Raw genomic sequence first — 224,254 nt, 5'->3', positions numbered from 1 at the left:
GGCAATGGCGGTGCCAGTGGTGCGATCGTCGGTGACATCACCAACAACGGCGCGCTGGTCTCCAACGTGGCCGGCAACACCACGCTGGGCGGCACCATCAGCGGCAGCGGTGGCCTGACCCAGGCTGGCAGCGGCACGCTGCTGCTGACCGGCAACAACACCTATACCGGTGGCACCACCATCAATGCCGGTGGCACGCTGCAGGTCGGCAACGGTGGCGCGACCGGTGCAATCACCGGCAATGTCGCCAACAACGGCAGCCTGGTGTTCGACGTGGCCGGCAACACCACCGTCGGTGGCGCGATCAGTGGCAGTGGCGCGCTGACCCAGGCCGGCGCGGGTGTGCTGACCCTGGTCGGCAACAACAGCTACACCGGTGGCACCACCATCAATGCCGGTGGCACGCTGCAGGTGGGTAATGGCGGCGCCACGGGTTCGATTGCCGGTGACATCACCAACAATGGCGCGCTGGTCTCCAACGTGGCTGGCAATACGCAGCTGGGCGGCACCATCAGCGGCAGCGGTGGCCTGACCCAGGCCGGCAGCGGCACGCTGCTGCTGACCGGTAACAACACCTACAGCGGTGGCACCACCATCAACGCTGGCGGCACGCTGCAGCTGGGCAATGGCGGCGCGACCGGCTCGATCGTCGGCGACATCACCAACAACGGTTCGCTGGTGTCCAATGTGGCCGGCAACACCACGCTGGGCGGCACCATCAGCGGCAGTGGCGGCCTGACCCAGGCCGGCAGCGGCACGCTGACGCTGACCGGCAACAACACCTACACCGGCGGCACCACCATCAACACCGGAGGCACCCTGCAGGTCGGCAACGGTGGCGCAACCGGCGCGATCACCGGCAATGTCAGCAACAACGGCAGCCTGGTGTTCAACGTCGGTGGCAACACCACCGTCGGCGGCACCATCAGCGGCAGCGGTGGCCTGACCCAGGCTGGCAGCGGCACGCTGATCCTGGGCGGCAACAACACCTATACCGGTGGCACCACCATCAACACCGGTGGCACGCTGCAGGTCGGCAATGGCGGCGCCAGCGGTGCCATCACCGGCAATGTCAGCAACAACGGCAGCCTGGTGTTCAACGTCGGTGGCAACACCACGGTGGGCGGCACCATCAGCGGCAGCGGCGGCCTGACCCAGGCCGGCACCGGCACCGTCACTCTCACCGGCAACAACACCTACACCGGCGGCACCACCATCAATGCCGGCGGTACCGTGCAGGTCGGCAACGGCGGCGCCAGCGGCTCGATCACCGGCAACATCACCAACAACGGTGGCCTGATCATCAACACCGGTGGCACCACCACCCTGGGCGGCACCATCAGCGGTGGCGGCAGCATCGTGCAGGCCGGCCCGGGTGGCCTGAACCTGGGCGGCAACAGCGGTGGCTTCAGCGGCACCGGCCAGGTCACCGGCGGTGGTTTGAATGTCACCGGCACCATCGGTGGCCAGTGGACCATCGGCAGCGGCACCACCCTGTCCGGCACCGGCGCCATCGGTGGCGCCGGCGGTGGCGTGACCGTTTCCAGCGGCGGCGTGCTGTCGCCGGGCAATGGGCCGGGCAACGGCAGTGGCGCCGGCAACGGCACAGGTACGATCACCGTGGGCGGCAACCTGACCTTGTCGCCGGGCAGCACGCTGGGCATCGATCTGGGCGCCACCGGCAGCGATACCGTGCAGGTCGGTGGCAGCGCGACGGTGGGCGGCAGCACCGTGCAGGTGAACACCATTTCGCCCAGCACCAGCTACCAGCAGGGCCAGCAGTACACGGTGGTCAACGCGGCCGGTGGGGTGAGCGGGCAGTTCGCTTCGGCGACTTCGCCATCGGCGTTCCTGACCATCACGCCGGTATATACGGCCAACACCGCCAACCTGAAGATCGACGTGGCGCAGACCGCGGCGTTCACTTCGGTGGCCAACAGCCGCAACCAGTACAACACCGCGGCCGCGCTGGACAGCCTGCCGCAGAGTGGTCCGGCGCTGGGCCTGTACAACACGGTGCTGATCTATGACGCGGCCACCGCGCGCAGCGCGTTCGACCAGTTGTCCGGTGAAGTGCATGCGGCCAGCCGTGCGGTGCTGCTGTACGACAACTACCTGGAAGAGGGCATCCGCCAGCGCCTGGGCAGCGAACTGCCGACCGTGCGTGGCGAGCGCGCCTCGGCCTGGCTGGCCGGCAGCGGCAAGGTGTTCAAGCAGGATGGCGATGGCAACGGGGAGGAGATCCGCGCCAACCGCAATGCGCTGATGGCCGGTGTCGACTGGCAGCTGGGCGAGCACGTGGTGCTGGGTGCGGCAGCCGGCAATGAACGCCTGGATACGCGTCTGTACGATCGCAGCTCGCGCGCCCGCCTGCGTGGCAATACCTTCGGCCTGTATGCGCAGGGTGAGTGGAACAACGGTTTCGCGGTCGGTGGCAGCGTGTCGCGCGGTGACTACCGTACGCGCACCACGCGAGAAGTGCCGCTGCTGGGCCAGACCCTGTACAGCCGCCAGGATTCGGACGTGACCATCGCCCAGGTCGAAGGCAGCTGGACCTGGAGCCACGGTCGGACCCAGCTGCAGCCGTACGTGCAGTTCACCAAGCACTGGGTCGACAGTGATCGCGCAGTGGAGCAGGGCGGGACTGCCGCGCTGGTGCTGGAAGGCGGCAAGGACACGCTCAATGTCAGCACCGTGGGTGTGCGTGGCCGCTGGGATGTGGGCAGCGGCGAGCGCTTCCCGGCGCAGCTGACGGTTGGCCTGGGCTGGCAGCACGCGTCGGGTGATACCGACGTGGCCAGTCGCAACCGCTTCGCGGTCGGCGGCAATGCCTTCGATGTCTACAGCGCGGTGATGGCACGCAATGCGCTGGTCAGCCAGGTCGGCGTGGCGGTGGGTCTGGGCCGCAACAGCCAGCTGTCGATGTTCGTGCAGGGCCAGCACGGCGATGGTCGCCGCGATGTGGGCGGGCAGATCAACCTGCGCGTGGGCTTCTGAGGGGAGTAGGGCAGCAGGGGATCCACGCGCGGCGTGGATCCGGGCCGGGGCGGAGGACTACACCCTCCGCTCCATCTCCACGGCGTCGATCCCGGCGCCGTGGCCATCGGCTACCACCCGCGTCACCTGGAAGCCGAGGCCGGCGTAGAACCCCTGGGTGTGCTGGCTGGTGCTGAGCGTGATGCGGGTGATCGACCTGTCCGCTTCAGCCTGGTGCAGGCGCGCCAGGGCCAGTTCGCGGCCGATGCCCTGCCGGTGCAGCGCGCGTTCGACCATGCCCCAACAGAAGCCGGCACTGCCATCGTCGCGGCGCGAGAGCCCGCCACAGGCCACGATGCGGCCATCGCGCTCGATGACCTGGAACGCGCAGGCCATCGCCTGCTCACGCAGGAAGCGTTCGAAATCACTGCGCTCTTCGGGCGCGAAATACGTGGGCACGTTGCCCTCGAAGATCGACAGGCAGGCGTTGGCATCCGTGTGCCGGTAGAGTCGGAGTGTCATGCGCCCACGATAGACGATCGGCGGTAGAACCACGCCACGCGTGGATTCACTGCCTGGATGCCCTGCGTGTTCCCGCTTACGCCGAAATGCCGGCCAGCGTTGCGTACATCACCACGAAACTCACAAGGCACAGGTAGATTCCACCGATGATGAGATAGCGCACGAGGGTCAGCACCTTGTTGCCGCCATAGACGCATTGCTGCATCCACAGCAGGTAGATGGGAACGGCCAGCCACAGCAGCGCGTACAGCCACGAGCTGACCGCCGAGAACGCTGGCGAGGCGAAAGCCGTGCCCAGGCCGGCGATGAGGAACGTGGCCAGCAGCACCATCATCAGCCAGCAGTGGCTGTACAGCGCCACCACCAGGTGCTCGAGATAGCCCATCGCACGTGGGATGTAGGCCACTCGCAGGACCAGTGCGAAGACCGGCATCAGGAAGAACAGCGCGCCGGGCAGCGCGGTCAGGATCGCCTGCATGTACAGATCGGTCTTGCCGCCCATGCGCTGGATGTTGGCGTTGCCGTTCTGCAGGCGCTTGTTGAGCCATTTGTTGGCGAACTGTGGCCAACCAGCAATGACGATCGGATTGCGGTCGGCGTCCCACGGTTTGCCGTTGACGGTGTGGCCGAAGAACGAACCCCCGCCGGAGGCGGTGTCCTCACTGCCGGCATCCTGCTGCCCGCCGGTCAGCTCGGCGCGGCGTTGGGCCGCCGCAGCATTCAGCGCTGCCCTGGCCATCGCGAAGGCGGCCGGGCCGGCCGTGGCCGCGTCGGCCTGCTGCCGTTCGAGCAGGGTGATCTGCTCTGTGCGCAGCGCATCGACCTGTTCGACGGTCGTGGCGCGGGCAAACAGGGCGTCGTGTCCACCGCCGCTGCTGATGCCGAAATCGTCGACATGCACGAACAGCTTGCCGATGAAGAAGGTGAACAGCGTGAGGATCACGAACAGGCGCAGCGGCTGTACATAGCCGACCCGGCGGCCGTTGAGGTAGTTCAGCGCGATGCGGCCGGGTATCCACAGATCGCGCAGCGTGCGGAAGATGCGTCCATCCAGATGCCAGAATGATTCGAACACCTCCTCGATGGCATGGCCCACGTGCTTGAGCGGGTTGTGCGCCGATTGCCCGCAGCGATGGCAGTAGTGGCCCTGCAGGGCGGTGTTGCAGTTCTCGCAGGCGGCGTGCGCGCTGTCAGTCGAGCTCATGGGCGATGGGCGACGCGTCGGATTGAAGGCGCCTACGATAGCGAATTTTCAGGGTTCGTTCAGTTTTGTTTGAGGGGGTGTCCGGGGCGTTCAGAACACGGTGGAGCGCATCCACGCGTGGCGTGGATCTACTGGAGGAACAAGCCCCCGACAGGGGCGGGGAGAGGCAGGCAAAGGGAGGGGCCAATCGTTGCGCAGCAACGTTTGGGGCGAAGCGCGCGCAGCGCGTTTCGCGTCCCGCGCCAGATAATCAGGAAAAGGCGTCTGCCAGATCGGGGGCATCCGGTGGCGCGCCATCCACGCATGGCGTGGATCTACTGATCCGTCTGGAGGAACAAGCCCCTCTGTTGAGGGGCTGCCCCGACAGGGGCGGGGAGAGGCAGGCAAAGGGAGGGGCCCAATCGTTGCGCAGCAACGTTTGGGGCGAAGCGCGCGCAGCGCGTTTCGCGTCCCGCGCCAGATAAACAGGAAAAGGCGTCTGCCAGATCGGGGGCATCCGGTGGCGCGCCATCCACGCATGGCGTGGATCTACTGATCCGTCTGGAGGAACAAGCCCCTCTGTTGAGGGGCTGCCCCGACAGGGGCGGGGAGAGGCAGGCAAAGGGAGGGCCCCAATCGTTGCGCAGCAACGTTTGGGGCGAAGCGCGCGCAGCGCGTTTCGCGTCCCGCGCCAGACAAATAAAAAAGGCCACCCGAAGGGCGGCCTTTTTTATTTGTCTGGCGGAGAGAGGGGGATTCGAACCCCCGAAGCGCGGTTTAGACGCTTACACACTTTCCAGGCGTGCTCCTTCAACCACTCGGACACCTCTCCGGATCCCTGCCATCGGCAAACGCCTCAGCAGGGGCGCAGATTCTAGCGGGCGGCGCGGCAGGACACAAGCACCCCGATCAGGGATGCATCCCGGGGCGTTGAAGGCGAGAGGGCTGGACAGGCATGGCACAATGGAACATCCGATGGAAAACGGTGGCCTGATGTCCTATCTCGTCCTTGCCCGCAAGTGGCGTCCGAAGCGTTTTGCCGAGCTGGTGGGCCAGGAACACGTGGTCCGTGCGCTCAGCAACGCGCTCGACAGCGGCCGGGTCCACCATGCGTTCCTGTTCACCGGCACCCGCGGCGTGGGCAAGACCACCATCGCGCGCATCTTCGCCAAGTCGCTGAACTGCGAACAGGGCACCAGCGCCGACCCGTGCGGCCAGTGCGCGGCGTGCCTGGACATCGACGCCGGCCGCTATATCGACCTGCTGGAAATCGACGCTGCGTCGAACACCGGTGTGGACGACGTACGCGAGGTGATCGAGAACGCGCAGTACATGCCCTCGCGCGGCAAGTACAAGGTCTACCTGATCGACGAAGTGCACATGCTGTCCAAGGCGGCGTTCAATGCGCTGCTGAAGACGCTGGAAGAACCGCCGGAGCATGTGAAGTTCCTGCTGGCTACCACCGACCCGCAGAAGCTGCCGGTCACCGTGCTCAGCCGCTGTCTGCAGTTCAACCTCAAGCGCTTGGACGAAGACCAGATCCAGGGCCAGATGACCCGCATCCTGGCCGCCGAGGAGATCGAGGCTGACGGCAGTGCCATCGTGCAGCTGGCCAAGGCCGCCGACGGCAGCCTGCGTGATGGCCTGTCGTTGCTCGATCAGGCCATCGCCTACGCCGGTGGTGCGTTGCGCGAGGACGTGGTGCGCACCATGCTGGGCACGGTCGATCGCACCCAGGTGACGGCCATGCTCGATGCGCTGGCCGAGGGCGATGGCCCGCGCCTGCTGCAGGTGGTGGCCGCGTTGGCCGAGTTCTCGCCGGATTGGAGTGGCGTGCTGGAAGCGCTGGCCGAAGGCCTGCACCGCATCCAGGTGCAGCAGCTGGTGCCCGGTGCCGCGACTGCGGAAGGTCTGGATGCGGCTGCATTCGCCGAGCGCCTGCGCCCGGAAGTGGTGCAGCTCTGGTACCAGATGGCGCTCAATGGCCGTCGTGACCTGCCGCTGGCGCCGAGCCCGCGCGCGGGCTTTGAAATGGCCGTGCTGCGCATGCTGGCGTTCCGTCCAGCCGCAGCGGTGCCGCCAGTGCCGAAGTCGGTCGATGCTGCTGGCGGTGGCGTGCAGGGCGGCACTGCTGCCGGTGGTGGCGCCGCTGCCCCCGAAGCGGCGCCGGCCGCCGCTGGCGCCTCGGCCGCCCAGGCCGCAGCGCAGACGCCCGCGCCGGTACAGGCTGCGCCGCGTGAGCCTGAACCCGAACCTGAGCCGGCCCCGCAACCGGAGCCGACACCCGAGCCGGAGCCGGAACCGGTTCCGGTCGAAGAGCCCGTGTCGCCGCCGCCGCTGAAGGCGGAGGCGGCGCTGCCGACGGCCAACCCTGACGCTGGGGCGGGCGATGATCTGCCGCCGTGGGCCACCGACGAAGCCGAGGCCCGTGATGCGGCGCTGGTGGCCGAGATGGCGGGCCCGGATGCGGCCATGGTCGCGCCCTGGCACGAGCCGCCGGCCCCGGCCGTCGCGCCTGCTGAACCCGCGCCAGCCGAGCCGGGGCGTCCGTTCCGCGCCGAAGGCATTGCCATCGCGCCCGCCGAGCCCGCTTCGACGCTCGAGGTCGCCGCGCAGGAAGGTGTCAGCGAGCTGGCCACGGCTGAAGACTGGCTGGATCTGGTGGCCAACAGCGGCCTGAGCGGCCCGTCGCGGCAGCTGGCCGCCAACGCCGCGTTCATCAGCTGCCAGCACGGGACCTTGAAACTGGGCCTTTCGCCCGGATTTGAATACCTGCGTTCGGAGCGCGCGCTGACCGCCCTGGGCGAGATGCTGGCCAAGGCGCTCGGCCAGGCGCCGAAGATCGTGGTCGAGACCGTGGAGACCGAGCACGTTCCGGCCGAGACCCTGCACCAGCGTGCCGACCGCCAGCGTGGCGAGCGGCAGCAGCTGGCAGAGGCTGTTTTCATGGACGACCCGGAAGTGCAGGTGCTGATCCAACAGCACGGTGCGCGGGTCGTTTCCGATTCCATCCGTTCTTTTGACGAGTAAGACACCATGCGCGGAAACATCGCCCAACTGATGCAGCAGGCCCAGAAGATGCAGGAGAACCTGCAGAAGGCCCAGGAAGAAATCGCCAAGATCGAAGTGACCGGCAGCGCCGGTGGCGGCATGGTCAGTGTGACCCTGACCGGCGCCAAGGAGTGCCGCAAGGTGCGCATCGATCCGTCGCTGACCAGCGATCCGGAAATGCTGGAAGACCTGATCGCCGCTGCCTTCAACGACGCATCGAACAAGATCGATGCCGAGTCGAAGTCGAAGATGGGTTCGGCCACCGCCGGCATGCAGCTGCCGCCGGGCATGAAGCTGCCGTTCTGATAGCGGGTAGCGTCGAGCTTGCCTGACTGCCTTCCTCGTAGCGTCGAGCTTGCTCGACTGCATGCATGAAGCAGTCGAGCGAGCTCGACCCTACCAAGCCCCTCAGTCGAGCAAGCTCGACTCTACAAAGCATGCCGCTGTGTCCGCACCCCTGCTTGAACAACTGATCGATGCGCTGCGGGTGCTGCCTGGCGTTGGCCAGAAGACCGCCCAACGCATGGCCTACCACCTGCTCGAACGTGAGCGCGAAGGTGGACAGCGCCTGGCCGAAACGCTGGCGCTGGCGGTGGAACGCATTGGCCATTGCGCGCAGTGCCGCGACTTCAGCGAAACCGAGCTGTGCCCGACCTGCGCCAACAGCAGCCGTGAGCGCAGCCAGTTGTGCGTGGTCGAATCACCGGCTGACCGGCTGGCCATCGAGAACGCTACCGGCTTCCGCGGTGTGTACTTCGTGCTGCAGGGCAGGCTGTCGCCACTCGATGGTGTCGGGCCGCGCGAGCTGGGGCTGGAGCAGCTGGAGCAACGCCTGGCCGAAGGCGAGGTGCAGGAGTTGATCATCGCCACCAGTGCCACGGTCGAAGGCGAGGCGACGGCGCATTACCTGGCGCAGGTGGCACGGGCGCGCAAGGTGCAGCCGAGCCGCCTGGCCCAGGGGCTGCCACTGGGCGGTGAGCTGGAGTACGTCGACCGCGGCACGCTGTCGCACGCGTTCGGAACGCGCAGCGAGTTCCGCGATTGAGCGCAGGCCGGGCATTGCCCGGCGCGGGCGGCCTACAATGCGGATGACATCTCCGCCGAGGCCGACCATGAGCACCGAAACCCTCTTCAGCAAGATCATCCGCCGCGAGATCCCGGCCACCATCGTCTATGAGGATGATGAGGTGCTGGGCTTCAAGGACATCGCGCCGCAGGCACCGGTGCATGTGTTGTTCATTCCGAAGAACGAGATCATCCCGACCCTGGATGACCTGCAGCCGTCGCAGGCGCACCTGATCGGCAAGCTGGCGCTGGCTGCGGCCGAATATGCACGGCGCGAAGGCTTCGCGCAGGACGGCTACCGCGTCGTGATGAACTGCCGCGAGGACGCAGGGCAGACCGTGTTCCACATCCACATGCACCTGCTGGCCGGTGCGCCGCTGGGGCATTTCGGTGCGCCGGGGCGGTGATGCGCCCGGCATCCCTCCAGTAGATCCACGCCATGCGTGGATGAAAAAGACCGCCCGAAGGCGGCCTTTTCCGTCAAGCGTGGCGCGTGGCGATCACCACCAGCCCCAACGGCCGTAGCCGCCCCAGTACGGGCCATACGGGCCCGGGCCCCACGGCCCATAGGGATAGGGCACCACGTCGACCTGGCGCTGTTCCGGCCACAGGTAGATCACATCGGCCGACAGCTTCGGCAGGCGGTAGTCGTATTCGCCGATGCGGGTGTTCTGGTAGCCATCGATCTTGCCGATGAAGGTCACATCACGCCCGGCTTCGAACACGGCCGGATCGTAGAAGCCGGCGCGGCAGGCAATGAAGCGGCCATCGCTGGCATCGGAGGAGGAGGTGTTCGGGCGGCCACTGGCGTTGAGCGGGCGCGAGATCATCTGGAAGCAGGTCTCGCCCTGGCCGGGCTTGGTTTCAATGATGCGGCCACCCCACCGGACCGGCGTGCCGACCTGCTGGGTAGCGACCGAGTCGCGGGGGGAAACCAGGCTGAACTGTCCCTGCAGCGGCTTGGGGGCCGTGGCGCAGGCCGACAGGGCCAGCGTGGCCACAGCGGTGAGAAGGAACTTGGTGTTCATGGGGAGGCTCCGGAAGTCGGGCGATGCCTGCGCAGGTCCCGCAATAATGAAGCGAGGTCGGTGCAAGTTCCAGCGTAACGCGCGTCAGCGAAACGCTGGCTGAGTGCGAGCAGGGCCGGATCGGGCCGCGCGGCATGCACCCGCTGCGCCCAGTCGTGCGCGGTTTCGTGCGGCTCCCGGGCCAGCCCGAAGCGGGCGTAGCGATGGGCCAGGCGGTGCCAGGCGCGCAGCAGCGGGTCGCGCTCGCGTTCGCCCCGGGCCAGCAGCCAGGCCATCCAGGCCAGCGCCATCAACGCGGCGATCACAAAGCCGGCCAGCAGCTGGGCAGGCGCCAGATCGTCCAGGCCGAACGGCTTGAGCAGCTGCTGCTGGCGCTGGGCGTCGAAGGACAGCACCAGGTCGTTCCAGCCGCGGCGCAGCCAGTCGCCCACCTGGCCCAGTTGCAGCCAGCGCTGCTGCAGCGGGGTATCGGCGGCGGCCAGCAGGCGGTCATCGAGCGTATCGAGGATGCGCTCCGGCGCCACCGCAGCGGTCGGGTCGATGCGCACCCAGCCGCGCTGCGGCAGCCACACTTCGGCCCAGGCGTGCGCGTCCATCCGTCGCACCACCCAATAGTCGCCGATCGGGTTGCGGGTGCCACCGGCAAAGCCGGTCACCACGCGCGCGGGGATGCCGGCATTGCGCATCAGCACCACGAAAGAGGAGCTGAAGTGTTCACAGAAGCCGGCCTTCTGATCGAACAGGAACTCGTCCACCGGGTCGCGGCCGGCCGGCGGCGTATCCAGCGTGTAGGAGAAGTCGGTGCTGATCCATTGCAGTGCGCGGCGCACGAGGGCTTCATCGTCGGCGCCGGCCTGCTGCCGCCACTGCCGGGCCAAGGTCGCCGTGCGCGGGTTGAAGCCGGCAGGCAGCTGCAGGGTGGCGCGGCGCAGATAGGGCGACAGGCTGGCGTCGAAGCGCTGCACTGGCGCCGAGTGCAGGCGCCAACGGCTGAGGGAGGTGAGCGGGCGTTCGCTGCCCAGGCTCATGTCGGCATCGAGCTGGCTGCCGGCCGGTGCCTGGCTGGGCAGATCCAGCGCCACCAGCTGGCGGCGGTCGGTGGGCTCGTAGTCGATCTGGTAGTCCCATCCGCTGGCTGCGGCCTCCACCTGCGGCGCCGGTCGTCGCGCGCTGGCACGGTCCCGGGTCCAGCGCCGGCCATCGAAGGCGGTCAGTACCGGGCCACGCCAGTAACGCTGTGCCGGCTCCGGCGTCGCGCCGAAGAACTGCACGCGCAGTGCCGGTGTGTCATCGGACATCAGGTCCAGCCACTGGCCCGGCTCCATGCTGTCGGACAGCCCCGGCGTACTCACCGCGCGCTCGGGCACGCCCCAGAGCGGGGTGGCCAGCCGCGGGAACAGCCAGAAGCAGGCCAGTGCCAGCGGCAGGCCGATCGCCAGCAGGCGGCCGACGCCCCGCAGCTGGCCACGCAGCGGCAGGCGGCCGGCGTGGCCCTCATCCTGTGCCAGTCGTTGCAGTGCCAGCAGCGCGCTGACCCCGGCCAGCGCGGCCAGGGTGGTCGTCAGCGGTCCCTGGTCGAGCAGGAATGCGGCAAAGGGCGAGAACAGGGCGAATCCGAGCAGGCTGCGGGCATCGCGCAGGCTGCGCAGTTCACTGGATTTGATGGCCAGCATCGCCGCCAGCAGCGCACAGCCGGTATCGCGTCCGGGTCGCACCAGGCCCATCTGCCACACGATCGCCGCAAGCATGCCCAGCACCAGCAGCAGGCGCAGCGGCATCGGCAGCACGCGCCGCCACGACAGCGCGGCGGTCAGCAGGGCGGCCACGGCGATCAGCGTCGCCAGTACCGGCGGCAGCTGCAGCAGCAGCGGCAACAGGGCCAGCGCGGCACTGGCCAGCGTCGCGTTGCGTGTGGCGCGATCAAGTTCGATGGCGGTGTCAGTCATGGGGCATCAGGGCCAGTGCACGCAGGCACAGCTGATGGTGGCTGGCGCCCTGGCCGGGCCCGAAGGGCGGATGTGCCGGCAGCAGCAGCGTGTAGCGGCGTCCTTCGCGCTCGGCACTGTCGACCCAGCGTGCCAACCGCGCGATGCGTGCTTCGCCGCCCAGTGGCGCCAGCGTGTGCCAGTCCAGCACCACGTCGATGCCGATGGGCTTCTCATACTCACGCACCAGCAGGCTGTCACGCCGCGCCGAGTGCTTCCAGGAAATGCTGCGCGGCGCATCGCCGGTGCGGTAGGCGCGCAGCTGGTGCAGTTCTTCACCGCTGGCGTGGGCGCGGGAGTGCAGCGGGTCGTTGCCACTTTCGGGTAGCGCCGGCGCCATCGCTTCGGCCAGCGGATGAACCAGCAGCGGTTGTTCCGGCCACACCCATGACCACGCCCGCACCAGCCCCAGCGGCTGGGTGGTGGACAGGCGGATGCGCGGCAGTTCCAGCCAGCCGCGTCGCTCGCTGGGCACATCCAGTTCCACCTCGCAGCGGCCGTGCGCCGGCAGCGATGCCCAGGCCTGGCTGTCGCCCAGTTGCAGATGCAGCCCATGCCGTGCGCGCGGATCACGCAGCGACAGGTCCACCCGCAGGCGCAACGGCTGGCCCGCCGGCACCGGTTCGGCGGCGATCGCATCGACCTGCACACCGGACAGTTGCAGGTGCGCGGCGATGGCGCTGGCGATGGCCGCAGCGGCCAACAGCAGCGCCAGCAGCAGGGCCGGGTTGTTGTTGTAGTTCAATGCGCCCAGCAGCATCGCTGCCAACACACCGGCGACGAACAGGCCGAAGCGGGTGGGCAGCACATAGATGCGATGGCGGTCCAGCCGCTGCGGCAGGGCTTCGGGACTGCGTGGTCGGGCCAGCAGCTGGAGGCGTGCCCAACGCGAGGCCATGTTCAATCCACCGCGACGGTCTGCAGGATCGCCCGCGCCATGGCCGGTCCCGAACTGGATTCGGCCTCGGCAACCAGCCGATGCCCGGCCACCGCCACGAACAGGGTCTGCACATCCTCGGGGACCACGTGGTTGCGGCCGAGCAGCAGCGCGTGCGCCCGGGCCGCGCGCAGCAGCGCCAGGCCGGCGCGCGGCGACAGGCCCACGCGTACGCCGGCGTGCTGTCGGCTGCGGGTCAGCAGTGCCTGCACGTAGTCGATCAGCGCGTCGCTGGCATGCACCTGGCCGACCGCCTCGCGCAGCGCACGCACCTGACGGTCATCCAGCTTCGGCACCGCACGCGCGATCAGGTCGCGACGATCGGTACCCCGCAGCAGTTCGCGTTCGGCCTGTGCGCTGGGATAGCCCATCGCCAGCCGCAGCAGGAAACGGTCCAGCTGCGAGTCCGGCAACGGGAACGTGCCGGACAGATCAACCGGGTTCTGGGTGGCGATCACGAAGAACGGGTCGGGCAGCGGATGGGTCTGTCCGTCCAGCGTGACCTGCTGTTCGGCCATGGCCTCCAGCAGGGCGCTCTGAGTGCGTGGCGGAGCGCGGTTGATCTCGTCGGCCAGCAGCACATGGGTGAACACCGGGCCGGGATGGAACTGGAACTGGCGACTGCCGGCCTCGTACACCGATACGCCGAGCACGTCGGCCGGCAGCAGATCGGAGGTGAACTGCACGCGCTGGAAGCCCAGGCCCAGGCTGCTGGCCAGCGCGTGCGCCAGTGTGGTCTTGCCCAGTCCGGGCAGATCCTCGATGAGCAGGTGGCCGCCGGAGAGCAGGGCGACAAAGGCCAGCCTGACTTCCGGCACCTTGCCCAGCACCAGTGCGTTCACCTGATCCTGTGCCTCCCGCAGGGCCTGGCGCAGTTGATCGGTTAGCATGCTGGGATTGGGGGACGAAGCTGGCATGATCGTCTCACGTCTGGAATCCATCGATTATCCATAGAGCAATGCAAGGCGAACAGCGCGCACGGACGATATTTCTCTGGTTATGGACGCTGGTCACAGCGGCCAAGCTGGTGGTGGCTGCGCGCCTGCCGCTTTTTGTCGATGAAGCGTTCTATTGGCAGGAAGGCCAGCACCTGGCCGCCGCCTATTCCGATCTGCCCGGCTTGACCGCATGGCTGGCGCGGCTGGGCGCGGAGATCGGTGGCGGGCACGTGCTCGGATTGCGGCTGCCGTTCCTGGCCATCGGCGCGTTGCTGCCGCTGCTGGTGGTACGCATTGCGACGCGCTGGTTCGGTAACGTCGCCGGCTGGCAGGCCGGCAGCCTGACCTTGTTGATGCCGCTGTCGGCCACGCTGGGCCTGCTGGCGGTGCCGGATGTACCGATGGCGCTGGCGGCGGTGATCTGCCTGAGTGCCGGCGCACGCCTGCTGCACAATGTGGAGGCGTCCTCGGCGATGAAGCTGGCACTGGGCCTGCTGATCGGTGCGCTCAGCCACTACCGTTTCATCGGTGTCATCGGCGTTGGCTTCATCGCCTTGCTGGCGCTGCCGCAGGGCCGGCGCATGCTGGCCGATCCGCGAGTCTGGGTGGCACTGGCGGTGGGCGTGCTGGCGTGGCTGCCGCTGCTGGCGTGGAATGCGGACAACCACGATGCCGGCCTGAAGTTCCAGGTGGTCGAGCGCCATCCCTGGGCCTTCGAGTGGAACGGGCTGTGGTTCCTGGTGATCCAGCCGATGCTGGTGACGCCGATCCTGTGCATCGCGATGTGGAAGGTGGCGCTGGCCGGTACCCGCAGCGGTGGCGGTGCGCGCGTGCAGTGGCGTTACTTCGGCTTGGTCGGCGGCGTGTCGACGCTGGGCATCTTCGTGCTCGGCTTCTTCACCGATGTCGAACGGATCAGCTTCCACTGGCCGCTGCCGGGCTACCTGGCACTGCTGGTGGCGGTGCCGGTGGTGCTCAATGGCTGGCCGCGTTGGCTGCGCCGTGCCGGGTGGTGGCTGGCCGCGGCCGGCGCGGTGCTGGCCTTCGGTTACTACCTGATGGCGTCGACCCCGGCGCTGCGCGAGCAGCTGGCCGGCAGCAAGTATTACCCGCGCAACTTCGCCGGTTGGCAGCCGCTGGCAGTGGCGGTGCGCGATGAACTGCGGCAGATGCCGCAGGGCACGCGCATCCTGGCGGGCAACTTCAAGGTGGGCGCCGAACTGGGCTTCCAGCTGCGTACCGGTGACATCGAGGTGCTGCCGCATCCGCTCAACGACAAGCACGGGCGGACCGCGCAGCTGGCGCAGTGGAACCTGCTGCACGATGGCCAGCGTGGTGCGCCGATGCTGCTGGTGCTGTCACCCAGCGATCAGCGCTATCGCGATCTGCTGGCGCGCTACCACGCCATCTGCGAGCAGGTGGGGCCGTTGCCTGCGCCGCGTGTGGTCAGCAGCGATCATGGATTCCAGCGCTTCCTGTTGTTCCGCCTGCCCGCGCAGCGCGCGCCGGGCCCCTGCGTCACCCCGGCCATGGCGTGGCTGGATTCGCCGGCCAACGGCCAGCGGGTGTCCGGCACGCTGGCGATCAAGGGGTGGGCGTTCAAGGATGGTGTCGGGCTGGAGCGCGTGGAGATCCTGGTCGATGGCCGCCGCATCGGCGATGCGCGCTATGGACGCGTGTTCGACGTGCGTCACACCTGGCCGGACAGCACCGATCCGCAACATCCGGCGGTGGGTTTCGATTCGACGCTGGATACCACCACGCTCGAACCCGGCCGGCATTGGCTGGGCCTGCGCCTGCACGGGCGTGATGGCAGCGTTGAAGAATGGCAGGAGCAGCCGTTCGAGGTTCGCTGAGGCGCCCGCTTCTGTAGGGTCGAGCTTGCTCGACTGCGCTTGTTGCAGAGGCCGAAGAAGCAGTCGAGCAAGCTCGACGCTACGGCACCGCGAACCCGGCCTTGCGCAGCAACCGGCACAGCGCGATCAGCGGCAGGCCGATCAGCGCGCTCGGGTCGCGGTTGTCGATTGCCTCGAACAGGCTGATGCCCAGACCTTCGCATTTGAAGCTGCCGGCGCAGTCCAGCGGTTGTTCAGCGGCCACATAGCGGGCGATCTCCGCCCGTTCCAGCGTGCGGAAGCGCACCTCGGTCATGTCGAGCGCGGCCAGTGATTCTCCGCCACGGGTGAGACTGATGGCGGTATGGAAGCGCACCGTCTGCCCGGACATCGCCGCCAGCTGCGCGCAGGCCGCCTCGGCCGTCCCAGGCTTGCCCAGCGGCTGTCCGTTCAGGTCCGCCACCTGGTCCGAGCCGATCACCCAAGCGCCGGGATGGCGGGCGGCCACCTCGGCGGCCTTGGCGGCGGCCAGGCGCACGGCAAGGACCTGCGGTGCCTCACCGCGCAGGGGGCTCTCGTCCACCTCCGGGCGTGCGCAGTCAAAGGGCAGCCCCAGCCGTTGCAGCAGCTCGCGGCGGTAGCGGGACGTGGAGGCCAGGACCAGTGACATGCGACAATACCGGGGCAGGGCGGGGCAGTCTGGCCCGTCGCTGGCGCCCGCAGCAAGACCCTGTATGGCGGGCATTTGACAGCCGCAGCCCCGATCCTTAGTATTCAGCGGCTTATGTCCGCGAACGTGCCCGAAACGCTGGATGCCTGGCGGATGGTTGTAGCGCGAAGGCGCTTCGACGGCCAGGTCTCCCTGGCTGAATTGACCCGCCTGCAGGGGTTGGTCGCCGATACCGACGGCGAGTGTGTCTACTCGCTTGAATTCGGTCGCGACGACGTCTTGCGGGTATCCTATGTGGAACTGACCATCGATACCGCGCTGCCGCTGATCTGTCAGCGCAGCATGCAGCGATTCCTGTTGCCGGTGAAGGTGACTCAGAGGCTTGGCCTGATCCGCGACGAGGACGAGGAATCGTCCCTGCCGGAGGAATACGAGGCGTTGCTGGTGCCGGAAGATGGCCAGCTGAAGCCGCTGGATCTGGTCGAGGACGAATTGGTGCTGGCGGTGCCGGTGGTACCGCTGTCGCCCGACGGTGAAGCAGTCGACAAGGACTGGGCACCGAGCGAAGAAGAAACGAAGAAGGCCAACCCGTTTGCGGCGTTGGCGGCATTGAAGAAACAATAGCAGCCGGTTGTCGTCGGCGGCTGCGGCGAAAGCGAAAAGTGTGCTGGGCGCTGGCGTCCTGTGCGACGAAACGACGAAGCAAAACGAACCGAGTTTGGAGCAATCCCATGGCTGTCCAGAAATCCCGTGTTACCCCGTCCCGTCGCGGCCAGCGCCGTTCGCATGACGCCCTGAGCGCCAAGCAGCTGTCGACCGACCCGACCACCGGCGAAGTGCATCTGCGTCACCACATCACTGCTGACGGTTTCTACCGCGGCAAGAAGGTCATCCAGACCAAGACCTCGGCCGTCGAAGAAGATTGATGTGCCGGGAAGGCCGCTGCCTCCGGGCAGCGGCCTTTGCCTTCTTTCCCGGGCGTGCCGGTGATCGGCGGCCCGCGCAACAGGAAACATGATGAGCAAGCGGATCTACTCGAGGATCGCGGGCACCGGTAGCTATTTGCCGGAAAAAGTCCTGACCAACGCCGACCTGGAAAAAATGGTCGAAACCTCGGATGAGTGGATCCAGTCGCGCACCGGAATTCGTGAACGGCACATCGCGGCCGAAGGCGAAACCACCAGCGATCTCGGCTACCAGGCCGCGCTGCGCGCACTTGAAGCGGCCGGCATCGACGCTTCGCAGCTCGACATGATCGTGGTCGGCACGACCACGCCTGACCTCATTTTCCCCTCCACCGCGTGCCTGATCCAGGCCAAGCTCGGTGTTGCGGGGTGCCCTGCCTTTGACGTCAACGCGGCCTGCTCGGGCTTCGTGTTCGCGTTGGGCGTGGCCGACAAGTTCATCCGTTCCGGCGACTGCAAGCATGTGCTGGTGATCGGCACCGAAACGCTGACCCGCATGGTCGACTGGAACGATCGCACCACCTGCGTGCTGTTCGGCGATGGCGCTGGCGCCGTCGTGCTCAAGGCCGACGAAGAGACCGGCATCCTCAGCACCCACCTGCATGCCGATGGCAGCAAGAAGGAACTGCTGTGGAACCCGGTGGGCGTCTCGACCGGCTTCAAGGGCGGCGCCAATGGCGGTGGCACCATCAACATGAAGGGCAACGACGTGTTCAAGTACGCCGTCAAGGCGCTGGACTCGGTCGTGGACGAAACCCTGGCCGCCAATGGCCTGGACAAATCCGACCTGGATTGGCTGATTCCGCACCAGGCCAACCTGCGCATCATCGAAGCCACGGCCAAACGCCTGGACATGTCGATGGAGCAGGTGGTGGTGACCGTCGACAAGCACGGCAACACCTCGTCCGGTTCGGTGCCGCTGGCACTGGACGCGGCAGTGCGCTCGGGCAAAGTCGAGCGTGGCCAGCTGCTGCTGCTGGAAGCCTTCGGTGGCGGCTTCACGTGGGGTTCGGCCCTGCTGCGCTATTGATAGTGCGAGTTACGACAACGTGAAGTCTGTCGTTACGGCCCCTCTGGGGCCGTAACGCGTTTAGGAGGTCCTGTCATGGTTGAGCCCATCGTCATTGAAGGGCAGCGCGCCTGGCTGAAGCAGTACGGCAAGGGAAGCCGCGCACTGGCCCTGGGCCTGCTCAATGTCATCGCCCGCCGTTTTCATCTCGATGCCCTGCGCCCGCCGCCGCACCGGGGCGGCGATGCCGCGCGCGAAACCGAGGCCCGTCGCTTGGCTGAGCTGCAGGCGCAGGGTGTGAACGTGCCCGGTGTGCTGGGCAGCGGCCATGCCGCGCTGGTGATCGGCGACAACGGCAGCTCGTTCAATACCTGCCTGCGCGAGGCCGACGACGCACAGCGCGACCGCCTGGTGATGGCCGCGATGCAGTCCCTCGCCGAGGCACACGCGCGCGGCGCCTACTTCGGCCAGCCGCTGCCGCGCAATCTGACCTGGGATGGGGAAAAGGTCGGTTTCATCGACTTCGAGGAAGATCCGCTGGAAGTGATGGATCTGGCCGAAGCGCAGGCCCGTGACTGGCTGATGTTCGGCTACGGCGTGGCCAAGTACTACGCCGACCGCCCCGAGCAGCTGCAGGCGATGATGGCCGAGGCGATGGGCGCGGTTCAGGCGCCGGTGCGTGAGCACGTTCACGCCGTCAGTGGCCGCCTGCGCAGCCTGGCCCGGGTCTGCATGAAGCTGGGCCGTTCAGCGCGCGCGCTGGCCCATTCGATCTTCATCACCCATGGCGCCAGTACCGCTGGCGTGCTGATGCTGGTTGGGCTGTGCGTGGACTTCCTCGCCGACGGCGATCTGGACGTGCTGCAGCTGTTCTGCTGATGGATGATAGGGGTCAGATCCCTTTTCCTGCGGAAAAGGGATCTGACCCGGTTGCGCTTGCCCGGCCGCGCTCCATACGCCTGCATACGCGCACGTACAGACGACACAGCGGATTCGCCCTTATCATGGCCCGCTTCGATTGCAGCAAGCGGATGACCGCGTGACCGTATCCACCCTCGCTTTTGTCTTCCCCGGCCAGGGCTCGCAGTCTGTGGGCATGGTGGCCGAGCTGGCCGAACTGCACCCGCAGGTGCGTGAAGCCTTCACCGAGGCATCCGACGGTGCCGGTGTCGACCTGTGGGCGCTGTCCCAGGGCGGCCCGGAGGAAATGCTCAACCGTACCGAATACACCCAGCCGGCCCTGCTGGCCGCAAGCATCGGCGTGTGGCGTGCCTGGAACGCCGTCGGCGGTCCGCGTCCGTCGGTGCTGGCCGGCCACAGCCTGGGTGAGTACACCGCCCTTGTCGCTTCCGGCGCGCTGAGCCTGCACGACGGCGCCCACCTGGTGCGCCTGCGCGGCCAGCTGATGCAGGAAGCCGCGCCGGCCGGTGTCGGCGCCATGGCCGCCGTGCTCGGTGCCGAAGACCAGCTGGTGCTGGACGTCTGCGCCGAAGCGGCAGGCAGCCAGGTGGTGGTGCCGGCCAACTTCAATTCGCCGGGCCAGATCGTGATCGGTGGCGACGCCGAGGCGGTCGACCGCGCGCTGGCGCTGCTGGCCGAAAAGGGCGTGCGCAAGGCGGTCAAGCTGGCCGTCAGCGTGCCCTCGCACACCCCGCTGATGCGCGAAGCCGCCAACCGCCTGGCCGAAGTGATGGCGGGGCTGTCCTGGCAGGCGCCGCAGCTGCCGGTGGTACAGAACGTCGATGCCAAGGTGCATGACGGCGTCGATGCCATCCGAACCGCGCTGGTGCAGCAGCTGTACCAGCCGGTGCAGTGGACCGGTTGCGTGCAGTCGCTGGCCGCCCGTGGCATCACCCAGGTTGCCGAGTGCGGCCCGGGCAAGGTGCTGACCGGCCTGGTCAAGCGCATCGACAAGGCCATCGACGGCCGTTCGCTGGCCACGCCGGGCGACTTCGAAGCCGCCCGCGAGGCATGGTCGGCCTGACCTTCCCTGTTCCTGCCGACCGTACCGGTGGCCGCTGCACGCGGTCCGGGTGCGGCGGCCGCTCCCGCCTGAGGAAAACATCATGAGCAAGCCCCTGCAGGGTGAAATCGCACTGGTCACCGGTGCCAGCCGTGGCATTGGTGCCGCCATCGCCGATCTGCTGGCCGCCCAGGGCGCCACCGTCATCGGCACCGCCACCACCGAATCCGGCGCCGCCGCGATCGGTGAGCGCCTGGCCGCCCACGGCGGTCACGGCCGCGCGCTGAACGTCACCGACGCTGCCGCACTGGACAGCGTGCTCGATGGCATCGCCAAGGAATTCGGCCCGATCTCGATCCTCGTCAACAATGCAGGCATCACCCGCGACAACCTGCTGATGCGCATGAAGGACGAGGACTGGGCGTCGATCATCGACACCAACCTGACCAGCGTGTTCCGCACCAGCAAGGCGGTCATGCGCGGCATGATGAAGGCGCGCAAGGGCCGCATCATCAACATCGCATCGGTGGTGGGCGTGACCGGCAATGCCGGCCAGGCCAACTACGCCGCGGCCAAGGCCGGCATCATCGGCTTCAGCAAGTCGCTGGCCAAGGAAATCGGTTCGCGCGGTGTCACCGTCAATGTGGTCGCTCCCGGCTTCATCGACACCGACATGACCAAGGCGTTGCCGGAAGAGGCGCGTACCGCGCTGATCAACGACATCGCCCTCGAACGCCTGGGTTCGCCCGAAGACATCGCCCATGCGGTGGCCTTCCTGGCCAGCCCGGCTGCCGGTTACATCACCGGCGAAACCCTCCATGTGAACGGTGGCATGTACATGCCGTAAGCAAGGGGCGCAGGGATTGCGCCGCAAGTGGTTGATCTGCTGAGGTTTTTGCTGCGATGCAAGGCCGCGCCGGTTTCCACTACACTATCCCACGGCCATCGCCTTTGATGGCGACCACTTTTGAACCACAACTCCATCTGGAGCGAGATCCCATGAGCACCATCGAAGAACGCGTCAAGAAAATCGTCGTCGAACAGCTTGGCGTCAAGGAAGAAGAAGTCACCAACAGCGCATCGTTCGTCGATGACCTGGGCGCTGACTCGCTGGACACCGTCGAGCTGGTGATGGCCCTGGAAGAAGAATTCGAGTGCGAGATCCCGGACGAAGAAGCCGAGAAGATCAGCACCGTGCAGGCCGCCATCGACTACATCAAGGCCCACGTCAAGGCCTGATGTCAGACGGCAGTGCGCGCGCGGGTCTCCGCTCGCCGCGCACCGCATCCCATGGGGCCGCAGTTGCGGCCCCGTGTGTTTGAGCATCACACCGAAGCAAACCGTGTTACCCGATTGAACCTTCGGGTCAGGAGAATCAGCAATGAAGCGTCGCGTCGTCGTAACCGGCCTGGGTATCGTCTCGCCGTTGGGCAATGATCTGGCCAGCAGCTGGGAAGGCATCACCCACGGTCGTTCGGGCATCGGTCCGCTGACCAACGTTGCCGATGCCTACCTGGACCGGTTCACCACCAAGATTGCAGGTGAGGTCAAGGGTTTTGACATCACCGCCGACAACGAACTGTTCGGCAAGTACCGGGTCAGCGGCAAGGATGCCAAGAAGATGGACCCGTTCATCCATTACGGCCTTGGTGCCTCGTTCATGGCCCTGCACGACTCGGGCCTGGAAATCACCGAAGCCAATGCCGAGCGCATCGGCGCCATCGTCGGCGCCGGCATCGGCGGCCTGCTCGGTATCGAAGAGCAGACCATCGAGTTCCACGAGGGCAAGAAGATCTCGCCCTTCTACGTACCCAAGACCATCATCAACATGCTGCCGGGCCAGCTGAGCATCATCAGCGGCCTGAAGGGCCCGTCGTTCTCGGCGGTGTCGGCATGCGCGACCTCGAACCATTCGATCGGTACCGCGATGCGCATGATCCAGTACGGCGATGCCGACGTGATGGTGGTCGGTGGTGCCGAGCGTGGCTCCTCGCCGACCGCACTGGGCGGCTTCTGCGCGATGAAGGCGATGAGCACCCGCAACGACGCTCCGGAACAGGCCTCGCGCCCGTGGGACAAGGACCGTGACGGCTTCGTGCTGGGCGACGGCGCCGGCATCCTGATCCTGGAAGAGTACGAGCACGCCAAGGCACGCGGCGCGAAGATCTATTGCGAACTGGCCGGTTTCGGCGCCAGCTCCGACGCGTACCACATGACCGCCCCGAGCGAGAACGGCGAAGGCGCCGCGCGCTGCATGGTGATGGCCATGAAGGACGCCGGCGTGACCCCGGAACAGGTCGGTTACCTCAACGCGCACGGTACCTCCACGCCGCTGGGCGACCTCGGCGAAACGATGGCGATGAAGACCGCCTTCGGCGACCACGCCTACAAGATGATGGTCAGCTCCACCAAGTCGATGACCGGCCACCTGCTGGGCGCGGCCGGCGGCGTGGAAGCGATCTTCTCGGTGATGGCGCTGCAGGACAACGTCATTCCGCCGACCATCAACCTGCAGCAGCCGGGCGAAGGCTGTGACCTGGACTACGTGCCCAACGAAGCACGCCAAGCCAAGGTGGACGTGGTGATGTCCAATGGCTTCGGCTTCGGCGGCACCAACGGCACGCTGATCTTCAAGCGCGTCTGACAGGTGTTGCGACGTCGAGCCATGCTCGACTCTACATGTGAAGAGGCCGCCGCAAGGCGGCTTCCGTGCATCTGAACCCCCGAACTGGCCGCCATGACCCACGCACCGCTGATCCACCCGCTACCGCACCCGATCGACCTGCTGGCCCTGCAGCAGCACGACCCGGCGCGTTTCCCGCTGCTGATGGAATCCACCGCCTCGGGCACCGCCCAGGGGCGCTGGAGCCTGCTGCTGGCCGCGCAGGGCGATGGCCTGCGGCTGGATGCCGATGGCCAGGTGCGCGACCTGCACGACGTAGTGCAGCCCGGCACGTTCCTGCAGGCACTGGACCGTGCCTGGCAGCATGAGCGCCTGCCGCATGATGGCAGTCACAGCCTGCCGTTCCGTGGCGGCTGGGCGCTGATGCTGGATTACGAAGTGGCCAGCCAGATCGAGCCGGTGCTGCCGGCGCGTGCGCGCGAGGACGGCCGCTCGACCGCGCTGGCGCTGCGCTGCCCGGCAGCGGTGCTGCACGACCATCACAACGATGCCAGCTTCGTCATCGCCGAAGCCGGCGAGCAGGCGCTGCTGGACGCGCTGGTGGCACTGGCTTCGACCGCGCTGCCCGAAGCCGGGCAGGGCTGGCAGCCGCCGCAGGCGGTCGGCGAAGACGCGCCACAGCGCTTCACCGATGGCGTGCGCCGGGTGATCGACTACCTGCGCGCCGGCGACGTGTTCCAGGTGAATCTGTCGCGGCGCTGGAGCGCGCAGTTCGCCGCGCCGGTCAGCCCGCAGGCGCTGTACGCGCAGCTGCGTCGTGCCAACCCGGCGCCGTTTGCCGGCCTGTTCAGCGCACACGGCCGCCACGTGGTCAGCTCCTCGCCGGAGCGGCTGGTCTCCGTGCATGCCGGGCATGCGCAGACCCGGCCGATTGCCGGCACGCGGCCGCGCTTCGAAGGCGATGATGATGCCGCGCGCATCCAGGAGCTGGTCGGCCACCCCAAGGAGCGTGCCGAGCACGTGATGCTGATCGACCTGGAGCGCAATGATCTGGGCCGCATCTGCCAGCCTGGCACCGTGGTGGTCGATGAGCTGATGACCGTGGAGAGCTACGCGCATGTGCACCACATCGTCAGCAACGTCAGCGGCCACCTGCGCCCGGAGGTCACCCCCGGCGAGGTGATTGCCGCCACCTTCCCGGGCGGCACCATCACCGGCTGCCCGAAGGTGCGCTGCATGCAGATCATCAGCGAGCTGGAACAGGTGCCGCGCGGGGCCTACACCGGCGCGTTCGGTTGGCTGAACCGCGATGGCGACCTGGACCTGAACATCCTGATCCGCACTGCCGAAGTGGATGGCCATGAGGTGAGCTTCCGCACCGGTGCCGGCATCGTGGTGGATTCGGACCCGGACAAGGAACTGGACGAGACCCGCGCCAAGGCCCGCGGCCTGCTGCGCGCGCTGGGCCAGCAGGGGTAGTGCCGGCCGCTGGCCGGCAACCCCATGCACCCACGATCCGCGCGATTGCCGGCCAGCGGCCGGCACTACCGGTATCGGTCGGTGTCATTGTTGTGGTGGGTGCCGACCGTTGGTCGGCACGGGCACAGGCCCCGGTCATGACCCCACACCATCGGCACGGTATCCTGCACGACGGAATCGAGTTCAGAGGTAGTCCATGGCGGGAGCCAAGCGCGGGTGTCTGTTCGTGGTAACGCTGGTGGTGGTGCTGGCCGCCGTCGTGGCCGGTGCGGGCGCGTGGTTCTTCTACCAGCAGACCCGCTTCGCCGACGCCCCGATCACCCCCTCTGCCGAGAGTGTGGTCATCGCCAGCGGTGATGGCATGAACAGCGTGCTGCGCAAGCTGCGCGAGGCCGGCGTGGATGAAGGCCAGGACACCCAGTGGCAGCTGCTGGCGCGCCAGCTCGATGCCGCCGGCAAGCTGAAGGTGGGCGAGTACGCGCTCAGTGGCGAGCTGACCCCGCGCGAGCTGCTGCTGCGCATGCGCGCCGGCAAGGTGCTGCAGCACCGCCTCACCATCATCGAGGGCTGGAACATCCGCCAGGTGCGTGCCGCGCTCAAGCGCGCCGAACCGCTGGTGCACACCACCGACAGCCTGGATGACGCCGCACTGATGCAGCGTCTCGGTTTCGGTGGCCAGCATCCGGAAGGCCGCTTCCTGCCGGAGACCTACGTCTATCAGCGTGGTGACAGCGATCTGGACGTGCTAAAGCGCGCCCATGCCGCGATGGAAAAGGCGCTGGATGAAGCCTGGGAAAGCCGCGCGCCGGACCTGCCGATCAACACGCCCTACGAACTGCTGACGATGGCGTCGATCATCGAGAAGGAAACCGCGCTGGCCAGCGAGCGCCCGCAGATTGCCGGGGTGTTCATGCGTCGCCTGAAGATCGGCATGCGCCTGCAGACCGACCCGACGGTGATCTACGGCATCGGCGCTGCGTACGACGGCAATATCCGCCGCCGTGACCTGACCACCGATACGCCCTACAACACCTATACCCGTGCCGGGCTGACCCCGACCCCGATCGCCATGCCCAGCCGCGATGCGCTGATGGCGGCCGCGCAGCCCGCTGCGGGCGATGCGCTGTACTTCGTCGCCGTCGGCGATGGCAGTGGCGCGCACGTGTTCTCGCCCAGCCTGGACCAGCACAACGCCGCAGTGGCCCGCTACCTGCAGCAGCTGCGCCAGCAACGTACCCAGGAGACCCCGGCGCAATGAGTCCCGCGCTGCTTCGCCACCCACGTTTCGTCAGCCTGGAAGGCGGCGAGGGCGCGGGCAAGACCACCGCCATCAATGCCATCCGTGACTGCCTGCGCAGCCACGGCCACGAAGTGGTGCTGACCCGTGAGCCCGGCGGTACGCCGCTGGCCGAGCGCATCCGCGGCCTGGTGCTGAAGCCCGATGCCGAGATCGCCGCCGAGCCGCTCAGCGCCGAAGCCGAACTGCTGCTGGTGTTCGCCGCGCGCGCGCAGCATGTGCGCCAGGTGATCCAGCCGGCGCTGCAGCGCGGTGCCTATGTGTTGAGTGATCGCTTCACCGATTCCAGCTATGCCTACCAGGGCGGCGGCCGTGGCCTCGACCCGCAGTGGATTGCTGATCTGGAGCGCCGTGCGGTCGGCCTGCTGCCGGGGCTGACCCTGCTGCTGGATGTGGACGTGGCCGTCGGCCGCGCGCGCGCCAACGAGCGCGACCTGTGGCCGGACCGCATCGAAAGCGAACAGGATGATTTCTTCCAGCGCGTGCGCGAAGTGTTCCGCAGCCGCGCGCAGCAGGACCCGCAGCGCTTCGCGCTGATCGACGCCGGCCAGGTGCAGGAACGCGTGGCCGCCGATGTGGTCGCGCAGGTCGAGCGCTGGCTGCGCGACGGGGAGGGCGCATGAGCACGTTTTCGCCGTGGCAGCAGCGCGCCTTCGACCAGACCGTGGCGGCACTCGATGCCGATCGTCTCGGTCACGGCCTGCTGATCTGCGGCCCGGCCGGGCTGGGCAAGCGCGAGGTGGCGCTGGCGCTGGCCGACCACGTGCTGGCCCGTGGCGACGCTGCACACGCCACACGCACGCGCCAGCTGATCGCGGCGGGTACGCATCCGGACCTGCAGCTGGTCAGCTTCATTCCCAACAAGAGCGGCGACAAGCTGCGCACCGAGATCGTGATCGAACAGGTGCGCGAGATCACCGACACGCTGGCGCTGACCCCGCAGTACGGCGTGGCACAGGTGGTGATCGTCGACCCGGCCGATGCGATCAACCGCTCGGCCGCCAATGCACTGCTGAAGACCCTGGAAGAGCCGCAGCCCGGCCGTTATCTGTGGCTGATCAGCAGCGACCCGGCACGCCTGCCGCAGACCATCCGCAGCCGCTGCCAGCGCCTGGAGTTCAAGCTGCCGCCGCAGCACGAAGCGCTGGCCTGGCTGCAGCAGCAGGGCCACAGCGAGGCGTCGGCGCGTGAAGCGCTGGAGGCCGCGCGCGGCCATCCCGGCCAGGCCGACAACTGGCTGCGCGAAGACGGCCTGAGCCTGCGCCGCGAGGTCGGCCGCGAGCTGGAACAGCTGGCCACCGGCAAGACCGGCGCGGTGGAGCTGGCGCAGAAGTGGTGCGGCGATGACAATGCGGCGCTGCGCCTGCGCTTTGCAGCCGACCTGGCGCTGGCCCAGGCCAGCACCGATGCCTTGACCACGCCGGAGCGATTGCACAAGCTTGCAGCCTGGTTCGATGCGGCCAACCGCACCCGCGACCTGCTGCGCACCACGGTGCGTGCAGACCTTGCCGTGGTCGAGTTGCTGCTGGCCTGGAACAAGGTGAACGAGCGGCCTGCCGCAAGGGGAAATCGATGAGTGCCAGCAACGCCCGCCAGGGCATCCTGTCCCTGGCTGTGAAGGACAAAGCCGCGCTGTACAGCGCGTACATGCCGTTCGTGAAGAATGGCGGCATCTTCGTGCCCACGCCCAAGCGCTACTTCCTGGGCGACGAGGTGTTCCTGCTGCTGACCCTGCCCGATTCCAGCGAGCGCCTGCCGGTGGCCGGCAAGGTGATCTGGGTGACCCCGGCCGGCGCGCAGGGCAACCGCACCGCCGGTATCGGCGTGCAGCTGGCCGATGGCGCTGAAGGCGAGGGCGTGCGGCACAAGATCGAGACCCTGCTTGCGGGCCTGACCAGCTCGGACAAGCCGACGCATACGATGTGATTCCGGTAGCGCCGGGCCATGCCAGGCGGCGACCTCGAAACCCCCGTGAACACGAATGTGAAAAACTGTTGACGGCCTCTGAAAAGCCCCTATAATGAGCGGCTCAGCAACACACCGGGCGGTTAGCTCAGCGGTAGAGCATTGCCTTCACACGGCAAGGGTCACAGGTTCGATCCCTGTACCGCCCACCATGTTGCAGAACGAAAGAAGCCTCCAGCAATGGGGGCTTTTTTGTTGCCTGCGATCCAGCAGATCAGCCGAATGCGCGCACCGCCTCAACCGTGTTCCTCCAGCAGTTCCCGCGCAATCATCGCCGTAGCATCCAACAGGTCGTGGCCGCCTCCGGCCTGCACCACCACCACCAACAGACTACGGCCCACCTCGGCATTGCCGCTGATCAGCTCCATCTCGCCCTCAAAGCACAGGTCGGCCAACCATTCATGGGCCTGCTGCAGCCCACGCTTGCGGACGCGGCGGAACTCCGCGAGCAGCTTCGCCTGCCCGGCCTCCTGCTCACCGTCGGCCAGCAGGCCGACGGCACCGCCGTGCGCCGCGCGCCAGATGGCTGGCAGCGGGCGACCGTTCGCGTCCACCACGTCCGCCGAAAATTCCGCGCAGTACATCTCATAGCGTTTGCCCGCCGTACTGCAGGGCACGATGCCGGCCTCGGCGAGCAGGCGTTCGGCTTCATCCAGTTTGCTGAACTTCAAGCGCAGCAGCGCTGCGCGGCTCAGCTGCTGTGCCAGCGCCTGCTGGTTGGCGGCAAACCAGACGTTCCAGCCTACGCTTGCGCGGCCTTCCAGAGCGGCCTTGAAGTACTCCAGGTGTTCGGCGTCCATTGCGGCCTCCTGCGTTCCCTGCGCGATTGTAGCGGGAGCATATCCGGGGGGATCAGGCGTCACCGCCGGAGAGGCAGTGATGCGCCTCGCGCACCAGTTGTCGCGCGGCCACGATCAGTCCATCAGTGTGGAAGGCGCCCAACTGCTGGTCCGGGCCACCCTCGGCGCGCGCTCGATCGCCCGCCTGCAGCAGATCGAGCAATGCACTGAGCCCGGACAGCGAGCGGCGGAGCGAGGCGTGATTGCTGGCGCAAAGGGTGAGGCTGCTGCACGGTTGTCCGTCATCGCCGTCGGCATGGTTGATGGCATTGAGGCAAGTGAAGAAGGCAGGCGACTGCACGGGCAGATTCTGTTCGTGCAGGGCGCATTCGATCTCGCGCGCGAGGTCCTCGGGCACTTCGGCGGCGATGTCGCCGATCAAGGCGTGCAGGCGGGGATGGACAGCGGTGCGGTTGGTCATGGCGAAACCCTCACTGGCGTGGAGCCACCTTCCAGAGCGAAGGTGGCGGACGGTGCGGGTTGGCGTACCAAGGCAAACAAGCTTCAAGGGAGAAGAACGCCTGGCGGATCCTGCGATCCCCACGCACCGTCCGCCATTGACGGCAGTCGGTGCATTCTCTCAGCTGCGATTGATTTCGCAGGCCTTGAAGCTTGTTCGTTTATTCGAGACGCCAATCCCGACCAAGGCACTTTGCCTCGGCGGGGCCATCATCGAACTGCCCTGACTGACAAGTCAGTAAGGAAAGTTGCATTGAAACGGCGACAACGCAGGCAGTTCCAGTTCTGTGAGCCAATGCCGCCCTCGCGTGTGCGCAGCGGCAAGCCGGACAGTGCTGATCTGCGAACGTGACGTGACTCGCTGACCCGGCAGGGGCAAAAGCGTCACCGTGCGGTGGTTCACCCTCCCGAAGGAGGGTGCAATGGGGTCACAAGTTGAACGTTGCTTTCTCCGCCATCAGGTGTGCAAACGATGCGTACCAATCGATATCAACACGGCTGTAGAGGTGCGCATCGCACTCATTCAGTGCTGTGGAGTGATGGGTGTCGAGCAGGATGAAGTCATCGCCCATCTGCGGCGTGCCGCTGACCTGTATGGCGCGGTCCAGGTGGTACTCGAATGCTTCCACAACCGGATCTACAACCAACTCTCGACGAATCTGCACGATCTCCTCGTTGTCCTGCCCGAACGGGCGGATCAACTCGACGGGCAACAGGATGTCGATGAAGCGTCCTGGCATCGCGAAGCCATTACTGACCTTCAGGAAATCGCGATAGCTCTTTGGCAATCTGACGCCAAGGCGATTTTCAGCATCAACGATGGCCTGTTCACTGGCGCCGGGTACGCCACACCAATCGAGGGTTCCGGTCAGCGCGCGCCGGGCGACGTCTGCCAGAGGGCTGTCCGGGTACTGCTCGGCGAACGGTTTCATGCCCATGTCGAAGTGAAATGCAGCAAGCCGTTCTTCCAATGTGGATAGGACTCGTTGATTGACCCCAGTAAGAAGATCGAGCCACTCATCTTCGCTGGCAGGCGCATCGGGAGGGTTCGTGGGTACGTTCATGGAATGATCCTCCAGGGGCAGGAGCAGGGTTCGCGGCGCGCGAACCGGTCATGTTCCCGACATGAATCGGCCGGACTTGGCATTCCTGCGGCGCTTGATCCGATCTTCATGCGTGCCATTGCAGGTACGCCAATGCGTTTTTCATCGCCGTATCCATCGCAAAGGGCTCCGATGGCCCGACATGCCCGAGCCTGAACATCCGCAGCTCGGTGTCTTCGTTCTCGGCGCGGTCATCCAGCAGGATGAAGTCCGACCTGTCGTTGGGCGGTCCGGAGATCTGCAGGGTGCTCTCAAGCCGGCCTTCCAGCAGATCGGGGACTTCATTCTGCAGACCGTCCAGCATCGTTTTCCAGAATGCGGCCACGTCCGGATAGTTCACACTGAGCGGCTGCACCAGCTCGATCGGAAGGTAGGAAGAAATGGCGCTGCCCGGGAGCAGGAAGCCGTTGGACACTTCAAGAAAGCGCCGATAATCGATAGGGAGCTGTATGCCCAATCGATGTTCTGCCCGTTCAATCTGAGCGGGTGTTGCAGGTGGCAGTCCGAGCCAGTCGGCTTTGCGTGCCATTGCATCAGTGGCGAGTCTGGATATCGGATGCTGGTGATACTGATCGACCAACTGACTCAGTCCAAACCCAAACGGCGATGGATCGCTGTCATGTGGGATGGTTGCGAGGCAGGCCCGGTTGATCTCGCCGAGCAGTTCGTTCCATTCTTCGTGCGTCATGGCGTCATTCCTTGATGGATACCCAGAACGATTCGCCATCCAGGATCCTGGCGTGAGTGCAGTAAAAACCCTTGAGATGGCCGCCGACGCGCTTGTTGTCCGAGGCGTCGATGTACTTCACCGACACGACCTCCGCCGGGCTCTGTGCCGCGCCCTGCCTGGTTGCTGCGAAGGGATACTCATCGCAGTTCAGGCCGGGGGCCGCTGAGCCCGGGAATCGCTGCCGACACAGTTCAACCGATGCTGCTCGATTCTTCTCGATTTCCTTGGGGTCCGCCTGGCGCGTCAGTGCTGAGCCGCGCAGCGCCGGGTCGGGATTCCACCTTCCGGGATTGCCCGGCAGACTGTCCAGAGCGGCTTTGAGATGCCGGGCCGATTCATCAACCTCCGGATTGCTTGCCTGCAACTCGAAGACCGCGGGATATGCTGGAAATCGACAGCCAGCGTACTGTCGAGTGGCCAGCCTCTCGCACCGCAGTTCCGGCGCCGACATTTCGATCAGCGTCTGCTCCACGTTGAAGCGGTTCAGAATCAGCTGGGTGTTCTGGCTGGTGCGTCCATCCTCGGTATCCATGCCCAGCGTCACGGCGAAGTCATAGGTACCCTGTCCTCCGAGCCCGATCATCTGGAACTGCTGCTTTTCGGTACAGCTGCCGCAGTACAGGAAGGGCGCCATGGTCAGCCCCTTGGACGCCTCGCCCAGCACGTCCTGGATCACCACGCGCACACGATGCGTCCAGGTGGTGCCTGTGCGTGGAAGGTAGGCGTAGTCATACATCGTGACGTCCGAATACTCCTCAGCGCCGATGTCGGTGTTGTAGGACACGTAGCGCGCGGTTCGCTTGACGCAGTAGTGCCGGCGCGACCCTGCCGCCTCCTCCTCGTCCTTGTCGGTGGCGTCCTTGCAGAGCTCCTCGAACGAAGGCTCTTCATTGCGCATGTCCGCTTCGTACCGATCAAGTTCGGCGAAGGACATGGTGGCGATCATCTGCGCGTCGTTGGGGCAGTCATCTTCCTGTTGCGCGTGTGCGGTGAACGCGCACAGCGTCGCGGCCAGGGCCAGTGGCGTCAGTTTCATCGGGGTCTCCTTGGGTTGGACAGGTGACCGGCAGAAGTGCCGGTGCCCCTTGATGCGCCTGCCCACAGGAGGAGGAGGGTAGGAACACCCCGGCCGTTGGTCGGGGCGTGATGCCGAACACGGCCCGAATGTGGCGCCGATCACTGGTGTGTGAGTGGCCAGTCACATTGGCCCGTCCACCCCAGGCCCAACACGACAGCCGCGCAGCCCTTGCCGAGTGCCGCGCAGCGTGCTCCCATCGGCAGGGACACTTCGCCGCGCCTCTGGAGCCCCGCCATGCCGCTCGCCCGCATCGATCTTCGCAAAGGCAAATCCGCCGACTACCTGCAACGTGTCGGTGAAACCATCTACCAGGCCATGCGCGCGGTCGGCGTGCCGGAAAACGACCGCTTCCAGATCTTCCAGGAACACGCGCCCGGCACGCTGATCTACGATCCCGGCTACCTGGGCGTGGACCGCACCGACGACTTCATCTGCATCCAGATCACCTGGAACGAAGGGCGCACGCTGGAGCAGAAGAAGGCGTTGTACCTGGGCATTGCCGAGGGTCTGCATGCGGCAGTGGGCATCCGCCGTGAGGACGTGTTCATCAATCTGGTGGAAGTGAAGAAGGAAAACTGGTCGTTCGGTAATGGTGTGGCCCAGTACGTGAGTTGATGGGCGAGGTGCCCCCACGCATGGCGTGGATCTGCAGAGCGCTGGGGCAGGGCATGGCCATCGAGCTGGCCGGCCGCACCGGCCTGCGTCACCGTGTCGCAGGGGGCAAACCCTGAACGGGGTCCAAGGTTGGCTGCGGGCCCGTAGAATGGCCGGGTGCGTCATTCTGTCCTCCACCGCCGGTTCCAGGCCCTGGCCTGGCTTGCCCTGCTGCTGGTGCTGCTCGCCCCGCTGGTGAGCCGCTGGCTGGCGCACGGGCACGTGGCCGCGGCGGTGCCGGTGGCGGCGATGGATCATTCCCAGCACGCACAGCACGCGATGGAAGGCCATCACGACCACCACGCGATGGCGATGCCGCACGGCGAATCGACGCCGAAGCCGCCCGCCGATCCCCATGCCGATCATGAAATGGGCGTGGACTGTGATTACTGCCTGATCGCCGCAAGGTTGATCACGCTGCTGGTAGCGGCAGTGCTGCTGTTGGCGCCGATGGCTTCGGTGTGCCGCGCCTTGCGCGGTGCGGTGCAGACGTTGCCGCAGCAGGTCAGCGGCACATTGGGAGCGCGTGGGCCGCCGGCCTTGATGGCTGCCTGAGCCGCACGCGCGCTGCATTGATCTTCCTTCCATGAGGTTGCCGGCCACGGCCGGTGCCCGCACGCGCGTGCTTGTCCCTTTCTGATTGCTGCCCTGCCATTGCGGGGTGGCCTTGCATGCCGTGAAACAATGAAAACGAACCCCAACTCCGCGCGCCTGCGCCGGGCAGCGCTGTCTGTTGCCTGTGCGCTGCTGCTGCACGCCACTTCTGCCCTCGCTGCCGATGCGGCACCCCCGACCACGCTGGATACCGTACGCGTGATCGATACCCGCAGCGGCGAGCTGTCATCCACCGCCAGCGCCGGCTCTGCGCTGGGCCTGAGCGTGCTGCAGACACCGGCCAGCCTGACGGTGATTTCGCGCGAACAGCTGGAGCAGCGCGGCGACAGCAACCTCAACGATGCGATCAGCCGGGCGGGTGCGATCAGTGCCATGCCGCACCCGGGCAACGGCCTGAGCGCGCTCTCCAGTCGCGGCTTCACCGACGGTGCATCGGTGATGCGGCTGTACGACGGTCTGCGCCAGTACGGCGGGGTGGGCGTCACCTTCCCGTTCGATACCTGGTCGATCGAGCGCATCGAAGTGCTGCGCGGCCCGGCCTCGGTGATCCACGGCGACGGTGCGATCGGCGGCGTGATCAACATCGTGCCGAAGAAGCCCACGCGCGGGGCCATCGACAACGAGATCAGCGTGACCGTGGGCAGTGAAGACACCGCGCGTCTGGGCTTCGGCAGTGGGGGCGCGCTGACGCCCGGGCTGGCTTACCGGCTGGACCTGAGTGGCAACTACAGCGGTGGCTGGGTGGACCGCGGCCGCAACAGCGATGCCACCTTCTCCGGCGCGCTGCTGTGGCAGCCTCGTACCGACCTGCAGCTGACCCTGACCCATGCGCAGGGCCATCAGAAGCCGATGCGCTACTTCGGCACGCCGCTGGTGGACGGCCGCCAGTTGGACGCGCTGCGCCACCACAACTACAACGTGGAAGACAGTGACATCCGCTTCCGTGACCGCTGGACCCAGCTCGACGCGCTGTGGACGCCGAACGCGAACGTGGAATGGCGCACGCGCGTCTACCAGATCGACAGCCAGCGCGACTGGCGCAACGCCGAGGCCTATGTCTACAACCCGCGCACCGGCCTGATCGACCGCTCGGGCAACACCCAGATCACCCACAACCAGGACCAGAGCGGGCTGACCTCGACGCTGCGCGTGCAGGGTGAGGTGGGTGGTCTGGCCAACAGTTTCGCGGTAGGGATGGATGCCAACCGCGCGCACTTCAAGCACACCAACAACACCTATGCCGGCAGCTCCGGCCCGGTCGATCCGTTCCATCCGGTGCCGGGCCAGTTCGCCAGCGATGCGCCGAACCTGCCGCGCTACCGCAACGCCGCCGAGCAGTACGCGCTGTTCGTGGAAGACCACCTGACGCTGAGCGAGCGTTGGTCGGTGCTGGGCGGCCTGCGCCATGACCGCGCGCGCATCGATCGCACCGATCTGATCAGCGGCCAGAACGCGTTCTCGAAGACCTACAACAGCACGGGCTGGCGCGCTGGCGCGGTGTTCGCGCTGCGGCCGACGTTGAGCCTGTACGCGCAGTATTCGCAGGCGGCCGACCCGGTCAGCGGCCTGCTGATGATCAGCCCGGCCAACGGTGCATTCGATCTGGCCAAGGGCCGGCAGTTCGAAGTGGGCATGAAGCAGGCCTTCGACGGCGGTGAGTGGACGTTGGCGGCGTACCGCATCCGCAAGACCGGGCTGCTCAGTCGTGATCCGCTGGTGCCGGATCGCCGGGTGCAGGTGGGTGCGCAGACGTCGCGCGGCATCGAGGCGTCGTTTAACTGGGCCTTCGCGCCGCAGTGGTCGCTCGATGCCAACGCCACAGTGTTGAAGGCCGAGTTCGAGGACTTCCTGGAAACCACGGGTTCGCCGGCGGTACTGGTCTCGCGCGATGGCAATGTGCCGCCGAACGTGGCCGAGCGCCTGGCCAATGTGTGGCTGAGCTGGCAGTTCGCACCGGACTGGAGTGCGGCCGGTGGCGTTCGCTACGTCGGCAAGCGCTACGCCGACAACGCCAACACATTGGAACTGCCCGCCTACAGCACCACCGATCTGGCGCTGACCTGGCAGGCGGCACCGCGCACGCGGGTGAGCGCGCGCTTGTTCAACGTGTTCGACAAGGCGTACTACGCCACCGCGTACTACACCAGCACACAGTGGTTGCTGGGCGCGGACCGCCGCGTCGAGTTCACGCTCGACCATCGCTTCTGAGGACGCCGGCCATGTCGCTGCGATCCACCGCCAAGCGCTGGACCTATCTGGTGCACCGTTGGCTGGGCATCGGCGGATGCCTGCTGATGCTGCTGTGGTTCGTCAGCGGCATGGTGATGCTGTTCATCGGCTACCCGAAGCTGACACCCGGTGAGCGGCTGGCGGCGTTGCCGGTGCTGGGCGATGCGCACGGGCTGCTTGGCTTGTCGGCGTTACCAGCAGCAGTGCAGGCGGAGCCGGAGAGCGTGGCGCTGACCACGCTGCGTGGCGAGCCTGCCTACGTGGTGCGTAGTGGCAACCACGTGGGGGCGTGGTCGGCGCACACCGGGCAGGCCCTGCTGCCGGTCTCGGCACGGCGCGCCGAAGCCTCGGCGGCGCAGTTTGCCGGCGGGCCAGCCTTCGTCGGTGCGATGCGCTTGGATGAGGACCGCTGGACCCATTCGCGTGCACTGGACGCGCATCGGCCGCTGTACCGGGTGGAAGTGGGCGGTGCGCAGCCGGGTGACCTGTATGTGTCTTCGCGCACCGGTGAGGTGGTGCTGGATGCACCGCATGTACAGCAGCGCTGGAACTATGTGGGGGCGTGGCTGCACTGGCTGTACTTCCTGCGCATGCAGTCGGTCGATCCGGTGTGGACGTGGGTGGTGATCGTGCTGTCCGCGCTGTGCACGCTGGCGGCAGTGAGCGGCATCGTGGTCGGCGTGTGGCGCTGGCGTTTCCGTGGGCACTATCGTTCCGGTGCGAAGACGCCCTACGTCGAGCCGTGGATGCGCTGGCATCACCTGATCGGTCTGGTAGCAGCGGCGTTCGTGTTCACCTGGATCTTCAGTGGTCTGATGTCGATGAATCCACTGGGCGTCTTCAGCAGCACGCGCGAGGCAATTGATGCCGGGCGCTATCGCGGTGGCGCGGTGGCGGTGAATGGCGCACTGGGCGAACCGGCAGCGCTGCTGGCTGCGGCCCACGAGGGGGCGTTCATGCCGGTGGAGATCCAGTGGCGGCGCATCGGCGGTGAGCTGTTCGCGCTGCTGCTGGACGGGCAGGGCGATACGCGCATCGTGGCCGCGAGCGAAGGGCATCTTCGGTTGATGCAGTGGCTGCCGCTGGCATGGCTGCAGCACAAAGCGCAGGCGATGTCCGCCGCGCCGATGCATCGGTTCACGCTGCTGCCTGCAGCCGATGCCTATTTCTATCCACGTGCGCCGGAGGCGATGAATGGTGCGGCGGTGCGCCGCTTCCCGGTGGCAGTGGCGGACTTCGGCGATGCCGAAGCAACGCGCGTCTACGTCGATCTGGCCAGCGGTGACCCACTGCTGACCCTGGGGCATCGTGAGCGGGCCGGGCGCTGGCTGTTCTACTTCCTGCACAGCTGGGACCTGCCGGCGATGCTGCGGCAGGAGACGGCGCGGTTGGGCGTGCTGCTGCTGTTGAGCACGGCCGGCACCGCGCTGTGCGCGACGGCTACGGTGATCGGTTACCGGCGGGTGCGGATGAAGCTGCGGCGCCGGCGCCGTTGATGCCGCGCGCTACACCCGCAGCCAGCGTGTGGACACCGCCACCATCAGCAGTGCGATGGCCACACCGATGAACGCAGCGATCAGCCCGAAGTGGTTGGCGGCAAAGCCGATGAGTGCCGGGCCGGCAAGGATGCCGGCAAAGCCCAGCGTGGAGACGGCGGTGATCGCCAGCGCACCCGGCATGCGGGTCTGGTGGCCCGCCAGCGAGAACAGCGCCGGCGCGATGTTGGCGCAGCCCAGGCCGACCAGCACATACCCGGCCAGTGAGGCCTGCCAGGGCGTGACCAGCGTGAGCACCAGTACGCCGCTGGCAGCGAGCAGGCCGCCGAACACGATGGCGCGTTCGCGTCCCACCCGCGCCACCAGTGCATCGCCGAACAGGCGCGCGACGGTCATGGTCAGGGTGAAGGTCACATAGCCGATGCCGGCCAGGCTCGCATCGACGCGGCGTACATCGCTGAGGAACACCGCGCTCCAGTCCAGCATCGCGCCTTCGCCGAGGAAAGCAATGAAGGCCAGCACGCCGATGAACAGCACGATGCCATGGGGCATCGCCAGCATCGGGGTGTCGTGGGGCATGCGTTCGCTGTGCCAGTACGACGCCGACACCAGCATCGCCAGCAGCATTGCAGCCACACCGATCAGCACCGAGGCCAGCGGTGGCAGCTGTGCGGAAAGCAGCAGGGTCATCATCGCTGCACCGAGGAAGCCGCCGATGCTGAAGAAGGCGTGGAAGCCGGACATCATCACGCGCCGTGCCTCGCGCTCGACGATCACCGCCTGTACGTTCATGGTGCAGTCCATCGCGCCAACGGCGGCACCGAACACGAACAGCACCAGGCCCAGCAGCCACGCCGAATCGGCCAGTGCCAGCCCGGGCACGGTCAGGCAGATCAGCAGGCTGCTGGCCACCATCACCCGGCGGCAGCCGAGGCGCGCGGCCAGCACGCCGGACAACGGCATCGCCAGCAGCGAACCGGCACCGAGGCAGAGCAGCACCAGGCCCAATGTGGCGTCGTTGATCTCCGTACGTGCCTTGGCGAACGGCACCAGGGTGGCCCACAGCGCGGTGGCGAAGCCGGGAATGAAGAACGCAGCGCGGGTCGCGTGCTGTTCGGCACGCGCGCGGTTGGCAAGGGACATGAGCGGTACGGTCAGGGGGGAGTGGGGTGCACTGCGATGCCGGCGGCGCGGAAGCGCGCGGCCAAGGCCGGTGGTGCGCTGGTGGTGAGCACCAGGTCGTCGATCTCGTCCAGGCTGGCAATCTGCCAATGGCCACGGGCGCCGAGCTTCTCGGTGGTGGCGGCGACGATGACACGGCTGCTGCAGGCCACCATGGCACGCTTCAATGTGGCTTCTTCGGCATCCATCGCCCACACACCGGTGTCGCCGTCCACCGCGCACGGGCCGGGCAGGTACACGTCGGCACGCAGGCGCTGCACCTGGGCCAGTGCTTCGGCGCCCACCGCGCCCCCACCGCTGGCCAGGCGGCCGCCGATCAGCTGCACGGAAGTGCCTTCATGCAGGCTGGCGGCGGTGGCGATCTGCGGCGCGTTGGTGATCACCGTCAGTGCCAGTTCGGGTGGCAACTGCTGGGCGATGGCCAGGTTGGTCGAACTGGCATCGAGCAGCACCAGCTGGCCAGGTTGCAGCAGGGCACAGACGCGCGCGGCCAGTTCGGCCTTGTCGCCACGGTCGCGGGTGAGCCGCTCGCGCAGCGGGCGTTCCTTCGGCGGCGGCAGCACGGCGCCGCCGTAGACGCGCTGGCACAGGCCCTGGGCGGCCAGTTCGCGCAGGTCGCGGCGGATCGAATCTTCGGAGACGGCATAACGACGCGCCAGCTCGGCGGCCACCACGCGGCCCTGCTGGCGCAGTTCCTCGAGGATTAGCCGGGTGCGCTCGGCGGGGAGGGAATTGGGTTCGGAGCTCATGGTACGAGTGTGCATGTTCGTGCATTAACGTGCAACAACAGGCATTGGGTAATGGCGGGGCCGATGAGCGGGTGAGCCCGTGCCGTCGTAGGGTTTTGGAATGCGGCAGTGGCCCGGCATCATGGCCGCGCTTCTGGCATGGAATCCCTGATGTCCCCCATCGTTCACCGCAGGCTGCGCATCGGCGCGGACCAGTACACCGGCCAGAAAGTGGTCGACCAGCAGTTCCACGAATGCGATTTTTCCGGCGTGGACCTGACCGCCACCGAGTTCATCAACTGCAGCTTCTACGATGCTGACAGCCGCCTGGGCTGCCGCTTCAACGGCGCCACGCTGAAGGAAGCCAGCTTCCGCAGCTGCGACCTCAGCCTGTGCCATTTCAACTTCATCAAGGCGCTCGGCCTGGAGATCAGCGAGTGCCGCGCGCAGGGCGCGGACTTCAGCAACGCCAGCTTCATGAACCAGATCACCACGCGCAGCTGGTTCTGCAGTGCGTTCATCAAGAAATCGAACCTGCGCTATGCCAATTTTTCGCGGGTGACGCTGGAAAAGTGCGAGCTGTGGGAGAACTGCTGGGACGGCGCGAATGTGAGCGGTGCCAGCTTCGCCGGCTCGGACCTGTCCGGGGGCCAGTTCGAGGGCATCGACTGGAACAGCGCCAACTTCACCGACTGCGATCTGACCAACTCGGAGCTGGGTGAGCTGGACCTGCGCAGCACCAACCTGCGCGGCGCCACGCTGGACGTGCAGCAGGTGGCGCTGTTGATGCAGCGCATCGGCATTACGGTGGTGCCGTAGGCATCACCCGGCGCACGCCACCCAGCCCTTGAAAGTGAAGCCTGCATAGAACAGCTCCACGCCGTCGAAGCCGGCCTCCTGCAGCAGGGCGACCTCCTGTTCGGGCGCCAGCAGTGGCAATCGCTCGGCAATGGCCTCGATCGCGCGCTGCGCATCGGCGTGAGCAACGCCAGAGGCTTCGGCGAACGCTGCGTAGCGCTGCAGCCAGCGCAGCTTGCCGGCCGGATCCTGCGGCACGCTGTGATGCGCCACCACCAGCGGCGCGCCGGGCTGCAGGCGCCTGTGCAGCTCGCGCAGCGTGTGCAGGCGCTGCGCCGGGTCGAGGAAGTGCAGGGTCAACAGGCAGCTGGCACCATCGAATCGCATGTCCGGGGCATCGTCGATATAGCCTTCCAGCAGTTCGACGCGTGCGTTCAACGGGCCCAGTGTCTGCTCGGCCAGGGCCAGCATCGGCGCGGCCGGATCCACGCCCAGCAGCTGCCAGTCCGGCTGCGCCTCAGCGAAGGCTTTCAGCTCCAGCCCGCCACCGGCACCCAGTACCAGCACGCGACCGTGTGCGGGAACGCGTTCGGCCAGCAGCAGGCGGCTCATCTGCTGCAACGCGAGGAAACCGGGCACCTGGCGCAGCGGTGCTTCGGCATAGCGGGCCACCGCCTGCGGATCGGAGAACGTGGACATGCGTGGATTCCTGCAGTGGGCGACATTCCACTGTAGCGCGGCGCGCAAGGGCATTGCGCGCCACTGCCGCATCGTCGCGGCCAGTTGCCGGGCGTGCGCGTGGTGGTGGATGCGCTGGTTGCGCATTACCAGCTCAACGCAGCGCCCGCGCCAGCACCTGCCAGATCCGTGCGTCCTGGCACTGCGAAACGTTGAAGCGCAGATAGTCGGCCGCGCGCTGCGACTGGCTGAACGCGTTGCCCGGTGCCAGCACGATGCCTTCGCGCAGGCATTGCCGCGCCAGCGCGGCGGAATCGCGGCCATCGGGCAGCTGGCACCACAGGAACAAGCCCGCCTCCGGCTGCAGCCACGGGGTGATGCCCAGTGTCTGCAGCTTGCGCAGCGTATGCCGGCGCGCATCGGCCAAACGCGAACGCACCGAGTGCATGTGGCGACGATAGCCGCTGTCGGTCAACGCGATGTGCATCAGCTGCGCAGCCAGATGGCCACCACCGAAGCTGGTCGCCAGCTTCAAGTCGGTCAATGCTTCGATCCACTCATGGCGTGCAGCGATGTAGCCGCAGCGCGAGGCCGCCGACAGCGTCTTGGAGAAGCTGCCGACGTGGATCACCCGCGACAGCCCATCGAGTGCGGCCAGTCGCGGCGCCGGCTGCAGTTCGAAGTCGGCGAAGATGTCGTCCTCGACGATGATCAACTCGTTGCGTTCGGCCAGGCCCAGCAGCCGGTGCGCGGTGCTGGCCGAAAGCACCGCGCCGGTCGGGTTGTGCAATCCGGAATTGGTGATGTACAGCCGCGGCGAATGGTCCTGCAATGTGCGTTCGAACGCTTCAAGGTCCGGGCCGGCGGGGGTGTACGGCACGCCCACCGCCTGCACCTGGTGCGCCTTCAGCAGGGCGTGGTAGTTGAAATAGCTCGGGTCATCGACCAGCACGCAGTCGCCGGGCTTGAGCAGGAAGCGGCAGATCAGGTCGACCGCGTGCGTCCCGGATTCGGTCAGCAGGATCTGCTCCATCGGTGCGTCGATGCCCAGCGTCGCGCTGCGCCGTTGCAGCAGCTGGCGCAATGCGGGAAACCCGAGTGGGCCAGCGTAGTCGACCAGTTGCACGGCATCGGCACGTGCCAGCCGACGCAGACCGCGGCGCACGCCATCGTGATACAGCCAGTCACTGGGCATCCAGCCGCAGCCTGGCTTGAGGTGGCCCGGTGGGGTTTCCAGCGACTGCCGCGACACCCACAACGGGTCCACCGCGCGGTCCAGCCGGGGTTCCATTTCGGCCAGTGCCAGCGGCGCGGCCGGCCCACTGACGTAGAAGCCGGATCCTGCGCGCGCACTGATCAAACCTTCGGCCGCCAGACGCTCGTAGGCCTCGACCACGGTGGAGACTGAGACGGCCATCGCTGCGGCCTGCGAGCGCACCGAGGGCAGGCGGGAGCCGGGGCCATCCACGCGCGCGGTGATGCGGTTGCGGACAGCCTGGATGACCGATTCGATGCGGGTAAGCGGACGTGGCATGGCAGCACTGTAATGGAAGTGTAGGCAGTACAGTTCTTCGTGACTGTACTGGATTGTAGCTGGGGTGGTTTCGCTGTCGATGCTTACATACAGGCTTCGCCAGGCGTCGCCCGGCACTTCAGGATCACAGGCGTGGAACGGTCGGCGAGTGGTTGGATCAATGGCTTCATCGGTGTGGTGATCTTCGCCGGCTCATTGCCGGCCACCCGTCTGGCGGTGCTGCAGTTGGATGCGGGTTTCGTCACCGCCGCGCGCGCCACCATTGCTGCAGTGCTCGGCCTGGGGCTGCTATTGATGCTGCGCCAACCGTGGCCGCGGCGCAGCGACCTGCCTGGCCTGGTCGTGGTCAGCCTCGGGGTGGTGGTCGGTTTTCCGCTGCTGACGGCGCTCGCGCTGCGCCATGCGTCGTCGGCGCACACCATCGTGTTTCTCGGCCTGCTGCCGCTGAGCACCGCGGCATTCGGCGTGCTGCGCGGTGGCGAGCGGCCGCGCCCGGCGTTCTGGTTGTTCTCGTTGCTGGGCAGCGCCTGCGTGGTCGGCTATGCCGCGCGCAACGGCATTGAAGCCTCGTTGCAGGCCGACCTGCTGATGCTGGCGGCGATCATGGTATGCGGGCTCGGTTACGCCGAGGGTGGCCGGCTGGCCCGCCACCTGGGCGGCTGGCAGGTGATCAGCTGGGCGTTGCTGCTGGCGATGCCGGCGATGCTGCCGTTGGCGGTACTGATGCGCCCGGCCTCGTTCACGGCGGTGGGCGCCTCGGCGTGGTGGGCGCTGGGCTACGTGGCGGTGTTCAGCATGCTGCTCGGCTTCCTGTTCTGGTATCGCGGGCTGGCGCAGGGGGGCATCGCCGCCGTCGGACAGCTGCAGCTGCTGCAGCCCTTCTTCGGCCTGGCTTTGGCTGCACTGCTGCTGCACGAGACGGTCAGCCTCAGCATGGTGCTGGTGACCGTGGTTGCCGTGATCTGCGTGGCGGGCGCCCGCCGCTTCAGCCGCTGACCTGCGGTGGCTTGCCGTCATCCCGTTGTCGTTTCCCGATCACGCCGCCTATGCCCCTCCAGGCCTAGCGTTGATCGTCCCCGTCCCCCACGGAGACCCACCATGTGGCTGCTCGACCATCTCTGGCCCCGCCGCAGGCCCGTGCCCGCCCCGGTTGCCGCCGAGCCGCCGGCGATGCCCCGCCGGCCCTGGCTGAAACGCCCCGCGCGGGCCGGCCGCAGCGGCATGGCGCCCTGGCAGAAGATCGCCGCACCGCCGCGGCGCAGCCGCCACTAGGCGCTGCGGTCGGCGGGGTGGTTGACCCCGTCGTTGACCGGGATCACGCCCAGCGCGAACGGGTCGATGCCTTCCAGGCAGGCCACGTTGTAGCCGTACTGGTCGGGGTTGGAGCGCCGGCGATGATGGGTGTAGATGCCGCACACGCCGCAGAAGTAGTGCTCGGCCACGTGGGTATTGAACTGGTACCGCTGCAGGTGGTTCTGCCCGCGCAGCACCTGCAGGCCTGCGCGGGTGACGCTGGCGGCGATGGCGCCACGGCGGCGGCACATCGAGCAGTCGCAGCGGCGCGGGTCGACGATGCCATCGGGCAGATCGAGCAGCAGTTCGACCGCACCGCAGTGGCAGGTGGCGCGGTGCCGGGGTTGGACCGGAACGCCGGCCACGGAGGTAATGCCCATTGTTGATCCTGTGTGGTGGAACGTGGTCCAAGACCCTGCGCCGGTCGGCCTGAACGGGCCGTAGATGCCACGCTGAGCCGGCTTGTGGCTAACTATGCGGCTTCAAGACCGCCACAGGATGCCAGTGAACGCCGCAGGACGTTGGATGACAGGAAGTGCCATGGCGCTGGCGGCGTTGTGGGTGACCGGGCTGCTGGCCTATCAGCTGCCAGGGCCGGGCTGGCTGGCCACGGGCGTGGCGATGCTGTGGCTGCTGCTCGCCCTGTGGGCCGCGTGGCAGGTGGCGCGAGGCCACGGCACGCGCCGCCTGGGCCTGGCGTTCGGCGCATCGCTGGCGCTGGCCGGGCTGTGGTGGCTGCTGCTGACCCCGCGCCAGGACCGGGTATGGGCCGACGATGTTGCCCAGCGCCTGCATGTGGTGTCTTTCGACGGCCGCCATGTGGTGCTTGACAACGTGCGTGACTTCACCTGGCGCAGCGAGACCGACTACGACGCGCGCTGGGTGCGCCGCGAGTACGATCTTGACCAGCTGCGCTCGGCCGACCTGGTGCTGTCGTACTGGATGGGCCCGGCCATTGCCCACACGCTGATCTCGTTCGGCTTCGACGACGGTCGCCATGTGGTGTTCTCGCTGGAGATCCGCAAGGAACGTGGTGAATCGTTCTCGGCGCTGGGCGGCTTCTTCCGCAAATTCGAGATGACCCTGGTCGCCTCGGAGGAGACCGACATCATCCGCACCCGCACCAACGCGCGTGGCGAGGATGTTTACCTGTACCGCCTGCATGGCATGGACCGCGCGCAGCTGAAGGAACTGTTCGCGGCCTACATCGCGCAGGCGCGCGAGCTGGATGCGAAGCCGGGCTTCTACAACACGCTGACCAGCAACTGCACCACCATCGTCTTCGACCTGGCCCGGCATATCGCGCCGCGTCTGCCGCTGGACTATCGCCTGCTGCTGTCCGGCTATCTGGCCGAGTACGCACTGGAGGTCGGCGCGCTGACCCCGGGCGTACCGTACGCCGAGCTGCACGACAAGGGCCGCATCACCCAGCGTGCGCTGGAGCTGGGCAGCGGCGACCATTTCTCCACCGTGATCCGCCAGGGCGTGCCCGGCACCGAGCAGGACCCGCAGTAATGACCCCATTGTTCCCCTTCCGCTGGCAGCGCCTGCTGCCGGCGTTGTTCGCCGCCTTCCTGCTGCTGGGCAGCAGCGGCTGTGCGATGGTCACCGTCAAGCAGGTCACCTCCAGCGATTCGCTGGTCAACAAGCGCGCCGACGTGCTCAACACCGGCAAGCTCAGCCCCGCCGCGCGCGAGACGCTCAGCGCGGCGGGCCTGGACGAGTCGCAGTGCGAAAAGGACTTCCTGGTCTGCCGCAGCACGCTGCTGATGACCGATGATCTCAACGTCGAGCAGCGGCTGTCGGCGCTGTCCGAGCTGTGGGTGAAGGCGGCGCTGGCGCTGACCCCGAAGAAGTCCGCCGCCGGCGATCCACCGATGAGTGACGCGGCGCTGGATGCCTGGCTGGAAGCGGCCCGTTACGCGTATGCCTACCTGTTCTACAGCGGCCGATCACCGTCCGACCGCGCCTTCGAGGATCGGCAGACCCAGGTGCGCGACTACTACAACTATGCGGCCGAGAAGGCCGCGGTGGTGCTGTTCGTGCGCGCGCGTGCGGCGGCATTGGCCGGCGAGGACTATACGAAGCCGCTCTCGGTCGGCAGCTGGTCATTGGCCTCCAACTATCAGCAGTTGAACCTGAAGAGCATCCCGGCGCAGCTGGTGCCGGCCGGCACGGTGAGCTTCGTTGGCCTGCGCAGCACCTATCGCCGCGACGGCTTCGGTGCCGAGCTGGTGATGGTGATGGACCCGCCGAAGCTGGTGGCACCGGTGATCGCACCCGATGGCCCCAAGGCCGATAGCGCGCCGGATGACCAAGACGATTCGCGCCGCGGTCGCCGCCATCGGCATGACGACTCGGTACCCGAGTTCAGCGAGATGTCTTCGATCAATGTCACCGCGCTGCTGCGCTTCGAGGGCAGCAACCTGGACGATGTGATGCGCACGCGCCGGGTCGAGCTGGATGCTTATTCGCCCGAAGCCACCGAGCGCATCACCCTGCATGGCGAGCAGGTGCCGCTGGCCGGCAACTTCACCGCTGCCTACGGCCTGTGGCTGGCGCAGAGTGGCTTCGCCCGGCAGTCGCTGCGCACCCTGTTCGGCATGAGCGAGGGCATCGGCGAACCGCATATCTACCTGATGCAGCCGTGGGACCCGAACCGCCGCATCATCTTCATGCTGCACGGCCTGGCCAGCAGCCCCGAAGCGTGGGTGAACCTGGCCAACGAGATCATGGGCGACCCCGAGCTGCGCCAGCAGTTCCAGGTGTGGCAGGTCTATTACCCGACCAATGCGCCGATCGCGCTGAACCGCTACGAGATCGCCAATGCGTTCAACGACACGCTGAAGCATTTCGATCCCAACGGCAGCACGCGTGCATCGAAGGACATGGTCTACATCGGTCACAGCATGGGCGGCGTGCTCGCGCGCCTGCTGGTCAGTGATTCCGGAGACGTGCTGTGGAATGACCTGTTGGCCAACTACGACCTGAAGGGCGAGCGCCTGAAGCGCGTGCAGAACAAGCTGGGGCCGCTGCTGCATTTCAAGGCGCAGCCGAACGTGGAGCGTGCGATCTTCATCGCCGCACCGCACCAGGGCACCGATATTGCCGGCAACAAGGTCGGGCGCCTGATCGGCCGCCTGGTGCGCCTGCCGCTGACCATCCTCGGCAAGTTCGAGGATGTGTTCCTGGCGCTGGCGCAGGCCGAACAGCAGGTCGACGGCACAGCCAAGCCGAAGATCCCCAACAGCATCGACAACCTCAAGGCCAGCGATCCGTTCGTGAAGGCGGCCGCACAGCTGCCGATCGAGGCCGGCCTGAAGTACCACTCGATCATCGCCCAGCGCAAACCGGAATTGCCGGTGCAGAAGTCCGACGATGGGCTGGTGCCGTACTGGAGTGCGCACCTGCCGGGCGCGCTGTCGGAGAAGGTGATCATCTCCGGGCACAGCGTGCAGGAGACGCCGCAGGCGGTGCTGGAAGTGCGCCGCATCCTGCATCGGGACATCGATGATGTAGGCGCCGCCAGCACACCCTGACCGCTGCGTTCGCTGGGCGTGGCTCGCCTTCCAGTAGCGCCGGACCACGTCCTGCGGCGCTACACCCGTCTTGCGATCAGCGTGGCCAGCACCGCCAGGCCGAAGGTGATCGCCAGGCACAGCAGGTAACCGGTGTGCGGTGCGCTGTCCACGAACAACGCGAACAGCGCGCCGGAGACCGCCAGCGCGGTGGTCACCGACAATGCCTCGCTGAGTTGCAGCGCGGAAGTGTTGGCACCTTGCTCATGCGGCGCCGACAGCGAAAGCGTCAGCACCGACAGGCTGGCGTAGATCATGCCCATGCCGAAGCCGGTCACGGCCCAGCCAAGCAGCGACATCGGCAGGGGCACCACGTTGAACAGCACCGCCAGCGTGGCGGCGATGCCGACGGTCATCAATGACGTACCCGTGCGCAGCAGCTGCTGGCGCGACCAGCCGCGCTGCTGGTGGCCCTGCAGCCATGAACCGGCGAACCAGCCCAGCGCACCGAGGCTGAGCACGGCGCCGGCCCAGCTGGGCGACAGCCCGCGTTCGCGCTGCAGCAGCAGCGGCAGATAGGCCTCGCAGGCAAAGAACGCTGCAGCCGCGATGCCACGCAGCGCAATCACGCTGGGCAGGCCACGGCGCAGCATCAATGTGCCGGCCGGCAGCAGACGGTGCACGCAGAACAGCAGCGCCAGCATCGCCACGCCGATGCAGAGCAGGGCCGCTGCTCCCTGCTGCTGGCCGCCGAAATACAGCAACAACGCCGCCAGCGAGGCACCGCTGGCCCAGCGCACCACCTTGCCGCCTCCATCATCGGCGCTGCCGGCAGGACTGGGCTGCATGCGTGCCAGCGCGGGGCGCAGCAGCAGGGCCGCCGGAACCGCCAGCAACGGCACCGCCAGGAACACCCAGCGCCAGCCGAGGTGCTGCACGATCAGGCCGCTCAGTGCCGGGCCGATCATCGACGGCACTACCCAGCCGGCGGAGAACGCCGCGAACACCTTCGGTCGCAGGTGTTCGGGGTAGCTGCGGCCCACCATCACGTACAGCGAGACCGAGATCGCGCCTGCGCCCAGGCCCTGCAGCAGGCGCCCGGCCACCAGCATGCCCATGCGCATCGCGAAGCCGGCCAGCAGCAGGCCCAGTACGAAGCAGGCCAGGCCATACCAGAGCGGTCGTGCCGGGCCGTGGCGGTCTGCCCAACGCCCGGCCAGGGTCATCCCGATCACGCTGGTGGCCAGCGTGCCGCCAAAGGCCAGCGCGTACAGACGCAGGCCATCCAGCGCCTCGGCCACGGTGGGCATGGCGGCGGCCACGGCCAGTGCCTCGAAGGCGTGCAGCGCGACCAGCGCGACCATGCCGAGGGTGGTGGCGCGGTAGCGGGTGGACAGGATCGACCTGGCGGCCGGCGGGTGCGTGTCGGCGGGCGAGAGTGTTGTGTTCATACCAGGCAGCTGCGGGCCGCGCTTGTCAACGAGCGGCGAAGATAGCAGCATGACACCTCAACCGTAGTTGAGGTCAAGGCATGGCATCCCAGGAATTGAGCGTGGGAGAGGTTTCCCAGCGCAGTGGCGTGGCCATTTCCGCGTTGCACTTCTACGAGCGCAAGGGCCTGATCAGCAGCCTGCGCACCTCCGGCAACCAGCGCCGCTACAACCGCGACGTGCTGCGCCGGCTGGCGGTGATCCGTGTGGCACAACGGGTGGGCATGCCGCTGGAGGCGGTCGCGCGGGCATTCGAGAGCCTGCCCGAGGGACGGACACCGACCAAGGCCGACTGGGCCAAGCTGTCCGCACGCTGGCGCACCGAACTGGAACAGCGCATCCATATGCTGCAGCTGCTGCGCGATGAACTGACCGGCTGCATCGGCTGCGGTTGCCTGTCGCTGAAGCGCTGCCGACTGGCCAACCCCGAAGACATCCTCGGCGAACGCGGCGACGGCCCGATGCGTTGGGAATGAGCGAAGAAGAGGCCGGGTCCCGGTAGCGCCATGCCCGGCGGATCACCAGACGGTGAGGGTCTCGCCGCTCTGGATGCCCTCGACCGCGCGCTGGAACGCCAGCGCTGCGCGCTGTGCGGTCACCGCTTCGAAGCCCGGGAAGTAGGGGCCGTAGTCGGCCATCGACTCGACCAGCACGTTGGGGCTGATCACGTTGATGCGCAGGCCGCGCGGCAGCAGCTCCAGCGCGGCGGCACGCACGAAGCCTTCCAGTGCGGCATTCACCGCCGTGGCGTTGACGCCATCGCGGATCGGATGGGCGCTGATGATGCCGCTGGTGAGGGTGATCGAGCCGCCGGCGCTGAGGTGATGCTGCGCGGCCAGCGCCAATCGCACCTGCCCCAGCAGCTTGTCCTGCAGGCCAAGGTTGAACTGCGCCGGCGTCATCTCCTGCAGCGGGCCGAAGTGCACTGCGCCGGTGGTGGAAATAACCGCATCGACCGTACCGGTGCGCGCGAACAGATCAGCGACGCTGGCATCGTCGGTCAGGTCGACGCGCAGTTCGCCGCTGTGGCGGCCGGCAGACAGGATCTGGTGCTGCTGGCCGATTTGGCGCGCGACTGCCTGGCCGAGGGTGCCGTTCGCGCCGACGAGGAGGATCTTCATGGCCGTTCCTTGCGAGTGGGATGGGCGCAGTGTGCGCCGTCACAGCCAGGTTAGGTAAGTGGCGTATGCTTCGCAGATTCCTAACGGTGGGTTAGTAATGGATACCTTACGCTGCATGCACGCGTTTGTCGCCGTGGCCGAGTGCGGCAGCTTTGCCGGTGCCGCCGAGCAGCTGCAGGTGTCGGCGGTGATGGTTGGCAAATACATCCAGCAGCTGGAAGCACACCTGGGCACCGCGTTGCTGCAACGGAACACCCGCCGCCAGCGCCTGACCGAAGCCGGTAGCGCCTACCTGGCCGGGTGCCGGCAGGTGCTGGAGCAGGTGCAGCAGGCCGAGGCCGATGTGGCCGGCCTGCAGGTGCAGCCGCGCGGCCTGCTGCGGGTCAGCGCGCCGACCACCTGGGGCAGCTGCGTACTGGCGCCGCGACTGGCCGGGCTGTTGCGCGCGCAGCCGCAGTTGAACATCGAGCTGGATCTGAGCAACCGGCGCGTGGACCTGATCGAGGATGGGTTCGATGTGGCGATCCGGGTGGGTCCGCTGCCGTCGCAGGAGGTGGTGGCGCGGCCGCTGCCGCCGTATGCGATGAGCCTGTGCGCGGCGCCGTCGTACCTGCGCCGGCGCGGCACCCCGCGCACACCTGCCGATCTGGAAGGGCACGATTGCCTGAGTCATCTGGCCTGGCGCGGTGGCCATGGCTGGCAGCTGGCCAATGGCGAGCTGGTCGACTGGGAAGCGCGGCTGACCTGCAATGATGGGTTCGCGTTGCGCGAAGCGGCCGTGGCCGGAGCGGGACTGGTGCTGCAACCGACCGCGTTGCTGGCGGGCGATATCGCCGCCGGGCGCCTGAAGCCGCTGCTGCGCGACTACCTGCCCGAACCGCGGCCGATGCATCTGATCTACCTGCCCGACCGCAGGCCGCGCCCACGATTGCAGTGCTTCGTGGATTTCGTCATGACCACCTTGGGGCGGTAGATCGGGTCAATCATTGGCCGCAGACAGTTCCTGCCCACGCACCTGGGCGGCGCGCAGGGCGTTGTCCACCAGCGCCTCGAAACCTCCGGCCTGGAAGCTTTCGATCGCGGCCTGCGTGGTGCCGTTCGGCGAAGTGACGCGGCGGCGTAGTTCCGAGGGGCTTTCGCCGGCCTCATCGAGCATGCGCGACGCGCCCAGCAGGGTCTGCACCACCAGCGTGCGTGCCGCCTCGGCCGGCAGTCCCTGGGCGATGCCCGCCGCTTCCATCGCTTCGGCCAGCAGGAACACATAGGCCGGGCCGCTGCCGGAGACGGCGGTGACCGAATCCATCAGCGCCTCGTCATCGATCCACACGGTGCGCCCGGCACTGGCCAGCATCTGTTCGGCCTGCGCGTGCTGAGCCGCATCCACCGCCGGCGTGGCGAACAGGCCGGTCACACCGGCGCCGAGCAGGGCGGGGGTGTTGGGCATCGCACGCACCACCGGCAGCTGGCCACCCAGCCAGCGCTGCAGCTGCGCGCTGGTGATGCCGGCGGCAATCGACACCACCAGCGGGCGGTTGTCCTGCGCCAGCGCCTGCAGCGACTGGCAGACCTCGCGCAGCACCTGCGGCTTGACCGCCAGCAGCCAGGTGCTGCCCTGCGCGGCCGCGTCGGCGGTGTTGTCGTGCACCCGCACGCCGAAGTCGGCGGCCAGCGCCTGGCGCAGGGCCGCCACCGGCTCGGCCACGTGGATGCGCGCGGCAGGCACGCCCTGGCGGATCAGGCCGGCGATCAGGCTGCGCGCCATGTTGCCGCCGCCGATGAAGGTGATGGAATCAGTTGCCATGGAGGTCTCCTTCGAATGTCAGGCCGGGCGCGGGCGTGCGCCGAACAGGGCGGTGCCGATGCGCACCAGGGTGGCGCCTTCGGCGATGGCTTCGGCGTAGTCACTGCTCATGCCCATCGACAGCGTGTCCAGCTGCGGGTGCTGGGCAGCCAGTGACTGGAAAAGTGTGCGCATGCGCACGAACGCGTCGCGGCGGCGCTCGGCCTCGGGCCACGGCGCGGGAATGGCCATCAGGCCACGCAGGCGCAGGCGGGGTTCGGCGGCAATCGCGGTGGCCAGTGCCGCCACGTCTTCCGGTGCGCAGCCGTGCTTGCTGGATTCGTCGTCGATGTTGACCTGGATCAGCACGTTCAGCGGGCCACGCGTCTCGGGGCGGTGCCGTGCCAGCGCGGTCACCAGCTTGGGCCGGTCCACGCTCTGCACCCAGTCGAAGTGGGCGGCGACGGCGTCGGCCTTGTTCGACTGCAGATGGCCGATCAGGTGCCATTCCAGCGCCAGGTGCTGCAGCGCCTGCATCTTGGCCAGTGCTTCCTGCACGTAGTTCTCGCCGAACGCCTGCTGGCCCTGGTCGGCCAGCGCGGCCACGGCCTCGGCCGGTTGGGTCTTGGACACCGCCAGCAGGCGAGGGTCGGGCCGGCCGGCCGCTGCGGCGGCGTCATGCAGGTTGCTCAGGATCTGGGGCAGGGGAGTGGCCACGTAACGCGTTCCATTGAATCAGGAGGCTATACTGCCGCCCGGGGAAAGATCCTTCCAGTCGAAGCCGTTATTGGGGAGTAGCCGCTCATGGATATCGCCGAACTGCTGGCGTTTTCCGTAAAGAACAAAGCGTCCGACCTGCACCTGTCCGCAGGCCTGCCGCCGATGATCCGCGTGGACGGCGACGTGCGCCGGATCAACATTCCAGCCCTGGACCACAAGCAGGTCCATGCGCTGGTGTACGACATCATGTCCGACAAGCAGCGCCGCGATTACGAAGAATTCCTCGAAGTGGATTTCTCGTTCGAGATCCCGTCGCTGGCGCGCTTCCGAGTGAACGCGTTCAACCAGAACCGTGGTGCCGGTGCGGTGTTCCGTACCATTCCCTCCGAGGTGCTCACGCTTGAGGACCTGGCCTGCCCGCCGCTGTTCCGCGAGGTGATCCAGCAGCCGCAGGGCCTGATCCTGGTGACCGGCCCGACCGGCTCGGGCAAGTCGACCACGCTGGCGGCGATGATCGACTACATCAACAAGAACGAATACGGCCACATCCTCACCGTCGAGGATCCGATCGAATTCGTGCACACCTCGCAGAAGTGCCTGATCAACCAGCGCGAAGTGCACCGTGACACGCATGGCTTCAACGAAGCGTTGCGTTCGGCGCTGCGCGAAGACCCGGACATCATCCTGGTCGGCGAACTGCGTGACCTGGAAACGATCCGCCTGGCGCTGACCGCCGCGGAAACCGGCCACCTGGTGTTCGGCACCCTGCACACCAGTTCGGCGGCCAAGACCATCGACCGCATCATCGACGTGTTCCCGGCCGGCGAGAAGCCGATGGTGCGCTCGATGCTGTCCGAATCGCTGCGCGCGGTGATCTCGCAGGCGCTGCTGAAGAAGGTCGGCGGCGGTCGTACCGCAGCGTGGGAAATCATGGTGGGCACCCCGGCCATCCGCAACCTGATCCGCGAGGACAAGGTGGCGCAGATGTACTCGGCCATCCAGACCGGCCAGCAGTACGGCATGATGACCCTGGACCAGCACCTGCAGGACCTGGTCAAGCGCAGCCTGATCACCCGCAATCAGGCCCGCGAGTACGCCAAGGACAAGCGCCTGTTCGAGTAAGGCGGGACGACCACGGGCGGCGTGCGCCACCGCGCCGCCGTTGCCGTGCTGTTTCCTCCACCGACCGTTTCCTGGTCCATGCCCCATTGGGAGCCCGCCGTGAACACCACCGCGACCACCATCGATTTCACTTCGTTCCTCAAGCTGATGGCGCACCAGCGCGCCTCGGACCTGTTCATCACCGCCGGCATGCCGCCGGCGATGAAGGTCAACGGCAAGATCTCGCCGATCACGCAGACGCCGCTGACGCCGCAGCAAAGCCGCGACCTGGTCCTCAATGTGATGACCCCGGCGCAGCGCGAGGAGTTCGAGAAGACCCACGAGTGCAACTTCGCCATCGGCCTGTCCGGTGTCGGCCGCTTCCGTGTCAGCTGCTTCTACCAGCGCAACCAGGTCGGCATGGTGCTGCGTCGCATCGAGACGCGCATCCCGACCGTGGAAGAGCTGAGCCTGCCGCCGATCATCAAGACGCTGGCAATGACCAAGCGCGGCATCATCCTGTTCGTCGGTGCTACCGGTACCGGCAAGTCGACGTCGCTGGCGGCGATGATCGGCTATCGCAACCATAATTCGACCGGCCATATCATCACCATCGAAGACCCGATCGAATTCGTGCACAAGCACGAAGGCTGCATCATCACCCAGCGCGAAGTGGGCATTGATACCGACAGCTGGGAAGCGGCGTTGAAGAACACCCTGCGCCAGGCGCCGGACGTGATCATGATCGGCGAGGTGCGCACCCGCGAGGGCATGGACCATGCCATCGCCTTCGCCGAAACCGGCCATCTGGTGCTGTGCACGCTGCATGCCAACAACGCCAACCAGGCGATGGACCGCATCATCAACTTCTTCCCGGAAGACCGCCGCAACCAGCTGCTGATGGATCTTTCGCTGAACCTCAAGGGTGTGGTGGCGCAGCAGCTGGTGCCTTCGCCCGATGGTCGTTCGCGCAAGGTGGCGATGGAGATCCTGCTGGGCACGCCGCTGGTGCAGGACTACATCCGCGATGGCGAGATCCACAAGCTGAAGGAAGTGATGAAGGATTCGGTCCAGCTGGGCATGAAGACCTTCGACCAGAGCCTGTTCGAGCTGTACCAGGCCGGCGAGATCAGCTACGAGGACGCATTGCGCTACGCCGATTCGCAGAACGAGGTACGCCTTCGTATCAAGCTCAGCCAGGGCGGCGACGCGCGCACGCTGTCGCAGGGGCTGGACGGCGTGGAGATTTCCGAGATCCGGTGACCTGCAGGGCGCCTGCGGGCGCCTTCTGCTTCGTGATGACCACAACGCCGGCTGTATTCCGGCGTGAACCTGCCAGGAAGGTGTGCATGCGTGAAACGGCGCGCGTGATGTTGGCAATGGCCGTGCTGTTGCAGGTCGGTTGTGCGCGTACTCCCGAGCCCGCCGCCCCGGCCGGGGACTGCGACGATCCGCAGGCGCATGCCTGGTATCTGCTGCCACCGCCTGCACAGAGGCGCAGCAGGGACCCGCTTCCGTTCATCGATTTCACCGGGTTTGCAAGGGCGTCATACCGCGACCGGTTGCGGGATCTCGAGGGCTTGCCGGAGCCGTCGTTCCGCTGCGGCAGCGTACCGGTCCAGGCGTATCGCTTCGTCTGGGAACCCGCGTTCTTCCCAGGTGTGGTCATACGCGCGCAGCGCAACGCAGCGGGCCAGGCTTGGATCGTCGGGCGCAGTGCACGCGATTTCGAGATTCCCGCATCGCCGTCCGACGGCCCAGCCACGCTCATCAAGGGCTGGTCGTGTCCTCCACCGCGCGCGCTGAGTGCGGAGGAATGGAAGGCCATTGCCAGCGCGTTTGCGCTGCTGCAGGGCGAAGATTCGAGCGCTGGACTTGATGGCTCATCGTGGATTTTCGAGTCTGTGGTGGACGGCGAGCAGCGCTGGTTCGCGCGATGGGTGCCGCGGGATCCGACGTTCCGCAATGCCGGTAGGATGATGGTGGAACTGGCGGGATGCGCCGAGACCCTGCAGGCGATGGAATGACGGGCACCGCTGCGGATTGATGAATTCCAGTCATGACCGACTGCCATCGCGTCGGTTCAATCCGCCGCCCTTGCAGGCGTATCGTCAGCGCTCCCCCTCTGGAGCACGACGATGCAGACACGTGAACTCGGCCGCAGCGGCCTGAAGGTTTCCGCCCTGGGCCTGGGCTGCATGGGCCTGAGCCATGGCTACGGCCAGCCGGTCGAGCGCAGCCAGGGCATCGCCCTGCTGCACGCCGCTGTCGAGCGCGGCGTGACCTTCTTCGATACCGCCGAAGTGTATGGGCCGTACACCAATGAAGACCTGCTCGGCGAGGCGCTGGCGCCGTACCGCGATAAACTGGTGATCGCCACCAAGTTCGGCTTCAAGGATGCGCGGGCGGATACCGGCCTGGACAGCCGTCCCGAGAACATCCGCGCGGTGGCCGAGGCCAGCCTCAAGCGGCTGCGTACCGACCATATCGATCTGTTCTACCAGCACCGCGTTGACCCGAACGTGCCGATCGAGGATGTGGCCGGCACGGTGCGCGACCTGATCGCCGAGGGCAAGGTCGGTCACTTCGGCCTGTCCGAGGCCAGTGCCGCCACCGTTCGCCGCGCGCATGCGGTACAGCCGGTGGCGGCGGTGCAGAGCGAGTACTCGCTGTGGTGGCGTGAGCCGGAGCGCGAGCTGCTGCCGACCCTGCAGGAACTGGGCATCGGCTTTGTGCCGTTCAGCCCGCTCGGCCGCGGCTTCCTGACCGGTGCGATCAACGCCGACACCACCTTCGACGCCAACGACTTCCGCAACACCGTGCCGCGTTTCGAAGTGGAAGCGCGTCGCGCCAACCAGGCGCTGGTGGACCGCATCAGCACGATTGCGGCCGCGCGCGCTGCGACCCCGGCGCAGGTTGCGCTGGCCTGGCTGCTGGCGCAGGCACCGTGGATCGTGCCGATTCCGGGCACCACCAAAGTCCATCGCCTGGAAGAAAACCTGGGCGCGGCCGCGCTGCAGCTGGCGCCGGAAGAATTGCAGCGCATCGCGCAGGCGCTGGAGGAAGTCTCGATCGTCGGCGAGCGCTACAACGCGCAGCGTGCTGCACAGGCCAAGGGCTGACCGCCCGGTGGGTGCAGAGTGTGGCGGGTGCGGACCGTTGGTCCGCACTCCTCGCCCCTCACCCCATTGGCCCGCGCAGCGCATCCAGCACCGTGCGCATCGCCATCGTTACATGCCGGCGGGACGGGTAGTACGCGTAGTACCCATCGAAGTGCGGGCACCAATTGTCCAGCACCGACAGCAGCCGTCCATCATCAAGCATCGGTTGTACCTGGTCCTCCGGCAGCCAGGCCAGGCCGCTGCCGGCCAGTGCGGCGGCGCGGGTCATGCCCATGCTGTTGAAGATCCACTGGCCACTGACGCGTACGCTCAGTTCATTGCCGTCCTTGCCGAAATCCCAGGGCATCAGCCCACCGTGGGTCGGCAGGCGCAGAGTGACGCAGTTGTGCGCGGCCAGCTCGTCCGGATGCTGCGGCACCACGTGCTGGCGGAAATAGCTGGGTGCACCGACCACGCGCATGCGCAGCGGTGGGCTGATCGGCACGGCGATCATGTCCCGGGCCAGCCGCTCGCCCAGACGGATGCCGATGTCGTAGCGCTCGGCGACGATGTCGGCCAGGCCGTAGTCGGCGGTCAGTTCCACCTTCAGGTCCGGGTACTGCTGCAGCAGGGGCGCCAGTCGCGGCCAGGCGATGTACTCGGCGGCATGGCCGGTCGCGTTGATGCGGATGGTGCCGGCCGGGCGCTCGCGGAATTCGGCCAGCGCGGCCAGCCCGTCCTCGATCTCGGCCAGGCGCGGAACCAGTGTGTCGAGCAGGCGGGCGCCGGCTTCGGTGGTGGATACGCTGCGCGTGGTGCGGGTCAGCAGGCGCACACCCAGGCGCTGTTCCAGCCCGCGCATGGCATGGCTGAGCGCGGACTGGGAAACGCCCAGCTGCGCGGCCGCCCGGGTGAAGCTGCCCTCGCGGGCGACGTGGACGAAGGCCTGCAGGTCGTTGAGGTTTTCACGGGGCATGCGGGAATGATACGGCCGGGCTGCGCCCGGCACCTGCCGAAACAACGTCAACGGCAACGTCAAAAGCTGGCTTCCCGTGGGAGGCGGGGTGGCTCAGGTCGCGGGGGACGGCGCAAGTACGTCCATGTAGCCTTGGTCGCGCCATCCATGGCGCTCACGCCCCCGCAACCTGAGCCACCCCGCCTTCGACAGTTTCCCGCTGCTGTTGGTGGGTGCCGACCGCTGGTCGGCACGGGATCCGGCACCACTACGAGAGGGTGTGTCGATTTCTGCGTCTGTGGTTCGTCGAATGAATGACTTCAACCGGAGCTGCACATGAGCACTGACACCAAGCCGAAAGGCCCGGCCTCGTACTTCCCCTCCATCGAGAAGACCTACGGCCAGCCGGTGGCGCACTGGTTCGGCCTGCTGTCAAAGAAGAAGAAGGGGCTCAAGCACATGGAACTGGTCAGCTTCCTGAAGAGCGAGCACGGCCTGGGCCATGGCCACGCCAACGCGCTGGTGGCGCATCATCTGGCTGGGAAAGGCTGATCGGCGGCCGGGACAGGATGGGGTGGGGCGCATTCAGCTGAACGATTTCATCTGCAACTGTCATGCAGATCGTGTCTAATACCGCTCCCCACCTGCTGTTCCCCCACCCGTATGTCCCTTCCCTCCCATGGCCCCGCGCCGTGCGACGACGCTGACGGCCACCTGGTCACCGCCGGTCCGCTGACCCCGCCGCCGGACAGCGCCGGTACCACCGCCGATGAAAAAGCCTTGCGCCACTCGATCGCCGAGGATGTGCAGGGCATGGTGCTGGCCACCATGGTGGCCTCGCTGGGGCTGGCCATCTTCGCCAAGAGCGGGCTGATGATCGGCGGCATGGCCGGCATGGCCTTCCTGCTGCACTACGCGCTGGACTGGAACTTCGGCGTGGTGTTCGTGCTGGTCAACCTGCCGTTCTACTGGGTGGCGGTGCGGCGCATGGGCTGGGAATTCACCCTGAAGACCTTTGCCGCGGTCACCGCCTGTGGCGTACTGACCGACCTGCTGCCGCGCTGGATCGACTTCTCGCACATCCACCCGCTGTATTCGGCGATCGTCGGTGGCGCGCTGTCCGGCCTGGGCATCCTGTTCTTCATCCGCCACCGCGCCAGCCTCGGCGGCATCGGCATCCTGGCGGTGTACCTGCAGCGCACCCGTGGCTGGAGCGCGGGCAAGGTGCAGATGTCCTACGACGCCTGCCTGATGGTGGCTGCGTTCTTCGTGTTGTCGCCGTCGAAAGTGCTGTACTCGGCCATCGGCGCGGTGGTGCTCAGCCTGGTGCTGATGTTCAACCACCGCCCGGGCCGTTACATGGGGGTGTGAGGGTTCAACGGGGGTGCCGGCCAGCGACCGGCACTACCGGAACCCACGCGTGGTAGCGCCGGGCCATGCCCGGCGGATTTGCCTCAGCGGGTGGCGGCCTTCAACCACGGCGGTGACAGCTTCAGCAGCCGCGCCTGCACCGGGCAGTCCTCGGCATGCGCGCCGGGCAGGTAGCCCAGGCTCATCAGGAATTCGCCGGTGATCTCGCCCCCGGTGAAGCGGAACGTCTTCTTGAACAGCTTCACCCAGTCGGCCTTGCCGCGCGGGTGATGCGCGTCCAGCCAGCCGGCAAAGCTGCCGTGGCTGGCTCGCAGCTGCTGGATAACCTGCGCGTTGTGGATCGCGGCCAGCACCTTCAGCCGGTTGCGGATGATGCCGGCATCGGACAGCAGCCGCTCGATGTCCTGCTCGGCGTAGGCGGCCACGCGGTCCACGTCGAAACCGTCGTAGGCCGCGCGGAAACCCTCGCGCTTCTTCAGGATCGTTTCCCAGCTCAGCCCGGCCTGGTTGATCTCCAGCACCAGCCGCTCGAACAGTTCGCGCTCGTCACGCTGCGGGAAGCCGTACTCGTTGGCGTGGTAGTAGTCGTGCACCGGATGGCCCGGGGCGATGAGGCAGTAACCGGACACGTCGAACTCCTGCGCGGTGGGACGTCATTATGCGCGCCGTGACCGTCGAGTGGAGGCGCCCGGCGCGCCCAGCCGCTAGAATGGGGCCATGCCTGTAACGCCGACCTCCCTTGCCGATCACCTGCTCGTCGCGCTGCCGTCGCTGCTCGACGCGACCTTCGCCCGCAGCGTCGCGCTGATCTGCCAGCACGACGAGAACGGGGCGATGGGCGTGCTGGTCAACCAGCCTTCCGAGTACACGCTCGGTGAAGTGCTTGCACAGATGGACATCAGCACCGGCGATGGCGACCTGCAGGCGCGCATGGTGCTCAACGGCGGCCCGGTGCATCCCGAGCGCGGCTTCGTCATCCATGACGACGCGCGGGCGTGGGATTCCAGCCTGACCGTGGGCAATGGCCTGTACCTGACCACCTCGCGCGACATCCTTGAAGCGATGGCACGTGGCGAAGGCCCGGCCAACGCCGTGGTCACCCTCGGTTGTGCGGGGTGGGGCGCTGGCCAGCTGGAAAGCGAGCTGGCCGAGAACAGCTGGCTGACCGTGCCGGCCGATGCCGAACTGGTGTTCCAGCTGCCGCTGGAGCAGCGCTGGCAGGGCGCGGCCTCGCGCATCGGCGTGGACCTGTTCCGGCTGACGGACTACAGCGGCCATGTCTGAGCCGGCCGTCATCCGCCGTGATGGCACCGTACTCGGCTTCGATGTGGGCTCGCGGCGGATCGGCGTGGCCATCGGCAGTGCTTTCGCCGCGCATGCGCGCGCGGTGGCCGTGGTTGATGTGCATGGCAACGGTCCGGACTGGACCGCGATCGAACGGCTGCTCAAGGAATGGAAGCCCGATGGCCTGGTGGTGGGCGACCCGCTCACCCTCGATGGCCAGGATCAGCCCAACCGCAAGCGCGCGCAGGGCTTTGCCCGCCAGCTGCGGGAACGTTTCAAGCTGCCGGTGGTGATGATCGACGAGCGCTCCAGCTCGGTCGAGGCTGCCCGCCGCTTCGCTGTCGAGCGCGCCGAAGGGCGCAGGCGCCGCCGTGACGCGGCCGCCCTCGATGCGGTGGCCGCGGCGGTGATCATCGACCGCTGGCTGTCGTCACCGGACGACGCCACTCCCATTCCCTGACTGCACGACTCCCGCCATGACCGCCCAGCAACTCGATGCCTCCGGACGCCTGCGCCACCTGCTGACCCTTGAGGGCCTGCCGCGCGAAACCCTGCTGCAGCTGCTCGACCGTGCCGGGCAGATCCGCGATGCCGCAGTCGGCCGCGTCGGCAACAAGCGCCACGTGCTGGCCGGTTCGGCGGTGTGCACGCTGTTCTTCGAGCCGTCCACGCGCACCCGCAGCTCGTTCCAGCTGGCGGCGCAGCGGCTGGGCGCCGACGTGCTGAACTTCGATGCCTCGACCTCGTCCACGCGCAAGGGCGAAACCGCCTGCGACACGCTGCGCAACCTGGAAGCGATGGGCGTGCGCGGCTTCGTGGTGCGCCACCCCGATGACGGCGCCGTGGCCGCACTGGCCGAGGCGGCGGGCGAGGGCACGGCGTTGATCAACGCCGGCGACGGCCGCAGTTCGCACCCGACCCAGGGCCTGCTGGACATGCTGACCCTGCGCCAGGCCAAGGGCCCGGATTTCTCGAAGCTGAAGGTGGTGATCGTTGGCGACGTGAAGCACTCGCGCGTGGCCCGCACCGACCTGCACGCGCTGCGCACGCTGGGCGTGGGTGAGATCCGCGTATGCGGCCCGCAGTCGCTGCTGCCCGACGATGAGACCCTGAAGGGCTGCGTGGTTGGCGATGACTTCGACGCGATGCTGGAAGGCGTCGATGCGCTGATGATGCTGCGCCTGCAGCGCGAGCGCATGGAAGAAGGCCTGGTGCCGTCGCTGGAGCAGTACCACGCGCAGTACGGCCTGACCAACGCGCGCCTGGCGCGTGCCGGCAAGGATGCGGCGGTGCTGCACCCCGGCCCGATCAACCGCGGCGTGGAAGTGACCGACGAGGTGGCCGACGGCCCGCAGTCGTGGGTGCTGCGCCAGGTCGCCAACGGCGTCGCCGTGCGCATGGCCGTGCTGGAAACCCTGCTGGGCTGATCCCCCGCTTGGTAGGTGTCGACCTTGGTTGACCCCCACTGCTTGGGTAGATGCCAACCTTGGTTGGCACTATCCACCGGTGCTCACGTCATCTGGCCGCTCACACAAGGCCCCGAGCTCCCATTCACACCATGCATGGGGATATTGCCCCAGCCGAGTCGTCAGTCCGGCCCTGATCGGATTTCCCATCAGGTACATCGCATGCCGGTGCAACGATTCGTCAGAGCGGATCGCATGATCGTGATAGCAGGCCTGCCAGAAGCGACCGACTCGCCCCAGCAACCGGTTTGCCTGCTGGGCTGTGCGCGACTTGAAACGCTTCATGATGGTTGCCAGTGTCCCCGCGCGCAGTTCGACCAGCCCGTGGATGTGGTCGGGCATGACCACGTACGCGATTGAGTGGGTGAAACCTTCCCGATCAAGTCGTTGGAATTCCTGGATCGCGAGGACGCCGACGGCGTCGATGGCAAACAGGGGAGCGCGACCGGTCACAACTGTGGTGAGGATGTAGCTGAGGCCGACGCTGGAATGGCGGCCGATCAGGAGTCTGGTGTTTTGCATGGAGCAAGCATGGGCGTGCCTGCCAGCTGTGAACATCGGGGAATGGTCTGGTTTTGGGTAGGTCTGTGCCAACCAAGGTTGGCATCTACCAGGCAGCGTGTGCCAACCAAGGTTGGCATCTACCGGAAGCGGTGGCTCAGCGTTTCTGCGCGAACAACCACGCCCACATCGCCGGGTCGGCGTAGGTGGCGTCCCAGGCGTTGTGGTTGCCGTCGGGGTATTCGGTGTAGCGCACGTCGCGCGCGCCGGCGGCCTGGAAGGCGGTGTGCAGGCGACGGTCATCGGCAGGCGGCACCACGTCATCCAGCGCGCCGTGGAAGATCCAGATCGGGGTGTGCCGCAGGCGTTGAGCGATGGTCGCGTACGGGTCGGCCTCGTGGGCGACCTGTTCGACGAACAGGGTCGGGCGCACCGCACGCGGGGCCAGTACCGCGCCGCATACCGGCACGATCGCCGCGAAGCGGCGTGGGTCGTCCAGCGCGATGTTCCAGCTGCCATAGCCGCCCATCGACATGCCGGTCAGGTACTGGCGCGCCGGGTCGGCGCCGAACTCGGCAATGGCGGCGTCCAGTGCGGCCAGCGCCACGCGGTTGTTGCGTCCGCTCCATTCCTCGCGCCCCGGCACCTGCGGAAACACCGCCAGTGCCGGGAAATCGGCCGCATGCGCACGCAGGTACGGCCCCAGGCCCGCGTGGGTCTGCTTGACGCCATCGCCGCCGCGCTCGCCGGATCCGTGCAGGAACAGCACCACCGGCAGCGAGCCGGGTGTGCGCGCCGAGGCCGCCGGAACGAACACCTGGTAGTAGGCCGTTTCGCCGTCCACCTTCACCGCGCGCGCCTCGAAATGTCCGCGCGCGCTGTCCGGCATCGAGGTGCAGCCGGTCAACATCAGAACGACCAGCGCTGGCAGCCAGCGCGAGATGGAACGGAGCATGCGGCTTCCCGAAGCGGCGAGGTCACTGCATGGTAGTCCGCTGCCGTCAGCGCGGCATCGTGCGCCGCGTCACTGCGGGCGTGGAAAGCTGGCGATGATCTCCAGCTGTTCCTGGGCTTCGGCATTGCCGTCGGCGGCCGCGGCCTGCACCTGCGCCAGGTCCGGGTGCAGGACCACCAGCAGCGGGTTCTCGCAGACCGGGCAGTCGTACTCGGTGGCGTCCTCGTCCAGTTCCATTTCCATGGCGCGCGAGCTGCCTTTCCATTCGCAGGCCGGGCAGGTGTGCTGCTGGTCGCGCCAGCCGGGCTGGAAGTAGTTTTCGATCGTGGTTGCCATGAGAGGATCCAGTGGGGGTCGGGGCAGAGCCCCGCGCAGCGGGGATCCGACCCTGGGTTTGGAGCAGGTCGGGGATCTGACCCTGCAGGGATCAGTGCAGCAGCACCAGGGTGGCCAGGCCGAGGAAGGTGAAGAACCCCATCGAGTCGGTCACCGCGGTGAGGAAGATGCCACTGGCCAGCGCTGGGTCGAAACCGAAGCGCTTCAGGGTCAGCGGTACCAGCACGCCGGCCAGCGCGGCGAACAGCAGGTTGCAGGTCAGTGCGATGGCGATCACCGCCGACAGCCCCGGCGAGTGGAACCAGGCCAGCACGATCAGGCCCAGCACCGAACCGAGCATCACGCCGTTCAACAGCGCGACCCGGACTTCTTTCCACAGCAGGGTGCGGGCGTTGGAGGCGCCCACCTGGCCCAGCGCCAGGCCGCGCACCATCAGTGCCAGCACCTGGGTACCGGCGTTGCCACCAAGGCCGGCCACGATCGGCATCAGCACCGCCAGCGCCACCAGCTTGTCGATGGTGCCTTCGAAATGGCCGACCACGCTGGAGGCCAGGAAGGCGGTACACAGATTCACCGACAGCCACATCAGGCGGCGGCGCATCGCGCGCCAGACCGGGCTGAACAGATCCTCGTCCTCGTCCAGACCGGCGGCGCCCAGCGCCTGGTGCTCGGCCTGGCCGCGGATGATGTCGACCACGTCATCGATGGTGATGCGGCCGATCAGGATGTTGTTGTCGTCCACCACCGGCGCGGAGATCCAGTCATGGTCGGAGAACTGGCGGGCGACTTCCTGATCGCTCTCGCCGACGTCGATGGCCGGCTGCTCGTCGTCGATCAGGCGGTTGATCGGGGTGGTGTCCTCGTGGGTCACCAGTGCCGCCAGTGACACCCGGCCCAGGTACTGATGGCGGCGGCTGACCACGAACAGATGATCGGTGTGGTCTGGCAGTTCACCGCGCAGGCGCAGGTAGCGCAGCACCACGTCGACGTTGACGTCGGCGCGCACGGTCACCACGTCCGGGTTCATCAGGCGCCCGGCGCTGTCCTCGGGATAGGACAGCACCTGTTCCAGGCGCTCGCGGTTCTCCCGGTCCATCGACTTGAGGACCTCGTCGATGACCGTGTCCGGCAGGTCTTCGACCAGGTCGGCCAGATCGTCGATGTCGAGGTCTTCGACCGCGGCGATGATCTCGTCCGGGTCCATGTCGGCCAGCAGGCTCTCGCGCACGTCGTCGCCGACGTGGACCAGCACCTCGCCGTCATCTTCCGGATCGACCAGGCCCCACACCACCTCGCGCTTGCCGGGCGGCAGCGATTCGAGCAGGTTGCCGATCTCGGCCGGAGCCAGGGTGTTGACCAGGCGGCGCACCGGACCCAGGCGGCCACTGTCCAGTGCATCGGACAGCATCCGCAGTTGGCGCGCAGTCTTGTCGTGGCGTACAGCTTCAGCCATCGCAGCTCCCGCGGGGATAAGAAAAGCCGCGATCCCGGCAAGGATGCGGCAACAGGGGTGTTCAGCGCGTCATTATCGCAAGGGGATGTTTCAGCGCATACCCCGCTGGCCTGCGGCCACCGGGGGCCACGCATTCAACCTCATCCCCCGCCTGTCGGCGCGCCCCTTGAACAACAAGGGGCAGTTTCTGCGGATCGAATCTGCGTCGGGCCAGCGGTCAGCGAGGTCCACATATTCCTCCGGGCCATGCCCGGCGAGCGCGTAGCGCGGAAAATCAGGGCGTGTCGGCCACCAGCGCCAGCCAGCGCTCGATGGCGCGGCGGTCGCGGGCGGCCAGCAACTTCGGTGCGCGCGCGCGCAGCGTGGCCAGATCAGCCTCGCGGATCGCGCGGCGCACTTCCAGCAGGGTGCCCGGATGCAGGCTGAACTCGGTCAGGCCCAGCGCCAGCAGCAGGGGCGTCATCCGTGCATCGCCGGCCATCTCGCCACACACCGCTACCGGAATGCGATGGCGCGCGCCGGTCTCGATCACCATCTGCAGCAGGCGCAGCACGGCCGGGTGCAGGGGCGAATACAACTCGCCGAGCGCTTCGTTGTTGCGGTCGGCGGCCAGCAGGTACTGCACCAGGTCGTTGGTGCCGATCGACAGAAAGTCGACCAGATCGATGAAACTCTCCAGCGCCAGCGCGGCGGCGGGTACCTCGATCATCGCGCCCAGCGGCACATGCTCGGACACCATGTGGCCTTCGCCGCGCAGCTGCTCGGTCAGCTTCAGCAGGCGTCGACGCACCGCCAGCAGTTCCTCGCGGGTGCTGATCATCGGCAGCAGCACGCGCAGCTTGCCGTAGGCCGATGCACGCAGGATCGCACGCAGCTGGGTATCGGCTACCTTCGGCCGCGCCAGCGACAGGCGTACGCCACGCAGGCCCAGCGCCGGATTCTCCTCGTTGCTCAGGGTCAGGCCGGTGCGGTCGGCCTTGTCCGCACCCAGGTCGAGCGTGCGGATGGTCACCGGCCGCCCGCTCATGCCCAGCGCGGCGTCGCGATAGGTCTGGAACTGTTCTTCCTCGTCCGGCAGCTCGTTACGCTGCAGGAACAGGAATTCGGTGCGGTACAGGCCCAGGCCCTGGGCGCCCAGCGCATGGGCCTGGGTCACATCTTCCAGCGATTCGGCATTGGCCAGCAGGGCGATGTCGACCTGGTCGCGGGTGCGGCTGGGCTTGCTGCGCAGGCGCCCGAGCTCGCGCTGTTCGCGTGCGTGTTCCTTCAGGCGCGCGCGGTAGTCGCGCAGGTTGTCGGCCAGCGGGTTGGCGGTGATGCTGCCGTCGGCGCCATCGATGATCAGCACATCGCCATCGGCGACGCGGCTCAGCAGCTGCGGCACGTTCACGATCAACGGCAGATGCAGGCTGCGCGCCAGGATGGCGCTGTGTGACAGCGCGCTGCCGGCCGCCGTGACGATGCCGACCACGCCCTGTGCCTGCAGCTGGGCCAGCTCGGACGGGGCGATGTTGTCGCAGACCAGGATCTCGCCGGCCAGGCCCTTCACCACCGGCGCGCGCTCGGGTTGCAGGAAGGCATGGATGCGGCCGATCACGTGGTCCAGATCGTCCATGCGGCTCTTCAGATAGGCATCGTCCATGCCATCGAAGACCTTGGCCAGGCGGTCGCGCTGCACGCGCAGGGCATAGCCGGCGCTGTACGGACCGCTGCGGATCAGCTCATCCAGCCCGTGCAGCAGCTCGGGGTCGTCCAGCAGCAGGGCGTGCAGGTCGAGGAATTCGCCCACTTCCTGGCTCAGGGCACCGTGCAGGCGCTGGCGCAGCTCGTGCATTTCGGTGCGCGCGGCGGCTACTGCGTGGTGCAGGCGTTCCAGTTCGGCCTCCACCTGGCTGGGCGCCACCCGTTGTTCGGCCACCTCCAGCGCATGTGGCAGGCGCACGCGGGCGCGGCCCATCGCCGTGCCGCGTGCGGCGCCGTGGCCGGCCAACAGCTGTACCGGCCGCAGGCCGGAAGAAGGCTGGCCGGCGCGCGCGCGCGGCACGCTCAGCTGTCCTCGTCGAAGCGGCGTTCGAACAGGTCCACCACCGCATCCATCGCGGCCGACTCGTCCTCGCCGGTGATGCGCACGGTAACCGGAGTGCCCTGGCCGGCGGCCAGCAGCATCACGCCCATGATGCTCTTGGCGTTGATCTCACGGCCCTTGGCGGCCATGGTCACGTTGCAGCGGAAAGGCGCCAGGGTCTGCACCAGCTTGGCGGTGGCCCGGGCATGCAGGCCCAGGCGGTTGCTCACGGTGAGTTCTCGTTCAAGCATCGTCGACTATCGCTCCATTACGGGTACCCGCCGCGGCTGTGGCGGGCAGTTGATCCAGTCCCTGTTCCGGATAATTCATCACCCGCAGCAACATCGGCAGGCTCAGCGCCGACACCCGGCGAACCGGGGTCCCCAGCCGGGCCAGCTGCCCGGCAAGATTGGCGGGGCTGGCACCGTACAGGTCGGTCAGGATCAGCACGCCTGCACCCCCATCGACCCGCCGCAGGGCGGCCGAGGCGAGCGGGAGCAGGGCGTCCAGGTCTGCGTCGAACGGTACTTCGAAAGCTTCGGTCTTCAGCGGCAATTGCCGCAGGAGCCGGGTCGCCACATCAAGCAGGGCGGTCCCGACCCCAGGGTGTGTTACGAGGAGAATGCCACAGGTCATTACTGCACGTTAACAGGTCAAGGTGAATCGGCGATAGCAGCAGGAGAGGGGCACTGTGTCCCGTATTCAGCGTTGCTGGGGGCAGAGCCCTTTTCCCCTGGAAAAGGGATCCGACCCCATGCGTTTTTCGATGCCTGACCGGGACTCATCCACGCATGGCGTGGATCTACCCTGTCAGCCAAGGTCGACACCCACCAACAGCAAAACGGCGCGCCGCGATCTGTCCAAGGCGGGGCGGGTCCGGTTGCGGGGGTGTCCGCGGCATGGATGCCGCGGCCAAGCCCCCATGGATGGGTTAACGGCGTCCCCCGCAACCGGGCCCGCCCCGCCATCCCACGGAATGCCGCTTTTGCTGTTGCTTTCGCTGTTGCCGGCCAGCGGCCGGCACTACCGGCGGGTGCCGGGCGCAGCCCGGCCGACCCCCTCAATCCTGTTCGCGGTGATAGGTCGCCACGTCTTCCCAGCCCATCTCGCGCGCATGCCGCGCCATGCGCTCGGCCAGGAACACCGAGCGGTGCTTGCCACCGGTGCAGCCGAAGGCCACGGTCACGTAGCTGCGGGTGCCGTCGCCCAGCTTCGGCAGCCAGGTATCGAGAAAATCCATCAGCTGGGCCAGATAGCGCTGCACATCCGGCTGCGCCTCCAGGTAGTCGCGCACGCCGGGTTCGCGCCCGCTGAGCGCGCGCAGGTCGGGATCCCAGTGCGGGTTGGGCAGCACCCGTGCGTCGAATACGAAGTCTGCTTCGGCCGGGACGCCACGCTTGTAGGCAAACGATTCGAACAACAGCGACAGACTGGTGGCATGGCCCATCGCGAACTCGGTGATGATGCGACGGCGCAGCTGATGCACATTGAGGCTGCTGGTATCGATCACCGCGTCGGCTTCGCGCCGCAGCGGCGCGGTCAGTTCGCGTTCGCGGGCGATCGCCTCGGGCAGGGAAAGACCGAGCTGGCTCAGCGGATGCCGGCGGCGGGTGTCGGCATAGCGCTTGAGGACGGTCTCGTCGCTGGCCTCGAAGAACAGCACCTTCACTTCAACGCCGGCGTCGGTGGCCAGCTGCCGCCAGTCGCCCAGCTGGCTCAGGTCGGCCTGGCCGCGCACGTCGATACCCACCGCCAAGCGGCGCGGCGCGCGGCCGTCGTGGTTGTCCAGCAGGCTGCGCACGAAGTCCGGCAACAGGTGGATCGGCAGGTTGTCCGAGCAGTAGTAGTCCTGGTCCTCGAAGGTCTTCAGGGCGACGGATTTACCCGAGCCGGACAGGCCGCTGACGATGATCAGGGTCGGGGCGGTGGGAGTAACGGTGCTCATGGACAGGCTCTTGGCAGGGCAGGGGGTCAGGGCGTGCGCCGTTCCAGCAGGTTGCTGTGGCGGGCGATGAACATCGCCGCCGGGTCGATGCCCTTGGTACGCAGGATGTGCAGACGGGTGGCCGCCTCGGTCAGCACGGCCAGGTTGCGGCCCGGCATCACCGGCAGGGTGATCAGCGGCACGTCCAGGTCCAGCACATGCCGGGTGCCCGAATCACCGGTCAGGCGTTCGTAGCCGTGCGGCGTGGGTTCGGTCATCGGCTTGGTCAGGTGGACGATCAACCGAAGGTACTTGTTCTTCTTTACAGCCGTGTCGCCGAACATCTCGCGCACGTTCAGCACGCCCAGACCGCGCACTTCCAGCAGGTCCTGCAGCAGCTCAGGGCAGGTGCCATCAAGCACGTCGGGGGCGATCTGGGTGAACTCGGGGGCGTCGTCGGCCACCAGCCGGTGGCCACGGCTGAGCAGCTCCAGCGCCAGCTCGCTCTTGCCCGAGCCGGCCTCACCGGTGATCAGCACGCCGATGGAGTAGATCTCCATGAACACGCCATGCAGGATCACCCGGGGCGCCAGCGTGCGCGCCAGGTGGTAGGACAGATGGTTGAGCAGTTCGTGGCCGCGCTTGGGTGACAGCCACAGCGGCGTGCCGGATTCATCGGCGGCGGCGCGCAGGTCTTCCGGACAGGGCTGGTTGCGGGTCAGCACCAGCGCCAGCGGATGCGACTGCATGATCTTCTCGATCGTTTCCCAGCGCTGGCGCGGTTCCAGCGCATCCAGCCAGGACAGCTCTTCGGTGCCCAGGATCTGCACCTTGTTGGGGTAGATCGCATTGAGGTAGCCGGCCAGCGACGGGCGCCGCGAGACCGTGTTGCCGGCCTCCAGCTCGCGCTTCTCGCCGGACTGGCCAGCGGCCCAGCGCAGGCCGAGCCGCTCGCGCTGCTGTTCGAACAGTTCGCGTGCGGTGATGCTGGTATTCATGCGGCGCTCGCAGGTGGGGGCAGGTCCAGCGCCTGGCGCAGCGCCCGGGCGTCGCCGGCGTCACGCAGCGCCTGGCGGATGGCCGGCGCGGAGAACAGTTCGGCCAGCTCGGACAGCAGCATCAGGTGCTGGTGCGTGTAATGGGCGGGGACGGCGATTGCAAACACCAGGTCGACCGGTTCGTCGCCGCCGAAGTCGACCGGGGTGGCCAACCGCAGCAGGGCGCCGCGTGGGCGGTCCAGGGTCGGCGCGCGGCCGTGGGGGATGGCGATGCCGTGACCGATCGCCGTGCTGCCCAGCGCTTCACGCTGGCACAGGTTCAGGTAGATCTGTTCGGCGTTGGCCTGGCGGCAGGCCAGCAACCCGGCGGCGGCCTGCAGGACGCTGTCGCGGTCGGTGGCCGTGCAGAGCTGGGTCTGCACGGCCGCCAGGAGGTCATTCAGGGGCATGTCTTCGGGAAACGGTGGCGATCAGCCGCCATTGTCGCCCACCGGCAGCGGTGCGTGCTGCTGTTTTTTCTCCTTGTGCTTGATCACCAGACGGTCAAGCTTGTCCGCAAGCACGTCGATCGCGGCATACATGGTCTGGCCGCCGGCCTCGGCGTGCAGGGTCTGCCCCGGAATGTTGAGGCTGGCGTCGACGTGGTGCTCGGTCTTCTGCAGCTTGAGGGTCACCCGCGCTTCGCAGTGCTGGTCGAAGTGTTTTCCGATCCGGGCCAGCTTCTCCTCTACATAGGACTGCAGGGCCGGGGTGACTTCGACGTCTTTGCCAAACGTTTCGATGCGCATCGGGTTTCTCCTGTGTTCGGATGTGCCAATGAACCTCTCCGCCGGGCGCGGCGGTGCGTCAAGCGATTCTGACCCTTTCGTGCGAGGCGGAGATGTTCATGGCTTCACGATACTTCGCCACGGTGCGCCGCGCTACTGGAATTCCCGACGATTTGAGCAGGTCAGCCAGCTTGGCGTCAGAAAGCGGCTTGCGCGGGTTCTCATCGTCGATCAGGCGCCGGATCATCGCCTGGATGGCGGTGCTGGAGGCCTCGCCGCCGCCGTCGGTATCAATGCCCGAGGCGAAGAAGGCACGCAGCGGCAGGGTGCCGCGCGGGGTGCGCACATGCTTGCGGGCGATCGCGCGCGACACCGTCGATTCGTGCAGGCCCAGTTCGGCGGCGATCTCGCGCAGGGTCAGCGGGCGCAGCGCCTGTTCGCCGAACTCGAGGAATCCGGCCTGTTGCAGGATCAGGCTGCGCACTACCCGCAGCAGGGTCTCGCCACGCTGCTGCAGGCCCTTGAGCAGCCAGCGCGCTTCCTGCAGCTGGGCGCGCAGATAGCCTGCATCGGCGTCGCCACAGCGGCGGATCAACTGTTCATAGCCACGGTGGATCACCACCTTCGGCCCGGCATGCCCGGCCAATGCCGCGCGCCAGACACCGTTCTGCCGCCACACCACGACGTCCGGCACCACGTAGGTGTCCTGCGACAGCGGCGCGATCTGCGTGCCCGGGCGTGGGTCCAGCGAGCGCAACAGGGCCACGGCGGTCTCGACCTCGGCCAGCGGCTGCTTGAGTTCGTGGGCAAGCCCGGACACGCCACTACGCGGCAGTCGTTCCAGCGGGCCTGCGGCAATCTGCCGCGCCAGCGCCAGGCCGGGCGTGTCCTCGTCCAGCACCTCCAGCTGTAGCTGCAGGCATTCGCCCAGCGTACGCGCGGCCGCGCCCACCGGATCGAAACGCTGGATGCGGTGCAGTACCGCCAGGATCTCATCCTCGTCGGCATGGATCGCCGGCAGCAGGGTTTCGGCGATGGTTGCCAGCGGCTCGCGCAGGTAGCCGTCGTCGTCCAGTGCATCGATCAGCGCCGCGCCGATGCTGCGGTCACGCGCCGACAGATGCGACAGGTGCAGCTGCCACAGCAGATGGTCGGCCAGGGTTTCGATTTCGGCCACGCGCTCGGCGGCGCTGCCGGTGTCGTCATCGTCATCGAAGCTGCCGCCGCTGCCGGCGGCACTCCAGTCCAGCTCGGCCGGCGCCCAGTCGTCGCCGCTGTCGCTGCGTTCGGCCGGGGCCTCGCTGTCGCTGCCGTCGCTGCCGTCGCTGCCGTCGGCCCAGTCCAGCAGCGGATTGCTTTCCACCGCCTGGGCGATCTCCAGCTCCAGCTCGGTGGTGGACATCTGCAGCAGCTTGATCGCCTGCTGCAACTGGGGCGTGAGCACCAGGTGCTGTCCCAACGATGTCTGCAGCCGAGTCTTCATGCCTGTGCCGAACGGAAGGAAAGGGACCCGGCGCCTGCGATCACAGCTTGAAGGAATCCCCAAGGTAAACGCGACGTACGTCGGCGTTGTCCAGGATCGCCTCCGGCGACCCCTGCGCGAGCACGCTGCCCTCGGCGAGGATATACGCGCGGTCACAGATTCCCAAGGTCTCGCGCACGTTGTGGTCGGTGATCAACACACCGATGCCGCGCTGCTTGAGATGGGTGACGATGCGCTGGATCTCGCCGACCGAGATCGGGTCGACACCGGCGAACGGTTCATCGAGCAGGATCAGGCGCGGCTGTGCGGCCAGGGCGCGGGCGATCTCGCAACGGCGGCGCTCGCCACCGGACAGGCTGGCGCCGAGCTGGTCGGCGACGTGGCCCAGCTGCAGCTCGTCGAGCAGGCTGTTCAATTCGCGCTCGCGGCCGGCCGAATCCAGGTCTTCGCGCAGTTCCAGCACCAGGCGGATGTTGTCGGCCACGGTCAGCTTGCGGAACACCGACGGTTCCTGCGGCAGGTAGCCCACGCCCTGCTTGGCGCGGGTGTACATCGGGTCGCCGGTGATGTCCTTGCCGTCGAGCACGATGCTGCCGGCATCGGCGGCGACCAGGCCGACGATCATGTAGAAGCAGGTGGTCTTGCCGGCCCCGTTGGGGCCCAGCAGGCCGACCACTTCGCCGGCATCGAGGGTCAGCCCGAAGTCCTTGACGACTTCGCGCTGCTTGTACTTCTTGCGCAGGCCCTGGGCGACGAGCATTACTTCTTGCTCCCGGCCGGCGCCGCCGCCGGCGTCTTGTTCTTGGGCGGAATGACGGTACGCACGCGGCTGCCGTCGCCACCGGAGTTCATCTCGCCGCTGCGGGTGTTGTACACCATGCGCTGGCCGGCATTGGTGCCGCGCGCGCTGGTGACCTTGTAGTTGCCGGTCAGGGTGATGATCTCGGTCTTGATGTCGTAGTCGATGCGGTCGGCCAGCGCGTCCATCCAGGTGCCGTCATCGAGCTGCTGCTTCATCTTGGCCTGCTTGCCGGTGAACACCACGCGTACCGCTTCACCGTCCTTGAGGTAGATCTCGGCCTCGGACGAGCGCAGGTCCAGCGTGCCCTGGGTGATGATCACGCCCTGCGACAGCACGGTCTTGCCGTCGCCGGTGAGCATGCCCGACTGTGCGCCGGAATCGATGTGCATGTCTTCGTTGCGGTCGGTGGACTTGGCGAAGGCAGCGCTGGGCACAAGAAGACCGAGCGCGAGTACGGCTGCAAAGGGAATCTTCATCGGGGTCCGTTCTACCGGTGGGGCCACCCGGCGGACCGGGGGCGGGTGGGTGGGCTGTCCGCCTCGCGCCGGTCCGGAGACGTCGCAGGCGGGCGGCGGAATCAGCGTCGGGGCGTGTAACGGCCCTTGGACTGGCTGAGGAAATGATACGTGTTGTTCTTCGAATCCACCTCGAAACCCACACCGGACTGTTCCATGCCCGGACGGGTCATGGTGACCAGGGCATCGGTGCGGGCGCGGCTGTCCTTGGGGAACACGTCCAGGTGGTCGGTGCGGAAGGTGGTGGGCACCACGCCCGGGCCGGCCGGGCTGTCGCCGGCGACGTTGCCGCGCAGCTTCATTTCATCGCCCTTGGCGCTGAGCCAACCGGTTTCGGCACGCAGGGTCCAGTGCTTGCCATCCTTGTCGGGCATCTCGAACAACGGGGTTGCGATGGAGATGGTCTGGTCACCGCGCTGGCGCTCCAGCAGCGGCGCCCGCAGGGTGGTCGATTCCTTGCCCTGGTCATCCAGTGCCACGATCTGGAAATCGTGCAGCACGTAGTCCACGCCCAGTTCCTGGCTGTCGTTGGCCGGGCCCTTGTCGCGGTTGCGCAGGGCGGCCCAGCTGCTGAGCAGCGCCGCCAGCAGCAGGCCGATGCCCAGCACGGTGCGCCAGTTCAGTGTCGGCAGGTTCATGCGCCGAACCTCGCCAGCGCGGCGTCCACGTGGCCCTGTGCGGCCAGCAGGATGTCGCACAGTTCACGGGCCGCGCCACGCCCGCCCTCGGCCCGGGTCTGCCAGTGCACGCGTTCGGCAATCCACGGGTGGGCATTGGCCGGGGCCACCGCCAGGCCCACCGCGCCCAGCGGCGCCAGGTCGGGCAGATCGTCGCCCATGAACGCCACCTGGTGCAGCCCGATGCCGTGCTTGGCGCACAACGCCTGCACGCTGGCCAGCTTGTCGCCCACCGCGATCTGGGTATCGATACCCAGGTCGGCGCCGCGCTTGAGCGCGGACTGGCTGTTGCGCGCGGTGATCAGCACGGGGTGGATGCCGTGCTGTTGCAGCAGTTTCAGGCCCAGGCCATCCTGCACGAAGTACGCCTTGCTCTCGTTGCCGTCCTTGTCGTAGTACAGCCGACCGTCGGTGAGGGTGCCGTCCACGTCGAAGCAGGCCAGGCGGATGCCGGCCGCCGTGGCGTGCAGGGGAGCGGGAAAGGCGGACAGGGGGGACCAGGGCATCAGGGCGACAGACTCGGTGGCGGCAGGAAGGGCATTACAGACTGAATGGGGTCTACGGACTGTCGGTTAAACCACCCGGGCCCGCAACAGGTCATGAATGTTCAGGGCGCCGACCGCCCGGCCCTGGCCATCGACCACGATCAGGCCGTTGATTTTCTGGGTTTCCATCTGCCGGGCGGCTTCCACGGCCAGCTGGTCGGCACCGATGGTGCGTGGGTTGCGGGTCATCACATCGGCGATCCTGGCGGTACGCACATCCAGCTCACTGTCCAGCGCACGGCGCAGGTCGCCGTCGGTGAACAGGCCGATCAGCACGCCATCGGCGTCCACCACGGCGGTCATGCCGAGCCGTTTGCGGCTCATTTCCACCAGCGCTTCGCTGAGGCTGGCGTCGGCCGGGACCTTGGGCAGGTCCTCGCCGCTGTGCATGACGTCGGTGATGTGCAGCAGCAGGCGGCGGCCGAGGCTGCCGGCCGGATGCGAGCGGGCGAAATCATCGGCGGTGAAGCCGCGTGCGTCGAGCAGGGCCACCGCCAGCGCATCGCCCATCGCCAGCGAGGCGGTGGTGCTGGAGGTGGGGGCCAGCGCCAGCGGGCAGGCCTCGGCCGGCACGCTGACGTCCAGGTGCACGTCGGCCGCAGTGGCCAGGCTCGACTGCGGGCGGCCGGTCATGGAAATCAGCACGTTGCCCTGGCGCTTGAGCACCGGCAGCAGCATCAGCACCTCGTCCGACTCGCCCGAATAGGACAGGGCCAGCACCACGTCGTCCTCGGTGATCATGCCCAGGTCGCCGTGGCCGGCCTCGCCCGGGTGCACGTAGAACGCCGGGGTGCCGGTGGAGGCCAGGGTGGCGGCGATCTTGCGCGCGATATGCCCGGACTTGCCCATGCCGGTGGCGACCACCCGGCCGCGGCTGGCCAGGATCGCCTGGCAGGCCTGCTGGAAGGCCTCGCCGAGGCGGTCGGCGACGGCATCCAGGGCCTGCTGCTCGATCTCGAAGACACGGCGGCCACTGGCGACCAGGCTGGCCGGATCGACGGAACGGGGGGGCAGGAGGGACTCGGCCATGCGGACGCCACGCAGCGGAAGTAGAATGAGCGCTCATTTTATTAGGAAAGCCCGTTGGACGCCGACACCATCCGCAACCTGATCGAAACCGGCCTGCCCGGCGCCCGCGCCGATGTGCGTGGCGACGATGGCGTGCATTTCGAAGCGACCGTGGTCTGCGAGGCCTTTGCCGGCAAGATGCCGCTGGCCCGCCACCGGATGGTCTATGCCACCCTGGGCGACCTGATGGGCGGCGCGATCCACGCGCTGGCGCTGAAAACCGTGACCCCGGCCGAAGCCGGCTGAACCGCAGAAGATCCCCAATACATGGCCAAGATCGTTGTGACCGGCGGCGCTGCGCTGCACGGTGAAGTGAGCATCTCCGGCGCCAAGAACGCCGTCCTCCCCATTCTCTGCGCGACCCTGCTGGCCGATGCGCCGGTGGAGATCACCAACGTGCCGCACCTGCACGATGTGGTCACCACGGTGAAGCTGCTGGGCGAACTGGGCGCCAAGGTCACCATCGACCAGGGCACCCTGTCGCGTGGCAGTGCGATCGTGGTCGATCCGCGCTCGGTGAACCAGCACGTCGCGCCGTATGAGCTGGTCAAGACCATGCGCGCCTCGATCCTGGTGCTGGGCCCGCTGCTGGCCCGCTTCGGCGCCGCCGAAGTGTCGCTGCCGGGTGGCTGCGCGATCGGTTCGCGCCCGGTGGACCAGCACATCAAGGGCCTGCAGGCGCTGGGTGCGGACATCGTGGTCGAGAACGGCTTCATCAAGGCCACCGCCAAGCGTCTGAAGGGCGGCCATTTCACCTTCGACATGGTCAGCGTTACCGGTACCGAGAACGTGCTGATGGGCGCGGTGCTGGCTGAAGGCACCACCATCCTCGACAACTGCGCGATGGAACCGGAAGTGACCGATCTGGCGCATTGCCTGATCGCCCTTGGCGCGAAGATCGAAGGCCTGGGCACTGCGCGCCTGGTCATCGAAGGCGTCGAGCGCCTGTCCGGTGGCCGCCACGAAGTGCTGCCCGACCGCATCGAGACCGGCACCTTCCTGGTGGCCGCGGCGATGACCGGCGGCAAGGTCACGGTCAACCGTGCGCGCCCGAACACCATGGACGCGGTGCTGTCCAAGCTGGTCGAGGCCGGTGCGAAGATCGACACCACCGAAGACACCATCACCCTGGACATGCAGGGCAAGCGGCCCAAGGCGGTGAACCTGACCACCGCGCCGTACCCGGCGTTCCCCACCGACATGCAGGCGCAGTTCATGGCGCTCAACTGCGTGGCCGACGGTGTCGGCGTGATCAACGAAACGATCTTCGAGAACCGTTTCATGCACGTCAACGAACTGCTGCGCCTCGGCGCGGACATCCAGGTCGAAGGCCATACCGCCATCGTGCGGGGCAGCGAACACCTGAGTGGTGCGCCGGTGATGGCCACCGATCTGCGTGCGTCGGCGTCGCTGATCCTGGCCGGCCTGATGGCCAGCGGCGATACCACCATCGACCGCATCTACCACCTTGACCGTGGCTACGAGAACATCGAAGAGAAGCTGTCTTCGCTCGGTGCCACCATCCGGCGCGTGCCATGATCCTGCGCGGGAAATTCAGCCCGCGTCGCAAGGCGCTGCTGGCGCTGGTGCTGATCGTGCTGGCGTGGCTGGGCTATGCCTGGTACGCCAACCTGGCCATCACCCAGGGCATCGAGCAGAAGGACATGGACTGGAATGGCGATGGCACGGTCAGCCGTGACGAGATCATCCAGTCGTTCTACGCGGTAGCGGTGAATGACAGCCAGGACGGCAACCGCCATTGCCGCACCTTCGTCTGGCGCAGCACCGGTGAGCAGATCCGCGTGGACTGCCGCACCGAGTTCACGCCGGCCGAAGCGAAACCGGCCGAACAGAAGAAATAAGGAAACGCCCGCGAAAGCGGGCGTTTTTCTGTGCGGAGTGCGGGGGCGGATCCCTTTCCATCGGAAAGGGCTCCGACCCCTGCGGTCAGTTCATCGCCTTGATGGTCAGGTCCAGCGCATCACGGCCACCCTCACGCTGCAGCATGCGCGCCGGCACCGGGAACTCCGGCACGATCCAGGCAATCAGCTCCTTGTTGCCGTCGGCACGCGAGACCTTGGTGGCGTCGTAGCTCTTGCCGCCCACGGTGATCGCTTCCTTGCCGATCACACGGTAGGTCATGTTCTTGATCCGGCCTTCGTCGACCATGCGGTAGGTCAGCGGCTTGCCGGCGGCCAGGTCGCGGGCGATCGCCAGGTTGATCAGCAGCGCATCCATGTCACCGCTTTTCAGTGCGATCGGTCCGGCGCGGTCCGGCTTGATGTCGCCGGTCCAGGTGGCCTGGTTGCTGGTCCAGTTGTAGTTGGCCTGCACGTTGCGCTTCTTCACCAGCAGGGCCGAACGGTCCTGGCTGCTGAGCGGGCGCAGCTGGCCGCGCACTTCCTCGAACACGGTGCTCTGGCTGAGGTCGGCCAGCTGGTTCTTCACCTGCAGGGTGTAGCGCCACTTGTTGGCGCCTTCGCTGCTCAGGGTCATGCTGCCGTTGGCCTGCATGCCCATGTAGCTGGCCAGGTAATCGGCCTTGAACGGCTGCAGGGCCATGGCCGGCAGGCTGGCCATCGACAGCGCGGCGGCCGCGATCCAGGTGAGGGGGCGGGTCAGGGTGCTCATGCTCAGACTCCTTGGTATTCAATCAGTCGAAGGTCGACGCGGTCTTCGCCGTCTTCGCGTTGCAGGATGCGCACCGGGGTGGGAACACCGTTGGCGATCCAGAGAATGGTTTCGTTGTTGCCGCCGTTGGTGCGGTACACCTTCAGCGCGTTGTAGGACAGGTCGCCGACCTCGACGTTCTCGGTCTGCGCTGCCGCCTGGTAGTCATGCTGGCGGACCTTGCCCATGTCCACGTAGCGGTAGTGCATGGCCGCGCCCGGACGCGCATCGCGCATGATCGCCAGGTTGATCAGCAGCGCGCTCTGGTCGCCCGGCTGCAGCGGGATCGGTTGCGCGCGGTCCTTCTTCACATCGCCGCTCCACTGCGCGGTGCCGGCCTGCCAGTTGTAGGTGCCGACCGCCTTCTTGCCCAGGAACAGGCCCTTGCGCACGGTGCTCTGGCTGAGCGGCGCGTAGGTGCCGCCGCGTTCCTCGAACACGGTGCTCTGCTCGATGTTCAGGCCCAGCACGCTGGCAAAGCCGCGGCGGCCGACCACCTGCATGTCCACCCGCCATTGGCTGCCGCCGGTGTGGGTGACCTGCATGCTGGCGTCGCCGGCCTCCTTGCCCTTGTAGAAGGCCTGGTAGGTGGCGCTGAACGGCTGCAACGGCGGCGGCTCCCAGGCCAGGGCCGGAGGCATCGGCACCGGCGGTTCGGCCGGCGCCTGCACCACGGGCACCGCAGCCGGTGCTGTGGCGGGCGCTTGCGCCTGTCCCCAGCCCGGGCCGGGGAACGCGGCAAGCGACAGCAACAATGAAGTGGACAGCAGGGTCGTGGTCTTCATGAAGGGCAGGGACCGCAGGAGGGGGGCAGGATGCCAGCCGCGCAGTCAGCGGGGCGTGTGCAAGCCGGTTACCGGTTCAGGTTCCCGGCGGAATCTAGAGCCAACGGGTTAAACAGGGGGTGACCATCCAGCCAGGGTTGCCCGTCCCGTTCAGCCAGGCGGCCGCTGCACAACAGCCGCAGCGTGGCGATCAGCAGCGGATGCTCCACCGCCAGCACCCGTGCGGCCAGCGCCTGTGCGTCATCGCCGGGCCTTACCGGCACGCGGGCCTGCGCCAGCACGGCGCCGGCATCCAGCTCGGGAACCACCAGGTGCACGCTGGCGCCATGCTCGGCGTCACCGGCCTGCAGCGCCCGCGCGTGCGTGTCCAGGCCCTTGTGCAGCGGCAGCAGCGAGGGATGGATGTTGACCAGGCGGCCAGCAAAGCGCTGCACGAAGATCGCGCCGAGGATGCGCATGTAGCCGGCGCAGATGATCCAGTCCGGCTGCGCTGCGGCCAGCGCATCGCCCAGAGTCTGTTCGTAGGTGGCGCGGTCGCTGAATTCCTTCGGTGCGTGCGCCCAGCGCAGGCCCGGATCGACGCGTAGCAGCGCCTCGGCCGCGGGGCGATCGGAGAACACACCGACCACCTCAGCGCGCAGCCGGCCGCTGCCGATGGCGTCGAGGATGGCCTGCAGGTTGCTGCCACGGCCCGAGGCAAGCACGGCGATACGGGGGGGGGAAGCACTCATTACGGGGAACTCCGGCGGATCAGCGGCCCGGTGAGCAGGCTGCCCACGGTGGCCATCAGCATGTCGGCGTGGGCATCCCACAGGTCGCCCTGCTGGCCGTTGTAGGCCTCGGCGGCATCGGGGGAGAGGGCCAGCGCGATGGCCCATTCAAACCACTCGTAGACCAGGCTGGAGCACATGATGGTCATCACCGCCAGGGTGAAGGCGTGGCCCCGGCGCAGTGCCGGCCAGGCGTGGCGGGCCAGCTGCAGCAGTGCCGGGGTGAAGCAGACGCCGTACAGAAAGTGGATAAGGCGATCGAAATGGTTGCGCTGCCAGCCGAACGCCGCATTGGGCGACCAACCGGTCAGCGTCTGCATCCACGCGTCGTAGGGCACGTTGGAGTACAGCCAGCGCGCCGCCACGCAATGCAGGGCGATGAAGCCGCAGATGGCGATGAAGGCGCCATTGCCCAGCCAGCCACGGCGATTCACCCACACCAGGGCGACCAGCCCGAGCACGGTCAGCGTGCTGTGCAGGGCCTGTTCGGTCGGCCACAGCGGGCGGAACCAGGTGATCGCGAACACCGCCACCACGGCGGCGAACGCCAGCTTCTTGGCGCCCGATGCACGGTAGGCGGAGGCAGGGGGGGCGAGGGCAGGCGAGGACATGTCGGGTCGATCGGGAAGGGACGGGTATTCGCCGGTCGGCTCAGACGCTGAGATGGTCGCCGCGGTCGAACAGGACAGCCATCTCCGGTTTGGACAGGAACACCAGCGCATAGGCGGTCAACGCCATGCCCAGCGGCCCGGCCAGCACGGCCAGCCAGGCCGCACGCCGGCATGCGGCCAGACCGGTGCGGCGCGACAGCAGGCGGGCGGTATGCAGCTGCACCAAGCCCAGCACCGCGGCCAGCACGGCGATTGCCGCATAGACCGTGGCCAGCACGGCGCCGTCGTCGAGCCCGCGCGAACTGGCCACCAGGCCGATGAAGGCGGTGAAGGCCAGTGCGGCCAGCCAGTGGAACCCCGCCAGCGCGTAGAACAGCACTTTCAGCGTCTGCAGATGGCTGGCCAGCTGCAGCTGGGCCAGGGTCTGCTGCGGCAGCGGTGGCGGATTGCCTGCGGCGTTCACAGGGCAGCGCCCGGTGCATCGAAGGCGGCCTTGACCTGCGGGCGCAGCAGGGTGATCAGGCTCAACACGCCCAGCGCGGTGCCGATCGGGGCGACCAGACAGGCCAGGCCGGCCACGATCAAGCACAGCAGATGACGGCGACGGCGTGCCAGGCAGCGCCCGGCATAGGCGACGAACGCGCCCAGCGTGACGCCCCCGAACACCATGACGCAGCCGACGATGGTGAACACCCAGCCCATCAGCTGCTGTTCGGCCAGCGAGGAGGGCTCGCCGCCAGACTTCATCGGCAGGCTGCCGGTCAGGGCGGCGATACCGATCACGATGTGCAGGATGAAGATCAGCGAGAACAGTGCGATCAGGACACCGACCACGTAGTGCGCGATGGCCAGCATGCGCAGGTGGTCGGCATCCTGGGCGCTGAACGCCGGTACCGCCGCCAAGGGCGGCGGCATCGGCGCGGGCGATACGGGGGGCGTTGCGTCCATGCGGGCTCCTGGTTGCCGGGCTCAGCCGATGTGAACGCGCTCGGCGCCTTCGGCGCTGACCACCTGGCCGATGGTCCAGTGTTCCAGGCCCTGCGCCTTGACCGCCTCGGACACGGCCGCCACCTGATCCGGAGCGACGATCAGCACAAAGCCGATGCCACAGTTGAAGGTGCGCCACATCTCGCTGTCGGCCACCGCGCCTTCCTTCTGCAGCCACTGGAAGACCGGCGGCAGGGTCCAGGACGAAGCCTGGATGTCCAGGCCGAGGCCGTCGGGCACCACGCGGATGATGTTCTCGGTCAGGCCGCCACCGGTGATGTGGGCCATGCCGTGGATGGCCGCACCGTGCGACTTCAGCAGCGACAGGATCGGCTTGACGTACAGCCGGGTCGGCGCCATCAGCGCATCGACCAGCTTCACGCCGCCTTCCAGTTCCAGATCGGCCGGGCGGCCGGCGCGGTCGTAGATGCGGCGCACCAGCGAATAGCCGTTGGAGTGCGGGCCGGAAGAGGCGATACCGATCAGCACGTCGCCGTTGGCCACGCTGGCGCCGTCCTTCAGCTCGCTCTTCTCGACCGCCGCCACGGTGAAGCCGGCCAGGTCGTACTCGCCCGGGGCGTACATGTCGGGCATTTCAGCGGTTTCCCCACCGATCAGCGCGCAACCGGCCTCGGTGCAGCCGTTGGCGATGCCACCCACCACGGCCGCGGCGGTGTCGATGTCCAGCTTGCCGGTGGCGAAATAGTCCAGGAAGAACAGCGGCTCGGCGCCCTGCACCAGCACGTCGTTCACGCACATGGCGACCAGGTCGATGCCGATCGTATCGTGGCGGTTCAGCTGGTGGGCCAGCTTCAGCTTGGTGCCCACGCCGTCGGTACCCGACACCAGCACCGGCTCGCGGTACTTGTTGGACAGGTCGAACAGGGCGCCGAAGCCGCCCAGGCCGCCCATCACTTCCGGCCGGAAGCTGCGCTTGACCAGGGGCTTGATGCGCTCGACCAGTTCGTTGCCGGCGTCGATGTCGACACCCGCGTCTCGGTAGGTAAGGGGGGAGGGGGCGGAAGACGGGGTGTTGGTCACGGGCGTCGGCGCTGGCAGGGGTTGAACGGGCGATTTTAACAGGCCGCATTGGCGCAAAGTCCGTATTCGGGCAACAATTCCCCCCGGATACGTCGAGCCAATGGATGTCCTGATGCGCCGCAGCCTGATTCTGACCCTGCTCATTGCACTGAGCCTGCCGGTGGCCACGATGGCCCAGAGCGGCCTGCGCACCGAGGGTGATGTCGCCACCGCCACCGGCGCGTACGAGGCCGAAGTGCCCGTCAACAGCCAGGCCGAAGCCGATCGCAACGGCGCCCTGGCCCGTGCGTTGAGCGTGGTGCTGGGCAAGTTGTCCGGCGATCGCAGCGTGATGTCCCGCCCCGGCGTGGTGCAGGCGCTGCGCAACGCCAAGGATTACGTGGCCAGTTACGACTACAAACAGGACCAGAGCGTGGGCGCCAGTGGCGCGCCGAGCTTCCGCACCCTGCTGGTGGCCCGTTTCCGCGAGGATGACGTCGATTCGCTGGTCTCCGCCCTGGGGCTGCCGCTGTGGCCGCAGCCGCGACCGAAGCCGGTGCTGTGGCTGGCGGTGGATGACGGCAGCGGCCCGCGCCTGGTCAGCGTGCAGCAGGCCAATGCGGCCCGCCCGCTGCTGAACCGCGCCATCGAACGCGGTTACAAGCTGGGCCTGCCCAGTGGCGGTGCCGCCGAACAGGCGCTGGCCGGCGCCATCTGGCGCCAGGACAGCGCTGCGGTGGCCCGTGCCTCGTCGCGCTATTCGCCGCCGATGCAGCTGATCGGCAAGCTGTACCGCGCCAATGGCGGCTGGCAGGCGGACTGGGTGTTCGTCGACAACGGCCGTGAACTGAACAAGTGGACCAGCAAGGATGCCAACGCCATGCGTGCGATGGCTGCCGGTGCCGATGGCGCCGCCGACGCGCTGGTCAAGCGCTATGCCAAGGCCGGCGTGGCCACCGGCCAGGCCGGGACCTACCGCGTGGTGGTGACCGGCATCAACAGCGCCGACGATTACCTGCGCCTGGCCGCCGGCCTGCGCGAGGTGCCGGTGGTGCGCAATGTTACCCCGCTGCACGCCTCGGCCGGCCAGCTGGAGCTGAGCCTGGAGATGACCACCGGCCTGGCCGGCTTCAACCGCATGCTGGGCGACAACGGTGTGCTGGTGCCGAGTGCCACGCTGCCGGCGCTGCCGACCCCGATCGATGAGACCAGCGGCGCCCCCGTGGCCGCGCCGGTCAGCAACGAGTACCGCCTGCGATGACTCTGACCCCGGAAGCGGAAATCGCGCAGTTCCTGCGGCGGATGAAGTACATCCTGTTCGCCGGCCTGATCGGCTGGATCGTCTGGCTGCTGGCGCCGATCCTGACCCCCTTCGTACTGGCGCTGGCGCTGGCCTGGCTGGGTGACCCGCTGGTGGACCGCATCGAGGCCACCGGCCGCTCGCGCATGACCGGCGTGGTGCTGGTGTTTGCGGCCATGGTGCTGGTGATCGTGGCCCTGCTGCTGGTGCTGGTGCCGATGATCGAACGCCAGATCACCACCCTGATCGCGGTCGCGCCGCAGGCGCAGGCGTGGCTGATGGAAAAGGGCATTCCCTGGTTTGAGCAGAAGACCGGCCTGGAAGTGATGCAGTGGCTGGACCCGGATCGTCTGATCGACTGGGTGCGCAGCCACTGGCAGCAGGCCGGCGGCTTTGCCACCACGTTCATGGGGTATGTCTCGCGCTCGGGCTTTGCGATGGTGACCTGGGTGGTCAACATCCTGCTGCTGCCGATCCTGGCGTTCTACTTCCTGCGCGACTGGGACAAGCTGGTGGAGCGGGTGGCGTCGGTGATCCCGCGCAACCACATCGGCACCATCAGCGCGCTGGCGCGCGAGTCCAACGACGTGCTGGGCGCGTTCATCCGCGGCCAGTTCCTGGTGATGCTGGCGCTGGGCGTGATCTACGCCGGCGGCCTGTCGCTGGTGGGCCTCAAGCTGGGCCTGCTGATCGGCCTGATTGCCGGCCTGATCAGCTTCATCCCGTACCTGGGCGCGACCACCGGCATTGTGATGGCGATCGTGGCCGCGCTGGTGCAGTCACAGGGCTTCGACCTGAAGCTGCTGATCCTGGTCGGCGTGGTGTTCACCGTCGGCCAGCTGCTGGAGAGCTACGTGCTGACCCCGCGCATCGTCGGCGACAAGATCGGCCTGCACCCGGTGGCGGTGATCTTCGCGGTGATGGCCGGTGGCCAGCTGTTCGGTTTCCTCGGCATGCTGTTGGCGCTGCCGGTGGCGGCGGTGACCAACGTGCTGCTGCGCTACGCCCACCAGCGTTATCGGCAGAGCGAGCTGTACGTGGGCGAGAAGCCGGCAATCGTGCTTGATGGCGTGGTCGACCAGCCCCATATCATCATCCCGAATGACAAGGGCCCCGACCTGAAGTGATGGGTGTGCCGCAACTGCCGCTGGCCCTGCATTACCCGCGGGATCAGCGCCTGGAGACCTTCATCGGCGCGCCGGATGGCGCGCTGGCGCAGCTGCGCGCGATCGCAGTGGGTGCCAGCCACGATTGGGTCTACCTGGAAGGGGCGGCGGGGACCGGCAAGACCCATCAGGCGCTGGCGATGTGTTCCAGCGCCGAGCAGGCCGGGCGCCTGCCGACCTACGTGCCGCTGGCCAGCGCCGCCGGCCGCGTGCGCGCGGCGCTGGACGGGCTGGAGTCGCGCGAACTGGTGGCGCTGGACGGCCTGGATGAGGTGGCCGGCCACCGCGAGGACGAGATCGCGCTGTTCGACTTCCACAATCGCGCGCGCGCTGCCGGGGTGACCGTGCTGTACACGGCGCAGAAGGCGCCCGAAGCGCTGGGCCTGGTGCTGCCGGACCTGCGTTCGCGGCTGGGCCAGTGCGTGCGCGTGCTGCTGCAGCCGCTGGATGAGGAAGGCCGCGCGGCGGTGCTGCGCGAGCGCGCGCTGCGGCGTGGGCTGGCGATCGACGAGGCCGCCATCGAGTGGCTGCTGTCGCACACCGGGCGTGAACTGGGTGGACTGATCACGCTGCTGGACTGGCTGGACCGCGAATCGCTGGCAGCCAAGCGGCGGATCACCGTGCCGTTCCTGCGCCAGGTACTGGAAGAAGGCCGGCCTCGATACTGAGGGTGGGGTTGTTTGCAGGGCTGCTGCCCTGCACCCGCTGGAGCAACGTCAAAATCAAGTGCTGGCTTCCTAGGGGAGGCGGGGCGCTGTGGGCGTGCGGGGACGCCGTAAACCCATCCATGGGGGCTTGGTCGCCGCATCCATGCGGCTCACACCCCGCACGCCCACAGCGCCCAGCCTTCGACAGTTGGTCGGTGGCCTTGGGATTGGATCTTGGATCTGATGCGCACGGCGTCTGGTAGGTGTCGAACTTGGTCGACACAGATGAGCAAGCGCAGCGCAGCGACCCGCTTTTGATTTTCTTTTTCTTTTCCGTGGCTGGACGCGCACGGAAACTGTCAGAGGCCGGGCGGGGGGGGGGCGCGGGGGTGTCCGCGGCATGGATGCCGCGGCCAAGCCCCCATGGACGGGTTCACGGCGTCCCCCGCGAACCCACCCCGCCCGGCCAAGCGCGGCTTTTGATTGGAGCGCCCAGCCACGAGGGGCTCAGCCGTTCGCCGCCAACTCCGCGTCCAGCGCACGCAGGCGATCCACGGTGCCGACATCGGTCCAGCGCCCGCAATGGTGCTGCCCGGTCATCAATCCCTGCGCCATGAAGTGCTTCTGCAGCGGTACCACCGAAAATTTCGGTGGCACCCGCTCGCTGCCCGGCGCATCGCCGATCACCGCGCGCCAATCGGCCACGATCGAAGGGCGGTACACGCCGATGCCCGCATACGTCAGGCACGGTCCTTCGCGGTCGTGATGCAGCACGCCCTGTGGGTCCAGCCGGTAATCACCGTGAGGGTGCTGTGCCGGGTTGTCGACCAGTACCAGGTGCGCCTGGCCCTGCGGCTCGCGCGGCAGCGTGGCGAAATCGAAATCGGTCCAGATGTCGCCGTTCACCACCAGGAACGGCGCCTCGCCCAACACCGGCAGCGCGTTGAGGATGCCGCCGCCGGTTTCCAGCGGGGTCGCCCCTTCGTGGAGGAAATGCAGGTGCAGTCCCCATTGGCTGCCATCGCCCAGCACCGCCGGAAACTGCTCGGCCAGCCAGGCGGTGTTGATCACCACCTCGCGCACGCCCAGCGCTGCCAGGCGCTCCAGGTGCCACACGATCAGCGGCTTGCCGGCAACCTCCAGCAACGGTTTGGGCGTGTGCAGGGTCAGCGGGCGCATGCGCTCGCCCAGGCCCGCGGCAAAGATCAGCGCTTTCATCGTGTCACGCGCATCGGTGCAGCCAGTTCGGCCAGCGCCGGCTTGATGCGTGTCTCCAGCAGCTGCTGCAGCGGTGCCAGCTCACGGTAACGCGGCAGTACTTCGTCCAGATAGGCGATGAAGCGCGGCACGTCGTCCAGATAGTGGCCCTTGTTGTCGCGGTAGCGCAGGCGGCTGAAGATGCCCAGGCACTTCAGGTGGCGCTGCACGCCCATCCAGTCGGCATCGCGCAGGAAGGTGGCGCGGTCGGGCACCGGCAGGCCGGCATCCAGCGCGCGCTGGTGGTACTGCGCCAGCCATTCGTCCACGCGCTGCAGCGGCCAGCTAAGGAACGCATCCTTGAACAGGCTCACCGCATCGTAGGCGATCGGGCCACGCACCAGATCCTGGAAATCCAGCACCGCGGGGCCGTTGTCGACCGGCATCAGGTTGCGCGGCATGTAGTCGCGGTGGGTCATCAGCTGGGCCTGGCCCAATGCGTTGTCCATCAACCGGCGATGTACCAGCTGCAGGCCTTCGATGTCGCCGCAGTCCAGTTCCAGGTTCAGATGGCGCTGCAGGAACCATTCGTCGAACAGCCCGGCATCGCGTTGCAGCAGTGCTTCACCGAACTGGCCGAAATCAGCTGGCACCGGGATCGCCTGCAGGCGCAGCAGCTGTTCGATCGAACGGTCGAACCATTCATCGGCATTGCGTTCGTCGAGGATCTTGGCCAGCGTCGGGCCACCAAGATCCTCCAGCAGCAGGAAACCGGCGTCGAGATCCTGTGCAAGCAAGGCGGGCACGCGCAGGCCATGGTCATGCAGCAGGCCACGCATGCGCAGCCACGGCCGCGGATCCTCCAGCCCCGGCGGCGCGTCCATCACGATGTGGCTGCCGCGCGTGCTGGTGGTGCGCCAGTAACTGCGCATGCCGGCATCGACCGAGGCGCGCTCGGCCACCGCGTTGGCATCATCAAGCTGGGTACGGGCCCACTGCAGGCGCTGCGCGCTGCGCTGGGGGTCGGAGGCGGGTTCGGTCATGCAGGCAGTTCCGGGCGCGCCAAGCGCGCCACGCTCAGGAGAGAGGAAAGGGGGTGTCAGCGGCGTGGGCTGAACAGGCGCATCAAGGCCAGCACGGCCACCGCGCCGACCACCGCGCCGAGGAAACCGGCCGGCTCGCCGGGGCGGTACCAGCCCATGTACTGGCCGAACCAGCCGGCCACCAGCGCGCCGACGATGCCCAGCACGATGGTCAGCAGGCAGCCCATGCGGTTGTTGCCGGGCATGAAGAAGCGTCCGAGCAGGCCGACGAAGAAGCCGACCAGCAGGATGTACAGCCAGCTGCTGCTGCCGAACAGACCATTCATGCGCGCGGATTCCGCTTGAGTGTGGACGCAGCCTAGCAAGGCCAGGCTGCGTCCGTCACGGGTGCCGGATCAGCAGCAGCCGTGGTCGCCGTGGCGGGTGCCGCTGTCGGCAGCCACCGGCGAACCGCTGGTCTCGCCGCGCAGGCTGGCGGCGTAGTGCTCGCTGATCACCTTGGACACGCAGGCGGTGACCTTCTTGCCCATCGGGATGTGCAGGAACTCGTTCGGGCCGTGCGCGTTGGAGTGCGGGCCGAGCACGCCGGTGATCATGAACTGTGCACCCGGGAACTTCTCACCCAGCATGCCCATGAACGGGATCGAGCCGCCTTCGCCCATGTACATCGCCGGCTTGCCGAAGAAGGCCTGGCTGGCGTCGTCGATGGCCTGGGTCAGCCACGGCGCCATGGCCGGAGCGTTCCAGCCGGTGGAGGCCTTTTCCAGGTCCAGGGTGACCTGCGCGCCGTTCGGCGGGTCGCGCAGCAGCGCTTCCTTCAGCAGTTCGCCGCAGGTCTTGCCATCGGCGGTGGGCGGCAGGCGCAGCGACAGCTTCACCGAAGTCTGCGGGCGCAGCACGTTGCCGGCCGATTCCAGTGGCGGCATGCCACCGATGCCGGTGACCGACAGCGCCGGGCGCCAGGTGCGGTTGAGCACCAGCTCGGTCAGGTCTTCGTTCATCGGGCGCAGGCCGTCGACCATCGGGAACTTCTCGAAGATCTCGGTATCGACCACTTCGGCAGCACGCTTGGCCTGCTCCTGGCGCTCGGCGGGGATCTCCACGTTCATGCCGTCGATCAGGATGCGGCCGGTGTCCTGGTCCTCGATGCGCGAAAGGATCTGGCGCAGCAGGCGGAAGCTGGACGGGATCACGCCGGAGGCATCGCCGGAATGCACGCCTTCGTTGAGCACCTTCACGGTGAAGTTGCCGCCGGTCAGGCCGCGCAGCGAGGTGGTGCACCACAGCTGGTCGTAGTTGGCGCAGCCCGAATCCAGGCAGACCACCAGCGACGGCTTGCCGATGCGGTCGGCCAGGTGGTCGACGTAGGCCGGCAGGTCGTAGCTGCCCGATTCTTCACAGGCTTCGATCAGCACCACGCAGCGGGCGTGCGGCAGGCCCTGGGCCTGCAGCGCCAGCACCGCAGCCAGCGAGCCGAAGATGGCGTAGCCGTCGTCGGCGCCACCGCGGCCGTACAGCTTGTCGCCGCGCAGCACCGGGGTCCACGGGCCGAGGTCGTCGTCCCAGCCGGTCATTTCCGGCTGCTTGTCCAGGTGGCCGTAGAGCAGGATGGTGTCGTCGCCGGTCTCGGCGCCGGTAGCCGGAATTTCCAGGAAGATCAGCGGGGTACGGCCTTCCAGGCGCACCACCTCGACCTTCAGGCCGGGCAGCTGCTGGGCCTTGGCCCAGTTCTCCATCAGCGTGACTGCCTGTTCCATATAGCCGTTCTGCACCCAATTGGCGTCGAACATCGGCGACTTGTTGGGAATGCGGATGTAGTCGACCAATTGCGGGACGATCTCGCTGTCCCACTTGTCATTGACGAATTGGCCGAGCTTGGCGCTGTCCATCTGAAACTCCGGTTGCATGGGCTGTGATCCGGCCATTCTACGCCTGTGCCGAGGGTAGGGTTTTTCCTACATCACGTCGGGTATTTGGCTGGCTTACTGGAACGCGGGAAACCGATAGGCTGTGCACATGTGGAGACGGACACTGTTCCTACCGGCGGGATTGCCGGGAGGGGCCACCCGAACCACAAGGAGATACACGTCGTGCCTTGGTTTGTCGTGTTGAGGGCACTGGTACTGGGAATGTGGATCGCAGGGGCGCACGCCGCCGCTCCGATCGACATCAACCGGGCCGATGCCCAGGCGCTGCAGCAGGGACTGACGATGGTCGGAGCCGTCAAGGCCGAGGCGATCGTCGAGCACCGGCGCAGACACGGCCCGTTTCACCGCGTCGAGGACCTGACGCAGGTGAAGGGGATAGGGAAAGCAATCGTCGAACGGAATCGACAGCGGATCACCGTTGGCAACAGGGCGTTGCCGGCGGATCCGGTACCCGGATCGGTACCGGTGCGAACCGTACCCAGGCGCTGACAGCAGGATCGTCGGAACCGGCAGGAGGCTGGTTCATCGGGCACGGGCAGGAAGGCCGTGCCCACCGACCGCCGCAGGACGCGGCACCAATCACCAGGACGGTGGCATCACAGACCTGTGGAAGGGGCTGAGATACAAGCAGGACGAACGCGGCCGCGTGCAGGAAGCAACGCTGTCCCCACAGCGCAGGAAGCGAGGGGACGGCAGCAGGCCGACAGGGATGTAACGATTGCCCGGTACGACACAAGGCTGTGTCGCCGGGCAATTTCATTTGTGGCGTCCGTTCTTGCCGCGGCCACCACGCGCCGATGCGGTACGGTAACCGCCTCGCATGGAAAGGATCGCCGCTGGATGCCTCTGTACCGCCCCACGACGCTGATGTTCGCCCTTGCCCTTGCCCTGGCCCTGGCCCTGCCGCTCATGGCCCGTGCCGCTGCGCCCGCCAAACCTGTGGCTGCGTCCGCCAGCACGGCGGAGGTACGCGGTCCGACCGACCTCAAGCCGGGCGAGTACCTGTGGCATCCGGAAATCTCGCCCACCGGCCCGATCGTGCTGGTGGTCAGCCTCGACGAGCAGCGTGCCTACGTCTACCGCAACGGCATCGCCATCGGCCTGACCACGATCAGCTCGGGCAAGGCCGGGCATGAAACGCCCACCGGGGTGTTCACCATCCTGCAGAAGGACAAGGACCACAAATCCAACCTCTACAACAGCGCGCCGATGCCCTACATGCAGCGGCTGACCTGGGACGGCATCGCCCTGCACGGCGGCAGCCTGCCCGGGCATCCGGCCTCGCATGGCTGCGTGCGCCTGCCACAGGCCTTCGCGCAGAAGCTGTTCAGCGAAACCCAGCGCGGCGACACGGTGGTCGTGGCTGATGCCAAGAGCTCGCCGATGACGCTGGCCTACCCGTCGGTGCTGGCGCCGGTGAACGCGCGCGGCCAGGTGCTGCCGGAAACCGAGGGCGGCGCCAGCGCGCAGGCCTGGTGGAACGACAGCGCGGCCCCGGCCGGGCAGGTCGGCATCCTGGTCAGCCTGCACGACCAGCGTCTGTACGTGCTGCGTGATGGCGTGATGATCGGCGAGTCGCCACTGAAAGCTGACGCGCTGCCGGCGTTCCAGGGCACCACCCTGTTCGTGATGGGGCAGGGTTACAGCGACACGCCCAGCCCGCTGGATGTGAACCAGCGCCTGCACCAGTGGACGGCCTATCCGCTGCTGGGCCAGGACCGTGCCCAGGCCACGCCGGACCTGCTGGCCACGCCGTCGTTGCCGATGGCGCTGCCGGCCGATTTCGCCCGCCAGCTGTACCAGGTGCTGGTGCCGGGCACGACCCTGCTGGTGACCTCGCTGCCGGCGGTCCGCCCAAGCCCGGCTGAATCCGGAATGCAGCCGGTCTTGGAATCCGAGCCGCCAGGGTCCACCCTCAAGGGCAACTGAGCCCCCTCGTTGTGCCCATGACTGCATCCCGCCTGTGCCGGCTGGCCGCGTTCGGCCTGCTGGCGACCTCGGCCAGCGCCCCGGCGCTGGCACAGACGCCCGCCCTCGCCACCTCTGCCGATGATCTGGCTGCGCTGCTGTCGCGTAGTGCGCCCAAGGCCGACCGCCACGTGTTGCAGCTGGCGGCGCACGCCATGCGCTGCGCATTGCAGCGGCCCGAGCTGGGCATCAACGGTGATCGCCTCAGCGTGATCGATTATTCGCGGCCGTCCACCGAGCCGCGCCTGTGGGTGTTCGACCTGGCCCACCAGCGCCTGCTGTTCGAGGAATGGGTGGCACATGGGCGCAACAGCGGCGAGAACCGCACCGAGCACTTCTCCAACCGCGATGGCAGTTTCATGTCCAGTCTCGGCGCGTTCACCGCGCAGGAGACCTACATGGGCGGCAACGGCTATTCGCTGCGCCTGGCCGGGCTGGAACCGGGCTTCAACGACCGCGCGCGCGAGCGTGCGATCGTCATCCACGGCGCGCCCTACGTGAACCCGGCGACCGCGCAGCTGCAGGGGCGGCTGGGTCGCAGCCTGGGTTGCCCGGCGGTGCGCCTGTCGGTGGCCAAGCCCCTCATCGACGCGTTGCGCGGTGGCACGATGGTGTTCGCGTATTACCCCGATCAGGACTGGCTGAAGCACTCGCAGCTGCTGGGCGGCGAGTGTGGTGGCCAGGGCACGCTCGCCACGCGGTGATGCACGACGGCGCGCGGCATGATGCAATGCGCCGATGAACGTCGATTCCCTGCTGCACACTCCGAGCCAGGTCATCTCCCGCCTGGACTACCGCCGCGAACGCTGGCGCAACGGCCTGGGCTGGACGCGCGAGATCCTGCGCCTGCCCGCGCAGGGCGACGACTGGGCGCTGCGCCTGTCGGTGGCCGAGATCGAACAGGATGCCGCGTTCTCCGCCTTCCCCGGTGTGGAGCGTGAACTGGTGCTGTTGCAGGGCAATGGCGTGCGCCTGCGCTTTGAAGACGGCCGCGTGGCCGAGGTGCTGCCGCCACATGGGCGCGTGCGCTTTGCCGGCGAGGAAACGCTGCAGGGCGAACTGGTCGATGGCACCACCCACGACTTCAACCTGATGTGGAAGCGCGATCTGCTGCAGGCCGAACTGCTGCATCGGCCGCTGGTGGGCTCGATGCTTTTCTTCTGCGAACCGGGCGTGGCCTGGGCATTGCACCTGTTGGCCGGGCACGCGGAGTTCGGTGCCGACAGTGGCCTGCCGCCGCTGCAGGCCGGCGATACCGCGTGGCTGTCGGCGGGTGAACGGCAGCGGCATGCGTTGCAGGGCGGTGGCGAGTTGTTGGCGATCCGGGTGAGTGCGGCGGCGTGATGATTCGTTGGCGCCGGTGGGCACGGCCAGCCGAGCATGGCTCGGCTCTACAGTAGATCCACGCCATGCGTGGATGCGGCGACCTCAATACACATCCCGCCGGTAACGCTCGGCCAGCAGCAGCGCTTCCTTGCCGTCCGCTCCCAGCACCTGCTCGATCACTGCATCCACCGCCGGGGCCATGCCCTGCAGGCTGCCGCAGACCAGGATCGTCGCGCCTTCATCCACCCATTGCCGCAGCGCCGCCGCCTCGGCCAGCAACCGGTCCTGCACGTAACGGTGCGCGCCGCCGTCGCGGCTGAACACCGCGTCCAATCGCGCCAGCGTGCCGTCGGCCTGCATCGCCTGCAGTTCTTCACCGAAGTGGAAGTCGTGCGCTGCGGTGCGCTCGCCGAACAGCAGCCAGGTACGGCGAGCGCCACCGCGGGCACGTTCGTGCAGGTGCGCGCGCAGGCCGGCGATGCCGGTGCCGTTGCCGATCAGCAGCAGGGGCACCTCGGGCGCCACGCCATGGAAGTTGTCATTGCGGCGCAGGCGCAGCTGCACCTGCTCGCCGATCACGGCGTGGTCGCACAGCCAGCCGCTGCCGATGCCGGGCGTGCCATCGCTGCGCAGCTGGCGCCGTAGCAGCAGTTCAAGCGCGCCGTCGGCCATCACTGAGGCGATCGAGTATTCGCGATGCGGCAGCGGCTGCAGCGTCGCCAGCAACGCCGATAGATCTCCGGGGGGAACCAGCGAGGGCAGGTGCGAGCGTTCGACACGGGCCAGCAGTGTCTGTCCATCGTCCAGCACCGCATCTGCATCCAAGCCCTGCGCCACCAGCCACGCGCGCGCGGTGTGGCGTGCATGCTGCGGGCCGATCTCGGCGATGTCACCGGCCTGCCACTGCACATCGGCCGTACCCGGCGGTTGCAGGCGCAGCCAATACACCGCGCCACCGGGGCTGCCGGGATTCAGATGCGCGCGCTGCTGCAGCGTCCATGGCTGGTACTCGGCCGGGCTCCAGTCGGGCAGCTCGCTGGCGCCGCCACCGAGCTGGCCGAGCAGTTGCTGCCAGTGGCGCAGTGCGGCCGGATCGGCGTTGTCGACTTCGATCGCATCGAACAGGGGATGCGCGCCCTGCTGGCGCAACCACTGGTCGAGGTGATGGCCGAACCCGCAGAAGTGGCCATAGCTGCGGTCGCCCAGTGCGAGCACGCCGTAATGCAGGTGCTGCAGCGAAGGCGGCGCGGCCATCACCCCGCGCAGGAACGGCAGCGCATGATCGGGTGGGTCGCCTTCGCCAGTGGTGCTGGCGACGAACAAGGCTCGCTGGCTGTCGGCCAGCAGTGCGGCGTCCACCTCATGCAGACCGCGCACACGCACCGGCACGCCGGCACCACGCAATGCCTCGGCACTGCGTTCGGCCAGTTCGCGGGCAAAGCCGGTCTGGCTGGACCAGACCAGCAGCAGCGGCAGGGTATCGCCGGATGCGGCGTCGTCGCGCGGGCGGCCCCGCCACCACAGTGCGGCGCAGGCCAGCGCATACAGCGTGGACGCGGCCGCGGCGATCAACTGCTGCCGTCCCGGCGGCGCGCCCTGCCACCAGGATTCGCCGAGGTGCAGGTGCAGCAGCGCCCAGCCGATCACCGCCAGCGCGATCAGTACAAGCGTGTTGCCGAGCAGCGCGCGCGACGGCCGTGCGCTCATGCGTCCTGCTCGTCGAGCAGGCGCTGGAAGGCGCTGCTGAGGAACTCGCGCGGGCCTTCGACGGCCCGTTGCAGGTAACGCACGGCCAGGCCCTCGCGCTCGGCCAACGCCAGGCCCTGATCGTGGCCGAGCACGGTCAAGGCGGTGGCCCAGGCATCGGCGTGCATCGCGTCGTCGGCCACTACGGTCACGGCGGCGGCGGCCTGGCGTACCGGCATGCCGCTGCGCGGGTCGAGGCTGTGGCTGAAAGCCTGGCCATCGGCCTGGTACTGGTGCCAGCGATCACCAGAGGTGGCGACGGCCTTGCCGTCCAGCGCCAGCACCCGTGGTGGTGTCTCGGTGTGTGCGTCTTCTTCCGGCGCCGATTCCACCAGCACGCGCCAGGGCTGGCCGTCCGGCTTGCGGCCGTAACCGGCCAGTTCGCCACCGACTTCGATCAGTGCAGCAGTGATGCCTTGGCTGCGCAGCCAGTCGGCCACGTGATCGACACCGAAGCCCTTGGCGATCGCCGACAGGTCCAGTTCCAGTCCGCCCGGCTGCAGCAGTGCGTCGTCCTGCCAGTGCAGGTGCTGCCAGCCGCAGCGTTTACGCGTGGCCTGCAGCGTCGCCACGTCGGGCTGGCGGCGTTCACCGGCATGCGCACCGAAGCCCCACAGCGCAACCAGGGGGCCGACGGTGGGATCGAAGGCGCCGTCACTGGCGGCGGCGATGGCCTGTGCGCAGGCCAGCACCCGGCGCGTCTCGGCCGGCAGCATGCACCACTGGCCGGCGGCGGCCAGATTGAAGCGGCTGAGATCCGAGCCGGCCTCCCACGTACTCATCTGCGCGACCACCTCATCCAGTCGCGCCTGGATGCCGGCGTGCAGCGGGTGCAGGTCGCGCTGGCGCGTTGCCACCAGCGACACGCTCCAGGTGGTGCCCATGGTGGTGCCACCGAGGCGGGCGATGTCGTGCAGGGAATCGGTCATGGCGGGGCGGGCGGGCGCGATGCCGGGATGTGCCCGGCATCGCGGTCCACATTACTGCGGCAGCACTTCCAGCGTGGCCACGTAGCTCAGGCGACGCTTGGCAGCCTGCTTGACCGAGGTCTTGTTGTCTTCGGTGCCGGTTTCCAGCCAGTACATGCCGGCTTCCGGCCAGGTCACCTTGATCTCGCCCTTGGCGTCGCTGGTCAGCTTCAGCTCGTCCTGCGCGTTGCGGTAGCGGGTGGCGCCACGCACGATCTCGAATTCCAGGCCGGCGGTCGGCTTGCCATCGACCAGCACGCGGAAGGTGGCTTCCTCGCCGGCGAACAGGTCGTTCGGATGGCCCACGGCGACCAGCTCGATGCCGTGGTTGGTCGGCTTCAGCGCGGTGGCGTTCGGCGCACCGTTGGTGACGAAGGTCTCCACGCGGCCAACCGACTGGCTCACTTCCAGCTTCTTCGCGTCCTTGGGCAGTTCGCCGAAGGTGGCGGCGGTACCGCGCCAGCGCTTGCGCTCGCCGTTCTGTTCGTAGGTGGCGAACAGGCCGTCGTTGACCGAGGCGATGCGGTAGGTGCCCGCCTGCTTCAGTTCGAGGTCGAACACGCTGCGGTACTTGCCGGTTGCCGCGTTCTGCGGCTGCACGCTGCTGCCGTCCGGCGCGGTGATCACCAGCGATTCCAGGCGCAGCGGCACGTGGTTGAAGTAGAACAGGTCGTTGGAGACCGCACCGTCGACGGTGATCCACGGCGCGTTGCCGGCGATCACGGTCTGCGAGGGCAGCAGCCAGGCCTTGTGGGCCAGGGCGGAGAAGGGAAGGGCAGCGGCCAGGGCGGCGGCGAGGACGAGCGTGCGCTTCATGCGGAAGACTCCAGGGACGTTGGGTGGGTGGGGTCAGAGCCCTTTCCAACGGAAAGGGATCCGACCCCGCTCAGGCAGTTACGGCTTTACGGCGAGGGTGACCTGGCCCAGTTCGGTGGCGCCCTGCGCCTTGCCGTTCTGCGCGGCGGTGGCCGGCCAGGTGAAGGGGATCTTCAGCAGTTCCCGGCCGCCGACTTCGCGCACCGCTTCCACCACCAGGGTGTAGTTGCCCGGTGCCAGCTGCTTCAGCGCCGGCTGCTTGTCGTTGAACGACAGCGCGTGCTTGCCGGCCGGGCGGGTCGGACCGGTCACGCCGTCCACCGGCACCTGCAGGGTGCGGCCGCTCTTGCGCCACCACTGGCGCAGATCGGGCAGCCACTTGGTGCCATGGCCTTCGCTGTTGCTGGTCTGCTGGTACCAGACCGACAGGTTGGCCGCGACCTTCTGGTCGGCACCTTCCAGCCACACCGCCACATACGGGCGGTGGTATTCGGCCACGTTGAGCTTGGGCACTTCGACATTGATGTCGAGGGTGGTGGCATAGGCCGGCGAGGTGGCCAAAAGGCCGCTGAGGGCGATGGTCAGGGTGACGCGCATGGGGCGGCTCCGGAAACGAGGGAAAGTCAGTGGATCAGCAGCAGGGCGATCAGCAGCGGGATCATCAGGCCCAGGCCGACCAGCGGCCAGGTCATGCGCCGTTGCCGCGCATGCAGATGCAGCAGGAACAGGCCGGTGATGCAGAACACCAGGCAGGCCACGGCGAACAGGTCCAGGAACCAGCCCCACGCCGGGCCCGCATTGCGGCCCTTGTGCAGGTCGTTGAGGTAGGACACCACGCCGCGCGAGGTTGATTCGTACTCCACCGCGCCGGTTTCGCGATCGATGCTCAGCCAGGCGTCGCCGCCGGGGCGTGGCAGCGACAGGTAGATCTCCTCGGCCGACCACTCGGCGGGGCGGCCGCCGATGGCGATGCCCAGCTGTGCATCCAGCCATTGCCGCGCCGGGCGCGGGATCGGTGCATTGCCGTCCTCGTGCGTGCCGAGCTGGCCGAGCAGTTCGGGCGGCAGTTCCAGGTGCTGGTTCTGCACCTGGGGCTTGGCTTCGATCTTCGCCGCGTGGTTGAGGGTCAGGCCGGTCACCGCGAACAGCAGCATGCCGATCAGGCAGACCGCCGAGCTGATCCAGTGCCACTGGTGCAGCGTCCGCAGCCAGAAGCCACGGCTCTGTTGCTGCTGCACGGTGGAGGAGGCGGGACGGCTCACGGCACGGTTCGGGGCGGACGGGGACTGCCCATTACATCATTGATGAGAATAGCTCGCAATTGCGTATCTTTCTGTATCCCAGACGGGGTGGTGGCGGTTGCCGGCCAGCGGCCGGCACTACCGCTACCGCCGGTCGGTAGTTCCACGCCATGCGTGGGTGAAGCGGTGCCGACCAAGGTTGGCACCCACCAGGGCAGGGCGGTGCCAACCTAGGTTGGCACCTACCGCAGCAGCGCGGTGCGCGGCGATCAGAACGTCGCGTTGAGCGAGATCCAGTAGCTGCGGCGCTGATCCTTGGTCGCGTAGTCGTCCACGCAGTTGAACTCGCTCGGGCTGATCAGCAGGCACGACTGCGAGACGAAGTCCTTGTCGAAGAGGTTGTTGACCCGCGCGTTCACCGTCAGCCAGGGCGTGGCCTTCCAGCTGCCACCGAGGTGGAAGAGGGTGTAGTCCTCGTAGTAGCGGGTCTGGCTGACGCCGTTGGCGTCGAGCAGCGTGTCGCGGTAACGGTCGTAGCGGCCCTCGCCGATCAGCGACAGGCTGATGGCCTCGTTGAGCTGCCAGTTCAGGCTGGCGTTGGCCATGTGCTTGGCTGGAGTAGTGCCGGTGATCGGCAGTCCCTTCTGCGGGCCGCTGGTCTGCTTACTCTTGGTCCAGGTGTAGTTGCCGCGCAGCTGCAGGTTATCGAGCAGGTCGACGTGGCCGGCCAGTTCGGCACCACGGGTCTCGGCCTTTTCGATGTTCACGCTCTGGGTGAAGGTGCTGTAGCCCAGCGCGGCCCAGCCCGGACCGATGTCCACGCAGTAACCGCCGCCGGCCGGCGCCACTTCGCAGTTCGGGAAGGTGCCGCCGCTGGCGATCTTGTCTTCGAACGTGTTGATGAAACCGGTGACGTTGAAGCCCCAGTGCTGGCCTTCGTAGTAGGCGGCCAGCTCGTAGTTGGTGCTGGTTTCCGGCTTCAGGTTGGGCGAGCCCACCAGCGGCAGCACGCCCTGGCCACCGAAGCCGGTGATGCCCGGGAACAGCTGGTCCGGGCGCGGGGTCTTGTAGCCGGTGCTGACGCCACCCTTGAAGGTCCACGCATCGCTGGCGTTCCACACCAGGTAGCCGCGCGGGCTGAGATGGCTGCCGAAGATGTTGTGGTCGTCGTAGCGCAGGCCGAAGGTGGCGGTGAGGGTGTCGGTCAGCGCCCAGTTGTCCTCGGCGAACAGCGCCCACATGCGGTGCTTCTGCTTGGTGTTGCTGCGGTAGCCGGCGCCGTCCATGCCAAACACGCCGTCGATCATGTCGGTGTCGTTGTACTGGCCGCCGACGGTGAGCTTATGTGCGCCGAAGTCGAGGTCGAGCATCGTGTCGAGCACGTAGCCTTCCAGTTCCATGGTGCGCAGCGGACGCGGCAGGAACGCCTGCAGGCGGGCCTGTTCACTGGCGTTGAGTGCGGTGAGGGCATTGTTGCGGCCGGCGGCGCAGTTGTTGGCCGCGCCGGTACGGCGGCACACGTCGTTCCACAGCGTCTGCAGGTTGGCGCGCTCGTCCAGGGTCAGCGGCAGCGAGCGGCCCAGGTTGCTGCTCTTGCTGTGGGTCAGCGAGGTCTGCCAGGTGCCGAAGCTGTAGCGGCCCTGGTGGGTCAGCGACAGCTGGTCGCGCTCGTAGCGCTGGTAGGCGGTGTAGCCCACGCGCGGCTGCACCACGCGGCGGGTGGACGTGCCGCTGCCGTTCGGGTTCGGGATGACCGCATTGCCGACGCGCCACAGGCTGGCCAGGCTGTCCAGGGTGCCGGTCTGGCCTTCGGTGTTGTCGTACTTCTGCCGCGACACGTCGTAGTCCAGCCACAGTTCGTGGTCATCGTTGACGCGGAAGTCCAGGCGCACGCCTGTGTTCCAGTTGGTGTTGGCCACCGACTTGCCACCGCCACCGAAGCCGATGCTGCGCTCCCACAGCGTGCCGTCGGGCAGGGTCAGTGCATCCCATTCCGGGTTCGATGCCTTGGCATCGTAGTAGCTGCCGCGCACGGCGAGGCTGAGGCGATCCTTCAGCAGCGGGCCGCTGAGGTACAGGTCGGTGGTGCGTGCATCGCCGAACTGGTCGTCCTGCTGCACGGTGAAGCCCTGGGTGAGCGCGCCATGCCAGCTGTCCTGGTTGCGGCGGGTGATGATGTTGATGACGCCGCCCATCGCGTCCGAGCCGTACAGCGTGGACATAGGGCCGCGCACCACTTCAATGCGCTCGATGGCATCCAGCGGCGGCAGGTAGGCGAACTGGCCGCCGCCGAAGTTGTTCGGATACAGCTGGCCGACATTGCTCTGGCGGCGGCCGTCGATCAGTACCAGGGTGTATTCGGAGGGCAGGCCGCGCATCGACACAGTGGCGCGGCCGTTCTTGTCGGTGGCTTCCAGGCCGACGTCGATGCCTTCGACGTCGCGCAGCGCATCGACCAGGTTGGTGTACGGGCGCTTGCTCAGCTCCTCGCGGCTGACCACGCTGATGCTGGCCGGCGCATCGACCACCTTCTGTTCGAAGCCGGAGGCGGTGACCACCACCTTGTCCAGCGTCTGCGGGGCGCCGGCGATCTCTCCATGTGCGAAAGCAGGGGCCGCCATCGCCGCCAGCACGGCGCTGGTCAGCAGGCGGCGGGACAGGGACGAACGGACACGATGGCGCTGGGCCATGGCAGTTACCTCGAAAGATGCAGAGAGGTGCGATGCCGGGCGCGAAGGGCGCGGCATGCACGGGAAGCCCGGTCAGGGGCGGCAGGGATGAAGCAGGCAGCGGCGTGCGGGCGCGACCGCGCAGGCGGTCACGTCGGGCCGTGGATCAGGCGAGCGGCGGCGCCTGGCCGCGTTGCTGGCGACGCCCGGGCGCATCGACCCAGGGCGTGTCCGGAGCGGCCAGCGGCCAGTCCGGGCGCACGCCGGGCATGGCCGGCGTGGCGGGTACGAGTTCAAGTTCGGTGCGCAGCCACTGGTTGGCCAGCAACAGCGGCGGCGGCGCCTTCTCGGCCGCTTTCACCGGGGTGGAGGCGCAGCGGCGCAGTTTGGCCGGGGCCTCTTCCTGCAACGGGCCTTCGCCACCACGTTCTTCCAGCGGTATCTGCACGGTCATCGCTGTGGCCGGATGCGGCAGCAGCGGCAGCGTGCCCAGCAGCAACGCCAGCATCGCCACCCACGCCAGCAGGCTGGCCAGCGCGGGACGCTGGCCGCGCATGGCGGTGCCCATCTTGCGATGGATCAGTGGGCGAGGGCGGAGCAGGCGCAGCAAGCAGGAATCCCCGGGCGGTCGCCGGCAGTGGCCGGCATCAACGGGGCGTGATTGTAATGAGAGCTGTTAGCCGTTGCAAATGAGAATGATTGCCAAAAGATCGCGGGGCCGTCGGAAGCAGCTCAGACCTCGCTCCAGCGCCGCAGCAGGTTGTGGTACACGCCGGTCAGCTGCAGCACCGCCTCGGCGTCGCCACCGGTCTGGCGCAGGCGCTCGATCGAGCCGTCCATCTCCCACAGCAGGCGCCGCTGCACGTCGTCGCGGATCATGCTCTGCACCCAGAAGAACGAGGCCACGCGCGCGCCGTTGGTGACCGGCCGCACCTGGTGCAGGCTGCTGGACGGGTACACGATCAGGTCGCCGGCGGGCAGCTTCACTTCATGCTCGCCGTAGGTGTCGCTGATGATCAGCTCGCCACCCTCGTACTCGTCCGGATCGGACAGGAACAGGGTGCAGGAGATGTCCGATCGCAGCTGTTCGCCGTTGCCCAGGTTCATCACCGCGCCGTCGACATGGAAGCCGTAGGTGCCACCGCCGGTGTAGCGGTTGAAGCGCGGCGGCAGGATCTTCAGGGGCAGCGCGGCAGCGAAGAACAGGGGGCTGCGGCTCAGCGCGGCCAGCAGGTCCCGGCCCAGCTCCGCCTTCAGGGGCGAGGCATCCGGCAGCTGCTGGTTGTGCTTGACCATCGCGCCCTGCATACCGACGGTCTCGCGACCGTCAGTCCAGTCTGCAGCGTCGAGCCGCCTGCGTGCCTGCGCCACGTCCTGGGGTGAAAGCACGTCGGGAATGTGCAGCAGCATGGCGGTTCCTTTTGGGGCGCGGGGGAGCGTGGCTCCCCCGCGCAATGCATCAGAAGCGGATGTCCGCGCTGAGCAGGAACGTGCGCGGGGCACCCGGGGTGTAACGGTAGCCGCTCTTGTTGATGCTGGCCACGTACTGCTTGTCGAACAGGTTGTAGCCGTTCAAGCGCAGCGAGATGTTCTCGTTGATCGCCCAGGACACAACAGCGTCGTACACCACGTAGGATCTGGTGAACGACGGGGTGCCCACCGCGCCGTCGGTGCCGCGGTGCATGCCGGCGGCATAGCGCACGCCGCCGCCCACCGTGATGCCGTAAGGCAGCACGTAGCTGGTCCAGCCGGTGAACGTATCGTCCGGGGTGTAGGTCAGGTTGGTGGTGCCATCGGCGGCCACCTTTGCGCCTTCCTTCACTTCGGTATCCAGATGGCTGAAGCCGGCGCTGACCGACCAGTTCTCGGTCACCCGGCCGACCGCCGACAGTTCCACGCCCTTCACCCGCTTGCTGCCGGTCTGGGTGGGGTTGCCGGCATCGTCCAGCACGGTGGTGTTGATCTCGTTGTCCACGTCGGTCTGGAACAGCGCCAGGTTCACCGCCAGTGCGTCGTCCATGAAGCCCCACTTGCTGCCCACTTCGAAGGTCTTGGCCTTCTGCGGGTCCAGCTTGGGGTTGTCGGCGCTGCTGGCCGAGCTGCTCAGCTGGAAGTTGGCACCGCCCGGCGGCTGCTGGGAAATGGCGTAGTTGGCGTACAGGCTGACCGTGTCGCCGATCTTGTACAGCGCACCCAGCTTCCAGTTCAGCAGGGTGTCGCTGGCTTCCAGCGTCGGATTGCGCAGCACGGTACCGGTGGGATTGCTGCCGCAGGCCGGGCCACCGCGGCCACCGCACACCGAAGCGCTGGCGTACTCGGTCTTGTAGTGGTCGGCGCGCACGCCTGCGGTCAGCAGGAAGCTTTCACCGAAGGACAGGGTGTCGAACAGGTAGGCCGAGGAGGTGGTGGTCTTGCCGTGCGCATCGGCGCCGTTGTGCGCCCAGCTCAGGCCACTGACGTTCCAGTCCGGATCGTACAGGTTGGCGGCGGGCCAGCTGGTACCGGCGGTAGCGGCCTGGCCGTAGCTGTCCAGTTCCTCACGGGTGAACTCCAGGCCGGCGCTCAGCGCGTGGCCGACCGCGCCGGTGGCGAAGTCCGCGCGCAGGTTCAGCTGATCGGTGAGGATGGTATTGCGCTGGTCCTTGAAGGTCGGCAGGCTGCGCGCGATGGCGTAGCTGGAGAGGTCAGCCGGGTTGGTATAGGTGATGTTGCCGGTCGGTCGGCCACCCGCGCCGCGCACGCCGGTGCCCATGAAGGCGGTGAGCAGGTAGTCCTGTTCGGTGCGACCCCAGCGCGCGGTGTTGGTCAGGCGCACGCTGTCGTTGAAATCGTGCTCGAAGCGGAACGTGGCCATCTGCGCGGTCACGTCATCGTGGTCGGCACGGGTGCCGTAGAAGTTTTCCGGATCGACCGGGTGGCCGGCCAGCGCTTCCAGGGTCGGCTGCGGGGTCCAGCCCGGCAGGCCCAGGGTGGGCACGCCGCCATCGGGCACGTTGTCCTGCTTCACGTACAGCAGGTTGAGGTAGTAGCGTGTGGCAGTGCCCAGGCCGAAGGCCAGCGACGGTGCGATGCCCCAGCGCTTGTTCTGCACGTGGTCGCGGCCGGGCTGGTCGCTGTCCTGCCACATGCCGTTGATGCGCAGCGCGCTGGTGGCACCCAGCGACTGGTTCCAGTCGGCCGTGGTGCGGCGCTGCTGGTCGCTGCCCAGCGAAATGCTGGCCGAGGTGGCGTCCTGCAGGTTGGCCTGCTTGCTGACCAGGTTGATCGCACCGGTGGGTGCCGAACGACCGTTGTCGGTGCCGGCCGGGCCCTTGGTCACTTCCACCTGCTCGATGTTGAATACATCGCGCGAGATCGAGCCCAGGTCGCGCACGCCGTCCACGTACAGGCTGTTGGAGGTGTCGAAGCCGCGCATGAACAGCGCGTCGCCGGTGGTGGTGTTGCCATTCTCGCCGGCATAGAAGGTGCCCACGCCGGGGCTGTTGCGCAGCGCTTCGGTCAGCGTGGTGGCGCCCTGCTGGTTGAACAGGTCGCTGGTGATGACCTGGATGGTCTGCGGGGTGTCCTGCAGGCGCTGGGTGAACTTCGGCGAGGCCACCTTGTCGGCCTTGTAGCCGCGGGTAGCGTGCACATCGATCTTGTCCAGGGTGCGCGCGTTGTCGGCGGCTTCGGCGTGGGCCAGCACGGGCAGCGCCGCCAGGCCAAGGCCGGCGGCAAGACTGGCGGTGGCCAGCGGCAGGGTACGAAGCGGTGAAGCGTGCTTGCGGCTCTTGATCGGTTTCATGGGCGTCTGCAGAGAGGGAACAGGAAGGGGCGGCCGGCGCAGGCGGCGCGGCAGCAGGGCATGGAGCGAAAGGCGGGGCGTGCGGATGCGACTGCGCATCGCGCAGCAGAGCGTCAGGCCAGCAGCGCGGGCGGTGCCTGTGAGGGCGGCTGGCGTCGGTCCGGCGCGTGCAGAGCAGGCGCCGGTGTCAGCGTCGCCGGAGCGTCCGCAGGGGCACTCTGTGGGAACTGCAGGCAGAGCCGTCGCAGCACCGGTGGCTTGTCGCCGCGACTGCCATCAGGTTCGGACTCCGCGCGGTGCATCGCCTGTTCGTGCGGCAGTGCATGGGGTGGGGACGCGGGCGCGGCACCCGGAACGTGCACCGTGGGCATGGCAGCGGTTGCCGTGCCACGTCCTTCATGCAGTGCCGACCAGCCCAGCAGCAGCGTCAGCAACCCGGCCACGAGCAGCGGCCACGCGTGGCGGGCGAGCTGGCACAACGTGGCGGTGGGCGCGGGCGAAGCCATGGCGCAGGGGCGGAGTCGTTACGAAGATGTTACGTAGAATAACATAAACGATAATGATTCGCATATGCGGGGCGTGGCGGCTCGTCCGGGTGGCCGGGAGGCGGCCTGGTAGGCCCTCCAGGCCGCTCGCCGGATCCGCGCGTCTCGGCCCTTGCTGTGCTGTAGGGCGCGGCCTCAATCGCGGTCGTCGCGGGTCCAGACCGCGTCGTGCTCGCGCTTGACCGGGAACTTGGGTACCGGGGTATAGGCCGGAGCGCACAGGGCGCGGCCATCGCGTACGTCGAAGCGCGCGCCGTGCAGCACACACTCCACGCTGCCCTCAGTGGTGTTGAACTCGCCCGAGGACAGCTCGAACTCTTCATGCGTGCACTGGTCCTCCAGCGCGTACAGCTCGCCATCGAGGTTGAACACCACGATCGGGGTGCCGTTCACTTCGTCGAACACGCTCTTCATTTCACCCGGCAGCAGCTCGTTGCCGGCACAGACGAAGGTCCAGGTGTCGCTCACGCGGCGGCTCCGGCCAGCGGCTTTTCCAGGATCTCGAAGCGCAGGTCGTCGCGTTTGGGAATGCCGAAGCGTTCGTCGCCGTAGGGGAACGGCTTCTTGATGCCGGTGCGGCGGTAGCCGCGGCGTTCGTAGAAGGCGATCAGTTCGTCGCGCACGTCGATCACCGTCATCTGCATCACCGGCACGTTCCACTCGCGCGCGGCGTGCGCTTCGGCCGCGTCCATCAGCTGCTTGCCGACGCCGCCGCCCTGCTGGGCCGGGTCGACCGAGAACATGCCGAAGTAGCCCTTGCCGTCGACATCGGCGACGTGGGCGCAGGCCACCAGTTGGCCCTCGCGTTCGGCCAGCAGGATGGTGGAGCGCGGACGGTCGAGGTCGCCCTGGATGCCTTCGGCGTCGATGCGGGCGCCGTCCAGCAGGTCGGCTTCGGTGGTCCAGCCAACGCGGCTGGCGTCGCCCCGGTAGGCCGAGGTGACCAGGGTGATCAGGGCGGGAATGTCGGCCGACGTGGCGGCGCGGAAGGTCAGGGTGCTCATCGGCCCATTCTAGGTGGGCGGTGGGCGGGCGCAAATGGGGGAGCGGCGTGGGGTCAGATCCCTTTCGCTGGGCGAAAGGGATCTGACCCCGTCTGCCGGGCTCAGCCCAGCAGCTTGCGCACCTTGGTCAGTGCGGTCATGAAGCGCTCGATCTCGGCGTGGGTGTTGTAGAACGCCAGCGAGGCACGGCAGGTGGCCGCCACACCGAAGTACTGCAGCAGCGGGTGCGCGCAGTGCTGGCCCGAGCGCACGGCCACACCTTCCAGATCGAGCAGGGTGGCCAGGTCGTGCGCATGCGCGCCGTCGATCAGGAACGAGACCACCGCCGCCTTCTCCGGCGCTTCGCCGATGATGCGCAGGCCGTCAACGCGGCGCAGTTCTTCGGTGAAGTGCGCCAGCAGTTCGGCTTCGCGCGCTTCCACGTTGTCCTGGCCCAGCTGCTGCAGGTAGTCGGCGGCCACGCCCAGGCCGATGAAGCCGGCGATGTTCGGGGTGCCGGCTTCGAACTTGTGCGGGGCATCGTTGAACACGGTGCCGTCGAAGCTGACTTCCTTGATCATCTCGCCACCGCCGAGGAACGGCGGCATCGCGTCCAGGTGCTCGCGACGCGCCCACAGCGCACCGGTACCGGTCGGGCCGCACATCTTGTGGCCGGTGATGGCGTAGAAGTCGCAGCCGATCGCGGCGACGTCGACCTTGCGGTGCGGCACAGCCTGCGAGCCATCGACCACGGTGATGATGCCGCGCTTGCGCGCTTCACGGCAGATCTCGCGCACCGGGTTGACCGTGCCCAGCACATTGGACACATGGGTGACCGCCAGCAGCTTGACCTCGGGGGTCATTGCCGCACGCAGCGCATCCAGGTCCAGCGCGCCATCGGGGGTGATCTCGGCCACGCGGATGGTGGCGCCGGTGCGCTGTGCGACCAGCTGCCACGGCACGATGTTGGCGTGGTGCTCCATGCGCGAGACCAGGATCACATCACCGGCCTTCAACCGCGGCAGGGCCCACGAATACGCCACCAGATTGATGGCGAAGGTGGTGCCGCTGCACAGCACCAGGTCGCTGGGGCGCACGTTGAGGAAACGCGCCAGCTTGTTGCGTGCACCTTCGTAGGCGTCGGTGGCTTCGCTGCCCAGCGCATGCACCGCGCGGCTGACGTTGGCGTTGTAGCGGCGGTAGAACTCGTCCACCGCGCCGATCACCTGCACCGGCTTCTGGCCGGTGTTGGCATTGTCGAAATAGACCAGCGGCTTGCCGTGCACTTCGCGCATCAGCAGCGGGAAGTCGAGGCGGACGCGGTCCCAGTCGGGGGCGCCGCTGGGGGTTTCGATCGGGCGCGGGGTGGACAGGTTCATGCCACACCCGCCTCGGCCAGGGCCTTGTCCAGGCGGCGTGCCAGCTGCTCGCGCAGCGCTTCGGGCAGCACCTTCAGCGGCTCGTGGCAGAACGCGGCACTCAGCAGCGCCTGCGCCTGGGCCTGCGGCAGGCCACGCGAGCGCAGGTAGAACAGCGCATTGGCATCGAGCTGGCCGACGGTCGCACCGTGTGCGGCCTTCACTTCATCGGCGTCGATCACCAGCGTCGGCTGGGTATCGATCTCGGCGTCTGCCGACAGCAGCAGGTTCTTGTTGGACAGGTTCGCATCGGTGCCGTCGGCGCCTTCGCGGATCTGGATGCCACCATGGAACACCACGCGGCTGCGGTTGGCGGCGACGCCGCGCCACAGCAGTTCGCAGCTCGTATCGCGGGCGATGTGATCGATACCCAGGCGGGTCTCGACGTGGCGGCGGCCAGTGCCGAGCAGCACGCCATTGGCGGTCAGCTGGGCGTTGTCGCCTTCCAGGCGCACGTTCAGTTCATGGCGGCTGAGCGCGGCGCCCAGTTCCAGATCGACACGGTGGTACTGGGCATCGCGTGCCAGCACCGCGTCGGTACGCAGGAAGCTGGTCTGGCGCGCGCTGCCGGCCTGCACGCGGGCATGCTTGAGCACGGCATCGCGGGCGACGTGGGCGTGCAGCACTGTGTTGTCCAGGTGCGCCGAATCGCCCACGCTGAAGCGGTGTTCGACCACGCCCAGGCTGGCGCCGGCACGCAGTTCGATCAGGTGGCGGTGGTGCCAGGCCAGGTCGGTATCGCCAGCCACGCTGGCGAACACCAGTTGCAGCGGCGTTTCGACCTGCACGCCTTCGTCCACGCGCAGTACAACGCCTTCATCGGCCAGTGCGGCGTTGAGGCGGGCGAAGATCTCCTCACTGCGCTCGTAGCGGCGACCGAGGAAACGCACGGCATCCTCGCCGGCCGCCAGCGCAGCCGACAGCGGCTGCAGCTGCACGCCGGCCGGCAGGGCCTGCACATCGCTCAGCGCGGCATCCAGGCGGCCGTTGACGAACACCAGGCGCGGCGCCGGGATGTCCTCCAGCAGTGCGGCATCCAGTACCGGCGCGGCCAGCGGTGCGGCGGCGAATGCGCGGCGCTCCAGCTGGCGCAGCGAGGTGTACTTCCAGGCTTCGTTGCGGGCGGCCGGCAGGCCGTCACGCAGGGCCGCGTCGAGCACTTCGCGGCGCGCATCGCTGCCGCAGAAGGCCTGGGCCATCGAGTCGAGCAGCGCGCTCATCAGACCGCCGCCTCGCGCACCACGCGATCCTTGAGGAAATCGTAGCCGTGCGCTTCCAGTTCCAGCGCCAGTTCCGGGCCGCCGGTCTTGACGATGCGGCCATCGGCCAGCACGTGCACTACGTCCGGCTTGATGTAGTCCAGCAGGCGCTGGTAATGGGTGATGACCAGGAACGAGCGGTCGGCGGCACGCAGTGCGTTGACGCCGTCGGCCACGCTCTTCAGCGCGTCGATGTCCAGGCCCGAATCGGTCTCGTCCAGGATCGCCAGCTTCGGCTCCAGCACAGCCAGCTGGAAGATCTCGTTGCGCTTCTTCTCGCCACCGGAGAAGCCCTCATTGACGCCACGGTGCAGCAGCTCGTCCTTCAGGTGCAGCACGGCCAGCTTCTGCCGTACCAGCTTGAGGAACTGCATGGAATCCAGTTCGTCTTCGCCACGCGCCTTGCGCTGCGCGTTCAGTGCGGCACGCAGGAAGTAGGTGTTGTTCACGCCCGGGATTTCCACCGGGTACTGGAACGCCAGGAACAGGCCGGCGGCGGCGCGCGCTTCCGGGTCCTGGTCGAGCAGGTCCTTGCCTTCGAACTGCACGCTGCCTTCGGTCACTTCATAGCCGTCACGGCCGGCCAGGACATTGCCCAGGGTGGACTTGCCGGCGCCGTTGGGGCCCATGATGGCGTGCACCTGGCCGGGCTTCACGTCCAGCGACAGGCCCTTGAGGATTTCCTTGTCGCCGATGCGGGCGTGGAGGTTTTCGATCTTCAGCATGGTGGGGGTTCCGTGGGGCGGGCCGTGGCCCGCCGGTAAAGAGAATGCGTTTGCGAGGGGGCAGGGGGCGGGCGATCAGCCCACCGAACCTTCCAGCGAGACTTCCAGCAGCTTCTTGGCTTCCACCGCGAATTCCATCGGCAGTTCGCGGAACACCTGCTTGCAGAAGCCGTCGACGATCATCGACACCGCGTCTTCCTGGCTGATGCCACGGGCACGGCAGTAGAACAGCTGGTCGTCGGAAATCTTGGAGGTGGTGGCCTCGTGCTCGACGGTGGCGCCGGGGTTCTTCACCTCGATGTAGGGGAAGGTGTGGGCACCGCACTGCTTGCCGATCAGCAGCGAATCGCACTGGGTGTAGTTGCGCGCGCCATCGGCATTGCGGTCCACCTTGACCAGGCCTCGGTAGGTGTTCTGGCCGCGGCCGGCGCTGATGCCCTTGCTGACGATCTTGCTCTTGGTGCGCTTGCCGACGTGGATCATCTTGGTGCCGGTGTCGGCCTGCTGGCGGTGGTGGGTCAGTGCCACCGAGTGGAATTCGCCCACCGAATCGTCGCCCAGCAGCACACAGGACGGGTACTTCCAGGTGATCGCCGAGCCGGTCTCGACCTGGGTCCAGGTGACCTTGCTGCGCGCGCCGCGGCATTCGGCACGCTTGGTGACGAAGTTGTAGATGCCGCCCACGCCGTTCTCGTCGCCCGGGTACCAGTTCTGCACGGTGGAGTACTTGATCTCCGCATCTTCCAGCGCGACCAGTTCCACCACCGCCGCATGCAGCTGGTTCTCATCGCGCATCGGCGCGGTGCAGCCTTCCAGGTAGGACACGTAGGCCTTGTCCTCGCACACGATCAGGGTGCGCTCGAACTGGCCGGTGTGGCCGGCGTTGATGCGGAAATAGGTGCTCAGTTCCATCGGGCAACGCACGCCCTTGGGAATGAACACGAAGCTGCCATCGGAGAACACCGCCGAGTTGAGCGCGGCGAAGTAGTTGTCGCCGACCGGCACCACGGTGCCCAGGTACTGGCGCACCAGTTCGGGGTGCTCCTTGATGGCCTCGGACATCGAGCAGAAGATCACGCCCTTCTCGGCCAGCTCCTTGCGGAAGGTGGTGCCGACGGAGACCGAGTCGAACACCGCATCCACCGCCACCCCGGCCAGCTTGGCGCGCTCATGCAGCGGCACGCCCAGCTTGTCGTAGGTGTCGAGCAGTTCCTTGGGCACGTCGTCCAGCGAGGCGTACTTCGGGCCCTTCGGCGCGGAGTAGTAGCTGAGCGCCTGCAGGTCGATCGGCGCGATCTCCAGCTTGGCCCAGTCCGGCATCGGCATGGTCAGGAAGTGGCGGTAGGCGTCCAGGCGCCACTGCGTCATCCACTCCGGCTCTTCCTTCTTGGCCGACAGGGCACGGATGGTGTCCTCGTCCAGGCCGGCCGGAAGCGAGTCCGATTCGATCTCGGTGATGAAGCCGGCCGAATACTTGCGGCCAAGCTGCTCGTGGATCTCGCGGTTGGGGGCGTCGTCGTGGGCGACGTTTTCGATGGTTTCGGTGGCCATGGGGGGCTGCCTACGGATCAGGAGACGACGTCGACAGCGATGGTGCGGCGCTGTTCGTCATCGACAAGGGGAAGGGGGGGCAGGATCTGGGCCAGGCTGACATCGCGCAGGGCCTCGGATACCACGTCGTTGATCAGCCGCCAGCTGCTGCGCGCGCCGCACTTGGGCGCCATGCCGCACTGGTGGTGGTCGTGGCTGCATTCGGTCAGGGCCAGCGGCCCTTCCATCGCTTCGACCACTTCAAACAGCGAGATCTCCAGGGCCGGGCGGGTCAGGCGGTAGCCGCCACGCACACCCCGCAGGCCCTCGACCAAGCCGGCCTGGGCCAGCGGCTTGAGCACCTTGCTGACGGTGGGCGGTTCCAGACCGGTGAATTCGGCCAGTTCAGTGGCACTGAGCACCTCGCCCGGTCGGGCGGCGAGCACGGTCAGCACGACGGTGGCGTAATCGGTGAGCTTGGTGACGCGCAACATGGGGATGCGAGTGGTTCTTAAAGCGGACTGAAATTGTACGCTTTTCTTCGCCGCCATCCAACCCGGGTATTCAGCCGGCGCTGGGGCCTGGCCGGGAGTACACACCGGGGCCGTTGCCGGGGGCGCAATGCTGCGCTACCGGGGTGATTTTCGCAATCACCCGGAATGGGCGAGAATCCCCCTTCCTTTCGCTGCAAACAGCCCGTGCCGATGCCGAAGAAGATCCAAGCCCGCAAGTCCGCCATCCATGGCAACGGCGTGTTCGCCGTGGCCCCGATCAAGCAGGGCGAGCGCGTGATCCAGTACAAGGGCCTGCTGCGCAGCCACGGCGACGTCGATGCCGATGACAGCGGCGATGTTGAAAGCGGTCATACCTTCCTGTTCACCCTCAATGACGACTGGGTGATCGATGCCAACTACAAGGGCAATGATGCGCGCTGGATCAACCACAGCTGCGACCCGAACTGCGAGGCGGTGATCGAGGAGGACGAGGATGGTGACAGCCGCGGTGACAAGGTGTTCATTGAGGCGCTGCGCGATATCAAGGCCGGCGAAGAGCTGACCTACAACTACGGCATCGTGCTGGCCGAGCGCCACACCGCGAAGCTGAAGAAGATCTGGGAGTGCCGTTGCGGCTCGCCCAAGTGCACCGGCACCATGCTGCAGCCCAAGCGCTGAGACCCCTGGTAGTGCCGGCCGCTGGCCGGCATGGGGCACACGTGATGCCGGCCAGCGGCCGACACTACCCGTCGGCATCTGCACCTGCCGTGCACGGTCGGGTCACCCGCGTTCAATGGCGGATCGGCCACTCTGCGCACTCCCCCCGAACTGGAGTGCACCCATGGCAGAGCGGCTCAAGGGCAGGAACATCGCCATCCTCGCCACCCACGGTTTTGAACAGTCCGAACTGACCGAGCCCAAGCGCCTGCTGGAAGCGGAAGGGGCGCGGGTGAGCGTGGTGTCGCCGGCCAAGGAGGCCACCATCAAGGGCTGGAAGGACAAGAACTGGGGCGATGTGGTGGCCGTGGATATCCCACTGGACGAGGCCGATCCGGCGCGCTTCGATGCGCTGGTACTGCCTGGCGGCGTAATCAATCCCGATACGCTGCGCACCCACGAAACCGCGCTGGCCTTCATCCGCGCGCTGGATGAGGCCGGCAAGCCTGTGGCGGCGATCTGCCATGGCCCCTGGCTGCTGATCAACAGTGGGCTGGCCAAGGGCCGCGAACTGACGTCCTGGCCGTCGCTGCAGCAGGATCTGGCCAACGCTGGTGCGAGCTGGCGCGATGCCGAAGTGGTGGTGGATGGCAATCTCATCACCAGCCGCAAGCCGGACGACATTCCCGCCTTCAGCGAGGCGGTGGTGAGCGCATTGGCTGCATGATGGTGGGCGGTGGTGCCGGCCAGCGGCCGGCACCACCCTTATTTGCCGAGGATGCCGGCGGGGACCAGGTTGCCCAGGTTCTGGTTGAAGGTCACCACCAGCTTGCCGTTCTTGACCTGCGCCGACTGCACCTGCAGGGCGCCCAGCACCCCGGCCACGGCCGGGTCCAGCTTGTAGATCGGTTCGCGCTGGGCGTAGTCGCTCAGCCATGCGTTGAGCAGGCCGCGGGTGCGCGAGTCGAGGCGGCCGCCCTGGTTGGCCGGGGTGAAGTCATCCACGCTCGGCTGCTGCAGGTGGAAGCCCTGGGTCTGCGCGTCGTAGCGCAGGCCGCTGCTGAGCTTGACCGTGCCGAGCTTGGCCGGATTGCCGCCAGCGGTGGCCAGCGCCACGTCCATGCCCAGGTTCAAGCGTTCGCCGGCCGGCAGGCTCAGCTGCGGATGGCTCATGGTCAGCGCGATCAGCCCACCCAACGCATCCTGGGTGCGCGGGAAGCTGCCGTCGAGGTACTGCTGCACATCGCTGGCGCCGACCGACAGTTCGCGGCCGGAAATCGAGGGCGCCGCCTGCGCGCCGATCGCCGCGGCGATCAGTACGGTGGACGCGGCGAGGCGGGTCATCAGGGAACGCAGGCGCATGGTGGTGACCGATGGCGGAATGGATGATGGACAGAGTAGTCCTGCTGGCTGAATCGTGCGTGCATGCCGTTGCAACGGTTCAGTCCAGCGATGGCCGCAGTTGCGCCGACTGGATCTGCCAGGCGCGCCCATCGGCGCTGGGCTGCACGCGGTACCAGCCGCCGAAGCGGAAGGTGCCGTTGGCGGTGATTGCGCGCACCTGCACGGGAACTTCCAGCAGCCGCGATGGCTGCTGGCCGTCGCGGGCGATCGGCAGTTCGGTGCTCAGGCGCATGCTGCGCACGCCCTCCAGCTGGCGCAGCGCGGCATCGTCGGCACGGGCGTCGTCGCTGGGAGGGAACGTCCAGGCGGCGTCGGCGGTGGCACGGTCGCGGTTGAGCAGCGCCATCACGTAGCGGTTCAGCAGCGCGGCCGGTGCCTCGGCATCCGCATCGACGGCGGCGAACAACGGCCCGACGGCCGGCGCCTTCAGCGCGGGCGGATCGGCTTCTGCGGGCGCGATGGCGCTGCCCGCGTCGGTGGCGGTGGCAGGTTTGCCCGCAGGATCCTGTGTGGTGGCGGGCCGGGAACAGCCCAGCAGCAACAGGGGTACGACCAGCAGCAGTTGACGGTACATGCCTGCCTCCTCCCCGAGGCAACCTGGAGGGCGGCAGTGTATCGATTCCCTGGCCGTCAGCGGGAGGAGGGCAGTTGCTCCAGCGCGTCCAGCGCGGCCAGCGTCTGCGCGGCAACGGCGGCCAGTGCGTGGCCTTCGCTGGCGGCATGGCGCTGCACGATGTCGCGCAGCAGCTGTGCTGCGATCACCAGGGTGGCGCGTTCGTCGCCGCCCAGCCCGGCCGCGCGCGGCGCGGCTTCCAGCAGGCGCATCAGGTCGCGGCTGGCGCGATGCTCCAGTTCGATGGTGCAGCGCCCGGTGCACTGCACGCCGTCTTTTTCGATGGGCGTCACCGAGATGCGGTAGCGGGTGGAGGGGCTGGCCATGGGGGATGCTCGCCGTAGCTGTGGAGGATGTGCCCACCATAGGCAAGCGCGCAGCCGGCGGCGACGACCGGCGCTGCACGCAGTGTTCCACCCGGTACGTTCCGCAGCTGCGGCAGGTGGGGCGCGGCCAACAACGGCGGGCCTGGGCAGGGGATGGCGCAGGCCGGGAAACGCTGTGTTGCGACCGATGGAGCCACGCGCGGCGGGGTTCTGCGCAGCCGGGGCGCGGGAAAAAAAAACGGGACGGCCAAGGCCGTCCCGTCGCGAACCAGCAGAAGGGTACGCGCTTACAGCGCGGCGTCCTTCAGCTTCTTCAGCGGGCGCACCTTCAGCTTGGTGGTGGCCGGCTTGGCGGCGAACCACTGCTCTTCCTTGGTGAACGGGTTGATGCCCTTGCGCTTCGGCTTGGCCGGCACATTGACGGTGGTGATCTTCAGCAGGCCCGGCAGGGTGAAGGAGCCAGCGCCCTTCTTGTGCACCGAGGAGGCGACTGCACCTTCCAGCGAGGCCAGCACCGCGCGGACGTCCTTGGCGACAACGCCGGACGCTTCAGCGATGTGTGCAACCAGGCCCGACTTGGTCAGCACTTCCTTGATCGGCTTCGGAGCGGCCGGCTTGGCGGCTGCCTTCGTCGCGACTTTCTTCACTGCCTTCTTCGGGGCAGCCTTCTTAGCGGTCTTTGCCATGGTTTCCTGTTCCGTGAACGGTTGGTTGTTTGGTCGGCGCCGAACCCCGTCGGCAAGCGCAATGTAGGGCAACTCTCGGGCGCCGCCAATAGCCCGAAGTGCGGAAAGTGCATGTTTTTTCATATCCAGGCCGATTCAGTACATGGCCGGTGGTGGGGAATGGGGGCGCCCGGGTACGCCCGGCGGCTGCAGCCCGGAGCCGGGTGAAGTGCGCGAAACCACTGAAAACAAGGGGGAAATACGTGGCGGCCTGGTGAGCAGACGTCCATCCGCAGCGCGCGCGCCGGACGCCCTGACTGCGGCGGAGCGACGCAGGGCTAACGCGCCGCGTGCGAGGGTGAGTGTTCATCACCACCACGCAGGAGCCGCACGAATGGGAATCTCACGACACGCCACCGCGCACTGGGAAGGCGATCTGAAGTCGGGAAAGGGCCAGTTGAGCACGCCGCAGAGTGGCCTGCTGGACAAGACCCGCTACGGCTTCAACAGTCGTTTCGGTGAGGAAAAGGGCACCAATCCCGAAGAGCTGATCGCCGCCGCGCACGCCGGCTGCTTCACCATGGCGCTGTCGGCCAAGCTCGGCGAAGCCGGGTTCACCCCGACCTCGCTGGATACCGAGGCCAAGGTCGATCTGTCGCTGGAAGGGGGGCCGCAACTGTCGCAGATCCGGCTGAAGGTGAAAGCGGTGGTGCCGGGCATCGACGCGGCCGCGTTCCGTGCCATCGCCGATGACGCCAAGCAGAACTGCCCGGTGTCCAAGGCATTGAGCGCGGTGCCGATCAGCCTGGAGGCCGAGCTGGGTTGATAGACGGTAGCGCCGGGCCATGCCCGGCGAACGCAGCGGGAAGACGCCGGGCATGGCCCGGCGCTACCGCATACGGGCGATCACCAATCAAGGGTGCCGGTAATCACCGTCTGCACCTGGCCGCCCGACCAGACCTCACCGTCCTCATCCACCAGAAGGGTCAGGCGCGCATCATGGCCGACCTCGCGGCCCTGGCTGACTTCGAACGGTGCACGGCCACGCGGTAGCGCGTCGCGCAGGTCCAGCCACGCGGCCAGCACGGCGTTGGCAGCGCCCGAGGCGGCGTCCTCGAAGCGGCGTCCGTTGCCGACGAAGGCGCGTACCGCCAGATCGAAGCCTTCTCGGCCATCGCAGAAGGCATAGGCGAACACGCCCATGCTGTCGGTTGATTCGGCCAGCGAGGCCACCGCGTCCCAGTCCGGGCGCAGCGCGCGCAATGCCGCTTCATCGGCCACCTGCACCACCCACCAGCTGCGGCCGCCCTGCATGCGTGCCGGTGGCAGTGTGCCCAGCGGCCAACCCTTCAACGCCGCCTGCAGCCGCGGATCGCTGGCCTCGGCGGTCTCGGCCAACTGCGCGCGCGGGGTGCGGATGGCGATGCGCTGCTGGGCGCCTTCGCCACTGACGCGCAGCGGCAGCGCGCCGGCGATGCCGTCCTGCACCAGCACACCGTCCACCGGCATCGCCAGGCCCGCCTTAAGCACCGCATGCGCGGTGCCGACGCTGGGATGGCCGGCAAACGGCACTTCCTTCTGCGGGCTGAACATGCGCAGCCGGTAGCTGGCGCCGGGCGCCTGCGGCGGGAACACGAAGGTGGTCTCGGGCAGCCGCGTCCAGCGGGCGATGGCCTGCATCGCCGCATCGTCCAGGCCTTCGGCATCCAGCACCACGGCCAGCGGATTGCCGGCGCCGGCGCGCGGGGAGAACACATCGAGCTGCAGGAAACGGCGTGCGGACATCAGGGATAGCTCCAGCGAAATGGGGAAATGGTAGCGCGGGGCCATGCCCCGCGAGCGCGCAGCGCGGCGCGGTGATGCCGCCGGGCATGGCCCGGCGCTACCAGTGGATGTGTCCTTCGATGACCGGCTGCACCTGGCCGCCGATCCACACGCTGCCCTGCGCATCCACCTGCACCTGCACGCGGCCATCGCGGCCGACTTCGCGGCCCTGGCTGGCCACGTAGCGGCCCTCCTGGCCGGGCAGGGCATGGCGCTGCCGCAGCCAGGCGCCGATCAGCGCATTGGCGCTGCCGGTCACCGGGTCCTCAGGTACGTTCACCGCGTCGCCCGGGCAGAACGCGCGCACCACGCGGCTGTGGTCGGCGGCGGCTTCATCGGCGAACACGGCAACGCCAGTCGCGCCGGTGGCATGGGTCCAGTCACGCAGCGCTGCCATGTCCGGGGCCAGGCCGCGCACGGCGGCGGCATCGCGCAGCGGCAGCAGCCACCAGCGCGGGCCGTTGTCCCACAGTTCCGGCCGATGGCCGGCGGCGGCCAAGGCCAGCAGCGGTTCCGGTACCGCGCCGGGCGCGGTCGGCAGCTGGCGCGCCGGCGGGCTGGCCAGTTCGATGGTCGGCGCATCGGCGTTACCCCTCACCCGCACCGGCAACAGGCCGGCGGCGCACTGCTGGACCAGTGCGCCGCCCGCGCGCGGGGTGGCCAGGCCGCAGGTGACTGCTGCCCAGGCCGCACCCACGCTGGGGTGCCCGGCAAACGGCAGCTCGCTGCCGGGGGTGAAGATACGGATGTGGTAGTCGGCGCCCGGGGCGCTGGGGTGCAGGAAGAACACCGTCTCGGACAGGTTCAGCCAGGCAGCGAGCGCCTGCATGCGGGCGCCCGGCAGCGCGTCGGCGCCCAGCACCACGCCCAGCGGATTGCCGCTGCCGGGGTGGGAGGCGAAGACATCCAGCTGCAGGTAACGGAAGGCGGCCATCGGCGGGTCCATTGGGCTTAGAATCGAAGGTTCCGCCCCTACGGGCGGCTTCCCCACATTACACATAGCCTATCCATGTCAGCTTCCCCCCTTGTCGATCGTTGGATCGTACTGAAGTTCGGCGGCACCTCGGTGTCGCGTCGCCACCGCTGGGACACGATCGGGAAGCTGGCGAAAAAACGCGCGGAAGAGACCGGCTCGCGCGTGCTGGTGGTGGTTTCGGCGCTGTCCGGGGTCACCAACGAACTGACCGCGATCGCCGACGGTGCGCCGGACAGCCGTGATCGCGTGGCGGCGCTGGTCGAACGCCATGAAGGCTTCCTGGACGAACTGGGGCTGGGCCGCGAGGTGCTGGCCGAGCGCCTGGCCGCGCTGCAGGGCCTGCTTGACGACGTGCGCGCAGCTGGCCGTCCGCTGGACTGGCAGGCCGAAGTGCTGGGCCAGGGCGAGCTGTTGTCCTCCACGCTGGGCGCGGCCTATCTGCGCGCCTCGGGCCTGGACATGGGCTGGATGGATGCCCGCCAGTGGCTGGACGCGATGCCGCCGCAGCCGAACCAGAGCGACTGGTCGCAGCGCCTGTCGGTGAACTGCCAGTGGCGTGCCGATGCGGAGTGGATGCAGCGCTTCCGCGCACAGCCGACCCGCCTGCTGATCACCCAGGGCTTCATTTCCCGCCATGCCGATGGCGGTACCGCCATTCTTGGCCGCGGAGGCTCGGATACCTCGGCGGCGTATTTCGGTGCACTGCTTGGCGCCAGCCGCGTGGAAATCTGGACCGATGTACCGGGCATGTTCAGTGCCAACCCGAAGGACGTGCCCGACGCGCGCCTGCTGACCCGCCTGGACTATTACGAAGCGCAGGAAATCGCCACCACCGGTGCCAAGGTGCTGCACCCGCGCTCGATCAAGCCGTGCCGCGACGCCGGTGTGCCGATGGCCATCCTCGATACCGAGCGCCCGGAACTGCCGGGCACCAGCATCGATGGCAATGCCGCGCCGGTGCCGGGGGTGAAGGCGATCAGCCGCCGCAACGGCATCGTGCTGGTGTCGATGGAAGGCATCGGCATGTGGCAGCAGGTCGGCTTCCTGGCCGATGTGTTCGGCCTGTTCAAGAAGCATGGCCTGTCGGTGGACCTGATCGGTTCGGCCGAGACCAACGTCACCGTGTCGCTGGACCCGTCGGAGAACCTGGTCAACACCGATGTACTGGCCGCGCTGTCGGCCGACCTGTCGCAGATCTGCAAGGTCAAGGTGATCGTGCCGTGCGCGGCGATCACGCTGGTGGGCCTGGGCATGCGTTCGCTGCTGCACAAGCTGTCGGACGTGTGGGCCACCTTCGGCCGCGAGCGCGTGCACATGATCTCGCAGTCCTCCAACGACCTGAACCTGACCTTCGTCATCGACGAGGCCGATGCCGATGGCCTGCTGCCGATCCTGCATGCCGAGCTGATCGACAGCGGCGCGATGCCGGTGGAAGAGACCGAAGTGTTCGGCCCGCGCTGGCGCGAGATCGCCGGCAGCGTGCGCCCGCGTGGCACGCCGTGGTGGCGTGGCCAGCGCGCGCACCTGCTGCAGCTGGCCGATGCCGGCACGCCGCGCTATGTCTATCACCTGCCGACGGTGCGCGCCCGCGCCCGTGCGCTGGCGGCGATCAAGCCGATCGACCAGCGCTACTACGCGATCAAGGCCAACAGCCACCCGGCCATCCTGCAGCTGCTGGAGGCCGAAGGCTTCGGCCTGGAGTGCGTGTCGCACGGCGAGCTGAAGCACGTGTTCCAGCATCTGCCGGAACTGTCGCCCAAGCGCGTGCTGTTCACCCCCAGTTTCTGCCCGCGCAGCGAGTACGAAGCGGCGTTCGCGCTCGGCGTCACCGTCACCATCGACAATGTGGAAGCGTTGCAGCGTTGGCCGGACCTGTTCCGCAACCGCGAACTGTGGCTGCGCGTCGACCTGGGCCGTGGCGAAGGCCACCATGCCAAGGTGCGCACCGGCGGCAAGGAGTCCAAGTTCGGCCTGCCTATCGCCCGCGTGGACGAGTTCGTGCGCGCGGCCACCGAGCTGGGCACCCGCGTGGTGGGTCTGCATGCGCACCTGGGCAGCGGCGTGGAGACCGCGCAGCACTGGCGCCTGATGTGCGATGAGCTGGCCGGTTTTGCGCGCCGCATCGGCAGCGTGCAGACCATCGACATCGGCGGCGGCCTGCCGATTCCGTATTCCGCCGAGGATGAGCCGTTCGACCTTGAGGCCTGGGCCGAAGGCCTGGCCGAGGTCAAGGCGCTGCACCCGGCGTTCCGCCTGGCGATCGAACCGGGCCGCTACCTTGTGGCCGAATCGGGTGTGCTGCTGACCCACGCCACCCAGGTGGTTGAGAAGGACGGCGTGCGCCGCGTCGGCCTCGACGCTGGCATGAACGCGCTGATGCGTCCGGCCCTCTACGACGCCTGGCATGACATCGAGAACCTCAGCCGCCAGGGCGGTTACGCCGAAGCGGCGTTCGATGTGGTGGGCCCGATCTGCGAATCCAGCGATGTGTTCGGCAAGCGCCGCAAGCTGCCGGTGTCCACCGCGCCGGACGATGTGATGCTGATCGCCGATGCCGGCGCCTACGGTTACGTGATGGCCAACACCTACAACCAGCGGCTGTTGCCGCGCGAGGACGTGATCGAGTGATCCGCTCGCGCGCCCTGCACCTGCCCACCGACACGCCCCGCGCCAGCGCGCGGGCCGTGCCTGACCGCGCTTGAACTGGATCCACCATGACTGCTTTCGACAAACACCAGGTTTCCCGCTTCCGCTTCGTCCGCTGCGAATTTGCCGCGGATACCGGCGTGGCCCGGCTGGTCTACGCCTTCGATGACGGCCCGGAGATGGTGGAGACCATCACCGTGCCCGGCGCACCGTTCGTGCTGGACGATGCGCGCGCCGCTGCCGTGCAGCGCGCGCTGCAGCTGCTGCACCTGATTGCCGGTGTCAGCTACTACAAGGCGGGCGTGCCGGAGACGGTCAGCATTGACAGCTATGCCATCGATGCCGATACCGCCGCCCTGGTGGAAACGATCTACCTCAATGGTCTGGGCGAATTCGCCTACCGCAACGGCCTGAACCTGCGCGGGCGTTTCCGCCTGCCGGTGCAGGGCCAAACGGTGCAGGCGCCGGTGCTGGGCCTGCAGCCGCACGCGCTGGTGGCCATCGGCGGCGGCAAGGATTCGCTGGTCAGCATCGAAGCGCTGCGCCGTGCCGGAGTGGACGAAACGGTGACCTGGATCGGCGGCTCGCAGCTGATCCGCGCCTGCGCCGAACGCACGGGCCTGCCGACCCTGAACCTGGGCCGCGCACTGGCCCCGGAACTGTTCGAGCTCAACCGCCAGGGCGCGTGGAACGGCCACATCCCGGTCACTGCGGTGAACTCGGCGATCATGGTGCTGGCCGCGCTGCTGCAGGGCGTGGACCAGGTGGTGTTTTCCAACGAGCGTTCGGCCAGCTATGGCAGTCAGATTCCGGGCACCGGTGAAGTGAACCACCAGTGGTCCAAGGGCTGGGCCTTCGAGCAGGCCTTCGGCAACTACGTGCAGCAGCAGGTGGCCGCCGATCTGCACTACTACTCGCTGCTGCGCCCGATGTCCGAGCTGGCGGTGGCCCGCCAGTTCGCCAAGACCGATTTCTACGACGCGCATTTCTCCAGCTGCAACCGCAATTTCCACATCCTGGGCGAGCGCCCGGTGAACCGCTGGTGCGGCGTCTGCCCGAAGTGCCATTTCGTGTTCCTGGCGCTGGCCCCGTTCATGCCCAAGACCCGTCTGGTGCGCATCTTCGGCCGCAACCTGCTGGACGATGCCGAGCAGGCCGGTGGCTTCGATGCGCTGCTGGAATTCCAGGACCACAAGCCCTTCGAGTGCGTCGGCGAAGGCCGCGAGTCGCGTGCGGCGATGGCGACCCTGGCGCAGCGCCCGGAATGGAAGGAAGACGTGCTGGTGAAGCGCTTCTGCAACGAGATCCAGCCGCAGCTGGAGGCGGCCGAACTGGAACTGGCACCGCTGCTGCAGCTGCAGGGCGAGCACCGCATTCCGGCTGCGCTGTGGGAACAGGTGCGTGAAGATTTCGCAGCTTGAAGGAAAGCGCGTAGCGCTGTGGGGCTGGGGACGCGAGGGCCGTGCGGCATTTGCCGTGCTGCGCACGCGCCTGCCTGCGCTGGCCCTGAGCCTGTTCTGCCCGGCCGCCGAGGCCGAGGCGGCGCGTGTGGAAACGCAGGGGGTGCTGGACGTCCGCGGTGAACCTTCGGCCGAGGCGCTGGCGGCGTTCGATGTGGTGATCAAATCACCCGGCATCAGCCCCTATCAGCCGATCGCGCTGGCGGCGGCGGAGCAGGGCACCACCTTCATCGGCGGCACCGCACTGTGGTTCGCTGAACATGCCGGCGCTGATGGCATCGTGCACGACACCGTGTGCGTGACCGGCACCAAGGGCAAGAGCACCACCACCGCACTGGTCGCGCATCTGCTGCGCGCCGCCGGCCATCGCACCGGCCTGGTCGGCAACATCGGCCTGCCGCTGCTGGAAGTGCTGGATCCGCAGCCGGCGCCCGAGTACTGGGCGGTGGAGCTGTCCAGCTACCAGACCGGCGAAGTGGCGCGCAGTGGCGCCCATCCGCAGGTGGCGGTGGTGCTGAACCTGTTCCCGGAACACCTGGACTGGCACGGCAGCGAGCAGCGTTACATCGAGGACAAGCTGCGGCTGGTGACCGAATCGGCACCGCGCATTGCCGTGCTCAACGCGGCTGATCCGCATCTGGCCGCACTGTCGCTGCCCGACAGCAAGGTGGTCTGGTTCAACCAGCCGCAGGGCTGGCACATGCGCGGTGACATCGTGCACCGCGGCGAGCAGGCGGTGTTCGATACCCGCAACACGCCGCTGCCCGGCCGCCACAACCGCGGCAACCTGTGCGCGGTGCTGGCCGCGCTGGAAGCGTTGGGGCTGGATGCGGTGGCGCTGGCGCCAGCGGTGCAGGACTTCCGCCCGTTGCCCAACCGCCTGCAGCGCATCGGCGTGGCCGAGGGCCTGACCTACATCAACGATTCGATCAGCACCACGCCGCATGCCAGCCTGGCGGCGCTGGAGTGCTTCGCTGGCCAGCGCATCGCGCTGCTGGTGGGTGGGCACGACCGTGGCCTGGACTGGACCGATTTCATGCAGCACATGGCGCACGACGTGCCGCCGGTGGAGATCGTGACCATGGGCAGCAACGGCCCGCGCATCCACGCCATGCTGCAGCCGCTGGCCGATGCCGGCCGCTTCGGCCTGCACGCGGCGGGAGATCTGCCGCACGCCATGACGCTGGCGCGTACCGCGCTGGGTGCGCAGGGTGGGGTGGTGCTGCTGTCGCCGGGTGCGCCGAGCTTCGGCGCTTATCGCGATTACGTGGCGCGTGGCCGCCATTTCGCCGAACTGGCCGGGTTCGATCCGGACAGCATCAGCGCGATTCCAGGCCTGGGCATCGCCTGAGGGGTCGGCTGAGGGGGGCAGACCCCTTTCCGCAGGAAAGGGCTCTGACCCCGCCATGGAATTACCATGGGCCTCCCCGGACGGTTCCGGACACCCGCATGTGCACCTTCATCACCCTGTTCCTGCCGACGTCGTTTCCACTTGATGAGGCCGCCGCGATCATGCAGCGCAGCGGCCGACGTCTGTTCGCCCAGGCATCGCCCAGCCTGCAGGCGGCGGCCGGACCCGGATGGCAGCCGTGGCTGAGTGCCACGCACTGCGATTGCGGGACGGCGCTGGCATCGGCAGGTGCGCCCCCGGAATGGAAGAGCGATGCCGAACGCTGGCGGAAGAAGGGCTGGAGCGAGGCGAAGATCGCCCGCGCGCAGGCAGAGCAGACGGCGCGGCATGAACAGGATCAGCAGATGGTTCGCGAGCAGGCGCTGGATGACGCCGGCCAATGGCTGCAGCGCATTGATGCGTTGCTGGGCGCGGGTGCGGCGCGCATCGGACTGCTGGTGCGGGACTACGACGGTTCGGTGGGTGCCCGGCAGGCCAAGCCGCCGGAGCGTCGCTGGTCGCGCGCGCGCCTGGCGGCGGCCGATCTGCTGGTGTTCGAGCCGGGCACGTTGCAGTGGATCGAGCGCGGGTAAGGCAGCGGGGTCGGATCCCCTTCCGCAGGAAAGGGCTCTGACCCCCATCCACGCATGGCGTGGATCTACTCGATGAAGCTGTAATCTCGGTCGATCAGGTCCTGCAGGTACGCATCGAAGCTCGGTGCGATCACCGCATAGCTGTCCGGATCGTGCAGGTAGCGCACCACCTGGCCGACGGTGCCGCCCGGCGCCGGATCGAAATCCAGGTACAGCATCGAGGTGCCGCCGTTGTTCATGCAGTGCGAGAAGCACAGGCGGCGGTTCATCGGCAGGTCGGCATCGATACCGTCGCCGAGGATCTCAGGTTCGTCATCCAACCATTCCTCGTAGATCGAGCGGATGCTGTCGTCCCACTGCTGCTGGTCCTCGAAGATCTGCGCCACCGAGCGCAGGTAGTGCGGGTAGCCGCCGTCCTCCACGTCCGAGCCCAGCATCAGCACGCAGACCTCGCCACCGGGATACTCGCGGAAGTGCGTGCCATCGACCCGTGACAGCAGCGCCAGCAGGCTGCCCGGCACCTGCGGCCACTGCACGCGCAGGCGCTGCAGGTCCTCGCTGCTGGCGCCCTGCACATGGGCCCACTGCGGCGCGTCATCGGCGGGCAGGCGTGGGATCAATCCCGCCAGAAAGCGATCGACAAGGTTCATGCCAAAAAGGGGACGGAGGGGATCAAGTCGTATCCCACCACACCTGCGTCACGCCGCCAAGGCAGAATGCGACGCGAGAGGGGTGAATACGGCTTGATCCCCTCCGTCCCCTTTTTCTGCGGAGCAGGCGCATGAAACGTTGGCGATGCGGTGTGGCGATGGTGCTGGGGCTGGCGGCGATGCCGGCGTGGGCGGCGATGAAGACCCAGCCGGTGGAGTGGAAACACCAGGGCACGACCTTCAGCGGCGTGCTGGTCTACGACGATGGCGAGCGTGACAAGCGCCCGGGCCTGGTGATGGTGCCGAACTGGAAGGGCGTGAACGCATCGGCCATCGAAAAGGCCAAGCAGCTGGCCGGCGACGATTACGTGGTGCTGGTGGCCGATGTCTACGGCAAGGGTGTGCGGCCGAAGACCGATGCCGAGGCCGGGCCGGTGGCCAGCAAGCTGCGCAATGACCGGCCGCTGCTGCGTGCGCGTGCGCTGGAGGCAGTGAACGTGCTCAAGGCGCAGGCCGGCAAGGTGCCGCTGGATGCCAGCCGGATCGGCGCGGTCGGGTTCTGCTTCGGCGGCACCACGGTGCTGGAACTGGCCCGTGCCGGTGCGCCATTGGCCGCTGTGGTCAGCCTGCATGGCGGATTGGGATCGCCGTTGCCGGCACAGGCCGGTGGCACGCACCCGTCGGTGCTGGTGCTCAACGGCGCCGACGACAAGAGCGTGACCGCAGAGGACATCGCCGGTTTCCAGAAGGAAATGGACGCGGCCAAGGTCGACTGGGAGTTCACCAACTACAGCGGCGCGGTGCACTGCTTCGCCGAGCGCGATGCCAACAGCCCGCCGGGCTGCCAGTACAACGAGCGGGCGGCCAAGCGCGCGTGGAAGGCGCTAGATGAGTTCTTCGAAGAGCGCTTCGAGAAACGTTGATCCGCGCAACGGTAGTGCCGGCCGCTGGCCGGCAACCTCATGATGCTGCGGACGTCATCGGAAATGCCGGCCAGGGGCCGGCACTACCGGATGCGGTCAATGCGAGCGGTCGGCACCTGCCGATGTTTTAGTGCCGACCGTTGGCCGGCACGCCTCCCCATCAATGCGAGCGCTGCACCGCGTAGCGGGCCAGGCCGCGCAGGGCGGCCACGGCATCGTTGTCGCCCAGCCCATCAAGCGCACGCTCGGCGGCCTCAGCGTATTCCTCGGCACGCGCGCGGCTGTACTCCAGGCCGCCGGTGGCGCGGATCGCGGCCAGCACTTCCGGCATCGCCGAGGCATCGCCGTCCTGCACGATGGTACGCAGGCGCTCGCGGGTGGCGTCGTCGGAATGGGCCATGGCGTGGATCAGCGGCAGCGTCGCCTTGCCTTCGGCCAGATCGTCGCCCAGGTTCTTGCCCAGCTCGTCGGCGTTGGCCGAGTAGTCCAGCACGTCGTCGGCGATCTGGAACGCGTAGCCCAGGTGCATGCCGTAGTCGAACAGGGCCTGCTGGGTGGCCTCGTCCACGCCGCTGGCCAGCGCGCCCAGACGAGTGCCGGCGGCAAACAGTACCGCGGTCTTGCGCTCGATCACGCGCAGGTAAGCCGCTTCGTCGGTATCGGGGTTATGCACGTGCAGCAGCTGCAGCACCTCACCCTCGGCGATGCGGTTGGTGGCATCGGCCAGGATCTGCATCACCGACATGCGCTCCAGCTCGACCATCAGCTGGAAGCTGCGCGAGTACAGGAAGTCGCCGACCAGCACGCTGGGCGCATTGCCCCACAGCGCATTGGCGGTGCTGCGGCCACGGCGCAGGCTGGATTCGTCCACCACGTCGTCGTGCAGCAGGGTGGAGGTGTGGATGAACTCGATGATCGCGGCCAGCTGGTGGTGGTCCGCGCCGACGTTGCCGACCGCGCGGCCGGCCAGCATCACCAGCATCGGGCGCAGGCGTTTGCCACCGGCGGAAATGATGTGATCGGCGATCTGGTTGATCAGCACGACGTCCGAGGACAGCCGGCGCCGGATCAGGGCGTCGACGGCAGCCATGTCGGCTGCGGCAAGCGACTGGATCTGGGGCAGGCCCAGGGCGGGGCGGGTGTCTTCGGTGATGGTCATGCGATCAGGCTTTCAGGCTCACCACTGATTATAGGCGTTGGCCGTGAATTCGGGCGCAAAGCGTGCCGGCCCGGTCGGTCGGCCCGGGGCGGGCGGCCGCCTGCGTGAATACGTATGCAGGCTGCGCCATGCCCGCAAGGCCACCGCTAAGCTTGCCGGAACAGGATTTCGGCCCGCTTCCGGCGGGCCCTGCATGCCCGGAGGGGGGCTGTCGATGTCGCACTATCCATGGTGGCGCGGAGCCGTCATCTACCAGATCTACCCGCGCAGCTTCCTCGACGCCAACGGCGACGGGGTCGGTGACCTGCCGGGCATCATCGAGCGCCTGGACTACATCGCCGCGCTGGGCGTGGACGCGATCTGGATTTCGCCGTTCTTCAAGTCGCCCATGGCCGACTTCGGCTACGACATCGCCGACTACCGCGACGTCGACCCGTTGTTCGGCACCCTGGATGATTTCGATCGCCTGCTGGCCAAGGCCCACGGGCTGGGCCTGAAGGTGATGATCGACCAGGTGCTGAGCCATACCTCGATCGAGCATGCCTGGTTCCGCGAGAGCCGCCAGGACCGCCACAATCCGAAGGCGGACTGGTACGTGTGGGCCGACCCGCGCGAGGACGGCACCCCGCCCAACAACTGGCTGTCGCTGTTCGGCGGCTGCGCCTGGCAGTGGGAGCCGCGCCGTGAGCAGTACTACCTGCACAATTTCCTGGTCGACCAGCCGGACCTGAACTTCCATCACCCGGCGGTGCAGCAGGCGACCCTGGACAACGTGCGCTTCTGGCTGGACCGCGGCGTGGATGGCTTCCGCCTGGATGCAATCAACTTCTGCTTCCACGATGCGCAGCTGCGCGACAATCCGCCCAAGCCGGCGGAGAAGCGGGTGGGGCGAGGCTTCAGCCGGGACAACCCGTACGCCTATCAGTACCACTACTACAACAACACCCAGCCGGAGAACCTGCCGTTCCTGGAGCGCCTGCGCGCGCTGCTGGACCAGTACCCGGGCGCGGTCAGCCTGGGCGAGATCTCCTCGGAGGACTCGCTGGCCACCACCGCCGAGTACACCCGTGATGGCCGCCTGCACATGGGCTACAGCTTCGAACTGCTGGTGGACGACTACAGCGCGGCCTACATCCGCGACACGGTCTCGCGCCTGGAAGCGGCGATGACCGAAGGCTGGCCGTGCTGGGCGGTGTCCAACCACGACGTGGAGCGAGCGGTGAGCCGCTGGGGCGGCCATCCGGCCGATCCGCGCCTGGCGCGGATGCTGGTGGCGCTGCTGTGCTCGCTGCGCGGGTCGGTCTGCCTGTACCAGGGCGAAGAACTGGGCCTGGCCGAGGCCGAGGTGCCGTTCGAGGCGCTGCAGGACCCCTATGGCATCACGTTCTGGCCGAATTTCAAGGGCCGCGACGGCTGCCGTACCCCGCTGCCGTGGACCGAGGCGCCGCTGGCCGGCTTCACATCGGGCCAGCCGTGGCTGCCGATCCCGGCCGAGCACCGGGCGACGGCGGTGTCCGTGCAGGAAGCGGTCCCAGCGTCGGTGCTGTCCGCCTTCCGGGCGTTCCTGGCTTGGCGGGCCACCCAGCCGGCGCTCCTGCACGGCAGCATCCGATTCGTCGAAAGCGCCGAGCCAGTGCTGCTGTTCGAGCGTATGCTTGCAGATGAAACCCTCCTGCTGGCCTTCAACCTGTCGGCCGAGGCGGTGAGCCATCCGCTGCCGCCGGGCAACTGGCAGCAGGTGGCGGTACCGGGTCCGGATGCGGGCACGGTGCAGGGCAATGAACTCCAGCTGCCGCCGCGCGCGGTGATTTGCGCACGACGCAGCTGACCGTTTTCTCCGGTGGCGGTACTTGCGGGGACGGGGCCGAAGCGCCCCGTCCCTTTTTTGTGGGTGGCCGTTGGCGATCACTTTCCAACAATTGGAATGGCGACGGCCGGGAGGCGGTTCGACACTGGCTGTCCCCATCTCCTACGCAAATCCCATGCGTTCCTTATCTACGCTTCTGCGTTTGTTGGCGCTTGCGGCAGCGCTGTCCGTTGCCCAGCCCGTCTGCGCCAACCCCGTCGTGATCGTCGGTCCTTCACTGGAGGATGCGTTCGAGGATTCGGATGTGGTGCTTCGCCTGAAGCGGTTGCTGGGGCCGGAGTACCTGGCATTCCGTCGCAACTTCGATGAGTCGGCGGTGCCGGTGCCGCTGAAGGATGGGGGGCTGCTTCTCGATGGGTGGAGGCTGGGGTTTCCATCACATCACGCAGCCGCCGTGGTGGTCTATCCCGATGGCGCGTTGCACGCGGCCTACTACAACGCTGAAGATCGTGCGGTGCGGTACTTTTCCACATCAGGTGGACGGCAGCACCGCGCACTGTTGATCTGGGCGAAGCGATTTGACCTGCCTTCGGATCATTCGCCCTCCCCGCACCGTTCTGTGGAAGGAAATCCCAGAGCATCTGCGCTGGCAGTGCCGACTGTGGAGGAGCAGGCGGCCATGCGATCGGTGGCCACCGCGATCTGGTCCGCCGAGCTGGCTTCGGGTTGGAACATGAACACCGAAGTGGGCCGCGTTCTCGGCGAGGCCACCAAGCAGATCATGGACTGCTCTGCAGCATTCAGCCTCGTGCCGAAGCCGGTGGGCTGGGTGCCTGGCTGGGCGTATGTTGCAAACACGTCAGTCCAGATCGTCGCTTACGTCACAGGTGCATCGGGGCATCGGGTCTATCGAACCTGTGTCATTGCCACCGCCAGTCGCCAGCGCTCATTCATCGAGTTTGCCTCGGGCGAGTTCTGAGCAGGGAGCGGGTCCACCATGTGGGAACTGCTGGGCCAGCTCCTTTCCGTTGTCCTCAGCAATGCGGGCCAGGCGCTTGGCCGGTTCAGTGGACGTATCCTGCTGACGCTGATGCTGGTCATTGCGATCGGCTGCGCACTTCTGGTTTTCTGTCGAGCAGGCTGACGCTGTTTCGCATGGCCTGCGGCTGAGCCGGAGAAAAAATGAAAACCCGCTGCCTGCGCAGCGGGTTTCCGGTCCTGCTCCCTGTGGTGTCGCCAGGCGTGGCTGGCGCTACCGACGGGATGGTTGCCGGCGCGAGGCCGGCACTACCGGGTCGTGCTCAGAACTTGTAGTTCACGCCCAGCATGTAGGTGCGGCCCCACTCGATGTACTCCAGCGGGCGGTCCTTGCTGCCGGCGTAGGTGCGGTACGGTTCGTTGGTCAGGTTGCTGCCCTGCAGCAGCACGGTCAGGCCTCGCAGGGCGCTGCTGTCGCTGAAGGTGTAGCTGACCTGGGCATCGGTCACGTTCTCGCCCACCACGTAGCGCAGGCTGCGGTTGCCGTTGAAGTTGCCGATCTCACCGATGAAGTCCGAACGACGGCGCTGGCTGACGCGTGCCTCGAAGCCGCTGCGCTCGTAGTACGCGGTGAGGTTGTACACGCGCTTGGACAGGCCGGGCAGGCTGATCGGATCGGTGCCCACGCTGGAGGCGCTTTCCGGATCCAGGATGGTGATGTCGCTCTTGTTGAAGGTCGCGCTGGCCTGCACGCCGAACCCGCGCAGGCTGTCGGTCAGCATCTCCAGCGGGAACGAGCCGGTCAGCTCCAGGCCCTTCAGCGTGCCGCCCTTGCCGTTCTGCGGCGCGGAGAAGGTACCGGTGGTCAGTACCGGCGAGGTCATGCCCGGCGGCGGCACGTAGCTCCCCAGCAGCGCGGTGAAGTCGTAGTTGTCCACCGACTGGGTGTAGACGTAGCTCTTCAGGTCCTTGTAGAAGATCGCAGCGGCGACGTAGGCCTTCTCGCCGAAGTACTTCTCATAGGACAGGTCCAGCGCGGTGGCACGCCACGGGTCCAGCAACGGGTTGCCGCCACTGCCGCCGGGGCGGCCGGTGCCGGTATCCACGCCGAACTCCAGGCCGGCGCGCATCTGGTCCACGCGCGGGCGCGCGACCTGCTTGGCCGCGGCGAAGCGCAGCGTCTGCTGGTGCGGGAACATGAAGGCTAGGTTCAGGCTCGGCAGCCAGTCGTTGTACGTGCGGCCGTCGGAATAGGGCTGGATGTTGTTGCCGGCCGTTTGCGAGCTGTCCCAGTAGCGCGAATCCGAGCTCTGGTCGGTGTGCTGCATCTGCACGCCGATGTTTCCGCGCACCCCGACCACGCCGATGTCGGTGTTGATGTTCAGGCGCGCCCAGGCGGTGGTGATCTTCTCCTGCACCGTCCACGACTTGGGAATCAGGTAGTCCAGGTTGTCGACCGGATTGAAGGTCATGTAGCGAGCGACCGCGGCCGGTACATCCCACGCCGGAATGGTGCCCAGGCCGGCAAAACCGAGATTGACCGGGCGGTACTGCAGGTCGGCGGCGATGTTGGCATCGCCCTGCGCGCCGAGCAGGATGTTGCCCTCGGACTGGGTCTTGACCTTGCGTCGATCGGCATAGTTGACGCCGATGTCGATGTCCGGTGCCCACGAGGCGATCGCTTCGGGCAACGCAATCGTTGCGGCCAGCTTGCCACCCTTCAGGCGGTCTTCCACCTGCGGCACCTTGCCGTAGCCGGAGCCGTAGATGGTGTTGGTCAGGAACAGCGCGTCGGGGTTGGAGTAGTTCAGGCCCGGGCTGATCTGCGAGAAGCCGTTCTGGCGGATCGACACGCCGACCGTATCCAGCTGCGGCATCGGGGTCAGCTGCAGGTTGTTTTCCAGGTTCAGCTCATCGCGCGTGGCCTTGGAGTAGTTCAGGTCGGCGACCAGCTTGATGCCACTGAAGTTGAACTCGTTGTTCCAGCCGAACGCGTCGATCTTGTCCTTGCGCTTGTTGTACATGCCACGCACCAGCGGGTACACGCCGCTGGCGGTGCCGCCGGTGAACGAACCATTGGCGTTGACCTGCGGGTTGCTGACCAGCAGACCGGGTGTGTAGTTGCCGTTGTAGTTGCTGAGGTTCAGCTCGAACTGGTTGGCGGTGTCGATCTGCTCGGCTTCGGTGTGGAACGCATCGAAGGTGCTGGTCCAGCTGTTGTTCGGCCGGAACTGGATCGTGGCCATCACGCCGTCGCGCTTGTTGTTGCCGGTGCGGCGCAGCGCCTTGATGCCATCGGAGAAGTAGGTGCCTGCGCCCACGCCCGGGCGGTCGCCCTTGTCGGTGTGCTCGGTGGTCCACGGCTCGTACAGGCCGACCTGGTTCTCCTGGATCGGCATGTCGCTGTGCGCGTAACCGATGGCGATGCCCAGGGTCTTGTCCAGGAACTGATCGATGTAGCTGGCACTGAAGCGGTTGCCGTACGGGTCGACATTGGCGGCGCGGCCGAGCGAGCTCTTCTGGTAGCGGCCACTGACCGCGATCACGCGCTCACCGAAGCTGAGCGGACGCGCGGTCTGCATGTCGATGGTGCCCGACAGGCCCTGGCCCACCAGCGCGGCATCCGGGGTCTTGTACACGGTCACGCCGTTGACCAGCTCGGACGGGTACTGGTCGAACTCGACGCCGCGGTTGTCACCGGTGCTGACCACTTCGCGGCCATTGAGCAGGGTGGTGGCGAAGTCCGGCGACAGGCCGCGCACGCTGATCACCTGCGCACGGCCGGCCACACGCTGTGCGGCCAGGCCGGGCAGGCGCGAGATCGATTCGGCGATGCTGACGTCGGGCAGCTTGCCGATGTCTTCGGCGGAAATCGCCTCGACCACCGAGGTGGCGTCCTGCTTGATGGCGATCGCGTTCTCGATGCCGCGGCGGATGCCGGTGACCTGCACCGTATCCAGGTTGGTGGCGGCGGTGCCGGCCGGCGTGGTGGTGTTCTGCGTGGACTGTGCCGACGCCAGCGTCGGCGCCAGTACAACGGCCAGCGCCAGACTCAGCGCACTGCGCTTGTGGTTCAACATTTTCCCCTCCCAGGCAATGTTGCAGATCGATTCGTGAGCGTCCCGGAGTGCCCGGAGACGTGCGACGCGGTGGCCGCTGTCGTCGCCGCTATGGTAGGCAGCGCATTCTTCGCGGGAATCACCCTGCATACGTATTCAATGGCGTTTGCAGGGGTGTAATCGCTTTCAGGTCCTGCTTGCGGTGGTGCCGGCCAGCAGCCGGCACCACCCACGCATTCAAAGCGGCGTGAAGCGGATGGCCTGCCCACCGCCCGGCGCCAGCACCAGCGTCAGGGCATCGGCACTGGTCACCTCGCGGGTTTCGCGAGCGAACGCGAACGGGTTGCTGCGGAAATCAGCGCCTTCACCATCGCGGTAGATCTCGGCGCGGTAGCGCACACCGGGCTCCAGGAAGCCCAGCGACACCGGCAGCACGCGGCCGTGCTCGTCGGTAATGCTGCCCAGGAACCAGTCACGGCTGTTGCGATCGCGGCGCACGATGGTCACGTAGTCACCCACTTCGCCCTCGAGCACGCGGCTCTGCTCCCAGTCCACCGCCACGTCCTCGATGAAGCGGAACGCCTCGCGATGCTGCAGGTAGTGTTCGGGCAGATCGGCGGCCATCTGGATCGGGCTGTACAGCACCACGTACAGCGCCAGTTGCCGCGCCAGCGTGCTGGGAATGGCCTGGCCGTGGCGGCCCTTCAGGCTGAGGATGCCGGGGGTGTAATCCATCGGCCCGGCCAGCATGCGGGTGAAGACCAGGTTGACCTCGTGCTCCGGCGGGTTCGGCGGCTGGCCCCAGGCGTTGTACTCCATGCCGCGCGCGCCTTCGCGCGAGATCCAGTTGGGATAGGTGCGGCGCAGCCCGGTGTCCTTGATCGGCTCATGCGGGTTCACCGACAGGTGCCGGCGCGCGGCTTCCTGCACCACCTTCAGATGGTGGCGCGCCATGAACTGCCCGTCGTGCCACTCGCGCCACAGCGGGCCCCCCGTGGGATTGCGGCGGTCGACCTGGCCGTCGTCGCAGACGTAGCCGGTCTTGAACTGGTCCACACCCAGCCGTGCGTACAGGTCCAGCGCGGCGCCCAGCTGGTCCTCGTAGTGCTCGATGGCGCAGCCGGTTTCATGGTGGCCGATCAGGTGCACACCCTTTTTCAGGCCATACGCCGACAGCGCTTCAATGTCGAAATCGGGCGTGGCACGGGTGAAATCGAAGTCGTAACCATTGCCGACCCACATGCCGTCCCAGCCGGGGTTCCAGCCTTCCACCAGGACGCCACGGAAGCCGTGGGCAGCGGCGAAATCGATCACCTTTCTGGTCTTGACGGTGGTGGCTGCGTGCTTCGGCCCGGTCGCCCAGCTCTCGTTGTCCAGATGCATCGACCACCACACGCCCAGGTATTTGGCCGGTTTTACCCAGCTCACATCGCCCAGCGCATTGGGTTCGTTGAGGTTGAGGATCAGGTCCGATTCGACCAGGCCGCCGGCGCGGTCGGCAATCTGCAGCGTGCGCCACGGCGTGGCAAAGGGCAGGCTGCGGCGCACCTTCCATCCTTCGGCCGCAGGCGAGAGCTGCGCACGCAGGCGCTGGCCCTCGGTGCGGCGCAGCCACATGCCGGCGTAGTCCACCAGCGCGGCCTCGTGGATCGCCACGTGCAGGCCGTCACGGCTGCGCAGGGTCATCGGCGTATGCACCAGCGGCACTTCGCGCAGCGGGGTACGCTGGTACAGGTACTCGTAATGGATCGGCTCGCCGGCGGGAATCCACCAGGCGGTCGATTCCGGCGCGATGGCGAACTCGGTCAGCTCGTCATCGATGATCGCTTCGCGCAGGTTCGGCTGCTCGGGGAACACATAGCGGAAGCCGAGGCCATCGTCGTAGACGCGGAACACCACATCCAGCCGCCGCTTGCTGCCCGTGGTCTCGGCCAGCTGTACGGTCAGCTCGTTGAAATGGTTGCGGGTGACCCGGCGCTCGCCCCAGGGCTGTTCCCAACGGTCATCGACGCTGCGTTGCTGCTGGCCGATCACCGCGAAATCACGATCCAGTCGGCCGTCGCGCAGGGCGAAGCCCAGCTTCGAATCCTCCACCACGGTCTCGCCGAAACGTTCGACGCGGTAGCGCGCGGTGCCGCCGTCCAGCACCAGGCTGGCCTTGAGCACCTTGCCCGGCGATTCGACGCTGACAACCTGCGGCGCGGCCTGCGACAGCGCCGCCATTCCCAGCAGCGCCAGGCCCAGCACATGCGCGAACAGCGCGCGTACAGCAGTGGGTGACATCGGCATTTCCCCTCCCAAGGCGCCGTTGGCAGACCCGGACCATAAGCCAGCGCGGCAGGCGCGCTACCGCGTGGCGCCATGAATACGTATGCAGCTGGACGCAGCCGACAGCCCCGCGTCTACCATGGGCCCAAGGCACCTTGAGGGAGGGGCCGCGCCCGCCCCTCGGCAACGATGGGGCGGACCTACAACGCGTGCAGAGAGGGAGGGAGGCCGACGGGCGCAAGCCGGTCCGCCGCTTCGATGCTGAAGATCATTTGCCTGACCGCTGCCCTGGGGGCAGCGCTGGGATCGACCGCGCAGGCGGCCGACCTGCAATTCGACGGCCGCCACGCGCGCGCCGAAGCCGCAGCCAACGGCAGCTTCGTGCTGCATGCGCCGACGGGCGAGGTGCGCATTGCGCCGATGCCGATGCGCAGCCAGACCGGCAGCGTGATGTTCGATGCGCTGTTCGCGCTGGCCCAGCAGGACATGGACCAGGACCGCGTGGATGCGATTCGTGACCCGGCCTTCGACGAAGGCAGGCCGGTGCCCTGCCACTGCTTCCAGACCGGCGCACGCTGGCCTTACGTGTGGACCCGCGATGTCAGTTTTGCCGCCGATCTGGCGCTGGCGAAACTGGACCCGCAGCGCACGCGGCAGTCATTGCAGTTCAAGCTGTCGGCGGCCCGCGACGGGCACACGCCCGGCCTGTTCGTGGCGCAGGACACCGGTTCCGGTGGCAGCTGGCCGATCAGCAGCGACCGCGTGGTGTGGTTCCTGGCCGCGCGCCATCTGCTGGATGATGCGGCCTTTGCCGACCAGGTCTGGCAGGCGTTGCAGGGCACGCTGGCGCAGGACCGTGCGATGGTGTTCGACGCGCAGATGGGCCTGTACCGTGGCGAGACCTCGTTCCTGGACTGGCGCGAGCAGACCTACCCGGACTGGACCCGCGAGAATGTGCGTTTCATCGGCGATTCCTACGCGCTGTCCACCAACGTGCTGCACTACCAGGCCCTGCGCCTGGGCCAGCAGATGGCCGCGGAGCTGGGAGATGAGCGCGCCGTGCAGTTCAAGGCCTGGGCCGACGCACTGGCGGTGCAGATCGATGCACGCTTCTGGCGGGAGGACATGGGCCAGTACATGAGCTACATCGGCGAAGCGGCGCACCCGGTGCCGTACGCCAAGGTCGATCTGCTGGGCCTGTCGCTGGGCATCCTGGCCGACGTGCTGCCGGCCGAGCGTGCGCGCCGTGCGCTGGCCGCTTACCCGATGGGGCCGGCCGGCAGTCCGGTGGTGTGGCCGCAGGAAGCGCAGCAGCCGATCTATCACAACCGCGCCATCTGGCCATTCGTCAGCGCCTATTCGCTGCGCGCGGCGCGCCAGCTGGATGATGCCCCGCGCATCGCCGCCGAGATCCGTTCGCTGATGCGCGGCGCTGCACTGGCCGGTTCCAACATGGAAAACTACGAGCTGGTCAGCCAGGCCGTGCACGTGGACGAAGGCGCGCTGAGCGGGCCGGTGGTCAATTCCGAGCGCCAGCTGTGGTCGGTGGCCGGCTATCTGGCCATGGTCACCGAGGGCGTGTTCGGCGTGCAGGACGATGGCCGCGTGCAGCCCAAGCTGCCGGCCGCGCTGGTGCCCGAACTGTTCGGCAAGCAGCGCCGCATCACGCTGGACGCCAACGGCAAGCGCTACGTGCTGGAGCGGCCGAAGCAGGTCGGTGATGGCCTGCTGGTGGCCGGCAAGGTGAAGACGCGTGGCGCCACCACCACGGTGCAGCTGGTGGCCGCACCCTCACGCGCGTTGTCCGCCAGCACCGCCGATGCCAATGCGCGCGCGCCGGCAACCCCGGCTGCACCGCAGGCGCGGCGCAGCGGCCAGGGCTGGACCGTAGCGGTGGCCGAAGGCCAGGTGCTGTGGCAGGACGGCCGCGCGGTGACCGCGATCAGCAAGGGTATGGCACGCCTCGGCGATGACGGCCTGCAGCATTGCCTGAGCCTGACCCGTCACGACGGTGCACTGGAATCGCTGCACAGCCCGACGCTGTGCGTGGGCCCGCAGCAGGTGCTGCGCGGTGCACGCCAGTGGCGGTTCACTGCAGCCAAGGCCGGGCCGGTGCGCCTGCGCCTGCAGTACAGCAACCCCAACGGCCCGATCAACACGGGGGTGACCGCCGCCGTGAAGCAGCTGGCAGTGCAGTGCGCCGGCCAGCCCGTGCAGCGCCTGACCGTGACGCTGCCGCACAGCGTGGCCGCGCAGGAATCCACCGCCGCGACCTTCAGCGTGCCCAAGGGGCGCTGCAGCGTGGAGCTGGAAGAGGGCTTCAACATGAGCGCGCTGCAGCACTTCGCGCACTACACCGGCGGCAAGGGCGGGCGCGATGGCGTGCTCAACCAGGCCCAGGTACAGGCGCTGAAGGTGGCGCCGGTGGTGGCGGACGAGGGCGCACGATGAATCGTCCCGCCAAGCCACAGCTGTCGTTCTGGCAGATCTGGAACATGTGCTTCGGTTTCCTCGGCATCCAGTTCGGTTTTGCCCTGCAGAATGCCAATGCCAGCCGCATCTTCGAAACGCTGGGGGCGGACATGGAAGCGGTGCCGGGGCTGTGGATCGCCGCACCGTTGACCGGACTGCTGGTGCAGCCGGTGATCGGCTACCTGTCCGACCGCACCTGGACGCGCTGGGGACGACGCCGGCCGTTCTTCATGATCGGCGCGGTGCTGACCACGCTTGCCCTGCTGGTGATGCCCAATTCGCCGACGCTGTGGATTGCCGCCGGCACGCTGTGGGTGCTTGATGCCTCCATCAACGTGTCGATGGAACCGTTCCGCGCGTTCGTCGGCGACCAGCTGGCACCGCGGCAGCGGCCCACCGGCTATGCCATGCAGAGCTTCTTCATCGGTGTGGGCGCGATCGTGGCCAGCTTCCTGCCGTTCATCCTGGCCCACTTCGGCGTGGCCAACACGGCTGCCGCCGGCGAAGTGCCCGATACCGTGCGCTATGCGTTCTACTTCGGTGCCGTGGTGCTGCTGGCCGCGATCACCTGGACCGTGGTCAGCACGCGTGAGTATTCGCCCACCGAGCTGGCCGGCTTCGAGGATGCCGAGCCACCGGCGCACCACGCCGCCGCCGCGATCCACGGACCGGCGCCGTGGTCGCAGGTAGCGCTGTGGCTGGGCGTGGGCCTGCTGCTGGCGGTGTTGATCGCTTGGCGCCAGGGCGACAGGATGCTGTACGTGCTGTCCGGCCTGTGCGCGGGCTATGGACTGCTGCTGGCGGTGGCCCGCTCGCTGCCGGGCACGCACATGCTGGCGGCGATCGTCGACGATCTGCGGGCGATGCCCATCACCATGCGGCGCCTGGCCTGGGTGCAGTTCTTCTCGTGGTTCGCCCTGTTCGCCATGTGGATCTACACCACCGCCGCGGTGGCCGGCACCCACTTCGGTTCCACCGATCCGCAGTCGGCCGCCTACAACGAAGGTGCCAACTGGGTGGGCGTGCTGTTCGGCGCGTACAACGGCTTTGCCGCGCTGGCTGCGCTGGTCATCCCGGTGATGGTGCGTGCCGTAGGCCTGCGCTGGAGCCACCTGGTGAACCTGTGGCTGGGCGGCGCCGGCCTGATCTCGCTGATGTTCATCGGCGATCCGCACTGGCTGCTGCTGTCGATGGTGGGCGTGGGCTTTGCTTGGGCGTCGATCCTCTCGCTGCCGTATGCATTGCTGTCAGACAGCGTGCCGGCCAGGAAGATGGGCGTGTACATGGGCATCTTCAATTTCTTCATTGTGATCCCGCAGTTGGTCGCGGCCAGTGCGCTCGGCTTTGCCCTGCGCGCCTGGCTGGGTGGCCAGCCGATGCACGTGCTGGTGCTGGGCGGCTGCAGCCTGCTGCTGGCCGGTGTGTGCGTGCTGCGGGTTCCGTCGCGTTCGGAGGTGGTGTGATGCGTGCTGTGTTGCCAGTTGCTGTGTGTGTAGCCCTGTTTGCCGGCCAGGCGCTGGCCGCGCCGCGCCCGGTGTATGTCGGCACCACCGAACCGTTCGCCAGCGATGCGGTGTACTTTGTGGTGACCGATCGCTTCGTCAATGGCGATCCGTCCAACGACCACCGTGACCAGGGCGGCAAGCACCGTACCTTCGATATTCCGGTGCCGTGCCCGGACAAGGTGGACGGCAACATCGGCTACCTGGGCGGCGACTTCCGCGGGGTGCTGGACAACGCGCAGTACATCCGCAACCTGGGCTTCGGCGCGGTGTGGATCACCCCCATCGTCGACAACCCCGATGAAGCCTTCACCGGCAGCAAAGCGATCAGCTGCACCAGCACGCTGACCGACCGCGGCAAGACCGGCTACCACGGTTACTGGGGCATCAACTTCTACAAGCTCGACGAGCACCTGCCGAGCAAGGATCTGGACTTCGCCGGCCTGACAAAGGGCCTGCACGGCGCCGGCCTGAAGGTGGTACTGGACATCGTCGGCAACCACGGCTCACCGGCGTGGACCATGCCGACGCGGCAGCCGCAGTTCGGCCAGATCTTTGACAAGGATGGAAAGCTGATTGCCGACCACCAGAACCTGCCGCCGCAGAAGCTGGACCCGAAGCACAACCCGCTGCACGCGTTCTACAACAACATCGGCCCGGTCGACAGCAGGAACGGCTCGATTTTCGATGGCAACCTGGCCGAGCTGTCCGACTTCAACCAGAACAATCCGGCGGTGATGGACTATCTGGTCGGCGCCTACCTGCAGTGGACCGCGCAGGGCGTGGACGCACTGCGTATCGACACCATCGGCTGGCTGCCGCACCCGTGGTGGCATGAATTCGTCAGCCGCATCCGCGCCGAGCATCCGGGCATGTTCATGTTCGGCGAAGCGTTCGATTACAACGCGGCCAGCATTGCCGAGCACACCTGGCCAGCCAATGCCAACGTCAGCGTGCTGGATTTCCCCCTGCGTGGCGCGCTGGAACAGACTTTCGGCACCGCCGGCAAGGGCTTTGAAACGCTGGCCGAGCCGCTGCACCTGAGCGGCGGGCCGTATGCCAACCCGTACGAGCTGATGAGCTTCTACGACAACCATGACATGCCGCGCCTGCAGGCCAGCGACAACGGCTTCATCGACGCGCACAACTGGCTGTTCACCGCGCGCGGCATTCCGGTGGTCTATTACGGTTCGGAAACCGGCTTCATGCGCGGCCGCGCCGAACATGCCGGCAACCGCGCCTACTTCGGCCAGCCGCGCGTGGACGCCGCACCGCGCAGCCCGATCTTCGCGCCGCTGCAGCGCATCGCCAAGCTGCGCGAAGCCACCCCGGCCCTGCAGCGCGGCTTGCAGGTGAACGAACGCCTGCAGGGTGATGAGGCGGTGTTCCTGCGCGTTCTGCAGCACGGCGAGGTGGCGCAGACAGCGCTGGTGCTGCTGAACAAGGGCGATGCGGCGCGCACCTTCGAGGTGGAGCGCTACCTGCAGGCCGGCACCTGGCGCGACGCACTGGGCGGCGGCGAGCTGAAGGTGAAGGACCGCCTGCGGACTGAAGTGCCCGCCCACGGGGTGAAGGTCTATGTGCTGGATGCGCCGGTGCAGCAGCCGGCATTGCAGAACGAACTGGACAAGGCCATGGCCGACCAGCAGGCGCGGGACCAGCGGCTGGGACGCTGAGGGCGCCGCCGGGCCTGGCCCGGCGCTAGCGCCCGGGTCGCTGGTGCAACCGCTCTGGTAGGTGCCAACCTTGGTTGGCACGCTCTTTGAGCAGTCGAGCAAGCTCGACTCTACAATAGGGAACCCTCGCAGCCTGCCGTACCGCCATGACCGACCTTGCCCTGCAGACCCCGATTGAAACCCTGCTGAAGGCGGCGATGGACGGGGCCGTGCCGATCCGCGCCTTCATGGAAGCCTTCGTTGCCTCGGAGGTCGTGCTGTTGACCGGCAGCCTGGTGACCCCCGACGGCAGCGGCTTCGACCCGCTGCTGTTCGACAAGCAGGGCACCTTGCACGTGGCCGTGTTCACCGATCCGTCGCGCGTGGGCATCTACAGCCAACAGGCACCGCACCAGATCCGCTGGCTGATGCTGGACGTGCTGCGCCGCGTACCGGGTGGCTACGGCGTGGTGATCAACCCGGGTACCCCGCTGGGCTTCGAGATTTCGCCCGCAGGTATCGGCGAGATCCTGAAGGACTTCGCGCAGGGCTGAGTGCTTCTGTAGAGTCGAGCCATGCTCGGCTGCTTTGGCAGCGGACCTGTTACCCGATCTCCACCCTCGTCGCCGCGCATGCGCCGCGTGACTTTCTATTCCGGACGATGTTGTCCGTGTCGGAAGCTTGCCAGGCAAGGGCACCCTGCTAGAGTCCGCAGACCGAAGGATCGCAGGGGGCGTCATGAGGGAGTCGCAGGAGAAGCTGCAGCGCATTGTCGATCTGCACACACACGTATTCAACGCGCGTCATCTTCCGCTTGAGAGCATCATCAAGAATGCTCTCGGAAACTGGTCCAGTCTGCTTGCGGTCGGCATTGCCGGACTGCTCTATGAATTGACCGGAAGTGCCGGAGAGGAGGCGGAGTTTACCCGGCTCAAGGTAAAGCACGCCAACGCCCTGCTTACCCATGAGAGCGTTGGCGATCTGGACTACATCGATTCGATCTGCAACATCACAGAGCGTCAGGTGCGGCGTGGCGTCACTCAGAAGGGTGTGCTCGAGGCCGGTCTCGTCGCTGCTCTGCGCGAGCTCGATGAGATCGACTACGCCCTGGAGGGTTGGAGTGGTGAACCTGATCCGGATGAGTTCGAGCGAATCGATTCCCTGGCGCCTGATGCGATGCCGGCCTGGGCAAGGAGGGTGGTGAAGCGTGCCCTGCGAAGAATGACCGACTTGATCCGGCCCAATGAGAACAGCATCATCGACAATTATGCCGAGTTCTTTTTCACCTTGTTGGCGAGCGAGAATGTGATCCTGCAGAGGCTGCGTGATGCCTACGGCGAAACGCCCGCACCGATGGAGTTCGTGCACTACATGATGGACATGGAGCTTGCGTATCCCGGTCGCAAGCCTCCCCGCTATAAGCTTGACGAGCGCACAGTGAGGATGCGGGAGCTGGCGCTGAACAACCACGATCTGCACGGATTCTTCGCTTTCGATCCGCGACATGGAGACTGCGTTGGTCTGGCGGAAAAAGCACTGGAGGAAGGGTTCCTTGGCTTCAAGTTCTATCCTGCGATGGGCTATCGCCCGCATGCCGATGAACGCTATTCGGACCGGATCGAAGCGTTCTACGATCTCTGCCTGAGAGAGAATGCACCGATCTTTGCCCATTGCACCCCCGTGGGCTTTGAGAGCAGCCATCTCAGTGGGCGTTTGGCTGATCCGGCGCACTGGCTTGAAGTGCTGAAGGAGCGTAGTACGCTGCGCCTGTGTCTGGGTCATGCCGGTGGCATGAGTGCGCCGAAGCGCAATCCGATTTCTGCGGGATGGGCCGCTTCCAGCGAGTCGGAGTGGACGAAGGGCAACTATGCATGGCAGGTGGTTGACCTGTGTGTCCGATACCCCAATGTGTACTGCGAAGTTGGCCATCTGGAGGATCTGCTAAAGGACGATGGCATGATCTGCTTCGAGCAGAACCTCAGGCGCGCGTGTGAGGCTGGTGGTGACTTTGGATTCATGAGCAAGATCGCCTATGGGTCGGACTGGCACATGCAGGCAATGGTCAACTCGGCCCGTCCCTACCTGGATCTTTTCCTGCAGCTGTTTGAGAAGGAGGAGTGGCGGGACTACAGGGAAGGCTTCTTCTGGCGCAACGCCTATGCCTACCTGCGGCTGCCGCGATAAGGTTGTTGCACACTGCAGTGATCCGCACTGAAGCAGAGGCATGGATGGAGTTCAACGTACTTGCAGGCGATGCGCCGGAACGGCAACAACTGGCCCGGTGGTACCACGCGCAATGGGGCCAGGGCGCCGGCCTGACACTGGAACAGGAACTGCAGCGGCTCAACCGGGCGCAGGATGCGGACGGTTTCCCGCACCTCATCGCAGCCTTCGACGGTGGGCAGGTGGTCGGCGCCGTGCAGCTGAAGCGGCGTGAGATGACGGCCTTTCCGCAGTACGAGCACTGGCTGGGGAGCGTGTTCGTTGCCGACAGCCATCGCGGTCGCGGCCTGGCCGGCCAGCTGGTCGAGCGGGCCGCCGCGCAGGCCGTGCGGATGGACGTTGCCGACCTGTACCTGCAGACCGAAGCGGCGGACGGTGGGTTGTACGCGCGATTGGGCTGGACGCCGCTGCATCAGGCCGACAACCAGGGCCACCGCGTGCTGGTGATGGTGCGCAGGCTATCCGAATGAGCGCCGCAACGGCCCTGCACTCCCGATCTGCACTGTTGTTCCTGCTCGGCGCCATCGTCGCCGCGTTGGCATCCATGCCGCTGCTGCGCGCGCTGGGCCTGGTGCAGTGGCCGGTGCTGGTCATCGCCTGGCTGATCAACCTGGGCGCAGCCTGGCATCTGGGGCAATGGGCGCGCCAGCAGGGGCGTCCGGGTTGGGCGTTCGGGGTAGCGGCAGCGCTCGGAACGGTCGCTTCCATCGTGGTGTACGTGCTGTTGGCGTTGCTGGGGCCGAAGGCCGCGCGCTGAGTCCGCGTGGCCCGTCCGGCCCGTGTGCCGAGCCATGCTCGGCTGCACCAAGCGGAACGTTTGAAGTTCCGCCGCTGCATGCCCCGCACAACCGGGTGTCATGCAGGCGTCTGCGGGTAGTAGAGCAGAGCCGAGCCCGCTTCCAGGGCTTCTTCGTAGAAGACGGCAAAGCCACGGTAGGCCTCGCTGTTGAGTGCATCCACCTGCATGCGGCCACAACGCAGATCCTGTATTTCATCGAACCCGAAGCGGGTGCATTCGGCCAGCGCGAGGTCGAATGCATCACGTTCGTCCTCCTGCAGCAGGAGCAGCATGGCCCTGTGGCGTGCACCGATGCTGGGCGCGTCCCACTCGAACACGCCGTTGCCGGTGTAGCGGCCGCTGAAGCCGTAGATCATCACGACCATGCTGTTTGCCGGGCATGGCCCTGCACTGCCGTACCGGGTCTCACATCGTCACCTTGCGCCGGTTGTCGTCGCTCACCCGGTCGATCAGCTTGTTGTACGGGTCAAAGCCCGCCTCATCCGGCTTCTCATCCACGGTCACCGTGATCTTCGGTTCCGCCGTGGTGATGTGATGGCGCTGCAGGTACAGCACCTTCTGGTCGCGCTCCTTGCCGGAAGGGCCATTGGCGAACACGCCGATCTCGATCCAGTCGTCCATCGTGCCAGTGCTCTCCTGGCCCTTGCCATCGGCATACTGCTTGGCCGCGTGCAGGTCCAGGGTCACGTCGTAGCGGCCGTCATCGCGTTTGCGTGCACTGGCGGCCATCACCCGGTTGTCGTAGAAGCTGATCTTCTCGAACAGGTCGGTGACCAGCTGCTGGCGGTCGGCCGGGGTCTCGGCGCGGATGTAGGCCAGCAGTTCGCGCGAGGTGGTGTAGGGCGGTTGCTGGTAGCCCTTGTCCTGCAGGAAGCGTTTCAACGCGCGGTTCAAGGCCTGCTCGCCGATCTCCTCGCGCAGCCGGTAGAACACCAGCGAACCCTTCTGGTAGTGGATGTACTGCTGGTTCTCCACCCGCTCCAGTGGCTGTTCCTCGATGGCCTCGCCACCACGTCCGGACAGGTAGCCATCCAGCTCGCGCTTGAGGAACTGGCGCATGTGCTGGCGGCCGTACTCCTGCTCCATCACCATCAGCGCCGAGTACTGCGAAAGCGACTCGGACAGCACCGTGGCCCCCTGCACGTTGGCACCGATCACCTGGTGCGCCCACCACTGGTGCGCGATCTCGTGCGCGGTCACGTAGAACACGTAGTCCACCTTGTCCGGATCACGCAGGTCGGCGATGAAGCCGATCGCTTCGGAATACGGGATGGTGTTGGCGAACGACTGCGCGAAACGCGCATAGCCCGGGAACTCGATGATGCGCACCTGGCGATGCTGGTACGGGGTGAAGTTCGCTTCGTAGTAGGCCAGCGACTTCTGCACCGCCTCGATCATCCGGTCCACGTTGTAGCCGTGTGCGGGGTCGAAGTAGACCTCGATCGGAATGTCCTTGTACGTGCCCTTGCGCACCTGCCAACGCGCCGAAAGGTAGGCGTAGAAGTTCAGCATCGGCCGGTCCATGGCGTAGCTGAAGCAACGCCGGCCGTTCACCGTGGTCTGGTGGCGAAGATAGCCTGGGGCCAGCGCGACCTGGTCGGGCGCAGTGCAGACGGTGGTGCGGAAATCCAGCCAGTCGGCATCGTTGGAAATGTAGCTGTTGGCGCGCGCCGCCTCGTCTTCCAGCTTGGGCATGCGCCGCGGTTCGCCGAGATCGCGCTTGCGCCGCTCGTTGCGGTCGGTGATCTCCGCGCCCTCGTTGTAGCCGAACGATGGCAGCACGCGGCTGTTGAAGAAGGTGCCGTTGTCCACGAGGTTGCTTGGCGCCTGACTGGCGGTGAGGCCGTTGGGCTTCTGCGCCACCCGGAAATGGACACTACGGCTTTCGCCTGGTTGCAGCGGCGTGTGCAGCCGGTAGATGCGGTAGCCCAGATCCTTGTCATGGAAGGTCAGCTTCTGTCCGCCAAGATCGGCCGCCAGCAGCTGCTTGTCGTCGCCCATCGTGACATGCAGGTCCTGGATCGGCTGCGCGTGCAGGTTGCGGATCGTCCAGTTCGCATCGATCGCCATCGACTGCGATTCCGGGAACAGGTCCACGCGGTTGTCCACCGCCACGATGCGCGGCTGCGGCAGGTTGCGGTACTTGGACAGCTCACGCTCGTAGCGGGCCTGCAGGTCAAGCTGCTGGTCGGGCGAGAGGAACTCGTTGCGGATGTTGGTGCTCCAGTACAGCCAGCCGCCCACGCAGACGAACGCCAGTGCGGCCACGGCGGCGAACACGCCGGTCGGGCCGCGCAGGCGGCGGCCGGCCAGGGCCAGGCGCTGGCGCGGGCCCTGGCTGACACCGCGTACCCAGAAGGCCGAGGCCAGGCACATCAACGCGAGCAGGAACAACGCCCAGTAGCCCTGGAAGGCCAGCTGTCCGGCCAGGAAGTGGCCGTAGCCATTCATGTCCGAATAGGGAGCGATCGGCCAGCTGCCGAAGTTGTAGATGTTCTGCGTGTAGTCCAGCAGGCCCAGCACGCCCTGGCCGATCATCACCACGATCAACAACGCATAGCCGATGAACTTGTTGTTGGTCAGCACCTGCAGCACCAGTGCCAGCCCCCCCATCAGCACGTACACCACCGAGTCCAGCGCCAGGCTGCGCAGGTACAGCAGCGGCTCCAGATGGGTGTAGCCCTTGGCCAGCTGTACGCCCATCGCGGCCAGCGCACCGGCCGCCTGGAAGCAGACGATCACCGCCAGCAGCGCGGTGAACTTGGCCAGCAGCGGAACCCAGTTCGGCACCGGCATGGCATCGGTGACTTCATTGATGCGTGCGCTGCGCTCCTTCCAGACCAGCTCGCCGGCGAAGAACAGCACGATGATCACCAGCAGCCAGCTGAAGGCGCCCTGCAGGGCCATGATCATCTGCGAGGTGACCGGCCAGATCGAGGTGCCGTACAGCGTCTGCCGGAACAGCGCGCTGGGCAGGAAGTTGGCCAGGCCCAGCACCAGCAGCACGATGAACGGCACGCTGCGCAGCACGCCGCGCGTGTCGAAGCGGACCTGGCGCAGGAACTGCTGCCACGCCGTGCTGGCCGTGAATGCCGGCACCACCCGCGGAAGCGTCGCACGCCGGGGACGGACGGCACTGGCATCGGCCACCGGCAACGTGTGCCTGCGGCCCCAGCGGCGGCGCCCGCTGCCGCTGCGTTCGGTACGGAACAACGCGAAGGTGGCGGCGAACAGTACCGCGGTCACGCCCAGCCACAGCGCACGGTTGGCCAGCAGGTAACCGGTCAGCGCGGGAATACCACTGTTGCGCTCGGCGGTGGACCAGTAGCGGATGGTGCGGCCCAGCGCACGCATGCCCAGCGGCTCGCTCAGCACCGCGATCCAGGTGTTGTCGATGTCGCGCAGCAGCGCGGCGCTGGCACCGAACAGCACCAGATAGGCGACCAGGCCGATGTAGACCCACAGGATCGAGCGGGTCACTGCGGCCAGCAGCGACAACAGCGCGGTGCTGAACAGCAGGTTGGGAATGACGATGACCGCGAAGGTCCAGGCAAAGCCCTGCCAGCTGATCGGGCCCATGCGGTCGGGGTCGACCCAGGGCATGAACGGCGCCAGCCACAGGCCGAACGCGATCAGCACATAGACCAGCAGCCCGGCGGCCAGGGCTGCGGCAATGCGCCCGGCCAGGTAATCGCGGCGCTTCACCGGGCTGGCGAAAATCAGCTCGGCCGTGCCCAGTTCGAAATCACGCAGCAGCGCATTGCTGACAAACAATGCAGTGACCAGCATGCCGAGCAGGGTGAAAATGCCCAGCATCTGCGCGATCACCGTCGGCGCGTTGCTGTGCACGTTGCCGGTGCCGCCACCGATCTGTACCGCGTCGCTGGAGGCCGCGGCGAAGGCAAGCAGGGCGAACAGTCCGGCCAGCAGCCACAGCAGCGGGGAACGCAGCTGCTCGCGCAGCTCGAAGCGGAAGAAGTTGAGGATCATGGTGTGCTCCGCTCAGGCTGCCGCGCGGGCACGGGCCTGCAGGCGCAGGCGCTGGAAGTACACGTCCTCAAGGTCGGGAGCCACGGCCGCGAAGCCATCGCCGGGGTCGTTGGTGCTGTGCACGTGGATCACCGGGCGGCCCCCCACCAGGCGGGTCGACAGCACCACATAGCGCGCCTCGTGGTCGGCCAGCTCGGAAGGATCGACCTGCTTGCGCCAGACCTGCTGCTGCAGCGCGTCGATGGCATCGGCCGGGCGCCCGGTCAGCAGCACCTGGCCCTTGTTCATGATCGCCATGGTCGGGCACAGGTCGGTCACGTCCTCGACGATGTGGGTGGACAGGATCACCGCCACGTTCTCGCCGATCGCCGCCAGCAGGTTGAGGAAGCGGTTGCGCTCCTCCGGGTCGAGACCGGCGGTGGGTTCATCGACGATCACAAGACGCGGGTCGCCGAGCAGCGCCTGGGCGATGCCGAAGCGCTGGCGCATGCCGCCGGAGAAGGTGCCCAGCTTGCGCTTGCGCGCGTCCCACAGGTTCACCTGCTGCAGCAGGCCGTCGACCACTTCGCGGCGCTGCGCGCGCTGGGTCAGGCCCTTGAGCACCGCGAAATGCTCCAGCAGGTCCAGCGCACTGACCTTCGGGTACACGCCGAAATCCTGCGGCAGGTAGCCGAGCCGGCGCCGCACCGCATCCTTGTCGCGCAACACGTCGATCGGTGCTTCGCCGGGGATGCTGAGCACGGCCGAGCCGCTGTCGGCCTCCTGCAGGGTGGACAGCGTGCGCATCAGCGAGGACTTGCCGGCGCCGTTCGGCCCGAGCAGGCCGAACATCCCGCGCGGGATGTCCAGGCTGACGTTGTTGAGGGCGTGCACGCCGTTGGCGTACGTCTTGGACAGCGAATCGATCTTCAGCATGCGACGTACACCTTTCCATGGGCGTGTCTGCGCGTTATCCGCGCATCGGCGCCGGTGCGCATCCGCCGTTGGTCATGGGGGGAGAATTCCGCCGTTGTGCGTTGGCAGGGGCCGCGGCTCCCTGGCGCTTACATGCGCAGCGACGATTCGCGCACCACCAGCTTGACCGGGATGCTCTGGCTGTCCACCGGCTGCCGCCCGATCAGTGCCAGCAGGCGCTCCACCAGCAGCTGGCCGGCCTGCTTGGTGTCCTGCTGCACGGTGGTCAGTGCCGGCGACACCGAGGCGGCCAGCGGGATGTCGTCGAAGCCGGTGACCGCCACGTCCTGCGGCACCCGCAGACCGGCCTCGCGCAGGGCGCGCATCGCACCGATCGCGATCAGGTCGCTGGCGGCGCAGATCGCGTCGATCGGCTTGCCGCGCGCCAGCAGCGCCTGGCAGGCCTCCTGGCCGGAGGCTTCGGTGGTGATCGCATCGTGCTGCAGCGCCGCTTCGGCGGCCAGCCCATGCTCCTGCAACGCCGCAACGTGGCCGCGGTAGCGCTCCTGGAATTCCGGGTAGTGGCTGGAGGCATGGCCTAGGAAGGCGATGCGGCGGCAGCCCTTCTGCAGCAGGTGGGTGGTGATGTCATGCCCACCCTGGAAGTTGTCACTGCCGATCGACACGCCGGGCTGGCCGGGCAGGGCGGCGCCCCAGCGCACGAAATGCGTGCCCTGTTCGACCAGCCGCTGCAGGCGGTCGCGCGATTGGTGGTAGTCGCCGTAGCCGAGCAGGATGATGCCGTCGGCCTTGTTGCTGTCCTCGTAATCGGCCTGCCAGTCGGTGGACAGCTGCTGGAACGAGACCAGCAGGTCCTGCCCGTGCAGGGCGCAGGCACGGGTGATCGAGCCGAGCATCGAATGGAAGAACGGGTTGATCAGCGAGTCGTCGTTGGTCGGGTCCTCGAAGAACAGCAGGGCCAGGGTGCCGGCATTGCGCAGGCGCAGGCTGGAGGCGTTCTTGTCGACCTTGTAGTTCAGCTCGCGGGCGATGCGCAGGATGCGCTCGCGGGTCTCGGCGTTGACCATGGGGCTGCCACGCAGGGCCCGCGACACGGTGGGCTGGGAGACCCCGGCCAGGTGGGCGATGTCCAGGGAGGTGGCTTTGCCTTTGATCGTCATGAGAACGGCTTGGGAACGTGCAGCCATCATGATGCCATGATGCCGGGCGCCCGCCGTCGGCGTGGTCCCGTCTGAATGAACAGAAGACGTGTTCAAAAATGTGATGAATTTGTCACTTTGATCTGATTTGCACAAAAGCTCATTCAGCAGGTGGACAGCTGACATGTCCCGGGCCTAGAGTCCGCGCACCAGGGGACAACAAGGCAGTTGACGTGGGCAGCAACGGATCAGGGATCGATCTGCAGGAGTCGCCGTGCGTGGATGATGGGGGCGCACTTGCCTGTTTTGTCGCCTTGCTGGGATTCCTTGATCGGCCCGCCGATCCCGACCAGCTCCGGCACCAGCTGGGCCATCCCGAAGGACGCATCGCCACCCAGGAGCTGTTGCGCCTGGCCAAGCGCATGGACGTCAAGGCGCGCGTGGTGCAGGCACGGGTTACCGCCCTGCGCGACCATCCTCTGCCGGCCATCGCCTGTCTGGCCGACGGGCGCTACACCCTGGTGCTCAAGGCCGATGCGGAAAACGTGCTGTGCTTTGACGCCTCGGCCGAGGGGCGTCCGGTCACGCTGACCCTGGGCGAATTCTCGCAGGACTTCGACGGCCGCCTGCTGCTGATGACCACGCGCGAAAGCGTGGCCGGTGCCGCCCGGCGCTTCGACGTCGGCTGGTTCATTCCGGCGCTGGTGAAGTACCGCCGCCTGCTGCGTGATGTGCTGGTGGCTTCGTTCTTCCTGCAGCTGATGGCGCTGATCACGCCGCTGTTCTTCCAGGTGGTGATCGACAAAGTGCTGGTGCACAAAGGCATCACCACGCTGGAGGTGCTGGCGTTGGGCCTGCTGGTGGTTTCGGTGTTCGAAGTGGTGATGGGCGGGCTGCGGACCTACCTGTTCTCGCACACCACCAGCCGTGTCGATGCCGAACTGGGCTCGAAGCTGTTCTCGCACCTGACCCATCTTCCGCTGGCCTACTTCCAGGCGCGGCGGGTGGGTGATTCGGTGGCGCGCGTACGCGAGTTGGAGACCATCCGTGAGTTTCTCACCTCGTCGGCGCAGACCGTGGTGCTGGACCTGTTCTTCGCCATCGTGTTCCTGGCGGTGATGTGGTTGTACAGCCCGACGCTGCTGCTGATCGTGCTGATCACCCTGCCGCTGTATGCCGTGGTGGTGATGCTGGTGGGCCCGATGCTGCGCCGCCGGCTGGATGAGAAATTCGTGCGCGGTGCCGAGAACCAGTCGTTCCTGGTCGAGGCGGTGACCGGCGTGGAGACGATCAAGGCGCTGGCGGTTGAGCCGCAGGCGCAGAACCGCTGGGACAAGCAGCTGGCAGGCTACATCCAGGCCAGCTTCCGCGCCGGCATGCTGGCCAACTGGGGCTCGCAGGCGGTACAGCTGATCCACAAACTGGCCACGGTGGCGCTGCTGTTCTTTGGCGCGCGGTTGGTGATCGACGGCAAGCTGACCGTCGGCGAGCTGGTGGCGTTCAACATGCTTGCCGGCCAGGTGGCCGGGCCGGTGCTGCGCCTGGCGCAGCTGGCCCAGGACTTCCAGCAGGCGCGTATCGCGGTGGAGCGGCTGGGGGACATCCTCAATTCCCCTACCGAACCGGCCAGCTCGCCATCACGGGCCAGCCTTCCGGATGTCGAAGGCCGCATCGCGCTGGAACATGTGTCGTTCCGCTACCGGCCCGAAGGGCAGGAAGTGCTGTCCGGGGTCAATCTGGATATCGCCCCGGGCGAGATCCTTGGCGTGGTCGGGCCCTCGGGATCGGGCAAGTCGACCCTGACCAAGCTGATCCAGCGCCTGCACACGCCCGAGCGGGGACGGGTGCTGGTCGATGGCGTGGATCTGTCGATGGTCGACCCTGCCTGGCTGCGTCGCCAGGTCGGCGTGGTGCTGCAGGAAAACCTGCTGTTCAATCGCAGCGTGCGCGAGAACATCGCGATGGCCGACCCGGCGATGCCGATGAGCCGTGTGGTGGAAGTGGCCAAGCTGGCCGGCGCGCACGATTTCATCCTGGAGCTGCCCGAGGCCTACGACACCCGCATTGACGAGCGTGGCGGCAATCTTTCCGGCGGCCAACGGCAGCGCCTGGCCATCGCGCGTGCGCTGGCGATCGATCCGAAGATCCTGATCTTCGACGAGGCCACCTCGGCGCTGGATGCCGAAAGCGAAGAAGTCATCCAGGACAACCTCAAGCGCATGTCCGCCGGTCGCACCGTGATCATCATCGCGCACCGCTTGTCAGCCGTACGCCAGGCCAACCGCATCGTCACGCTCGAACGCGGCCGGATCACCGAGACCGGTACGCACGAGGATCTGCTGCGCGCCGGTGGCCGCTACTCACTGCTCTACACCAAACAGATGGGCCTGCCCGCCGTGGCCGTTCCCCTGAACTGACCCCCGCGCGCCCAGCCAAGGACAGCACGCATGTTGAAAGGACTGAGGCATCACCTGGCCATCCTGCGCGAGAGCCTGCGTGCAGAGCGTGCGCAGCCGGACCTGCGCAGCTCGGCCGCACCAGACTTCCTGCCTGCCGCGCTGGAGGTTCTGGAAAAGCCACCAAACCCCATTGGCCGCACCGTGCTCTGGCTGCTGATCGCCTTCCTGGCCATCGCGCTGTTGTGGGCGTGCCTGGGCCGCCTGGACATGGTGGCGGTGGCCGAAGGCAAGGTGATTCCGCGTGGCAACGTGAAGGTGATCCAGGCCGCGGACCAGGGCGTGGTCCGGGCGATCCACGTGGTAGAAGGACAGCCGGTGAAGGCGGGGACGCCGCTGCTGGAGCTGGACCCGACCGTCAGCCATGCCGAAGTCGAACAGGCGCGCCAGGCGCTGCTGACCGCGCAGATCGACGTGGCACGCGCACAGGCCGTGGTGGACCACGTTGCCGGCCGCGCCGGCCGCTTCGTCGCTCCGCAGGGGACGCCTGACAGCATCGTGGCCATCCAGCAGGCACTGGTGGCCGCCAAGCAGCGCGAGTTCGATTCCACCGTAGGCGGCCTGCAGCAGGAGCGCAGCCAGCGCGACGGCGAGCACGGCATGATCCTGGCCGAGATCGCCAAGCTGGAAGAACAGCTGCCGTTGGCCACCGACCAGCTGAACAAGCTGGAGGAACTGAGCCGCGACAACTACGTGCCGCGGTTGCAGGTGGCAGAAGTGAAGGAGCGGGTGGTGGGCATGCGCCAGGACCTGGCGATCCGCCGCGAGGAACAGCGCAAGGCCGCCGCTGCGCAACAGGCCGCCAGCCAGCAGATGAGCAAGAGCCGCAGCGAGTTCGCCCGCGAAGCGCTGGATGCATTGACCGAGGCCGAAGCAGCGCGCGTGCTGCGCGCCGAAGAACTGAAAAAGGCCCATGACAAGGCCGGGCATACGGTGCTGCGCGCGCCGGTGACCGGCGTGGTGCAGCAGCTGCAGGTGCATACCATCGGCGGTGTGGTGAAGCCGGCCGATCCGCTGATGGTGCTGGTGCCGCACGATGGCGAACTGGTGGTCGACGCCATGCTGCCCAACCGCGATGCCGGCTTCGTCCGCGACGGGCAGCCGGTGGAGGTGAAGCTGGAAGCCTATCCGTTCACGCGCTACGGCGTGGTGGATGGCGTTGTCGAAACGGTGGGCCGTGATGCCGTGCAGACCGAGAAGGAAGGGCTGCGCTATCCGGCGCGCGTACGCCTGCTGCGGCCCTGGATCGAAGTGGATGGCCGACGCCGCGCGCTGGCGCCGGGCCTGGCCGCCACGGCCGAGATCAAGACCGGTGACCGCCGCATCATTGAATACCTGCTGTCGCCGCTGTCGCGGCGCGTGCAGGAGGCGGGGAGGGAGCGATGAGCCTGTTCAAAGGCTTGAGGCAGATGTTCATTGGGGAAGCGGGCGGCTTCCTGCTTGGAATGATCCTGATCGTGCCTGCCAATGCCATGGCCGCCGAGATCACCAAGCGCAAGCCGGCACCCTCTGGAGATATCAGTGCCGACCTTCTCTCCCAGCGGATTGTCAGCCTGCTGTCCGAACAGCGGGCAGTACCCGGATTCAAGGGGATCTCGAGCTCGAGCTGGAATCGTCTTTCCGCTCGCCCCATGGCGCCCTCGCCTTACCGCACTGGTGTGTTGCGGATAGACGCCAAGGTTCGCGAAGGCTGGAGCTACTGGATTGAATCCAGAGAGCGCCCCAATGGCGGGAACGTCGTTGCGTTCTACGTAGTGGGGGAGCAAGGCCGCCGCGTGCCAGGGTACTGCACCTTCTCTTTCGCGGAGTTTGACGATCGGCTGAGAAGAAACGGCTTTGATCACACGCGTCCCCAGGTGCCGCCAGGCTCGCCTCGCATACATTTTTTTTCTCGACCACATCTGCCCGTGGTCGTGATCACTTACGTCCCCACTGGATCCGTCAGCGGCGAATCCTGTGTGGAGAGCATCCAGGTCGAACCATCGGAGCAGGGAAATGGCTGAATTCAATTCGCAGTTGAAGTCGATTCTCGATATTCTCAGGGCGCGAGGTGGCGAATCGCTGCGCGCCGCGAATCTGATTCAGAGAGCACTGGAGGGCTCCCCGCAGCTCATCCTGCAGTTCAATCGCGCGGCGCTTCAAGGGAAGCTGAAGGCGATTGAACTTCTTCCGGAGAGTGCCAGCGAGGGCGGGCATCTCGACGACGGGGTCATGCGGCTGTCAAGGAATGCGCTTTCCAGAGGCGTTGGCACGGCAGTGATGGACAACCTGAGATCCACGCTAGGTCATGAGATCGGGCATGGCTTGTTCAGTGGTGCTGTCGATGCTGCTTCCGGGAATTTCTCGAATGTAGTGATCAATCTGTCGCAGTTCCGTGATTCGGATCGCAACTACACCATAGCGATCAAGAACTATGTGCTTGCAGCACGTGCCAACGAGGCCGTCGCAACAATCAACGGGTGGAATGCTGTCCGCAATGAAATGGTTGCCAGCAATGGGGGCAAGCCAATTGATCGCCAGGCGCTGTTGGAGCGCATGTACTTCGTGCGCCCGGACTGCGTAACAAGGTTGCCCAGCGGGCTTTACGAAACTGCCCCCGGGATCGTGCTTGATCAGAATCTCGTTCTGCAACAGACAGCGGCCAACATCGAAGCGGTGGCCGTATGCTACTTCGATGATCCACGTTCAAAGCTCGGCCCGAACGCCAATCTGAGCTATCACGAGTACTACACGCTCGGAGCGATCAACAGGATTCTGTATTACGAATCCGAGTATCGCCGCATCTTGGGGGCCGGAAAGCCCAATGCGCTGACCATCGATTTTGCAGCACTCGGAGTGGACAGAGCAAAGCTGGAGGCATCGGGCTTCTATTTCACCGGGAACAGTGAAACCCTGGGAATCTCGGATGGTCCGAACAACTGGACGACCATCACGCGCAAGGGCTCAGCGACACCCGGCTGGAACTCCCCGTATGCATTGAGTTGGCTGTTCAATGCCGACGATGGGCTCCTGCAGAAGATTGCCTTGGCGGGTGGGCTCGGCGGAGCCATCGGCGGCGCCGTTTCTTCGGCACTGCGTATCAAGGATCCTGCATGGCGGGTGCTGAGTTCCACCATCCTGACAACCGTCGGTGAGAATCTGGCAGAGGCCATCCAAGCCGGCGGTGTGTCTGTAACGCTTCCGTCGGGAGTGGTCCAGAACGTCCTTGACGACCTTCCGGAAGAGTTCCAGGCCAACTTGCGCAGTGCAGGTGTGGGTGCGATCTCCTCCTATCTGGCCGCAGAGCTGATCAGCTCGCTTGGTATTGAAGGAACGCTTGGCGAACTGGGGCAAACCGTCGCGTCGGCGGCGATCGCGCAGATCATCCAGAACGCGGCAGCGATTTCCAATGGCGCGAACATCAGCCTGTTCAATGGCATCAGATCCGCCCAGCTGTTCAATGCGGTGGGGGCTTATGTCGGCGCGCGCATCGGTGCCAGCCTGGTAGAGTTCGATACCATCGGTGGCCAGATCGGTGCGCAGGTGGGATCGGCCATTGGTGCTTATGTCGGTGCATCTGCGGCGACGACATGGGCTGCAGCGGGCAGTAAAGTGGGTGGGGCGGCATACGGCGCGATCGGTGCGGCAGTCGGCGCATTGGTCGGCTACATCCTGGGAGGACTGATCGGCTCGTTCTTCTCAAGTGGAAAGCCGCGGTCGTGGGCCACGGTCAGCTGGGAAGAGACATCGGAGAGCTTCGTCATCAGCGGAGTGCGGTCACGCTCCGGTGGCTCCAAGGCCGGTGCGAAGATCCTCGCCAGTGCCGTGGCGGAGAATCTCAATGCTGTGCTGAAATTGTCCGGAAGCCGGGTAGCCTCTGGTAGCTCTGTCGATGGGGGCACCTTTGGCGCGTATGGAAAGGAGTATCGATACTGGTCGGCGGCTCCCGTCGCGTTCTCCAGCGCGGAAGAGCTGATCGGATACGGATCGGCACTGGCACTGACCAATCTTGCCGGGAAGATGATCGGCGGCGACATCCATATCAAGCGCGCCCTCGTGCAACACCTGGGGATGCTGCCGTCTTCGCGTGAGTTCAACGTGACGTCTCTGGTCGGGGATCTTGCGATGGCGGCCGACTACGGGCGCTATCTGATGGACCCCTTCCAGATCAACGCGCTCATTGCCGGCGCTCCGGAAAGCGGACTGGCAGCACAATGGGCTATCACATTTGCGCGTGCCACAGAACTTGGGTTGAACAAGCGTGCATCGACTGACTGGGTAGGAGGATTTGCGGCATGGATGGATCAGTTGCCCGATGGGGAGCTGAATGGCGTAGGCCTGAATGCGGCGAACGTCGTTGCATCGCTTGACAGTTCGAGTGGCCGGAAGTTCCTGTTCATGGGATGGAGCGGCGAGGAGCTCCTCTCTATTGGCGACACCATCGTCACCGCAGACAAGGATCGCATCCTCGGTGGCACCGGCAACGACAGCATCATCGTCAATGGTGCCACGCTGTCCAGCACCACCGGCCTGCTGATCAATGGCAAGGCCGCCCCGGCCACCCATCGCATCGGCATCGCTGCGGTCATTGATGCTGGTGCCGGCAACGATCTGGTCCAAGGTGGAGACCTTGGCAACGATCTGCTCGGCGGCAGTGGCAACGACACCCTGGTGGGTGGCCTGCTCGATGACTGGCTGTTTGGCGGGGACGGCAATGACGTGCTGTTCGCCGGCAATGTCACCAATGTGAACTTCGCCATCGGTGATGCCGGCGCACAGGCGCTGGCGATCGCTGCGCGTGGTGGCAACGGTAACTACCTTGACGGTGGTGCCGGCGATGATCGCCTGTATGGCAGCACCGGTTCGGACTGGCTGGAAGGTGGCGCTGGCAACGACCTGCTGGTGGGTGGCGAGGGTGGTGACATCATCGCCGGTGGCGCCGGCGATGACCGGGGTGCCAATGGCGAAGCGCGCCTGTTCGGTGGGGGCGGCGCGGACCAGTACCTGTTCCGGCTCGGTGACGGCCGCGATGTGGTCTACGACGAAGAGGGGGCGGGGGCCATCCGCGGCAGTGGCGACAGCCTGAATGACCGCCTCGCCAAGATCGCCAATGGACAGCTGGCGCGCAACTGGGCCGGTGGTGGCGAGTACGAGGTCAACGGTTCGGTGAAGGGCGGTGAGGACGCGATCGTGTTCGGCACCGGCCTGTCGCTGCAGAACATCCAGATGCGTCGCTCCTCGGCCAGCGGTGCCGGCAACGACCTGATCATTGCCCTGGTCAGCTATGACGCCGCCGGCAACGTGATCTTCACCGGCGACGAGCTGACCATCAAGGACTGGTTCGAATCCTCGCATCGCGTGGAGTGGCTGCGGTTTGCCGATGGTGAGGACATCCGCATCGGCGACATGACCTCGTACATCATCGGCACGGGTGGCTCGGATGTGATCCTGGGCACTTACGGTGCGGACTTCCTGTATGGCGGCGCCGGCAACGACGAGATCCGCGGCCTGGCTGGCAATGACTTCGGCAATGGTGGCTCGGGCGACGACTTCGTCGCCGGTGATGGCGACCAGGACTGGGTGATGGGCGGCTCGGGCAACGACCAGGTGCTGGGCGGCGCGGGCAACGACACGGTGTTTGGCGACGATGGCAATGACCGTGTATATGGCGGCACGGGTTCGGACCTGGTGGTCGGCGGCCGTGGCAACGACGAAGTGGTGGGCGGTGAAGGCGATGACGTCTTCCGCTACCAACGCGGCGATGGCGACGACATTGTCATGGACGACTATGTCGACAACTGGGATCTGGTCTGGGAGAAGGGTGCCTACGTCAACGGCTATGTGCGCAATGCCGATGGCACTGTCAGCAAGGATGGCGTGGTCTACTTCGATGGCTCCACCTGGATCAGCCACAACGACTGGAATGATGAGGCGCAGGTGCTGCGCCGGCACAAGGGCGCGCTCAATGGCCTGATTGCGCGCAACGCGGGTGTTGATTCGCTGGAGTTTGGCGTTGGCATCGACATCCAGGATGTGATGTTGCAGCGCGATGGCAATGACCTGCGCCTGGTGATCGGCCGCGATGGTGAGAAGGAGCGCCTCTCGGCGTCCAGTGACCGGATCACGATCAAGGACTGGTATGCGTTGGGTGGATCGATCGAGAATATGGTGTTTGCCGCGACCGGCCGCCATGCGCTCACCGACATGACTCTGCTGGGAGGCGGCGATGGCAATGACACCATTGCCGGTACGGCTGGCAAGGACTGGTTGACCGGCAACGGTGGCGATGACGTCATCGACGCCGGCGCGGGCAATGATCTGCTGATGGGCAACGAAGGCGACGATACGCTGCGTGGTGGTGCGGGTGACGACATCCTGTACGGTGGCCAGGGCGATGATCTGCTCCACGGCGGTGCCGGCGCGGACACCCTGTTCGGTGGCGGTGGCGTGGACATCGCCTCTTACGCGGGAAGTGCGGCGGTGCGCGTATACCTGGAAGGCACGTTCGCCAATACCGGCGACGCCAAGGGCGATGCCTACAGCAGCATCGAGGGTATCGAGGGCGGTGCCGGCGCCGACCGGCTTGGCGGCAGCATCGGTGCGGATGTGCTGCGTGGTGGTGGTGGCGCGGATGCGCTGTACGGCGGTGAGGGCGACGATGCCTATGAGTACAACATCGGCGACGGTAGTGATGTCATCTATGAAGGCGCTTTCTATCTGGATGAGGTGATGTCCAGCTCAGGGACGTTGGGATCAGCCTACACGGCGTCCTGGGAGTATCTGGGCCTTGGCGAGACAACCGCGGGCAACAAGCATCAGTATCGGTTGACGGTCAAGGAGATCGCATCCGGCACTGTTGTCTACCAGAGCGTGGACAAGGTGGACTTCCTGTTTGACGCCCCAGTGGCGAACGCGCCAGCCTCCACCACGTGGCCATCGGCGCAGGCGCAGTTCCGTTCATCGACCTGGCGAAACGGGCCAAATGGGCAACAGATCGTGCGCGAAGTGTTCCAGACCACCGACGGGGGCCAGGATACGCTGGTACTGGGAGCAGGGCTAAGCCTCTCCAATCTTCGGTTGGCACTGAGCGGGACGACGCTCCAGGTGGATGTCTTCGCCGCACAGAACGGTACGATCAAGCTTGCCAATCACACGAATGCCCAGCGTCGCGTCGAGTTCATGCAGTTGAAGGACGGACTGGTGCTGGATCTGCGCCAGTTCCGCCAGCTTTCCCAAGGCGGTAGCGCGAGTGACGATGTATTGTTCGGGTCCGATGGCGCGGACACGCTTACGGGTCTTGCAGGTCACGACGTGCTGGCGGGTGGAGATGGCAATGACACGCTGCGGGGCGGCGACGGCGACGACACGCTGGAGGGCGGCGCAGGTGCCGACATCCTCGACGGCGGCAGCGATCGCATCAGCCTCGGGCAGGCGGCGGTGGCGGGTGAAGCCTATGGCGATACCGTCCGCTATGTGACGTCCACCGCCTCGCTGGTGCTGGACCTCGCCGCAGGCACGCTGTCGGGCGGGCATGCCGATGGCGATACCCTGGTTGCAGTCAACGGCGTCAGCACGCTGGAGAACGTGGTTGGCAGCGACGGCTTCGCCGATACCATCAGTGGTGATTCACGCGCGAATCGCCTGATCGGGCTGGGCGGCAACGACTGGCTGGATGGGCGTGGGGGCGATGACGTGCTCATCGGTGGTGATGGCAACGACACCCTGATGGGCGGCGACGGCAACGATGCGTTGTCCGGCGATGCCGGCGATGACCGACTTGAAGGTGGCGCGGGCAACGATGTGCTGGCCGGTGGCGCGGGTGCTGACGAGCTTTACGGTGGGCTGGGCGACGACCAGATCAGCGGCGATGTAGGCAACGACAAGGCCTGGGGCGGCGAAGGTAATGACACCCTGGGGGGCCAGGACGGAGACGATCAGCTTTACGGCGAGGCCGGCAACGATACCCTGGTGGGCGGCACAGGCGACGACCTGCTGGATGGCGGGACCGGCAACGACACCCTGGCCGGTGAGGCCGGCAACGACCTGCTGCGGGGCGGGGATGGCAATGACGCCTACCTGTTCGATCGGGAGGGTGGCAACGACCGCATCGAAGACGCACTGGGCGTCAATCGCATCGTGCTGCAGAACGTGGCCAACCAGGAGGTCTGGCTGCAGAAGGTGGGCAACGATCTGCTGGTCAGCGTGATCGGGGGCAGCACCCGGATCACCATCGCGGGCTACTACACCGGCGCCAGCCGGATCACCGAGATCACGACCGGTGCAGGCTCGCTGTTCCTTGCCCACGCCGAGCCGCTGCTTGCGGCAATGGCGGCAGAGTCGGCGTCCGTGCCGGCTGGGATGTCCTCCAGCTTGCAGGGCCTGCTCGGCAGCTACTGGCAGAACTCGAGCAAGCCGGCACCACTGGTCGAAACGCAGTACCTGGCCACCGATGAGGACGTGCCGCTCAGTGGCAGCGTCAATGCCGTCGACCATGACGGGAACATCACCGGATACACGGTGATCACCGCACCCGGTATGGGGACCGTCGCGCTCAATGCAGCCACCGGCGCCTGGGTCTACACGCCGGCGGCGGACCGCCACGGCAACGATCGTTTCGTGGTCCGGGTCACCGATGCCGACGGCAATACCGCCGACCAGGTGGTGGATCTGGTGGTGCGCTCGGTCAACGACGCGCCCAGCGACATCCTCGCGGCGGGGCCGCTGGCGTTGGACGAGAACGCCGCCAACAACCTGTCGCTGGGCCGCTTCGGCCATGTCGATCGCGACGGCGCGGAAGATACGGCCACCTTCACCCTGATCAATGATGGCGGCGGGCGCTTCAAGATCACCGCCGATGGCACGCTCAGCGTTCGTGATGGCACCAAGCTGGACTATGAAACCGCCACCGCGCACACCATCCGGGTGCGCGTGACCGACGGTGCCGGCGCGTGGTTCGAGAAGGACTTCAAGATCGACGTGCGCAACGTCAACGAGGCGCCGTTCACGCCGACGCGGCCACCGAACACCGCGCCCGTACTGGCCGGTGAAAAGACGGGCGGCGGTACGGTGGTGGGCACCTTCGTGATCGGGGACCCCGACAAGACCACGCCGACCCTGCAGCTGGTGACCAACCCGGGCGGTCTGCTGGAGGTGGTGGGCAACCAGGTGCGCGTGCGTTCGGGCGTTGCGATCGACTTCGAGGCGTTGGCCACAGCGCAGGGCGCGACCCTGGTCGACCTGGATGGCGATGGCATCAAGGAAGTGCTGCTGACCGCCAGTGTCAGGGCATTCGACGGCGAGCTGGCGTCGGCCGGAACCCTCAGCTTCACCTATGCCATCGAAGACGAAAACGAAGCACCAACCGCCGTGGCATTCGCGGCCACAACCACCAGCTTCAACGAAACTGATCGGGTGGCCACTGGCACAGCGCTGCCCGCGATCCTGCTGGGCACGCTGTCGTCCACCGATCCGGACACCGTGGCGGGCAGCGACTTCGCCACCATGGCCTACAGCGTTTCGGACAGCCGTTTCGAGATCGTCAACGGCAACCAGCTGCGCCTGAAGGCGGGCGCGATCGTCGACTATGAAGCGGGAAGCACGGTGACGGTGACCGTCACGGCAACCGATCGTGGCGGCGCCGGATTGAGCGTCAGCAAGCAGCTGGTGTTCACAGTCGTCAACCGCGATGACTATCTGTACGGCACCGCAGCCGGCGAAACACTGGTCGGCCAGGCCAACCGCGACGTGATCCAGGGGTTGGGCGGCAACGACACCATCAACGGTGGCGGTGGCAATGACGATCTGTACGGTGGCGATGGCGATGACACCCTGCGCGGTGACGCCGGCGACGACAAACTGTGGGGCGAGCTCGGTCGCGATACCCTGTACGGTGGCGCGGGCATCGACGAACTGCGTGGCGGTGACGGCGATGACAACCTGTATGGCGAAGACGGCGATGACCGTCTGTATGGCGATGCAGGGAACGACATTCTCGATGGCGGTGCCGGCAACGATCTGCTGGAAGGTGGCATCGGCAATGACACGCTGAAGGGCGGCCTCGGCAACGACATCCTGCGCGGTGGCGATGGTGACGACCTTCTTGAGGGTGGCGCCGGTGCCGACACGCTGTCCGGGGGGGCAGGCGTCGATACGCTGACCTATGCTTCGGCAACGGCGGGCATCGTGCTGAACCTGGCTACCGGAACACATGGCGGCGCGGCCGCCGGCGATGTGCTGGAAGATGCGTTCGAGCGCGTGATCGGCAGTGGGTTCGACGACGTGATCACTGGTGGCGCGGGAGATGATTACATCGAGGGTGGCGCTGGCAACGACAAGCTCTACGGAGGCGCTGGCAACGACACGCTGTATGGAGGTGATGGTGACGACCTGCTCGATGCGCAGGCCGGCAATGACACCCTGTATGGAGGCGCAGGTAACGACATCCTGATTGGTGGCGATGATAGCGACGTCTACTTGATCGACCGCAACTCCGGTGCCGACGAAATCCGCAACTACGACTCCAGTGGCGACGATATCGACGTCATCGGCTATCGCGACATAAGCCGCAATGACCTGTGGTTCAGCCGTACCGGCGATGACCTGGTGATCTCGGTGATCGGCACCAGCGTGGTGACCACGATCAAGGGCTGGTTCACGACCACCAATGCCAATGATCGCGCCAACTACAAGATCGATTTCTTCCTGGCCGGCGAGCACGCCAGCAGCACGATCAATGCAGAGGCACTGGTCACGCTGATGGCCGGTCGCGCCAAGCCGGCCACGGTCGCGGCCTATCAGGCATTGCATGCCGACGGCACGTTCGAGAACCAGTGGCGGCACTACTGGGATGGCAACGGCCTGCCATCGATCAGCATCGTGCCGGATCAGTCGATCAACGAGGATGGGCAGGTCGTCCTGCAGTTCACCGTCGGTGATGACCTGACCCCGGCCTCCGGGGTCACCGTACGTGCCGTGGCGGTGGATGCCACTGACCTCACGACGGTGGTGGCCTGGATGAATACTCCGAGCATCACTGCGGGGGCCAACGGCGAGCGTACGGTGACGCTGGTGCCGAAGGGCAACGCCAGCGGACGCGTTGCGATCAAGCTGGTCGCAACCGATGCCGGTGGGCTGGTGACCGAGCGCGTGTTCTTCATGAATGTGGTGCCGGTAGTGGACGCGCCTGTGATTACTCGTGCCGTACAGGTGGGCAAGACGCTTGATGGCGGATCGCTGACGCTGGACGTGCAGGCTGCCCTCACCGACACCGATGGTTCTGAGACCCTGGAGATCCGCATCTCCAACCTTCCGACCGGGCTGACCCTGAACAAGGGAACGAACCTGGGCAACGGCGTGTGGTCGCTGACGCCGGCGCAGCTGGCCGGCCTTGCGCTGGTCGGCCCGGCCACGTGGTCGGCCGACCTGACCGGCACTGCGGCGCTGACCGTGACCGCCATCGCCAAGGAGACCGCCACCGGCCTGACCAGCAGCAAGACGCAGACCCTGTCGGTCACCATCAACGCGCGTCCGACCGACATCACGGTCGACCGGGCGTTGAGCACGGTCGAATCCACGGCGGATGCGCCGGTGGCCAATGGCACGGTGCTGGGCAACTTCGCCCGCGTCGACGCGGACAACGATGGCTTCACCTTCAGCCTGACCGACAATGCGGGTGGCCGCTTTGCGATTTCCGCGGCGGGCGTGCTGACGGTGGCCAATGCCAGCCTGCTCGACTACGAGACCAACACGTCGCATCAGATTGTGGTGCGCGTGACCGACGCCGGTGGCCTCAGCCGCGACAAGACCTTCACCGTGGCGGTGACCAACGTCGATGAAGCCCCGGCAATACCGACGGTGTCCAGCCAGCCGGTGGCCATCGCTGCCGAAAATGCCGCGTTGGGCGGCGTGGTGATTGCCAACCTGTCCTCCAGCGGCGGAAATGGCAGCTACAGCTATGTGCTGGAGGGAGACTCGCGCGGCTGGTTCACCCTGGTCGGCAACCAGCTCAAGTTCCGCGATGGCCTGGTGCTGGACTTCGAGGCGCTGAAGGCCGCCGGCATGACGCTGAGCGATGCCGACAGCGACGGCCGACAGGAGGTGGTGTACTCGGTGTCGGTGAAGGCCGTATCAGGTGGGTTGACCTCGGCCGGTGCGCGCACCATCACCGTGCGCCTGGAGGACGTCAACGACGCGCCTCATGGCATCACTGCCGACCGTACGCTCAGCATCGCCGAGAACTCGGGCAACGGTACCGAGGTCGGCAAGTTCAGTGGCCAGGACCAGGATGCGACCGACGGCCTGACCTTCACCCTGGTCAACAATGCCGGCGGCCGCTTTGCCATCACCGCGGCCGGTGTGCTGAGCGTCGCCAATGGCGGGCTGCTGGATTACGAGGCCGCCACGTCGCATGCGATCACGGTGCGGGTGACCGACAGCCACGGCGCGACCCGCGACCAGGTGTTCCAGGTCGGGGTGTCCAACGTCAACGAGGCACCGCGCACGCCGGATGTCGTGCAGCACGTGGCGCTCACCGCCGAGAACACCGGCGTGTCGGGGCAGGTGGTGGCGACCTTGTCTTCGTCCGACCCGGATGGAACCGCGCCCTCGTACCAGATCATCAACGACCCGTTTGCCTGGTTCGTGATCTCCGGCAACCAGCTCAAGTACAACGTGAACAGCTTCGATTTCGAGGCCGTGGCGCCGTACCTGCAGCTGATCGACGGCGATGGCGATGGCCAGCTTGAGGCGTATTACAACGTCACGGTGCGTGCGACAGACGGCGCGCTGGTGTCGGGCAACCGCGAGATCACGGTGCGTATCGAGGACGTCAACGAGGCGCCCACGACCTGGGGCCAAAGCGTGACGCTGGCCGAATCGGCGCCGGGCGCCGGCCAGACCGTCTTCCAGTTCACCAACTGGTCCGACCCGGACAGCCAGTGGTACAACCGCGACCATCGTTTCGCCATCACCGGCGGTGCCAGCAACCTGTTCGGCATCAATGCCACCACCGGCCAGATCGCGCTGCACGGGCAGCTGGACTTTGAAAGCGCACAGAGCCACCAGATCCAGGTGACGGTGACCGACCGCGCCGGCGCGTCCAGCAGCACCTGGGTGACGATCAACGTACAGAACGTCAATGAGAAACCAACGCTGGTCTACACGCAGGACAGCAACTTCGTCTACGTGCTCTGGGGAAGTGACCAGGAAGATTTCTACAGCAGCGTGGTGATCACCAGTGCGGTGGAGATTCTCAGTGTGACCGCGCAGTACTGGGATACGTACACCAACGAGACGTTCTACTACGACTATGGAACGACCACGCGTGCAATCTCCGGCGACGGGTTCCTCACCGGCTATTACTACAACGGCACGATTGCCACCCGTATCGCCAACCGCGGCAACCGGCGCCAGGTCAATGAAGGCAATTGGGGCGACCCGCGCGGTAGCGGTGCGGGTTATTACCAGGAGACCTACTACGACACCTGGTACGAGATCGTCGTCCAGTCGGTGGACAGTGCCGGCCTGTGGAGCGACCCGGTCAAGTTCGTCGTCAACGAGTTCGGCGCTCGCCTCGGCCCTGTGGTTCTCGATCTGGACGGCGACGGCGTGGAAACCGTGGGCTGGGCCCAAAGTGCCACCCGCTTCGACATGGACGGTGATGGCGTGCGCGACCTGACCGGCTGGGTCGGGCCGCATGACGGTCTGCTGGTGCTTGACCGCAACCGCAACGGCACGATCGATTCCGGCGCCGAGATTTCCTTCACGATGGATCGGGAAGGCGCGCGCTCCGACCTTGAGGGCCTGGCGGCGTATGACAGCAACGGCGACCGGCGCCTGGATGCCGGCGATGCGCGCTTCGGCGAGTTCCAGGTCTGGCGGGATGCCAACCGTGATGGCATCAGCCAGACCGGTGAGCTGCTGACGTTGCAGCAGGCCGGCGTGGCATCGATCAATCTCGACGCGCAGCGCACCGGGCAGACGCCGGGCACCTCGCCGGACAACACCACCTACGCCAACGGCCAATACACCCGCACTGATGGCAGCCAGGCGGCCCTGTCGGACATGTTCTTCGCCTTTGGCGAGCGCGAAGAAGGTCTTGATGGCGATGGGCTGGATCTGAATGCCGGCGCGGGCCGGAACGGGCGCGACCAAGGCAGTGGTGACGCTGCCTCCGGACGGGTGAAGCGCCGTGGCGGTGATCCGCGTGTTGCCATGGCCGGCGACCCGCCGGTGCCGACCGCGGCGCCGGCAGGGGTCGGTGCGGGCGACCGCTTTGCCGCCCCAGCGCCCACCGCAGCCGAACGCCTGCAGGCCGCACCACGTTCCGCCGAACGCCCGGCCATCGAGGAGGACATTCCTTCCGGCCCGGCGGCACAACGCTCGGCGTTGCATGACAATCTGGCGCTGGCACAGAAGAAGCGGTTCCAGATGATTGAAGCGATGTCCACCTTCGACGCCCAGCCCTACGCACAGGGCATCAGCACGGCCGCACGCGATCCGGCTGCGCTGGAACTGTTGACCGCCATTCCCGACTACAGGATCTCGCAAGCATGATGACGTCCACGACCCCCTCTTCGGCCCCGGCCGAAGGCGCCCCGCGCACCGTTGCCGAAGCCCTGGGCCAGATCGTCTGGCTGCTGTCGCAGTCGCCGCTGCACCGGGAGATGCCGCTCAAAGACCTGGAATGGTCGTTCATGCCACCGATACTGAAGGAGCAGTTCCGGGTGTTCCGGTTTGGCACCCTGCCACCGTTGCCGGGCCTGGACGAAGCCAGCCCGGTGTTTGCCGGGCTCACCCGGCAGGCACTGGAGCAGCTGCCGCTGGGAGTGGCAATCTGGGCCAACCTGTCCGAGGACGCCGAGCGCAAGCTGGAGCAGGGACAGCGGCTGGAACTGGAGGAGTGGAACAGTGGCGACCGCCTGTGGCTGGTCGAGTTCATCACCCCGTTTGCGCAGCCCGGCAACGGCCTGGCCGAAGCCATGCTGGGTGACCTGCTGACCGGCCCGTTTGCCGGGCGAAGCCTGTCCATGCATCGCACCGACCCGGTGACCGGGCGCCGGGACAGGGTCACGCTTGGAGGCGTGCCGTCGCAGGCGGCCTGATCCGGTGGCTGCCGGAGCGCCCTCCCGCCACCCGGGCGGAGGGCGTGGCCGGCGCCAGGGCGCTCGGTGCGGCGGGGGTGGGGTGGTAGAATGCAGGTTTTCTGGCAGTGCCCACCATGGGCGGCCGGGTTTCGGCAACTCCGGCTGTGTGCTATCACAGGCACCGGCCCCCGGACAATGGAATCACTTACCTATGGCGCGCGGCATCAACAAGGTCATCCTGGTCGGCAACCTCGGCAACGACCCGGACGTGAAGTACACCCAGAGCGGCATGGCGATCACCCGCATCAGCCTGGCCACCACCAGCGTCCGCAAGGACAAGGATGGCAACCAGCAGGAACGCACTGAATGGCACCGCGTGGTGTTCTTCGGCAAGCTCGGCGAGATCGCCGGCGAGTACCTGCGCAAGGGCAGCTCGGTTTACGTCGAAGGCAGCCTGCGCTACGACAAGTACACCGGCCAGGACGGCGTGGAGAAGTACTCCACCGACATCGTCGCCGATGAAATGCAGATGCTGGGCGGCCGCGGTGAAGGCGGCGGTGGTGGCGGTAACTACGGCGGCGATCGCCCGCAGCGCCAGCAGGCCCCGCGCCAGGAGTACGGCGGTGGTGGTGGCCAGCGTGGTGGCCAGGGCGGCGGCTATGGCAACCAGGGCGGCAACCAGGGCGGTGGCTACGGCAACCAGGGCGGCAACCAGCGCCCGCAGCCGCAGCAGGCGCCGCCGATGGACGACTTCGCTGACGACGATATTCCGTTCTGATCGAACGCGCGCCTGCAGCAGAAAGGAAAGCCCCGCACATGCGGGGCTTTTCTTTTTCCGCGATGTCATCGCAGTGGTGCCCCGCAGCATTGATTTTCGTGCACTGCGACTTGCAAACAGACAATTTCCTCCCCTATGGTGCAATCGATTGCATTGCGGCAAATCCTCAGCGTTTGATGCCGGTTGGGAGGCCGGAAGGTGGATGTCCATCCCTACGATCAAACCCGGCCCATCCCCGGGGCTTACGCGCCGTGATGCGTTGCGTCTCGCCGTGGCCGGCAGCATTGGCCTGGGGGCGGCGGGCACGCTGCCCGCATTCGCCGCCGATGCACCGCTGAAGAGCAACCTGAAGCACTCCGTGGCGCGCTGGACGTTCCCGCAGCTGTCGGTGGCCCAGCTCTGCCAAACGGTGAAGCGCATCGGCTTCGCCGCCATCGATCTGGTCGGCCCCGAAGACTGGCCCACGCTGAAAGCCCATGGCGTGTACAGCTCGATGTGCAATGGCGCGGAGCTGGGCCTGACCAAGGGCTTTGCCGGCCGCCAGTTCCACGATCAGCTGGTGGAGCGCTACACGCGGCACATCGACCTGGTGGCCGATGCCGGCTATCGCAATCTCATCTGCTTCTCGGGCAACCGCAACGGCATGGACCCGCAGGAAGGCATCGCCACTGCCGAGGCCGGGCTCAAGCGCATCCTCGGGCACGCCGAGAAGCGTGGCGTGGTGCTGGTGATGGAGTTGTTGAACTCCCGGGTCGATCATCACGACTACCTGTGCGACCACTCGGCCTGGGGAGTGGAGCTGTGCCAGCGGCTGGGCTCGGACAACTTCGGCCTGCTCTACGACATCTATCACATGCAGATCATGGAAGGCGACATCATTGCCACCATCGGCAGGCATCACGCGTTCTTCAAGCACTACCACACCGCGGGTGTGCCGGGCCGGCATGAGATCGGTGACCAGCAGGAACTGAACTATCCGGCCATCTGTCGCGCGATCCGCGACAGCGGCTACGAGGGGTATCTGGCCCAGGAATTCATGCCTGTCGCGCCGGACCCGGTTGGCTCATTGCGCGAGGCGATCCGCCTCTGCGACGTCTGAAACGATATCCACCCAGGTGAGAAACCCATGGCAGATAATCACTACGACGCCATCGTTGTTGGCTCGGGAATCAGTGGCGGTTGGGCGGCAAAGGAACTGACCGAAAAGGGCCTGAAGGTCCTGATGCTCGAACGCGGGCGCAATATCGAGCACGTCAAGGACTACGTCAATGCGATGAAGGAGGCATGGGATTTCCCGCATCGCAACCGGCCAACGCAGGCGATGAAGGCCGACTTCCCGGTGCTGATGCGCGACTACGGCCTGGCCGAGAACCTGGAAGGGATGTGGGCCAACGAGCAGGAATCGCCCTATATCGAGACCAAGCGGTTCGACTGGTTCCGCGGCTACCACGTCGGCGGCCGCTCGCTGATGTGGGGCCGCCAGAGCTATCGCTTCTCCGACCTGGATTTCGAAGCGAACCTCAAGGACGGCATCGCCACCGACTGGCCGATCCGCTATGCCGACATCGCGCCCTGGTATGACCATGTGGAGAGATTCGCCGGTATCGCCGGCACACGCGAAGGTCTGGATGTGCTGCCGGACGGTGAGTTTCTGCCACCGATTCCGTTGAACATCGTCGAGAAGGATGTAGCTGCGCGGATCAAGAAGGCGTTTGGCGGAACGCGGCACCTGATCCACTCGCGCACCGCCAACATCACCAAGCCGATGCCCGAGCAGGGCCGCGTCAACTGCCAGTACCGCAACAAGTGCATCCTGGGCTGCCCGTTCGGTGCCTACTTCTCGACCCAGGCGGCGACGCTGCCGGCGGCGATGAAGACCGGCAACCTGACACTGCGGCCGTTCTCGATCGTCAAGGAAGTGCTCTACGACAAGGACCGCAAGCGCGCGCGCGGCGTGGAGGTCATCGACGCCGAAACCGGGCAGACCTACCAGTACACCGCCAAGGTCATTTTCCTCAATGCGTCGTCATTCAACTCGACCTGGCTGCTGATGAACTCGGCCACCGATGTCTGGGACGGCGGGCTGGGCTCCTCCTCGGGCGAACTGGGACACAACGTGATGGACCATCACTTCGGTGCCGGCGCCTCCGGCCGCGTCGAGGGCTACGAGGACAAGTACTACTTCGGGCGTCGCCCCTGCGGTTTCTACATTCCCCGCTTCCGCAACATCGCCGCCGAAAAGCGTGGCTACCTGCGTGGGTTCGGCTACCAGGGCGGCGCCAGCCGCACCGGCTGGTCGCGCGAGATCGCCGAATTGAACATCGGTGCCGACCTGAAGGAGGCGCTGACCGTGCCCGGTGACTGGCGCATCGGCATGACCGGCTTCGGCGAGATGCTGCCGCACCACGACAACACGATCCGCCTGGATCGGCAGCGCAAGGACAAGTGGGGGCTGCCGGTGCTGGCGATGGACGTTGCCATGCGCGCCAACGAACTGGCCATGCGCAAGGACATGGCCGCCGATGCCGCCGAGATGCTGGAGGCGGCCGGGGTCAAGGACGTGAAGATGCACGACAACGACTACGCGCCGGGCAAGGGCATCCATGAAATGGGAACCGCACGCATGGGCCGTGACCGGAAGAGCTCGGTACTGAACGCGCACAACCAGGTCTGGGACGCGCCCAACGTCTACGTGACCGACGGTGCCTGCATGACCTCCAGCGCCTGCGTGAACCCCTCACTGACCTACATGGCCTTGACCGCGCGCGCCGCCGACCACGCCGTGCGCGAACTGAAAGCGGGGAACCTGTGATGGATCGGCGCGAACTGCTGAAGATGATCGTGGCCGCCACCGGAGCGGCGATGGTGGGCCTGCCAGCGCTGGTGCACGGGCAGGGGGCGGCTGCACCCACACAGGTCCATTTTTCCGACGCCGATGTCGGCATGCTCGATGAGATCGCCGAGACCATCCTGCCGCGGACCCGGACGCCAGGGGCGAAGGACGCCGGCGCCGGCGCATTCATGGCGACGTTCGTCAGCGACTGCTACACCGCCCGGCAGCAGGCCACGTTCCGCGCCGGGCTGGCTGACATCGACAAACGCGCCGGCGGCCGCTTCGTCTCACTCACACCGGAGGCCCGCACCGAACTGCTGCGTGTTCTGGACGCGGAGGCCAGGGCGCGCCCTGCCGAGGTGACCGAGACCGGCACCGCCGAGGAGGGCGAAGCAATGCCGCATTACTTCACGATGATCAAGCAGTTGGCCATCTTCGGCTTCTTCACCTCCAAGGTCGGTGCGACCGGGGTGCTGCAGTACGTTGCCGTGCCAGGGCGCTACGACGGCGATCTGGCCTATGTTCCCGGTACCCCTGCATGGGGGACCAGCTGATGGAACGCACCATGAGGATCAAGCCTCTATGGATCGCAGCTGGGGTGTTCGCCGCTGCACCTGCGTTCGCGCAGGCCGCTGCCGATCCTGCGCGTGATCCGAAGAAGACCGAAGTGTGGTCACCCGTGCCGGCGATCGTGGCCACGCCGGCGGGCGCCGCGCCTTCCGACGCGATCGTGCTGTTCGATGGCAAGGATCTTTCGCGCTGGGAGTCCGAGCAGGGCGGGCGGGTGCCCTGGACCGTCGCCGACGGCGCGATGACCGTGGTGCCGGGCAGCAAGGGCATCCGCACCCGGCAGGGCTTCTGCGATGTGCAGCTGCATGTCGAGTGGCGCACGCCGGTCGAAACCCAGGGCTTCGATGGCCAGAACCGCGGCAACAGCGGCATCTTCCTGCAGGGACTGTACGAGCTGCAGGTGCTCGACAGCTACAACAACCCGACCTACGCCAACGGCCAGGCCGGCTCGATCTACAAGCAGGCCCTGCCGTTGGTGAATGCCTCACGGGCGCCGGGGCAGTGGCAGGCCTACGACATCATCTGGAAGGCCCCGCGCTTCTCGCCGGGCGGCGGGCTCGTCTCGCCCGCGCGCATCACCGTGCTGCACAACGGCGTGCTGGTGCAGGACGACATCGTGCTGGCGGGCAAGACCGAGTACATCGGCGCACCGTCGTACTCGCCCCATGCCTGCGCGCCGCTCTATCTGCAGGAGCACGATTCGAAGGTCAGCTACCGCAACATCTGGGTGCGCGAGCTGTAAAGCCGACCGACTACTTCGCCAGGTAACTGGCGATGTCGTCGATCTCCTGCTGCGACAGCTGTGGAAACGGCGGCATCAGTCCGCCGCCTTTCCGGATCTTGTCCTTGATCTGCGCGCCGTCCAGGCGCTTGCCGATATCGGTGAGCGCGGGGAACGCCCCCGGCATGCCGGCGCGATCCGCACCATGACAGGCGGTGCAGTTCGCGCTGTAGAGCTTGGCGCCGGCAGCCGGATCGTCCTTGCTCCACCCGGTGGTCGCAAGCGTTGCGCCGCACAGCATCACCGCCAGTTTCAGTATCGTCTTCAAGCGAGTCTCCTTCGCGGGCTAGCGCTGTGCGCCGGCTGGCGGGCTGACAGTCAGGTGTTCACGCAGGTAGTCCGCGCCGGTCTGGATCACCTTGGCCGGATCGCGCGGCTGGTCGTGCTCGAGGATGTACCACTGCACGCCGGCGGCGGATGCGGCCGGCAGGATCGCATTCCAGTCCAGGACGCCCTGGCCGACGGCGGCGAATCCACCTTCGTCCTCGGCCTGGCCCTTGGGCGCATTGTCCTTGGCGTGCACCGCGAACAGGCGGCCGCGGAACTTGCCCAGCATCACGGCCGGGTCGTGGCCGGCGCGTGCCACCCAGGCCAGGTCCAGCTCGGTCTGCAGGTCAGGTCCGGCGGCGGCAAACAGCCGTTCCAGGCCGGTCGTTCCGTTGACGTCGGCCAGTTCGAAGTCGTGGTTGTGGTAGGCCAGGCGCATGCCCTTGGCGCGCACCTGTCTGGCGAGGCGGCCCAGCTCCTGGCCCAGTGCGGTCCAGCCCGCCGCATCGGTCGGCCGGTCCTTCGCATCCAGGTAAGGCACCACCAGCGTGGTGTTGCCGATCGAGCGATTGAAGGCCACCACGCCGTCCAGGTCCCGGCGCAGTTCGGCCAGCGCCACGTGCGACGAGATGGCCCTGATTGAATACCGGTCCAGCAGCTGCTTGAGTTCGCTGGCGCTGACGCCCTGCGTGCCGACTGTTTCCACTGCATGTACGCCGGCGTCGTGGACGATCTTCAACTGCTGGTCGAGCGATCCGGCATTGCGCAGCGAGTACATCTGCACCGCAATGGGCTTCTGCGCGGCGACGGCTTGTCCTGCAAAGGCGGGCAGGGCAGCCATCAGCAGAAGTGCGAGCGCTGCGGTTCGGCGGACAGTGGCTTTCATCAGGCGTTCCTCCCGGGGTTCAGTCGATGGTGGTCCAGGCGCGCGTCCTGGCCGATGCGATGACGCGGTCAACGATCCGCGCTGAGCGCACGCCGTCGTCGAAGGTCGGCAGGCCCTCGGCGCGTTCGCCGTCGATGGCGCGATAGGTGTCGGCGACAAATGCATCGAAGCATGCGCTGTAGCCCTGCGCGTGCCCGGCCGGCAGCACCGACAACCGCCGCTGATCGGCACATCCCGCGCTCGGGCCGCGCACGAAGATTTCCTCGCGCTGGTCGGGCCGGCCGATCCACAACCGCTCTGCATCTTCCTGGTTGAAGGCCACGCTGGCGCGGGCACCATCGATCTCGAACCAGAGCCGATTGTGCCGCCCGGCCGAGACCTGGCTGGTCGTCAACGATGCCAGCGTGCCGGCGCCGGTCCTGAACAGGGCCATCGCCACATCTTCGCTGGCCACCGTCTGCAGCGTGCCGCCGGCGGCCGGGGGGCTGAAGCTCTGCGCGGTGCCGGCGCCGCGCTCGCTGATCACGGTGTCGAACGCCGCGCTGACCTCGGTGAAGCGTTCGCCGCTGACCCATTCCACCAGATCGCACCAGTGCGAGCCGATGTCGGCGAACACGCGGGAGGCACCCCCCAGTGCCGGGTCCACGCGCCAGTTGTTGCTGGCCGGGTCCAGCAGCCAGTCCTGCAGGTAGCTGCCGTGGATCAGGTGCAACGGCCCCAGTTCGCCCTGTGCAATGCGCGCGCGCGCCTCGCGCACCACAGGATGGTAGCGGTAGACGAAGGGAATCGTGGCGACAAGGCCGCGCGAGGCGGCCAGCGCCGCCAGCGCCTGCGCATCGGCCAGGGTGGTGGCCAGCGGCTTCTCGCAGATCACGTGCTTGCCCGCTTCCAGCACGGCTTGTGCCATCGGCCGGTGGAGGTGGTTGGGCGTGCAGATGTGCACGACCTGCACCTGTGGATCGGCGATGACCTCTTCGATATCCCGATAGGCGCGCGCGACATTCCACGAATGCGCAACCTCGCGTGCACGGTCCAGCGAAGAGCCGGCAACACCGCAGATCCGGGCACCGGCCAGCAGCGCCGCACGGCGGTGCACGGCGCCGATCATGCCGGTTCCGATGATGGCGATTCCAGGTGTTGGCATCGGCAAGCGTCCTCAGGGAGTGGAGGGGGCGGCAGCAGCGACCGGCCGGTCGCGGAACAGCAGCAGGAACGCGATCAGCACGACCAGTGCAACAGCGGCCGGGAACAGCCAGATCTGCTGCCAGTCCGGTCCTGCTGCGGTGGTGAAGTGCTCCACCACCGCGCCGGACAGGAAGGTGCCGATCAGCATGCCCACGCCATAGGTGGCCAGGGTGATGAAGCCCTGTGCACTGCTGCGCGCGTCGGGGCCGGCATGTGCATCGGTATAGATCTGGCCGGTAACGAAGAAGAAGTCGTAGCAGATGCCGTGCAGCACGATGCCGATCACCAGCAGCGGGAAGCCGCTGCCGGCATCGCCGAAGGCGAACAGGGCATAGCGCAGCACCCACGCGGCCATGCCAACGGCCAGCATCGTTTTCACCCCCAGCCGCACGAACAGGAACGGCATGGCGAGCATCAACAGCACTTCGGACACCTGGCCCAGCGATTGCAGGCCGGCAGCGCCACGTACGCCGAGGTCGTTGAGGTAGGGGTTGGTGAAGTTGTAGTAGAACGCCAGCGGGATGCAGATGGCGATGGAGGCCAGGAAGAACACCAGGTACGAGCGCGACTTCAGCAGCCGCAGCGAATCCAGCCCCAGGATCTGCCCCAGCCCCGCGTCGCGCTGCCGGGCCAGCGGCGGCGTGTGCGGCAGGGTGAACGCGTAGAGCCCCAGCACCAGCGATGCCACGGCCGCCATCTGGAAGGTGAGTTCGAGCCGGTGTGCCTGTTCCCAGCCCAGCCAGCCGATCAGCACACCGGCCACGATCCAGCCGACGCTGCCGGCCACGCGCACCAGCGGGAACTGCTTTTCCGGCGACTGCATGTGACGCATCGCCACGCTGTTGGCCAGCGCCAGTGTCGGCATGAACAGCAGCATGTAGCCCATCACGCAGGCGGAGAACGTGCTGAAGCTGCTCGCGGTGGAGGCCAGCCAGAGCAGCACCGCGCCGGCCAGGTGCAGCACCGCCAGGATGCGCTGCGCGGCGAAGTAGCGGTCTGCGATCAGCCCGACCAGGAACGGCGCGACGATCGCACCGATCGACTGGCTGAGGAAGGCGGTGGCCACCTGGCTCGCGCTGGCCTGCAGCGGGCCCTGCACCAGGTAGGTGCCCAGGGTCACGAACCAGGCGCCCCAGATGAAGAACTGCAGGAACATCATCGCGCCCAAGCGCGACATGGCGTGCGTCATGGCTTGCCCTCCCGGGGCGGTAATGGCTCAGATTCCCAGCATGCGGTGCAGAGAAGCGGTGTCGGTGCCGCTGTCGGCGAAGTCGTCGAAAGCGCGTTCGGTCACACGGATAATGTGGTCGCGGATGAAGGCCACGCCCTCGCGTGCGCCGTCTTCCGGGTGCTTCAGGCAGCACTCCCATTCGAGCACGGCCCAGCCCGGGAAGTCGTACTGCGCGAACTTCGAGAAGATCGCCTTGAAGTCGATCTGGCCATCGCCCAACGAGCGGAACCGCCCCGGGCGATCGATCCAGTCCTGGTAGCCGCCATACACGCCGCTGCGCGCGCTGGGGCGGTACTCGGCATCCTTGACGTGGAAGATGCCGATGCGGTCGTGATAACGATCGATGAAGCCGAGGTAGTCCAGCTGCTGCAGCAGCAGATGGCTGGGGTCGTACAGGATCTTCGCGCGTGGATGCTGGTCGACCACCTCGAGGAAACGCTCGAAGGTTGCGCCGTCGTGCAGGTCTTCGCCCGGGTGGATTTCGAAACACAGATCGACGCCGCAGGCATCGAACGCATCGAGGATGGGCCGCCAGCGGCGGCCGAGTTCGGCGAAGGCTTCTTCCACCAGGCCGTGGGGGCGCTGCGGCCAGGGGTAGAAGTAGGGCCAGGCCAACGCGCCGGAGAAGGTGGCATGCGCGCTCAGCCCGAGGTTCCGGCTGGCCTGGGCCGCCAGCAGCAGCTGCTCTACCGCCCAGGCCTGCCGTGCCTCCGGATCGCCGCGCTTGTCCGCCGGCGCAAACCCGTCGAACAGGCTGTCGTAGGCGGGGTGGACGGCCACCAGCTGCCCTTGCAGGTGGGTGGACAGCTCGGTGATCTGCAGCCCGTGCCCGGCCAGCATGCCGGCGATGTCATCGCAGTAGGTCTGGCTGCGCGCGGCCTCGGCCAGATCGAACAGGTGGGGCGCGTTGGTGGGGACTTGTACGCCAGAATAGCCCAGGCCCGCGGCCCAGCCGGCCAGCGTGTCCAGTCGATCAAAAGGAGCTGTGTCGCCGATGAACTGCGCCAGGAACAGCGCGGGACCCTTGAGCGTCTTCAAGAGGATTCGCCCTCGATGCAATCGATTGCATTATCCTAGCAGGGGCGCACGCAGGAGCTGTTGTGCACTGCACAGCGGAGAGGACTAACGCCATGGCCACCATCTACGACATTGCAAAGCACGTCGGCGTCTCCGCCGGCACCGTGTCGCGCGCGCTTTCGCGGCCGGACAAGGTACTGCCGGCCACGCGCACCCGCATCGAGCAGGCCGCCGCCGCGCTGGGCTATGTACCCAACACGGTCGCGCGGACGCTCAAGACCCAGCGCAGCGGCAAGATCCTGGTCACCGTGCCGGACATCGCCAACCCGTTCTTCGCGCAGATCCTGCAGGGTGCCGAAGACGCCGCGCAGGCGCTCGGCTACGCGGTATTGCTGGGCGATACCCAGGACCAACCCGACCGCGAGGAGCGCTATGCACAGATGCTCCGTCGCAACGAGGCCGACGGCATGATCGTGCTCGGGCATCGCCTGCCGCCCACCGCACGCGCCATCGTCGAGCAGCAGGGGGCCGCCGCACCGGTGGTCAATGGCTGCGAGTTCGACCCAGCGCTCGGGCTGCCCAGCGTCCACATCGACAATGCGGCCGCCGCACGCGCGGTGATGGAACACCTGTATGCGCTGGGCCACGAGCGGATCGCCGTGGTCGGCGGGCCGCCCGACAACCCGCTGCACCAGCAGCGCCTGGAAGGAGTGCGGGCTGCCGCCAGGGCGCGCGGGCGCCTGCGCCAGCTGAACATCGTGCCGGGCGATTTCTCGGTCGATTCCGGCCATGCCGCGGCGACGGCGCTGCTGGCCGCCACGCCCGCACCGACGGCGATATTCTGCTTCAGCGACCAGATGGCGCTGGGGGCCCTGGCGGCCTGCCGCGATCTGGGCATCCGCGTACCCGATGACCTGTCCATCGTCGGCTTCGATGATCTGGCTTCGTCGCGTTACCTCACGCCGCCACTGACCACCATCCGGCAACCGATGCGGGAAATCGGCGAGCGCGCGGTCAACCTGCTGCTGGCCATCATCGAGCGTGCCGATGTGCCGCTTCAGCAGACGCTGGAGTTCAGCCTGATGGTGCGGGGCTCGACGGCCGCGCCACGGCGCGGGTGAGGGCGGGGCGCACGATCAGCGCCTGCGCTCGTACCAGCGTTGCGACGCATTGACGATGCGGACCACCGACAGCATCACCGGTACCTCGATCAGCACGCCGACCACCGTCGCCAGTGCTGCACCGGAATGCACGCCGAACAGGCCCACCGCGGTCGCCACGGCCAGTTCGAAGAAGTTGCTGGCGCCGATCAGCGCCGACGGACCGGCCACGCAATGGGCAACGCCCAGCTGCCGGTTCAACAGGTAGGCCAGCCCTGCGTTGAAGTACACCTGGATCAGGATCGGCACCGCGATCAGCGCGATGACCAGCGGCTGCTGCACGATCTGGCGGCCCTGGAAGCCGAACAACAGCAGCAGGGTCAGCAGCAGCGCGGCCAGCGACAGCGGGCCGAGCGCGCGCAGCACGGCCTGCAGGCCGTCCTGGCCACGACGCGCCAGCAGCATGCGGCGCAGCACTGAGGCAGCGATCACCGGCGCGATGATGTACAGGCCCACCGACAGGATCAGCGTATTCCACGGCACGCTGATGGCCGACAGGCCCAGCAGCAACGCCACCACCGGCGCATAGGCCACCACCATGATCGCGTCGTTCAGCGCCACCTGGCTCAGCGTGAAGTTGGCATCGCCGCGGCACAGGTTGCTCCACACGAACACCATCGCCGTGCACGGCGCTGCCGCCAACAGGATCAGGCCGGCGATGTAGCTGTCGACCTCCCCGGGCGGTAGCCAGCCGGCGAAGGCATGGCGCAGGAACAGCCAGCCCAGCAGCGCCATCGAGAACGGCTTGACTGCCCAGTTGATGAACAGCGTCACGCCGATGCCCTTCCAGTGCTGGCCGACCTGGCGCATCGCGCCGAAGTCGACCTTCAGCAGCATCGGGATGATCATCAGCCAGATCAGCACCGCCATCGGCAGGTTGACCCTGGCCACTTCGGTGCGCGCCAGCGCGGCAAATGCAGCGGGCAGGAAATGGCCCAGTGCGGTGCCCGCCGCGATGCACAATGCGACCCACAAGGTGAGGTGGCGTTCGAAGCGCCCCATCGGAGCGGGACGGCTCATGCGTGCGGGTCTGCGGGCTGCACGAAACCGATCTGGTCCAGGGTGTGTTTCAGTTCACCACGGTCGTTCCAGGTGGCAGCCGGCAGGGCCAGCAAGGCGAGTAGCCGGGCCTTCACGATGGCATGGGCCTGGGCAAACGCCTGCGCTTTGTCGGCGTCGCTGCCTTCGACTGCGGCCGGATCCGGCAGGCCCCAGTGCGTGCGCAGGAAATCGCCGAACACCACCGGGCAGGTTTCCGCCGCAGCGGCGTCGCAGACGGTGATCACCAGGTCCATGGGTGCGGCGTGGGCGAACACGTCCCAGGATTTGCTGTGCAGCCCGGCGGTGGCGATGCCGTCGACCTGCAGCTGGGCGATGGCGAACGGATTGACCTGGCCGGTCGGCTGGCTGCCGGCACTGAAGACCTCGAAGCGATGCCCGGCCCAGGCCCGCAGGGTGGCTTCGGCGAGCACGCTGCGGGCGGAATTGCCGGTACACAGGAACAGCACGCGCAGGGGGTTCACAAGGAGATCTCCGTTCAGCAGGCGCAGTCGGGCGCGTTGGGGCTGCAGCCCGGCGCGGGTGAGCCGGCACAGCAGTTGTGGGTGAGGTAATCGATCAGGCCGGTCATGGCGTTGAAGTTGGCGCGGTAGCAGACGTTGCGGCCCTGGCTCTGGCTTTCCACCAGGCCGGCCTGCAGCAGTTCCTTCAGGTGGAAACTCAGCGTGGCCGGTGGCACCTGCAGGATCGAGGCGATGTCGCCGGCCATGCGCCCAGCGGGCCCGGCTTCGACCAGCAGGCGGAAGGCGGCCAGGCGGGTGGCGTGGCCGAGGGCGGTGAGGGCTGCGATTGCATTCTTTGTTTCCATATTTCTAGAATAATCGAATGAACAAGCCGATCTCAAGTACCGCACTGCCGAATCTGCTCGAAGCTGCCCTTCCGCCGCCCGATCCCGCTCTGCTGGCCGCCGGCGATGCCGGGCCTCCCAGGATCCTGCTGCTGTATGGCTCGCTGCGGCCAGAATCGTTCAGCCGCAAGCTGGCACTGGAGGCCGAGCGCGTGCTGCGCCATCTCGGCTGCCAGACGCGGGTGTTCGACCCGCACGGGTTGCCGATGCTGGACAGCACCGACAAGCACCACCCGGAGGTGCAGCGCCTGCGTGCGTGGTCGCTGTGGGCGGAGGGCCACGTGTGGATCAGTCCGGAACGCCACGGCACGGTGACCGGCGTGTTCAAGAACCAGATCGACTGGTTGCCGCTGGAGGACGGCGGGATGCGTCCTACCCAGGGCAGGACGCTGGCGGTGATGCAGGTCAGCGGGGGCTCGCAGTCGTTCAACACCGTCAACACGCTGCGTGTACTGGGGCGCTGGATGCGCATGCTGACCATTCCCAACCAGTCCTCGGTGGCCAAGGCCTGGCAGGAGTTTGACGAAGACGGACGGATGAAACCCTCCGCGTTCTATGACCGGGTGGTGGATGTGATGGAGGAGCTGGTCAAATTCACCCTGCTGACACGCGGTCGGTCGGATTACCTGGTGGATCGCTACAGCGAACGCAAGGGCAATCAGCAGGCGGCCGTGCTCGCCAGCGCTTCGGGAGCGGATGCAGCGAAGTAGTTCTACTGCGTCCGATGCCACGTTGATCCCGAATTGACGCAAAGCTGTCAGACTCGCTGCAGGCCGCCCGCCAGGGCCGTAGTGGAACGTGCGATCACGCAGAGGGGTCGTCAATGCCTTACTTCACCGACTCGACGGAAGTGGCGGTCGAAGGCATTGGCGCGGCCCGGCGCATCGGCTGGATGCGCTTCGTCGGCAACGGGCTGGGTGCGGTTCCCATCGCCTCGATCATCCTCGAGCGCCAGGATGGCGCGCTGGCCTGGGTCCTGCTGCTGCTCAACGCGTTGGCCTGGCCGGCGCTGGCGCTGCTGCTGACCCATCGTTCGCGCCAGCCCGCGGTGGTCCAGTTCCGCTGCATGGTGGCCGATTCCCTCTTCGGCGGCGGCTGGATCGCTTTCATGGGCCTCAGTGCGGTACCCAGTGCACTGTTCGCCGCGTTGCTGGTGGCCGACAAGATCGCCGCCGGCGGCGTGCGCCTGGCACTGCGCGCAACGCTGGCGCTGGTGCTGGGTTTCGCGCTTACCTGGTGGGCGCTGGGGTTCCCGTATCAACCGGTGTCGTCGCAGCGCACGATCGTGCTCAGCGTGCCCTTCCTGTTTGTCTACGGCATCGGGCTCAGCATCCTCAGCTGGCAGCTGGCGCGCCGGGTGAAATCACAGAACCGGCAGCTGCAGCGGTTGAGCCGGATGGATCCGCTGGTTGAACTGGCCAACCGTGGTTTCCTGATCGTGCGCGCGCAGCAGGCGCTGGACCGCGCACAGGGGCAGGGGCGCTTCGCCTGCCTGTTGATGCTGGACGTGGACGATTTCAAGCACATCAACGATTCCCATGGCCACCGCGCCGGGGATGAAGTACTGCGCCACATCGCCGCCACCCTGCGCAGCTTCGCCCGGCCCGGCGATACGCCCGCGCGGCTGGGCGGCGACGAGTTCGTGGTACTGCTGCATGACTGTGCGCCGGCAGATGCGATGCACGTAGCCGAGCGCGTCCGGCTGCGCCTGCTGGAGGTGGCCCGGCAGGCCACCCCGGGGGTCGAGTTCAGCGTCAGCATCGGCATCGCGGCCACCCCCCGGGGCGGCAGCGTGGAGGACTGGCTGGCGCTGGCCGACCGCGCCCTTTACCACGCCAAGCGGCAGGGCAAGAACACCGCCAGCTACGGCGAATGAGGCCACCTGCACCGCATCGCTACCGGTCCGTGGCTGGCCCGGTGGCGGTTCAGCCTGCACGCGGCATTGCGCCGGCAATCCTCTACCATGGGCCACCCTGCCCGGACGTACCGCCATGCAAGACGCTCTCGTTGCCCAGCCCAAGCCCCCAGTTGCACGGATCGCGGCCTGGTTGATGATGCTGCTGGGCATGTGGCTGGCGCTGAAACTGGGGCTGGTGGTGACGCTGTTGTCGGGCCTGCTGGTGTTCCAGCTGACCCATGTGCTGGCCTCCACGGTGGAGGGCCGGCTGCCACCGGGACGGGCGCGGGCGATCGCGGTGATCCTGCTGTCCGCCGTGATCATCAGTGCATTGGTCCTGGCCGGGATCGGCATCGCCTCGTTCTTCCGCACCGAGACCGGTGGCCCGGACGCGCTGCTGGGGCACCTGATGGAGATCCTCAACAGTTCGCGCCACCAGGTACCGGCACTGTTGCAGCCCTATATTCCCGAAGACATGCCGGCATTGCGTGCGGCGCTCAATGAGTGGGCGGCCGAACACCAGCGCCAGCTGGGTGTGGCCGGCACCTCGGCGGTGCAGGTGGGCGTGCGCATCCTGATCGGCATGGTGCTCGGCGCCATGATCGCGCTGTACGACGAGCTGCCGCTGCCGAAGATGGGGCCGCTGGCGCAGGAACTGATCGGCCGTACCAGCCGCCTGGCCACCGCGTTCCGCCAGGTGGTGTTCGCGCAGGTCAAGATCTCGCTGCTCAACACGGTGTTCACCGGCATTTTCCTGCTGGGCGTGCTGCCGCTGTTCGGCGTGCACCTGCCGCTGTCCAAGACCCTGGTGCTGATCACCTTCCTGGCCGGCCTGCTGCCGGTGGTGGGCAACCTCATCTCCAACACCGTCATCACCATCGTCGCGCTGTCGGTCTCGTTCTATGTGGCAGTGGCCGCGCTGCTGTACCTGATCGTGATCCACAAGCTGGAGTACTTCCTCAACGCACGCATCGTCGGTGGCGAGATCCAGGCCCGTGCCTGGGAGCTGCTGCTGGCGATGCTGGTGATGGAAGCGGCGTTCGGCCTGCCGGGCCTGGTCGCCGCGCCGGTGTTCTATGCCTACATCAAGCGCGAACTGGTGGATCAGCGCTGGATCTGATCCGCTGTGACGTGGTCCGGCTGATCCACTGATCCACATGCAGGGGGCTACATCGATGGGTCGCGGGGCATCGCCAATCAGTCTGCAGACATGGCTCTGGATACTGGGCGGCCTGTTCGTGCTGTGCACGCTGCCATTGATGGCCATCGCGCTGGTGCAGGGGACGCAGCGCTTCGTTGAAGCCGAGACCAACCTGGTCAGCCTGCGCCAGCTGCGCCAGACCTTCGAGCTGGCCAATCTGATCTCGGCCGAGCGTGGCCCGGCCAACAGCCTGCTCGGCGCAGACCCGGCCGACGCAGGCACGCACGCGCGATTGGCCGCGCAGCTGGCGGCGGCACGGCAACGGGTGGATGCCGCGCTGCTGCAGCTCGATGCGGTCTTCGGGGCCGACCCTGGGGAGGTGGATGGCCAGGGCATGCTGGCCGATGCACGGCGCCGGCTGTCCTCGGCGCGCGCTGCGGTGGACCAGATCGTGGCACGACCACCCGATGCGCGGCGGGTGGAAGAGGTGGAGCGTGCGATCAACAGCATGTTCGCCGTGGTCGATCGTCTGCACCTGCTGACCTCGGCACAGATCAACGCGCTGGTGCGCGCCGACCGCGAGGCTGCCATCCCGGCGATGCAGGGCCAAGTGCTGATCGACCTGCGCGAACACGGTGGCCGGCTGGCCTCCAACGTGATGGCGCCGGTGGCGGTACCCGGCGCGTGGCGCGATGAGCAGGTGCGTGCCGCGTTGCAGACCGAAGGCCGCCTGCTCGAGCTGTGGCATCTGGCAGGCAGCCATGAGTCGGTGTTCCGCAGCGACCCGACGCTGTCCTGGCATTGGGACATGGCGCGACGGCAGTTTTTCGGCGAGTCGCTGCCGATGATCGAGCAGCTGATCGAGGAGGGGCGGCGCGGCCGACCACCGCCGTGGACCGCGGCCGAGTTCACCACGCGCTACGTACCGACGCTGCGTTCGCTGGAGGAACTGCGCGACGGCTATCTGCGGGTGTCGATCGATCGCTTCGAGCACGCCCGCAACCGCGAGGTGACACGGCTGGGGGTGCTGGTCGCCACCGCGCTGGGCACGCTGCTGGTGTTGGGCGGCGCCCTGCGCATCGCCCATCGGCAGATCCTGCGCCCGCTGCTGCAGGCGCAGAAGCAGGTGATCCAGATTGCCTCGGATACGCCCGGTCCGGAGCAGCACGCCACCCATCCACTGGCCGAGATGCAGCGCCTGTTCGATGCCATCGAAGTGCTGCGCGGGAGCTCGCGTGAACGCTCGGCGCTGACCAGTGAACTGCGCCAGCTGGCCGGCACCGATGAACTGACCGGGCTGTTGAACCGGCGCGCGCTGGAAGAAAGGGTGCAGCAGCGCCATGCCGAAGGAGGCGTGGACGCCGTAGTGATCCTGCTGGACGTGGACCGCTTCAAGGCCATCAACGATGGCCATGGCCACGATGCCGGCGACGCGGTGCTGGTACAGGTGGCCCGATTGCTGCAGCGTCATCTGCGCCGCAGCGACAGCATTGCCCGCTACGGCGGCGAGGAATTCCTGGTGCTGCTGGCCGACGGTGACCTGGCCGCCGGCCGGCAGCTGGCCGAATCGCTGCGCGTGGCCCTGCGCCAGCTCGATATTGCGGTGGCCGGTGATGACGTGCTGCGGGTGACCGCCAGCTTTGGCGTTGCGCAGGGCGGTACCGATGCGCTGGGCTGGCGGGCCCTGCTGCGCGCTGCCGACGCGGCGATGTACCAGGCCAAGGCGCAGGGCCGTGATCGGGTGCGGGTGGCCGGTGGACGTGGTGGACGTGGTGGACGCTGAGGGCGGCGTTCATCGCCGGCGCACGCGCCGGCCCCTAGACTGGCCGCCCCGGACGTTGCAGGAGCTGGACATGATCATGCGCCCCCTCGTGGCAGCCATGCTGCTGGCCGGCGTGCTGGCTGGCTGCAGCACACCCTCGCAGACGTCGGCCGATGAGCCGCACCCGCCCACCCTGGGCGCCGGCCTGAGCCCGGTTCCGGCCTTCACCGGCGGCGGTGCCGGCTGGCGCATCGAGATCGCGTCCACCGGCAAGGGCAACCACGATGCCAGCCTCAGCGCAGATGGCCGCACCCATACCGGCATGCTGCGCTATCTGGGCCAACCCGCCGATGCACCCAGTACGCTGATCGTGCTCAACGGTGAGCTGGGCAGGCAGCCGGCCATCGTCGAGATCAAGCGCGAGCCGTGCCGCAATGCCGAGGGCGTGGATACACAGGCCAGCGTGCAGGTGACGATGGAAGGGCAACCGCAGCGCCGCGGCTGCGGCCACCTGGCGGTGTACTGAGCCGGCATGGGCCATGCTTGAAATCCCCACCCTGCACACCGCACGCCTACGGCTGCGCCCGCAACGACTGGACGACTTCGGCGTCTATGCCGCGTTCCTGGCCTCGCCGCGTGCACGCGGCATGGGCGGTCCGTTTGGCGAAGTGGCGGCCTGGGGCCAGTTCTGCCATGACCTGGCCAGCTGGCACCTGTTCGGCCACGGCGCGCTGATGATCGAGCGTAGCGACAGTGGCGCCTGCATCGGCCAGGTCGGCATCAATCACGGCCCGCTGTTCCCGGAAAAGGAACTGGGCTGGTTGCTGTACGACGGCCACGAAGGCCAGGGCTTTGCCACCGAAGCGGCCGGCGCGCTGCGCGACTGGGCATTCGTGGTGGTGCAGCTGCCGACCCTGGTCAGCTACATGGCGCCGGACAATGTCGCCTCGCAGGCAGTGGCAACGCGCCTGGGCGGCGTGCTCGATGCGCAGGCCACGCGCAGCGACGCGCAGGATCTGGTGTACCGCTACCCCGCGGGGTAGCGCCGGCCGCTGGCCGGCATCATCACGTGAGCCGCCCTCCCGTGCTGCAGGTACCATGTCGGAGGGAATGCCTTCGATTCAGTTTTTCACGCCGGTTGTGATATATCGTTTATCGATAAATCCACCCCGGGGCGGCGAGGCCACCCCAATGCCGGAGGCCGCTTGACCGCTCGTCCCGCCCGCGCCACTGCCGCGCGAGGCTTGTTCACCCTGGCCCTGGCCGCCGTACAGGCGGTCCGCGCGATGTGCTGGCTGGGCATCCTGGCCGCCCTGCTGGCCGTGCCGCTGGTCGCCCATGATCGTCGCTGGCTGCTCGACAGCGTGCATGACACCGCTGCGGCGGCCGCGCACGGCAGCGACCTGTTCCTGCATTTCTGCCTGGGGTTGGGCGCGATCATTGCGCTGCTGGTGCTGTGCCTGCTGTTCCTGCGTCACCTGCTGCGGCTGCTGAAGTCGGCCGCGCGTGAGCGTCCGTTCACCCACGCCAATGCGCAGCGCCTGCAGCGCATGGCCTGGCTGATGCTGGCCATGGAACTGCTGTCGATCCTGATCGGGGTCTACGCGGCCTGGATGGGGCCGGACTTCACCTGGATGGAAGTCGGCGGCGGCATGTCGATCACCGGCCTGGTGGCGGTACTGATGCTGTTCGTGCTGGCGCGGGTGTTTGCCGCGGGCGCGGCGATGCGTGACGACCTGGACGGTGTGATCTGATGGGCGCGCGCTGATGGCGATCATCATCACCCTGGACCGCATGCTGCAGGAGCGAGGCATGACCCTGTCCGAGCTGGCGGCGCGCATCGATATCACTCTGGCGAACCTGTCGATCCTGAAGACCGGCAAGGCGCGCGCCATCCGCTTTTCCACCCTGGATGCCATCTGCCGGGAGCTGCAATGCACGCCCGGCGACCTGCTCGGGCACGACCCGGCGCAGGTGCAGGATGGTGACTGAGTGGCTTTCCCTTTTTTCTCCCCACTGACGAAACGGACCTGAAATGGAATGGTTGGCTGACCCCTCGATCTGGATGGGCCTTGCAACCCTGGTCGTGCTGGAGATCGTGCTCGGCATCGACAACCTGGTGTTCATCGCGATCCTGGCCGACAAGCTGCCGCCGCACCAGCGCGACCGCGCGCGGGTAATCGGCCTGGCACTGGCGTTGCTGATGCGGCTGGTGCTGCTGGCCGCGCTGGCCTGGATCATGAAGCTGACCGAACCGCTGCTCACGCTGTTCGACCACAGTTTCTCCGGGCGTGACCTGATCCTGCTGGGCGGCGGCCTGTTCCTGCTGTTCAAGGGCACGATGGAGCTGCACGAACGGCTGGAAGGCCGCGAGCACCATGAAGACGGCAAGAAGGTCTATGCCAGTTTTGCGATGGTGGTGGCGCAGATCGTCGTGCTCGATGCGGTGTTCTCGCTGGACTCGGTGATCACCGCGGTCGGCATGGTCGACAACCTGGGCGTGATGTACGCCGCAGTGACCATCGCGATGGCATTGATGCTGGTGGCCAGCAAGCCGCTGACCCGCTTCGTCAACAAGCATCCTACGGTGGTGGTGCTGTGCCTGGGCTTCCTGCTGATGATCGGTTTCAGCCTGGTGGCCGAGGGCCTGGGCTACAAGATCCCGAAGGGCTATCTGTATGCGGCCATCGCCTTCTCGATCCTGGTCGAGGCGTTCAACCAGTGGGTGCGCTTCAACCGCGAGCGCAACGAGCGCCGCCAGCCGTTCCGCCAGCGCACCGCCGATGCGGTGCTGAGGATGCTCGGCGCGCGCCCGGCCAATGGCCACGACGATGCCGGCGAGGAGTCGCATGAGGATGCCGAAGAGCGCCTGCAGCCGGCCGAGCACGAGATGATCCGCAGCGTGCTGGGCCTGGCCGACCGGCCGGTATCGAGCGTGATGACCGTGCGCGCTGACGTGCAGTGGATCGACCTGGCGCGTGGCCAGGACGATGTGGTTGCACGCCTGGTGGCCTCGCCGCATACCCGCCTGCTGGTGGGTGATGGCGATCTGGACAGCCTGCGTGGCGTGGTGCAGAGCCGCGATCTGCTGGCCGACCTGCTGCAGGGCAGGTCGCTGCAGCTGGAAGGCAATCTGCGCGAACCGCAGTATGTGTTGTCCAGTGCCAGCGCGCTGCAGGCCCTGGAACTGATCCGCCAGCACCCGGTGCCGCTGGCGGTGGCGGTGGACGAGTACGGCAGCGTGGAAGGCCTGGTCACCGCCAATGACCTGCTGGCCGCCATTGCCGGTGACCTGGTTGACACCCAGGACGAGCGCTATGGCGTGGTCGCGCAGAGCGAGCAGCAGTGGGAAGCCGACGGTGCGTTGACCCTGGACGACCTGCAACGGCTGACCGGTGTGTCGTTGCCGCGCAGTGCCGACTACATGACCATCTCCGGGCTGGTGCTGGAGCAGCTGGGCCGCCTGCCGGACATCGGTGACGCGGTGGAGATCGCCGACGTGCGCATCACCGTACTGGCGATGGAGAAGCGCCGCATCGCCCGCCTGCGGGTGGAACGCCTGGCGCATTCGTAGCGTCGAGCCATGCTCGACTGCCCGTCACGTAGAGTCGAGGTTGCTTGACTGGCTTTTGAGCAGTCGAGCAGGGCTCGGCTCTACACAACGCGGCCGGCACCCTTCACCATGGCGGGCCCGCTTTCTTCACCGGATGGTTGCAGTGCTGAGTACGATCGGTTTGTTGATGGGCCTGTATGTGGCCTGGCGCCTGCTCTGGCCACTGCGCATGCACGCCTGGCTGAAGATCGTGCTGTCGCTGCTGCTGGTGGCCGTTGCCGTGCAGCTGCGCATCGTGGCTGCCTTCTGGGGCACGATGGCGTCACCGGAGATTCCGAAGCTGGCCATCGCCACGCTGGCCACCGGATCGACGGCGGTGCTGCTGCTGGCGTTGGCCATGCTGGTGCTGGATGCCGGCCTGCTGCTTTCCCGCCTGCTGCGCTGGCCACGCGCCGCGTCAGCGCTTCGCGGCCCGAAGCTGCGGCCCGTAGCCGGCGTGCTGGCCCTGCTGGTCAGTGGCTATGGCATCAGCCAGGGCATGGCCGTGCCCCAGACCCGGCAGATTGAGGTGGCGATCAACGATCTGCCGCCCGCGTTCGACGGCTACCGCGTGCTGCAGCTGACCGACATCCACGCCAGCCGACTGCTGACCGGCGACTGGGTGCGCAAGGTGGTGGCCGGGAGCAACGCATTGAAGCCGGACCTGATCGTGATCACCGGCGATCTGATCGATGGCAGCGTGCACGCCCGCCGCGATGATGCGCGCCCGCTGGCCGATCTGCGCGCACCCGACGGCGTCATTGCCATCACCGGCAACCACGAGTACTACGCGCAGTACCAGGACTGGATGCAGGCGTTCCGCGCGCTGCACATGCAGGTGCTGGAGAACAGCCATCTGCAGGTGCGCCGCGGTGACGCTGCGCTGACCATCGCCGGTGTCACCGATCCGGTGGCGGCCCGCTATGGCCTGCCGTTGCCGGATATCGATGCCGCGCTGGCAGGGGCTGATCGGTCCGCGCCGGTGATCCTGCTCGATCACCGTCCGCGCAATGCGCGCGAGGCCGCCGCCCGTGGCGTGGCGCTGCAGCTGTCCGGGCATACCCATGGTGGGCAGATCATCGGCATGGACCAGCTGGTGAAGCGGGCCAACGGGGGTTTCGTCTCCGGGCGCTACGAAGTCGATGGCATGACCTTGTACGTGAGCAACGGTGCCGGTCTTTGGGCAGGTTTCCCGGCGCGCATCGGCGTGCCGTCGGAGATCACCCTGATCACGCTGCGCCGCACGCTGTGACCTGAAGTGGGGTCAGATCCCTTTCCCACCGGGAAAGGGATCTGACCCCAAAGACCTGGAAGGAACCATGGCCCACCGGCGCGCGCTGGCGTGGCCCGGAGGAGATGCAGCGGCATGCGGCAGCCTGCGTGGAATACGACCAACGCCATGAACAGCTTGCGTTCCCGGGTGGCTACGCCAATGCACTGAAGCAACCGGCTGAGCACGATCCGACTACGGCGGATGTCGTGCTGACCATCCTCGAGGTGCGGCCATACTTCTTCCGTTCCGGATACATGTGGAAGACGCTGTTGAAGTGCGTGCAGCGGGTGCCAATGGGCGCCAAGCACCAGGCCAGGCTGCAGAAGATCCTCGTGGCCTATGCGGTGTACCGCGCCGCGCGAAGCCAGTAGGGGTCAGATCCCTTGGCCATTGGCAAAGGGATCTGACCCCGTAGTTGGTGCACCACGTCGTCACCTCGTGCGTGGCACCCTGCGGCGATGAAGGAACGCATGCAATGACGGCAGCACAGCAGCGCTCGATGTGGGTGGCCGGCCTGTCCACGGTGGTGGAGTGGTACGACTTCACCCTGTACCTGTATTTCGCCACGGTGCTGTCGCGGGTGTTCTTCGGCGGCGGCGAGCAGGCTTTGCTGGTCACCCTGGCCGGCTTCGCGGTGTCCTATCTGATGCGTCCGCTGGGCGCGCTGTGCTTCGGTCACCTCGGTGATCGCCTCGGCCGGCGCTGGATGCTGCTGGCCTCGATGGCACTGATGGCCGCGGCGATGCTCGCCACCGCACTGCTGCCGACTGCGGCGACGGCCGGTGCCACCGCCGGCGTCCTGATGCTGGTCCTGCGCTGCGTGATGGCATTCTCGGTGGGTGGCGAATACACCGGCGTGGTGGCCTACCTGCTGGAAAGCGCACCGCTGCGGCGACGGGGCCTGGTGACCTCGCTGGCCTCGGCGGCCAGTGAAGTGGGTGCGCTGCTGGCGGTGGCGATCTCCGCGCTCACGGTCGCGCTGCTGCCCACGCCGCAGCTGGACAGCTGGGGCTGGCGCATTCCGTTCTTCGTCGGCGCCGCACTGGCGCTGGTGATCCTTGTCGCACGCTCGGGCATGCACGAATCACCCGAATTCGAGCGCCAGCGCCGCGACGGCAGCATTCCGGCCACGCCGCTGCGGCATGTGCTGCGCAACCATCCCGCTGCGGTGGCGCGCACCTTCGCGATCTCCGCACTGGGCTCGATCACCTATTACGTGGGCATCACCTACGTGCCAGCGTTCCTGCATGCGCGGGGGCATGACGAGGGCGATGCGTTGTGGCTGTCGACGATCGCGGCGGTGGCGGTGATCGCGATCACCCCGCTGTGCGGCGCATTGTCGGATCGCGTCGGCCGTCGGCCGGTGCTGCTGGGGCTGACCGTGCTGGCGGCCCTGCTGCCGCTGTCGCTGTTTGCGTGGATGGCGCAGGCGACGACGCTGGGCATCGTGCTGGCCGCAGTGCTGCTGGCCTGCGTGGCCGGTGGCGTGAGTGCGGTGGCGGCCCCGGCCAGCGCCGAACAGTTCCCGGGCGAAGGCCGGGTCAGCGGGTTGGCACTGGGCGTGACCATGGCCACCGCGGTGTTCGGCGGCGCCACACCGTGGCTGGCGCAATGGTGGGTGGAACGCAGCGGCTGGGCGGCGGCGCCGGGCGCGATGATCGCGCTGGTGGCGGTGCTGGTGCTGCCCGTGCTGTGGACCCTGCCCGAGACGGCCCCGGGCAGGGTCAAGCGCTAGCCGATCAGACCTTCAGGGTCTGCTCGATGTCGGCCAGTACCGCGGCCGCATCCACGCCGATGGCGATGGACTGCAGCACGTGGCCATCCCACACGCTGGGGCCGAAACCCATGCCTTCCGGCTTGGGAATGGTCATGCCGCGGGCAACGCCGTCAGTGGCCACGCGCACGCTGGCGCGCTCGAACTGGAACAGTTCCGGGCGGGTCAGCGCGATGCAGGCGCAGCAGTCGTGCACCACCATGCCCTTGTGGCCCGCCTGCAGGTAGAAGTCCACGTAGTCCTGCGACAACGCCCGCACCAGCTCGGCATCGGCGCCGCCGAGGGCAGCCAGCGTGTCCAGGCCATCGCGGTTCATTTCCACGCGGGTGGTCACGTCCAGGCCGATCGCGGTGACCGGCCAGTCGGTGGTGAACACCACGTCGGCCGCTTCGGCGTCGCCCCAGATGTTGGCCTCGGCGGCCGGAGTGATGTTGCCGTTGACGTGGAAGGCGCCGCCCATGAGCACCACGCCGCGCACCAGGCCGGCGATGTCCGGGGCCTGCTGCAGGGCCAGGGCCAGGTTGGTCATGCGGCCGACCGCGACCAGGGTCACTTCGCCCGGGTGGGCACGGACCAGATCGATGATCAGCTGATGCGCCGGGCGGGCGTCGGCGGCCACATCCAGCTGTGCCGGCACCGGGTGGTTGCCCAGGCCGTTGTGGCCGTGGATGTGCACCGGCCAGGCCTCCGGGGTGGCTTCCGGTTGCAGCGGGCCAGCGGCGCCGCGCGCGACCGGGGCGGCAAAGCCCCATGCCTGCTTCAGGTACAGCGCATTGTGGGTGGTCGACTCCACCGAGGCGTTGCCGAAGGTGGTGGTGACGCCGATCAGGTCGATCTGGGCGTGCTTGTGCAGGTACAGCAGGGCCAGGGCGTCGTCGACGCCCGGGTCGGTATCGAAAATGACTTTCAGCATGTTGTTGTTCTTCTTCTTCCGTGTGGTGCGGGGTGCGCCGACGGCCCGCAGGCAGGCTGGCGCGCACTACATTGTCCCATCTTCATGACAGGCACGGCCATTGCCGGGGCCGCAGGCCATAATGCCGCGTCCAGGCCCGGAGTCTGCCGCATGCTGATCGTGACCCTTCTGCTGGCCCTGCTGGTGCTGGGCCTGAACGCAGTAGCCACGGTGGTGATCGTCCAGCGCGAGGGCCTGTCGGCAGGGGGCCGGGCGGTGCAGCTGCTGCTGGTCTGGCTGCTGCCGCTGGTCGGCGCGATCGTGTGTATGGCGGTGGCCACGGCCGATGGCTCGGGTGGCCGCAGGGAGGGGTGAGGGCGGCGTAGCGTCGAGCTTGCTCGACGGCCCGTACAAAAGCAGTCGAGCAAGCTCGACGCTACAGAAGCGGTGACAGCGGTGACGGCGGCGGTTGAAGGGACGTTCCCGGGTGCATACCCGCACGTCCCGGTAGCGCCGGCCGCTGGCCGGCAACCTCACCCGCTCAGCCGCCGCCTTCGGTGGGTAGCGGCGCCGGCACGTTCAACAGGCCGCCGGCGGCCACATAGGCGGCCAGCGCCTGGCCCTGGCTGAGCAGGTGGCGTTCCATGGTGCGTTCGGCCGCAGCGGCATCGCGCCTGCGGAAGCACTCCATCAGCTCGCGGTGTTCGGCCAGCGACTGCGCGGTGCGCCCCGGGGTCAGCAGCTGGCGGCCACGGTGCATCTTCAGGATGCGGTGCAGGTCGTGGGTGATGCGGATCAGCCACGGATTGCCGGCGTAGTGCTGCACGGTCTCGTGGATGAGGTAGTTGTTGCGGTAGTACTCGGCGATGTTGCCCTCGGCGGCGGCCGTCTCCATCGCCGCGTGCAGGTTTTCCAGCTGCTGCACGCCGGCATCGTCGATATGCCTGACCGCCTCATGCGCGCAGCGGCCTTCCAGCATCGCCATCACCGGGAACAGCTGGTTGAGGTCTTCCAGGGTGAGCCGGGTGACCCGCGCGCCACGACCCGCATCGATCTGCACCAGCCCTTCGGCGGCCAGCAGCTTCAATGCCTCGCGCAGCGGGGTGCGGCTGATGCCCAGTTCTTCGCACAGCGCGGGTTCGTCGATCCACTCGCCCGGCGGCAGCCGGTAATCGTAGATGCGCTCGCGCACATGCTCGGCCACCTCTTCGTACAGAGGCGCGCGCTTCTTCGGTGACCGCGGGGCAGGGGCAATGGCCATGGAGGAAGTGTACCGCCAGGTAGTGCCGGCCGCTGGCCGGCAACCCATGATCGCTGGATGGCTTCATGAGATTGCCGGCCAGCGGCCGGCACTACCGTTGGGTGGTTACATCCAGCCCGGCACCACGAACACCAGCCAGGCCAGCAGCGGGCCGAACGCCACCACCAGGCCGCTGTAGACCAGGAAGCGGCGGAACAGCGTTTCGCGCTCTTCCTTCGCTGCCGAGGCCACCACCAGCGCGCCGTTGGTCGAGAACGGGCTGACATCGACGATGGTGGATGACACCGCCAGCGCGCAGATCACGCCGGCCGCGCCCAGATGGCCCTGCATCAGGAACGGCACCGCCAGCGGAATGGTCGCGCCCAGCACCGCCGCCGACGAAGCGAAGGCGGACACGATGCCGCCGACATAGCAGACCAGCAGCGCACCCAGCAGCGGAATGCCGATGCTGGAAACACCGTGGCCGATGAAGTCCACCGCGCCGGCATGTTCCAGCACGCCGATGTAGGTCACCACGCCGCAGATCAGCAGCACGGTGGACCAGCTGATGCCATCGACCGCGCCCTTCTGGCTCTGCGGTGACAGCAGCGCCAGCGCCACGGCCACGGTGATCGAGACCAGGCCGACGTTGAGGTTGTAGATCAGCGCGGCCACGCCCAGGCCCAGCAGGCCGATCAGGGTAAACAGGCGTTCGCGGGTGAAGCCGACTGCCTCCAGCGCCTCCGGATCGTTGCTGAGCGTGCCGCCACCGGCGGCGACCAGCGCGCCATGCCCTTCAATGGCGAACTGCCGCGACGACGCCTGCGGGCCACCGGCCATCGCAAGCCCGGCGTTGCCAACCGTGCCGGCCAGCGTGATCGAGCCGCGGCGCAGCAGCGCGATGCCACCGAAGGCGACGAAGCAGATGATGGCCATCATGAAGTTGAAACCAAGGCTGGTCAGAAACACCGCCATCTCGGTCACCTCCAGCCCGGCTTTCTGCACGACCCCATTGGTGATGCTGCCGTACACGCTGATCGGCGAAAAGCCGCCGGCCTGTGCGCCATGGATCACCAGCAGGCCCATCATCAGCGGGTTGATGTTGTACTGCTTGGCGAAGCGCAGCGCGACCGGACCGATGATCGCCACTGCGGCCGGGCCAAGCGCACCGAACGCGGTGAGTACCGCAGTGACCACGAACATCACCCAGGGGATGGCGACGATGTGGCCGCGCACCGCGCGTACCGCCCAGTGCACCAGCAGGTCGATGGTGCCGTTCTTCTGCGCGATGGCGAACAGGTAGGTGATGCCGACCAGGGTCAGGAACAGGTCGCCCGGGAACCCGGCCAGCACCTCCTTGCCGTCCATGCCGACCCAGACACCGCCGATGATGAACGCCAGCGCGAAGGCCACCGCACCCATGTTGATCGGCAGAGCGGTTGCGACGATGAACATGACCACCAGACCGATGATCGTTGCGAGTTGTGGACTCATGCGCCCTCCCAGACACGTGGCTCACGTACAGCACGGATGGAGACCCGCCATCCCGGGGTAAGGCGACGTATTGCGTGTTGCGTGATACGTACTGCTCGAACCCGTTACCGCAGCCGCTCCAGCGCGCTGCGGGCCCATGCCGCGGCGCCTTCCAGGCTCTGGAACTCTTCCACCGCGCGCATCTCGCAGCACGGATAGGACAGCGCGACCATGCGCGCCAGTGCGTTGCCCGGGCCCAGCTGCAGGAACACCCGCGCGCCGCGCTCGAAGGCCTGGCGCATCACCTGCGCCCATTCGATGGTCTGCGCCAACTGTGCCGACAGGGTGTGCACGGTCGCCGCACGGTCACGCACGGGGCGTGCATCGATACCGGCCAGCAGCGGCAGGCGCGGGGCCTGCAGCGGGGCAGCATCGAGTGCGGCGGCAAATGGTGCGACCGCTGCCGCCAGCAGCGGTGTGTGTGCGGGAACATGCACCGGCAGCACGCGGACTTCGGCGCCCTGTGCGCGTGCCGCGTCGGCCAGTGCGTGCAGGGACACCTGCGCACCGCCAACGATGAAATGATCATGGCCATTGGCAATCGCCACGAAGGTGCCGTGCGCATCGCAGAGCGCGTGCAGTGCACTGCGATCCAGCCCGAGCACCGCCTGCAGTCCGGCATCGGCGGGGCCGGTGGCGTCCATCAGCTGCGCGCGCCGGGCGGCCAGCGCCAGGCAGGTGTCCGCATTGAAGGTGCCGGCGACGGCATGCGCGGCCAGTTCACCGATGCTGTAGCCGGCCACCAGCACCGGCGCAGGCAGCGCTTCGCGTAGTCCCCGCCAGTGCGCGAGGGTGGCCGCACACAGCAATGGCTGCGCCAGCGCGTTGTCGAAGCGCGATTCACCAGCGGCCGCCGTGAACACGTCGCGTCCAAGCACTGCGCTGGCAATCTCCAGTACGTCGCGCGCGGCAGGCAGATCGCGCACGCGCTCGAACATCGCCGCATGCTGCGCGCCTTGCCCGGGACAGAGCAGAGCCAGGCTCATGCGGCCTCCTGCTGCAGCAGGAACCAGCTGCAGGCGAGCAGGTCGGCACTGCCGCCAGGGCTGAGGCGGCGCGCGACGAAGCGTTCACCGATGCCGTGCAGGCGCACTTGCCAGCCCGGTGCGAAGGCACCGCCACTTTCCAGAAAACCGCGCGCCTGCTGCTGAGCCCAGAGCAGGCCGTCGATGCCGCCACGGTACAGCAGGTTGAGGTCGTCGATGTGCGCAACCAGCTGCATCAGGGTCTGGCACAGTGCCGCGTCGCGCGGCAGGCCTGCGCTCAGGGCATGGCGCAGGGTGGGTACCGCCAGTTCGCGCAGCAACGGGTACCCGGCCGCCGCCTGTTCGCGCACGCCCGGAACGCCATGCTGCACTCGTGCACGCTGCCCCGGGCTCTGCGCATCCAGTGGAGCACGGGCGAAATCGTCGGCCCAGTGCTGTACGCCCAGGCACACCTGTGCGGCAGGCACGCTGTGGGCGTGCTGGCGCCGGCAGCGTGCGGCGGCGGCCACCAGCAGGCCGAGGCTGAAGATTGCACCGCGATGGGTGTTGATACCCCCGGTGGCGCGCAGCATCGCAGTTTCGGCAGCGAGGCCGTGCGCGCGCAGCCGCGCGAACGGTGCGTCGGCAGCACCGGCGTGTGCCATCGCGGTGAAGTAGTGGCGCAGCGCAAACAGGCTGCGCAGGAACGTGCCGGCATCCATGTCGTCATGGCTGCCTGCATCAAACGGCGTGACCAGCCCCGGTTTGGGGGCCAGTGCCAGTTCGGCATGCAGGCTGGCGATGGCCAGGCGCCCCAGGCGCGCGCTGTCGAACGCACGTTCACCGGGCAGACGGAGCTGCACGACGGCGCTCACGCCGCGACTCCGGTAGCCATGAACACGTGCTCGCGGCTTTCCAGCGCGGCGCCATCCAGGCGCTTCACCAGCACCTGGCGGCTGTCGCCGGCATATTCACGCCAGTTCACCGCGCCGCCATCAGGCAGGCTCAGTTCGCCATCGACGCGACGGCCGTGCTCGTGCTCCCAGGCATTCAGATGTGCGACAAGTGCGTCGGCCTGGGTGCGGGTCTGCACCTGCCACAACAGATCGATGTCCGAGCGTGGATGCACATACGGCAATCGGCTCAGATGCTGCCAGGCAAAGGCACCGAACACGCGTGCCGGTGCGATGCGCGCCAGGGTGTGCAGCGCCTGCTGCCAGTCGGTCGGGACGCCGGCGGTGAGCACCGCGTCCAGAGTCGGCGGCAGTTGCAGGCGCTGTACATCCTGTAGCGGTACGCGCAGGGCGAGCCGCAGTTTGCCTTCGTTCGGCGGCAGCGGTACGCCCAGGCGCAGGCGCGGGTCGGGATCATCCACGGCACGACGCGCCACCATCGCCGGCAGGCCCTGCGCGAACCAGGCCGCGAGGCGTGGTTCCTGTGCAGCCACGTCGGCGCGCCAGTCGGCGTGAGCCGACAGCCAGATCAGCGTGTGGCGGGCGGGCCGCTCAGGCATCGCCGCGGGCCACAGCATCGGCAACAACCGCCGCCAGCGCACGACCGCCACGCTGTACACCCAGCGCCGCGCGCACGTCGCCTTCGCTGGGCGTGCGCAAGGCCTGCAGCAGATGCTGGGCCAGGTCGCCTTCCCACAGCGATTCCACGGCCCCCATGGCCACGTAGTTGGCCACGCCCGGTGCGAATACCGGTGAGCTCTGGCTGAGCGCCTGCAGCGCTTCCAGCGGCTGCTTGGTCACCCGCGCCATCGCGCGCAGGTCCATCACCCGCACCTGTGCGTCGGGCAGGGCATGGATGTGGTCGGCCATCAGGCCGAAGGACAGGAAGCCGCCACTGACCGATTCGCCATAGACCAGGGTGACCAGCCGCGCGCCACGGCGGCGCGCAAGATCGATGCTCTGCGCGAGGTGGGCGAAGTAGCCGTTGATGCCCAGCAGTTCATCGCGGCGCGCCAGGCGCTGGCCCGCGGTGTCGGCCAGCATCACGATCGGCCGCTGTGGATGCGCGGCGGTGCTGGCCAGCACCGATTCGGCCAGCGCCAATGCATGATCGACACCGACCTCGATGCGGTCGGTGGTGCCGATCACTGTCACCTCGCCGTCGTCGGTGGTCGCCGTGCCGGACAGCACCGAGTCACTCACCGCGATGGCATGCCCGCGCGGGAACAGGGCATCGAGCAGGGGCTGCAACGCGGCGTTCATGGCAGGCTCCGGTCGCGGGTGGCGGCAAGGAAGGCGTCGGTGTCCAGCAGCGGCAGGCGCTCGGGTTCGGCGATGCCCTGGCGGGCCCATATCTCCACGGCGTCGCGGCAATCGCCCCAGGCCTGTACGCGGGCCTTCAATGCCGCATGCCGGGCCTGTAATGCACGCAACGCACGCTCGGTGTCGCCGCTGTCGGCATCGGGGTGCAGCGCCTCGGCAGCGGCCCGGGCGAAGGCGTCGAGGGCGTCGGGCACCAGCACCTGGGCCTGGTCGATCAGATAGCGGTGCTTGCCGCCGGTCACCCGCCACACCAGCGCGCGGTCGCGCGAGTCGAATTCCTCCACGCCACGTACCGTCTCGATCACTTCCGGTCCGGACAGCGATAGCCGGCCTTCCTCGGACATGATCACCGTGCTGCAGCAACGGGCGACGATGCCCATGCCACCGAACGCACCATTGCCACTGCCGATCAGGGCGACGACCGGTATACCCGCCGCGCGCGCATCGAGCGTGGCGCGCATGATCTCGGAAATGGCGATCAGCCCGGCATTGGCTTCGTGCAGGCGTACACCACCGGTGTCGAGCAGCAGCAGCACGCCCTCCGGGTGCGTCTGCGCCGCGCGGCGCAGCAGGCCGGTCAACTTGGCACCATGCACTTCGCCGACGCCGCCGCCCATGAAGTGGCCCTGCTGCGCGGCCAGCAGCACGCGCTTGCCGCGCAGCAGCGCCTGGCCGACCACGATGCCATCGTCAAACGCGGCCGGCTGTTCGAGCTGGGCCAGGTGCGGGCTCATTATCCGCCGCGCGGGGCCGAGGAATTCGCGGAACGAACCGGCATCGACCAGCCCGGCAATGCGCTCGCGTGCATCGGCTTCGTAGTAGCTGCGGCGCTGCATGTGGCTCATGGTGTGCCCCCGGCCAGCAGGGTTTCCACCGCCTGGTCCAGGCGCAGGCTGACCACCGCCGGTGTGGCGCCGGCGTCGTTGATCGACACGCGCACGTCGCGCAGCGGGTGGCGCTGGGCGAAGTCGGCGATCACCGCCTGCCAGATGGTGCCGAAGCCGCGCGCAGCGGTGACGATGCGCACCGTCATCGCGCCGTCCAGTGCGGCCGGCTCCAGCAGGATTTCCAGATTGCCCGAGGCCAGCACGCCGACCAGCACCGCATCGCGCGCGAACTGCACCGGGGTGCGGCCTTCGAATCGATAGTCGAGGGTTTCCATGCTCGGTCCCTTACCAGTTGCGGAAGCGCTTGGGCGGGTCGTACAGCCCGCCGGACCAGCGCACCAGATCCTTCACCGAGCGCGCGGCCAGCAGGTCACGGCTGGCATCGCGCACGTTGATGCCGAGGTCGTCCGGCCGCTGGATCACGCCACGGTCACGCAGGTTTTCCACCATCGCGCGGTCCCGGCCCATGCCGACGGCGGTGTAGCCGGCCACGCCACGGATGGCCTGTTCGCGTTCTTCCGGCGTGCGGCACAACAGCAGATTGGCGATGCCTTCTTCGGTCAGCACATGGCTGACATCGTCGCCATAGATCATCACCGGTGGCAGCGGCATGGCGGCGCGCTCGGCCAGCTCCCAGGCATCCAGGCGCTCGACGAAGGCCGGCGCCATGTGTTCGCGGAAGGTTTCCATCATCTGCACCACCAGCTTGCGGCCGCGTGGCATTTCGCCGGGGCGTGCCGCCTGCCGGCCAGCCTTGATCCAGGCATCGCTGGCGTGGCGGCGGCCACGTGCATCCGAACCCATGTTCGGTGCACCGCCAAAGCCGGCGATGCGGTCGCGGGTGGCGGTGGAGCTGTTGCCCTGCAGGTCGATCTGCAAGGTCGAACCGATGAACATGTCACAGGCATACAGGCCGGCGGTCTGCGAGAACGCGCGGTTGGAGCGCATCGAACCGTCGGCACCGGTGAAGAACACATCGCCACGCGCGGCGATGTACTGCTCCATGCCCAGTTCCGAACCGAACGAATGCACCGATTTGACGAAGCCCGATTCGATGGCCGGAATCAGCGCCGGATGCGGATTGAGCGCCCAGTGCTGGCAGATCTTCCCCTTCAGCCCCAGCGATTCGGCATAGGTGGGCAGCAGCAGTTCGATCGCGGCGGTATCGAAGCCGATGCCATGATTGAGGCGGTTCACGCCGTACTCGGCGTAGATGCCCTTGATCGCCATCATCGCCATCAGCACCTGGATCTCGGAGATCTGCGCCGGATCGCGGGTGAACAGCGGTTCGATGTGGTTCGGCGTTGGCGCCTGCACCACGAAGTTGACCCAGTCGGCCGGGATGTCGACGCGGGGGAGGGTGTCGAGGATCTCGTTGACCTGGGCAATGACGATTCCGCCGCCGAATGCAGTGGCTTCCACGATCACCGGGGTGTCCTCGGTGTTCGGGCCGGTGTAGAGGTTGCCGTGGCGGTCGGCAGCCTGCGCGGCCACCAGCGCTACGCGCGGGGTCAGGTCGATGAAGTAGCGGCCGAACAGTTCCAGGTAGGTGTGGATGGCCCCGATCTGGATGCGCCCTTCGGCCACCAGGTTGGCCAGCCGCACCGATTGCGGGCCGGAGAAGGAGAAGTCCAGTTTCGAGGCGATGCCGCGCTCGAACACATCCAGGTGCGAGGGCAGGGACAGCACCGACTGCACCATGTGCAGGTCATGCACGCGAACGGGGTCGAGGTCGGCGAGGGTCTGGGCGAGGAAGTCCGCCTGCTTCTGGTTGTTGCCTTCCAGGCAGACCTTGTCGCCGGGTTCGAGCAGCGCGTGCAGCAGTTCGCGCACGTCGTCGGCCGCAACCTGGTGGCCGCGCGCCCACGGCGCGGCGCGCTCCAGGCGCACCCGGCGGCTGCGTTCCAACGTATCCCAGCTCGGGTTCATCGACCGGCTTCCGATTGGCGTTGAAATAATTACGGCATAATTATGTGGAGGGGTGCAACCTGCAGTGCAGCAAAAAATGGGCCCGCGCGGAGGCGGGCCCATTGATCCGGGTAGTGCCGGCCGCTGGCCGGTTCCACGCGATGCAGGGTGATGGGGAGCCGGCCAGCGGCCGGCACTGCCGTTTCCCGTCGCTCAGAACTTCCAGCGCAGGCTGGCCGACACGAAGCGCGGTTCGCCGAAGTTGTTGTAGTCCAGGTTGGCCCAGTAGGTCTTGTCCAGCGCGTTGCGCACGCTCAGCGTCGCGGTCCAGTGGTCGCTGATGCGGTAGTTGGCGTTGAACTGCACCAGCGAGTACGCGGGCTGGTTCACCGTTACCGTGCCGCCCAGTGGGTAGGCGATGTTGTAGCCCTGCACCTTGCTCTGCCACTGCACGCCGCCGCCGATGCTCAGCCGCTCCAGCGCGCCGCGCAGCTGCAGTTGGGTGTTGAGCTGCAGCAGGTCCTCGGGCGGATTGGCGTACAGCAGGTCGGTGGCGGCGCGGGTCACCTTGACGTGGGTGTAGCCGGCATTGACCGTCCAGCCCGGCAGGATTTCGCCGTTGACGTCCATTTCCCAGCCCCGCGCCTTGGTGCCGTTGATGCCGATGTAGGCCGAGCTGCCATCACTGAGGGTGCCCTCCGGCACGCTCATGTCACGCACGGCGTAGTTGTCCTGCTTGGCCTCGAACACCGCCGCATTGGCGGTCAGGCGGCCGTCGAACCACTGGGTCTTGATCCCCGCTTCCAGGTTCGAACCCTGCACCGGCGCCAGCAGGTTCTCGTTGCGATCCTTGTAGTTCTGCGGATTGAAGATCTCGGTGTAGCTGGCGTAGGCCGACACGTTCGGAGTGATGTCGTAGACCAGGCCCACATACGGGGTGATTTCGTCGCTGACCTTGTAGGCGCCGCTGGTGCCGGTATAGGCGCCGGCCGCGTTGTAGGAACGGCTCAGGGTCTGCCAGCGGCTCAGGCGCGCGCCGGCGATCAGCGACAGCGGGTCGGCCAGGTGCAGGCGGGTGGCCAGGTAGACGCCGCTCTGGGTGGTCTTTGCCACGCGCCGTGCACCGGTGCGGGTGTAGGTCACCTCGGAAATGTCGCCGTCCCAGTCAAAGACATTCGGGATGTAGTAGCAGCGCTCGCGCCCGCAGGTGGCCCAGTCGCGGGGGAAATTCAGCGCGACGGTATTGGTGGTGCCTTCCAGGTCCGACCACTGCGCACCCAGGGTGAGGTCGTGGTCGCGGCCGAACAGCGGGAACGTGCCGGTCAGGTAGGCATCGACGTTGCGGCGGGTGTCCTTGGAATCACCCGCCGCGGCGCGCAGGTAGATGCCCGAGCCGGTTACCGGGTCCGGGTTGCCGGTGCCGTACAGGCGCACGTTCTGCACGTTGCCGCGGGTGTAGGCGGTGTTGATCTTCAGCAGCCAGTCCTCGCCCAGGCGCTGCTCCAGATTGGCGAAGGCGGTGTTGCTCTCGCGCTTCCAGTAGCTCCACTTGGGCGACAGGTTGGTCGAGCGCGCCAGGTGGGCAAAGTTGCCCTGGTTGTCGAAGAACGCCACGGTACCCCAGGTGGATCCGACCGGGTTGTTGTCCTGGCTCTGGTAGCCGAGGGTGATCGTGGTGCTGTCGGTGACGTCGCCTTCCAGCACCGCCATGCCCGCCATCTTGTTCTCTTTGTAGCGGTCGTAGTACAGCCCGCGATCGGTGTAGGCGGCGACCACGCGGCTGCGGAAACGGCCGTCATCGGTCAGCGGCGCGGTCACATCGGCCTCCATGCGGCGGTAGTCCCAGCTGCCGGCGCTGACCGCGAACGAGGCATCGAACTCCTTGCCCGGGCGCTTGCGCAGCAGGTTGACCGTGGCCGACGGCACGCCGGCGCCACTGAGCAGGCCGTTGGCACCGCGGATCACTTCGATGCGGTCATAGAAGGCGGTGTCGTATTCCTGGTTGGTCGAGCCGCTGTAAGTGGGAATGCCATCGACCTGGAAATCGGTGATGGCAAAACCACGGGCGTAGTACAGCGGGCGCTGGGTGTCATAGAAGGAGACGCTGACGCCGGTCACGGTGCGCATCACATCGTTGATGCTGAACAGCGACTCGTCCTGCAGGCGCTTGAGGCTGATCGCCGTGGCCGACTGCGGGGTCTCCTGCAGGGTGATCGGCAGGCGCGTGGTGCTCGACGGTGGTGCGGACTGTTCGGCGCGAACGCTGACCCGGTCCAGGGTCTTGGCATCGGCGGCGCCATCGGCGGCAGCGAACGCACCGGGTGCGGCCAGCAGGGACAGCGACGAAAGCAGGGCCGCCGGCAGCAGTGCGCGGCGGGGCAGGCGGTTACGCAGGGTCAGGGACATGGGGGGCTCGAGGCTTGGAAGCGGGGAAGGGCGGCAACAGTCGTCCAGCACCCGGGGCGGCGGCTTCGGGCACGTCAGTTCCATCTGGGAGGGGCGTTGTCACTGCGCAGGACGCAAATGTAAATAATTCTTAACAACATTACAATTCGTATCAATGCGCATGGGCTTTCCGGCGTACGGCAGCGATGGGATGGGGGTCAGATCCCGTTGCCCAGGCAACGGGCTCTGACCGGTCGGCGCACAAGAACGAACGGCCACCCGAAGGTGGCCGTCCGTCTGCATCGAAACGCGGGTGCGGGCTTACAGCGCCTGCAGTTCCTCGTTGGCGTTGCGCTTTTCCTTGGCCGGCGCCGGAACCGCTGCCGGAACCACGGCGGGTGCAGGGGCTGCCGCATTGGCATCCACCGGTACCTCCAGGTACGGCAGGTGCAGGGTCTGGCTGGTCAGCGTACGGATCTCGTTGGTCAGCGCCGCGCTGTCGTTGAGCTTGCGCCCGTACGACGGCACGATCTCGCGCAGGCGCGCTTCCCAACCGGCCTTCATCTGGTCCGGGAAGGCCTTAGCCATCAGGTCCAGCATGATCGGCGGGGAGGTCGAGGCGCCCGGCGAAGCGCCGAGCAGGGCGGCGAGGGTGTGATCCTTGTCGGTCACGATCTCGGTACCGAACTGCAGCACCGCGCCCTTCAACGGATCACGCTTGATGATCTGCACGCGCTGGCCGGCGGTCACCAGCTTCCAGTCGCCCGGCTTGGCGTTGGGGAAGTACTTGACCAGCTCGGCCTGGCGATCGGCATCGTCCAGGCGCGCCTGGCCCATCAGGTACTGCACCAGGTCGAGGTTGTCCTTGCCCACTTCCAGCATCGGGCCGACGTTGTTGTGGGTGACCGAGGAGTACAGGTCCCACCACGAGCCGTGCTTGAGGAACTTGGTGCTGTACAGCGCGAACGGTCCAAACAGCACCACCGGCTTGCCATCCAGCTTGCGCGCATCCAGGTGCGGCACCGACATCGGCGGCGAACCGGTTTCGGCCATGCCGTAGGCCTTCACGCCATGGCGCGAGGTCACGTCCTGGCCCTGGAACGCCAGGAATTGGCCGCCCACCGGGAAGCCGGCGTAATCCTTCGATTCGGGAATGCCGGACATCTGCAGCAGCTTCAGCGCAGCGCCACCGGCACCGATGAACACGAAGCGGGCGTGGGTGGTGGACTCGGTGCCGGCCTTGAGGTCCTTCACCGTCACGTTCCAGCTCTTGTCGGCGTTCTGCCGCAGCGCACTCACTTCGTGGTTCAGGTGCAGGCTGAAGTTCGGGCTGCGCTGCAGGCCGGCGGTCAGCTGGCGGGTGATCACGCCGAAGTTGACGTCGGTACCGAGCGGCATCCAGGTTGCGGCAACCTTCTGCTTCGGATCGCGGCCTTCCATCAGCAGCGGCGCCCACTGCTTGATCTGCGCCGGATCTTCCGAGTACTGCATGCCGTAGAACAGCGGATTCTTCACCAGGGCCTGCTGGCGCTTGTGCAGGTAGGCGATGTTGTCATCTCCCCAGACAAAGCTCATGTGCGGGGTCGGGTTGATGAAGTCGCTGGGCTGGCTGAGCCGGCCTTGCTTGACCTGGTGCGACCAGAACTGGCGCGACACCTCGAACGATTCGGCGATGCCGACCGCGCGCTTGGTCTCGATGCTGCCATCGGGCAGCTCCGGGGTGTAGTTCAGTTCGGCGAACGCCGAGTGGCCGGTGCCGGCGTTGTTCCAGCCGTCGGAGCTTTCACCGGCGACGCCGTCGAGGCGTTCGTAGACCTGGATGTTCCAGTCCGGCTGCAGCTCCTGCAGGTAGGTGGCCAGGGTGATGCTCATGATGCCGGCGCCGACCAGCACAACGTCGACAGGCTTGTCGTTGCTGGCGGCGGGCACCGAGCGCTGGGTCAGCGGCCAGTACAGGAACAGCGCGGCGGCCAGCAACAGCAGCACGAGCAGGGCGAGCAGGGCCTTGCCAAATTTCTTCATGGGGGCGGGATCGATGGCGGAGGGGAGGAGTTCAGGATGCGCATGCAGCAGGGAAAGGGCGTGAAGAAACAACGCCTTGCAGCATCCAGACGCGATTCTAACCGGATCCGGTCCTTTTTTGATGCAACGCAGCATCCGGTGGCCGGATGCCTCATTGGCAGCGCCAGGCCATGGCTGGCGGCGCCTTCAATCAGACCAGCTCAAGAATCTCGTCACCCAGCTCGTCGATCTGCCCGGTTGGGCGCCAGCCCAGGCGCCGGTAGAAGCCATGCGAACGCGAGCGCGGGTCGGCCGAGCAGGCCAGGAACAGCCGCCGGTGGCCGGCATCGCGGGTCAGGCTGACCACCTCCTGCAGCAGCTGGCGGCCGATGCCACGGCCTTCGTAATCCGGCAGCAGGGCCAGCACCAGCACTTCACCGCTGTGGCGGTCGGCGAAGCAGTAGCCGACCATGCGCTCGCCCTCCCAGGCGACGCGGCCGATGAAATCGCCGGCGGCGGTGCCTTCGGCCCACGTCTGCGCGGTGATGCCCAGCTCGGCCAACTGCGCGGCGCTGAAGGCGTTTTCGCGGGTACGCCCACGCAGGTCGATGCAGGCGGCGGCGTCTTCGGGGCGCGCATCGCGGACGAATACAGGCATGCAGGGCATCCTTGCAGTGATCGGCCGGCCAGTATCCGCATCACGCATGGACCGGGTGTGTAGGAATCATGGAGATCCGATGGAGCCCCTCTTCAGCGCTTGCGCCGGATCAGCGCCGAGGAGGCGTCCAGCACTGCGCGGGTCAGCAGGGCCATGGTCTGCACGTCGCCCTTCCAGTGCTGCCAGTACAGCGGCACGTCTTCCCATGCGCGCTGGCGCACGTAGACCAGGCGGCCGGCATCCAGGTGCCGCTTGACCAGCGGCAGCGGGTTCATGGTCCAGCCCATGCCACCCAGGTTGGCCTGCACGAAGGCGCGGGTGGAGGGGATCCACCAGGTCGGGGCGGTGCTGGGCAGGTCGCCGCCGGCCATGCGCCGGGCGAAGCGCGACTGCATGTCATCCTTGCGGTTGAACACCAGCACCGGCGCCTGCGCCAGCGCCTGCGCGGTCACACCCTTGGCGAAATGACGCTCGCGGAACTCCGGGGTGCAGGTGGCGGCGTAGCGGATGCTGCCCAGCGCGTGGATCTGGCAGCCCTGCACCGGCTCGTCCAGCGTGGTCACTGCGCCCAGCACCGTGCCCTGGCGCAGCAGCTCCACGGTGTGGTCCTGGTCTTCCACGCGCAGGTCCAGCGTGGTGCCGGTGCTCTGCGCGAACTGATAAGCCGCCTGCGGGAACCAGGTTTCCAGGCTGTCGTGGTTCACCGCCACCGGGATGCTGGCCTGGGGCAGGTCCTCGTCGGCCAGGCCCATCCGGTGCAATGCGTCGTGTTCGAGCAGCGCGGTCTGTTCGGCCAGCTGCACCAGCAGCTGGCCCTCGGCGGTGGCGGTGGCCGGGGTGCCGCGCTTGACCAGCAGGCGGCCGACCCGGTCCTCCAGTGCCTTCACCCGCTGCGAGATGGCCGAGGGCGTGACATTGAGCGACTGCGCGGCGCGGTCGAAGCTGCCCTCGCGGATCACCGCCGCCAGAGCGCGCAGCTGGGCATGGTCGATACGCATCGAATTAAGCTCCGCTAATGTTGGTTTAGGAAGTTTAGCTCGTCTTTTTAATGTTGCGGCGCGACAATGGCGCCCGTTCCGGTGCTGTCCGCCTTCGCGAGGCACCGTCCCCCAGCAAGTAAAGGCAGTGAATCCCATGTTCTCGGTCATCTCCGCCAGCACCGGCCTCGGTGCCTGGTTCTCTGGTGCAGCTACCGGCATCGGCCTGTTCGCCGTGGTCGGCGCCCAGAGCGCCTTCATTCTGCGCCAGGGCATCCTGCGCAGGCACATCGTGCCGGTGGTCGCCACCTGTGCGGCCATCGATGCCATCTTCATCTTCGCCAGTGTGGCCGGCCTGCGCACGCTCACCTCGGCGTTGCCGTGGCTGACCACCGCCGTGCTGTGGACCGGTGTGACGTTCCTGGCCTGGTATGCCATGAAGTCGGCGCGCCGTGCGATTGCTGGTGGCGGTGGCATGGGCGAGGCCGACAGTGATGACGGCAGCCGCCGCGCGGTGCTGATGGCTGCGGTCGGCTTCTCGCTGATCAACCCGCACTTCTGGCTGGACATGATGGTCATCGGCTCGATCGCCGAGAACTTCGGCAACGCGCGCATGGCCTTCGCTGCCGGAGTGGTCACCGCCAGCTGCCTGTGGCTGACCGCGCAGGGCCTCGGCGCGCGCCTGCTGGCGCCGCTGTTCACCAAGCCCAGCACCTGGCGCGTGCTTGACGGCACCATCGCCGTGATCCTCAGCGTCCTGGCCCTCATGCTGGCGCTGCGCGGGGTCCATTGACCCGGCGCACGCCCCCCGAACCCACGTCCTGACTCTCTCTCTCCAAGGTAGTGGCAACGACGGCACCGGCAACGGTGCCGTCGTCTTTTCCGGCTCTGGCGGGAATGGCCCGGCCCTGCCTAGAATCGACGACCAGGACAAGGTGTCCACTGGAACAGGGGGAAGGATGCGCAGGACAATTCTGGCGGCCGCACTGGTCGTCATCGGGGGCGTTGCCGCAGGCAGCGCGGGGGCGGTGGATCTGACGCAATTCCTGCGTCGGGAGACCTTCACCGACATCAAGATTTCGCCGGGGGGCGAGTACGTAGCGGCCACGGTGCCGAGGGAGGACAGCACCGCGATCGCGATCCTGCGCCTGAAGGACAAGGAGGTGGTCGGCAGTTTCTGGCCGCCCAGCCGCAATCATGCGCAGACATTCGATTGGGTCAGCAACGAGCGCCTGCTGATCGGCCTGGCCGAGAAATGGGGCTCGCTGGATCAGCCCAACCCCACCGGCGAGCTTTACGCCATCGATGCCAACGGCAATCGCGGCGAGCTGCTGGTCGGTTACCGCGTCGAAAGCAAGGGCCCGGGTACGCGCATCCAGCCGAAGAAGGTCGAAGCGGTGGCCGCCTTCCTGGCCGACGACCTGCCGGGCGATGAACGCAACGTGCTGGTGACCGTGTGGCCGCTGGCCGAAGATCCCTACACCCGCGTCGATCGCATGGATGTGGCCAGCGGCCGTCGTTCGCGGGTGGCGTCTTCGCCGGTACGGCGCGGTGAGTTCACCACCGACGGCGCCGGCGAAGTGCGCTTCGTGCACGGCTCCGGCAGTGACAACGTCAACAAGCTCTACTTCCGTGAGCGCTCCGGCGACACCTGGAAGCTGATCAACGACGAGGCCGTCAGCAAGCGCATCGAAACCGCCATCGGCTTCTCGGCCGATGACAGCCTGGCCTATCTCAACGTCGAGCAGGCCCAGGGCCCGGACACGATCGTCAGCTGGAACCCGCAGACCGGCGAGCGTGCCACGCTGCTGCGCGACGAGGTGGTCAACCCGTATCGCATCATCCATCGGCCCGGCACCCACGTGCCGGTGGGCGCGCTGTACATGGGCGACACGCCGCGTACCCGCTTCTTCGACGAGAAGTCGCCGGAGGCGCGCCTGTACCGCAGCCTGGAAGCGGCCTTCGGAGGCCCGGTCTACATCACCTCCAGCACCCGGGACGGTCGCGTCGTGCTGGTGGAGACCTGGTCGGGTTCCAACCCAGGCGATTTCTATGTGTACGACACCGTGGCGCGCAAGGCCGATCACCTGATCAGCCGCAGCGACTGGATCGATATCGAGCGCAGCGCCAAGGTGCGCCCGATCGCCTTGAAGGCCCGCGACGGCCTGCCGCTGCATGGCTTCTTGACCCTGCCGGCTGGCAGTGACGGCCGCAACCTGCCAATGGTGGTGCTGCCGCACGGTGGCCCGTTCGACATCTTCGATTCCGGCGAGTACGACCGCGAGACCCAGATGCTGGCGGCTGCCGGTTATGCCGTGCTGCAGGTCAACTTCCGCGGATCGGGCAACTATGGCCGGGCGCACACCCAGGCCGGCGCGCAGCAGTGGGGCGCGGCCATGCAGGACGATGTCACCGATGCCACCCGCTGGGCGATCAGCGAAGGCATCGCCGATGGCCGCCGCATCTGCATCTACGGCGCCAGCTACGGTGCCTATGCGGCGATGATGGGGGCTGCCCGCGAACCCGGGCTGTACCAGTGCGCGGCCGGCTATGTGGGTGTCTACGATCTGCCGATGATGTACACCCGTGGCGACATTCAGGACCGCGGCTCAGGCGTGACCTATCTGCGCGAATGGTTGGGCGACCCGGCCAAGCTGGGCGCGGTATCGCCGGTGAACCTGGCCGAACGGATCAAGGTGCCGGTGTTCCTTGCCGCCGGTGGTGAAGACAAGCGCGCGCCGATCCAGCACACCGAGCGCATGGAAGCGGCCCTCAAGCGCGCCGGTACGCCGGTGGAAAGCCTGTACTACAAGACCGAAGGCCACGGCTTCTACACCGAGGCGCATCGCAGCGAGTACTACGGCAAGCTGCTGGCGTTCCTGTCGCGCAGCCTGGGTGGCAAGACCGCCACCCCCACGCCTGCGGCCGGCAAGGCGAAGGCGCCCTGAGCTGACAGGGCGGCGGATGATCGTTCCGCCGCCCTGGTTTTTGCGCACGCGCGGGGTTTACTTCACCCCGTGCATCATCTTCTTCAGCAGCGGCGCGGCGATGAAGGCCGCCAGCGCGCAGCCCAGGCCGATCCACATCAGCAGCCAGAACAGGTGCGCGTAGGCACCGGCCGCGGCCACCATGTCCAGTGATTCGCCTTCGGGCACCTCGATCGCGGCCAGCTTGCCGAACAGCGCGGCCAGGGTTTCCGAGAACGCAGTGGCCAGGAACCAGGTGCCCATCATCAGGCTCATCACCCGTGGCACCGCCAGCTGGGTCACCGCCGACAGGCCGACCGGCGACAGGCACATTTCGCCGCTGGCCAGCAGGAAGTAGGCCAGCACCAGCCACCACACGCTGGCCATCTCGCCGGTGGCACCAACCTGCTGTGCGGCCAGTGCCAGCGGCACGAACGACAGCGCGCCGATCACCAGGCCCCAGGCCGACTTCACCGGCTTGCCGGGTTCCCACCCACGGCGGTCCATCCAGGTCCACAGCGCGGCGAAGGCCGGTGCCAGCAGCACCAGGAACAGCCCGCCCAGATAGGTGAGCGAGCCGGCGGTCTGCGGAATCACCAGGCAGTCGCGTACCAGCAGCACCAGCATCAGCACGACGATGGCGGCGAAGAAGGTACGTGGTGCGGCTGAGCCCGGGCGGCGCTCGGACAGCCGCGCGCTGACCACAAAGCCCAGCGGTGCCAGCAGCAGCGAGAGGATCGACCACGGCAGCGGCGTGCCGCCGGTGATCACCAGCGACGGCACGATGTCCTTGGTCAGCAGGCGGTCGGTGAAGGTCACCCACGAGCCATAGGACTGCTCGTACATCGTGAAGAACACCAGCGCCATGAAGATCAGCACCATCAACGCGATCATCTGCTGGCGCTGTACCGGCGTGCACTTGGTGCCGGTGAACCAGGCGAACCAGACCAGCACGCCGCCCAGCACCACCAGCATCAGCATCAGCGCCAGGCTGATTTCACCGCCCAGCGCGAACGCACCGTTGCCGGCGGCCCACATCAGCCACGCCACCGGCAGCACACCGAGCACCGCGCACAGATAGATGAGCCATTCGCGGGGCAGGCCCAGCACCTTCTGCTTCAGCGCGGCCGGTTGCGGCGGCTCGGCATGGCCCTGCAGGTACTTCTGGCCCCACAGGAACATCGCCAGGCCGGCCAGCATGCCGATACCCGCGGCGCCGAAGCCGTACTTCCAGCCGTAGGCCTCACCGAGGAAGCCGCACACCAGCGAAGAGAACAGCGCGCCCAGGTTGATGCCGGCGTAGAACAGCGAGAAACCCGAATCGCGGCGCGGGTCGTCCTTGGCGTACAGCTTGCCGACGATGGTGGAGATGTTCGGCTTGAGGAAGCCCACGCCCATGATGATCAGCGCCAGCGACAGGTAGGTCACTGCCAGCGCCGAGGTATCGCGTACCACTTCGCCGTTGACCCGGTACGCCGCGTGGCCCTCGAATGCCATGCCAAGGTGGCCCAGCACCAGCAGGATGCCGCCGAACAGCACCGCCCGGCGCATGCCCAGCCAGCGGTCGGCCAGCATGCCGCCGAACACCGGGATGCAGTAGACCAGGCCACCGTAGGCGCCGAGCAGGTCCAGGCCGGCCTTGTCGCCGAACAGGTGGTACTTGGTCAGGTACAGCAGCAGCAGCGCCTTCATGCCGTAGAAGGAGAAGCGCTCCCACATTTCGGTGAAGAAGCAGACGTAGACGCCCTTGGGATGGCCCAGGAAGTCGTCGGAGGCGGTGGCGGCAACGGTCATCGACGGCGGGAACAGCGGAAAGGGCGCGATTATAGAAGGGGATGGCGCGGGGCATGGCGCTTATGCCAAATGCGACTTAATCCCCTCCGTCCCCTTTTTGCCGCAGGTGTTGGCCGGCCTTGCCGGATCGGCCGGTTGGCCTTGCCATACCAGCCGGAGAGGGTGGCAGGCCCTGGGCGGCGGTGACCAACCGCACTGGACTTGCCGCCCCCTGAACGCTAGCGTGCAAGGGATTTTTTGCCAGCAGGGGCTTCCATGAACCACGACGCTGCGCCCAAGCAGCTCACCTTCCGCGCAGTGGCCCTGGCCATCGTGCTGGCGGTGGTGCTGTCGGCGGCCAACGCCTACCTCGGTCTGTTCGCAGGCCTGACCATCGCCACCGCCATTCCCGCCGCGGTGATCTCCATGGGCGTGCTGCGCCTGCTGGGCGGTGGCTCCATCCTCGAAAACAACATCGTGCAGACCGGCGCCTCGGCCGGTTCGTCGATCGCCGCCGGCGTGATCTTCACCATCCCCGCCCTGGTGATCATGGGCTACTGGCCGGACTTCAAGTACTGGTGGGTGCTGGGCATCGCCGGCCTCGGTGGCCTGCTGGGCGTGCTGTTCTCGGTACCGCTGCGCCGTTCGATGATCGTTGAAGACCCGCTGCCGTTCCCGGAAGGCAAGGCCGCCGCCGAAGTGCTCAAGGCCGGTGAGAACCCGGGCCCGGGCCTGAAGATCCTCGGCCTGTCGGCGGTGATCGGCGCCTTCGTCAAGCTTGCCGCGGAAAGTGGCCTGCGCCTGATCCCCGATGCCTGGGCCACCTCGGCCTATGTCGGCAGCTCCAAGGTCACCGCCTTCATCGGCACCAACCTGTCGCCGGCGCTGCTGGGCGTGGGTTACATCGTCGGCCTGAACGTCGGCATCGTGGTGGTGTCCGGCTCGATCCTGACCTGGCACATCGCCATTCCGATCTACCAGGCGTTCTTCATGAACACCGATCCGGGCCTGGCGGCCTCGGTCGCCACCGCCTCGTCCACCGAGGCCGCGTTCGCCATCTGGGGCGCGAAGATGCGCTACCTGGGCGTGGGCGCGATGCTGATCGGTGGCATCTGGACCCTGATCTCGCTGCGCAAGTCGCTGCTGAACGGCGTCAAGAGCGGCTTTGCTGCCGCCCGCAAGAGCGGTGGCCCGGCGCTGGCGCACACCGAGCGCGACCTGCCGATGAAGTGGATGCTGGTCGCCCTGGTGGTGTTCGTGCTGCCGTTGCTGGCCCTGTACCAGGCCATCGTCGGCCAGTGGCACGTGTCGATCCCGATGACCATCATCATGATCGTCGCCGGCTTCCTGTTCGTCTCGGTCTCGGCCTACCTGGCCGGCCTGATCGGCTCGTCCAACAACCCGGTCTCGGGCATCACCATCTCCACCATCCTGTTCGCCTCGGCCGTGCTGGTCGTGCTGCTGGGCGCCGATGGCCTCAAGCCGGTCGGTGCCTACGGCGCGCCGCTGGGCGCGGTGGCGGCGATCATGATCGGCGCGGTGGTGTGCTGCGCCGCCGCAGTCGGTGGTGACAACCTGCAGGACCTCAAGGCCGGCTACATCGTCGGCGCCACCCCGTGGAAGCAGCAGTTGATGCTGGGCATCGGCGCGTTCTCGTGCGCGCTGATCATGGCGCCGGTGCTGAACCTGCTGGCCACCGCCTACGGCATCGGTGTGAAGTCCGAGCTGCATCCGAACGCGCTGGCCGCGCCGCAGGCCAACCTGATGGCCTCGGTGGCCAAGGGCCTGTTCGGCGGCGAACTGCCGTGGACCTTCATCGGCATCGGTGCCGTGGTCGGTGCCGTCATCATCGCCTTCGACAGCTGGCTGAAGTCGCGCAACGCCCGCTTCCGCGTGCCGGTGCTGGCTGCTGCCATCGGCATCTACCTGCCGCTGGAACTGATGGTGCCGATCTTCCTTGGCGGCCTGATCGCCTACCTGGTCGAGCGCTTCCACAAGGTGCGTGCCGACGATGAAGAAGGCCGTGACCGCGTGCACAAGCCGGGCGTGCTGTTCGCCGCCGGCCTGATCACCGGCGAGGCGCTGATGGGTATCGCCATCGCGATTCCGATCGTGGTCAGCAGCCGCGCCGACGTGCTGGCCGTGCCGTTCCACCTGCCGGGCGCACAGTGGCTCGGCCTGGCCGTGCTGTTCCTGGTCGGCTGGCTGATCTACCGCACCGGCAAGCACGCCAAGGCATAAGCAATGGGGTCGGATCCCCAATTCAATGGGTAGTGCCGGCCGCTGGCCGGCAACGCCGGAATTCGGTGATACCCCTGGTTGCCGGCCAACGGCCGGCACTACAGCAAACCTCGCCACGGCGGGGTTTGCTGTTTCTGGCCGCTGCCCACCCGCAGGCATGACCGATGGCCTTGGCAGCCCTGGCCACGCGGGCCTACCATCGGTTTTTTGCCGTCCTGCGGAGACCCCGATGAAACTGCGTCATGCCCTGCTGCCACTGAGCCTGCTGGCCGCCCTGCCCAGCGTTGCCGCTGCCCGTGGCCTGGAAGTCCGCGACATGGTGGCGATGGACCGCGTTTCCGCGCCGGTGCTCACTGCCGACGGTGGCACCGTGGTGTTCGCCAAGCGCAGTGTCGATGCCAACCTGAAGGCCTCCACCGCGCTGTTCGCGCGCAACCTGCGTACCCGCGACGCGGCGCCGCCGAAGCAGATCACCCCGGCCGGCTGGAACGTCAATTCCGCTTCGCTGTCGGCCGATGGCCAGACCGTGTATTTCCTCAGCGCCAAGAACGGCAGCCAGCAGCTGTACGCGCAGCCGCTCAACGGCGGCACGCCGCGCCAGCTGACCGATTTCGCAGTCGATGTGGACAGCTACCACGTGTCGCCGCAGGACGACCGCGTGCTGTTCAGCGCCGGCGTGTTCCAGGCCTGCGCCTCGGACCTGGCCTGCACCGCAACCAAGCTGAAGGAAAAGAAGGACGCCAAGGCCAGCGGCCAGGTCTGGGATTCGCTGTTCGTGCGCCACTGGGATACCTGGAACGACGGCCGTCGCAACACCCTGTTCGTGGCACCGCTGCCGGCGGCCAAGGCCGGCCCGGTCAAGGGCGCTTCGGCGCTGAGCGCCACCATTGACGGGGATGCACCGTCCAAGCCGTTCGGTGGCAACGATGATTTCGTGTGGTCGCCGGATGGCGCCAGCGTGGTGGCCAGCATCCGCGTGGCGGGCAAGCAGGAGCCGTGGTCGACCAACTTCGACCTGTACCGCTTCGACGCCGCCGGCAAGCAGGCGCCGGTCAACCTGACCGCGTCCAATCCGGCCTGGGATGCCGGCCCGGTGTTCAGCGCCGACGGCAAGACCCTGTTCTATCGTGCGATGAAGCGTCCGGGCTTCGAGGCCGACCGCTTCGGCCTGATGGCGATGGACCTGGCCAGCGGCAAGGCCCGCGAGATCGCGCCGCAGTGGGACCGTTCGGCCGGTGGTATCGCCCTGTCCGCCGACGGCGCCAGCATCTACACCACCGCCGACGACCTCGGCGAACACCCGCTGTTCCAGATCGACGTGGCCAGCGGCAAGGCCACCAAGCTGATCGGCGACGGCAGCGTCACTGCGGTCGACGTGGCCGGCAACAGCGTGGCCATCACCCGCAACAGCCTGAAGAGCAACGACCAGGTGCTGGTCGGCCTGCTGCCGGCCGCGGGCCAGCCGATCGGCGAGCTGCGCGCGCTGACCCCGGCCGCCGGCGACGTGCTCAAGGACGTGTCCTTCGGTGACTACGAGCAGTTCGAGTTCAAGGGCTGGAACAACGACACCGTGCACGGCTACGTGGTCAAGCCGCACAACTACCAGGAAGGCAAGTCCTACCCGGTCGCGTTCCTGATCCACGGCGGCCCGCAGGGCAGCTTCGGCAACGGCTGGAGCTACCGCTGGAACCCGCAGACCTATGCCGGCCAGGGCTACGCGGTGGTGATGATCGACTTCCACGGCTCCACCGGCTACGGCCAGGCCTTCACCGATGCGATCAGCCAGCACTGGGGCGACCGCCCGCTGGAAGACCTGCAGAAGGGCTGGGACGCGGCGCTGAAGAAGTATTCCTTCCTCAACGGTGACAAGGCCTGTGCGCTGGGCGCCAGCTACGGCGGCTTCATGGTCAACTGGATCGCCGGCAACTGGAACAGCCCGTTCAAGTGCCTGGTCAACCATGACGGCGTGTTCGACCAGCGCATGATGGGTTACGCCACCGAAGAGCTGTGGTTCACCGAGTGGGAGCAGGGCGGCACCCCGTACCAGAAGGCGGCGAACTACGAGAAGTTCAACCCGGTCAACCACGTCGCCGACTGGAAGAAGCCGATCCTGGTCATCCATGGCCAGCAGGACTTCCGCATCCCGGTCGAGCAGGGCCTGGCTGCGTTCACCGCCGCCCAGCGCCAGGGCATCGAATCGAAGTTCCTGTACTTCCCGGACGAGAACCACTGGGTGCTGAAGCCGAACAACAGCATCCTGTGGCACGACACCGTCAATGCCTGGCTGAAGCAGCACATCGGCAACTGATGGTTGCAGCGCCGCCCTTCGGGGCGGCGCTTCTGTTTTCGCCGGTGGGTGCCGACCGTTGGTCGGCACACCTTCCACCAACAGCAGCCGAGCATGGCTCGGCTCTACAAGAGCACCTGCATGATCCAGAACGACATCGTCGTCTTCGGTTTGATCGCCGCCACCCTCGGTGCCGTGTTCTGGACCGCCTCGCGCGAGCAGGGCCTGTGGAAACGCTTCTACACCTTCGTGCCGGCGCTGCTGCTGTGCTACCTGATTCCCGGCATCTACAACACCGTCGGCCTGATCGACGGGCAGAACACCAAGCTCTACAACCCGATCGCGCGCGACATCCTGCTGCCGGCGGCGCTGATCCTGCTCACCCTGGCGGTGGACATCAAGGGCATCCTGCGGCTCGGCCCGAAGCTGGTGCTGATGTACCTGGGCGCGTCGGCCAGCATCATGCTCGGCGCGGTGGTGGCCTTCCTGCTGATGCGCGCGGTGCATCCGGAAACCGTGGCCGGTGACACCTGGGCCGGCATGGCCGCGTTGGCGGGCAGCTGGATCGGTGGCGGCGCCAACATGCTGGCCATGCGTGAAGTGTTCGACGTCAACGCGACCACGTTCGGCCAGTTCGCGGTGGTCGACGTGGGTGTCGGTTACGTGTGGATGGCCGCGCTGATCTTCCTGGCAGGTCGTGCCGCGAAGATCGATGCACGCAGTGGTGCCGATACCTCGGCCATCGACGAGCTGAAGGAGCGCATCGCGCGTTTCCAGGCCGAGCACGAGCGCATTCCCAGCCTCACCGACCTGATGCTGATCGTGGCGGTGGCCTTCGGCGGCGTCGGCCTGGCCCACGCCATCGGCGCGCCGCTGGCGGCCTGGTTCAAGCTCAACGTCAGCTGGGCGGCGCAGTTCAGCCTGGACGCACCGTTCGTGTGGGTGGTGGTGTTGTCCACCACGCTGGGCCTGTGCCTGAGCTTCACCCGCGCACGCACCCTGGAGGGCGCCGGCGCTTCGCGGCTCGGCTCGCTGCTGCTGTACTTCCTGATCGCCTGCATCGGCATGCAGATGGACCTGCTGGCGCTGCTGGACCGGCCGTGGCTGTTCCTGCTGGGCATCATCTGGATCAGCGTGCACATCGCGCTGCTGTGGTGTCTGGGCAAGCTGCTGAAGGTGCCGTTCTTCTACTTCGCCATCGGTTCGCAGTCGAACATCGGTGGCCCGGCCTCGGCACCGGTGGTGGCCGCCGCATTCCATCCGGCGCTGGCGCCGGTCGGCGTGCTGCTGGGTACGATGGGCTATGCCACCGGCACCTACCTGGCCTACATCGTCGGCATCACCCTGCGCGCGCTGGCCGGGCAGGGGTGATTCCGTTAGTGCCCGCCGCTGGCCGGCAACCGGGTGATGCTCCACCGGTTCATGAGGTTGCCGGCCAGCGGCCGGCACTACCGATGCTCTATGCCACCGGCAACCCGCGCTCGATCAACCACGCCTTCGCGTCTTCGGCGTCCTGTTCGAACCGCGCTGAGTGAAAAGAGGGGCGCCGCAAGGTTCGGCGCGTCGCCACGCGCCCATGGCCGACCGCACCTGCGGCTTTACGCCTGCAGCAACCCGCGTTCGATCAACCACGCTCTCGCGTCTTCGGCGTCCTGCTCGAACCACGCCTTCGTAGACCCCAGTCGATACGTATACCCCCACGCATCCATGTCGGCCATCAACTGCTGGCTGCCGACACCGGGCAGCTGCGCGGCCAGCACGATCTGCAGGTAGCAGGTGGCGTCTTCTTCGGGCACCGAATCGGTGGCGTCGGTGTGCACCTGCGCGCGCCGCTCCGGCGGCAGCACGATCAGGTGGCAGGCTTCGTGCAGCATCGAATGCACGGGGGTGTCATCGCGCACGTACACGTTGCTGGCGATGATGCCTGCCTCGGGCTCGCCCCAGTAGCTGCCGGGAATCGGCTCGCCGTCGGCCACGTGGTGCAGCTGCAGGCCGTGCGCGGCGAGCAGGCGCTGCGCATCGGCGAAGGCGATGGCGCCGACGCGGGTGACGTTCGGTTCGGGTGTCGTGTCGGTCATGCGGGTCAGCCGGCCCCGCCCATGCTGGCACGGGCGGGGCAGGGGATCAGGGCTTTTCCGGGCCTTCGGGCAGCGCCACGGAGATGTCCAGCACATCGTGCTGGCCATCCTTCACCAGGTCGACCTTCACCGCATCGACGTCGATGTTCACGTACTTCTTGATCACTTCCAGCAGCTCGCGCTGCAGCAGCGGCAGGTAGTCCGGGCCACCGCGGTGGCTGCGTTCCTGCGCGATGATGATCTGCAGGCGGTTCTTCGCGGTTTCGGCGGTGGTCTTCTTCGCTTTGAGGAAATCGAACAGGCCCATGCTTACCCTCCGAACAGCTTGCTGAAGAAGCCCTTCTTCTCGACGTTGGTGAAGCGCATCGGGCGGTCTTCGCCGAGGATGCGCGCGACGGCGTCGTCATAGGCCTGGCCGGCCGCGGATTCGACATCCAGGATCACCGGTTCGCCCTTGTTGGAGGCATTGAGCACGTCGCCCGACTCGGGGATCACGCCGATGGCCTTCAGCCCCAGCACTTCCTCGACGTCGGCGATGCTGAGCATCTCGCCGGTTTCCACGCGCAGCGGCGTGTAGCGGGTCAGCAGCAGGAAGGCGGGCACGTTCTGGCCGGATTCGGCCTTGTGGGTCTTCGAGTCCAGCAGGCCAATGATGCGGTCCGAGTCGCGTACCGAAGACACTTCCGGGTTCACCACCACCACGGCGCGGTCGGCGAAATACATCGCCAGGAAGGCGCCCTTCTCGATGCCGGCCGGCGAGTCGCAGATGATGTAGTCGAAGCCGTCGGCGGCCAGGTCCTTCAGCACCTTGCCTACGCCTTCCTGGGTCAGTGCGTCCTTGTCGCGGGTCTGCGAGGCGGCCAGCACGTACAGGTTGTCAAAGCGCTTGTCCTTGATCAGGGCCTGCTTGAGGGTGGCTTCGCCGTGCACGACGTTGACGAAGTCGTACACCACGCGGCGTTCGCAGCCCATGATCAGGTCGAGGTTGCGCAGGCCGACGTCGAAGTCGATCACCGCCACCTTCTTGCCGCGCCGCGCCAGGCCACAGGCCAGGCTCGCGCTGGAAGTGGTCTTGCCCACGCCGCCCTTGCCGGAGGTGACTACGATGATTTCAGCCAAAGGACTTCTCCTGGTTCTGCATTAGTTTGGGGCTGCGTCAGTCCAGCGCAGCGATCTTGATCTGGTCCTGTTCCAGCCACACCTGCACGGCCTTGCCGCGCAGGGTATCCGGGACATCGTCCAGTACCTTGTAGTGGCCGGCAATGGCCACCAGTTCCGCATGGAAATCACGGCAGAAGATGCGTGCCGCGGTGTTGCCCTGGGCCCCTGCCAGCGCACGGCCGCGCAGGGTGCCGTAGATATGGATGCTGCCATCGGCGATGACTTCGGCGCCGGCGCCGACGGTGGCCATCACGGTCAGGTCGCAGTTTTCCGCATACAGCTGCTGGCCCGAACGCACGTTGCCCAGCTGCATGCGGCCCGGCTGTGGCGCGGCGGCATCGGCCACCTTGGCCACCGGCGCGGCCGGGGCCGGCTTCGGTTCGGCGCGGGGCGCGCGGCGGGGTTCCGCTGCGGGCGGCGGCGCCGGTTCGGCCTCGGCGCGCTCGTACTGGGCGCGGAACTTGGCCAGCAGCGGCAGGCCGAGCTGCTGCGAGAGCAGGTCGACCGCACTGGTGCCATAGGCCAGCGCCACCGGCAGCACGCCGGCGCTGCGCAGGCCATCCACCAGCGCCTGCGCGGTGGCCACGTCCGGCACCTGGCTCAGGCCACCGAAGTCGAGGATCACTGCAGCGCGGCCGAACAGCTTCGGCGCGCGGGTCACGCGCTCGCGCATTTCCTGCACGAGGCGTTCGACATCAAGGGTGCGGATGCGCAGGTTGGCGATGCCCACCTGGCCGATCTTCAGTTCACCGGCCTGTTCGTAATCGAAATTCACCGCCACGCTCAGGTCCCCGTCGGCCGCTGTGCCTGCGCCGGCAGCTGCCGGGCGCGTGTCCATGCCACATCCGGCAGCTTGCCGCCATAGGTCTCCTGCACCCACGGGTAGCTGCACAGTTCCTTGGCCAGCATGCTGGCGCGCACATCGACCTGCGGCATGGTGTTCTGGCCCAGCTCGCGGAAACCGAAGCTGCCATGGAAGAGCAGGGCGGCATCGGCGCCATGGTCGAGGAAGACTTCGCAGGTCATCTGCGGGTAGCGCAGCTCGGCAAAGCTCTGCGCGTCGGCATAGAACGCACGGCCGACACCACCGCCACGGCGGCGGCTGGCGACCACGATGCGGTCGATGTAGAAGAACGGGGTGTCCAGCTGCTGCTTGAACCAGGCGAAGTTGCTGCTGTCGTGCTGGCTGTCGCTGCCGAAGCCGATCAGGAAGCCGGCCAGGTTGCCGTCGCGCTCGGCGACGCGGAAATACTCAGCGGTTTCATAGAACAGGCGCAGCCGGGCAGCATCCAGGGGAAGGATGGCCAGGCCAGCGTTGTTGTTCAAAGCCAGGACGGAATCGAGCTCGTGCTCGCGCACGTCGCGGATGACAATCGACATTGTGACTCCGTGGGGTAACGCGGTTGGTCCATCAAGGGACCCTGCGCACGATTATTGCATGCCCGGGGTGGGCTGCGGCATGAACAGGCGACCGGGCAGGCATGACTTCCGTGGGGTGCGGCGCGCAGGCCGGGCCCGTAGAGTGCTGGCATGTTGGGAGCCCTCAGCCATACCCGCGTCCTCCGCCTGGCCGGCCTGTTCACCTGGGTCATGGTCGGCCTGCCGCTGGCCTATTCGCAGTTCGAGAACCTGCACAGCCGCAACGACATGGGCGGCTGGGCGATCCTGCTGTTCGTGGCCTACCTGTCCTTCGGCACGGCGTACTACTGGTTGACCCGCATCCTGCGCAGCGACAGCCACACCAGCTGGCTGGACCGTGGCCTGCTGTTGCTGCTGACGGTCTCGGCACTGGGGGTCAGCTTCCTCAGCGGTTCGGGCCTGGGCAGCATCCTGATGATGGTCGCCGCCGGCGTCATTCCGTGGATGCTGTCGGTGCGGCTGGGCGTGCTGTGGCTGCTGGTCAGCCAGCTGGCCGTCGCGCCGGTGTACTACATGCTGCTGCGCTTCCCGTTGTTCGAGGCGGTGATGCAGTCGCTGCTGTATGGCGGCTTTTCCATGTTCATCTTCGTGACCAGCCTGGTCGCCCGGCAGCAGACCGAGGCCCGTGACGAGCAGCGGCGGTTGAACTCCGAACTGCGCGCGACCCGGGCCCTGCTGGCCGAGAGTGCGCGCGTCAACGAGCGCACCCGCATCTCGCGCGAGCTGCACGACCTGCTCGGCCATCAGCTGACCGCGCTGACCCTGAACCTGGAAGTGGCCGGACACCTGGCCGAGGGCCAGGCGCTGGAGCACGTGAAGCGCTCGCACGCACTGGCCAAGCTGCTGCTGGGCAACGTGCGCGAGGTGGTCAGCCAGCTGCGCGAGACCGGTGCCATCGATCTGGCCGCGGCGCTGCGCCCGCTGACCGAGAACGTGCCTTCGCTGGACATCCAGCTGGAGATCGACGACCCGCTGAACGTGGAAGACCCGCAGCGGGCCCACGTGCTGCTGCGCTGCACCCAGGAGATCATCACCAACGCGGTGCGCCACGCCGGTGCCCGCCACCTGTGGATCAAGGTGTACCGTGAAGCCCCCGACCGGGTGGTGGTGGAGGCCCGCGACGACGGTGTCGGCGCGGATATGGTCAATGTGGGCAACGGCTTGCGCGGGATGCGCGAGCGCCTGCAACAATGTGGTGGCCAGCTGCAGATCGAGACCCGTCCCGGCGAAGGCTTCCGGGTACGCGCGACGGTTCCGGCAACGGTGCTGGTGGCGGCCCTTACCAAGGTTCCTGAAGGAGTGCGTTGATGATTCGCGTCTGCCTGGTCGACGACCAAACCCTGGTGCGGCAGGGAATCCGCTCCCTGCTGGCGCTCGACGACGGCATCGAAGTGGTGGCCGAGGCCGGCGACGGCCGGCAGGCGGTCGAGCTGATACCGCAGGTGCGCCCGGACGTGGTGCTGATGGACATGCGCATGCCGGCGATGTCCGGTCTGGAAGCGCTGCAGGTGCTGTCGCGACAGGAACAGCTGCCGCCGACCATCATCCTCACCACCTTCGACGATGACCAGCTGGTGCTGGCCGGGCTCAAGGCCGGCGCCAAGGGCTACCTGCTCAAGGACGTCACCCTGGAGCAGCTGGTCGGTGCCATCCGCACCGTGGCCGACGGCGGCTCGCTGGTGCAGCCGGCGGTGACCCAGCGCCTGCTGTCCGGGCTGGAGCACATGCGCAACGAATTCGTCAGCCTGGACCGCCCCGATCCGTTGACCGACCGCGAGACCGAGATCCTGCGCCTGATGGCCAGCGGCTTCTCCAACAAGGAGATCGCCAACTCGCTGGGCGTGGCCGAGGGCACCATCAAGAACCACGTGTCCAACATCCTTTCCAAGCTGGGCGTGCGCGACCGGACGCGTGCCGTGCTGAAGGCGTTCGAACTTCAGCTGGTCTGAGGAAAATCGTTTTCATACAAAGACTTGGGTGGCCATGTGGGGGTCGGGCCGGTGGCCCCCCCTACATGCCGGGTAGCGGTATGCGTTACCCTTCGAACTCTTTGTCCATACAAATACGCAGCCGGCAGGGAAACCGGTGCGCCAATCCCGATAAACAATGCCCGCGAAGCCTGCTAGGATTGGCGCTTCGCTTCAATCAACCCGGCCGTGGGATCGGCCCCGGAGACTCTCTGAATGACCCGTATTATCGAGTTCCTGATCGCCTTGGGGATCGTGGCTGGCCTGTTCGTCATCATTGGCGTATGTCTGCCGGGCGAGCGTCACATCACCGAAAGCATCGAGACCAACCGCAAGATGACGATCGTGTACGACACGGTCAGCAGCCTGCGCCGCTTCAAGGACTGGAACCCGCTGGTACTGCGCGATCCCGCCGTTGAACTGAAGCTGTCCGGCCCGGCCTCCGGCAAGGGCGCCACCCTCGACTTCACCTCCAAGGACCTGGGCACCGGTTCCTGGAAGATCACCGACGCCGAAGAGAACAAGCGCGTTGCGATCGCCATCGAAGACGCCACCAAGGGTCACGACAAGGTCACCACCTTCACGCTGGAGCCGACCGGCAAGGGTGGCCGTAACGTCAAGATCACCCAGGACTACTCGGTGAAGTACGGTTTCGACCTGTTCGGCCGTTATGCCGGCCTGTATGTCAGCCGCCAGATCGGCGACGACATCAAGATGGGTCTGTCGCGCATGGCCAACATGCTCGCCACCGTCCCGAACGTCGACTACCGCACCCCGGAAGCGCCGCTGACCGATCTGGCCATTGTTGAAGTGCCGGCCGAGGATCTGCTGGTGGTCAACGCCGGTAACGTCGATCGTGGCCAGGACACCATCACCAAGTCCATCAAGGACAACCAGGAGTGGATCAAGCGCGTGATGGAGGCCAATGGCCTTGAAGCCGCTGGCCCGTTCCGCATCATCACCACCGACTTCGGTCAGGAGAAGTACGCCTTCGACATCGCCCAGCCGGTGAAGAAGAAGGGTGCTGAGGGTGCCACCGCTGAAGCCCTGACCGTCAAGATCGACGGCGGCGCTCCGGTCAAGTACCTGCACGTGGCTCCGCACCGTTCGGCGCATGCGGCCTACACCGGCCACATGGCAGGTCTGGACGTGGCCCGCAATGGCCTGCGTGCCTGGGCCGTGACCTCGGGCAACGAAGTCATCGACCGTCCGTACGAATCCTGGAAGGACGGCATCGACAAGTCGTTCACCCCGGAAGGTACCTACGACATCTACTGGGCCGTCAAGTAAGCTTCGGCTGGCCCATGTAATGTTGGACACGAAAACGCGCCGCTCATTGCGGCGCGTTTTTTTTCATCCGGCGCCCGGCAAGCGGCGCTGCGCAAGGAGCCCTCATGTTCAATCTGGAACGCCGCGCACGTAAGCCCTCCCTGCTGGCCTGCCTGGGCGCGCTGTTGGCCGCGGCCTCGATCGGCCTGTCTGCCTATGCCTCGCATGGCGTGGCCGATCCGCTGGCGCAGCAGCATCTGAACATGGCAGCGCTGTATGCGTTCGCGCATGGTGCGGTGCTGGTAGCGCTCGGGCCGCGCGCACAGGGGGCGATCGCACACCTGGCGCTGTATGTGCTGCTGCTGGGCGTGCTGCTGTTCTCCGGCAGCCTGGTCGGTGGTGCGTTGTGGCAGTGGCCGACGCGGATGGCGCCGATCGGCGGCACCAGCATGATGGCCGGATGGGTACTGCTGGCGATCAATGCGTTGCGGCGGTAACGCTGTGACGACGCGACGACTGTAGAGTCGAGCCATGCTCGGCTCTACATGGGATCGTTGCGACGGCAGCTTTTGTAGAGCCGAGCCATGCTCGGCTTCGAGCGTAGCGACCTGCTTCTGTCTTTGACGCTATGCAGTGGTCTTCAGCCGTTGGCCGGCTTCCAGCACCAGTGCCACGGCTCGTAGACGATGCCGTGCGGGTTGTCGCGCGGGTAGCTCAGCTGGAAGCCGTGTTCACCTGCATGGGCCTGCAGCCAGGCGAATGCGTCGGTCGCTTCGAACGATTCCTCGGCGGGCGCGTCCCCGGGCGTGCCGATATCCAGTGCGTGGCCGCTGTGGTGCTCGCTGAAGCCCGGTGCCGCATTGACCTTCAGGATGTCCGCCACGCTCAGCCCGCGAGCGCGCTTTCGTTCGAAGATGCCCAGCTGATAGGCGTGGCTGCGGAAACCGGAAATGGCATCCAGCGCAACGCCCTCCCGCGCGGCATGCACGCGCATCCGTCGCCAGCCTTGTGCCGCGCCACGGCGCAGCCACAGCGGGCGGCCGAAGCGGTCGTGGCCGGCCAGATGCAGCAGGCAGGGCTCAGGTTCCAGCGGCAGGCCACTGTCGTCGGCGTAACGCTGCGGGTCCAGGCCGAGCTGCTGCAGGCGCTGCTGCAGACCGGCCAGCGCCAGCCACTGTTCTTCCAGCGTCGCGGCGAACGGCCGTGCC

General features: G+C 67.1%; 209 protein-coding genes, 2 tRNA genes and 1 pseudogene (2 of these 212 cut by a window edge). 101 read left to right on the top strand and 111 right to left on the bottom strand.

Translation table 11 applies throughout. The features are described 5' to 3' along the window. A protein-coding gene (locus AC5YGJ_RS02070) for an autotransporter-associated beta strand repeat-containing protein (RefSeq protein ID WP_496185576.1) crosses the window boundary here: on the top strand, positions 1–2,997 show its final stretch. 7,896 nt of this gene lie to the left of the window's left edge; only the last 2,997 of its 10,893 coding nucleotides appear in the window; its start codon lies off the left edge, out of view; its stop codon occupies positions 2,995–2,997. A 57-nt stretch (positions 2,998–3,054) separates the two neighbouring features. Here the strand turns inward: AC5YGJ_RS02070 and AC5YGJ_RS02065 are convergent, their stop codons facing one another. From AC5YGJ_RS02065 to AC5YGJ_RS02055, 3 genes are all read right to left on the bottom strand, one after another. Beyond that, positions 3,055–3,498, bottom strand: coding sequence for a GNAT family N-acetyltransferase (locus AC5YGJ_RS02065; protein WP_496185575.1), 444 nt, complete (start codon positions 3,496–3,498; stop codon positions 3,055–3,057). Between the two features lie 76 nt (positions 3,499–3,574). Beyond that, a complete protein-coding gene (locus AC5YGJ_RS02060) occupies positions 3,575–4,702 on the bottom strand; it encodes a DUF3667 domain-containing protein (protein ID WP_496185574.1) in 1,128 nt (375 codons plus the stop codon). Between the two features lie 718 nt (positions 4,703–5,420). After that, a tRNA-Ser gene (locus AC5YGJ_RS02055) sits at positions 5,421–5,513 on the bottom strand. Between the two features lie 143 nt (positions 5,514–5,656). On the opposite strand from AC5YGJ_RS02055, the gene dnaX reads away from it, so the two are divergent. The 4 genes from dnaX to AC5YGJ_RS02035 all read left to right on the top strand — a co-directional run bounded on the left by dnaX (position 5,657) and on the right by AC5YGJ_RS02035 (position 9,204). After that, entirely contained in the window at positions 5,657–7,711 is a 2,055-nt protein-coding gene (gene dnaX, locus AC5YGJ_RS02050) for a DNA polymerase III subunit gamma/tau (protein ID WP_496185573.1), read from the top strand. A 6-nt stretch (positions 7,712–7,717) separates the two neighbouring features. After that, positions 7,718–8,038, top strand: coding sequence for a YbaB/EbfC family nucleoid-associated protein (locus AC5YGJ_RS02045; protein ID WP_005408298.1), 321 nt, complete (start codon positions 7,718–7,720; stop codon positions 8,036–8,038). Positions 8,039–8,177: 139 nt separating this feature from the next. Next, positions 8,178–8,777, top strand: coding sequence for a recombination mediator RecR (recR, locus tag AC5YGJ_RS02040; protein ID WP_249844867.1), 600 nt, complete (start codon positions 8,178–8,180; stop codon positions 8,775–8,777). Positions 8,778–8,844: 67 nt separating this feature from the next. Further along, entirely contained in the window at positions 8,845–9,204 is a 360-nt protein-coding gene (locus AC5YGJ_RS02035) for a histidine triad nucleotide-binding protein (RefSeq protein ID WP_496185572.1), read from the top strand. A gap of 93 nt (positions 9,205–9,297) precedes the next feature. Here AC5YGJ_RS02035 and AC5YGJ_RS02030 read toward each other — a convergent pair whose 3' ends face one another. Genes AC5YGJ_RS02030 through AC5YGJ_RS02015 form a run of 4 tightly spaced genes read right to left on the bottom strand, consistent with a single transcriptional unit; the run spans position 9,298 to position 13,664 of the window. After that, positions 9,298–9,825, bottom strand: coding sequence for a Slp family lipoprotein (locus AC5YGJ_RS02030; protein WP_496185571.1), 528 nt, complete (start codon positions 9,823–9,825; stop codon positions 9,298–9,300). After that, complete coding sequence (locus tag AC5YGJ_RS02025) at positions 9,822–11,771, bottom strand: transglutaminase TgpA family protein (RefSeq protein WP_496185570.1); 1,950 nt, start codon at positions 11,769–11,771, stop codon at positions 9,822–9,824. Before AC5YGJ_RS02025 ends, AC5YGJ_RS02030 begins: the two co-directional genes overlap by 4 nt. After that, complete coding sequence (locus AC5YGJ_RS02020) at positions 11,764–12,708, bottom strand: DUF58 domain-containing protein (protein WP_496185569.1); 945 nt, start codon at positions 12,706–12,708, stop codon at positions 11,764–11,766. The genes AC5YGJ_RS02025 and AC5YGJ_RS02020 overlap by 8 nt, the downstream gene beginning before the upstream one ends. Before the next feature lie 2 nt (positions 12,709–12,710). Further along, on the bottom strand, positions 12,711–13,664 hold the full coding sequence (locus AC5YGJ_RS02015; protein ID WP_249844863.1) for an AAA family ATPase: 954 nt from the start codon (positions 13,662–13,664) through the stop codon (positions 12,711–12,713). Positions 13,665–13,705: 41 nt separating this feature from the next. Here AC5YGJ_RS02015 and AC5YGJ_RS02010 point away from each other — a divergent pair, with 41 nt between their 5' ends. Further along, a complete protein-coding gene (locus AC5YGJ_RS02010) occupies positions 13,706–15,541 on the top strand; it encodes a glycosyltransferase family 39 protein (protein ID WP_249844862.1) in 1,836 nt (611 codons plus the stop codon). 79 nt (positions 15,542–15,620) lie between these two features. Here the strand turns inward: AC5YGJ_RS02010 and AC5YGJ_RS02005 are convergent, their stop codons facing one another. Beyond that, entirely contained in the window at positions 15,621–16,190 is a 570-nt protein-coding gene (locus AC5YGJ_RS02005) for a Maf family protein (RefSeq protein ID WP_496185568.1), read from the bottom strand. Between the two features lie 114 nt (positions 16,191–16,304). Between AC5YGJ_RS02005 and AC5YGJ_RS02000 the strand changes: the two genes are divergently transcribed. The 14 genes from AC5YGJ_RS02000 to AC5YGJ_RS01935 all read left to right on the top strand — a co-directional run bounded on the left by AC5YGJ_RS02000 (position 16,305) and on the right by AC5YGJ_RS01935 (position 27,643). Then, positions 16,305–16,814 carry a YceD family protein gene (locus AC5YGJ_RS02000; protein WP_107230026.1) on the top strand — a complete coding sequence of 170 codons (510 nt, stop codon included), beginning with the start codon at positions 16,305–16,307 and terminating at the stop codon, positions 16,812–16,814. A 107-nt stretch (positions 16,815–16,921) separates the two neighbouring features. After that, entirely contained in the window at positions 16,922–17,116 is a 195-nt protein-coding gene (gene rpmF, locus AC5YGJ_RS01995) for a 50S ribosomal protein L32 (protein WP_005408308.1), read from the top strand. 91 nt (positions 17,117–17,207) lie between these two features. After that, a complete protein-coding gene (locus AC5YGJ_RS01990) occupies positions 17,208–18,185 on the top strand; it encodes a beta-ketoacyl-ACP synthase III (RefSeq protein WP_107230027.1) in 978 nt (325 codons plus the stop codon). Positions 18,186–18,260: 75 nt separating this feature from the next. After that, positions 18,261–19,043, top strand: coding sequence for a BUD32 family EKC/KEOPS complex subunit (locus AC5YGJ_RS01985; RefSeq protein ID WP_496185567.1), 783 nt, complete (start codon positions 18,261–18,263; stop codon positions 19,041–19,043). 160 nt (positions 19,044–19,203) lie between these two features. After that, positions 19,204–20,148: an ACP S-malonyltransferase gene (gene fabD, locus AC5YGJ_RS01980; protein WP_496185566.1), complete on the top strand. Its 945-nt coding sequence runs from the start codon at positions 19,204–19,206 to the stop codon at positions 20,146–20,148. Between the two features lie 82 nt (positions 20,149–20,230). After that, positions 20,231–20,974, top strand: a complete 744-nt coding sequence (fabG, locus tag AC5YGJ_RS01975; RefSeq protein WP_005408312.1) for a 3-oxoacyl-ACP reductase FabG — start codon at positions 20,231–20,233, stop codon at positions 20,972–20,974. Between the two features lie 152 nt (positions 20,975–21,126). Beyond that, entirely contained in the window at positions 21,127–21,366 is a 240-nt protein-coding gene (gene acpP, locus AC5YGJ_RS01970; RefSeq protein ID WP_005415509.1) for an acyl carrier protein, read from the top strand. Between the two features lie 142 nt (positions 21,367–21,508). Next, positions 21,509–22,771, top strand: a complete 1,263-nt coding sequence (gene fabF, locus AC5YGJ_RS01965) for a beta-ketoacyl-ACP synthase II (RefSeq protein WP_107230030.1) — start codon at positions 21,509–21,511, stop codon at positions 22,769–22,771. A 93-nt stretch (positions 22,772–22,864) separates the two neighbouring features. Beyond that, positions 22,865–24,229 (top strand): aminodeoxychorismate synthase component I, encoded by a 1,365-nt coding sequence (locus AC5YGJ_RS01960; protein ID WP_409461018.1) that lies wholly within the window; start codon positions 22,865–22,867, stop codon positions 24,227–24,229. 196 nt (positions 24,230–24,425) lie between these two features. Next, entirely contained in the window at positions 24,426–25,487 is a 1,062-nt protein-coding gene (mltG, locus tag AC5YGJ_RS01955) for an endolytic transglycosylase MltG (RefSeq protein ID WP_249844856.1), read from the top strand. Then, positions 25,484–26,149, top strand: coding sequence for a dTMP kinase (tmk, locus tag AC5YGJ_RS01950; protein WP_496185565.1), 666 nt, complete (start codon positions 25,484–25,486; stop codon positions 26,147–26,149). The genes mltG and tmk overlap by 4 nt, the downstream gene beginning before the upstream one ends. After that, complete coding sequence (locus AC5YGJ_RS01945) at positions 26,146–27,102, top strand: DNA polymerase III subunit delta' (RefSeq protein ID WP_496185564.1); 957 nt, start codon at positions 26,146–26,148, stop codon at positions 27,100–27,102. Before tmk ends, AC5YGJ_RS01945 begins: the two co-directional genes overlap by 4 nt. Continuing rightward, positions 27,099–27,452: a PilZ domain-containing protein gene (locus AC5YGJ_RS01940; protein WP_004146965.1), complete on the top strand. Its 354-nt coding sequence runs from the start codon at positions 27,099–27,101 to the stop codon at positions 27,450–27,452. Before AC5YGJ_RS01945 ends, AC5YGJ_RS01940 begins: the two co-directional genes overlap by 4 nt. A gap of 116 nt (positions 27,453–27,568) precedes the next feature. Further along, positions 27,569–27,643 (top strand) — tRNA-Val (locus AC5YGJ_RS01935). An 84-nt stretch (positions 27,644–27,727) separates the two neighbouring features. Here the strand turns inward: AC5YGJ_RS01935 and AC5YGJ_RS01930 are convergent. The 5 genes from AC5YGJ_RS01930 to AC5YGJ_RS01910 all read right to left on the bottom strand — a co-directional run bounded on the left by AC5YGJ_RS01930 (position 27,728) and on the right by AC5YGJ_RS01910 (position 31,658). After that, entirely contained in the window at positions 27,728–28,291 is a 564-nt protein-coding gene (locus AC5YGJ_RS01930) for a hypothetical protein (RefSeq protein WP_496185563.1), read from the bottom strand. Between the two features lie 52 nt (positions 28,292–28,343). Further along, complete coding sequence (locus AC5YGJ_RS01925) at positions 28,344–28,751, bottom strand: hypothetical protein (protein WP_496185562.1); 408 nt, start codon at positions 28,749–28,751, stop codon at positions 28,344–28,346. Between the two features lie 466 nt (positions 28,752–29,217). Then, positions 29,218–29,853: an SMI1/KNR4 family protein gene (locus AC5YGJ_RS01920; protein WP_496185561.1), complete on the bottom strand. Its 636-nt coding sequence runs from the start codon at positions 29,851–29,853 to the stop codon at positions 29,218–29,220. Between the two features lie 106 nt (positions 29,854–29,959). Next, positions 29,960–30,580, bottom strand: a complete 621-nt coding sequence (locus tag AC5YGJ_RS01915; protein WP_496185560.1) for an SMI1/KNR4 family protein — start codon at positions 30,578–30,580, stop codon at positions 29,960–29,962. 4 nt (positions 30,581–30,584) lie between these two features. After that, complete coding sequence (locus tag AC5YGJ_RS01910; RefSeq protein ID WP_496185559.1) at positions 30,585–31,658, bottom strand: NucA/NucB deoxyribonuclease domain-containing protein; 1,074 nt, start codon at positions 31,656–31,658, stop codon at positions 30,585–30,587. Positions 31,659–31,934: 276 nt separating this feature from the next. Here AC5YGJ_RS01910 and AC5YGJ_RS01905 point away from each other — a divergent pair, with 276 nt between their 5' ends. From AC5YGJ_RS01905 to AC5YGJ_RS01890, 4 genes are all read left to right on the top strand, one after another. Beyond that, positions 31,935–32,315 (top strand): tautomerase family protein, encoded by a 381-nt coding sequence (locus tag AC5YGJ_RS01905; protein WP_180866944.1) that lies wholly within the window; start codon positions 31,935–31,937, stop codon positions 32,313–32,315. Positions 32,316–32,522: 207 nt separating this feature from the next. Further along, on the top strand, positions 32,523–32,909 hold the full coding sequence (locus AC5YGJ_RS01900) for a DUF2946 family protein (RefSeq protein WP_496185611.1): 387 nt from the start codon (positions 32,523–32,525) through the stop codon (positions 32,907–32,909). Positions 32,910–33,038: 129 nt separating this feature from the next. Then, on the top strand, positions 33,039–35,177 hold the full coding sequence (locus AC5YGJ_RS01895; protein ID WP_496185558.1) for a TonB-dependent receptor: 2,139 nt from the start codon (positions 33,039–33,041) through the stop codon (positions 35,175–35,177). An 11-nt stretch (positions 35,178–35,188) separates the two neighbouring features. Then, a complete protein-coding gene (locus AC5YGJ_RS01890) occupies positions 35,189–36,694 on the top strand; it encodes a PepSY domain-containing protein (RefSeq protein WP_496185557.1) in 1,506 nt (501 codons plus the stop codon). Between the two features lie 9 nt (positions 36,695–36,703). Here AC5YGJ_RS01890 and AC5YGJ_RS01885 read toward each other — a convergent pair whose 3' ends face one another. Beyond that, the gene (locus tag AC5YGJ_RS01885) at positions 36,704–37,837 is read right to left on the bottom strand and encodes an MFS transporter (protein WP_496185556.1); all 1,134 of its coding nucleotides are present in this window, start codon (positions 37,835–37,837) and stop codon (positions 36,704–36,706) included. A gap of 11 nt (positions 37,838–37,848) precedes the next feature. Then, positions 37,849–38,625, bottom strand: coding sequence for a DeoR/GlpR family DNA-binding transcription regulator (locus AC5YGJ_RS01880; protein WP_496185555.1), 777 nt, complete (start codon positions 38,623–38,625; stop codon positions 37,849–37,851). Positions 38,626–38,775: 150 nt separating this feature from the next. Here AC5YGJ_RS01880 and smqnr point away from each other — a divergent pair, with 150 nt between their 5' ends. Beyond that, entirely contained in the window at positions 38,776–39,423 is a 648-nt protein-coding gene (smqnr, locus tag AC5YGJ_RS01875; RefSeq protein ID WP_309339237.1) for a SmQnr family pentapeptide repeat protein, read from the top strand. 3 nt (positions 39,424–39,426) lie between these two features. On the opposite strand, the gene AC5YGJ_RS01870 is transcribed toward smqnr, so the two are convergent. Both AC5YGJ_RS01870 and AC5YGJ_RS01865 read right to left on the bottom strand, forming a co-directional pair. Further along, entirely contained in the window at positions 39,427–40,101 is a 675-nt protein-coding gene (locus tag AC5YGJ_RS01870; RefSeq protein WP_496185554.1) for a class I SAM-dependent methyltransferase, read from the bottom strand. 133 nt (positions 40,102–40,234) lie between these two features. Continuing rightward, positions 40,235–41,614 (bottom strand): aminotransferase-like domain-containing protein, encoded by a 1,380-nt coding sequence (locus tag AC5YGJ_RS01865; RefSeq protein ID WP_496185553.1) that lies wholly within the window; start codon positions 41,612–41,614, stop codon positions 40,235–40,237. Between the two features lie 132 nt (positions 41,615–41,746). Between AC5YGJ_RS01865 and AC5YGJ_RS01860 the strand changes: the two genes are divergently transcribed. Next, positions 41,747–42,610 (top strand): DMT family transporter, encoded by an 864-nt coding sequence (locus tag AC5YGJ_RS01860; RefSeq protein ID WP_496185552.1) that lies wholly within the window; start codon positions 41,747–41,749, stop codon positions 42,608–42,610. A 102-nt stretch (positions 42,611–42,712) separates the two neighbouring features. Further along, positions 42,713–42,886: a hypothetical protein gene (locus AC5YGJ_RS01855; RefSeq protein WP_496185551.1), complete on the top strand. Its 174-nt coding sequence runs from the start codon at positions 42,713–42,715 to the stop codon at positions 42,884–42,886. Here the strand turns inward: AC5YGJ_RS01855 and AC5YGJ_RS01850 are convergent. After that, on the bottom strand, positions 42,883–43,287 hold the full coding sequence (locus AC5YGJ_RS01850) for a GFA family protein (RefSeq protein WP_107230050.1): 405 nt from the start codon (positions 43,285–43,287) through the stop codon (positions 42,883–42,885). The genes AC5YGJ_RS01855 and AC5YGJ_RS01850 overlap by 4 nt on opposite strands. A 160-nt stretch (positions 43,288–43,447) precedes the next feature. Here AC5YGJ_RS01850 and AC5YGJ_RS01845 point away from each other — a divergent pair, with 160 nt between their 5' ends. Further along, positions 43,448–44,422 carry an Lnb N-terminal periplasmic domain-containing protein gene (locus AC5YGJ_RS01845; protein WP_496185610.1) on the top strand — a complete coding sequence of 325 codons (975 nt, stop codon included), beginning with the start codon at positions 43,448–43,450 and terminating at the stop codon, positions 44,420–44,422. Beyond that, the gene (locus tag AC5YGJ_RS01840) at positions 44,422–46,446 is read left to right on the top strand and encodes an esterase/lipase family protein (protein ID WP_496185550.1); all 2,025 of its coding nucleotides are present in this window, start codon (positions 44,422–44,424) and stop codon (positions 46,444–46,446) included. Before AC5YGJ_RS01845 ends, AC5YGJ_RS01840 begins: the two co-directional genes overlap by 1 nt. A gap of 59 nt (positions 46,447–46,505) precedes the next feature. Here the strand turns inward: AC5YGJ_RS01840 and AC5YGJ_RS01835 are convergent, their stop codons facing one another. Next, positions 46,506–47,927 carry an MFS transporter gene (locus tag AC5YGJ_RS01835; protein WP_496185549.1) on the bottom strand — a complete coding sequence of 474 codons (1,422 nt, stop codon included), beginning with the start codon at positions 47,925–47,927 and terminating at the stop codon, positions 46,506–46,508. 29 nt (positions 47,928–47,956) lie between these two features. Between AC5YGJ_RS01835 and soxR the strand changes: the two genes are divergently transcribed. Beyond that, a complete protein-coding gene (soxR, locus tag AC5YGJ_RS01830) occupies positions 47,957–48,391 on the top strand; it encodes a redox-sensitive transcriptional activator SoxR (protein WP_107230054.1) in 435 nt (144 codons plus the stop codon). Between the two features lie 42 nt (positions 48,392–48,433). Here soxR and AC5YGJ_RS01825 read toward each other — a convergent pair whose 3' ends face one another. Beyond that, positions 48,434–49,036 (bottom strand): short chain dehydrogenase, encoded by a 603-nt coding sequence (locus tag AC5YGJ_RS01825; RefSeq protein ID WP_496185548.1) that lies wholly within the window; start codon positions 49,034–49,036, stop codon positions 48,434–48,436. A gap of 97 nt (positions 49,037–49,133) precedes the next feature. Between AC5YGJ_RS01825 and AC5YGJ_RS01820 the strand changes: the two genes are divergently transcribed. Continuing rightward, positions 49,134–50,009: a LysR family transcriptional regulator gene (locus tag AC5YGJ_RS01820; RefSeq protein ID WP_249844833.1), complete on the top strand. Its 876-nt coding sequence runs from the start codon at positions 49,134–49,136 to the stop codon at positions 50,007–50,009. Between the two features lie 6 nt (positions 50,010–50,015). On the opposite strand, the gene proC is transcribed toward AC5YGJ_RS01820, so the two are convergent. Beyond that, the gene (gene proC / locus AC5YGJ_RS01815; protein ID WP_496185547.1) at positions 50,016–50,837 is read right to left on the bottom strand and encodes a pyrroline-5-carboxylate reductase; all 822 of its coding nucleotides are present in this window, start codon (positions 50,835–50,837) and stop codon (positions 50,016–50,018) included. An 18-nt stretch (positions 50,838–50,855) separates the two neighbouring features. Next, positions 50,856–51,533 carry a YggS family pyridoxal phosphate-dependent enzyme gene (locus AC5YGJ_RS01810; protein WP_309339287.1) on the bottom strand — a complete coding sequence of 226 codons (678 nt, stop codon included), beginning with the start codon at positions 51,531–51,533 and terminating at the stop codon, positions 50,856–50,858. A gap of 87 nt (positions 51,534–51,620) precedes the next feature. Here AC5YGJ_RS01810 and AC5YGJ_RS01805 point away from each other — a divergent pair, with 87 nt between their 5' ends. From AC5YGJ_RS01805 to AC5YGJ_RS01790, 4 genes are all read left to right on the top strand, one after another. Beyond that, complete coding sequence (locus AC5YGJ_RS01805; RefSeq protein WP_004147099.1) at positions 51,621–52,658, top strand: type IV pilus twitching motility protein PilT; 1,038 nt, start codon at positions 51,621–51,623, stop codon at positions 52,656–52,658. 99 nt (positions 52,659–52,757) lie between these two features. After that, positions 52,758–53,900, top strand: a complete 1,143-nt coding sequence (locus AC5YGJ_RS01800) for a PilT/PilU family type 4a pilus ATPase (RefSeq protein WP_279919845.1) — start codon at positions 52,758–52,760, stop codon at positions 53,898–53,900. An 86-nt stretch (positions 53,901–53,986) separates the two neighbouring features. After that, positions 53,987–54,664, top strand: coding sequence for a hypothetical protein (locus tag AC5YGJ_RS01795; RefSeq protein ID WP_496185546.1), 678 nt, complete (start codon positions 53,987–53,989; stop codon positions 54,662–54,664). Between the two features lie 111 nt (positions 54,665–54,775). Continuing rightward, positions 54,776–55,759, top strand: a complete 984-nt coding sequence (locus AC5YGJ_RS01790; RefSeq protein ID WP_309339301.1) for an aldo/keto reductase — start codon at positions 54,776–54,778, stop codon at positions 55,757–55,759. 58 nt (positions 55,760–55,817) lie between these two features. Here AC5YGJ_RS01790 and AC5YGJ_RS01785 read toward each other — a convergent pair whose 3' ends face one another. Then, positions 55,818–56,714, bottom strand: coding sequence for a LysR family transcriptional regulator (locus AC5YGJ_RS01785; protein WP_496185545.1), 897 nt, complete (start codon positions 56,712–56,714; stop codon positions 55,818–55,820). Between the two features lie 315 nt (positions 56,715–57,029). On the opposite strand from AC5YGJ_RS01785, the gene AC5YGJ_RS01780 reads away from it, so the two are divergent. Beyond that, a complete protein-coding gene (locus AC5YGJ_RS01780) occupies positions 57,030–57,245 on the top strand; it encodes a DUF4287 domain-containing protein (protein ID WP_496185544.1) in 216 nt (71 codons plus the stop codon). 111 nt (positions 57,246–57,356) lie between these two features. Continuing rightward, the gene (locus AC5YGJ_RS01775; RefSeq protein WP_029379885.1) at positions 57,357–58,064 is read left to right on the top strand and encodes a YitT family protein; all 708 of its coding nucleotides are present in this window, start codon (positions 57,357–57,359) and stop codon (positions 58,062–58,064) included. A gap of 83 nt (positions 58,065–58,147) precedes the next feature. On the opposite strand, the gene AC5YGJ_RS01770 is transcribed toward AC5YGJ_RS01775, so the two are convergent. After that, on the bottom strand, positions 58,148–58,693 hold the full coding sequence (locus tag AC5YGJ_RS01770; RefSeq protein WP_496185543.1) for a DNA-3-methyladenine glycosylase I: 546 nt from the start codon (positions 58,691–58,693) through the stop codon (positions 58,148–58,150). Positions 58,694–58,781: 88 nt separating this feature from the next. Here AC5YGJ_RS01770 and AC5YGJ_RS01765 point away from each other — a divergent pair, with 88 nt between their 5' ends. Genes AC5YGJ_RS01765 through AC5YGJ_RS01755 form a run of 3 tightly spaced genes read left to right on the top strand, consistent with a single transcriptional unit; the run spans position 58,782 to position 60,775 of the window. Further along, entirely contained in the window at positions 58,782–59,348 is a 567-nt protein-coding gene (locus AC5YGJ_RS01765; RefSeq protein WP_496185542.1) for a YqgE/AlgH family protein, read from the top strand. Beyond that, the gene (ruvX, locus tag AC5YGJ_RS01760) at positions 59,341–59,808 is read left to right on the top strand and encodes a Holliday junction resolvase RuvX (RefSeq protein WP_107230065.1); all 468 of its coding nucleotides are present in this window, start codon (positions 59,341–59,343) and stop codon (positions 59,806–59,808) included. Before AC5YGJ_RS01765 ends, ruvX begins: the two co-directional genes overlap by 8 nt. Positions 59,809–59,824: 16 nt before the next feature. Beyond that, a complete protein-coding gene (locus tag AC5YGJ_RS01755) occupies positions 59,825–60,775 on the top strand; it encodes an aspartate carbamoyltransferase catalytic subunit (RefSeq protein ID WP_107230066.1) in 951 nt (316 codons plus the stop codon). Positions 60,776–60,844: 69 nt separating this feature from the next. Here AC5YGJ_RS01755 and AC5YGJ_RS01750 read toward each other — a convergent pair whose 3' ends face one another. The 17 genes from AC5YGJ_RS01750 to AC5YGJ_RS01670 all read right to left on the bottom strand — a co-directional run bounded on the left by AC5YGJ_RS01750 (position 60,845) and on the right by AC5YGJ_RS01670 (position 74,864). After that, complete coding sequence (locus AC5YGJ_RS01750; RefSeq protein ID WP_496185541.1) at positions 60,845–61,336, bottom strand: REP-associated tyrosine transposase; 492 nt, start codon at positions 61,334–61,336, stop codon at positions 60,845–60,847. A 136-nt stretch (positions 61,337–61,472) separates the two neighbouring features. Beyond that, positions 61,473–62,270: a carboxylesterase family protein gene (locus AC5YGJ_RS01745; RefSeq protein WP_496185540.1), complete on the bottom strand. Its 798-nt coding sequence runs from the start codon at positions 62,268–62,270 to the stop codon at positions 61,473–61,475. Between the two features lie 69 nt (positions 62,271–62,339). Continuing rightward, on the bottom strand, positions 62,340–62,606 hold the full coding sequence (locus AC5YGJ_RS01740; RefSeq protein ID WP_249844822.1) for a hypothetical protein: 267 nt from the start codon (positions 62,604–62,606) through the stop codon (positions 62,340–62,342). A gap of 91 nt (positions 62,607–62,697) precedes the next feature. Further along, on the bottom strand, positions 62,698–64,059 hold the full coding sequence (gene mgtE, locus AC5YGJ_RS01735) for a magnesium transporter (protein ID WP_005408383.1): 1,362 nt from the start codon (positions 64,057–64,059) through the stop codon (positions 62,698–62,700). 274 nt (positions 64,060–64,333) lie between these two features. Then, positions 64,334–66,103: a phosphoenolpyruvate--protein phosphotransferase gene (gene ptsP / locus AC5YGJ_RS01730; RefSeq protein WP_496185539.1), complete on the bottom strand. Its 1,770-nt coding sequence runs from the start codon at positions 66,101–66,103 to the stop codon at positions 64,334–64,336. A gap of 2 nt (positions 66,104–66,105) precedes the next feature. Then, entirely contained in the window at positions 66,106–66,375 is a 270-nt protein-coding gene (locus tag AC5YGJ_RS01725) for an HPr family phosphocarrier protein (RefSeq protein ID WP_107230071.1), read from the bottom strand. Continuing rightward, a complete protein-coding gene (locus AC5YGJ_RS01720; RefSeq protein WP_057497257.1) occupies positions 66,368–66,760 on the bottom strand; it encodes a PTS sugar transporter subunit IIA in 393 nt (130 codons plus the stop codon). The genes AC5YGJ_RS01725 and AC5YGJ_RS01720 overlap by 8 nt, the downstream gene beginning before the upstream one ends. A 424-nt stretch (positions 66,761–67,184) precedes the next feature. After that, positions 67,185–68,069: an RNase adapter RapZ gene (gene rapZ / locus AC5YGJ_RS01715; RefSeq protein ID WP_057497258.1), complete on the bottom strand. Its 885-nt coding sequence runs from the start codon at positions 68,067–68,069 to the stop codon at positions 67,185–67,187. A gap of 26 nt (positions 68,070–68,095) precedes the next feature. Further along, entirely contained in the window at positions 68,096–69,046 is a 951-nt protein-coding gene (hprK, locus tag AC5YGJ_RS01710) for an HPr(Ser) kinase/phosphatase (protein WP_057497259.1), read from the bottom strand. Next, positions 69,043–69,495, bottom strand: a complete 453-nt coding sequence (locus AC5YGJ_RS01705; RefSeq protein WP_107230072.1) for a PTS sugar transporter subunit IIA — start codon at positions 69,493–69,495, stop codon at positions 69,043–69,045. Before AC5YGJ_RS01705 ends, hprK begins: the two co-directional genes overlap by 4 nt. Positions 69,496–69,516: 21 nt before the next feature. Next, positions 69,517–69,834, bottom strand: coding sequence for a ribosome hibernation-promoting factor, HPF/YfiA family (hpf, locus tag AC5YGJ_RS01700; RefSeq protein WP_057497261.1), 318 nt, complete (start codon positions 69,832–69,834; stop codon positions 69,517–69,519). 58 nt (positions 69,835–69,892) lie between these two features. Next, positions 69,893–71,296, bottom strand: a complete 1,404-nt coding sequence (locus AC5YGJ_RS01695) for an RNA polymerase factor sigma-54 (RefSeq protein ID WP_309341205.1) — start codon at positions 71,294–71,296, stop codon at positions 69,893–69,895. A 40-nt stretch (positions 71,297–71,336) separates the two neighbouring features. After that, on the bottom strand, positions 71,337–72,056 hold the full coding sequence (gene lptB / locus AC5YGJ_RS01690; protein ID WP_107230074.1) for an LPS export ABC transporter ATP-binding protein: 720 nt from the start codon (positions 72,054–72,056) through the stop codon (positions 71,337–71,339). Beyond that, positions 72,056–72,574, bottom strand: coding sequence for a lipopolysaccharide transport periplasmic protein LptA (lptA, locus tag AC5YGJ_RS01685; RefSeq protein WP_475285201.1), 519 nt, complete (start codon positions 72,572–72,574; stop codon positions 72,056–72,058). Before lptA ends, lptB begins: the two co-directional genes overlap by 1 nt. Positions 72,575–72,675: 101 nt before the next feature. Continuing rightward, positions 72,676–73,251 carry an LPS export ABC transporter periplasmic protein LptC gene (lptC, locus tag AC5YGJ_RS01680; protein ID WP_249844818.1) on the bottom strand — a complete coding sequence of 192 codons (576 nt, stop codon included), beginning with the start codon at positions 73,249–73,251 and terminating at the stop codon, positions 72,676–72,678. Beyond that, positions 73,248–73,796 (bottom strand): KdsC family phosphatase, encoded by a 549-nt coding sequence (locus AC5YGJ_RS01675; protein ID WP_496185538.1) that lies wholly within the window; start codon positions 73,794–73,796, stop codon positions 73,248–73,250. The genes lptC and AC5YGJ_RS01675 overlap by 4 nt, the downstream gene beginning before the upstream one ends. Positions 73,797–73,862: 66 nt before the next feature. Continuing rightward, positions 73,863–74,864, bottom strand: coding sequence for a KpsF/GutQ family sugar-phosphate isomerase (locus AC5YGJ_RS01670; RefSeq protein WP_309341199.1), 1,002 nt, complete (start codon positions 74,862–74,864; stop codon positions 73,863–73,865). Positions 74,865–74,918: 54 nt separating this feature from the next. Between AC5YGJ_RS01670 and AC5YGJ_RS01665 the strand changes: the two genes are divergently transcribed. From AC5YGJ_RS01665 to AC5YGJ_RS01655, 3 genes are read left to right on the top strand one after another with little or no spacing between them, the layout of a single operon-like run. Further along, positions 74,919–75,149 carry a BolA family protein gene (locus AC5YGJ_RS01665; protein WP_021202589.1) on the top strand — a complete coding sequence of 77 codons (231 nt, stop codon included), beginning with the start codon at positions 74,919–74,921 and terminating at the stop codon, positions 75,147–75,149. Between the two features lie 21 nt (positions 75,150–75,170). Next, a complete protein-coding gene (gene murA / locus AC5YGJ_RS01660; protein ID WP_249844815.1) occupies positions 75,171–76,442 on the top strand; it encodes a UDP-N-acetylglucosamine 1-carboxyvinyltransferase in 1,272 nt (423 codons plus the stop codon). Beyond that, a complete protein-coding gene (locus AC5YGJ_RS01655; RefSeq protein ID WP_249844814.1) occupies positions 76,439–76,765 on the top strand; it encodes an EF-hand domain-containing protein in 327 nt (108 codons plus the stop codon). Before murA ends, AC5YGJ_RS01655 begins: the two co-directional genes overlap by 4 nt. A gap of 85 nt (positions 76,766–76,850) precedes the next feature. Here the strand turns inward: AC5YGJ_RS01655 and AC5YGJ_RS01650 are convergent, their stop codons facing one another. The 7 genes from AC5YGJ_RS01650 to purM all read right to left on the bottom strand — a co-directional run bounded on the left by AC5YGJ_RS01650 (position 76,851) and on the right by purM (position 81,767). Further along, positions 76,851–77,534, bottom strand: a complete 684-nt coding sequence (locus tag AC5YGJ_RS01650) for a DUF3108 domain-containing protein (protein WP_107230082.1) — start codon at positions 77,532–77,534, stop codon at positions 76,851–76,853. Positions 77,535–77,536: 2 nt separating this feature from the next. After that, a complete protein-coding gene (locus AC5YGJ_RS01645) occupies positions 77,537–78,358 on the bottom strand; it encodes a DUF3108 domain-containing protein (RefSeq protein WP_249844812.1) in 822 nt (273 codons plus the stop codon). 68 nt (positions 78,359–78,426) lie between these two features. Next, entirely contained in the window at positions 78,427–79,089 is a 663-nt protein-coding gene (gene purN / locus AC5YGJ_RS01640) for a phosphoribosylglycinamide formyltransferase (protein ID WP_496185537.1), read from the bottom strand. Further along, a complete protein-coding gene (locus AC5YGJ_RS01635) occupies positions 79,089–79,739 on the bottom strand; it encodes a DUF2238 domain-containing protein (protein WP_496185536.1) in 651 nt (216 codons plus the stop codon). Before AC5YGJ_RS01635 ends, purN begins: the two co-directional genes overlap by 1 nt. 40 nt (positions 79,740–79,779) lie before the next feature. Beyond that, complete coding sequence (locus tag AC5YGJ_RS01630; protein ID WP_249844809.1) at positions 79,780–80,202, bottom strand: hypothetical protein; 423 nt, start codon at positions 80,200–80,202, stop codon at positions 79,780–79,782. After that, the gene (locus AC5YGJ_RS01625; RefSeq protein WP_496185535.1) at positions 80,199–80,687 is read right to left on the bottom strand and encodes a hypothetical protein; all 489 of its coding nucleotides are present in this window, start codon (positions 80,685–80,687) and stop codon (positions 80,199–80,201) included. Before AC5YGJ_RS01625 ends, AC5YGJ_RS01630 begins: the two co-directional genes overlap by 4 nt. 21 nt (positions 80,688–80,708) lie before the next feature. Continuing rightward, positions 80,709–81,767 carry a phosphoribosylformylglycinamidine cyclo-ligase gene (purM, locus tag AC5YGJ_RS01620; RefSeq protein ID WP_249844807.1) on the bottom strand — a complete coding sequence of 353 codons (1,059 nt, stop codon included), beginning with the start codon at positions 81,765–81,767 and terminating at the stop codon, positions 80,709–80,711. 112 nt (positions 81,768–81,879) lie between these two features. On the opposite strand from purM, the gene AC5YGJ_RS01615 reads away from it, so the two are divergent. Genes AC5YGJ_RS01615 through hda form a run of 3 tightly spaced genes read left to right on the top strand, consistent with a single transcriptional unit; the run spans position 81,880 to position 84,880 of the window. Continuing rightward, a complete protein-coding gene (locus AC5YGJ_RS01615; RefSeq protein ID WP_249844806.1) occupies positions 81,880–83,007 on the top strand; it encodes a DUF2066 domain-containing protein in 1,128 nt (375 codons plus the stop codon). Beyond that, positions 83,004–84,173 (top strand): AI-2E family transporter, encoded by a 1,170-nt coding sequence (locus AC5YGJ_RS01610; protein ID WP_249844805.1) that lies wholly within the window; start codon positions 83,004–83,006, stop codon positions 84,171–84,173. Before AC5YGJ_RS01615 ends, AC5YGJ_RS01610 begins: the two co-directional genes overlap by 4 nt. Then, the gene (gene hda / locus AC5YGJ_RS01605) at positions 84,173–84,880 is read left to right on the top strand and encodes a DnaA regulatory inactivator Hda (RefSeq protein ID WP_249844804.1); all 708 of its coding nucleotides are present in this window, start codon (positions 84,173–84,175) and stop codon (positions 84,878–84,880) included. Before AC5YGJ_RS01610 ends, hda begins: the two co-directional genes overlap by 1 nt. A gap of 486 nt (positions 84,881–85,366) precedes the next feature. Here the strand turns inward: hda and murU are convergent, their stop codons facing one another. From murU to AC5YGJ_RS01585, 4 genes are all read right to left on the bottom strand, one after another. After that, entirely contained in the window at positions 85,367–86,077 is a 711-nt protein-coding gene (murU, locus tag AC5YGJ_RS01600; RefSeq protein ID WP_496185534.1) for an N-acetylmuramate alpha-1-phosphate uridylyltransferase MurU, read from the bottom strand. Then, positions 86,074–87,099 (bottom strand): aminoglycoside phosphotransferase family protein, encoded by a 1,026-nt coding sequence (locus tag AC5YGJ_RS01595; protein WP_249844802.1) that lies wholly within the window; start codon positions 87,097–87,099, stop codon positions 86,074–86,076. Before AC5YGJ_RS01595 ends, murU begins: the two co-directional genes overlap by 4 nt. Before the next feature lie 56 nt (positions 87,100–87,155). Then, the gene (locus tag AC5YGJ_RS01590; RefSeq protein WP_108748822.1) at positions 87,156–87,425 is read right to left on the bottom strand and encodes a GlsB/YeaQ/YmgE family stress response membrane protein; all 270 of its coding nucleotides are present in this window, start codon (positions 87,423–87,425) and stop codon (positions 87,156–87,158) included. A 69-nt stretch (positions 87,426–87,494) separates the two neighbouring features. After that, positions 87,495–88,988, bottom strand: coding sequence for a M20 family metallopeptidase (locus tag AC5YGJ_RS01585; RefSeq protein WP_309341209.1), 1,494 nt, complete (start codon positions 88,986–88,988; stop codon positions 87,495–87,497). A gap of 201 nt (positions 88,989–89,189) precedes the next feature. Between AC5YGJ_RS01585 and AC5YGJ_RS01580 the strand changes: the two genes are divergently transcribed. From AC5YGJ_RS01580 to AC5YGJ_RS01565, 4 genes are all read left to right on the top strand, one after another. Further along, the gene (locus AC5YGJ_RS01580; protein WP_249844800.1) at positions 89,190–89,516 is read left to right on the top strand and encodes a ComEA family DNA-binding protein; all 327 of its coding nucleotides are present in this window, start codon (positions 89,190–89,192) and stop codon (positions 89,514–89,516) included. 351 nt (positions 89,517–89,867) lie between these two features. Next, positions 89,868–90,956: a L,D-transpeptidase gene (locus tag AC5YGJ_RS01575; RefSeq protein ID WP_496185533.1), complete on the top strand. Its 1,089-nt coding sequence runs from the start codon at positions 89,868–89,870 to the stop codon at positions 90,954–90,956. Positions 90,957–90,973: 17 nt separating this feature from the next. Next, positions 90,974–91,699, top strand: a complete 726-nt coding sequence (locus AC5YGJ_RS01570; RefSeq protein WP_004147404.1) for a murein L,D-transpeptidase catalytic domain family protein — start codon at positions 90,974–90,976, stop codon at positions 91,697–91,699. A 34-nt stretch (positions 91,700–91,733) separates the two neighbouring features. Further along, positions 91,734–92,339 carry a HutD/Ves family protein gene (locus AC5YGJ_RS01565; protein WP_496185532.1) on the top strand — a complete coding sequence of 202 codons (606 nt, stop codon included), beginning with the start codon at positions 91,734–91,736 and terminating at the stop codon, positions 92,337–92,339. An 84-nt stretch (positions 92,340–92,423) separates the two neighbouring features. Here AC5YGJ_RS01565 and AC5YGJ_RS01560 read toward each other — a convergent pair whose 3' ends face one another. The 16 genes from AC5YGJ_RS01560 to AC5YGJ_RS01485 form a co-directional block, all read right to left on the bottom strand. After that, a complete protein-coding gene (locus tag AC5YGJ_RS01560) occupies positions 92,424–94,028 on the bottom strand; it encodes a sulfite reductase subunit alpha (RefSeq protein WP_496185531.1) in 1,605 nt (534 codons plus the stop codon). Further along, complete coding sequence (locus AC5YGJ_RS01555) at positions 94,025–94,996, bottom strand: FAD:protein FMN transferase (protein WP_496185530.1); 972 nt, start codon at positions 94,994–94,996, stop codon at positions 94,025–94,027. Before AC5YGJ_RS01555 ends, AC5YGJ_RS01560 begins: the two co-directional genes overlap by 4 nt. A gap of 51 nt (positions 94,997–95,047) precedes the next feature. Next, on the bottom strand, positions 95,048–95,851 hold the full coding sequence (locus tag AC5YGJ_RS01550) for a DUF4198 domain-containing protein (protein ID WP_496185529.1): 804 nt from the start codon (positions 95,849–95,851) through the stop codon (positions 95,048–95,050). Positions 95,852–95,929: 78 nt separating this feature from the next. Next, entirely contained in the window at positions 95,930–96,448 is a 519-nt protein-coding gene (locus AC5YGJ_RS01545; RefSeq protein ID WP_004147429.1) for a DUF2271 domain-containing protein, read from the bottom strand. Positions 96,449–96,474: 26 nt separating this feature from the next. Next, positions 96,475–97,113 (bottom strand): PepSY-associated TM helix domain-containing protein, encoded by a 639-nt coding sequence (locus AC5YGJ_RS01540; RefSeq protein ID WP_249844792.1) that lies wholly within the window; start codon positions 97,111–97,113, stop codon positions 96,475–96,477. A 248-nt stretch (positions 97,114–97,361) separates the two neighbouring features. Then, positions 97,362–99,782, bottom strand: coding sequence for a TonB-dependent receptor domain-containing protein (locus AC5YGJ_RS01535; protein ID WP_496185528.1), 2,421 nt, complete (start codon positions 99,780–99,782; stop codon positions 97,362–97,364). Between the two features lie 145 nt (positions 99,783–99,927). Continuing rightward, a complete protein-coding gene (locus AC5YGJ_RS01530; protein ID WP_496185609.1) occupies positions 99,928–100,329 on the bottom strand; it encodes a hypothetical protein in 402 nt (133 codons plus the stop codon). A 164-nt stretch (positions 100,330–100,493) separates the two neighbouring features. Then, a complete protein-coding gene (locus AC5YGJ_RS01525) occupies positions 100,494–101,171 on the bottom strand; it encodes a Fe2+-dependent dioxygenase (protein ID WP_496185527.1) in 678 nt (225 codons plus the stop codon). 49 nt (positions 101,172–101,220) lie between these two features. Next, positions 101,221–103,545, bottom strand: coding sequence for a catecholate siderophore receptor Fiu (locus AC5YGJ_RS01520; protein ID WP_496185526.1), 2,325 nt, complete (start codon positions 103,543–103,545; stop codon positions 101,221–101,223). A 680-nt stretch (positions 103,546–104,225) separates the two neighbouring features. Beyond that, the gene (locus AC5YGJ_RS01515; RefSeq protein ID WP_496185525.1) at positions 104,226–104,558 is read right to left on the bottom strand and encodes a non-heme iron oxygenase ferredoxin subunit; all 333 of its coding nucleotides are present in this window, start codon (positions 104,556–104,558) and stop codon (positions 104,226–104,228) included. Further along, a complete protein-coding gene (locus tag AC5YGJ_RS01510) occupies positions 104,555–105,094 on the bottom strand; it encodes a GNAT family N-acetyltransferase (RefSeq protein WP_107230108.1) in 540 nt (179 codons plus the stop codon). Before AC5YGJ_RS01510 ends, AC5YGJ_RS01515 begins: the two co-directional genes overlap by 4 nt. A gap of 101 nt (positions 105,095–105,195) precedes the next feature. Then, the gene (locus AC5YGJ_RS01505; RefSeq protein ID WP_106549258.1) at positions 105,196–106,452 is read right to left on the bottom strand and encodes a cysteine desulfurase; all 1,257 of its coding nucleotides are present in this window, start codon (positions 106,450–106,452) and stop codon (positions 105,196–105,198) included. Then, the gene (sufD, locus tag AC5YGJ_RS01500) at positions 106,449–107,711 is read right to left on the bottom strand and encodes a Fe-S cluster assembly protein SufD (RefSeq protein WP_496185524.1); all 1,263 of its coding nucleotides are present in this window, start codon (positions 107,709–107,711) and stop codon (positions 106,449–106,451) included. The genes AC5YGJ_RS01505 and sufD overlap by 4 nt, the downstream gene beginning before the upstream one ends. Further along, positions 107,711–108,475 (bottom strand): Fe-S cluster assembly ATPase SufC, encoded by a 765-nt coding sequence (sufC, locus tag AC5YGJ_RS01495; RefSeq protein ID WP_249844783.1) that lies wholly within the window; start codon positions 108,473–108,475, stop codon positions 107,711–107,713. Before sufC ends, sufD begins: the two co-directional genes overlap by 1 nt. Positions 108,476–108,550: 75 nt before the next feature. Beyond that, a complete protein-coding gene (gene sufB / locus AC5YGJ_RS01490) occupies positions 108,551–110,026 on the bottom strand; it encodes a Fe-S cluster assembly protein SufB (protein WP_249844782.1) in 1,476 nt (491 codons plus the stop codon). Positions 110,027–110,043: 17 nt separating this feature from the next. Continuing rightward, the gene (locus AC5YGJ_RS01485; protein WP_107230113.1) at positions 110,044–110,499 is read right to left on the bottom strand and encodes an SUF system Fe-S cluster assembly regulator; all 456 of its coding nucleotides are present in this window, start codon (positions 110,497–110,499) and stop codon (positions 110,044–110,046) included. Positions 110,500–110,709: 210 nt separating this feature from the next. On the opposite strand from AC5YGJ_RS01485, the gene AC5YGJ_RS01480 reads away from it, so the two are divergent. Together AC5YGJ_RS01480 and AC5YGJ_RS01475 are read left to right on the top strand one after the other, a co-directional pair. Next, positions 110,710–111,177, top strand: a complete 468-nt coding sequence (locus AC5YGJ_RS01480) for an SET domain-containing protein (protein WP_108748844.1) — start codon at positions 110,710–110,712, stop codon at positions 111,175–111,177. A 163-nt stretch (positions 111,178–111,340) separates the two neighbouring features. Next, complete coding sequence (locus AC5YGJ_RS01475; protein ID WP_249844781.1) at positions 111,341–111,883, top strand: type 1 glutamine amidotransferase domain-containing protein; 543 nt, start codon at positions 111,341–111,343, stop codon at positions 111,881–111,883. Positions 111,884–111,921: 38 nt separating this feature from the next. On the opposite strand, the gene AC5YGJ_RS01470 is transcribed toward AC5YGJ_RS01475, so the two are convergent. The 4 genes from AC5YGJ_RS01470 to AC5YGJ_RS01455 form a co-directional block, all read right to left on the bottom strand. Further along, positions 111,922–112,518, bottom strand: coding sequence for a YceB family lipoprotein (locus AC5YGJ_RS01470; protein WP_249844780.1), 597 nt, complete (start codon positions 112,516–112,518; stop codon positions 111,922–111,924). A gap of 79 nt (positions 112,519–112,597) precedes the next feature. Further along, positions 112,598–113,134 carry a hypothetical protein gene (locus tag AC5YGJ_RS01465; RefSeq protein ID WP_496185523.1) on the bottom strand — a complete coding sequence of 179 codons (537 nt, stop codon included), beginning with the start codon at positions 113,132–113,134 and terminating at the stop codon, positions 112,598–112,600. A gap of 56 nt (positions 113,135–113,190) precedes the next feature. Continuing rightward, entirely contained in the window at positions 113,191–113,499 is a 309-nt protein-coding gene (locus AC5YGJ_RS01460) for a DUF3861 family protein (protein ID WP_496185522.1), read from the bottom strand. Between the two features lie 287 nt (positions 113,500–113,786). Then, complete coding sequence (locus AC5YGJ_RS01455) at positions 113,787–114,185, bottom strand: HU family DNA-binding protein (RefSeq protein WP_053516661.1); 399 nt, start codon at positions 114,183–114,185, stop codon at positions 113,787–113,789. A 373-nt stretch (positions 114,186–114,558) separates the two neighbouring features. On the opposite strand from AC5YGJ_RS01455, the gene AC5YGJ_RS01450 reads away from it, so the two are divergent. Continuing rightward, positions 114,559–114,990, top strand: a complete 432-nt coding sequence (locus AC5YGJ_RS01450) for an OsmC family protein (protein ID WP_107230118.1) — start codon at positions 114,559–114,561, stop codon at positions 114,988–114,990. Positions 114,991–115,070: 80 nt separating this feature from the next. Here AC5YGJ_RS01450 and AC5YGJ_RS01445 read toward each other — a convergent pair whose 3' ends face one another. Together AC5YGJ_RS01445 and AC5YGJ_RS01440 are read right to left on the bottom strand one after the other, a co-directional pair. Next, positions 115,071–115,949: a PhzF family phenazine biosynthesis protein gene (locus AC5YGJ_RS01445; RefSeq protein WP_496185521.1), complete on the bottom strand. Its 879-nt coding sequence runs from the start codon at positions 115,947–115,949 to the stop codon at positions 115,071–115,073. Positions 115,950–116,046: 97 nt separating this feature from the next. Continuing rightward, entirely contained in the window at positions 116,047–116,922 is an 876-nt protein-coding gene (locus AC5YGJ_RS01440) for a PhzF family phenazine biosynthesis protein (RefSeq protein WP_409461055.1), read from the bottom strand. Positions 116,923–116,997: 75 nt separating this feature from the next. Between AC5YGJ_RS01440 and AC5YGJ_RS01435 the strand changes: the two genes are divergently transcribed. The 4 genes from AC5YGJ_RS01435 (at position 116,998) to AC5YGJ_RS01420 (ending at position 123,053) form a co-directional block, all read left to right on the top strand. Further along, positions 116,998–119,592 (top strand): bifunctional aspartate kinase/diaminopimelate decarboxylase, encoded by a 2,595-nt coding sequence (locus tag AC5YGJ_RS01435; protein ID WP_496185520.1) that lies wholly within the window; start codon positions 116,998–117,000, stop codon positions 119,590–119,592. 86 nt (positions 119,593–119,678) lie between these two features. Then, positions 119,679–121,031, top strand: a complete 1,353-nt coding sequence (murL, locus tag AC5YGJ_RS01430) for a UDP-N-acetyl-alpha-D-muramoyl-L-alanyl-L-glutamate epimerase (protein WP_249844774.1) — start codon at positions 119,679–119,681, stop codon at positions 121,029–121,031. Further along, positions 121,012–122,421, top strand: a complete 1,410-nt coding sequence (murD, locus tag AC5YGJ_RS01425; RefSeq protein ID WP_496185519.1) for a UDP-N-acetylmuramoyl-L-alanine--D-glutamate ligase — start codon at positions 121,012–121,014, stop codon at positions 122,419–122,421. The genes murL and murD overlap by 20 nt, the downstream gene beginning before the upstream one ends. Positions 122,422–122,519: 98 nt before the next feature. Then, positions 122,520–123,053 carry a hypothetical protein gene (locus AC5YGJ_RS01420; RefSeq protein ID WP_496185518.1) on the top strand — a complete coding sequence of 178 codons (534 nt, stop codon included), beginning with the start codon at positions 122,520–122,522 and terminating at the stop codon, positions 123,051–123,053. A 65-nt stretch (positions 123,054–123,118) separates the two neighbouring features. On the opposite strand, the gene AC5YGJ_RS01415 is transcribed toward AC5YGJ_RS01420, so the two are convergent. Continuing rightward, a complete protein-coding gene (locus AC5YGJ_RS01415; protein WP_496185517.1) occupies positions 123,119–123,703 on the bottom strand; it encodes an SMI1/KNR4 family protein in 585 nt (194 codons plus the stop codon). Between the two features lie 131 nt (positions 123,704–123,834). Between AC5YGJ_RS01415 and AC5YGJ_RS01410 the strand changes: the two genes are divergently transcribed. Next, complete coding sequence (locus AC5YGJ_RS01410; RefSeq protein WP_496185516.1) at positions 123,835–124,626, top strand: dienelactone hydrolase family protein; 792 nt, start codon at positions 123,835–123,837, stop codon at positions 124,624–124,626. 160 nt (positions 124,627–124,786) lie between these two features. On the opposite strand, the gene AC5YGJ_RS01405 is transcribed toward AC5YGJ_RS01410, so the two are convergent. Beyond that, positions 124,787–125,785 carry a polyprenyl synthetase family protein gene (locus tag AC5YGJ_RS01405; RefSeq protein ID WP_249844769.1) on the bottom strand — a complete coding sequence of 333 codons (999 nt, stop codon included), beginning with the start codon at positions 125,783–125,785 and terminating at the stop codon, positions 124,787–124,789. 214 nt (positions 125,786–125,999) lie between these two features. Between AC5YGJ_RS01405 and AC5YGJ_RS01400 the strand changes: the two genes are divergently transcribed. The 3 genes from AC5YGJ_RS01400 to AC5YGJ_RS01390 all read left to right on the top strand — a co-directional run bounded on the left by AC5YGJ_RS01400 (position 126,000) and on the right by AC5YGJ_RS01390 (position 128,736). Further along, positions 126,000–127,613: an alpha-glucosidase gene (locus AC5YGJ_RS01400; protein ID WP_496185515.1), complete on the top strand. Its 1,614-nt coding sequence runs from the start codon at positions 126,000–126,002 to the stop codon at positions 127,611–127,613. 154 nt (positions 127,614–127,767) lie between these two features. Further along, positions 127,768–128,571 carry a hypothetical protein gene (locus AC5YGJ_RS01395; protein WP_496185514.1) on the top strand — a complete coding sequence of 268 codons (804 nt, stop codon included), beginning with the start codon at positions 127,768–127,770 and terminating at the stop codon, positions 128,569–128,571. A gap of 18 nt (positions 128,572–128,589) precedes the next feature. Then, positions 128,590–128,736 (top strand): hypothetical protein, encoded by a 147-nt coding sequence (locus AC5YGJ_RS01390; RefSeq protein ID WP_496185513.1) that lies wholly within the window; start codon positions 128,590–128,592, stop codon positions 128,734–128,736. A 157-nt stretch (positions 128,737–128,893) separates the two neighbouring features. Here the strand turns inward: AC5YGJ_RS01390 and AC5YGJ_RS01385 are convergent, their stop codons facing one another. After that, on the bottom strand, positions 128,894–131,650 hold the full coding sequence (locus AC5YGJ_RS01385; RefSeq protein ID WP_496185512.1) for a TonB-dependent receptor: 2,757 nt from the start codon (positions 131,648–131,650) through the stop codon (positions 128,894–128,896). 216 nt (positions 131,651–131,866) lie between these two features. Next, positions 131,867–133,918, bottom strand: coding sequence for a glycoside hydrolase family 97 protein (locus tag AC5YGJ_RS01380; RefSeq protein ID WP_496185511.1), 2,052 nt, complete (start codon positions 133,916–133,918; stop codon positions 131,867–131,869). Between the two features lie 237 nt (positions 133,919–134,155). On the opposite strand from AC5YGJ_RS01380, the gene AC5YGJ_RS01375 reads away from it, so the two are divergent. The 7 genes from AC5YGJ_RS01375 (at position 134,156) to AC5YGJ_RS01345 (ending at position 142,506) form a co-directional block, all read left to right on the top strand. Beyond that, a complete protein-coding gene (locus AC5YGJ_RS01375) occupies positions 134,156–136,348 on the top strand; it encodes a glucosidase family protein (RefSeq protein WP_496185510.1) in 2,193 nt (730 codons plus the stop codon). Beyond that, positions 136,345–137,832, top strand: coding sequence for an MFS transporter (locus tag AC5YGJ_RS01370; protein WP_496185509.1), 1,488 nt, complete (start codon positions 136,345–136,347; stop codon positions 137,830–137,832). The genes AC5YGJ_RS01375 and AC5YGJ_RS01370 overlap by 4 nt, the downstream gene beginning before the upstream one ends. Further along, on the top strand, positions 137,832–139,547 hold the full coding sequence (locus AC5YGJ_RS01365) for an alpha-amylase family glycosyl hydrolase (RefSeq protein WP_496185508.1): 1,716 nt from the start codon (positions 137,832–137,834) through the stop codon (positions 139,545–139,547). The genes AC5YGJ_RS01370 and AC5YGJ_RS01365 overlap by 1 nt, the downstream gene beginning before the upstream one ends. Positions 139,548–139,693: 146 nt before the next feature. Continuing rightward, positions 139,694–140,080: an SseB family protein gene (locus tag AC5YGJ_RS01360; RefSeq protein WP_309335870.1), complete on the top strand. Its 387-nt coding sequence runs from the start codon at positions 139,694–139,696 to the stop codon at positions 140,078–140,080. Positions 140,081–140,264: 184 nt separating this feature from the next. Next, positions 140,265–141,710, top strand: coding sequence for an amidohydrolase family protein (locus tag AC5YGJ_RS01355; RefSeq protein WP_496185507.1), 1,446 nt, complete (start codon positions 140,265–140,267; stop codon positions 141,708–141,710). 44 nt (positions 141,711–141,754) lie between these two features. After that, a complete protein-coding gene (locus AC5YGJ_RS01350) occupies positions 141,755–142,219 on the top strand; it encodes a GNAT family N-acetyltransferase (protein WP_496185506.1) in 465 nt (154 codons plus the stop codon). Beyond that, positions 142,216–142,506 carry a hypothetical protein gene (locus tag AC5YGJ_RS01345; RefSeq protein WP_409461070.1) on the top strand — a complete coding sequence of 97 codons (291 nt, stop codon included), beginning with the start codon at positions 142,216–142,218 and terminating at the stop codon, positions 142,504–142,506. Before AC5YGJ_RS01350 ends, AC5YGJ_RS01345 begins: the two co-directional genes overlap by 4 nt. Positions 142,507–142,604: 98 nt before the next feature. Here the strand turns inward: AC5YGJ_RS01345 and AC5YGJ_RS01340 are convergent, their stop codons facing one another. From AC5YGJ_RS01340 to AC5YGJ_RS01325, 4 genes are all read right to left on the bottom strand, one after another. Further along, the gene (locus tag AC5YGJ_RS01340; protein WP_496185505.1) at positions 142,605–142,913 is read right to left on the bottom strand and encodes a hypothetical protein; all 309 of its coding nucleotides are present in this window, start codon (positions 142,911–142,913) and stop codon (positions 142,605–142,607) included. Positions 142,914–142,953: 40 nt separating this feature from the next. Then, positions 142,954–146,538, bottom strand: a complete 3,585-nt coding sequence (locus AC5YGJ_RS01335; RefSeq protein ID WP_496185504.1) for an ABC transporter permease/M1 family aminopeptidase — start codon at positions 146,536–146,538, stop codon at positions 142,954–142,956. Positions 146,539–146,550: 12 nt separating this feature from the next. Next, positions 146,551–147,453, bottom strand: coding sequence for an ABC transporter ATP-binding protein (locus tag AC5YGJ_RS01330; RefSeq protein ID WP_249844754.1), 903 nt, complete (start codon positions 147,451–147,453; stop codon positions 146,551–146,553). Between the two features lie 128 nt (positions 147,454–147,581). After that, positions 147,582–148,613, bottom strand: a complete 1,032-nt coding sequence (locus AC5YGJ_RS01325; protein ID WP_496185503.1) for a LacI family DNA-binding transcriptional regulator — start codon at positions 148,611–148,613, stop codon at positions 147,582–147,584. A 257-nt stretch (positions 148,614–148,870) separates the two neighbouring features. On the opposite strand from AC5YGJ_RS01325, the gene AC5YGJ_RS01320 reads away from it, so the two are divergent. The 10 genes from AC5YGJ_RS01320 (at position 148,871) to AC5YGJ_RS01275 (ending at position 171,033) form a co-directional block, all read left to right on the top strand. Continuing rightward, entirely contained in the window at positions 148,871–151,009 is a 2,139-nt protein-coding gene (locus AC5YGJ_RS01320) for a type I secretion system permease/ATPase (RefSeq protein WP_309335847.1), read from the top strand. Positions 151,010–151,039: 30 nt separating this feature from the next. Beyond that, complete coding sequence (locus AC5YGJ_RS01315) at positions 151,040–152,434, top strand: HlyD family type I secretion periplasmic adaptor subunit (protein ID WP_496185502.1); 1,395 nt, start codon at positions 151,040–151,042, stop codon at positions 152,432–152,434. Then, positions 152,431–153,051 (top strand): hypothetical protein, encoded by a 621-nt coding sequence (locus AC5YGJ_RS01310; RefSeq protein ID WP_496185501.1) that lies wholly within the window; start codon positions 152,431–152,433, stop codon positions 153,049–153,051. The genes AC5YGJ_RS01315 and AC5YGJ_RS01310 overlap by 4 nt, the downstream gene beginning before the upstream one ends. A gap of 1,186 nt (positions 153,052–154,237) precedes the next feature. Continuing rightward, the gene (locus tag AC5YGJ_RS01305) at positions 154,238–165,580 is read left to right on the top strand and encodes an SPM autocatalytic domain-containing protein (protein ID WP_496185500.1); all 11,343 of its coding nucleotides are present in this window, start codon (positions 154,238–154,240) and stop codon (positions 165,578–165,580) included. Continuing rightward, positions 165,577–166,128: a toxin-activating lysine-acyltransferase gene (locus tag AC5YGJ_RS01300; protein WP_496185499.1), complete on the top strand. Its 552-nt coding sequence runs from the start codon at positions 165,577–165,579 to the stop codon at positions 166,126–166,128. Before AC5YGJ_RS01305 ends, AC5YGJ_RS01300 begins: the two co-directional genes overlap by 4 nt. Positions 166,129–166,321: 193 nt before the next feature. Continuing rightward, positions 166,322–166,888, top strand: a complete 567-nt coding sequence (locus AC5YGJ_RS01295) for a single-stranded DNA-binding protein (RefSeq protein ID WP_496185498.1) — start codon at positions 166,322–166,324, stop codon at positions 166,886–166,888. 202 nt (positions 166,889–167,090) lie between these two features. Continuing rightward, positions 167,091–167,987, top strand: coding sequence for a hydroxypyruvate isomerase family protein (locus AC5YGJ_RS01290; protein ID WP_496185497.1), 897 nt, complete (start codon positions 167,091–167,093; stop codon positions 167,985–167,987). A 27-nt stretch (positions 167,988–168,014) separates the two neighbouring features. Beyond that, complete coding sequence (locus tag AC5YGJ_RS01285) at positions 168,015–169,700, top strand: GMC oxidoreductase (RefSeq protein WP_496185496.1); 1,686 nt, start codon at positions 168,015–168,017, stop codon at positions 169,698–169,700. Next, complete coding sequence (locus AC5YGJ_RS01280; protein WP_409461078.1) at positions 169,700–170,275, top strand: gluconate 2-dehydrogenase subunit 3 family protein; 576 nt, start codon at positions 169,700–169,702, stop codon at positions 170,273–170,275. The genes AC5YGJ_RS01285 and AC5YGJ_RS01280 overlap by 1 nt, the downstream gene beginning before the upstream one ends. Next, the gene (locus tag AC5YGJ_RS01275) at positions 170,260–171,033 is read left to right on the top strand and encodes a 3-keto-disaccharide hydrolase (RefSeq protein WP_496185495.1); all 774 of its coding nucleotides are present in this window, start codon (positions 170,260–170,262) and stop codon (positions 171,031–171,033) included. Before AC5YGJ_RS01280 ends, AC5YGJ_RS01275 begins: the two co-directional genes overlap by 16 nt. 10 nt (positions 171,034–171,043) lie before the next feature. Here the strand turns inward: AC5YGJ_RS01275 and AC5YGJ_RS01270 are convergent, their stop codons facing one another. The 5 genes from AC5YGJ_RS01270 to AC5YGJ_RS01250 are packed head-to-tail and all read right to left on the bottom strand — an operon-like array spanning position 171,044 to position 175,679. Further along, the gene (locus AC5YGJ_RS01270) at positions 171,044–171,340 is read right to left on the bottom strand and encodes a c-type cytochrome (RefSeq protein WP_309334638.1); all 297 of its coding nucleotides are present in this window, start codon (positions 171,338–171,340) and stop codon (positions 171,044–171,046) included. An 18-nt stretch (positions 171,341–171,358) separates the two neighbouring features. Further along, positions 171,359–172,225, bottom strand: coding sequence for a sugar phosphate isomerase/epimerase family protein (locus AC5YGJ_RS01265; protein WP_496185494.1), 867 nt, complete (start codon positions 172,223–172,225; stop codon positions 171,359–171,361). A 19-nt stretch (positions 172,226–172,244) separates the two neighbouring features. Continuing rightward, a complete protein-coding gene (locus AC5YGJ_RS01260; protein WP_496185493.1) occupies positions 172,245–173,369 on the bottom strand; it encodes a Gfo/Idh/MocA family protein in 1,125 nt (374 codons plus the stop codon). Positions 173,370–173,381: 12 nt separating this feature from the next. After that, complete coding sequence (locus AC5YGJ_RS01255) at positions 173,382–174,599, bottom strand: nucleoside permease (protein ID WP_496185492.1); 1,218 nt, start codon at positions 174,597–174,599, stop codon at positions 173,382–173,384. Between the two features lie 27 nt (positions 174,600–174,626). Beyond that, positions 174,627–175,679, bottom strand: a complete 1,053-nt coding sequence (locus tag AC5YGJ_RS01250; protein WP_249844740.1) for a sugar phosphate isomerase/epimerase family protein — start codon at positions 175,677–175,679, stop codon at positions 174,627–174,629. 92 nt (positions 175,680–175,771) lie between these two features. On the opposite strand from AC5YGJ_RS01250, the gene AC5YGJ_RS01245 reads away from it, so the two are divergent. Continuing rightward, positions 175,772–176,779 carry a LacI family DNA-binding transcriptional regulator gene (locus tag AC5YGJ_RS01245; RefSeq protein ID WP_249844739.1) on the top strand — a complete coding sequence of 336 codons (1,008 nt, stop codon included), beginning with the start codon at positions 175,772–175,774 and terminating at the stop codon, positions 176,777–176,779. A gap of 15 nt (positions 176,780–176,794) precedes the next feature. Here AC5YGJ_RS01245 and arsB read toward each other — a convergent pair whose 3' ends face one another. Genes arsB through AC5YGJ_RS01230 form a run of 3 tightly spaced genes read right to left on the bottom strand, consistent with a single transcriptional unit; the run spans position 176,795 to position 178,685 of the window. After that, positions 176,795–177,820 carry an ACR3 family arsenite efflux transporter gene (gene arsB / locus AC5YGJ_RS01240; protein ID WP_496185608.1) on the bottom strand — a complete coding sequence of 342 codons (1,026 nt, stop codon included), beginning with the start codon at positions 177,818–177,820 and terminating at the stop codon, positions 176,795–176,797. A gap of 14 nt (positions 177,821–177,834) precedes the next feature. Then, on the bottom strand, positions 177,835–178,341 hold the full coding sequence (locus tag AC5YGJ_RS01235) for an arsenate reductase ArsC (RefSeq protein WP_496185491.1): 507 nt from the start codon (positions 178,339–178,341) through the stop codon (positions 177,835–177,837). A gap of 14 nt (positions 178,342–178,355) precedes the next feature. Beyond that, positions 178,356–178,685: an ArsR/SmtB family transcription factor gene (locus AC5YGJ_RS01230; protein ID WP_309334628.1), complete on the bottom strand. Its 330-nt coding sequence runs from the start codon at positions 178,683–178,685 to the stop codon at positions 178,356–178,358. Positions 178,686–178,702: 17 nt separating this feature from the next. On the opposite strand from AC5YGJ_RS01230, the gene arsH reads away from it, so the two are divergent. The 12 genes from arsH (at position 178,703) to AC5YGJ_RS01170 (ending at position 190,124) form a co-directional block, all read left to right on the top strand. Next, positions 178,703–179,434 (top strand): arsenical resistance protein ArsH, encoded by a 732-nt coding sequence (gene arsH, locus AC5YGJ_RS01225; RefSeq protein WP_496185490.1) that lies wholly within the window; start codon positions 178,703–178,705, stop codon positions 179,432–179,434. A 113-nt stretch (positions 179,435–179,547) separates the two neighbouring features. Beyond that, complete coding sequence (locus tag AC5YGJ_RS01220) at positions 179,548–180,600, top strand: sensor domain-containing diguanylate cyclase (RefSeq protein ID WP_496185489.1); 1,053 nt, start codon at positions 179,548–179,550, stop codon at positions 180,598–180,600. A 115-nt stretch (positions 180,601–180,715) separates the two neighbouring features. Then, positions 180,716–181,741 (top strand): AI-2E family transporter, encoded by a 1,026-nt coding sequence (locus AC5YGJ_RS01215; protein ID WP_409461086.1) that lies wholly within the window; start codon positions 180,716–180,718, stop codon positions 181,739–181,741. A gap of 55 nt (positions 181,742–181,796) precedes the next feature. Continuing rightward, entirely contained in the window at positions 181,797–183,545 is a 1,749-nt protein-coding gene (locus tag AC5YGJ_RS01210; RefSeq protein WP_496185488.1) for a GGDEF domain-containing protein, read from the top strand. 70 nt (positions 183,546–183,615) lie between these two features. Further along, positions 183,616–184,050 carry a hypothetical protein gene (locus AC5YGJ_RS01205; RefSeq protein WP_496185487.1) on the top strand — a complete coding sequence of 145 codons (435 nt, stop codon included), beginning with the start codon at positions 183,616–183,618 and terminating at the stop codon, positions 184,048–184,050. Positions 184,051–184,063: 13 nt separating this feature from the next. After that, positions 184,064–184,567 (top strand): GNAT family N-acetyltransferase, encoded by a 504-nt coding sequence (locus tag AC5YGJ_RS01200; protein WP_496185486.1) that lies wholly within the window; start codon positions 184,064–184,066, stop codon positions 184,565–184,567. A 243-nt stretch (positions 184,568–184,810) separates the two neighbouring features. Then, on the top strand, positions 184,811–185,278 hold the full coding sequence (locus AC5YGJ_RS01195) for a DUF2975 domain-containing protein (RefSeq protein WP_496185607.1): 468 nt from the start codon (positions 184,811–184,813) through the stop codon (positions 185,276–185,278). 13 nt (positions 185,279–185,291) lie between these two features. After that, a complete protein-coding gene (locus AC5YGJ_RS01190; protein ID WP_249844730.1) occupies positions 185,292–185,516 on the top strand; it encodes a helix-turn-helix domain-containing protein in 225 nt (74 codons plus the stop codon). A gap of 43 nt (positions 185,517–185,559) precedes the next feature. Then, positions 185,560–187,098 (top strand): TerC family protein, encoded by a 1,539-nt coding sequence (locus AC5YGJ_RS01185; RefSeq protein ID WP_496185485.1) that lies wholly within the window; start codon positions 185,560–185,562, stop codon positions 187,096–187,098. A gap of 133 nt (positions 187,099–187,231) precedes the next feature. Next, positions 187,232–188,368, top strand: a complete 1,137-nt coding sequence (locus AC5YGJ_RS01180; protein ID WP_409461088.1) for a metallophosphoesterase — start codon at positions 187,232–187,234, stop codon at positions 188,366–188,368. 104 nt (positions 188,369–188,472) lie between these two features. Further along, a complete protein-coding gene (locus AC5YGJ_RS01175; RefSeq protein ID WP_496185484.1) occupies positions 188,473–188,760 on the top strand; it encodes a hypothetical protein in 288 nt (95 codons plus the stop codon). A 104-nt stretch (positions 188,761–188,864) separates the two neighbouring features. Further along, on the top strand, positions 188,865–190,124 hold the full coding sequence (locus AC5YGJ_RS01170) for an MFS transporter (RefSeq protein WP_496185483.1): 1,260 nt from the start codon (positions 188,865–188,867) through the stop codon (positions 190,122–190,124). A gap of 4 nt (positions 190,125–190,128) precedes the next feature. Here the strand turns inward: AC5YGJ_RS01170 and AC5YGJ_RS01165 are convergent, their stop codons facing one another. After that, positions 190,129–191,076: a nucleoside hydrolase gene (locus AC5YGJ_RS01165; RefSeq protein WP_107230175.1), complete on the bottom strand. Its 948-nt coding sequence runs from the start codon at positions 191,074–191,076 to the stop codon at positions 190,129–190,131. A 150-nt stretch (positions 191,077–191,226) separates the two neighbouring features. On the opposite strand from AC5YGJ_RS01165, the pseudogene AC5YGJ_RS01160 reads away from it, so the two are divergent. Further along, positions 191,227–191,427: pseudogene (locus tag AC5YGJ_RS01160) on the top strand (hypothetical protein); the annotation flags it as partial. A gap of 169 nt (positions 191,428–191,596) precedes the next feature. Here AC5YGJ_RS01160 and AC5YGJ_RS01155 read toward each other — a convergent pair. The 13 genes from AC5YGJ_RS01155 to AC5YGJ_RS01095 all read right to left on the bottom strand — a co-directional run bounded on the left by AC5YGJ_RS01155 (position 191,597) and on the right by AC5YGJ_RS01095 (position 205,906). Next, positions 191,597–192,316: a GntR family transcriptional regulator gene (locus AC5YGJ_RS01155; RefSeq protein WP_107230176.1), complete on the bottom strand. Its 720-nt coding sequence runs from the start codon at positions 192,314–192,316 to the stop codon at positions 191,597–191,599. Between the two features lie 105 nt (positions 192,317–192,421). Beyond that, on the bottom strand, positions 192,422–193,789 hold the full coding sequence (locus AC5YGJ_RS01150; protein WP_409461091.1) for an SLC13 family permease: 1,368 nt from the start codon (positions 193,787–193,789) through the stop codon (positions 192,422–192,424). Between the two features lie 104 nt (positions 193,790–193,893). Next, positions 193,894–194,814, bottom strand: coding sequence for a malonate decarboxylase subunit epsilon (gene mdcH / locus AC5YGJ_RS01145; RefSeq protein ID WP_496185482.1), 921 nt, complete (start codon positions 194,812–194,814; stop codon positions 193,894–193,896). After that, entirely contained in the window at positions 194,811–195,668 is an 858-nt protein-coding gene (mdcB, locus tag AC5YGJ_RS01140; RefSeq protein WP_496185481.1) for a triphosphoribosyl-dephospho-CoA synthase MdcB, read from the bottom strand. The genes mdcH and mdcB overlap by 4 nt, the downstream gene beginning before the upstream one ends. Then, on the bottom strand, positions 195,665–196,306 hold the full coding sequence (mdcG, locus tag AC5YGJ_RS01135; protein WP_309339853.1) for a malonate decarboxylase holo-[acyl-carrier-protein] synthase: 642 nt from the start codon (positions 196,304–196,306) through the stop codon (positions 195,665–195,667). Before mdcG ends, mdcB begins: the two co-directional genes overlap by 4 nt. Continuing rightward, the gene (mdcE, locus tag AC5YGJ_RS01130; protein WP_496185480.1) at positions 196,299–197,009 is read right to left on the bottom strand and encodes a biotin-independent malonate decarboxylase subunit gamma; all 711 of its coding nucleotides are present in this window, start codon (positions 197,007–197,009) and stop codon (positions 196,299–196,301) included. Before mdcE ends, mdcG begins: the two co-directional genes overlap by 8 nt. Beyond that, positions 197,006–197,914 carry a biotin-independent malonate decarboxylase subunit beta gene (locus AC5YGJ_RS01125; RefSeq protein ID WP_496185479.1) on the bottom strand — a complete coding sequence of 303 codons (909 nt, stop codon included), beginning with the start codon at positions 197,912–197,914 and terminating at the stop codon, positions 197,006–197,008. The genes mdcE and AC5YGJ_RS01125 overlap by 4 nt, the downstream gene beginning before the upstream one ends. Next, positions 197,911–198,231: a malonate decarboxylase acyl carrier protein gene (gene mdcC, locus AC5YGJ_RS01120; protein ID WP_107230182.1), complete on the bottom strand. Its 321-nt coding sequence runs from the start codon at positions 198,229–198,231 to the stop codon at positions 197,911–197,913. Before mdcC ends, AC5YGJ_RS01125 begins: the two co-directional genes overlap by 4 nt. A gap of 10 nt (positions 198,232–198,241) precedes the next feature. Then, complete coding sequence (mdcA, locus tag AC5YGJ_RS01115) at positions 198,242–199,885, bottom strand: malonate decarboxylase subunit alpha (RefSeq protein ID WP_496185478.1); 1,644 nt, start codon at positions 199,883–199,885, stop codon at positions 198,242–198,244. Positions 199,886–200,077: 192 nt separating this feature from the next. Further along, positions 200,078–202,270 (bottom strand): TonB-dependent siderophore receptor, encoded by a 2,193-nt coding sequence (locus AC5YGJ_RS01110; protein ID WP_496185477.1) that lies wholly within the window; start codon positions 202,268–202,270, stop codon positions 200,078–200,080. A gap of 300 nt (positions 202,271–202,570) precedes the next feature. Next, positions 202,571–204,271: a malate dehydrogenase (quinone) gene (gene mqo, locus AC5YGJ_RS01105; RefSeq protein WP_496185476.1), complete on the bottom strand. Its 1,701-nt coding sequence runs from the start codon at positions 204,269–204,271 to the stop codon at positions 202,571–202,573. A gap of 190 nt (positions 204,272–204,461) precedes the next feature. After that, positions 204,462–204,908, bottom strand: a complete 447-nt coding sequence (locus tag AC5YGJ_RS01100) for a GNAT family N-acetyltransferase (RefSeq protein WP_496185475.1) — start codon at positions 204,906–204,908, stop codon at positions 204,462–204,464. 92 nt (positions 204,909–205,000) lie between these two features. Further along, positions 205,001–205,906 (bottom strand): LysR family transcriptional regulator ArgP, encoded by a 906-nt coding sequence (locus AC5YGJ_RS01095; RefSeq protein ID WP_107230187.1) that lies wholly within the window; start codon positions 205,904–205,906, stop codon positions 205,001–205,003. 136 nt (positions 205,907–206,042) lie between these two features. Here AC5YGJ_RS01095 and AC5YGJ_RS01090 point away from each other — a divergent pair, with 136 nt between their 5' ends. Both AC5YGJ_RS01090 and AC5YGJ_RS01085 read left to right on the top strand, forming a co-directional pair. Then, entirely contained in the window at positions 206,043–206,678 is a 636-nt protein-coding gene (locus AC5YGJ_RS01090; RefSeq protein WP_249844713.1) for a LysE/ArgO family amino acid transporter, read from the top strand. A 166-nt stretch (positions 206,679–206,844) separates the two neighbouring features. Continuing rightward, positions 206,845–208,833 (top strand): alpha/beta hydrolase family protein, encoded by a 1,989-nt coding sequence (locus AC5YGJ_RS01085; RefSeq protein WP_496185474.1) that lies wholly within the window; start codon positions 206,845–206,847, stop codon positions 208,831–208,833. 57 nt (positions 208,834–208,890) lie between these two features. Here AC5YGJ_RS01085 and AC5YGJ_RS01080 read toward each other — a convergent pair whose 3' ends face one another. After that, positions 208,891–210,645 carry a peptide MFS transporter gene (locus AC5YGJ_RS01080; RefSeq protein ID WP_249844711.1) on the bottom strand — a complete coding sequence of 585 codons (1,755 nt, stop codon included), beginning with the start codon at positions 210,643–210,645 and terminating at the stop codon, positions 208,891–208,893. A gap of 255 nt (positions 210,646–210,900) precedes the next feature. Here AC5YGJ_RS01080 and AC5YGJ_RS01075 point away from each other — a divergent pair, with 255 nt between their 5' ends. The 3 genes from AC5YGJ_RS01075 to AC5YGJ_RS01065 all read left to right on the top strand — a co-directional run bounded on the left by AC5YGJ_RS01075 (position 210,901) and on the right by AC5YGJ_RS01065 (position 216,523). Continuing rightward, entirely contained in the window at positions 210,901–212,865 is a 1,965-nt protein-coding gene (locus tag AC5YGJ_RS01075; protein WP_496185473.1) for an OPT family oligopeptide transporter, read from the top strand. Between the two features lie 229 nt (positions 212,866–213,094). Continuing rightward, the gene (locus AC5YGJ_RS01070) at positions 213,095–215,173 is read left to right on the top strand and encodes a prolyl oligopeptidase family serine peptidase (RefSeq protein WP_309339867.1); all 2,079 of its coding nucleotides are present in this window, start codon (positions 213,095–213,097) and stop codon (positions 215,171–215,173) included. Positions 215,174–215,266: 93 nt separating this feature from the next. Continuing rightward, a complete protein-coding gene (locus AC5YGJ_RS01065; RefSeq protein WP_496185472.1) occupies positions 215,267–216,523 on the top strand; it encodes a DUF819 family protein in 1,257 nt (418 codons plus the stop codon). 227 nt (positions 216,524–216,750) lie between these two features. Here AC5YGJ_RS01065 and AC5YGJ_RS01060 read toward each other — a convergent pair whose 3' ends face one another. The 5 genes from AC5YGJ_RS01060 to AC5YGJ_RS01040 are packed head-to-tail and all read right to left on the bottom strand — an operon-like array spanning position 216,751 to position 219,771. Further along, a complete protein-coding gene (locus AC5YGJ_RS01060) occupies positions 216,751–217,230 on the bottom strand; it encodes a hypothetical protein (RefSeq protein WP_496185471.1) in 480 nt (159 codons plus the stop codon). A gap of 46 nt (positions 217,231–217,276) precedes the next feature. After that, positions 217,277–217,537: a cell division topological specificity factor MinE gene (minE, locus tag AC5YGJ_RS01055; protein ID WP_053516176.1), complete on the bottom strand. Its 261-nt coding sequence runs from the start codon at positions 217,535–217,537 to the stop codon at positions 217,277–217,279. Positions 217,538–217,539: 2 nt separating this feature from the next. Then, positions 217,540–218,349, bottom strand: coding sequence for a septum site-determining protein MinD (minD, locus tag AC5YGJ_RS01050; RefSeq protein WP_057496225.1), 810 nt, complete (start codon positions 218,347–218,349; stop codon positions 217,540–217,542). A 37-nt stretch (positions 218,350–218,386) separates the two neighbouring features. Then, entirely contained in the window at positions 218,387–219,229 is an 843-nt protein-coding gene (gene minC, locus AC5YGJ_RS01045) for a septum site-determining protein MinC (RefSeq protein ID WP_249844707.1), read from the bottom strand. After that, positions 219,175–219,771 (bottom strand): GNAT family N-acetyltransferase, encoded by a 597-nt coding sequence (locus AC5YGJ_RS01040; RefSeq protein WP_010483371.1) that lies wholly within the window; start codon positions 219,769–219,771, stop codon positions 219,175–219,177. Before AC5YGJ_RS01040 ends, minC begins: the two co-directional genes overlap by 55 nt. Before the next feature lie 150 nt (positions 219,772–219,921). Here AC5YGJ_RS01040 and AC5YGJ_RS01035 point away from each other — a divergent pair, with 150 nt between their 5' ends. From AC5YGJ_RS01035 to AC5YGJ_RS01020, 4 genes are all read left to right on the top strand, one after another. Further along, positions 219,922–221,118, top strand: coding sequence for a sensor histidine kinase (locus tag AC5YGJ_RS01035; protein WP_107230197.1), 1,197 nt, complete (start codon positions 219,922–219,924; stop codon positions 221,116–221,118). Continuing rightward, entirely contained in the window at positions 221,118–221,759 is a 642-nt protein-coding gene (locus tag AC5YGJ_RS01030) for a response regulator (RefSeq protein WP_249844706.1), read from the top strand. Before AC5YGJ_RS01035 ends, AC5YGJ_RS01030 begins: the two co-directional genes overlap by 1 nt. Positions 221,760–221,993: 234 nt before the next feature. After that, complete coding sequence (locus AC5YGJ_RS01025; protein WP_107230198.1) at positions 221,994–223,067, top strand: polyketide cyclase; 1,074 nt, start codon at positions 221,994–221,996, stop codon at positions 223,065–223,067. Between the two features lie 104 nt (positions 223,068–223,171). Continuing rightward, a complete protein-coding gene (locus AC5YGJ_RS01020) occupies positions 223,172–223,543 on the top strand; it encodes a DUF423 domain-containing protein (protein WP_019659313.1) in 372 nt (123 codons plus the stop codon). A gap of 143 nt (positions 223,544–223,686) precedes the next feature. Here the strand turns inward: AC5YGJ_RS01020 and AC5YGJ_RS01015 are convergent, their stop codons facing one another. Beyond that, a protein-coding gene (locus AC5YGJ_RS01015) for a M15 family metallopeptidase (protein WP_249844705.1) crosses the window boundary here: on the bottom strand, positions 223,687–224,254 show its 3' portion. The gene runs 242 nt beyond the window's last position; 568 of the gene's 810 nt are visible here — the last part of the coding sequence; its start codon lies beyond the right edge, outside the window; the stop codon is at positions 223,687–223,689.

It is taken from the genome of Stenotrophomonas sp. CS3K5 (assembly GCF_059515225.1).
Note: the sequence above shows the minus strand (reverse complement) of the source record. Positions and strands in the feature narration are given on the sequence as shown.

What these genes read in the sequence shown, in the direction of transcription:
- sufB (WP_249844782.1), bottom strand. Translation starts at nt 110,026, where the DNA reads ATGGCCACCGAAACCATCGAAAACGTCGCCCACGACGACGCCCCCAAC.
- AC5YGJ_RS01085 (WP_496185474.1), top strand. Translation starts at nt 206,845, where the DNA reads ATGCGCAGGACAATTCTGGCGGCCGCACTGGTCGTCATCGGGGGCGTT.
- AC5YGJ_RS02060 (WP_496185574.1), bottom strand. Translation starts at nt 4,702, where the DNA reads ATGAGCTCGACTGACAGCGCGCACGCCGCCTGCGAGAACTGCAACACC.
- AC5YGJ_RS01850 (WP_107230050.1), bottom strand. Translation starts at nt 43,287, where the DNA reads ATGGGCATTACCTCCGTGGCCGGCGTTCCGGTCCAACCCCGGCACCGC.
- AC5YGJ_RS01410 (WP_496185516.1), top strand. Translation starts at nt 123,835, where the DNA reads ATGAAACGTTGGCGATGCGGTGTGGCGATGGTGCTGGGGCTGGCGGCG.
- soxR (WP_107230054.1), top strand. Translation starts at nt 47,957, where the DNA reads ATGGCATCCCAGGAATTGAGCGTGGGAGAGGTTTCCCAGCGCAGTGGC.
- AC5YGJ_RS02000 (WP_107230026.1), top strand. Translation starts at nt 16,305, where the DNA reads ATGTCCGCGAACGTGCCCGAAACGCTGGATGCCTGGCGGATGGTTGTA.
- AC5YGJ_RS01520 (WP_496185526.1), bottom strand. Translation starts at nt 103,545, where the DNA reads ATGAAACCGATCAAGAGCCGCAAGCACGCTTCACCGCTTCGTACCCTG.
- AC5YGJ_RS01390 (WP_496185513.1), top strand. Translation starts at nt 128,590, where the DNA reads ATGTGGGAACTGCTGGGCCAGCTCCTTTCCGTTGTCCTCAGCAATGCG.
- AC5YGJ_RS01125 (WP_496185479.1), bottom strand. Translation starts at nt 197,914, where the DNA reads ATGAGCCACATGCAGCGCCGCAGCTACTACGAAGCCGATGCACGCGAG.
- AC5YGJ_RS01280 (WP_409461078.1), top strand. Translation starts at nt 169,700, where the DNA reads ATGGATCGGCGCGAACTGCTGAAGATGATCGTGGCCGCCACCGGAGCG.
- AC5YGJ_RS01450 (WP_107230118.1), top strand. Translation starts at nt 114,559, where the DNA reads ATGGGAATCTCACGACACGCCACCGCGCACTGGGAAGGCGATCTGAAG.
- AC5YGJ_RS01790 (WP_309339301.1), top strand. Translation starts at nt 54,776, where the DNA reads ATGCAGACACGTGAACTCGGCCGCAGCGGCCTGAAGGTTTCCGCCCTG.
- AC5YGJ_RS02005 (WP_496185568.1), bottom strand. Translation starts at nt 16,190, where the DNA reads ATGTCACTGGTCCTGGCCTCCACGTCCCGCTACCGCCGCGAGCTGCTG.
- AC5YGJ_RS02065 (WP_496185575.1), bottom strand. Translation starts at nt 3,498, where the DNA reads ATGACACTCCGACTCTACCGGCACACGGATGCCAACGCCTGCCTGTCG.
- murL (WP_249844774.1), top strand. Translation starts at nt 119,679, where the DNA reads ATGACTGCTTTCGACAAACACCAGGTTTCCCGCTTCCGCTTCGTCCGC.
- AC5YGJ_RS01990 (WP_107230027.1), top strand. Translation starts at nt 17,208, where the DNA reads ATGAGCAAGCGGATCTACTCGAGGATCGCGGGCACCGGTAGCTATTTG.
- minC (WP_249844707.1), bottom strand. Translation starts at nt 219,229, where the DNA reads ATGGACACGCGCCCGGCAGCTGCCGGCGCAGGCACAGCGGCCGACGGG.
- AC5YGJ_RS01185 (WP_496185485.1), top strand. Translation starts at nt 185,560, where the DNA reads ATGGAATGGTTGGCTGACCCCTCGATCTGGATGGGCCTTGCAACCCTG.
- mdcE (WP_496185480.1), bottom strand. Translation starts at nt 197,009, where the DNA reads ATGAACGCCGCGTTGCAGCCCCTGCTCGATGCCCTGTTCCCGCGCGGG.
- lptC (WP_249844818.1), bottom strand. Translation starts at nt 73,251, where the DNA reads ATGAACCTGCCGACACTGAACTGGCGCACCGTGCTGGGCATCGGCCTG.
- ruvX (WP_107230065.1), top strand. Translation starts at nt 59,341, where the DNA reads ATGTCTGAGCCGGCCGTCATCCGCCGTGATGGCACCGTACTCGGCTTC.
- AC5YGJ_RS01175 (WP_496185484.1), top strand. Translation starts at nt 188,473, where the DNA reads ATGCAGCGGCATGCGGCAGCCTGCGTGGAATACGACCAACGCCATGAA.
- AC5YGJ_RS01795 (WP_496185546.1), top strand. Translation starts at nt 53,987, where the DNA reads ATGCGTGAAACGGCGCGCGTGATGTTGGCAATGGCCGTGCTGTTGCAG.
- AC5YGJ_RS01020 (WP_019659313.1), top strand. Translation starts at nt 223,172, where the DNA reads ATGTTCAATCTGGAACGCCGCGCACGTAAGCCCTCCCTGCTGGCCTGC.
- arsB (WP_496185608.1), bottom strand. Translation starts at nt 177,820, where the DNA reads ATGGGGCGCTTCGAACGCCACCTCACCTTGTGGGTCGCATTGTGCATC.
- mdcC (WP_107230182.1), bottom strand. Translation starts at nt 198,231, where the DNA reads ATGGAAACCCTCGACTATCGATTCGAAGGCCGCACCCCGGTGCAGTTC.
- AC5YGJ_RS01035 (WP_107230197.1), top strand. Translation starts at nt 219,922, where the DNA reads ATGTTGGGAGCCCTCAGCCATACCCGCGTCCTCCGCCTGGCCGGCCTG.
- AC5YGJ_RS01890 (WP_496185557.1), top strand. Translation starts at nt 35,189, where the DNA reads ATGTCGCTGCGATCCACCGCCAAGCGCTGGACCTATCTGGTGCACCGT.
- purN (WP_496185537.1), bottom strand. Translation starts at nt 79,089, where the DNA reads ATGAGTGCTTCCCCCCCCCGTATCGCCGTGCTTGCCTCGGGCCGTGGC.
- AC5YGJ_RS01310 (WP_496185501.1), top strand. Translation starts at nt 152,431, where the DNA reads ATGAGCCTGTTCAAAGGCTTGAGGCAGATGTTCATTGGGGAAGCGGGC.
- proC (WP_496185547.1), bottom strand. Translation starts at nt 50,837, where the DNA reads ATGGCAACTGATTCCATCACCTTCATCGGCGGCGGCAACATGGCGCGC.
- hprK (WP_057497259.1), bottom strand. Translation starts at nt 69,046, where the DNA reads ATGAATACCAGCATCACCGCACGCGAACTGTTCGAACAGCAGCGCGAG.
- AC5YGJ_RS01255 (WP_496185492.1), bottom strand. Translation starts at nt 174,599, where the DNA reads ATGACGCACGCCATGTCGCGCTTGGGCGCGATGATGTTCCTGCAGTTC.
- AC5YGJ_RS01485 (WP_107230113.1), bottom strand. Translation starts at nt 110,499, where the DNA reads ATGTTGCGCGTCACCAAGCTCACCGATTACGCCACCGTCGTGCTGACC.
- AC5YGJ_RS01570 (WP_004147404.1), top strand. Translation starts at nt 90,974, where the DNA reads ATGACTGCATCCCGCCTGTGCCGGCTGGCCGCGTTCGGCCTGCTGGCG.
- AC5YGJ_RS01440 (WP_409461055.1), bottom strand. Translation starts at nt 116,922, where the DNA reads ATGGCCGCCTTCCGTTACCTGCAGCTGGATGTCTTCGCCTCCCACCCC.
- AC5YGJ_RS01635 (WP_496185536.1), bottom strand. Translation starts at nt 79,739, where the DNA reads ATGTCCTCGCCTGCCCTCGCCCCCCCTGCCTCCGCCTACCGTGCATCG.
- AC5YGJ_RS01190 (WP_249844730.1), top strand. Translation starts at nt 185,292, where the DNA reads ATGGCGATCATCATCACCCTGGACCGCATGCTGCAGGAGCGAGGCATG.
- AC5YGJ_RS01300 (WP_496185499.1), top strand. Translation starts at nt 165,577, where the DNA reads ATGATGACGTCCACGACCCCCTCTTCGGCCCCGGCCGAAGGCGCCCCG.
- AC5YGJ_RS01290 (WP_496185497.1), top strand. Translation starts at nt 167,091, where the DNA reads ATGTCCATCCCTACGATCAAACCCGGCCCATCCCCGGGGCTTACGCGC.
- AC5YGJ_RS01745 (WP_496185540.1), bottom strand. Translation starts at nt 62,270, where the DNA reads ATGCTCCGTTCCATCTCGCGCTGGCTGCCAGCGCTGGTCGTTCTGATG.
- AC5YGJ_RS01560 (WP_496185531.1), bottom strand. Translation starts at nt 94,028, where the DNA reads ATGAGCGCACGGCCGTCGCGCGCGCTGCTCGGCAACACGCTTGTACTG.
- AC5YGJ_RS01475 (WP_249844781.1), top strand. Translation starts at nt 111,341, where the DNA reads ATGGCAGAGCGGCTCAAGGGCAGGAACATCGCCATCCTCGCCACCCAC.
- AC5YGJ_RS01395 (WP_496185514.1), top strand. Translation starts at nt 127,768, where the DNA reads ATGCGTTCCTTATCTACGCTTCTGCGTTTGTTGGCGCTTGCGGCAGCG.
- AC5YGJ_RS01075 (WP_496185473.1), top strand. Translation starts at nt 210,901, where the DNA reads ATGAACCACGACGCTGCGCCCAAGCAGCTCACCTTCCGCGCAGTGGCC.
- rpmF (WP_005408308.1), top strand. Translation starts at nt 16,922, where the DNA reads ATGGCTGTCCAGAAATCCCGTGTTACCCCGTCCCGTCGCGGCCAGCGC.
- AC5YGJ_RS01960 (WP_409461018.1), top strand. Translation starts at nt 22,865, where the DNA reads ATGACCCACGCACCGCTGATCCACCCGCTACCGCACCCGATCGACCTG.
- AC5YGJ_RS01675 (WP_496185538.1), bottom strand. Translation starts at nt 73,796, where the DNA reads ATGCCCTGGTCCCCCCTGTCCGCCTTTCCCGCTCCCCTGCACGCCACG.
- AC5YGJ_RS01070 (WP_309339867.1), top strand. Translation starts at nt 213,095, where the DNA reads ATGAAACTGCGTCATGCCCTGCTGCCACTGAGCCTGCTGGCCGCCCTG.
- AC5YGJ_RS01295 (WP_496185498.1), top strand. Translation starts at nt 166,322, where the DNA reads ATGGCGCGCGGCATCAACAAGGTCATCCTGGTCGGCAACCTCGGCAAC.
- AC5YGJ_RS01525 (WP_496185527.1), bottom strand. Translation starts at nt 101,171, where the DNA reads ATGCTGCTGCACATTCCCGACGTGCTTTCACCCCAGGACGTGGCGCAG.
- acpP (WP_005415509.1), top strand. Translation starts at nt 21,127, where the DNA reads ATGAGCACCATCGAAGAACGCGTCAAGAAAATCGTCGTCGAACAGCTT.
- AC5YGJ_RS01345 (WP_409461070.1), top strand. Translation starts at nt 142,216, where the DNA reads ATGAGCGCCGCAACGGCCCTGCACTCCCGATCTGCACTGTTGTTCCTG.
- AC5YGJ_RS01340 (WP_496185505.1), bottom strand. Translation starts at nt 142,913, where the DNA reads ATGGTCGTGATGATCTACGGCTTCAGCGGCCGCTACACCGGCAACGGC.
- murA (WP_249844815.1), top strand. Translation starts at nt 75,171, where the DNA reads ATGGCCAAGATCGTTGTGACCGGCGGCGCTGCGCTGCACGGTGAAGTG.
- AC5YGJ_RS01765 (WP_496185542.1), top strand. Translation starts at nt 58,782, where the DNA reads ATGCCTGTAACGCCGACCTCCCTTGCCGATCACCTGCTCGTCGCGCTG.
- AC5YGJ_RS01895 (WP_496185558.1), top strand. Translation starts at nt 33,039, where the DNA reads ATGAAAACGAACCCCAACTCCGCGCGCCTGCGCCGGGCAGCGCTGTCT.
- AC5YGJ_RS01245 (WP_249844739.1), top strand. Translation starts at nt 175,772, where the DNA reads ATGGCCACCATCTACGACATTGCAAAGCACGTCGGCGTCTCCGCCGGC.
- AC5YGJ_RS01350 (WP_496185506.1), top strand. Translation starts at nt 141,755, where the DNA reads ATGGAGTTCAACGTACTTGCAGGCGATGCGCCGGAACGGCAACAACTG.
- AC5YGJ_RS01265 (WP_496185494.1), bottom strand. Translation starts at nt 172,225, where the DNA reads ATGAAAGCCACTGTCCGCCGAACCGCAGCGCTCGCACTTCTGCTGATG.
- mgtE (WP_005408383.1), bottom strand. Translation starts at nt 64,059, where the DNA reads ATGGCTGAAGCTGTACGCCACGACAAGACTGCGCGCCAACTGCGGATG.
- hda (WP_249844804.1), top strand. Translation starts at nt 84,173, where the DNA reads ATGGGTGTGCCGCAACTGCCGCTGGCCCTGCATTACCCGCGGGATCAG.
- AC5YGJ_RS01905 (WP_180866944.1), top strand. Translation starts at nt 31,935, where the DNA reads ATGCCGCTCGCCCGCATCGATCTTCGCAAAGGCAAATCCGCCGACTAC.
- AC5YGJ_RS01780 (WP_496185544.1), top strand. Translation starts at nt 57,030, where the DNA reads ATGAGCACTGACACCAAGCCGAAAGGCCCGGCCTCGTACTTCCCCTCC.
- AC5YGJ_RS01550 (WP_496185529.1), bottom strand. Translation starts at nt 95,851, where the DNA reads ATGAAGCGCACGCTCGTCCTCGCCGCCGCCCTGGCCGCTGCCCTTCCC.
- mltG (WP_249844856.1), top strand. Translation starts at nt 24,426, where the DNA reads ATGGCGGGAGCCAAGCGCGGGTGTCTGTTCGTGGTAACGCTGGTGGTG.
- fabF (WP_107230030.1), top strand. Translation starts at nt 21,509, where the DNA reads ATGAAGCGTCGCGTCGTCGTAACCGGCCTGGGTATCGTCTCGCCGTTG.
- AC5YGJ_RS01355 (WP_496185507.1), top strand. Translation starts at nt 140,265, where the DNA reads ATGAGGGAGTCGCAGGAGAAGCTGCAGCGCATTGTCGATCTGCACACA.
- AC5YGJ_RS01865 (WP_496185553.1), bottom strand. Translation starts at nt 41,614, where the DNA reads ATGCCACGTCCGCTTACCCGCATCGAATCGGTCATCCAGGCTGTCCGC.
- fabG (WP_005408312.1), top strand. Translation starts at nt 20,231, where the DNA reads ATGAGCAAGCCCCTGCAGGGTGAAATCGCACTGGTCACCGGTGCCAGC.
- AC5YGJ_RS01920 (WP_496185561.1), bottom strand. Translation starts at nt 29,853, where the DNA reads ATGAACGTACCCACGAACCCTCCCGATGCGCCTGCCAGCGAAGATGAG.
- AC5YGJ_RS01170 (WP_496185483.1), top strand. Translation starts at nt 188,865, where the DNA reads ATGACGGCAGCACAGCAGCGCTCGATGTGGGTGGCCGGCCTGTCCACG.
- AC5YGJ_RS01360 (WP_309335870.1), top strand. Translation starts at nt 139,694, where the DNA reads ATGACCGACCTTGCCCTGCAGACCCCGATTGAAACCCTGCTGAAGGCG.
- AC5YGJ_RS01725 (WP_107230071.1), bottom strand. Translation starts at nt 66,375, where the DNA reads ATGCTTGAACGAGAACTCACCGTGAGCAACCGCCTGGGCCTGCATGCC.
- AC5YGJ_RS01150 (WP_409461091.1), bottom strand. Translation starts at nt 193,789, where the DNA reads ATGAGTCCACAACTCGCAACGATCATCGGTCTGGTGGTCATGTTCATC.
- AC5YGJ_RS01375 (WP_496185510.1), top strand. Translation starts at nt 134,156, where the DNA reads ATGCTGAAGATCATTTGCCTGACCGCTGCCCTGGGGGCAGCGCTGGGA.
- AC5YGJ_RS01335 (WP_496185504.1), bottom strand. Translation starts at nt 146,538, where the DNA reads ATGATCCTCAACTTCTTCCGCTTCGAGCTGCGCGAGCAGCTGCGTTCC.
- AC5YGJ_RS01435 (WP_496185520.1), top strand. Translation starts at nt 116,998, where the DNA reads ATGTCAGCTTCCCCCCTTGTCGATCGTTGGATCGTACTGAAGTTCGGC.
- AC5YGJ_RS01885 (WP_496185556.1), bottom strand. Translation starts at nt 37,837, where the DNA reads ATGTCCCTTGCCAACCGCGCGCGTGCCGAACAGCACGCGACCCGCGCT.
- AC5YGJ_RS01155 (WP_107230176.1), bottom strand. Translation starts at nt 192,316, where the DNA reads ATGGCCATTGCCCCTGCCCCGCGGTCACCGAAGAAGCGCGCGCCTCTG.
- AC5YGJ_RS01925 (WP_496185562.1), bottom strand. Translation starts at nt 28,751, where the DNA reads ATGACCAACCGCACCGCTGTCCATCCCCGCCTGCACGCCTTGATCGGC.
- AC5YGJ_RS01585 (WP_309341209.1), bottom strand. Translation starts at nt 88,988, where the DNA reads ATGGACAGCGCCAAGCTCGGCCAATTCGTCAATGACAAGTGGGACAGC.
- AC5YGJ_RS01655 (WP_249844814.1), top strand. Translation starts at nt 76,439, where the DNA reads ATGATCCTGCGCGGGAAATTCAGCCCGCGTCGCAAGGCGCTGCTGGCG.
- AC5YGJ_RS01025 (WP_107230198.1), top strand. Translation starts at nt 221,994, where the DNA reads ATGACCCGTATTATCGAGTTCCTGATCGCCTTGGGGATCGTGGCTGGC.
- AC5YGJ_RS01180 (WP_409461088.1), top strand. Translation starts at nt 187,232, where the DNA reads ATGGTTGCAGTGCTGAGTACGATCGGTTTGTTGATGGGCCTGTATGTG.
- AC5YGJ_RS01030 (WP_249844706.1), top strand. Translation starts at nt 221,118, where the DNA reads ATGATTCGCGTCTGCCTGGTCGACGACCAAACCCTGGTGCGGCAGGGA.
- AC5YGJ_RS01370 (WP_496185509.1), top strand. Translation starts at nt 136,345, where the DNA reads ATGAATCGTCCCGCCAAGCCACAGCTGTCGTTCTGGCAGATCTGGAAC.
- AC5YGJ_RS01590 (WP_108748822.1), bottom strand. Translation starts at nt 87,425, where the DNA reads ATGAATGGTCTGTTCGGCAGCAGCAGCTGGCTGTACATCCTGCTGGTC.
- AC5YGJ_RS01645 (WP_249844812.1), bottom strand. Translation starts at nt 78,358, where the DNA reads ATGAAGACCACGACCCTGCTGTCCACTTCATTGTTGCTGTCGCTTGCC.
- AC5YGJ_RS01985 (WP_496185567.1), top strand. Translation starts at nt 18,261, where the DNA reads ATGGTTGAGCCCATCGTCATTGAAGGGCAGCGCGCCTGGCTGAAGCAG.
- AC5YGJ_RS02010 (WP_249844862.1), top strand. Translation starts at nt 13,706, where the DNA reads ATGCAAGGCGAACAGCGCGCACGGACGATATTTCTCTGGTTATGGACG.
- AC5YGJ_RS01785 (WP_496185545.1), bottom strand. Translation starts at nt 56,714, where the DNA reads ATGCCCCGTGAAAACCTCAACGACCTGCAGGCCTTCGTCCACGTCGCC.
- AC5YGJ_RS01095 (WP_107230187.1), bottom strand. Translation starts at nt 205,906, where the DNA reads ATGCGTATCGACCATGCCCAGCTGCGCGCTCTGGCGGCGGTGATCCGC.
- AC5YGJ_RS01455 (WP_053516661.1), bottom strand. Translation starts at nt 114,185, where the DNA reads ATGGCAAAGACCGCTAAGAAGGCTGCCCCGAAGAAGGCAGTGAAGAAA.
- AC5YGJ_RS02015 (WP_249844863.1), bottom strand. Translation starts at nt 13,664, where the DNA reads ATGCCAGCTTCGTCCCCCAATCCCAGCATGCTAACCGATCAACTGCGC.
- mdcG (WP_309339853.1), bottom strand. Translation starts at nt 196,306, where the DNA reads ATGCCTGAGCGGCCCGCCCGCCACACGCTGATCTGGCTGTCGGCTCAC.
- AC5YGJ_RS01460 (WP_496185522.1), bottom strand. Translation starts at nt 113,499, where the DNA reads ATGGCCAGCCCCTCCACCCGCTACCGCATCTCGGTGACGCCCATCGAA.
- AC5YGJ_RS01275 (WP_496185495.1), top strand. Translation starts at nt 170,260, where the DNA reads ATGGGGGACCAGCTGATGGAACGCACCATGAGGATCAAGCCTCTATGG.
- lptA (WP_475285201.1), bottom strand. Translation starts at nt 72,574, where the DNA reads ATGAAGATTCCCTTTGCAGCCGTACTCGCGCTCGGTCTTCTTGTGCCC.
- AC5YGJ_RS01080 (WP_249844711.1), bottom strand. Translation starts at nt 210,645, where the DNA reads ATGACCGTTGCCGCCACCGCCTCCGACGACTTCCTGGGCCATCCCAAG.
- AC5YGJ_RS01510 (WP_107230108.1), bottom strand. Translation starts at nt 105,094, where the DNA reads ATGAGCACCCTGACCTTCCGCGCCGCCACGTCGGCCGACATTCCCGCC.
- hpf (WP_057497261.1), bottom strand. Translation starts at nt 69,834, where the DNA reads ATGCGCATCGAAACGTTTGGCAAAGACGTCGAAGTCACCCCGGCCCTG.
- AC5YGJ_RS01215 (WP_409461086.1), top strand. Translation starts at nt 180,716, where the DNA reads ATGCAAGACGCTCTCGTTGCCCAGCCCAAGCCCCCAGTTGCACGGATC.
- AC5YGJ_RS01915 (WP_496185560.1), bottom strand. Translation starts at nt 30,580, where the DNA reads ATGACGCACGAAGAATGGAACGAACTGCTCGGCGAGATCAACCGGGCC.
- AC5YGJ_RS01530 (WP_496185609.1), bottom strand. Translation starts at nt 100,329, where the DNA reads ATGGGCACCGCCATGCGCGGCCAGCGTCCCGCGCTGGCCAGCCTGCTG.
- AC5YGJ_RS01705 (WP_107230072.1), bottom strand. Translation starts at nt 69,495, where the DNA reads ATGCCCCTGAATGACCTCCTGGCGGCCGTGCAGACCCAGCTCTGCACG.
- AC5YGJ_RS01090 (WP_249844713.1), top strand. Translation starts at nt 206,043, where the DNA reads ATGTTCTCGGTCATCTCCGCCAGCACCGGCCTCGGTGCCTGGTTCTCT.
- AC5YGJ_RS01575 (WP_496185533.1), top strand. Translation starts at nt 89,868, where the DNA reads ATGCCTCTGTACCGCCCCACGACGCTGATGTTCGCCCTTGCCCTTGCC.
- tmk (WP_496185565.1), top strand. Translation starts at nt 25,484, where the DNA reads ATGAGTCCCGCGCTGCTTCGCCACCCACGTTTCGTCAGCCTGGAAGGC.
- AC5YGJ_RS01695 (WP_309341205.1), bottom strand. Translation starts at nt 71,296, where the DNA reads ATGAAGACTCGGCTGCAGACATCGTTGGGACAGCACCTGGTGCTCACG.
- AC5YGJ_RS01165 (WP_107230175.1), bottom strand. Translation starts at nt 191,076, where the DNA reads ATGCTGAAAGTCATTTTCGATACCGACCCGGGCGTCGACGACGCCCTG.
- AC5YGJ_RS01610 (WP_249844805.1), top strand. Translation starts at nt 83,004, where the DNA reads ATGACTCTGACCCCGGAAGCGGAAATCGCGCAGTTCCTGCGGCGGATG.
- AC5YGJ_RS01855 (WP_496185551.1), top strand. Translation starts at nt 42,713, where the DNA reads ATGTGGCTGCTCGACCATCTCTGGCCCCGCCGCAGGCCCGTGCCCGCC.
- AC5YGJ_RS01820 (WP_249844833.1), top strand. Translation starts at nt 49,134, where the DNA reads ATGGATACCTTACGCTGCATGCACGCGTTTGTCGCCGTGGCCGAGTGC.
- sufC (WP_249844783.1), bottom strand. Translation starts at nt 108,475, where the DNA reads ATGCTGAAGATCGAAAACCTCCACGCCCGCATCGGCGACAAGGAAATC.
- AC5YGJ_RS01465 (WP_496185523.1), bottom strand. Translation starts at nt 113,134, where the DNA reads ATGTACCGTCAACTGCTGCTGGTCGTACCCCTGTTGCTGCTGGGCTGT.
- AC5YGJ_RS01285 (WP_496185496.1), top strand. Translation starts at nt 168,015, where the DNA reads ATGGCAGATAATCACTACGACGCCATCGTTGTTGGCTCGGGAATCAGT.
- AC5YGJ_RS02035 (WP_496185572.1), top strand. Translation starts at nt 8,845, where the DNA reads ATGAGCACCGAAACCCTCTTCAGCAAGATCATCCGCCGCGAGATCCCG.
- AC5YGJ_RS01210 (WP_496185488.1), top strand. Translation starts at nt 181,797, where the DNA reads ATGGGTCGCGGGGCATCGCCAATCAGTCTGCAGACATGGCTCTGGATA.
- AC5YGJ_RS01365 (WP_496185508.1), top strand. Translation starts at nt 137,832, where the DNA reads ATGCGTGCTGTGTTGCCAGTTGCTGTGTGTGTAGCCCTGTTTGCCGGC.
- AC5YGJ_RS01740 (WP_249844822.1), bottom strand. Translation starts at nt 62,606, where the DNA reads ATGGCAACCACGATCGAAAACTACTTCCAGCCCGGCTGGCGCGACCAG.
- AC5YGJ_RS01505 (WP_106549258.1), bottom strand. Translation starts at nt 106,452, where the DNA reads ATGAACCTGTCCACCCCGCGCCCGATCGAAACCCCCAGCGGCGCCCCC.
- AC5YGJ_RS01480 (WP_108748844.1), top strand. Translation starts at nt 110,710, where the DNA reads ATGCCGAAGAAGATCCAAGCCCGCAAGTCCGCCATCCATGGCAACGGC.
- AC5YGJ_RS01755 (WP_107230066.1), top strand. Translation starts at nt 59,825, where the DNA reads ATGACCGCCCAGCAACTCGATGCCTCCGGACGCCTGCGCCACCTGCTG.
- AC5YGJ_RS01205 (WP_496185487.1), top strand. Translation starts at nt 183,616, where the DNA reads ATGATCATGCGCCCCCTCGTGGCAGCCATGCTGCTGGCCGGCGTGCTG.
- mqo (WP_496185476.1), bottom strand. Translation starts at nt 204,271, where the DNA reads ATGAAGAAATTTGGCAAGGCCCTGCTCGCCCTGCTCGTGCTGCTGTTG.
- smqnr (WP_309339237.1), top strand. Translation starts at nt 38,776, where the DNA reads ATGTCCCCCATCGTTCACCGCAGGCTGCGCATCGGCGCGGACCAGTAC.
- AC5YGJ_RS01060 (WP_496185471.1), bottom strand. Translation starts at nt 217,230, where the DNA reads ATGACCGACACGACACCCGAACCGAACGTCACCCGCGTCGGCGCCATC.
- AC5YGJ_RS01720 (WP_057497257.1), bottom strand. Translation starts at nt 66,760, where the DNA reads ATGACCTGTGGCATTCTCCTCGTAACACACCCTGGGGTCGGGACCGCC.
- AC5YGJ_RS01650 (WP_107230082.1), bottom strand. Translation starts at nt 77,534, where the DNA reads ATGAGCACCCTGACCCGCCCCCTCACCTGGATCGCGGCCGCCGCGCTG.
- AC5YGJ_RS01625 (WP_496185535.1), bottom strand. Translation starts at nt 80,687, where the DNA reads ATGGACGCAACGCCCCCCGTATCGCCCGCGCCGATGCCGCCGCCCTTG.
- AC5YGJ_RS01565 (WP_496185532.1), top strand. Translation starts at nt 91,734, where the DNA reads ATGAACGTCGATTCCCTGCTGCACACTCCGAGCCAGGTCATCTCCCGC.
- minE (WP_053516176.1), bottom strand. Translation starts at nt 217,537, where the DNA reads ATGGGCCTGTTCGATTTCCTCAAAGCGAAGAAGACCACCGCCGAAACC.
- AC5YGJ_RS01930 (WP_496185563.1), bottom strand. Translation starts at nt 28,291, where the DNA reads ATGGACGCCGAACACCTGGAGTACTTCAAGGCCGCTCTGGAAGGCCGC.
- AC5YGJ_RS01110 (WP_496185477.1), bottom strand. Translation starts at nt 202,270, where the DNA reads ATGTCCCTGACCCTGCGTAACCGCCTGCCCCGCCGCGCACTGCTGCCG.
- AC5YGJ_RS01325 (WP_496185503.1), bottom strand. Translation starts at nt 148,613, where the DNA reads ATGACGATCAAAGGCAAAGCCACCTCCCTGGACATCGCCCACCTGGCC.
- dnaX (WP_496185573.1), top strand. Translation starts at nt 5,657, where the DNA reads ATGGAAAACGGTGGCCTGATGTCCTATCTCGTCCTTGCCCGCAAGTGG.
- AC5YGJ_RS01200 (WP_496185486.1), top strand. Translation starts at nt 184,064, where the DNA reads ATGCTTGAAATCCCCACCCTGCACACCGCACGCCTACGGCTGCGCCCG.
- AC5YGJ_RS01040 (WP_010483371.1), bottom strand. Translation starts at nt 219,771, where the DNA reads ATGTCGATTGTCATCCGCGACGTGCGCGAGCACGAGCTCGATTCCGTC.
- AC5YGJ_RS01535 (WP_496185528.1), bottom strand. Translation starts at nt 99,782, where the DNA reads ATGGCCCAGCGCCATCGTGTCCGTTCGTCCCTGTCCCGCCGCCTGCTG.
- AC5YGJ_RS01825 (WP_496185548.1), bottom strand. Translation starts at nt 49,036, where the DNA reads ATGAAGATCCTCCTCGTCGGCGCGAACGGCACCCTCGGCCAGGCAGTC.
- AC5YGJ_RS01775 (WP_029379885.1), top strand. Translation starts at nt 57,357, where the DNA reads ATGTCCCTTCCCTCCCATGGCCCCGCGCCGTGCGACGACGCTGACGGC.
- AC5YGJ_RS01385 (WP_496185512.1), bottom strand. Translation starts at nt 131,650, where the DNA reads ATGTTGAACCACAAGCGCAGTGCGCTGAGTCTGGCGCTGGCCGTTGTA.
- AC5YGJ_RS01940 (WP_004146965.1), top strand. Translation starts at nt 27,099, where the DNA reads ATGAGTGCCAGCAACGCCCGCCAGGGCATCCTGTCCCTGGCTGTGAAG.
- AC5YGJ_RS02020 (WP_496185569.1), bottom strand. Translation starts at nt 12,708, where the DNA reads ATGGCCTCGCGTTGGGCACGCCTCCAGCTGCTGGCCCGACCACGCAGT.
- AC5YGJ_RS02025 (WP_496185570.1), bottom strand. Translation starts at nt 11,771, where the DNA reads ATGACTGACACCGCCATCGAACTTGATCGCGCCACACGCAACGCGACG.
- murU (WP_496185534.1), bottom strand. Translation starts at nt 86,077, where the DNA reads ATGAAAGCGCTGATCTTTGCCGCGGGCCTGGGCGAGCGCATGCGCCCG.
- rapZ (WP_057497258.1), bottom strand. Translation starts at nt 68,069, where the DNA reads ATGAGCACCGTTACTCCCACCGCCCCGACCCTGATCATCGTCAGCGGC.
- AC5YGJ_RS01670 (WP_309341199.1), bottom strand. Translation starts at nt 74,864, where the DNA reads ATGGCCGAGTCCCTCCTGCCCCCCCGTTCCGTCGATCCGGCCAGCCTG.
- AC5YGJ_RS01445 (WP_496185521.1), bottom strand. Translation starts at nt 115,949, where the DNA reads ATGTCCGCACGCCGTTTCCTGCAGCTCGATGTGTTCTCCCCGCGCGCC.
- AC5YGJ_RS01405 (WP_249844769.1), bottom strand. Translation starts at nt 125,785, where the DNA reads ATGACCATCACCGAAGACACCCGCCCCGCCCTGGGCCTGCCCCAGATC.
- AC5YGJ_RS01750 (WP_496185541.1), bottom strand. Translation starts at nt 61,336, where the DNA reads ATGCAAAACACCAGACTCCTGATCGGCCGCCATTCCAGCGTCGGCCTC.
- AC5YGJ_RS01230 (WP_309334628.1), bottom strand. Translation starts at nt 178,685, where the DNA reads ATGGAAACAAAGAATGCAATCGCAGCCCTCACCGCCCTCGGCCACGCC.
- AC5YGJ_RS01415 (WP_496185517.1), bottom strand. Translation starts at nt 123,703, where the DNA reads ATGAACCTTGTCGATCGCTTTCTGGCGGGATTGATCCCACGCCTGCCC.
- AC5YGJ_RS01100 (WP_496185475.1), bottom strand. Translation starts at nt 204,908, where the DNA reads ATGCCTGTATTCGTCCGCGATGCGCGCCCCGAAGACGCCGCCGCCTGC.
- AC5YGJ_RS01840 (WP_496185550.1), top strand. Translation starts at nt 44,422, where the DNA reads ATGACCCCATTGTTCCCCTTCCGCTGGCAGCGCCTGCTGCCGGCGTTG.
- AC5YGJ_RS02030 (WP_496185571.1), bottom strand. Translation starts at nt 9,825, where the DNA reads ATGAACACCAAGTTCCTTCTCACCGCTGTGGCCACGCTGGCCCTGTCG.
- AC5YGJ_RS01330 (WP_249844754.1), bottom strand. Translation starts at nt 147,453, where the DNA reads ATGCTGAAGATCGATTCGCTGTCCAAGACGTACGCCAACGGCGTGCAC.
- sufD (WP_496185524.1), bottom strand. Translation starts at nt 107,711, where the DNA reads ATGAGCGCGCTGCTCGACTCGATGGCCCAGGCCTTCTGCGGCAGCGAT.
- AC5YGJ_RS01065 (WP_496185472.1), top strand. Translation starts at nt 215,267, where the DNA reads ATGGCTCGGCTCTACAAGAGCACCTGCATGATCCAGAACGACATCGTC.
- AC5YGJ_RS02045 (WP_005408298.1), top strand. Translation starts at nt 7,718, where the DNA reads ATGCGCGGAAACATCGCCCAACTGATGCAGCAGGCCCAGAAGATGCAG.
- AC5YGJ_RS01470 (WP_249844780.1), bottom strand. Translation starts at nt 112,518, where the DNA reads ATGCGCCTGCGTTCCCTGATGACCCGCCTCGCCGCGTCCACCGTACTG.
- AC5YGJ_RS01380 (WP_496185511.1), bottom strand. Translation starts at nt 133,918, where the DNA reads ATGCCGATGTCACCCACTGCTGTACGCGCGCTGTTCGCGCATGTGCTG.
- AC5YGJ_RS01420 (WP_496185518.1), top strand. Translation starts at nt 122,520, where the DNA reads ATGTGCACCTTCATCACCCTGTTCCTGCCGACGTCGTTTCCACTTGAT.
- AC5YGJ_RS01910 (WP_496185559.1), bottom strand. Translation starts at nt 31,658, where the DNA reads ATGAAACTGACGCCACTGGCCCTGGCCGCGACGCTGTGCGCGTTCACC.
- AC5YGJ_RS01615 (WP_249844806.1), top strand. Translation starts at nt 81,880, where the DNA reads ATGCGCCGCAGCCTGATTCTGACCCTGCTCATTGCACTGAGCCTGCCG.
- AC5YGJ_RS01555 (WP_496185530.1), bottom strand. Translation starts at nt 94,996, where the DNA reads ATGACCGATTCCCTGCACGACATCGCCCGCCTCGGTGGCACCACCATG.
- AC5YGJ_RS01595 (WP_249844802.1), bottom strand. Translation starts at nt 87,099, where the DNA reads ATGACCGAACCCGCCTCCGACCCCCAGCGCAGCGCGCAGCGCCTGCAG.
- AC5YGJ_RS01315 (WP_496185502.1), top strand. Translation starts at nt 151,040, where the DNA reads ATGTTGAAAGGACTGAGGCATCACCTGGCCATCCTGCGCGAGAGCCTG.
- mdcA (WP_496185478.1), bottom strand. Translation starts at nt 199,885, where the DNA reads ATGAACCCGAGCTGGGATACGTTGGAACGCAGCCGCCGGGTGCGCCTG.
- lptB (WP_107230074.1), bottom strand. Translation starts at nt 72,056, where the DNA reads ATGCTCGTCGCCCAGGGCCTGCGCAAGAAGTACAAGCAGCGCGAAGTC.
- AC5YGJ_RS01805 (WP_004147099.1), top strand. Translation starts at nt 51,621, where the DNA reads ATGGATATCGCCGAACTGCTGGCGTTTTCCGTAAAGAACAAAGCGTCC.
- AC5YGJ_RS01945 (WP_496185564.1), top strand. Translation starts at nt 26,146, where the DNA reads ATGAGCACGTTTTCGCCGTGGCAGCAGCGCGCCTTCGACCAGACCGTG.
- arsH (WP_496185490.1), top strand. Translation starts at nt 178,703, where the DNA reads ATGAACAAGCCGATCTCAAGTACCGCACTGCCGAATCTGCTCGAAGCT.
- AC5YGJ_RS01880 (WP_496185555.1), bottom strand. Translation starts at nt 38,625, where the DNA reads ATGAGCTCCGAACCCAATTCCCTCCCCGCCGAGCGCACCCGGCTAATC.
- AC5YGJ_RS01220 (WP_496185489.1), top strand. Translation starts at nt 179,548, where the DNA reads ATGCCTTACTTCACCGACTCGACGGAAGTGGCGGTCGAAGGCATTGGC.
- AC5YGJ_RS01835 (WP_496185549.1), bottom strand. Translation starts at nt 47,927, where the DNA reads ATGCTGCTATCTTCGCCGCTCGTTGACAAGCGCGGCCCGCAGCTGCCT.
- mdcH (WP_496185482.1), bottom strand. Translation starts at nt 194,814, where the DNA reads ATGAGCCTGGCTCTGCTCTGTCCCGGGCAAGGCGCGCAGCATGCGGCG.
- AC5YGJ_RS01400 (WP_496185515.1), top strand. Translation starts at nt 126,000, where the DNA reads ATGTCGCACTATCCATGGTGGCGCGGAGCCGTCATCTACCAGATCTAC.
- AC5YGJ_RS01260 (WP_496185493.1), bottom strand. Translation starts at nt 173,369, where the DNA reads ATGCCAACACCTGGAATCGCCATCATCGGAACCGGCATGATCGGCGCC.
- AC5YGJ_RS01845 (WP_496185610.1), top strand. Translation starts at nt 43,448, where the DNA reads ATGGCGCTGGCGGCGTTGTGGGTGACCGGGCTGCTGGCCTATCAGCTG.
- AC5YGJ_RS01195 (WP_496185607.1), top strand. Translation starts at nt 184,811, where the DNA reads ATGTGCTGGCTGGGCATCCTGGCCGCCCTGCTGGCCGTGCCGCTGGTC.
- AC5YGJ_RS01870 (WP_496185554.1), bottom strand. Translation starts at nt 40,101, where the DNA reads ATGTCCACGTTCTCCGATCCGCAGGCGGTGGCCCGCTATGCCGAAGCA.
- AC5YGJ_RS01545 (WP_004147429.1), bottom strand. Translation starts at nt 96,448, where the DNA reads ATGCGCGTCACCCTGACCATCGCCCTCAGCGGCCTTTTGGCCACCTCG.